The following is a 227,871-nucleotide window of genomic DNA, read 5'->3' on the forward strand; positions in this document are numbered from 1 at the left end:
ATTGGCGATATCACCGGGGAAGCGTTCGAGACCGATCCGGTGAACCTCTGGATATTCGGCCACACAACCGCCCTGAAGCCGACATTCGCGCTGCTCGCGCAGGCGATTTACCTGAAATATGGCATCTGCCACCTGGCCGGCGAAGGCGGGGCGACGATGTGGATCGAGTCTCAGAACCGGCAGGAACTTGGCTTGATACCGACTCTCCGTCTCCTGCCAATCCTGATGTTCAAAGGATCTCAGGGATCCATCTTCCGGGCCCTCAAAGCCGGCAAGGTGATGGATCAGAACCACCCGAAAGACCCGCACCTCTACCTCTTCACCATCGGCACCCGGAAAGACGCGCGCGGAACGGGGCTCGGCAAGCTGATGATGGCGCCGATGAAGGCCGCCGCCGACAAGGCGCGCCTGCCCCTTTACCTCGAAAACTCGAACCCGATGAATACCGGCTTCTACCAGAGCCACGGATTTGAACGGATGAAACTGTTCGAAATCGGCCCCGGCGCCCCGCCCATGGAAGCGATGTGGCGTGAACCGCGCGATCCCCAGCACGTGTGACCGGCGCGGGCCTCAGCCCGTCCGGCAAATCGGTGTTGGATAAGGCGTTGGATCAGCTGCTGTCGTTCCACCGGCCGAACGCATCTGCCAGCAGCATGGGCAGGCCCGCCGCGACAGCGCCGAGTTCCGGCTTCAGCCTGTGCGTGGCAATCGGCAGGCAGAGCGGACGCGGCGCCCCTGCCCTCCGCTGGCGCTCCATGATGCGGGCAACGCGCACGGCATAAGGCTCCGGATTGCGAAGGATGCGGGCGAGTGCCTCGAAGCGGCGCATGAGGCTGGCGACCGGCACCGGGCCTGATGCGCCGGGAGAACCTTCAGGAAAGTCCGGGCCATCCAGCGTGTAGACCTGTGTCTGGCCGCTGAGCGCGATGCTGTAAGGGATCTGGGCCTTGGTGAGCACAGGCTCCTCCTCCGGCGCGGCAGTCTTTGCAACACGCGGTTTCGGTGGATCGAGCGTCAGGCTGAGCGCCATCAGCATGATCAGACGGCGGAGGATGACCGCCAGCGTTTTCACGCGCGCCTTCCACCACCGCGCCGCAGACTGCGGAACGGTCTCTGAAGACCGGGTCAATCCGGCATCATATGTGGCCTTTGCCAGGCTGGTACGAACCTGCTGCAGGGCGAAGGAGATGTAATCTGTGCTCATGCGCGGAGACTACCGCGCGAGCGTATCCGGTCGGATTGGGTGGTGGATAGGCCGCCGTGTGGCGCCTACCGGCTCACACCTCGTGAGTCCTGCACCAATTCGACAACCTCATGAAGTTCCTGGAGTGTGTCTCCTGGGTTTGGGGCTGCATCGGCAGGCCAATCCAGGCCGCGGCGAATCCAGGCTGTTTGCATGCCTGCACCCTGCGCACCCAAAATATCGGCGACAGGATTATCTCCGATAAAAAGACAATCTTGAAGAGATACGCCGACACGCGCGCCGGCGCGCGCAAATAGTCTGGCGTCAGGTTTGCGCAATTGCTCTGCTTCGGAAATGAGGCAGGCATCCACCAACTCATCCAATCCGAGGGCATTGATGTGCCGCGTCTGGAAGAGCGTCCAGCCATTGGTGATAATCCCAAGCTGAAGGCCTTCGCTTCGCAATTGCTCCAATGTTTCTCTCATATGAGGAAAGCCACGAGCATGTTCGCAGCATCGCTCGCTATAGTCTGCAAGCAAAAGCTCAGCAATTGAGAGGTCACCCCCGAACGCTTTCAGAATTTTCGGGTAAACCTCAGACTTCGGGACATAGCCCCGTTGATCCAGTTCAAGAAACCGCTCCTGCCATTGTTGGAAGGAGGCGGACCCCAGCCGGGCCGAAAATCTTCCGTATTGGTCTTCCAGGAACGATCGGAGAGATCCCGTTCGATCGAGGAGTGTATCGTCAAGATCGAACAGGACCGCCGCAATCATTCTGCTGCGCCCGTCTCCTGCTGACGGATCGCTTCGAGATTGGCGTCGTGGTCTGCGCGCCTGAGCCGGTAGAAATACAGGAAGCTGGCCCCGCCAATATACAGTGCCATCAGGATCGGGATGTACCAGATCGCCAGCGTATTGATCACATCCTGCGGCACCTGGCCCGGCCTGGCCTTTTCGGGAAAGCCCACCACTGAGAGCAACAGTCCAGCGGCGAAGACACCGATGCCTGAAACACTCTTCTGCATGAAACTGTTGGCGGCATAGAAAAGTCCTTCGGCGCGCCGCCCGGTGCGCAGGCTGCTGTCGTCGACGACGTCGCCGATCATCGCATGGACAAGAATTGCCGAAGACACCCCGCACAGTGAGTACACCGCGCCGATCGCAAACACGGCTGGCAGAAGGCGCGGATCATCGTTCTCAAAGAAAAGACCATTGAGGCGCAGGATGAATGGCAACGCGCCCATCACCACAGCGAGCACGGCCAGCACGAAGGCTGCATTGCGCTTGCCCATCAGCCGGGACGCCCATGGTGCAACCGCCAGGGCGAGGCTCGCAGCGACGAGGTATTCAAGCGTCAGGATGGCCAGCTGGATGTTGCTGAACCCCCAGAAGAATGTGCCGAAATACAGCGCCAATGCGGATGTCAGGCCGATCGCCGAGTATTTCAGAATGCCGAAGCTGAGGATGGCGAGGAAGTTCCGGTTGGAAAAGGTCCGCGCCATCATTGCGAGGGTCTGGAACGCGCTTTTCCGCTCGTCGCGGTTCGGCTGCAGCCGGAGATATTTGATCCGGTGATGCGTGCCCACGGTCGATGCCACGACCGAAAAGAACATCAGGCCGCCGCCGAACAGGCCGAAGGCGAGATAGGCATCGGGGTTCAGCTGACCGACCGGATAGGCCTCCGTCGGACGCATGAAGTAGAACAAGGTAATGAATGAAAGGCCGATGCCGCCAAGATAGCCGAAGAAGTAGCGATAGCTGGCGATTGCCGTGCGGTCGTCATAGCCGGGGGCGAGTTCGGGCGCGAGCGCGGAACTCGGAATTTCGTAAAGCGTGATGAAGGTGCGTACCGCTGTCGCCAGCACGACGAGATAGACGAAGAGCGCGGCGCCCTCCAGGCCGGGCGGCGGGAACCAGAGCAGGACGAAGGAAAGTGAGGCCGGGATTGCGGACGCATACATCAACGGGTGCCGCCGCCCCCAGCGCGTGCGGAGCTGGTCGGAAATCTGGCCGATGATCGGGTCGGAAATGGCGTCGAAGATCAGGGCGACCATGATGGCCGCCGAGACAAGCGCCGGCGGCGCGCCGATGATGTAATTGTAATACCAGAGCAAGTACGTTCTGAATGCGATGTCCTTGACGCCATAGGCGATGGACCCGAACCCGTAAAAGAAACGCGCGAAAAATCCGAGTTTTGGCGGGACGGCCGGGCTGGCCACCGTCATTGTTCACCTGCCCGGGAGTGCGCCAACGTCATACCAGTTTTCCGGCGGAGCAAAATAGCTTCCATCGAACTTCCGTCCCCTTACTGTCTTTTTGGACAGACTATGGGGAATCCGGCCTTGTGGTCCAGCATTTCCGGTGCGCGGCTGCGATCCTGCGTTGCAGCGATATCTGGCCGCAAAGCCGTTCAGGATCAGACTGGCCGTGTCGGCTCAGATTCAATGGTCGGCAGAACCGGCAAACTTATGCCGTTCACCCCCTACCCCCGCGAGAGCGAGTAGTTCGGGCTTTCGCGGGTCATCTGTACGTCATGGACGTGGCTCTCCTGGAGGCCGGCGCCGGTGATCTGGACGAACTCGGCTTTCTTGTGCAGCTCGTCGATGTCCTTGGCGCCGACATAGCCCATCGCCGCGCGCAGACCGCCTACCATCTGGTGAATGATTGGCACGAGCGATCCTTTGTACGGCACCTGGCCTTCGATCCCTTCCGGCACCAGCTTGTCGGCGGCGGCGTCTTTCTGGAAGTAGCGGTCGGCTGATCCGCGGGCCATGGCGCCGAGGCTGCCCATGCCGCGATAGGCCTTGTAGGAGCGGCCCTGATAGAGGAACACCTCGCCGGGCGCCTCTTCTGTGCCCGCGAACATGGAGCCCATCATGGCGGTCGCCGCGCCGGCCGCGAGGGCCTTTGCAAAGTCGCCTGAGAACTTGATACCGCCATCCGCGATAACCGGTATACCGGATGCTTGGGCGGCATTGGCGCAGGCCTCAATGGCGGTCAGCTGGGGCACGCCGACACCTGCGACGATGCGCGTGGTGCAAATGGACCCCGGGCCGATCCCGACTTTCACGGCATCCGCGCCCGCATCGATCAGCGCCTTGGTGGCTTCGCTCGTGGCGACGTTGCCTGCGATGATCTGAACGGCATTGGAAATCTTCTTGGCGCGGGTCACGGCCTCGGCAACCGACTTGGAGTGGCCGTGGGCGGTGTCGATGATCACGGCATCAGCCCCGGCCTCGATCAGCGCGGCGGTCCGCTCAAAGCCTGCATCGCCAACCGTGGACGCGGCGGCGACACGCAGGCGCCCGGCACTGTCCTTTGCGGCGTTCGGGTTCACGGCGGCCTTGTCCATGTCCTTCACGGTCAGGAGGCCAAGGCACTTGCTGTCCTTGTCGACGATGACGAGGCGTTCGATCCGGTGCTTGTGCAGCAGGCGGCGCGCCTCTTCGGGAGAGGTCTCCATCTCCACCGTGACGACGTCGCGCGTCATCAGGTTGGCGACCTTCTCGTTCAGGTCCTCGGCGAAGCGCGTGTCGCGATTGGTGATGATGCCGACGACCTTGCCGTTCTCTTCCACGACCGGAATGCCGGAAAAGCCGGTGCGCTTCTTCACTTCGTTCAGGTCGCCCAGCGTCGCCGTCGGGGCGATGGTGATCGGGTTCATCACCACGCCGCTTTCGTACTTCTTGACCATGGCCACTTCACCGGCCTGCTCCTCGACGGAGAGGTTGCGGTGAATGACCCCGATACCGCCGGACTGTGCCATGGCAATGGCGAGGCGGGCCTCGGTGACGGTATCCATCGCCGCCGAGATCAGCGGAATGTTGAGCGGAATGGTTTTTGTCAGGAAGGTTGAGACGTTGACGTCAGCGGGAAGGACCTCGCTCGCGCCGGGCTGGAGAAGCACGTCGTCAAAGGTGATCGCTTGTCGGATTTTCATGTGGGGAGCTCCCTTTTCGGCCCCATAAGGGAGTCGCGCGGGCTTGAAAAGGGGGTAGCCTGTCTCTTATGCACTCTCATCCACTTATCGGGGAAGTTTTCCGTGAAAAATAAACTGCCGGCAAAGAGCGCCATTTCTGTCGCCTTGATCCTGTTTCTGATGTCGTGCAGCGCGAAGGAGGCGGCGGCGCCAGGCCCTGCAGAAGAAGAGACCGCCCTCATTTCCGCGGAGGCCGGGAATGAGCCGGCGATTGAGTCCTTCTATGGTCCGATACTGGAACAACTCGACGAGGATATGCAGCAGTATGTGCAGAGCGGAAAAGTCTCGAACCTCGCCTACGCCTTGATCAAGGACGGAGACCGGATCCAATCCGGTTATTTCGGAACCCGCACCCTCAACGGGTCCGACCCGGTCGACGACCGAACAATCTATCGCATCGGCTCGATGACCAAGGCGGTGACAGCCGTCTCCCTTTTGATGCTGCTGGAGGAAGGCAAGTTCAGTCTGGACGATCCCATCACCCGGTTCCTGCCAGAATTGAACAATCTGCAAGTCACCCGGTCTTTCCAGTCTGGCAGCAGCGGAGGGCTGCGCCCGGCCGAGCGTGCGCCGACCATGCAGGAACTGCTGACCCATACCGCCGGCTTCGCCAATGGCGACGGCCAGACCGATTATGCCAACCGGGTTTTCCAACAGCGGGATGTCGAGGGTGCGACAACCAACGAGGAGTACCTGAAGCGTCTTTCCGGCGTGCCGCTGATGTACCAGCCGGGAACGGCCTGGTCCTATTCCGCCGCATCGGACCTGCAGGGCATAATCATTGAGCGCATTTCGGGCGAACGTCTCGGCGCTTTCATGAAACGCCGCATCTTTGATCCGCTGGGCATGGTCGATACCGGCTTCTCAGTCAGCGACGCCCAGCGCGACCGGCTGGCAGACGTCACCGCCTGGCCCCCGGGTCAGCCCCTGGCAAAGATTGAAGGTCCGATGCAGGACATGGACGCGGCTCACCTGCCCCGGGATGCTGGCGGCCATGGCCTTGTCTCGACCATCGCGGACTATGAGCGTTTTGCGGAGATGCTGCTGCATGAGGGGACGCTGGACGGCGAGAGGCTGCTCAACCCGGACTCGGTCCGCCTGCTCCGCACAAGCGGCACCGACTTTACCGATCCGGAAACCGGTTTCCCGATGTACCAGCCATTTCGCGGCACGCGCTTCGGCTTCGGGGTTGCAGTCGTCACGAACACGATCCGGTCGGGCCTCGGCGCGCCGGAAGGCACCTATTTCTGGGATGGGGCGTACGGAACCTGGTTCTGGATTGACCCCTATCACGACATCATCTTCATCGGCATGGTTCAGAACCTGTCTGCCAATCCGGTTATGCCGCGGAAAACGGCGATGACAGATGTCTATCATGCCCTGTTCACAGACTATTTCCCCTCCAATCCGGTGGTTGAGGAAGACCTGCCTGAATAACCCTCCGGCCGCCTGATCACCGGCATTGACCCTCCACACAAACCTCCCATAGAGAATTAGTTACAAAAGAAATTAATTGCTCTGGGAGGAGCGCATGTTGAGTCTATCGAACTACGGGATGTCCCGTGAGCGGGGGTTTCTTGCGTCTTTCGATCCAGGAGCGGTGGAATTGCCCCTCCGGCTGCAGCCCGTCCGGGAGATGGCGCGCGCAATCCCCCAATTGATCTGCACCGGCCGGGTTCGGGCCTTGCTGGAACGGTTGCCCCTGATGGATCTGAATGAGTTCTGCGCCACGGCGAGCGAAGCTGAACAGCGGATCGCCATGCTGCATTATTCCTTCATGGTGCAAACCTATGTCTGGGGCGAAGCGGAAGCCCCGCGCGCCCTGCCCGCCTGCCTGGCAGTACCAATCTGGCAGCTCGGCAAGAGCCTCGGCCAGCCGCCGCTGCTCCCCTATTCCTCCTATACGCTTGAAAACTGGACCCTCATCGATCCGGCCGGGCCGATCGATTTGTCGAATGTGCGCGTCCTCCAGCACTTCGACGGCGGTATGGACGAGGCATGGTTCATACTCATCCATGTCGCCATTGAAGCCCGGGCCGGCGAAATGCTGGACGAGGCACTGAATCTGATCGGGGCCGCGGACGCTGCTGACCCAGCCGAAGCGGGGCGTTGCCTCGCCGCTATGTCTCTGGCCTGGGACGACGTGAACGCGATCTTCGACCGGATGCCCGAGCGATGCGACCCCTATTGCTATTTTCACCGCGTCCGCCCGTGGATCCATGGCTGGAAGGACAATCCCGCGCTGGGAGATGGTCTCATCTACGATGGCGTTGAGGAAACTGGTGGTGCGCCACAGGCCTTCCGTGGGCAGACAGGGTCGCAGTCTTCCATTGTCCCTGCCATGGATGCGCTACTGAGCGTCGGCCATGCCGCCGACCCGCTGCGGAGTTTTCTGGACGAACTGCATGCCTACCGGCCGCCCGCACACAGGCGCTTTATCGAAGACATCCGTGCAGCGAGCAAAGTCCGGAACTTCATCGAACATTCCGGGGCACCGGACCTGAAGACGCTCTATAACGACAATGTCTCGAAACTCGCACGTTTTCGGACGCGGCATCTCGAATATGCAGCGAGCTACATCAACAAGCAGGCAAGCCACAATGCAGGCAATGACCCGGATGTCGGGACCGGCGGGACTCCGTTCATGAAGTACCTGAAGAAGCACCGCGACGAAGCAGAGGCGCACCTGCTGCCAGTCTAGGCCTTAATCGACACAGATCGACTGACCGGCCTTGCCATCTTCAATGGTGGTGTAGCATCCGAACGGGGCGTCATTGGCCTGGCAAACACCCTCAACCGGAGTGCCGGAGGCAACCGAGCCGGCCTCACCTGCCAGACGGCACTCGCCGAGACAATCGTCGCTGCCGGAGCAGGCCTTGCCGGCGTCCGTGAACGTTTGAATGCAGTGCTGCCAGCCCATCCGCCCCGCCTGCTGGACGACACCGCCAGCCGCTTCACATCTGGCCTGTTCGGCCGGTGTCGCAAACTGCGATGCAAACTGGATGCGTTCATAAGGCGGCATGGAGCTGCCAAAGTCCGGATTGGCCGCATGATAGTCACGAAGCGCACTGCAGGCGGCGACCAGAACGATCGCCGCCCCGATTAAGATCAGCCTTCCAGGCTTCATCCAGGAAACCTTTCGAAGGACGGAATGCCCTCGGGGATGTGATGGAAGCTTGGCGCGTCGGCCGTTTGCATCACGACGTGCGGCTGGCCGAACAGGCTTGTATCGTCAAGCGTTCCCACTTTCAGGATCACCGCGTCCGGCAGCGCGGGCGAACGGGTCAGGATATGCGTCCCGCAATTCCCGCAGAATTCCCGGGTGACGGAGTGTTCAAGGTCATTGCGCTTGAATTTTTTCGGCTCTCCCTTGGTATAGCGGAATCCGGCCGTTGGCATGGCCATGAAATCGTTCGCCTGCCCGCCTGTAATGTACTGGCATTCGCGGCAATGGCATTCGCCTTTCATAACGGGCTCGCCGTCCGCCTCGTATCGTATTTCACCGCAATAGCAGCCGCCAGTCGTGGTCATGTCGTATCCTCCCGATGTGTTGCCATCATTGTGAAACGTCAGGTGACGCGGCGCAAGCGGCAGTTAATTGGAACCGAACATGGCCCTCAGGCATAGATATTGCGGAGGGAGTTGTAGCGAAAGAACGGAAAAGCCTGCTCCTATGCCTGCAGCCAGCTCATTTAACCGCACGATCACCGGCACGTCAGACGTGTCCGTGGATGATGCGATTGCCCGGACGCTGACCGTGGCACGAGACGGTTATGGAGAGCCTGACTGGTTCGATGTCGTGACGGCCCGCGGGTTCATCTCAAATGGCCAGGTGACGCACTATCAGGTGACCCTGAAACTCGGTTACGAGGCTGCCAGCAAGGCAGCGGACGCGGAAGACTTCTATTTTCAGCGCGCCTGCGGTGGAAGACGTCCCCCGGGCAACCATCACACCATCGAAGCACGGCTTTGATTTACGCTGCCAGGCTGGAGTGCCGCCTGTTCTAAGGGTGTGTCACAACTGGATATCTCACATACCAGTATAAATACCTTACCCTTCGGGTGAGGAGTTTCCCAACGCCTAAAAAGCCAGATTCTGTAATAAACACTGGGCATCTAAGACCTTGAGCCGCTGTCTGGTCCAGGAATTGCCAATAGAACGGCAATTCTTGTGTAATCCAGGGGCAGGTTGAGACACGTGCGAGGCTTTGGTCGTCTAAAACTCACTTCTATCGGGCTGATGGACTATGTCAGCTCGCCGAATTTGAGGAATACCCTGCTGGTCAACGGCTTCTGGCGCAGTGGCACCACATGGCTGCAGCAGACGCTCGTCGATGCGATGGATGCCAAATCGCTTTTTGAGCCGTTCTCGCCCGCAGCCGGACATCAATGGGACCAGTTGGGCCGCCCGGTCTCCGAAGCGAGCCGGAATGTCTATATGCCCCTGTCAGACAACTGCCTGACCCCGCGGGACCGGATCAAGCTGCACCTCGCGCTGAGAGGCGTCGGCACGCATGGTTACACTCATTTTCTGAGGCATTCCGGAAACCGGGCCTGGTCCCGTGCACTGGTGGTGAAGTTCACCCAATTGGGCTTCGTCCTGGATGAGGTCGCTGACACTCATCACATCCCGATCATTCACATCCGGAGAAATCCGGCGGCCATTTATGCCAGCTTCAAGGAAACGGACTGGTCGTGGCGGTTTGAGGATGTGCGCTTCAAGCAGACCTACAGCCTGCAGGACTTCACTAAAGGCACCGCAGAATACGAACGCGCAGACACCCTGCTCCGGTTCGACAAATCCCCGGTCCATCGCCTGGCCGCATTGTGGAGCCTCAGCGAACGCGCCGCACAACAAAGCATCATTTCAGGCAAGGCACACCTTGTCCGGTATGAAGACATCGTCGGACAGGGCCCTGGCATTCTGAACCGGTTGAACATTTCATCCGTGAACATCGCATCCAATGACACGGCAAGCCCGGTCACAAATTCCGGCCGTGAAACCCTGACGGTCACAGAGCGCCTGAATGACTGGAAGAAACGCCTGACCCGGTCGGAGATCGATTGCATCAAATCGGTTTCAAAAGACCTGTTCCCAGACAACGGGTACTTCCAGGCACTCCCCTCCCCGCTCGGGGAAGATCGCTCCAAAATCGGCTGATCCCGCTCAGCCCGCTTTGCGCGAGCCTCGAAACCCCTTTGCCACGACGAAGATTTCCGGACTGCCGGCCCGGCTGGCTGGCGGCTTGATGTGCTTCACGCTGGTGAAATTGGCTTTCAGAAGATCCAGCACTTCCTTGGTTGCACCGCCCTGAAAAACCTTTGAACAAAAGGTTCCGCCCGGCGCGAGATGCTCGACGGCGAAAGCCGCCGCCATTTCGACGAGGGCGACGGTACGCAGGTGGTCGGTCTGCTTGTGCCCGGTCGTGTTCGCCGCCATGTCGGACAGGACGAGATCGGGCGGACCGGTCAGCCCCTTCATGAGTTCGGCCACGTCGCCCGGTTCGTTGATGTCGCCCTGGACAATATGCACACCCGCCAGGGGCTCCACCGGCAGAAGGTCGATTCCGGCAATCTCGCTGGCGCCTTTTATCCCGGCCACCTGAAGCCATCCGCCAGGGGCGCATCCCAGATCGACGACGCGCTGGCCACGCCGGAACAGATGCAGTTTCTCTTCAATCTCCAGCAGCTTGTATGCTGCGCGGGCGCGATAACCTTCCGATCTTGCTTTCTGGACGTAGGGATCCTGAAGTTGCCGTTCGATCCAGCGTTTGGAGCTTTCGTTCTTTGCTCTGTGCGCAATGATCTTGCGTTCGCCCATCCGCCGGCCGGATGTGCCGCGCTTGTCGGAGGGGCCTTTCCAGCGGCGTTTTTCATCATCCGTCATGGGGAGACCTCTGCGGTGGGGGAATTGCCGTCTTTTGCGGGGCCGGAGCCGGCATCTGCGGATTTGTTCCGGCCGGACCGGCGGCGAGTGCCGCGTTTCCGCGGGCTCTTGCCGCCATACATCATCGACAGCAAGAGGCCTTCGCGCAGTCCCCGGTCGCCGACGCGCAAGCGATCCCCTGGAAATGCATCCCAGATCGACTGCATGATGGCACAGCCGGACAGCATCAGGCTGGCACGTTCTTCCCCGATGGTCGGCAGGGTCGCCCGGCCGTCCAGCCCGAGGTCGCGCAACAATTTCACCGCGGCGTCTGCCTCTTCCCGGCTCATCCAGCTGCCATCTACCTTGTCGCGCCGGTAACGATCGAGCTTCAGGTGAACCCCTGCAAGGCAGGTGACTGTCCCGGATGTGCCGATCAGATGAGAGCCTTCCTGCGTCATGGCGCGGCTGACGCGCTCGGTGCCCTTCCAGGCGGAAATCACTTTACCGCAATAATCCAGCATGGCGGGGAACGCCTCTTCTTCCGGCAGGTGCCCGAAGCGATCATGAAGCGTCACGACGCCCAGTGGCAGGCTGGTCCAGTCCTGAATCGGTGCGCGTTTGACGAGCCCGTGTGAGCCACCTTCGCGGGCCACTTTTGCGTTCACCCAGGACAGTTCGGTCGATCCGCCGCCAATGTCGATGACCAGCACGGTCTTTGCGTCATCGCCCATCAGGTCGTGGCAACCAATGGTAGCGAGGCGGGCCTCTTCCTTGGCGTTGATGATCTTGAAGGTCAGGCCGGTTTCTTCGTGCACGCGGCGGATGAAGTCAGCCCCGTTCTCGGCCTGGCGGCAGGCTTCGGTCGCAATGCAGCGCACCCGGCCGACACCATTGTTTTTAAGCTTTCCGCGAATCGCCTTCAGCGCATCCAGGGCGCGCTCGATCGCGGCTTCTGACAGCCGGCCGGTTTCGTGAAGCCCTTCGCCCAGACGCGCAATCTGTGAATGCGAGTCTACGACGCGGAAGGATTTCCCCCACGGCTCCGCCACGAGCAGGCGGCAATTATTGGTTCCAAGGTCAACAGCCGCATAAAGCGGTCCATTGCGCCCTTTGCGCGAACTTCGCCGGTTTCCCCGGCGGTTCGCCGCTTTTTTGTCAGCCATGATGTGGCCCAAACTGAAATCTTGAGGCAATCTCTACCACAGGAGACGTAAATGACCAGTAGACGTGGGCTGTTTGGATGGTTGACCGGGGGGCGTAGCCGCAAGAGCAGGCAGTCCGCCGAAGCGCCATATGTGCTGGATCGTCCCGTTGACCGTAACGTCAGCTACAATGCGGTTTCCACCTTCACGGCAAAATACCAGATCGGCCAGGTCGTTCGTCACCGTCATTTCCCGTTCCGTGGCATTATCTTCGATGTGGACCCACAATTCGCGAACACCGATGAATGGTATGAAGCCATTCCGGAAGAGGTGCGCCCCCGCAAGGACCAGCCCTTCTACCACCTGTTCGCCGAGAATGAGCGCACCCACTACATCGCCTACGTGTCTGAGCAGAACCTTGTGCCGGATGACTCCGCGCAACCGCTCAGCCATCCCGACATTCAGGAATGGTTCAACGTGACGTCGCGCGGAACCTATGAGCTGAAAAAGGGCGTCGCCAACTAGGCGTCAGTTTGTCGGGCCATTGTCAGGCCTGTCACCATTTTCCAGAATGACGATCACTTCATCCCAATGCGCCAGCGCCTCGGTATCTCCCTGAGCCGCAACTTCCGCTGCGCGCAGCGTCGCAATCACAGCCGCATCTTCGCCGTATTGGGCCGAAAGCTGGGCAGCAATTCGGGCGGCCTCGCTCATGTTTCGCCAGCCTTGGCGCGGGCGATCGCCGCTGTTGTGGACTGGCCATCGAGTGTTGGCACGATGTGTACGGTTCCGCCGCGCGCGAGCACCACATCCGCGCCGATAATCGTGTCCAGCGTATAGTCGCCACCTTTCACGAGAAGATCCGGCTGCAGGGCTTCGATCAGAGCTGCGGGCGTATCGTCTTCGAAGACGACCACGGCATCGACAGCACTGAGGCCCGACAGCACACGTGCGCGGGACTCTGCGTCGTTTACCGGACGTGTCGGCCCCTTCAGCCGCCGGACCGACGCGTCGGAGTTCAGACCGACGATCAGACGTCCGCACCGGCTCTTGGCCTCCTCCAGAACCTTGAGATGTCCGGGGTGAAGGATATCGAAACAGCCATTGGTGAAGCCAACCGTGAGGCCCGCTTCACGCCAGATCGAGACCTGAGATATGGCCGTTTCAAGCGGGATATGGCTAACTCCGCCATGATCGAGCCCCATCTCAAGAGCACCGCGCAATTCGTCAGCCGACACAGTGGCTGTGCCGGATTTTCCGACCGCGATACCGGATGCCGCGATCGCAAGGTCGACCGCCTGGCTGAGCGTGCCTCCGCCGGCAAGCCCCAGCGCCAGCGCCGCAATGGACGTGTCCCCTGCTCCCGACACATCGTAGACTTCCCGCGCCTTTCCGGCCTTGTGGGTGACTTCACTGTCTTTTGTGATGAATGACATGCCCTTGGCCGCGCGGGTGACGACCACGGCTTTCGCCGGCAATGTCTTCGCGGCAGCGGCCAGCGCGGCAGCGGCATCCTGGTCGGTCTCGGTCGGCATGCCGAACGCATGTGCCAGTTCGTGACCGTTCGGTTTGAGCAGGTCGACCGCGCCATAGCGCCGGAAGTCACGCCCTTTCGGGTCGGCGATGACCGGAATGCCGAACGCTTCTCCTGCCTCCAACGCGGCCTTGATGACGCCGTCTGTCATCGCGCCTTTGGCGTAGTCCGACAGGATGATGAGGGCGGCATCCGCCGCCACCTCGTGAAGTGCGGAGACGAGCTCGGATTCGATGTCCTTCTCGATCCCGGCGACCTCTTCAGCATCGACTCGCAACAATTGCTGAGCGCCGGCGACGAAGCGGGTTTTGAGTGTGGTCGGCCGTCCGCGCATGGCGATGAGGTCCGCTTCGACATTCGGCAGCTTGCCCAGCAACGCCGCGAGTTCCCGGCCTTCGGCGTCGTCCCCGACCACACCGATCAGGGCCGTATGAAGTCCGAGTGAGGCCAGGTTGCGAGCAACATTTCCCGCGCCGCCGGGCATGGAGGCTTCCCGCGTGCGGCGCATGATCGGAACCGGCGCTTCCGGTGAAATTCGAGAGACATCGCCATAGACGAAGCGATCGAGCATGACGTCGCCGACACAGACGATTTTCCGCCCTGCCGCAGACGCGATCAGGTCAATGAGGGATGCGCGCGCCATCAGCTGTACGCCGCGCCCGCCAGAAGGGAATCGGTCATGCTCTTCTCCGGTTTTTCTGAGGATATAGCCGCTGGCGGGGTGACGTAAAAGGTGAAGCCGCATGCCGGATGGATCCAAACCGGCTCGCGGTACGTATGTTTTCCGACACCGGAAACATCAGGAAAAGCGCCCTGCCTGCCTCTGCACCCCCCATTATCGTCTGGTTCCGGGAAGATCTGAGGCTTTCCGACAATCCGGCCCTGCATGCCGCCGTCAGGCAGGAGCGCCCAATCGTCTGCCTGTACATACACATGAACGGAGAAAATGCCGGACGCCCGTTGGGGGGCGCCTCGCAATGGTGGCTCGACAAATCTCTGAAAGCATTCTCGCGCGATATCGAACAGCTGGGTGGACAGCTGACGGTCCAGGCAGGCGATGGCAGCGCCTGCCTGGACAGGGTAATCGATGAAACCGGTGCAGACACGGTCTACTGGAACCGCCGTTACGCCGCCGCAGAGCGCGATGCTGATGCTGAAATCAAAGCTCACCTCAAGGATCGGGGAATTGATGCCGAAAGCTTCAACGCCCGCCTGTTGGTGGAACCCTGGGTATTGAAGACCGGATCGGGGGGATTCTACAAAGTCTTCACCCCCTTCTGGAAAGCGCTGCGCGCCTGCTACGAAGCGCCCGCCGCGCTTCCCCGTCCGAAGAGTCTGACGGGCCCGGCGCCCGAAACGCTCAGGATAGATGATCTGGGCCTGCATCCTGAGAAGCCTGATTGGTCGACAGGGTTCGACGCAATCTGGTCTCCGGGCGAAACCGGCGCGCTGAACCGCTTGAACGCATTTCTGGACGGGCCGGTCGAGGCCTACCCGGAAGAACGAGACCATCCTGGCAAGGAAGATGGCACATCCGGTTTGTCGCCCCATTTGAGGTTCGGAGAAATCGGACCGGCACAAATCTGGCGTACGGTCACATCGGCCATGGAAGCTGGCCGGATCAGTGAGGACGGTGGTTGGAAATTCCTGTCCGAGATCGTCTGGCGCGAATTCTCCTACGTGCTGCTCTACTACCGGCCAGACCTCGCCGAGGCGAACTACAATTCAGATTTTGATCACATGCCATGGCGCACCGACGAGCCCGCACTGAAAGCATGGCAGACCGGACAGACAGGCTATCCAATCGTTGATGCGGGTATGCGGCAATTGTGGGAAACCGGCTGGATGCACAACCGTGTCCGGATGATTGTGGCCTCCTTTCTCACCAAGCATCTCTTGCTAAACTGGCAGAACGGCGAGGCTTGGTTCTGGGATACCCTGGTGGATGCCGACCCCGCATCGAACCCGGCGAGCTGGCAATGGACGGCCGGATCCGGCGCCGATGCGGCGCCCTATTTCCGCGTTTTCAATCCGATCACCCAAGGACAGAAATTCGACGCCGACGGCGCCTATGTGCGGCGCTGGTGTCCAGAAATTGCGGGCCTGCCTGACAAGCATCTTCATTCCCCGTGGACTGCAGACGAGCAAACTTTGTCCCGTGCAGGCATTACACTCGGGGAAGACTACCCATGCCCTCTGGTGGACCACAAATCCGCGCGGGAACGGGCTCTGGAAGCGTACGAAACCCTGAAATCTCAACGCACAAACGCTTAAGGCTGGACCACTATGAAGCAGGAATTTCCGGAAATGGTTGGATTCGAAGGGTCGTTCTGGCAAGGTGGCACCCAGTCCCTGTTGGAAGAGGGAGATGCAATGACCGGGATGATTAAAGCTTCACCCAACGCGATCCGGACCCTGAATAATGTTCCGGCAAGCTTCAGAATTGCCTGCCTGGCCCTTCTCAATACACAGCACGGCACCCTGGAATTCAGATTGCCCGATGGAAGGCAACTCCTGTTCAAGAACAGTCAGCCGGGTCCGCATGCGGTGATATCCGTGCACGACTTTAATTTTGTCAAACGTGCGATGGCTGGCGGAGATGTCGGCTTTGCCGAGGCCTATATGGATGGCGAATGGTCTACGCCAGACTTGACGGAAGTCCTTCGCTTCTTCTCTGCCAATTTCGAGGCAACCGGCAAGCTGGCTGTCGGTGGTGCGGTTGTCCGCTGGGTCAACATGGTTCGCCATGTCTTTTCAAGCCGGAACACGCGCGAAGGCGCAAAGAAGAATATCGAGGCGCACTACGACCTCGGGAACGATTTCTATTCCTTGTGGCTCGATCCCTCGATGACTTACTCTTCTGCGGTTTTCGAAAACCAGAACATGACCTTGGAACAAGGACAGCAGGCGAAATATCGGAACATCTGTGATCGGATTGGTGCCGGGCCGACGAGCGAAATCCTCGAGATCGGATGCGGCTGGGGCGGGTTTGCAGAGTTCGCCGCGAAGCAACGCGGATCGAAAGTAACGTGTCTCACGATCTCCCCTTCCCAACGCGATTATGCGATGCAACGGATGCAACGAGAAGGCCTCAACGAGCGGGTTGAAATCCGGCTGGAGGACTACCGCGATCATGCTGGAAAGTATGATGGCGTCGCTTCAATCGAAATGTTCGAAGCCGTCGGCGAATCCTACTGGCCCAGCTATTTCGCGAAGATTTTTGAAACACTGAAAGACGGCGGCAAGGCCGCGTTGCAGATCATCACAATCGACGACGACCTGTTCCCCAGATACCGCAAGCGCGTCGACTTCATCCAGCGCCACATCTTCCCCGGTGGCATGCTGCCCAGTGAGAAAGCGCTCAAGGAACAATTCCATCTGGCCGGTCTGCGCCATGACGGCGTGACCTATTTCGGACAGGATTACGCCCGCACCTGCCGTGAATGGTCCCGCGCGTTCAATGATGCCTGGGAGCAGATTTCCAAACTCGGCTTTGACGAGCCTTTCCGGCGCATGTGGAACTTTTACCTCGCCTATTGCGAAGCGGGCTTTTCGGATGCCCGCATCAATGTCGGCCAGTTCCAGCTGTCCAAGGCCTGACCAATACACGGCAATTCAAATTCATCCCAACGGGCCAAGACAAGGGCGGCATTATGCAGGCGGTCATAATCGGTGCTGGCGGCGGCATAGGTGCAGCGCTTGTCGCGCAATGCGCTGCAGATCCCGCAATCGAAAAACTCCACATCGTTTCCCGTCATCCGGCTGCCTCACGGGGAAAGATCAGTTCATATTCAGCTGACATCACGAACGAGACCAGCCTCGCGGAATTGGCCAACGTTCTGAAACGTGAGACCGACCTGAGGCTCATTCTGGTCGCGACCGGAATTCTGTCCGACGGCGATAAACTTCAGCCTGAAAAGTCACTTCGCCACCAGTCAGCGGACGCCTTTGATCAGGTGTTCCGTATAAATACGTTTGGGCCAGCCCTGGTCGCCAAGCACCTGCTTCCCATCATGCCGCGCCGGGGGCGTGCAGTTTTTGCCGCTTTAACGGCCCGTGTCGGCTCGATCGGCGATAACCGTCTGGGCGGGTGGCATGCCTATCGTGCCTCGAAAGCCGCGCTCAACATGCTTATCCGGAATTACGGGATTGAACAGGCGCGCCTCAATCCGGATTTCATCGTCGCCGGGCTTCATCCCGGAACCGTTGACACGTCCCTGTCCCGCCCATTCCAGAAGAATGTGCCCGACCAGCAGCTTTTCTCGCCTACTGAGTCAGCAAAACACCTCTTGCGAGTCATCGACGGCCTGACGCCGGCCGATAGCGGCAAGTGCTTCGACTGGGCGGGAAAAGAGATACCTGCCTAGACCAGACGGCTCTGTTTGACGGCCGCTTCGATGAAGCTTGCGAACAGAGGATGCGGCTGGAACGGGCGGGATTTCAGTTCCGGATGATACTGAACCCCAATGAACCAGGGATGCGTCGGAATCTCGAATATCTCTGGCAATGTGCCATCCGGTGACTTTCCGGAGAACAGCCCGCCAGCCTTTTCCAGCGCATCCATATAGGCTGCGTTGACCTCATACCGGTGACGGTGGCGTTCGGATATATCCAGAGCCCCATAGATCTCCGCGACCTTGCTGCCCTCCGTCAGGCGGGCCGGGTAAGCGCCAAGGCGCATCGTGCCGCCCTTGTCGGTATTCTCGTCGCGCGTCACTTTTTCGTTGCCTTTGGTCCATTCCTCCATGAGGCCAACGAGCGGCGATTTTGTCTTTGGTTCGTTTTCAGTCGTGTTTGCGTCTTCAATGCCAGCCATGTGGCGGGCCGCCTCGATCACGGACATCTGCATGCCGTAGCAGATGCCGAAACACGGCACCTTCCGCTCCCGGGCGAACCGTGCCGCCCGCATCTTGCCGTGCGCCCCGCGTTCGCCGAACCCGCCCGGCAGGATAATGCCGTGCACGCCTTCCAGAATGTCCAGCGGACGATGCTCATCATCAAACTCTTCGGAATTGATGAGTTTCACCTCGACCTTGACGTTATTGGCCAGGCCGCCATGGCTGAGGGCCTCGGCAACCGACTTATAAGCGTCGGGAACATCGGTGTATTTTCCGACAAGGCCGATACAGACCTCGCCATCGGGATTGTGGATCGTGTTGGCGATCTTTTGCCAGCCTGAAAGGTCGGGCTCCGGCGCGTCATCGATCCGGAAGTGCGCCAGCACTTCCTTGTCGAGTCCCTGCGCGTGATACGCTTCGGGCACATCGTAGATATGACGCACGTCACGCGCTTCGATCACGCTGGACGGACGGACGTTACAGAAGCTGGCGATCTTGCCTTTTTCGTTCTCCGGGATCGGGCGGTCACACCGGCACAGGAGCACCTGTGGCTGGATACCGATGGAGCGGAGTTCTTTCACCGAGTGCTGGGTCGGCTTGGTCTTCATCTCGCCGGCGGCCGGAATATAGGGCAGCAGTGTCAGGTGGATGAAGCAGGCGCGGTCCGGCCCCAGTTCCTGGCCGAGCTGGCGGATGGCTTCAAAGAACGGCAGGCCTTCGATGTCGCCGACTGTCCCGCCAATTTCACAGAGCACGAAATCAACGCCCTCTCCCGGATCGGAGAGGACGAAGTCCTTGATCTCGTTTGTGACGTGCGGAATGACCTGGATTGTCGCGCCGAGATAGTCGCCGCGGCGCTCTTTCTCGATGATATGCTTGTAAATCCGTCCGGTGGTGATGTTGTCCGACTGCCGTGCAGACACGCCCGTGAAACGCTCGTAGTGGCCCAGATCGAGATCGGTCTCGGCACCATCGTCGGTGACGAACACCTCGCCATGCTGGCGGGGACTCATCGTGCCGGGATCGACGTTCAGATACGGATCGAGTTTGCGCAAACGGACACCATAGCCGCGAGATTGCAGCAATGCGCCGAGGGCGGCGGAAGCGATACCCTTTCCAAGGGAGGACACCACGCCGCCGGTAATGAAAATATAGCGGATCATGGGAGCACCCTGATGCCGTGATTCGGGTTTGCCTGGCGCGCCAAAAACAGGCGCAAACGAGAATTATTGGGGATTGCTGCTTTCAGGAGCAGGTGTTTCCGGCTCTGCTGCAGCATCACCCTCGCTTTCTACTGTGTCTGGGGCCGTTTCCGGCACGGCCACGCTGTCATCCGACAGGCCCGCCTGCCCGGAGAGCAGCGGCGCCGACGGATCGAACAGATCTGTTGGAGCACTTGGAGACGGAGCAGAATCTTCCGGAGCCAGTACCCGCTCAATATCCGACCGGTTGTCAGTGCTGCGATTGGCCAGCGTCGTCAGCGCCAGGCTGGTCGTGAAGAAGATTGCCCCGAAAAGAATTGTCGAACGCACGACAGCGCCGGCGGCACCACGGCCTGACAGCAGGGAATTCGAGCCACCACCGCCGCCGCCGATTCCGAGACCGCCGCCTTCAGACTTCTGGACCAGCACCAGCCCGATCATGACCAGGCTGGCGAGGATGTGGATCACGAGGATAACGTTCTGCATGACAAATCCGATACGTTTCGTCCAAGGCGCCCGCATATAGGGAATGCGCGCGCAGGCCAAGTGCTGCCTTCAGTCAGAATGGTGAATCAGGCTTTTGCGTAAATGGCGAGGAAATCCGTCGCCTTCAAGCTTGCGCCGCCAATCAAACCGCCATTGACGTTTTTAACCGCCAGAAGATCGCCTGCATTGTCCGGCTTCATGCTGCCGCCATACAGGATTGGAATGAGGTCGGCGGCCGCGCCATAAACATCCGCCAGGCAGCTGCGCAGGGCATTATGCATTTCATCGACGGCCTCGACCGTGGCGACATTGCCTGTCCCGATTGCCCAGACAGGCTCGTAGGCGATCACGACGCTCTCGGCCGATGCCCCTTCCGGAAGTGACTCACGCAGCATGCCGGTGACCACTTCAAGTGCCTTGCCACTGTCCCGCTCTGCGGCCGTTTCGCCGACACAGATGATCGGCGTGATGCCTGCTCGGAGGGCGGCGGCGGCCTGTGACGCGACAATCTCGCTCGTTTCGTCATGGTCGGCGCGGCGTTCCGAATGGCCTACAATCACATAGGATGCGCCTGCATCAGCCAGCATTTCTGCAGAAACGTCGCCGGTGTGAGCGCCCTTTTCATTGGTGTGGCAAGTCTCCCCGCCGATATTCAGTGCCGACTCCCGCGCTTGGTCGGCAGCCTGCATCAAAAGCGTAGCCGGAACGCAGATCAACGCCTCGACATTTTCCTTCGCCGGGGTAACCCCGCCAGCAATCGCAGTGATTTCCACCAGCGAGGCGCGAAGCCCGTTCATTTTCCAATTCCCGGCAATAAGTGTCCGTGCCATCAGCGTTACCTATCTTGATTGACTTTGCCGGGTCGCCTAGCAAGCACTGAGCCATCCTGCAAATAGTTGAAAGTACAAGCCTCATGCTCGCGCTGATGAAACGCCTGACCCAATCGATTCTAGGCAAGTTCATTGCCATGATCATCATTGCAGGTATGGCGTTCTGGGGCGTGGACCAGATTTTCAACCAGGTGCGCAACGGTCTTGGCTCCGATCTCATGGCCGCAGGTAAGTCGTCCGTGACGGTCGAAGGGTTCGATCGCCGGATCGAAGTGATGCTGCGCAACGTCAACCAGCAGAACGACAACCCGATTACCAAGGACCAGGCCGTTGAGCGCGGTATGGTGGATCAGGTCTTCCAGCTGGAGCAGTCTCAGACCACGATCCTGGGTTTCGCTTCAAAGATCGGTGTCGCGCCGTCCACGGACGCCGTACTGGCGGAGCTCCGGAAGCAGGACGCCTTCAAGAACCCGCTCACAGGCGAGTTGGATCTGGCGACCTATCAGCGCGTGCTGGCACAGAACCGGTTCTCGCAGGCTGAGTATGAGGACCAGGTGAAGAGCGACCTGACGCTGCAAGCGCTCCAGGCAGGCACGATCGCAGGTTTGATTTCCCCGGATGTCCTGAAAGCCGTCCAGGCGCGTTATCTGGCTGAATCCCGTGATGTCGCCTGGTTCATTCTGGACGCTGCAGATGTCCCGAAGCCGGACGCGCCAACTGAAGAAGAGGTTCTTGCATTTTACAATGAGAACCTCGATGCACTGAAGCAGCCTGAGCGGCGCGGAATTGATCTGGTGAAAGTGTCCGCAGACGATTTCCTGAGCCAGGTTGAAGTGACCGAGCAGGAAATTGCAACGATCTACGAAGCCAGCAAGTCGGAGCGCTTTTCCGAGCCTGAACAACGGACCTACGTCGAATTGATGTTCGATTCCCGCGATGCCGCCCGGGATGCATTCGGCGCCCTCGCCGGCGGGGCAGACCCCTCCACGCTCCAGGGCGTTGTTTCCCGCGACTCCAAAACATCCTTGGCAGAGGATGTCGACGACCAGCTGCTGCGTGATGCGATGTTTGGACCGGGCAAGCAAAGCGGTGCCCTTTTCGGCCCCAAGGACATGGGGGATGGCCGCTGGCTTATTGCCCGGCTTGTTTCCGTCCAGCCGGGCGCCGTCTTTCCTATCGAAGACGTTTCCGAAGAAATCCGCACCGACCTGGCACGCGAACGGGCCACCCTGCTCCTGTATGACAAGCTCGAGGCGCTTGATCGATCGATCAATGCAGGCTTTGACCTCGGGCAGATCGCCAGCGAACTTGGGGTGCCGGTCATTTCATTCGAACCGGTCGATCAGAACGGTTATACGGAAGACGGCTTGCCGATGATGGGCCTGCTCGATGCGGGCGACGCTTTCAAGCAGGCGTTCACCATGAACGTGAACGACACGTCGAACCAGTTCATCAAGGACGATGTGACCTATGTGATCTCCACCCGCAAGATCGTCCCTCCTTCGACGCCGGACTTTGACGAGGTGAAAGACGATGTGCGGCAGGCCCTGATCTTGCGCAACGAAGGTGAAGCTGCCCAAACCATGGTGAAGTCCATCAAGGACCGGATTGAAAGCGGCGCCTCTTCGCTCGAGGCAGAAGCGCGTGCAGCGAAGGCCGAGCTCGAAACCCCGCCCTCGTCCGTAACCCGCATGAGTGCTGAAGACAGCGGCCTGCCGAATTCGGCGATTGGCGGCATCTTTTCCGGTAAACCGGGCGAAGTGTTCACCTATCCGAACCGCACCGGCGACAAGTACATGATCGTCCAGCTTAAAGCCGTGAATGATCCCTCTGCAGCGGACCTCGCAGCCGCTGACCCGAGAGCCTCGAGCGCGCTCGTCACGTCCCTGGATTCTGATCTTGCAGCGGCAATGCAAACCGAGATGGCTGGCGCTGTGAAGCTCAAGGTGAATTCCGGAGCCTATAACGCCTACAAAGCCTCCATCACGACAGACCAATGAGCCGCGCAAAACTTATCGTTCGCCGGCGGATCGGGGATGTCGAAACACCCGTAGGGGCCATGTTGAAACTGGGTGTCGATGCACCCGGCAGTTTCCTGTTCGAGTCGATCGCCGGTGGAGAGCGGCTTGGACGATACTCCTTCATCGGTGGCGCGCCGCAAGTCTGGTTCCGGATTTTGGACGGAGTTCCAGAAACGGCAACGACAGCAGACTTCTCCGACGCCAAACGCATGGACGGCAGCCCTGTCGAGGCTCTGCGCGCTTTCGTGGAATTCGCCCGGGCAGAGACGGATGAAGACCTGCCGCCTATGGCGTCCGGCGCATTCGGCTATGTCGGCTATGACATGATCCAACACGTCGAGCCTGTGGATATCACCAAGCCCGAAGCATTGAATGTGCCCGAAGCGCTTTTGGTCATTCCAAAAGTAGTGATCGTATTTGATCACATCTATCAGGAATTGCTTCTGGTCGGCCGGGTCGAGAACGGCAACGAAGACGATATCAACCGCCAGCTGGATGAGGTTGAGAAACAGCTCCAGTCGCTGCCCATGTTCCCTCCGGCGGACCAGGCAGCAGAACCGGTAGAGCTTACTTCGAATACGAGCCAGGACCGATATTTCGAAATCGTCGACAAATGCCGTGAATACATCAAGGCAGGCGACATTTTCCAGGTTGTTCCAAGCCAGCGCTTTTCCACGCCGTTCAACAAAAAATCGATCAGCTTCTATCGTGCCCTGCGTCGGCTAAACCCGTCGGCTTTCATGTTCCACATGAATTTGGGAGATGTGCGGCTGGTTGGGTCCAGTCCGGAAATACTGGTGCGTGTCCGGAACGGCCGGGTTGCCATCCGCCCCATCGCAGGCACAAGGCCTCGTTCCGGTGATCCGGTGGAGGATGCAAAGCGCGCTGAAAGCCTGCTGAACGATCCAAAGGAAATTGCTGAACACCTGATGTTGCTGGATTTGGGCCGCAACGATGTCGGACGTGTCGCCGCCTATGGGAGCGTTCAGGTCACGGAGCAATTTATTGTCGAACGCTACAGCCACGTGATGCATATCGTCAGCCACGTCGAAGGTGACCTGCGTGAGGGGCTGGACGCGGTGGATGCCCTGTTCGCGGGCTTCCCGGCGGGCACGGTTTCCGGCGCCCCCAAGATCCGTGCAATGCAGATCATCGACGAGATGGAAACAAATGCGCGCGAAATCTATGGCGGCGCAGTCGGGTATTTCGGCTGGAACGGCGATCTCGATACGTGCATCGCGCTGCGTACCGCTGTCCTGAAAGACGGCAAGCTGCACATTCAGGCGGGCGGCGGGGTCGTGCTCGATTCCGATCCGCAATACGAATATGACGAGACCCAGCATAAGGCGGGCGCCCTCAAGCGCGCCGCTGAGCTGGCCGCAGCGTACGAGTTCGACCAATGAGCCGGAAGAAAGTCCTCGTCGTCGACAATTATGACAGCTTCACCTGGAATCTCGTCCACTATCTGGAAGAGCTGGGCGCGGACACGACTGTTGTGCGCAATGATGCCATGACGGTTGAAGAAGCGCTCACCAGCGGTTTCGATGGCATTCTCCTGTCCCCCGGTCCCTGCACGCCCAACGAGGCAGGCATCTGCGTGGCGCTGATCCAGAAGGCGCCGGAAAACCTGCCAATCCTTGGCGTTTGCCTCGGTCACCAGTCAATCGGCCAGGCTTTTGGCGGCAAAGTCATCACCGCCCGGGAAATCCGGCACGGCAAACTGTCTGACATTCACCAGACGGGCGGCGACCTGTTCGAAGGCCTGCCTGAGACCTACCGCGTGGTGCGGTACCATTCGCTCGCCGTGCGGCCGGAGGACCTGCCGGAAGATCTCGTGGCCGATGCCTTCACCGATGATGGTGAGATCATGGCCCTGCATCACAAGTCCCGGCCGGTTTATGGGGTCCAGTTCCACCCTGAAAGCATCCTGACGGAACATGGCCATGCCCTGCTGAAGAACTGGCTCGATAAACTCTGATCCTTCTCCCAGTCCGCTATTGAGCGACAGGGGCAAGACCGCTATCGGTTGCGTCCCATGACCGACGCTTCTCTTTCCAATGCGCTGAAAGCGCTCGCACGCCGCCAGCCCCTCGAAGACGACATGCTGAAAGGCGCGTTCGACACGCTCCTGTCAGGTGATGCGGCGCCAGAGGAAATTGGCGCGTTCCTGATGGGGCTCGCGGTACGTGGCGAAACAGCGGACGAGCTGACTGCGGGCGCAACCATCATGCGACAGCACGCCAGAACGGTCGCCACCGACGGTGACCTGCTCGATACATGCGGCACGGGCGGCCTGCCCTGGAAGAGCCTCAACACCTCAACCGCCAGCGCGATCGTCATTGCAGCGGCCGGTGGCCGCGTCGCCAAACATGGCAATCGTTCGGTGCCCCCGAAAACCGGGTCTGCCGACGTTCTGGAAGCGCTGGGCGTGAATCTGGAGATCAGCGAAGAAGAGTTCCTCAATTGCCTGGACGGGGCCGGCGTCGCCTTCCTGTTTGCGCGGAGCCACCACAGCGCCATGCGCCATGTCGCACCGGTGCGTGCCAAGCTTGGCATTCGAACGGTCTTCAATCTGCTCGGTCCGTTGACCAACCCGGCGGGCGCTTGTCATCAGGTCCTTGGCGTATACGCCCCGGAATGGGTGCGGCCTGTCGCCGAGGCTTTGGGGCGGCTCGGGACGAAGCGCGCCTGGGTCGTGCATGGACTCGATGGAATAGACGAACTCTCCATCGCCGGCCCGAGCAAGGTTTGCGAGGTCGTGGAAGACGGAACGTTGCGGGAATTCGAGATTCATCCCTCGGACGCCGGATTGGATACGCACCCACTGTCTGCCCTCGAAAGCGAGGACGTTTCCGGCAACGCATTGGCGATTACGGAGCTCCTGGATGGGCATGAGACTCCCTTCCGGGCAACGGTCCTGCTGAACGCGGCAGCGGGACTGCATGTTCATGGCAAGGCCGCCAGTCTTAAGGAAGGCGTTGCCATGGCCGCGGAGGCCATCGATTCCGGGAATGCGAAGCAAACGCTTCGAAAACTTGTCGCACTGTCGCGGGGCGAGCCGCTCGTATGACAACCGCGCTGGACAGGATCATCGACTACAAGCGGGGCGAAGTTGCCGACCTCAAGCAACAGTCCAGCTTCGCCGACATGGACGCAAAGGCACGTGCGGCCGCCCCTGCCCGGGGGTTTGCAGCGGCGTTGTCAGCCGTGGCGGACACCGATCAGAACGCCCTCATCTGTGAATTGAAGCGCAAAAGTCCTTCCGCTGGAGAAATACTCCCGGGCGCAAATCCGGTCGAAATCGCGAAAGAGTACGAATCCGGCGGCGCAGCCTGCCTGTCCGTATTGACCGACGGACCGAGCTTTGGCGGCAGCCTTGAGGATTTCGAAGCGATCCGGAAGGTCGTCAGCATTCCCATGCTGCGCAAAGACTTCATGATCGATCCCATTCAAGTCGCAGAGGCCCGAGCCTGGGGCGCGGATTGCGTACTGGTGATCATGGCCAGCCTTGACGACGGACTGGCAGCAGACCTGACCCATTGCGCCATGGACTATGGCATGGATGTCCTGGTCGAGACGCACAATGAAGCCGAACTCGAACGAGCCCTGCGCCTGCCTTCCCCTCTTATTGGCATAAACAACCGGGACCTGAAACGCATGGTGACCGACCTGTCGACCACCGAACGGTTGGCGCCGCTTGTTCCCGGTGACCGACATCTGGTCGCAGAGAGCGGTATTTCCACGCCGGACCATATTGCACGTCTCCGGAAATGCGGGGCCAGGCGCTACCTGATCGGAGAGAGTCTGATGAAGCGTGGCGCGCTCAGAGAGGCGGCTGTGGTGGAGTTGAGAACAACCAACGGCAATTGACCCGAACGGTGAACACATGTAGAACACATGTGAACAAAGATTCGGATCATAGGCGGCTCAACATGTTGACAAGCAAGCAGAAAGAGCTCCTGCTCTTCATCAATGAACGCATCAAGGAGACGGGTGTTTCCCCCTCCTTCGACGAGATGAAAGAAGCGCTCGATCTCGCGTCAAAATCCGGCATTCACCGCCTGATTACGGCGCTGGAAGAACGCGGCTTCATTCGCCGGCTGGCTCACCGGGCGCGGGCTCTGGAAGTGCTGAAACTGCCTGAATCTGCGGTGGCAGGATCCTCCCCCCGGGGCCGGAAAGATTTCCGACCGGCGCTCGTCACAGCGGGTCAGCCCGCCGCGGAAGCCTCTCCCCGTACTGTTCCGCTTATTGGCCGGATTGCCGCTGGCTTACCCATTTCGGCCATCCAGCAGGACAATGGCTATGTGAACGCCCCGGATGGCCTGTCGGACAGCGAAGAGCATTTTGCGCTCGAGGTTCAGGGCGATTCGATGATCGATGCCGGCATTCTCGAAGGCGACATCGTTATCTGCCGTCGGACGGAGTCTGCGAGCACCGGCGATATTGTCGTTGCGCTCATTGATGGCGAGGAAGCCACATTGAAGCGCTTGCGCCGTAAAGGCGCGTCTGTTGCGCTTGAAGCCGCCAACCCGGCCTATGAAACAAGAATTTTTGGACCGGATCGTGTTGCCGTACAGGGTCGGCTGGTCGCATTGGTGCGCCGCTACGACTGATCGCATGTCCGCCAGGGCCTGTTTCCGCATTTCGGGGCAGTCACAACATCCAGGCCATGTCGGCCCGATTTTACGGTAATGCCTCCCGCTTGCCGCACGTCAGGCCAGGAGAAGTCTAGAACTGACTCGTCTAGCCTGAGTTCAACAGAAGCCGCGTCCGGGCTGGCGCCCTGATAGAGGGTCGCTGTTCCTGCTGGGAGTTTCCCTCTGGCGACAGAGACCTTGCACGCTGAAGCGCCGCACAGTTTTCCGGTCTCGGTATTGGCGTATCGCAACGGCGGTAGCCCGTCGCCATCGACCAGTTGGTAACGGACGAGTTCGTCATGCTCATTTCGAAGGAATATGTCGCCGGATGGCGACCAATGCGCAATGACAATGTCAGCTTGAAGCCAGAGTCCTCCGGCCGGAACGATCAACATGCTGGCAAGCAGCAAGCGGGCCCGCCCTTTCGCCGCCATGGCGCAGCCAATCGCCAGCGCGCTCAGTAAAAGCGTCGTTACCGGCATGGAGATTGGTAAGGTGACAGCCGCGTTGGGCAGGCTGGCGGTCCAATGTGCCACAGCCAGAACGGCTTCCAGCGAATAGCCGAACAATCTGAGGCCCAGATCACCGAACCCGAAGGGCGTAAGGATCAATGAAAGCGCGGCCAGCGGCGCGCTGACGAACGAGATGATCGGCATCGCCAGAAGATTTGCCATCAGCCCGAAGCCTGCCAACCGGTCGAAATGATAAATCGCAAAAGGTGCGGTGGCGGTGCCCGCGATCAGAGACGTGACAAACAATGAGGCCCAAGTGAACGATACAGAGCCAAGGACACGCTCCTGTTCCGCACGCCGGCGCGACCAGGCATCATAGGTGGCAATGAGGGCACCCGAGGCTGCAAACGACATCTGGAAACCGGGGGTCACAACACTTTCCGGCTGCAACAGGACGACGAGGATCATCGCGATTGCATAGGAACGCAGACTGAGTGCCGCGCGATCGGCAAGCACTGCGCCGAAGACGACCGCAGACATGATGAACGCGCGCTGCGTCGACACACTGGCACCGGAAATAACGAGATAAGTCAGGCTGGCCACCAGCGCCGCAACTGCAGCGGGCTTCTGAACGGCAATGCGAAGCGCCAGCGGTTCGATAAGGGCGAGCGTGCGCCACACGATCAGGAAAACGAGGCCGCCCACCATCGCCATGTGCAGGCCTGAAATCGCCAACAGGTGAGACAGTCCCGAGGCACGCAACGCATCCTGGTCAGCGGTATTCATGAAACTCCGGTCGCCCGATATGAGCGCTGCCGCAAAACCGCCGGCGCGTTCGCCCGCGGCAATGTTTACGTGTTCGGCCAGGCGGCGGCGAAATGCAGACACGTCGAGCCCAAGCTGCTTGCTCCAACCCCGAGGGGCACCGAGTGTTCCACCCCGGCACCGGCCCATCACATAGCCAACACCTCCCAGCTGTTCGAACCAGGCCTGACGCCGGAAGTCATAGTCACCCGGAAGCGACGGCGAAGGCGGTGGACGCAATTGCACATAACACCTAACGAAGCGCCCCGGCGCCACTTGCAGGTTCAGCCTGTGGGTTACGCGAACATATTTCGGTGTGTCGTCAGGACTGACTCCTGACATCGCATGCACGTTTATGCGTAACCGGGCGCCTTTTGTGCCGGGCTCCACCTCTGTGATCCAGCCTTCCAGCATCATGGGCCGGGTTTGCTCCTTGACCACGGGTGCAGCCACGTTGGCTGTTCGGATGGCAGCCGCTGTAAACCCTCCGGTCAATCCCAACACAATCAAGAGTGGGAGGCTCACGGGCGACATCCACCAGATCGCGCGTGCGGCCAGATAGACGGCGCCTGCGGCAATTGTTGCTGCGACACAGGGCCAGACAAGCGGTTCGGCGGACTGCGAGAAGTAGACAATCACTCCGGCGCAGAGGGAAAACCCGAGCAGCAAGGGGCGTGAGTCGATTTCCGTGATGGACCAAAGGCTGTCCCACAGTGCTGCAATCGCTGGCCCCAGCCTCTTGCCTTCAGGACCAACCTTGTGTTTCTGCCAGCCGGGACGCCTCAATTTCTGCATTTAATGGAGCCCTTACGAGACATGGACGTCGTCACGCGATTTGCCCCCTCTCCTACTGGCATGCTCCATATTGGCGGCGCTCGTACGGCACTTTTCAACTACCTCTTCGCGAAACACAACAACGGGAAGTTTCTTCTCCGCATCGAGGACACCGATCGCAAACGCTCCACACCGGAAGCGACTGCGGCGATCCTGGAGGGCATGGAGTGGCTCGGGCTAACGCCTGACGCGCCCCCCATGATGCAATTTGAACGTGCCGCAAGGCATGCTGAAGTCGCCGAAGAAATGGTCCGGCGCGGAACAGCGTTCCGCTGCTATGCCACTCAGGAAGAACTGCAGGCTCGGCGTGAACTTGGCGAAGAAAAGCGACAAGCGGCCAAGGCAGACGGTATTTCCGAAGAAGAAAAAGCGTCTCTGCAAGCAGAGGCGCATGCCTTGCTGGCGCCTTACCGGTCGCCTTGGCGAGACGGCGCACCACCGCCTTCGCCAGATGCGCCTTTTACCGTACGTCTTCGCGCGCCGGATGGCGGTGAACGCGTGCTCCAAGACGGCGTACAGGGCACGGTTCGTATTCAGGCCAGCGAACTGGACGATCTGATCCTGCTGCGCGCCGACGGAACCCCCACGTACATGCTGGCAGTGGTGGTGGACGACCATGACATGGGCATCACCCATATCATCCGCGGTGATGACCATTTGCGGAACGCGTTCCGCCAGACGCCGATCTATGAGGCAATGGGCTGGGACATCCCGCATATGTCGCATGTGCCCATGATCCACGGGCCCGATGGTGCGAAGCTGTCAAAGCGCCACGGAGCGCTGTCCACGCTCGCCTATCGTGACATGGGCTACCTTCCTGAAGCGATGCGGGCCTACTTGCTGCGAATCGGCTGGAGCCACGGCGATCAGGAAATATTCACCGATGAGGAGGCTGTCGCCGCCTTTGACATCTCCGGAATCAATCGGGCGCCAGGTCGTCTGGATCTCGACAAACTCGGACAGGTGAACGCACATTTTCTGCGCCTGGCCGACGAAGAGCGTCTGTTCCAGCTGTTGAAGCCCTACTGGGAGACGGAAGGCTCGATCGGAGAGGCAGAGCCGCGTTTGCGCAAGGCTTTGCCGCATTTGAAGGATCGGGGAACGACTTTGCCTGAACTGGCACAGTCTTTTGCATTCCTGCTGGCGAAACGTCCGCTGCAAATGAACAAGAAAGCCCGGAAAGCTGTTTCCGGAGAGGGGCTTGACCGCTTGCGCAGGTTGCGCGACGTACTGCAGCAGCTGCCAGATTGGACGGCAGAACACATTTCTGTAGCGATATCTACTTATTGCACTGCACAAGGCCTATCTATGGGGCAGATAGGCCAACCGCTGCGCGCAGCACTCACAGGCGGCCTCCCTGCACCGGATATTGCGCCGGTTCTGGAATGGCTCGGCCGGGACGAGGCGCTTGGAAGAATTGAGGATCAACTGGCGCCGGACTGATGTCCGGGCGCCTGAGAAACAAGAAGGGTTTGAAGGTAAGGCTGATGGAAAACAAGACGAAACAAAACGGCATTGCAAAACTGGATGTTGCCGGAAATTCCTACGACCTTCCGGTTTTGTCCGGAACACACGGTCCGGACGTGATCGATATCCGCCGCGTATATGCAGAGACCAACCACTTCACGTTCGACCCGGGCTTCACGTCGACCGCCAGCTGTGAAAGCCAGATTACGTTTATCGATGGGGACGAAGGCGTTCTCCTTCACCGCGGTTACCCGATCGGGCAACTCGCCGAACAATCCACCTTCCCGGAAGTTTGCCACCTGATCCTGTACGGTGAACTTCCATCGACGTCCGAACTTGAAGTGTTCAACGACACCATCAAGCAGCATACCCTGCTGCACACTCAGATGGACCGCTTCTTCGAAGGTTTCCGCCGCGACAGCCACCCGATGGCCATGCTGACGGCAACCGTGGGCGGTCTCGCCTCCTTCTATCCTGGCGCCATGGATAGCGAGGACCCTGCTGAGCGCCGTTTGAACTCGATCCGCCTTTTGGCCAAGATGCCGACCCTTTGTGCCCGCATCCTGAAGTACAATCTGGGCCAGAAATACGTCGATCCCCGGAACGAGTACTCGTACGCTGAGAACTTCCTGAACATGTGCTTCTCGGTTTCGGCCGAAGATTACAAAGTGGACCCGGCTATCGCCAAGGCCATGGACCGCTTCTTCATTCTTCACGCCGATCACGAGCAGAACGCATCGACATCGACCGTGCGCCTTGCCGGGTCTTCCGGTGCGCACCCGTTCGCCGCTGTCGCTGCAGGCGTTGCATGCCTCTGGGGCCCGAGCCATGGCGGCGCGAACGAGGCTTGCCTCAACATGCTGCATCAAATTGGCTCGGTAGATCGGATCCCGGAATACATCGAAAAAGCCAAGGACAAGAATGACCCGTTCCGTCTGATGGGCTTCGGTCACCGCGTTTACAAGAATTACGACCCCCGCGCCAAAGTGATGCGCGAGTCGGCACACGAAGTGCTCGATCTGCTGGGCCTGAAGGATACGCCAATCCTGAAAGTCGCGATGGAGCTGGAGCGCATCGCGCTTGAAGATGAATACTTCATCGACAAGAAGCTCTATCCAAATGTCGATTTCTATTCGGGTATCATTCTCGACGCGATTGGCTTCCCGAAGCAGATGTTCACCGTGCTGTTCTCTCTCGCCCGTACCGTCGGCTGGGTCGCACAGCTGAACGAAATGATCGACGATCCGACCCAGCGCATCGGCCGCCCGCGCCAGATCTATACCGGCGCAGCGAAACGGGACTATGTTCCGATCGAAAAACGCTGAGGCGCTCTGACATGACACTGAAAACGCCACCTGCCGCGAACAGGTGGCGTTTTCTTTTCTGCGTGTTGAGAAGAATTTCCCCGTTTCCTTCGGCCCCGACTCCTTGCTAAAGGCTGCCCCATGAAAACCGCTGTCATCGTCTTCCCTGGCTCGAACTGTGATCGTGATGCCCACGATGCGCTCCTCAAGGTGACCGGCAAGGCCCCGGCCATGGTCTGGCACAAGGACGGAACGATCCCTGAAGGCACTGATTTCGTCATGGTGCCGGGAGGTTTCTCCTACGGGGATTACCTGCGCTGCGGGGCCATGGCAGGCAATTCACCCATCATCTCGCAGCTGAAAGCCCACGCCGCCCGCGGCGGCTATGTATTGGGCGTCTGCAATGGCTTCCAGATTCTTTGCGAGACCGGGCTTCTTCCTGGGGCGCTCATGCGAAACGCGTCGTTGCATTTCGTATGCAAACCCCAGTCGCTCACTGTCGAAACGTCGAACACAGCCTTCACAAGTGCTTACAAAGGGCGCGGCGAAGTGGTCATCCCGATCGCCCACCATGATGGCAACTATTTCGCAGATGATGCCACGCTGGACCGGATTGAGGGCGAAGGCCACGTCGCATTCCGCTATGCATCCGGCAGCAACCCAAATGGGTCTGCCCGTGATATCGCCGGCATCCTGAGTGAAAATGGACGCGTGCTGGGTCTTATGCCGCATCCCGAGCGAGCAATTGGCGGACATGAAGGCGGTGACGACGGCATCGGCCTTTTCGAAAGCCTGCTGAGTGCGGCTTGAACCGGTTGGCATTCAACGGCTCAAGCGGCTCCTTTACAAATTCCTCTCGACGCTCTCGCATCTGCCCATGATGGTTGAGGCGCTCGTGTAATTCCCCCTATCATCTTCCCTGCTCCGGAGGACTCGCATGGCTACGAACCACGCCGAATTAATCGCGCGCCTGCCCAAGGCAGAATTGCACTTGCATATTGAGGGCAGCTTTGAGCCCGAGATGATGATGGAGCTTGCAGAGCGAAACCGGATCGAGATCCCCTTCAAGACGCTTGAAGAGGCGAAGGCGGCATATGATTTCGCGAACCTGCAGGAGTTTCTGGACCTGTACTACCAGGGCATGAACGTGCTTCGCACGGAGCAGGATTTTCACGATCTGACATGGGCGTACCTGCTTCGCGCCAAGGCAGATAATGTGCGCCATGTCGAAATGTTCTACGACCCGCAAGCCCATACTGAACGTGGCGTGGCGTTTGGCACTGTGACGGAGGGCATCCTGTCGGCGCTGGAGCGAGGACAACAGGAACTCGGCATCACGTCGGAGCTGATCATGAGCTTCCTGAGACATCTGTCCGAAGACGACGGCTTCGCCTTGCTCGACGAATCCAAACCCTGGCATGACAAATTTGTCGGCGTGGGCCTCGATAGTTCGGAAGTTGGGCACCCGCCTCTCAAATTTGAACGCTTGTTCGCGAAATGCCGCGAACTGGGATTCAAATTGTGTCTTCACGCCGGTGAAGAAGGGCCCCCAGCCTATGTCCGGGAAGCGTTGCTGGACATAGGTGCAGACCGAATCGACCACGGCAATCGCGCGATGGAGGATTCCGCTTTGATCGAAATCCTGCGCGATTCCCAAACCCCCTTGACCAATTGCCCACTCTCAAACCTCGCCCTGTGCGTGATAGATGACCTCAGAGACAGCCCCCTGAAGGCGCAGCTTGAAGCGGGGCTGCTGGTTACGGTGAACTCCGATGACCCAGCTTATTTCGGCGGTTATATCGGAAAGAACTATGAGGCGATCCAGAAGGCGCTGGACCTGACGGACGAGCAATTGGTCCAGTTGGCCCGGAACAGCTTCACGGCGTCATTCTTGCCTGACGATGAAAAGGCACGCCTCATCCGGGAAGTTGATAGCGTCAGATATTGAAGGACAAAAAGCCCTTCTAGAGCAGCAGATTTTCCAAATCTGTCCGGCACCCCAAGATAGTTTTTGCAGCTGCTAAGCTCCTAAATAGGTCATTAAAAGTGTGATGGATCCGTCACACTTTTTCACTATTGGCCGCCATAGGGGCATTATTTTCCCTATTTACTCTGTTTTTGCGTGTCTGTCGGCATTAACTGGCCGCGTGAGGTTAAATATCAGACAGGAGCCATAAATATGACCAATATGAAGTCATTGCTTGTCACGGCATCTACGCTTGCCGTCGCAGCTACTTTTTTGCCGGCGTCCGCTCAGGAGAGCGATGAAGCTGGTTCCAATGAACTTCGTCAGGGACAGGTCGTTGTAACCGGTACCCGGACCGCCAACCGGACTGCTCTGGAAACAGCCGTCCCGGTCGACGTATTCCCCGTTGATGAGCTGACAGAAACCGGCCGTGTGGAACTCAACCAGATCCTCAGCACGACTGTTCCGAGCTTCAACTTCAACCAGACCGCCATCAATGACGGTACGGACATCATCCGCCCGGCCACCCTGCGCGGCCTGTCTCCTGACCAGACGCTGGTTCTGGTGAACGGCAAGCGCCGCCACTCCTCCTCTCTGGTCAACATCAACGGCTCGGTTGGACGCGGTTCTGCAGCTGTTGACCTTAACTCCATCCCGACCGCCGCTATTGGCAGCGTTCAGGTTCTGCGTGACGGCGCTTCGGCTCAGTATGGTTCTGACGCTATTGCCGGCGTGATCAACGTCATCCTGCGTGAAGACGATCATGGCGGTGGCCTGAATGTCCGCTACGGCGCTAACGTCTCTGATCCGGAAGGCCTGAACCGCAGCGAGATCGACGGTCAAACGACCACGATCGGCGGCTGGACCGGCTTTGGCCTCGGCGACAATGGCTTCCTGACGGTGTCGGGCGAGTATTCCCTTCGCCAGGCATCGAACCGTGCCGGTCTCGACCCGCGCCAGCAATTCCCGGACGACCCAGCCTATGCCGAAGTCGAACGTAATTTCCCTCGCCTGAACCACCGCTACGGCAACGGCCGCGCAGAGAACGTCAGTTTCTTTGTTAACTCCGGCTACACGCTGGACAATGGCGTCGAGCTTTATGCGTTTGGTGGCGTGCAGGATCGCGAAGGCGAAAGCCCCGGCTTCTACCGCCGTGCACAGGATTCCCGTAACGTCCCGGAAATCTATCCGGCCGGATTCCTGCCTGTCATCGGTGGTGATGTGACCGACTACTCGCTCGGCGGCGGTTTCCGCGGCGTAGCGGGCGGTTGGGACTATGATGTCAGCGCTGTTTATGGATCGAACGAGCTTGATTACTCGGTCAACAACTCGCTGAACGCATCGATCGGGCCGACCAGCCAGACGTCCTTCAATGCTGGCGCCCTGGCGTTCGACCAGGTGACCGTGAACGCTGACTTCGTGAAGACGTTCGACAATCTCCTGCCGGGTGAAACTTCGTTGGCATTCGGGGCGGAATACCGCGACGAGACCTTCGAAATCACGGCTGGTGAACCAGCTTCCTATATTCAGGGTCCACTCCCTGCCGCAGCAGGCAGTCAGGTGTTCCCGGGCTTTACCCCAGAGTCCGCAGTGGATGAAGGACGTGACGCCGCCAGCATCTACGGCGAAGTCGAATGGGTGCCAAACGACCAGACGCTCATTTCGGCCGCGGTGCGCTACGAAGACTATTCCGACTTTGGTGATGCTGTGACTGGCAAGATTGCCGGCCGCTATGACTTCACCGATCAGGTTGCCGTCCGCGGTGCCATCTCGACGGGCTTCCGTGCACCGAGCCTGCAGCAACAATACTTTACGGCTGTATCGACCAACTTCATTGATGGTGTGCCGTTTGAAATCGGTACATTCCCGGCAACATCTCCTGCGGCAGTCGCACTTGGTGGCGGCCAACTGGATGCCGAAGAATCGACCAGCTACTCGCTCGGCTTCGTTCTGACGCCAACCAACGACTGGTTTGTCACCATCGACGCCTATCAGATCAATATCGATGACCGAATCTTCCTGACCGAAAACCTCGGCGGGCCTGAAGTTGAGGCAGTTCTCGCAGCCGCTGGCGTCACCGGTGTGCAGCGGGTTCGCTTCTTCCAGAACGGCATCGAGACCGAATCCAAGGGCGTCGATATCGTAACGAAGTACGCGTTCGACTTCGGCAATTTGGGTACGCTCGACGCTTCCGCTGCGTTCAACTACTCGAAAACGGAAGTCACGCATGTGCCGGACAACACGGTTATCCCCAGCCTGCCACTGTTCAGCCGTGACAACACACTCACGCTGGAAGAAAGTGCGCCTGAGACGAAATTCATCCTCGCAGGCAACTACACCTACCAGCAGGCTGACTTCGTCCTTCGTGCAACTCGCTTTGGCGATGTCATCGATCCGTCGAACGTCGCGGCAAATGACTTCACGCTGGATGCCAAATGGATCCTGGATGCGTCTGTGAACTTCAATGTCACCGACAAGTTCAGCGTTGGAGTCGGTGCAGACAACCTGCTCGACGAATATCCGACGATGACGCCGGATGACCAGAGCTTCAACGGCATCTTCCCGTATTCGAGCCGCAGCCCATTTGGCTTCTCGGGTCGCTTCGTTTACGCGCGCGCCAGCTACAACTGGTAACTGCCGGAGCCCGTCTTCCAGACGGGATGAGGTAAAAACAGGACGGGCCCGCCTTGGGAAAGGCGGGCCCGTTTTCTTGATAGCACCTTATCTCGGGGATGCAGGTGCTTAGATGGCAATAGACGCTGGCGACTCGTGGAATTTGCCGCTAAAGCCCGGCCATGACTGACACTACTGCGATCCTCGACCACCTCACCGCCGAGCAGCATGAAACTGCCGGTCTCGAACATGGCATCAAGGCAGACGAGTGGGACCGGCTCATTACGCGCCTCGGCCGCAAGCCCAATCTCGTCGAACTGGGCATCTACTCGGTGATGTGGTCGGAGCACTGCTCCTACAAATCCTCACGCCGTCACCTGTCCAAATTCCCGACGAAGAATGCCCGCGTCATCCAGGGCCCCGGCGAGAATGCAGGCGTGATCGATATTGGCGATGGGCAGGCCGCCATTTTCAAAATGGAAAGCCACAACCACCCGTCCTACATCGAACCTTATCAGGGCGCGGCGACAGGTGTCGGCGGGATTCTGCGCGACGTATTCACGATGGGCGCTCGACCGATAGCGCTGGTCAACGCCCTGCGCTTCGGCTCGCCGGATCACCCCAAAACTCGCAGCCTTGTGGCAGGTGTTGTCGCGGGCATCGGCGGATACGGCAACTGTGTTGGCGTCCCGACTGTGGCTGGCGAAACGCAATTCGATCCGGGCTATAATGGCAACATCCTTGTCAATGCGATGGCGGTCGGCCTGGCCGATCAGGACAAGATTTTCTATGCGCGTGGCGCAACGCCCGGAAATCCAATCTTCTATGTCGGCTCCAAAACTGGACGCGACGGCATCCATGGCGCCACAATGGCATCAGCGGAGTTCTCTGAAGGTGATGAAGAGAAGCGCCCCACCGTTCAGGTCGGCGACCCGTTCACGGAAAAGCTGTTGATCGAAGCCTGTCTGGAGTTGATGGCGACCGATGCCATCCAGGCGATCCAGGACATGGGCGCTGCGGGTCTCACCTCCTCCTCCGTCGAGATGGCTGCCAGCGGCGGCGAGAATGGCGAAGGCATTGGCGTCGTGATGGACCTCGACAAAGTGCCTCAACGCGAAGAGGGCATGACGGCTTACGAAATCATGCTGTCGGAAAGCCAGGAGCGCATGCTCATGGTGCTCTATCCCGACAAGATCGATGTCGCCAAAGAGATCTTCAACAAATACGACCTCGATGCCGAAGTCATTGGCGAAACCACAGACAACGGCCATCTCGTACTGAAGCAGTTCGGTCAGGTCGTGTGCGACATCCCGGTTGCGCCGCTCGCCGACGATGCGCCGAACTATGACCGCCCCTGGAACGAACCGCCAAAACGCGCGCCGCTGGATATCTCGAAATATCCAGAGCCATCCGATTATGGTGACGTCTTGCTCAAGCTGATGTCCTGCCCGGACATGGCCTCCAAGCGTTGGGTCTGGGAACAGTATGACCGCCACGTGATGGGCGATACGGTCGACTCCTCTCAGTCGGGTGGAGATGCAGCCATCGTGCGGGTGCACGGTACGAACAAAGCGCTCGCCATCTGTTCCGACTGCAACCCGCACTATGTCGCGGCAGATCCCTACGAAGGCGGCAAGGCCGTTGTCGCCGAAGCGTATCGCAACCTCTGCGCTGTCGGCGCGTCTCCGATCGCGATCACGGATAATCTCAACTTCGGCAATCCGGAAAAGCCGAATACGATGGGCTATATTGTCAAGGCAATCGAGGGCATGGCCGAAGCCTGCCGCGAACTCGATTTCCCTGTCGTTTCCGGCAATGTCTCTCTCTACAACGAGACAGATGGCGTCGCCATTCCGCCCACTCCCGTTGTCGGTGGTGTGGGATTGATCGACGAACTCTCGGAAACTGCGACGCTTAAAGGCGCCCAACCGGGTGATATGCTGTATGTCATCGGGAACACAGAGGGCGTCCTCGGTGCATCACTCTATGCACGGGTTATCCTGGGGCTGCGTGGCGAAGACATGGGGGCGCCGCCTCCTGTTAATCTCGCAGAAGAAGTGCGTATCGGTGAGTTTGTTCGCAGCCTGATCAAGCGCGGTCTCGTGCACGCCGTTCACGATGTCAGCGACGGCGGCATCGCCTGCGCCGCAACGGAAATGGCCCTTGCGTCCGGATGTGGTGTTTCACTGGTCCCGGATCGTGAGCCAGATGTGAAACGTGCTGAGCCCGGCCTGTTCGGCGAAGACCAGGGACGCTACCTCATAGCGGCGACAGAAGACCAATGCCGTGAGTGGAAGTCCCATGGTTTCCTTCCTGCAGTGCTTGGAAAATTCGGTGGCGACAGCGTCATATTGCGCACGGGTTTGGGGCAGGACGGCGTTGAATTCGCAGTACCTCTCAAAACGCTACGCGATGCGCATGAAGGCTGGTTGCCCGGCTACATGAATTCTGTAGGCTGATTTTATTCGTTCGCCCCGGGCGGCGGCGACGAATCCAGATTGAGTGCGTCAAGCTGCTGGTCCGCAGCAATCGCGGCCATCACCAGCGTGTCCGCTGAGTGAACAAAAAACTCAACCGGTATTTTGTCATAGTCGTCAGTCGGCTTGTGATAGTCCGGGTAATCTTCAACACCGAAATAGAGAAATGGAATACTGGCTTCGAAGAAGGCTGCCTGATCCGACAACATGGTCCAATCGTCATCCCCCTGCTCTGGCCGGTCATGCCCCATGAGCAGGTTTACCGGCGCCTTGGCGGAAAGTTCTTCAACGAACGGAACAAGACCCGGATAGTGATAGGTGCCGGAGACATAAAGTTCGTTCACATCCGACCGGCTGACCATGTCAAAGTTGAGGGCCAGGGCGACCCGCTCCATATCGACTTCGCCAGATCGAACCAGGTTGCGGGCACCCAGCGCGCCCTCTTCTTCGCCATCAAACAGCGCGAACAGGATGTCGTGCTCCGGTTGGTGGTGTGTGAACCAGGTCGCGACAGCGATCAGCGCGGCTGACCCGGACGCATTGTCATCCGCGCCGTTATAGATTTCGCCGTCGATAATGCCGAGATGATCGAAATGAGCCGTAATCGCCAGCATCTTTCCTTCGCCGGGTGTCTTCCCCTCAATCACGCCGATCAGGTTTGTCCCCTGAACCGGCTTGGCATCTTCATCGCCGGCCTCCGGCAGAACGGTGAACGGGTGCTCGTAGGAGTCCCCGATCTTTTTCAGGCGCAGTGTTTCAAACCGTTTTCTCAGGAACCCCCGCGCGGCTTCGTTGCCCGGGGTACCAATGGCCCGCCCCTGCAGCGCGTCATTTGAAAGGACTTCGGTCAGATGCAGCAACTCTCCTGGCTCGACATACTCGCCCTGTGGAAGCGGAATACTCTCTTCGACAGGTGCCTGAGGCGTGTTGAGATACCAGAACAGGCCCAGCACCAGAAATGCCATCAGGCCCGCTGCGACTGTCCAGATTTGCTTTTTCATGAGGGGCCCTTTTGTCGCCGGGCCGGACGGTAAGAGCAGGCTGGTGGTCGCGCAAGGCTTCCAGTGCCGCGCTTGACGGACCTGCCTCGGCGGCCCAATTGAGCCCGGTTATTGAGGAGAATCCCATGGGCATGTCGCGCGAAATTCTGATGGAGCACCTGACCGAAGCCTTCCCTGAAGCGGAGATCGTTCTGACCGACCTCGCCGGCGACAATGACCATTGGCAGGCTGAAATCGTGAGCCCGCAATTTTCCGGCCTGCCGCGCGTGAAACAGCACCAGCTGGTCTACGCCGCCCTCAAAGGAAAGATGGGCGGAGAACTGCACGCACTGGCCCTCAAAACGCGAGCGCCCTGAGGCACAGCCACCCGATTGACCTTAACGGGAGTTCACGGTCTTCTTCGCGCAATCTGGAGGAGATCATCCATGAAAAGCACCACTCTTTCCGCCAGCGTCGTCGCCCTCTGTGCCGCGTTGGCATCCTGTACAGCTGATCAGACGCCAGCGTTCGAAGAAACGCTCGTGGAAACACCTGATGTCGATGAAACCGCAGCCGAAATCGCAGAAGCCACCGCTTTTGTGGACCGGGCAGAAGCTGAACTTGCCGCGCTGAGCAAGGTGACTGCGCTCGCTTACTGGGCCAACCAGACGAACATCACTGACGAAACAGATGCGGCCGCCTCGGAAGCTGGCGCCAAAATGACAAAGCTTTCTGTCTCGCTCGCAAATGAATCGAAGAAATACGATGTCGATATCATGCCATATGATGTCGCCCGGAAGATCCGCATCCTTCGCAGCGGCATAACGATCCCTGCACCGTCCCGGGCTGGCGCTGCCGAAGAACTCTCGGCTCTCATGACGGACCTCAACTCGACCTATGGCAAGGGCAAGTTCGAATACAAAGGCGAGATGATCAATCTGAAAGGCGAGATGATCAATCTGGATGAAGCGTCCACCATCATCGAGACATCCCGCAATCCGGATGAACTGAAAGCCGTCTGGGAGGGCTGGCGCACGGTCTCGCCGCCCATGAAGGACAAATATGCCAAGATGGTCGCGTTGGCGAATGAGGGCGCCCAGGAGCTCGGCTATCCGACCTTGGACAAGATGTGGCTGTCAAACTACGACATGCCCCCCGAAGAGATGGAAGCCGAAGTCCAGCGCCTCTGGAGCCAGGTGGAGCCGCTCTATGAGGATCTCCACTGCTATGCCCGCACAAAGTTGAACGCCACCTATGGCGACGAGGTGCAGCCGAAGACGGGTCCGATCCGCGCAGACTTGCTGGGCAATATGTGGGCCCAGCAATGGTCTTCCATTTACGACATTGTGAAGCCGGACACGGCGCCGGTCAGCTACGACCTGACCACCCGCCTGAATGAACGCGGCTACACGCCGGTCAAAATGGTCGAGACCGGCGAAGGCTTCTTCACCTCCCTCGGCTTTGAACCGCTGCCCGAAACATTCTGGGAGCGCTCAATGATCACCCGGCCTGAAGGCAAGGAGGTGGTCTGTCATGCGTCCGCGTGGGACCTCGACGATGAGGAAGATGTCCGCATCAAGATGTGCACCGAGATCAATTCCGAGGATTTCTACACCGTCCACCATGAGCTGGGGCACAATTTCTACCAGCGGGCCTACAAGGATCAGCCTTATCTCTACAAGAATGGCGCGCATGACGGCTTTCACGAAGCCATAGGGGACTTTGTCGCCCTGTCGATCACACCGGAATACCTGGAGCAGATCGGCCTCATCTCTGAAGACGAGAAACCCGGTCCTGATGCCGATACGGCCCTGCTGATGCAGACCGCGCTCGACAAGATTGCCTTCCTGCCCTTCGCGCTGACGGTCGACAGCTGGCGCTGGGATGTGCTGAACGGCACGACACCGCCGGAAGACTACAATCAGGCCTGGTGGGACCTGCGCCTGAAAAACCAGGGCATTGTGCCCCCAGCTCCGCGGCCGGCCGACGCGTTCGATCCTGGCGCCAAGTATCACATCCCGGGCAATACGCCTTACCTGCGTTATTTCCTGTCCTTCGTCATGCAGTTCCAGTTCCACAAGGCCGCCTGTGAGCAGGCTGGATGGGAAGGTCCGCTGCACCGCTGCTCGATCTACGGAAACGAAGAAGTGGGTGAAAGATTCAATGAGATGCTGGAAGCTGGCATGTCGCGCCCTTGGCCGGAAACGCTGGAGAAATTCACCGGCACCCGTGAAATGGATGCGAGCGCCATGGTCGAGTATTTCGCGCCACTGACCGAGTATCTGAAAGAACAGAATGAGGGCCAGTCCTGCGGTTGGGATTAGGCTGTACCTGCAAGGGATGGGGCGGCATGCTTGACGCCGCCCCTTTCCCACCACACATCACGGGAAATCCGGAGATCACACCATGACCGACCAAGCCACGCTCGACGCCATCAAAACGGCCGTAGAAGCCAATGACATTGTCCTCTTCATGAAGGGCACGCCGACATTCCCGCAGTGCGGCTTCTCCTCTGTCGTGGTGCAGGTGCTCGACTATCTCGGCGCCGAATACGTCGCCACGAACGTATTGGAAAATCAGGCCGTCCGCGAAGGCATCAAGACCTATTCAGACTGGCCGACCATCCCCCAGCTTTATGTAAAGGGCGAGTTCGTCGGCGGCTGCGACATCATCAAGGAAATGTTCGAGAGCGGCGAACTGCGCGATTTCCTGAAGGAAAAGGGCATTGAGCTGGAAGACGCCTGATTTCTCAGGCCAACTTCCTCAGGCCAGGAAATATAGCCCGATCAGGATAAGTACCGGGACAAGGGACATGCCGAACAGGTTGCGTGTGAAGGTGTAAGTTCCGATCCATTTGTCTATTTCCGGATCGCCGCTTTCGGTTGTTGTCGTCACCATTTCGACAGTATCGCCCTTGATGACCGTGTCGTCCGACAGGATGTATTTCTGCAGCGAGCCTTCCAGCAGCAACGCGCCGAAATAGAACAGGCCACTGAAGGCGATACTTGCGAAGGCAATGGCCATGACGATGGGCGCGACTTCAGGCTTGCGGAACTGCCCCATCAGCCAGAGTGACACGACAAGAACGCCAGCGCCCACGATCAGCGCGGCAACCTGTATGCGCCTGAGGCGCCTGAAATTCGGCTTGGAACCCTGTCTGTCGGCCATGCGGTGCGTCCTCCCGCTTTCCTGTCCCCTACTTTCAATATAGCAGAGCGGGTATGGACACGACCACCCGCACCGCTTCGATCCGGCCAACTCAGCCGAAAGTCGGCATCGTTTCACTTGGTTGCCCGAAAGCCCTTGTGGATTCGGAACGGATCATCACGCGCCTCCGCGCCGAGGGATACCAGATCGCACCGGATTATTCCGGTGCAGACCTCGTCCTTGTGAACACCTGCGGCTTTCTTGACAGCGCACGGGACGAAAGCCTCGAAGCGATCGGTGAAGCCATCGAAGCAAACGGCAAGGTCATCGTAACCGGGTGCCTGGGCGCCGAGCCGGACGTCATCGAAAAGGCGCACCCCAAAGTTCTGGCGGTCACCGGGCCGCACCAATACGAAGCCGTGATGGACGCGGTGCACACGCACCTGACCCCACCACACAATCCGCATATGGACCTTGTGCCGGAGTCCGGCCTTCGCCTGACGCCGCGCCACTACGCCTATCTGAAGATCTCCGAAGGCTGTAACAATCGTTGCAGCTTCTGCATTATCCCGAAGCTTCGCGGCGATCTCGCGTCCCGGCCGATCCACCACGTGCTGACAGAGGCCGAACAGCTGGTGAAAGCCGGCGTGAAGGAACTTCTGGTCATCAGTCAGGACACGTCAGCCTATGGCCTCGACGTGCGTTACAAGCCGGAGACCTGGCGCGGCACCGAATACGAAACCCGCTTCCTAGATCTGGCGAGGGGGCTTGGCAGCCTCGGCGTCTGGACCCGGATGCATTATGTCTATCCATACCCGCACGTGGATGCCGTTATCCCGATGATGGCCGAAGGGCTGATCACGCCTTATCTCGACATCCCGTTCCAGCATGCCGCAACCAATGTGCTGAAAGCGATGAAGCGTCCGGCGAAGCAGGACCGGGTTTTGGAGCGCATCCAGCAATGGCGCCGGGACGTGCCGGACCTGGCCATCCGTTCCACCTTTATTGTCGGGTTCCCGGGTGAAACAGAAGAGGATTTCGAAATCCTGCTCGACTTCATCCGCGAAGCGAAGATCGATCGCGCTGGCTGTTTCCAGTATGAGAACGTTGCCCACGCCGACAGCCGCGCCCTGCCCGACCATGTGCCGGACACCGTGAAGGAAGAACGCTGGCACCGCTTCATGCAAGTCCAGGCCGAAGTCTCAGCTGCCCGCGCTGAGGCACAGGTCGGCACGGTTCAGGATGTGATTGTTGATGGCGCGGATGAAGACCCGGGCATGATGATCGCCCGCACCAAAGCGGACGCACCAGAGGTCGACGCCGTCGTGTACCTGGAGAATGCGAGCCACCTGAAACCGGGAGACATTGTCTCGGCAAAGATTACCGGTGCAGACGATTACGACCTCTACGCAACGCCGGCCTGAGCGCGCATCCGCTCACCCGCCTCATGAGCTTCGGCCCGGCGAGCGTCCATCAGCTTGGACATGTGGGCGTTGTAGGCTGAAAGTGTTTCCGCCTCAGCCAGTTCCGGACGTCCTCCGGGGAATGGCGGGGCTGGCGCATACTCATAACCGAGCGTCAGGGCCTTGGCATAAGCCTCCCCGGCAATCTCAGCCACCATCGTCAGAGCGAAATCGATCCCGGCGGTGACCCCGCCGCCTGTGAAAGTATTTCCATCGCGTACAACGCGGCCCTCGTCGACGACGGCACCGAACTCGGTCAGCAACTCCCGCCATGCCCAGTGGCATGCAGCCCGCTTACCCTGAAGCAGTCCGGCCGCACCAAGAATCAGCGAGCCCGTACAAACCGACGTGACATAGGTCGCGCCCTGCCCGAGGCGGCGAACTTCTCCGACGAAATTTTTATCCAGAGCGACCTGCGTCGCAGTCAGTCCACCTGGCACACAAAGGAGATCGCATTGCCCGATATCGGAGAGTTTGGACGTACGTCCGATGACGAGATTGCCTTCTGCGAGAATGTCGCCGCCATCCCGGCTTGCGATCATGGTCTGCGCACCGGGTAGTCGGCACAAGACCTGGTGTGGTCCGGTAAAGTCCAGATGCGTCATGTTATCGTAGACGGCAAACACGGTGATGAATGGCTGGCTCATGGCTGGTTCCTTGCTGACGCGTCTTGTCTGGACTATGTCTGCTTTGGCAGAAAGGACATAGTTCCCATGTTTTCCGCCAATGCCCAGCCTCGTGAAATCGGCGTGTTCGTCTTCGACGACTTCCAGCTTCTCGACGCCGCAGGTCCTATTTCCGTTTTCGAGATGCCCGTCCGCGGAATGTCGCCGCCGCCCTACCACCTGACGGTCTATTCAATGGCGGGCGGCGCGGTCCGTTCGTCCAGCGGTGTTAGCATGTGCTCGGAAAAACTCCCCGATAACCTGACATTGGACACGCTGGTCGTCTCCGGTGGCGAAGGCACGCGGCAGGCCATGCATGACAAGGGTTTCCTCAATGTCATCCGTGACTTGTCCAGCCGCACCCGACGGACAACGTCTGTCTGCTCAGGGGCAGTATTGCTCGCTGCGGCGGGTCTTCTTGATGGCCGGCGCGCCACCACGCACTGGCGCCGGTGCCCGGACATGGCGCGGCACTTTCCGGAGGTGAATGTCGAAGCAGACCGGATCTTCGTTCAGGACGGTAAGTTCTGGACATCTGCAGGCATTACCGCGGGGATCGATCTCGCTTTGGCTCTGGTAGAAGATGACCTGGGCCCAGAGGTCGCGCGCCGGGCCGCTCGCGAGTTGGTGGTCCATCACCGCAGGCACGGTGGCCAGTCCCAGTTCTCCGTCATGCAGGATGTAAAGCTGCTGTCCGGAAGATTTGACCCCCTCATCGACTGGATTCGTGCCCACCTGGCAAGCGACCTCAAAGTCGAGCAAATCGCGGAAAAGGCCGGGATGAGCCCAAGGAATTTTGCGCGGGTTTTCCGGTCCGAAACCGGCACGACACCAGCAAGATTCGTGGAAAAGCTGCGGCTGGAATCAGCTCGTCAGCACGTTGAAACAACAGGCTTATCCCTGAATCAAATCGCCCGGAAAACAGGATTCGGTGACGCCGAGCGAATGCGGATGGCCTTCATACGGGCGTATGGACAACCCCCGATGGTGCTGCGGCGACAAGGGCGAAACTGACCGGATACGATTACGAAAACCACAGTTTTTATCGAAATACGACGATTGACATATCGTATTTCGATAATTCATAGTGCTCTCCATTCGAGGAGACACCTTATGAAACGACCAGCCACCTGTTTCGCCGCGCTAATTATCCTGTCTGCGCCAGCCGCGATCGCTGAAACTCAATCCTATCCTGCGGAATCGTTCTCCCAGATCGAAGCGGTTGGGCCAATTGATGTAATTTATGAGCCTGCGGCCGCTCCATCGATTGTGGTTGAGCAAGCCGAGAACGATTTCAGCGACATCTACCTGGATTTCGATGGCGACACGCTGATTGTCTCTCGCAAGAGCATCCGTGACCGGTCGGGCTGGTTCAACAATGTGAACATCAACACGAAGAACGACCGGAAAATTATCAAGGTCAACGGCAAACGCGTTCCCTACTATATCGTACGCGTGTCAGGCCCGGACCTTGACGGTGTGGTTTCGAAGCGCTCCGCCAAACTGACTGCAAACGGTGTAGACAGCGCCAGTTTCGACGCGCACGCCTCATCCAGCGGAGATCTGCTTCTCAGTGGGACGGCAAAATCTGCCAAGCTCCATGCGTCCTCCAGTGGAGACATTTTTGCCTCGGATTTTCAGGCCCAAACGTTCGACATTCAGGCTTCGTCCAGCGGTGATATCGAAGCAAAATCCAATGGCGATGGCCAAGTGAAAATAGACGTGTCGTCCAGCGCAGATCTCGATCTGGAATCTCTGGGTGCCGCCGAGTTCCTGATTAAGGCATCTTCCAGCGCCGACATTGAACTATCCGGTCAATGCAGCAGCATTGAAATTGAAGCGTCTTCCAGCGCTGATGTGGATGGCAGGGACCTGGCCTGCCGCGACGCCAACGTTGCGGCCTCCAGCAGCGCAGATGTCAGCGTTTCCGCCTCTGAATCGGTCGAAGCAAGAGCCTCGAGTGGTGGCGATATCTACATCTCCGGCTCTCCTGCGGTCCGGGACATTTCCCGGTCGAGCGGCGGTGACGTCGATTTCGGAAGCTGATCTGAAGGAAAGCAACCATGATACGCCCCTTCATCTTATCCACTGTCTTTGCCGCATCCGCATTCTCTGCACTGGCGGACACGACCGAGACATACGATTTCTCTGGTTTCAATGAGCTCGACATCGCCGCGGGTGTGGAAGTCAAATATGAAACCGCCAGCACTTACAGCGTTGTTGCTGATTTCAGCCGCGGGGGGCCGGATGACATGAAGATCCGGCAAGATGGCGACCGGCTGTACATATCAAGGAAGATGACATCTGGCTGGGGCGACAAAGTTCGCGTCACTGTTCGCATAACCTCTCCAGAACTAAATGAAGTGGAAGCCAGTTCGGGGTCATCGATCCAAGCGCGAGGGATCAATGCGGATGATTTCACGCTCCGGGTGTCGAGTGGTGCATCAGCGGAATTGTCAGGCAGCTGCAAAGAGCTGGATTTAAAGGTCAGCTCGGGCGGCGATGCCGACGCCAAAAACCTGCAATGTCTCTCGCTTTCGGCCTCGGCAAGCAGCGGAGGATCAGCCAGCGCCTATGCAAGCGAAAGCGCCACAGGAAAAACCTCCAGCGGTGGAAGTATTGACGTTTGGGGCGATCCGCCAAGCCGGACCGCAAACCATTCTATCAGCGGCGGCAGCACGGACTTCCACTAGGAGAAGTCGAAGTCTTCCAGGCGGTAATCTGATTTCGGCCAGCTCAGGTCCATTTCCTCCAGAGCGCCGCGGACAAGCCGTGCGATCATGGCACTGCGGCGTGTCCGGCTGTCTGACGGAATGACATACCAGGGAGAATGCTTCGTCGAGCAACGCTGAACGGCTATTTCATACGCTGACATGTAGTCTTTCCAGAGCGCCCGGTCATCGAGATCCGCAGGATTGAACTTCCAGTATTTATGCTGTTCTTCGAGACGCTCACGCAGGCGGATACCCTGCTCTTCATAACCAATATTGAGCATGCACTTTACGATCGTGACACCATTTTCGGAGAGATGCTCCTCAAATGCGTTGATCTGCTCGTAGCGCTTTTCAATGTCTTCCGGGCTGGCAAAGCCCCGCACCTTCACGACAAGCACGTCCTCGTAGTGAGACCGGTCAAATATGCCGACATGTCCCTTCTTCGGAACCGCATTGTGGATACGCCAGAGATAATCACGCGCCAGTTCGTTTGAACTGGGCGCCTTGAACGCTTTCACCTCCATGCCGAGCGGGGTGGTATCAGCGAAGACGGATTTGATCGTGCCGGACTTTCCTGCCGTATCCATGCCTTGCAAAACGACCAGGATCGAACGCTTCTTTTCCGCGTAGAGTATGTCCTTCAACTCGTTGATTACGGCCGCGTCCTTTTTCAGGCTGGTTTTCGCGAGGGACTTGTCTTCGAAAAGGCTGCGGTCGCCGCTATCACGACTGGAGAGGTCAAAGGGCTTCCCCGGCTCCGCGATGAGGTGTTTGCGGACATCGGAAATGCTGGGAATGCTCATCGAGTTGAATCTCCAAGGAAAAAGGCCGCACCAGTCTGGCGCGGCCTTCTAAGTAGTTCAAGAAATTTGGTTTTCTTAGGACGAGTAGAATTCGACCACCTGAGCCGGTTCCATCTTCACCGGATACGGCACATCAGCCAGTTCCGGGACGCGCGTGAATGTTGCGCTCATCGCTTTCGGGTCGACTTCAACATATTCCGGCAGATCACGCTCAGGGCTGCCGAGTGCTTCGAGTACCAGAGCCATGTTGCGGGATTTTTCGCGGATCTGGACCACATCACCAGGCTTCAGGCGAACCGAGCCGATGTTACAGCGACGGCCGTTGAGCATGACGTGTCCATGGTTCACGAACTGCCGGGCCGCGAAGATCGTCGGGACGAACTTGGCGCGGTAGACGATCGCGTCGAGGCGCGATTCCAGCAAGCCGATCAGGTTCTCAGCTGTGTTGCCTTTGATCCGGGCGGCTTCTTCATAGATGCGAGAAAACTGCTTCTCGGTGAGGTCACCGTAGTAGCCCTTCAGTTTCTGCTTCGCCATCAGCTGCATGCCGAAGTCGGACGTCTTGTTGCGGCGGTTCTGGCCGTGCTGTCCGGGCTTGTAGTTGCGCTTGTTGACGGGGGACTTCGGGCGGCCCCAGATGTTCTCACCGACGCGACGGTCGATCTTGTACTTCGCGCTATGGCGACGTGACATGGTAGTACCTCATTATCGACGCGGGCCGGTGGGCAAGCTCATCCTGCCCACGATTACAACGGCGGCTCCGCACCATCCCGTTATGAAGCGGCGGGTAAAACACCAAACCAGCCCTTCCGTCAAGCTGTGTACCTGCTACAGCTACTGCAAATGACAAGGGAGGAAATCATGGGTTTACTGGATGGCCGCGTGGCGGTGATCACGGGGGCTGGAAGCGGTATTGGCCGCGCTGCCGCGGAAGCATTGGCAAAAGAAGGCGCCGCTGTCTTTGCAACAGACATTGACGAAGCGGGATTGCAGGTGACCGCAAGCAATATAAGCGCTGCCGGCGGCAAGGTCGAAACCCTGATCCAGGATGTCACTGACGAAGCCCTATGGGACAAGGTCATGGACCAGGCAGAAGCAACGCTCGGCTCCCCTACCATTCTCGTCAACAATGCCGGCATCGCTATCGGCGGAGCCATTCCGGAATTTTCGCTGGACGACTGGAAGACTCAAATGGCCGTGAATGTGGACAGCGTGTTTCTCGGAACGCGCGCAGCCATTCGTAAAATGCAAAGCAGCGGGGGGTCGATCGTCAACATCTCATCCGTTGCAGGTTTGCGCGGGGCGGCGGGGCTAAGCGCTTACTGTGCGTCGAAAGGCGCGGTCCGCCTATTCACCAAGGCCGCCGCCGTAGAGTGCGCACGCGCCGGCTGGCCGATCCGGGTGAATTCAGTTCATCCGGGTATTATCGACACGCCAATCTGGCAAAAATCGATTGGGCGTCTCAGCGAAGGGATGCCAGTTATTCCCGACGTTCCTGAGGGTGCGAACGCCTTGGATGCCGATACCCTGGGTGCTCAGGCTTCGCCGATGGGACGCCCCGGCCGCCCCGATGAGGTCGCAGACCTGATCGTGTATCTCGCATCGGACAAGTCCAGCTACATAAATGGCCAAGAGCATGTGGTGGACGGTGCGATGACAGCGGGCGGCTGATTTCTTCGAGCTGGCAACTTAAAGGAGCCTGCAGACGAGAAAAGCCACATCAGTGATGCGTGACAGTCAGCATTCACTGGCGGCGCGGAATCCTCTTTTATGCCGGTACCGCAGAGCAAACAGGAAGACAGATTCAGACGGGCTCATCGGATAATTCGGGCGCTGGTCCTGGGCGCCCGAATCACATCCTCCTGTTGCACCGGCCTGTCGACCAAAGTTCAAATTCTGAACGAAATTCGATCATTGCAGCCAGGAGGACATGCTTAATCTTCGTGAATCTGTCGTTCTGCCTTCAGGTCTTTCACGCGTGGAATGAAATGCTTTGCTTCCGAAGGAGCGGGGCGATAAGCCTGAAGTGTAGAGAATACTACAGGTTCAGAAAAAGCACACATCAACGTGCAAGCTTTTCGGACTGTGAAAGACGGGTTTTCGACAGCGGGCGTATTCCGTTCGTATAGTTTTAAATAGCGCTGCGTAGAATTGTGCAGTGAGATGGCAAGAAGTGTCCTGGATGATGAACGTGTGCTCCACGATCATTGAAAACCCGCGCCTCCCGGTGAGCCTGGTGCTTTCCGAGAATGAGGTAAAAGCTGTTGCATCTGCAGAAGGCGCCTCAGGCGACACTGCCACGCTTCCCCCAATTTATCCGGAATGGCTGGGTGACCGGGCTTTCTCGGCAACCCATGGCGCACGGTTCAATTATGTTGTCGGTGAAATGGCGCGCGGCATCGCCACGCCACGTATGGTTGTCGAGGCGGTGCGCGCTGGCTGTTTGGGGTTTTATGGTAGCGCCGGTCTTTCTCTCGATGAGATCGAGCGCGGTCTCCGCGAAATTAAAGCCGGTTTGTCCGATACGCAGATCAGCTGGGGAGCCAACCTGATCCACACACCACAGCAGCCCGGATATGAGGCCGACGTCGTGGATCTGTTCCTGCGTGAAGGCGTACGGCGGGTATCAGCCTCCGCCTATATGCGCCTGTCTCCGGAAATCGTGCGGTATACGGCTCTCGGGCTCCAACCTGGCCCGAATGGCGCGATTATTCGGACCAACCACGTATTTGCGAAGGTTTCTCGCGCAGAAGTCGCTGAGCAGTTTCTCGCCCCGGCCCCAGCGGCCATATTGAACGCACTCGTGGCGTCTGGTGCGATTTCGGCAGAACAGGCCCAAATGGCCGCTCGGGTTCCCGTTGCGGCCGAGATCACTGCAGAAGCAGACTCAGGCGGGCACACAGACCGGCGAGCGGCCGCGCCGCTGTTTACCTCCATTTGTGCCGCCCGGGACCGCATCGCGTCCAAAACGGGCATTGACCCTGACACGATCCGGATCGGACTGGCCGGAGGCATCGCCACACCTCACGCCGTCGCCGCGGCATTCAGCATGGGCGCCGCCTATGTTCTGACCGGATCCATAAATCAGGCGGCTGTTGAATCCGGTCTCTCCCTGCCCGGCCGCCAGCTGCTTGCAAAAGCTAGCCCTGCGGACGTGGTCATGGCTCCCGCCGCCGACATGTTCGAGCAAGGGGTGGAGGTGCAGGTGCTAAAACGCGGGACTCTGTTTGCCATGCGCGGAAAGAAACTGTTCCAGTTTTACCGCTCCGGCGCCGCCTTCGAGACGCTTGATCCAAAGGACCAGGCCTGGGTGGAAGATGTCCTGGGCGAGCCGTTCGAAGCCGCCTGGGAGTCGACACGGGACTATATTCGGACGGTCAATCCCAAAGAGGCCGCCCGTGCAGAGGCGGACGGCAACAAGCGGTTCGCCCTGGTCGCGAGACGTTACCTTTTCTCAGGTGCCCAGCTGGCGCGCGAAGGTGATCCTGATCGTCTCGCCGACTACCAGATATGGTGCGGCCCCGCACAGGGCGCGTTTAACGAATGGGTTGCAGGAACTTTTCTGGAAGACATTTCCAATCGTACGGTCCGTCAGATTGCATGGAACCTCATGGAAGGCGCTGCGCGTATCACCCGCGCAGCCCAGCTTCGGGCTGTTGGCGCCGCGGTTCCACCCACGGCATTCAATTTTACCCCACAACAATTCGCTGAATCGGAGGCTGCGTGATGGCCAAACAGACCGCTGCGCCTGTCGCTATCGTCGGCCTGGGCGCCGTATTTCCCGGACGTGGCGATGTAACGGGTTTCTGGCGGGACCTGTTCGAGGGCCGGGACCTGATCAGCGACGTGCCGCCCAGTCATTGGCTGGTAGAAGACTATTATGATGAAGATCCGAAAGCCAAAGACCGGACCTATGGCCGGCGTGGCGGTTTCATCAATCCCCTCGCATTTGACCCACTTTATTTTGGCATTCCCCCCAAAGCCATGGAGGGCACCGACACGGCGCAGCTTCTGGCGCTGATCGCAGCGCAAATGACTCTGGAAGACATCGAGCGCGACTCCGGCGGAATGATCGACAAGTCCCGCACGAGCATCATTCTCGGCGTTGCGTCCGCTACTGAAATGACCGCTCACATGGCGGGCCGCCTTCAACGCCCGGCATGGGTAAATGCGATGCGCCAGGCCGGACTGCCGGAAAGCCAGGTTCAGGATATCGCGCGCCGGATCGAAGATCATTACGTCGATTGGCAGGAAGCCACCTTTCCCGGCCTGCTCGGGAATGTAATTGCCGGGCGTATTGCAAACCGTTTCGATCTGACCGGCAGCAATTACGTGACAGATGCGGCTTGCGCCTCCAGCCTTTCGGCCTTGCAGATCGCACTCCATGAATTGCGTTCTGGTGACAGCGACACAGTCCTGACGGGAGGTGTCGATGCGCTGAATGATATCTTGATGTACATGTGCTTCTCCAAGACCCCGGCCCTATCGGTTTCTGGAGACTGCCGTCCGTTTTCGACCCGCGCAGACGGCACTATGCTGGGTGAAGGTGTCGGCATGCTTGCCTTACGGCGGCTAGACGACGCCGAGCGCGATGGAAACAAGATCTACGCGACGATCAGAGGGCTAGGTGGCGCCTCTGATGGCAAAGGAACGGCGATCTACAGCCCGGTTCCCCATGGACAAGCCCGCGCCTTAACGCGAGCATATGAGCAAGCCGGTTACGATCCGTCCACGGTGGACCTTGTTGAAGCCCACGGCACCGGCACGAAAGCTGGCGACAAAGCCGAAATCGAAGGCCTTCATATGGTCTTTGGCGAATATGCAAGCGAAGCTCCCTGGTGCGCGGTCGGGTCAATCAAAGCCCAGATCGGCCACACCAAAGCGGCCGCAGGTTCCGCGAGCCTGATTAAGGCCGCCCAGGCCCTTAGCCGCAAAGTTCTGCCGCCAACGATAAAAGTAGAAGAGCCGGCAGACGCCATCAAGAATAGCCCCGTGTTCTACCTCAATACTGAAGCTCGGCCCTGGATCTCACCCAAAAAACGTCCCCGCCGGGCCGCAGTCAGTTCCTTCGGCTTTGGAGGCAGCAATTTCCACGTCACGCTGGAGGAATACACCGGCCCGAATGCCGTAAAACCCTGGCGATGCCTTCCTGCGGAATTGTTTCTCTTTTCCGCCGATACGCCAGCGGCGCTCGCAACCCAAATTGAACCTTTTCAAACAAGTCTTTCGGAAGATGAATTCGCGTATCGTGCCTCGCAAACCCACGACTCGTTTGATGTGACCGCGCCGATCCGCGCCGCAATCGTTGCCCAATCACCGGAAGAACTCGCAGCAAAGGCGACGAGCGTCATTGAAGCCCTGCAGCGTGGTGAAGTAGCCAACCGGCCCATGAAAATGGGTTGCCACGTTTCTTTGGATCCGCCCACGGATGGAAAAGTTGCGTTCATGTTTTCCGGGCAAGGCAGTCAGTATGTCGGTATGGGAGCAGACCTCGCTATGGTCTTCCCCGATGCAAGAGCTGCTTGGGACGAAAGCGCTGGTCACAAGCGAGCGGGCGAACTGAAGCTTCACAAACTCGCATTTCCGCCTGCCGCATTTGATCAAGTCGAACACGGTGACCAGACCGACCGCCTGAAAGCCATGGAGCATGCCCAGCCCGCAATCGCAGCCGTCGCATTGTCACATCTCGCTTTGCTGGCCCGGGCTGGGGTGCAGGGTGACATGGCCGCCGGCCACAGTTTCGGAGAAATCATGGCCCTCCATTATGGGGGATCGATGAACACCACCGGCGCGTTGTCGGCGGCAGTCGATCGCGGCGCCCTGATGGCCGAAGCCGCCCAGTCCAGCTCAGGCTCCATGATGGCCGTTCAGGCAGCGTCGGAAGAGATCGGGCATATCATCTCCCGCTTCAGTCCGGATCTCGTGCTAGCCAATGACAATGGGCCAAGCCAAGTTGTGCTTTCAGGGCCGACTCAGACAGTGAACAGCGCCGTAGAAGCTTGTACACAGGAAGGGTTAAAAGCGCGGCTACTGCCTGTGGCGACCGCCTTCCATTCAAAGATCGTTGCGTCTGCGGTCGATCCGTTCGAAGCCGCCCTCAAAAAATTGCGCCTGCGCAAGCCGACCCTCCCGGTGTATGCCAACGCAACGGCAGAACCCTACACTTGCACTGGCACACAAATGCCGGAGGAAGTTGCCCGTCAGCTCGCCTCACCGGTGCGATTCAGGGAACTCGTCGAACGTATGTATGCGGATGGGGCCCGAATTTTCGTGGAAGTTGGACCCGGCTCTGTGGTGACAGGACTGGTCGACGATGTACTCGGCTCAAAACCACATAAATCCTTTGCGCTCGACAATAAGCGAGCAAACGGAGTGACTCAATTCCTGTCGACACTTGGGGCGCTCGCTGTCTCTGGCGTCCCTGTCGATTTCGCGACTCTGCTCGAAGATTTGCCAGCTGCCCTCCCTCGGAAAGCCCCACCGAAGCATGCAGTCATGATTTCGGGAGGTAATTACGGTAAGCCTTATCCCCCACCGGAGGGCGCTGCGGGTAAGGCGCCCCCAAACCCCGAACGACCCATACCTGCCACGACCAATTCCGCCGGGCCTCAGCCCCCAGCTGCAGCCAGCACTCACAGTTCCAATCCTGCCACTCCCTCATCTACCTCCAGTCCTCAGGAAACAGTCATGCCGGATTCATCCTATTCGTCGTTCCCTTCCATGCCGTCCTATGAACCGTCCGGATCAAATGGTGAGACTCCAGCCGAACGCGTCCTGATGGAAGTTTCCCGGCGTCATTCCGATTTTCTGAATATGGCTTCGTCGGCACATACCGCATACTTGAATACCGTATCGCAAGTCATGGGCGGCGCACTTGCATACCAAGCAGAACCTGCCAGAGCATTGCCCAATCCTGCACCTGCTCAGCCCCCCGCCATATCACCGACGGCCCGTCCTTCTGAACCGGTTGTGGCGGACGCGCCTGCTGCAAAGGCACCTACACCTGCACGCCCATCAGCGCCTGCTGTAGGAAAGCCCGCACAAACCAGGCAGACACCTTCAGCATCATCCTCGCCGACAATGGCACCGGCACCTGCAAACCCAGTTGCAGAAAAACCCGCTCCCGCCAGAAAACCATCAAGTACGGATGCGATCGCGCTCGTTCGCGGTATTATTGCAGACAAGACTGGTTATCCGGAAGACATGCTGGACCCGGACATGGATCTGGAAGGCGAACTCGGCGTCGACTCAATCAAGCAAGTCGAAATCCTGTCGACCATTCGGGAACAACTTCCAGAGTTGCCGGAGATCGATCCGGAACGCCTCGTGGAACTGCGCACAATCGCGGCGATTGCAGAAATGGTTTCAGGATCCAGCACCGCGCCGCAACCCGTCCGGACGGAACCGACTGAACCTGTTGCAGCGACCTCCGCCTCTCTAACGGAAGACGCCACCTCTGCCCCAGTCAATGGCAAGATCACCCCCGATATCGTTCGCACCCTGATTGCTGACAAGACCGGCTATCCGAGCGACATGTTGGAGGATGACATGGATCTGGAAGGCGAACTCGGGGTCGACTCGATCAAACAAGTCGAAATCCTGTCCGCGCTCCGCGATCAACACCCCGATCTGCCGGAAGTCGATCCTGAAGTATTGGTAGAACTCCGCACGATCAGGGCAATTGCTGATTTTTTTGCCTGAGGGGCGGCGCGCCTGAACTGGCGGTCCGTCCCGGCGCAGCAGACGCAGGGAATGTTCCTTATCAGAATGCCGTGCGGGCACTCAATTCTGTGCGCATTGCTTCGTATGACGGAACCACATCCCTGGAGCATTTGGGCGAAATTGAAATCACCAACGCTGCTCCGGACTACGCCGAAGCAATACGGCAAGCGATTGAAGCATTCGGCGGCAACGCCCGGATTGTCTCCGCGCCGCACAGCGCAGGCTTGTGCCTGCTCACGGAGGGTCTGACTGAGGGCCTCCTTGCCAATCGGCACCATATGGCGCTCCAGGCGATCCTGTCTGCCGATGGAAATATGCGCGTTATCGCACTCGACTGTGCATCGGCGCCAGCATTATCGGATATCGGCGGTATTTCCGGTCTGTGCCGTTCATTCCGGATCGAACGCCCGGGGACACGATTGACTTCTTTGTCTATATACGCGCCCGCAGATGTTGATGAAACCGCTTCACGGGTCGCTCGTTCCCTGGACCTGCCTGACAGTGATTACATGCTTCATACTGATGAAATCCGGCAGGACGTTCTGGGAGATGGCCTTCTTCCTCCGCCAGCCCATGAAGGCGCCAGCACATCACCTGTCTGGTTGATCTCAGGGGGCGGTCGAGGCGTAACGGCCAATTGTGCAGTTGAGCTCGCCAATCGAACTGGAGGAAGCTTCATCCTCCTGGGCCGCTCCGACATGACTGAATGGCCTGACTGGTTGGAGCCGGAAACGGATCTCAAAGCACTCCGGAGCGCTCTGGCAAAAAATTCGACCCGTCCCGGGACGCCGAAGAAGCCAGTGGAAATCGATCGCTTTGCACGCAAGCTTCTGGCGGGTGCAGAAATTGCCTCTACGATAAAATCTATAGAAACAGCCGGCGCGTACGCCCGCTATGTTCAGGCAGACATTGGAGATCGAGCAAGTCTTCGCTCGACGCTGGCCACACTCGTAAAGGAAGTGGGCGCTGTCACAGGTCTGGTTCACGGAGCTGGCGTTCTGTCAGACGGACTTGTCAGTACGCTCGATCTGCAAAGCTTCGAGACTGTTTTTGCCCCCAAAGTCATGGGATTGGAAATCATTCTGTCTTGTCTCGACAAACGGTCTCTCAGCCACATCGCGCTTTTTTCATCAGCTTCCGCCGTATTCGGCAATGAGGGACAGGCGAATTATGCGGCGGCCAATGCTTGGCTGAATAATGTCGCAATCCAACTCGCAACCAGTATGCCTGACACACAAGTGAAGTCATTCTGCTGGGGACCCTGGCATGGCGGAATGGTCGATGATGCTCTGGCTCGTATGTTCACGGAACGCGGAATAGGTCTAATCACCAGGCAAGAGGGCGCCCGCATCTTTGCAGATCAGCTCCTGAATTCACCTCATGATCAAGTGCGTTTCGTTGTCGGCGACGAATGGGGCGATCAATGAGCCATCTCGAACCTGTCGCGATTATTGGACAGGGGTGTGTTCTGCCGGGTGCGAATTCTCCGGATGAACTCTCCAAAATCGTGATGGAGCAGAAAGTCGTTTACGGCCCAGTGCCCTCGGCAGAACTGGGATTATCTGGAATTTCTTCAAACTCACATTCGTTTGTATCAGGACGCGTCAAAGGGTTTGAGCGTATTTACGATCCTGACCGCTTCCGGCTGAAGTCCGTTCGCGCCGAGGAATTAGATCCCACCTGTAGCTGGTCACTGAATGCTGCACTTGATGCGTGGAAGGATGCATCCAGCCCAAAAGTGAAGCGGTCGGCTATCGGGGTATTTGTTGCAAACCTGTCCTACCCATCCGCCGGACATGTAGAATTTGCCACAAAGACATGGCGGGGTGAAAAACCACCGCCTGCGCATTTGGTATTTAACTCCGCCCTTCCGTCACGTCTGATAGCTGAAGCATTGCGCTCAAGCGGGCCCTGCCTGTCGCTCGATGCGGCGTGCGCCTCTTCGCTATACGGAATCGATATTGCCTGCCGAAAACTGCAGGCAGGACAGATCGATTGCGCCGTCGTCGCTGGCGTAAATGCGGCTGACAATCTGATCCTCCACATCGGATTTGAGGCCCTGAATGCGCTAAGCCCGACAGGAAGGTCCCGGCCGTTTGTGCAAGGCGCCGATGGCCTGGTGCCATCTGAGGGTGCCGCCGCGTTGGTCCTGAAAAGGCTCAGCGATGTGGAACCGGGCGAAAAGGTCTACGGCATCATTCGTGGTAGCGGGCTCTCGAATGATGGGCGGCGCAAAGGCTTGCTTGCTCCCGCGGCCGACGGGCAAGCTGATGCCATGCAGCTGGCACTGGAGAGCGGCGCCATTGATCCCCTCACCATCCAATATCTGGAATGTCATGCGACCGGCACATCCGTTGGTGATGGCGTGGAAGTCTCGTCGATCCGGTCTGTGTATGCGGACCTTGAAAACTTGCCTGTAGGGTCGCTCAAAGCGAACACCGGACATCTGATCACAGTCGCCGGCCTCGCAAGTGTTTTAAAACTTACCGGCGCCATGGCACAGGAAACTCTGCCCCCGACACCGGTAGATGGTGAAATTCTGAAGCAACTCCAGAATTCTAATCTGAACGTTCAGTCCTCACAGGCCTCGTGGAAGACTGAAAGCGGACCAAGACGCGCCGCGATCAGCAATTTCGGGTTCGGCGGCAACAATGCTCACCTCATCCTGGAGCAGCACCAGCCTTCCGCACGACCAGGGCGAAATAAAGCCTTCAAACAGCGCCCTGCCCCGGATGTCGTCATCTGCGCAGCAACGCTCATGGCCGGCACCGATCGCACAACCGAAGCGGTTCTGCGACGGGTCATGAACCAGCCGATCAATGCTGCGGGCAAACTGAAAGAAATCGGCGCGAACGCCGCAAATGCGAGGACACCTCCCTTAGACCTGACACAGGCCGAACCACATCAATTAGCAATCCTGTCGACCGTCAGTGAAGCGCTGAACCGTGTGTCGCCGGTTGAGAGCAGTCAGACGGGTGTCTTTGCGGGCATGGCCTGCGCCGCGGACTCCGCACGCTGGGCGCTCAGAGAGAGAGTCTCTTCCGACACAACTCGATCGCCTGACGATATCGCTCCGAAACTTGATGCGGCGATGGTGCTCGGCGCTATGGCCAACATGACAGCGAACAGGATCACGTTCGGCCGGGACATCAGGGGGATGGGATATTCCGTCTCGGCGGGGTCAGCGAGCGGGCCTGCCGCTCTGGATCTCGCGATTGATGCACTCGTCTCTGGCCGACTGTCGATGGCGATTGTCGCCGCGGCCGACTTCGCGACGGAGCCTGTCCGCGCGAAAGCACTGCAGACTCTCAATGGGATAGACAATCCGGGCGACGCGGCTGCCGCGCTTGTTCTCAAGCGCCGTGAGGATGCCGAAGCCGCAGGTGATCCGATACTCGCGTCGCTCAAGTCCATTGAGTGGAAGAACTCGAAAGCCCACCAAGAGGAAGATCTGTTCGCATCAATCTACGGCAAAGCGCCGGATGCAGACGCCTTGGTTCGGATTGCCCTCGATCTGCTTCTGAACGCCCACAGCCACAAGCCGACCCCAGTGGGCGCTGTCCCGACCCTCTCGTCTCCTCAGAAAAAAATCCGGATATCCGTTCCAACGGGCCTCACAAACACCGGCGCAGTTGTTTCGCTTGCGCCTGCACCGCCATTGGTGGTGCCAGATCCTTTAAGACCGACGCCGTCCCTGTACCACGCAGCAGCTGGCAGCCCGCAAAAACTGGCGGAGAAGCTGCAGGCAAGGCATGAAGGTGGCCGAGGTAAATGCCGGATAGCCATCGTTGCCCCAGACCAAAGCCAGATGGACACGCTGCGGGAAGCTGCAGCGCGACAGCTTTCAAAAGGCCACTCACCGGAAGGGAACGGAATCTATTTCGGTGAAGGCAAGCCGGAGGGGGAGCTTGCCTTCCTGTTCACCGGATCAGCCGCCGTTTATCCGCGAATGGCAAGACGCCTTCTTATGGCGTTTCCGGACATCCGGAAGAAACTGGCAAAGCTCTCTCGTGCAGAAGACATTGCTGCGCTTCTGTCTCGTGCGAGCCTTTCCGAATTTGAACAATTGTGCGCAGGCACTCTCGTTAGCCAAGCGCACGCCGCCCTGTGGCTGGACATCCTCAAGGTAAAACCTGACGCAGCCATCGGCCTCTCACTCGGCGAGTCCAATGCCCTGTTTTCCTTTGGATACTGGGAAGACCCCGGTGCACTGCTTGATGAGATTTCCGATGCCGCGATGTACGAGCGTCATATCGGCGGTGAATTCGAAACGGCCAAACAGGCCTGGGGACCCAACGTCCCCTCCGACTGGACCAATTGGCGGCTGCAGGCGCCGGTCAGCAAAGTAAAGGCTGCCCTTCCGCGATACCCAGGTGTCGAGATCACCATCATTTATTCCGATGAAGACTGCATGATCGGCGGGCCTGCGGAGTCTTGCCGCCAGCTGTGCGAAGAATTTGGCAAACGCGCTGGTGTGAAAATGAACCAGCACCTGATTGTGCACGCTAAGGCCATGCAGCCGTTTGCCGACACGTGGCGTCGTTTACACACACGGGAAGTACATTCTGGGTCGGGTGTGCGGTTGTACGCCAACGCCATTCATGGCGCCTATGAGCCTGAGACGGATGTTGTCGCGGACATGCTGACGCGGCAAGCCGTCGATACGGTGGATTTCCCCAGGACGATACGTCAGGCTTGGGCGGATGGTGTGCGGACCTTCCTGGAACTCGGCCCGCGGGACACGCTAACGGCCAGCCTTTCCAAGACATTGAAAGATAAGCCTTTCAAGGCCATTGCGACGGACAGGATCGAAATGTCGGACCTTGGCCAGATCGCCCATGCTGCGGCGTTTCTTTATGCCGACGGCCGGGAAATCGATCTGACCCCGCTCCTTGAAACGCTCACTGCGGCAAAGAAAAACGAGGCCGCCCCCGCCGGCCAATGGAACGCAAAACGACCGGTGCCTTACCCCATGCCAAAAATCGTCAAAGCCCCAGCACGCCCTGTCCATGGCGGACTACCCCCTGCGCCCAAGCTGCGCATGCCGGACTATGCCATGACCATACCGTGCCAGCAGACGACCAAACCGAGCCTTCCGCCGGAACCTGTTCCGGGAAAATGTGCCGAACCTCCGCAAAAAGTGGTCCGCGGCACCACCGCTCTGCGTCCGCGCACACCGACCGGCCCAAAGCGCGACCGCCTGGCTGTCGAAGCGTCGACGCGAGGCAAGATGTCCGAGTTCTTCGGTCCGGCCTTCAAGGCCCAGGACGCGTTCAGCCGTCAGGTGCGCCTGCCGGCACCCCCGCTTTTGCTGGTCGACCGGATAACCGGCATTGATGCGGCCCCGGCCGAAGAAGCGGGCGGCGTGATCTGGACTGAAACGGACCTGACGAACCACAAGGACTTCACGCATGACGGCCGCATACGTCCCGGCCCGCTAATCGAATGCGGCCAGGCCGACCTCACGCTGATTGGCTGGATGGGCGCCGATTTTCGAAACAGGGATGAGCGAGTCTATCGCCTGCTGGGTTGCGAAATCACGTTCCACGAAGGCGGCTTGCCAAGCAGCGACGACACGCTGAACTTCCAGATTGAAATTACCGGGCATGCCGAATTGGGCGGTGTACGAATGTTCTTCTTCCAGTACGACTGCCGCACGGAAGACCGACTGGCGTTCTCCGTTCGCAATGGGCAGGCAGGCTTCTTCACCGACGAAGAGTTGGCCAACAGCAAAGGCGTCATCTGGGATGCCGCGAAGAATGCCCCGCCGACACCGGACCCTGTCGTCTTCGAATCCCAACGCGTCAGCGCCAAGCGGAGGTTTTCCGAGGATGACGTGAACGCCTTCCGGAAAGGCGATGCATTCGCCTGCTTCGGAGAGGGCTTTGAACTCTGCGCTGCCCATTCCAATCCACCACATATTCCGGATGGAAAGCTGGCGCTATTTGAAGATGTCATCGCATTTGACCCGCAAGGCGGACCATGGAAGCGCGGTTATCTCAAAGCTCGCGCAGCCACCCCCGCCTCCACCTGGTTTTATGACGGGCACTTCCACAACGACCCCTGCATGCCCGGCACATTGATGGCGGAGGCGGCGGTTCAGGCTCTGGAATTTTATGCGGCCGCCGTCGGCCTGACGGTCGAAAGGGATGGGTATGTCTTCGAACCTGTTCCGGAACACACTGCGAAGTTCGTATGTCGTGGACAAGTCATCCCGGATAAGGACCATGAAGTGACCTATGAGGTCTTCATTGATGAAATCATCGATGGAGAGACCCCGGAAATCTACGCCTCCCTGCTTGCCCGATCTGACGGGCACAAAGTCTTTCACTGCCCGCGCTTTGGCATCCGCCTGCGCCGAAACTGGCCTGCACCACGCGTCGATGCCCATCCGCTGCGGATCGGCCCGGAGCGCGAAAGCCGCGGCGACCAGGCGGCGCTGCTCGATTGCGCAAATGGGGCCCCTTCCGCTGCGTTTGGCGACATGTACCGGCCATATGACGATCAGGGCAATGTCCCACGCCTGCCGCAACCGCCCTATCACTTCATCTCCCGCGTCACCTCCGTCACAACCCGTCCTGCGGAGGAAACGCTTGGCGCAACGATGACGGCCGAATACGACATCCCCTCCGATGCCTGGTATTTCGATGACAATCTGAATGGCACCATGCCGTTTGCCATTCTCTGCGAGATCGCCCTGCAACCATGTGGATGGCTCGCAAGCCATTCCGGTTTTGCACTCGTGGGCACGCTCCGGTTCCGGAACCTTGAAGGTGACGGGTTCCTTCACATGGAAGTGGACCGGAACGACGGTATGCTGAAGGTCCGGAGCACGCTGACGAGCATCTCCAAGGTCGGGCCGATGACGCTCGTCTCGTTCGATGTCGAGGTTATCACCGGTGATGGCAGAAAAGTGCTGGACCTCAAGACACAGTTCGGCTTCTTCCCGCCCTCTTCTCTGGTTCGCCAGGCTGGCTTGCCGGCAAAGCCCCACTTCAGTGAGGCTTTCGACCTGCGCCCGACCGCAATGCAGATCGACATTCAGGCGCCGCACGCCTCCCGCAGAATGCAGATGATTGACGAAATCGACTTCTGTGATCCGGATGGCGGTGAGGCTGGCCTTGGCTTGATCCGCGCACAACAGCATGTGGATCCATATGCATGGTATTTCAAGGCGCACTTCTATCAGGATCCGGTCCAGCCTGGTTCCCTCGGTCTGGACGCCATGGTCCAGGCACTGACACAGCTTGTCTGGAAAAAGGGCCTGCACAAGGGCACGAAGCGCCCGCACCTGACCACGCTCGCGCCAAACGCGCCCATGAAGTGGAGCTATCGCGGACAGGTTACGCCTGAGCGGAAAACCGTGACGAGTGTCATGGAGATCCTGAGTATCGAGGACCGTGGCGAAGACCTGCTTATAACCGCAAGAGGCAGTCTGTGGCGGGACGGTCTTCGCGTTTATGAAGTTGGCCCCATGAGCGTGTCGCTCAAAGATCTCGGCTAAACTGCCAGAGCCCTGCTCAGAACAAGCTGGCCCACCTGACGGGTCTCGACAGACAGGACCAACGCATCATGTTCCATGGTGAACTGATCCGAGTGGCCCGCGATATAGGTCGCCGGAAGCTTGATCCGAGGTGCACCGCCTTTTAGGCCTGTGCCACCCGCCTTGAGGATAGCCTCCTTAGCGGTCCAGCATCGGAAGAAGGGTTCCAGCCCCGGACGTTCAGCCAAGGCAACGCGAATAGTGGAGGCCTCTTCGGGCCGGGCCAGCATCTTCAGCATCGGCTCCCAACTGACAGGCCGTATGAGTTCCAGATCCACGCCGACAGGTCCGGTGCGGGACAGGGAAAGCGCATTCCATCCTTCGCTGTCCGAAAAGCTGATTTCGACATTCGGGAAACCTGGCAGGCTGGGTTTACCCAAATTATCATGGGCAATCTCCACGCGGTCAGGTGCGCATCCGAGCAACTCGGAAAGCAGGTGGCGCCGCTCCGCCAGACTGGCCGAGAGCATGTTTTGTTTAACTGGTGAGACAAGGCGCGCGACGCGGGCCGTCTCCGCCTCTGACAGAACGCCCGGGTCTATCGCCCGCTGAACGGATTTCCAAAACCACGTCCCTTCAGCCCCACGCTGTGGCGGTCCGCCCCCTCCAATGGAATGCACAGTCTCAAGCATCAATCCGATTTGTAGGCCGCCCCACCTCCAAATGCCAGACAGAACAGCGAACGACGAAAACCGGCAGAACAGAGAATTTTCTATGCGAAGAAAAATCGCTCAACGCGACTTTGGCTAGCGATAACCGGCAATACTGATTGCGTCGCAAAGCTGCCGGTTGGAATCACGCGTGGAGATTGCCTGCTCTGGCCCGCATCATCGATCTGGACTTTGATAAGAGGCATTCCAGCGGAGCAGATGGTCGTCCTTTGGGTGTGCCTCAACAGCGCCCAGAGTCTGCAGGTCACCAAGCAGCCGGAACATCAGATCGCCAAGCGGATTGCTGGTCCAGAAAAGATCCTTCCGGCCACCGAAAGCAAACGCCGGTGCATCCGGCTGTGGCGGTTGCATCAAGCCCAGTGAGATGGCGAGGTGCCAAGCGGCGACGTCGATGTCCGTCCACTCTGACAACTGCTTAGCAAGATACGACATGCCCTTCCCCCACGGTTCGTGCGCCTTCCCTGATGGTGAATGAACTGTCCGGGACAAGACCGGAATAATCGACCCCGTCATAGAGCAGCTGGACGCTCACCCGCAAATCGACGACAAAATCCACCGGATCGGCGCACTCGACAAACTGCACGCCCAGGTAATCCTGGTTCACTTCTTCGTCCGATACCAAGTGCGGGCGGTATTCGCCACCAGAGAAGTCCGGCAAGGCTATCCGGCCACCCTGGCTCGGAGGGTAGAATCGGACGCACAAGCGCAGGACGCGGGCGTCAGTCACAATCGATCTCCACCATCCAGACGAACTCAAGATCCGAACCGCTTTTCATGGGCTCCGAATAGGTCGTCACGCGCACTTTTCGCCCTACCGCATAGGCTCCCATGTCGGATTTTTCGTTGGCCACGCAGCTGTATGTGTAGTGACCGCCTTTTGTGAGCCGGAGCGTGAACGGAACGCCCCTCATTGTGCATGCCCTCAAACTGAAGGCTTTCGATTTCGCCCTCATAAATGACTGTAGGCATACGGCCGGTCTTCAGATTCCCCCACCATTCGTCACTTCCAAAGAGCCCATAGACGCCCTTGAGACCGAACCCCGGCCGGGCATCGTCAAGAGTCAGCGCCTGCGCGTCAGTAACTTGCGCGGGATCTTGCGCGAGTGTGACGGCGAGATCATAGATTTTTTTCATTCCTCAGTCCCCAACAAAGATAATCGCGCTGCCCTCGTCTCTGCATGCCTCAAGTACGGCCAACAGATCCGTTTTCACTTTCAGTTCGGCAATTTTAGAAATCAGAACAGAAAGCTGCGAATCCACGATAAGATCTCCATACGGATCCACGAAACCTCCGGTGCGTTGCCGGAACCTGTCAAAGGCCGGTTGAAGGGCACCATAGGCTTTGTCATCGATCTGAAACAAAAGCTGTCCCATGCGGCCGTCTTTATACTCGTGAACATCCAGTGCCATCGCTGCCCTCAACCCCAGTCATAGCCGTGAATGAGGATGCCTTCGTCGGCCTCCGTGACTGGCCATTTCCCAAACGAATTGATGTGCTGGATCAGCTCCGAATTCGTGGCACGAAAATTAGAAACGCCCACAAATTCGATATGCGAGAATGGCACACAAGTAACACCGCCGCATTCGCCGAAATGATCTTCAAACTCAAAATCCGGCCCGGGCGTAGGCACGCTGAGTACAGTAGGATGACTGATCAGTTTGATCCCCACTACAGCGCACCCGCCTGGCAAATCGTGCAAGGCAGAAAACAGCTTCCGCCACTTGGCGTTGCTCATGTAAGCAGTCTTTGCCTGCGCTATCTTGCGTGCTGTACGGCGGTCTTGCTCTCGCGGTTTCCTGCTCATGACGGACCTACCGCTAAATTCGGAAAAGGATTGTCGATACCGGACTGGTGCCAGATCGAATTGGCTGCACGGGCAAGCGCATCTGTGTACTTCTTTTTCAGGCGTAATATTTCTTCCGCCGAAAAAGCGTGTCCATTTCGCTCAATCACCGCTCCGCAAGACAAATACAGATAGAGTGCCACGAGTTCCGCAAGCTCGGCGTCATCCGATATAACGGCAAATTTCAGCGGCTGTTCCGGTGCGGCGTATATTTCCACGCTAGGCGTATCACGCTCGCGGTCGCGAATGTAAAGCTCGCGCCAGTCCCGGTTCCACACGTTGATAGCGTCACCTTCAGTGTCCACGTTGCGGCCCGGACCATAAATAAGGTCGACAAATACCCGAAAGTCAGGGCGAGGTTTATCGACGGTGACAACCAACTCTGTCATCAGGCATCTCTATCGATCAAAAAAACACTGGGCCTCGTGTCAGCGCGCTGCGTGCACAATTGCGCAAAACATGCGTCACTCGTTCTGTGCATCACCTGAATTCCCAGCGGTAATCGATCTGGGTGATCTCATAGGTGTCACCAGAGGGCTCCGTATTCAACAACACATAATCATGGCGGCTTGGGTCCATCAGGCTGAACACGGTGTAGTTGGCATCCACGGCCTCAATATCTATCCGGTCCCAGCTAGAAACCGTATCGGAGAGATGAAACGGCAGAACCATGTTGGGATCGGGTGGGACGTCGCAGTCGCCCCCATCCCATGCAAAGGTCGCCGGAAACATGAAACGTCTGTCGATATCACTGGCGGGCACCGAAGGCTCAAACCCTGTCGTGTAGCCCGCACATTCATGTTGTTCCGCGTATACGAAGAAGAAAGTTGGCGCCATCATGTCCGCCACCGCAGCACCGCGTCTCAGGCGTTCTGAGAAGGTATTGATGAAGGCTAGCCGGTCATACATACCGGGGTCGTCAAAATCGTCCGGTGACAGTTCTGCGAAGGACGGGTCAGATTTTGCGCTGTCTTGCACCACCGCCGCTTCTTCTATTGTTCCAGGTTGCACCGTCGCCGCCTCTTCCATTGCTTCCGGCGGTTCAGCCTTTGCACAGCTGGCAAGGCAAACACCAAATGCACCAATCGCAGCAAGCATCCAAAATCTCGACATGGGCTGCTCCTCAAGCACGCTTATGATTGTAAAACACTGACTGATGCCACGCGACCAACGAGGCGGGAACAGAGATCAATCCGTATTGCCAGGATATGTCGGCCCAGCCATTCTGGAACTCGAAGAAATAGAACTCCACCCAGATGGCAACCGCCTGAACAGCAATCAGAAACAACAGCAAAGACGAGATGAGCCCCAGCCTCAATACTCTGACAATTGCGAGCAAAACTGCTCCGCCAATCAGGGCGACAACCAGCGCCACCACAAAGCTGAGGACCGCGATATAGGCGAGCTCCAGACCGAACGACCTCGCAGCGACGGCGACAAGCGCGGCATGCGCCAGTGCAGCGAAGGCGGCCGTCGCCACAGCCGCTGGCCAAAGGCGCCGGAACAAGGATGACGTTGAGTGTACTTCAGTCGTATTGACCGCTCTATTGTGAAGTTGTGTTTTTGAGTCCTTCAAATTCCGTTCGTCCTTCAAAAATGTCGGTTAGCGCAATGGCTTTACGCCGACCCTTGATCGTCCTCTAATTCACCGAGAAACGCTGCCGTCATTTCGCGCAGAGCTGTATCGTCATAAGTTTTTTCAAGCGCGCGCATAGCACTTACTATTGCGGCTGGTGTGGGAGCTACATCGCCACAATGCTCATAGGCCTGCGCGATGAAGTTCGCCATTTCCATGAAGTCCACGCGAAAAAACCAAATGACTGGCAGCGACTCATCCGTATTCACGGACAGCGAAATGGAGCTGTCATTGTCCATGCCGCAATCGGCAAAAATGCGATCACCGAACTCCGGATGCAAAACCCGAAATCCATAGTCAGTCTGCACCGCTTCAACCCCGCATCGCTTTAAACAAGCGACAGCGTGCTCGGGCGACGCGGTGTCCATATTATCCTTCACGCTCGGTCCCCAAGAAAAGTAATGTGGCTGTGACAAATGCTTTGAAGCTCAATGACTCTCCCCCTCTTCCATCACCCAAGCCGGTGATCTGACACCTTGCCGCTCTATCGAATTCGGCGTTGCGTTACGTGTCTTCTTTAAGTGCGACGATCAGATCGAAATCCGTCACGAACTGATCAATAAATTGTTTCATCTCCGAAGGCGTCTCGTCTTCCAGTCCGCAATGCATGGACTGTATGACATTCGCTGCCCCCTCATCCGCTGTCTCAAGGCACAGGTAATTTCCTGCTGCATCTTCAAATATTCCAATCCCGCTCGCCGGATTGATATAGGCCCAATCCTGCTCGTTCACCCTGGGCAAGGCCAGGTTATAGATATGGTCCGCCAGAACGCCGTTAGGGGTATAGTCACTCCAAGAGGCTTCCGGACGTATATCAAAATGCCTGAACATGCATCCCTCCCTCGGGCAAACATACCCGCTTGAAAGGTAACAAATTATGGCGATCTGCGCCTTTATCTCGTCAACTTGTCCGGACTAGTTTAACGCCGAAGTCAGGAAAGCGATTCAAGACACCATGAAGACGGAAGACGCATTCGCATTGTTCGAACACGAGTATGACGCCGATGATGGCCTCTTCACGAAATTCCGGATGAGCGACGATGTGGAGACTGAGCGGCTCGAACACTTCCTGAAGGCACTGACCGTCCTCTCTGAACACTATGAAGGACAAACGCATGTCGAGAAGCAGATGGCCCATCGGGTGATGTCGTTCCGCGACACGCTGTCGGCCAGCGCGAGCCACTGGAAAGTCAGCCGCCCGGAAGGCCTCACAATACAGATGACCACAAAACTCATCATTGCTTTCAGCCATGTGTTTGCCGGGTGATCATGTCAAAATCGAGCAAACTGATCACGCACTTTGAGGACTGTGCCTATCTCAAATCCTATTATGGTATGTCGCGAGATATCTATGTTTACCAAGACCATGTGGAGATCATCTTCAGGATCATTCTCAACGATCATGTCAGCTTTAGCTTTAAGCGTGTAGGCGCACATGATGATGCCGTTATTGCTAGCCTTAGAAAATATGTTGAACGCTCGACTTATCTGGAAGCCGGTCTGCCATACAGCTCCAAAGCCGTCATGAATTCGGCAATCAAAGGCTTTATTGGAGATGTCTTGAATGATGCCGTCCCCATGCCGGACAAGACTTATGTATTTGCGGGCGACAAAGCACGTCTGAAACTTTTCCTGGAAGACGAAGACTGCGCCTTCATTTGGGAGGATGAAGAGTGATTGCACGCATGAGTACTTCATCAAGGATGTGTTGAGGGCCATGTACCGCTGTTATGTGAGGCCAAAGGGGATCAAAAATCAGCAGATATCTGCACCGGTCTGGCAGAACGGATCGCCTTGGCATTGGGCTGGCAGATCATCAGCGATGAGGCATAACTCGGTTTTTTTTCAGCAAAGTTGATTGGATAATTTTGAATGGTGATGAAGCACAATAACCGGATGGGTGAACGACAGATACTGTATTGGCGCCCCTCAATCCCCTTCATCACCCTTATCGGCGTAATGGCGGCCGTGACCGCCTGCTCTGAACCGACATCTCCGACCCATCAGGAAACTGACAGCTCGCCTTCGGCTGAGCCGGTGTTCACGACACCAACCGTCGAGCTTCCATTAGCAACTGGCGAGCCCGTTCTTTTCGGAATCAAATCCTGCAAGGTGTACAAATCTGCCTCCTCCGGCGGCGCGCCGGAAACCTGGACGCTCCTGTTTGAGCCCGCACCCTATCCCTTGCCACAACAATGCATCAGAGAGCGTCTCGAATTTGACGGCGAATTTATCCAGATCGAAATTGGCACCCAGGCATTGGGCGCAGGCGGATGCTGCACGACCTATGCGGCTTACCGCAGCCGCGACGGTGAGAACTGGGAGGTCCGCCCGGCGACTTCGATCACCGAGTGGCAGGTATTGGAATAACGAGGCGGACAATGTCTGATAAAATAAAAGTCGTGCATGAGGGTCGGGGTGGCCATGTCGAATACCAAAACGTTCGGTACACAATCGATCATGTGGGCGAAGGCTGTTTCTGCATTCATTTTCCGGATGGGAAGAAGCACAAAGATCTGAAGATCCACCAGCGCGCATTGACCGCTTATGCCGAAAGTCATGACCCGAAATGGTATGTGGGCAGCTGAAAGTTACGGTGTCTACTCTCAAGAATTATTGGGGCAACACCGTCACGCTTAAGGCCGCTTCTACCACGTCTTCACGGTTCGCACTCTCAAGAAATCTGGATCGATTCTCATCTCTGAACGTGATGATGAAGCCTCACCGAACAAAGGTCACCCTCAAATGATAACAGGTAGCAGCGACATAGCGCGTCTTTTCTCACTCTTTCACGACGGCGGAATTAAGCAATACGAACTGAAGCAGGACAAGCTCATTCTTGAAGTTGCCATCTTGTATCTGGCTCAAAGGATTTCTCCGGAATTAAAGGGATTTCATGTCGAACTCGAAATTTCCGGCCCGATCAAATTCGTGACCTGGCCAGACCATGAGACAAACGAGTCGAGAACGCTGACGGATCTGGAATTTATTATGTCCACTGATCTGCAAATCCTCGAAGCAAAAGATGATGATGGCACTGTGAAAGTCACATGTGCGCAACATGCCTTTCCGTCAGACTTTATCGGAGGCGACCTCTTTGTCCGGACACAAAGCGCAAACGTTTGGGATGCAAACCACACCTGCTATTCCATCGAATTTTTGGACAATCTTTGCAAGTCGTACTGGGAAGAATGGAGCCGTCGATAGAATACTTTGAGGTCAACATTCAAACTCCGTCATGCCCCGGCCTCTTCTGCCATGCCCGCAGAAGTTTTTCCCGCTCAGGCACGTCAAACAGTTCCGGCGCGCCGAGCCCCCAGACTGTTTCAAGCATGGCACTGCCGGCAGCAGCCCACGGCCCGATCAGCCAGCGTTCTTCTTCGTCTTCCTCAAAAGCCGCATCACCATCAATTCGCTCGGCCGCATCCGAGACAGCGCGATGAGCAAGCGACAGTCCGTGGCCGACAGGTGATTTCTGATTATTCGCCGCTGTCACGACCCCGCGCATGTCCCGGTCCGGTGTACCGTCCTTTTCCGCCACCAATGCCTGCCAGCGATGCCAACCTTGAGAGGTGAGTTCTGCTGCGTCCGGGTGACGATGACTCGCGAGTCTTTCAGCACCTCCGCGATCAAGGCCGCCTGCAAAACGCAGAACCTGTTCCACCTGCTCCCCATACGGACCGAACAGATTATGCGTCGGCATCTCCCGGACGATCTTTACCGAAACGCATCGCGTATAATTTCCACGATGATCCTGCGGCTCCAGCCTGTCCAGAACCTGCGCCAGCCAAAGCCGGCCCGGCCACCGAGCGACCGTCACATCCCGTAGGCTGTGATTCACAATGATCCATGGCGGTTCGCTGGACGGGTTCGACACCACCATCCCCTCTCTGGCATCCGCAAACCGGCCAAGCTTGTCATCTGAAAGATAGATGAAACCTGTCTCAAGCGCTTTCATGCGGTAGGCCCGCCAAGCAACGTCTTTGCCGGGAAAGTATTCGGCCACCCCCGGCATGCACCGATCAAGGTGGTCGATATCCAGAATGCTGCCGTCCGGAAGGCCGATCTCCACAATCCCTGCGAACTCACCGCTCCAGTTGGACACTTCAATCGTCCAGCCATTGCTGGCGCGGTATAGAACATCGCCCTTGATGCGCTCTTGCGGATCGTAATCAGGTACAAGCGTTATATCGCCTGTCTCGATCTGTTTCAGAACACCTAAAACATCATCTTCCGATATGCTCATTCATCCGTACTTTTATTATCTGGACACTGAAAAAGCTCGAACTCGTCGATCAGGATCGTTGATCCATCAACTGTTTCATACGATTCGCCGATCAGGTTGCCCTGACCACCTGACTTGATCCGCAAAAAACCGGTATCCCAACCAAATGGCGTAATTTCAACGACTCCGTTGTAACCCAGCAGAATATCTGCCGGGGGCATTTGGCTCGGATCCGCAGGAAAGCCGCCTTCTGGTGCCGTATCTGCAAAGACACCGTCGCTATTGACGAAAAAATGGAAAACGAAACCGCTGGAAGAACAGCTCTCATACCAGGCGCCATGCAGCCAGCTGAGATCATCGTCCGTCACAGTGTCCGCCGTCACGTCATAAAGCGACTGTAATTGCGCGGTCCGCGCCTCGGTCAGCTCTGTGAGGCAGTTCAGCTCATCCTCATGGCGGGAGGTGCCGCCACTCATCAGACGATAAACGGCGGCACAATGCGCATCCTGATAACTTGTCCAGGCCGCCTGCCCCAGCTCCAGGCTTTCACTGATGTCCGCGGACTCGACCATGAAATCCTCGAACCCGTTGTTCTCGATTTTGATCTCGATAGCTTCAAGCGTTTGTTCCATTTGCGCGTCGGCCGCTTCAAACGCTTCCTGCGCCACGCACATGTCTTCCGGAAAGTCGCAAGCGGTTTCCGCGTAACTGCTCAGCGCGAACATGGACAATGCCGCAACCAATACAAATCTCATGAAAATAGTCCCCTGATAAAATGCTCGATAAGCTCGATCCGGCTCATCACGACGTAAAACAATGGCTTTTCCTAGGTCGGATTTGGTTCGTCTTGCAGCGGGCACCACCGCTCGGCATCGAACCAGCCAGCCCCCACATGATCATCGGTAAACCGCGCGATGGCATGCGAGCAGATCTCGGGACCATTCCATTCCCGCAGGGATAGTCTTTGCGCTGCGATCAGGCGTTCCTGTTCTGCCGCGTCGGCAATGTCGCGTCTTATATTGCGGATCTGCGGCGCTCGGGTTTCGAACCATTCGCGCTTTTCCTCAAACCAGGCCAGGCATTCCGCGACCTGCTCCCGTGTAAGTGCAAAAAGCTCATAGGTGCGGATCTCTTCCCCAGCATCGCTCTTGAGGCAGAACCAGACATAACTGCCGTCCCAATGCGCGAGCCCGGACACCGGACCGTCATACCAATCCCGCCAGCAGATCAGGCTGATCTCATTGCCGTCCACGAATTTCGCTGCGGTGTCCATTTCACGCCAGTCTTTTTCTCAAACGCTTCACGACCGGCTCCCGCGCCTGCTTTGTCAGAAAGACGTGAGGAATTTTCATCAGGAACGGCCAATAGATAAAATCGTCCGCCCTTCGGTGCGACGCGCAGATATAGTCTATCAGCTCCGCGCTGCTTGCACGATCAAACGCCCACAAATTCTGATTTCTATACTCTATTTGAAAATAGGCTTCCTTTGGCCAGTCCAGAGTGTGCTTGCTACGTTTGCCACATGACTCGCAGACGAGGGTGCCTCGCCAGTCGCTTAAGGGGCGGAACTGATGTTCGGAATGCGCCCAATCGTCGATTCGATATCCGCGCGGAAGATCGCTTATCAACGGGAAGGCATTGCCCACAAGCTTATGGTAAAAGATCGCTGAATGATAATACTGCCCATTCGGATCTGCCTGCTTCAGGCAATCGAAGTGCTTCGATTTTTCAAACCAATGAAGATCATCGTTGGATTTTATCCGGACGCGCTCCGCGAATTCGAAAACGGCTTCACTTGCACATTCGGGACACGTGACAGCCACACGGTGCGGCATAACGCTATGATAGGAATATGAACTCACCTGTACTTGCCCCCGTTCCCATCCAGCTGATCCGAGTAAATTAAGCCCGGATTGCCTGAGACGTGCTTACACGGCTTTAAGATGCAAGACTGGCGGGCGGGTTTACAGACCGAATTCGCAGCGGAAAGCCATAATGCCTTGAACAGGATGGTCGGCGGGAACGGGCCCGAACCGCTGACCCTCTCGGTGTAAACGCGATGCTCTACCAACTGGGCTAACCACTGGATCACGGCGCTTCTGAATGCTGTCGGACGAAAGGGGAGCGCGCGGCGTGTGCTTCACATTTGGCGGCGTGGCGGAGAGGAAGGGATTCGAACCCTCGATACGCGTTAACGTATACGCCCTTAGCAGGGGCGCGCCTTCAGCCACTCGGCCACCTCTCCAGCGCGGACTGTCGGTCTATTGAATGGTTCGCCCAACCGCAAGCCCCCATCGTCTTATCGGCTGCGGTTGTTGGGAAATTGCCCATTTCCCGCAGCGGGCAAATGCCTTTGGCTGTATCCGGCGACCCGTCCTGTGGTAGTTACTTATTTCCGCATCGCACAAGCTGGCTAGGCAGGACAGATGACCGAATATTTCAAACCCGTCCCGTTCCCCCTTTGGCAGGAAGACAAGCAGGCCTTCGCTGACGCACTCGGCCGGTCGTTCCGTGAAACCGGTTTTGCCGTCATTTCCGAACACCCGGTTTCCCAGTCGGTCATCGATGCGAACCTGCAAGCGACCAAAGACTTCTTCGCTCTGCCAGAAGAAACCAAATTGAAATATGACGGCCGCGCCGGCGGGGGCCAACGCGGGTATACAGCTTTTGGAACCGAGAACGCCAAGGGCAAAGCCGAAGCAGACCTCAAGGAGTTCTGGCACACCGGCCGCGCGCTGCCTGCCAACTCCCCCTACCGATCGACCATGGCGGACACGCCATCTGTTCCGGAAGTCCCGGACTTCGATTCTGCAACACGTGGATTGTATGATGCGCTTGATATGTTCGGCCGTCAGCTGCTGCGGGCCGTGGCACTTCATCTGAAGCTGGAAGAGTCCTGGTTCGATGACAAGGTCGATGTCGGCAATTCGATACTTCGCCTTCTCCACTATCCCCCTCAGACAAACCCTCCGCCGGAAGGCTCCGTGCGGGCCGGCGCCCACGAGGACATCAATGTCATCACACTTCTGTTGGGCGCCGAAGAAGCCGGGCTGGAAGTGAAGCACCGCTCCGGCAAATGGCTCGCCGTGAGCCCGCCGCCCAACGCACTCGTGATCAATTGCGGGGACATGCTCCAAAGGCTCACGGCCGGCGTATTACCTTCCACAACACACCGGGTCGTAAACCCCTCCCCGGAACGCTCCAGGTTTCCGCGTTACTCGACCCCCTTCTTCCTGCACTTCAACCAGGATGTGATGATCGAGGCATTGCCGGACTGTGTCGCGGAAGGCGGCAAAGCCGAGCCACCGATTACCGCGCAGGACTACCTCATGGAACGTCTCCGCGAAATCGGACTCGTCAAAGCGTAGGCCTCTCTTCCAACGCCAAACATCTCATCGCGCGCTTCAGGCCAGCTTACGTTTCACCAAGTGGCACCGATCAACGAAACCACTTTGATACGTACCGGGCTGAAAATACGTAGATTGTCCTGGACCGCCTGAAGCGCAGAATCAGATCAAACCGGCGAGCGGAGAACTTGGATCGGCGTACATTTTCTTCGGCATGCGTCCAGCGAGATAGGCTTCGCGACCGGCAAAGACCGCATGCTTCATGGCCGACGCCATCAGGACCGGATCCTTGGCAGCAGCAATGGCTGTATTCATCAGCACACCATCACAACCGAGTTCCATGGCGATGGCCGCGTCAGACGCTGTGCCGACGCCGGCATCGACGATCACAGGCACACGGCTCTGCTCCACAATCAGGCGGATATTGACCGGGTTCATGATGCCCAGCCCGGAACCGATCAGCGAACCGAGCGGCATGATCGCGCAGCACCCCGCCTCTTCCAGCATTTTCGCGTAAACCGGGTCGTCGGAGCAGTACACCATCACTTCAAACCCATCCGCGAGAAGCGCTTCGGCCGCTTTCAGCGTCTCGGGCATGTTCGGGTATAGCGTTTTCTGATCCGCCAGGACTTCCAGTTTCACCAGATTCCAACCGCCTGCTTCGCGGGCGAGCCGCAACGTGCGCACAGCTTCATCCGCCGTGAAGCAGCCCGCCGTATTCGGCAGGTAAGTGAATTCATCCGGCTTAACAAAATCGGTCAGGCGCTCTTCATCCGGATTGGACAAATTCACGCGCCGCAAGGCGACTGTCACAATCTCTGCACCGGCTGCGCGCGCAGCATCAGCATTCTGCTGGTAAGAGGCATATTTCCCGGTGCCCACGATAAGACGCGAACCATAGGATTTTCCGGCAATTATGAGAGGATCTTTCAAGGGACAGTTCCAATTCTACAGATAGGCAATTCGTATAGGATGGGCCTGTCAGCCGCCACCGACAAACTGCACCAGTTCGATACGATCTCCGTCTTCAATCGTGGTCGTGGCGTGCTCGGATTTCGGAACAATTTCAAGGTTTCGCTCAATCGCGACACCGCGCGGGTCGCGCCCGGCATCCGCCGAAAGCATTGTGACCAGCATCGCCACCGTCGTGCCCGCCTCAATTTCGCGGGTTTCACCGTTCAGCATTATCTTCATCCGCTGCAACTCCGTGCGTCAGCAGGCCTTGCCTTGCCCGGCGTTACAGCGCAAGACAACACCCAATGGTGAAGCCGATATATGTCCTCGGGGGCCCCAACCTCAACCTGCTCGGCACGCGGGAACCGGATATTTATGGCCGGGACACGCTTGAGGACATTCACGATCGTCTGAAAGCGAAATCCGGCGATACGCCTGTAGAGGCACGCCAAACCAATTCCGAAGGCGAATTGGTGACCTGGATACAGGAAGCCTCCCGCGAGGCTTCCGCGGTCATCCTCAATGCCGGCGCCTACACGCACACATCGATAGCGCTTCACGACGCGCTGCGGGCCTGTCAGGTGCCGGTGGTGGAAGTACACTTGTCGAACCCCGCTGCACGCGAGGATTTTCGGCAAGTGAATTATGTCGCGCCTGCTGTGAACGCATCGATTGCGGGCCTCGGCGCCTATGGTTATGAGCTTGCCCTGATGGCCGCGCTAAAGCTGTCAGGAACATAAGGGACGGATAGAATCCATGAGCACTGGCAAGAACAAGCTGGATACCGGTCTTGTCCGGGAACTCGCCGCCATCCTTCGCGAGGCGGACCTTGGTGAGATTGAAGTTGAACATGAGGGTCTGCGGATCCGCGTCAACAAGCCGACACCACCCGTCGTGCAAGCTGCAGTCGCTGCGCCTGCACCGGTCGCAGCAGCTACGGCACCTGCTGCAGCCCAACCTGCGGCTGCCCCGGCTGAAACTGTTTCTGAAACGCCCGATAATGCGATCAAATCGCCCATGGTCGGCACCGCCTACCTTTCTCCGGAACCCGGCGCCAAAGCATTCATTTCAGTTGGCGACAAAGTTAAAAAGGGCGACACGCTCATGCTGGTCGAGGCCATGAAGACCTTCAATCCTGTCGAAGCGGATCGGGCTGGCACGGTGAAGGCAATTTATGTCACCGACTCCCAGCCTGTCGAATTTGGCGAGCCGCTCATTCTGATCGAATAGCATGACAGAACAACGCACCATCCAGAAGGTTCTCATCGCGAATCGCGGTGAGATTGCGCTTCGCATCCACCGCGCCTGTAAAGAAATGGGCCTGGCCACGGTTGTCGTGCACTCCGAAGCGGACCGCGACGCCATGGCTGTCCGCCTGGCCGACGAGAGCGTCTGCATTGGACCAGCCCCCTCTTCGCAGAGCTATCTGAAGAAGTCCCAAATTCTGGCCGCCGCGGAAATCACCGGCGCTGATGCGATCCATCCTGGGTACGGATTCCTCTCTGAGAACGCCCAGTTTGCCGAGATGGTAGAGGCACATGGCCTCGCCTTTATCGGACCTACGGCTGAGCATATCCGGATAATGGGTGACAAGATCGCCGCCAAACAGGCCATGATTGATGCTGGCGTACCTTGTGTGCCCGGCTCAGACGGTGCGATCACATCAATTGCCGAGGCGAAGAAATCTGCCAAGAAGATCGGCTTCCCGGTTCTTGTGAAAGCCTCCGCCGGCGGCGGTGGTCGCGGCATGAAGCTGGCGAAAACCGAAGCCGATCTCGAAAATGCTGTCCGGACAGCCAAAACAGAGGCCAAGGCAGCCTTTGGTGATGACGCGGTCTATCTGGAAAAATACCTTCAGGGCCCACGTCACATCGAAGTGCAAGTGATCGCTGATACGCATGGCAACGTCGCTCATCTCTGGGAACGCGACTGTTCCCTGCAGCGCCGCAACCAGAAAGTTTTCGAAGAAGCCCCATCGCCCGAACTGACCCAGGCGCAGCGCGAAGAGATCGGCATGATCTGCGCGAAAGCCATGGAAAAGCTCGGCTATCGCGGCGCAGGTACGATTGAATTCCTCTACGAAGATGGCCGGTTCTATTTCATCGAAATGAACACACGCCTGCAAGTGGAGCATCCGGTGACCGAAATGATCACCGGGATCGACCTCGTTCGCGAGCAGATCCGTATCGCCGAGGGCAAGAAACTGTCGTTCCGCCAGGAAGACGTCCTGCTTGTCGGCCACGCGATTGAGTGCCGGATCAACGCCGAACACCCCGAAACCTTTGTGCCTTCACCGGGCCTCATCACGGATTTCCATGCGCCGGGCGGGCCGGATGTCCGCCTCGATAGTGCGGTCTATGCCGGGTATCGCATCCCACCGCATTACGACTCGCTCATTGGAAAGCTGATCGTCCACGGCCGCACCCGGCGGGAATGCCTGATGCGGCTGCGTCGCGCCCTGTCCGAAATGGTCGTTGGCGGCGTTCACACCACGCTGGATCTACACCGGCGCCTGGTTGAAAACGAAGACGTCCAGAACGGTAACTACAACATCCACTGGCTGGAGAAGTTTCTCGCCGACAACAAGATCGTTGAAGAAGACAGTCCTGAGAAAAAGGCCTGACGCGACACACAAGTCCAATGGACACAGGCCCGGCAGCTTCTCCATATAGGGGCATGTCTGCACGGTTCGGCACAAATGACCTTCTCGCCTGCTATCGCCGGGGCGTCTTCCCCATGGGCGACGCCCGCGATGATCCGAATCTGTTTCTGGTGGACCCTGACATGCGGGGCATCCTGCCGCTGGACGGGTTTCATATACCGAAACGACTCAAGCGGCGTGTGAAACAGGAGCCCTATCGCGTGACCGCTGATACGGCTTTTTCACGTGTCATGGAAATGTGCGCCGAGAGCTCAGACGGCCGTGAAACGACCTGGATCAACTCCACCATCCTGAACCTCTACAGCGCCCTTCACCGTGAAGGATACGCGCATTCAATCGAATGCTGGGACGATTCCGGAAAACTGGTGGGCGGGCTTTATGGTGTCGCGCTTGGCGGAGCCTTTTTCGGCGAAAGCATGTTTTCCCGCGCAACCGATGCCTCAAAGATTGCGCTCGTGCATCTTGTTGCGAGGTTGATCGAGGGGGGCTTCACCCTGCTGGATGCGCAGTTCCATAACCCGCATCTGGAACAATTCGGTCTGGTCGAAATTCCACGCGCTGACTTCAAGCGCCGGCTAAAGATGGCCCTGGAAATCAGAGCAGACTTTTACTGCGGGCGGTCCGGATCATCCGGCAACTTCACCGGTTCAGGAGCCGTGCAGCGAATCACCCAGATGTCATAGACCGGGTGCTCCAACGCGCTGAGGCCCGGTGAAGATGCGAACATCCAACCAGAGAACAATTCCGGATTTTCCTCACTCACCGTCTCCACGGCGTTGGCATCGATTGCCGCATCCATGGTTTCCACAGCGACTGGTTGCGTGGAGAAAACCTTGAGAAATGCCGCGCTCTCCGGCGCTTCTTCCGGAGGTGTCTGGTAGCAGACCTCCAGTTCCACTTTCAGAGAGCCGAAGACAACGGGTTGCCCGACAACGACTTCAATATCGGTAGACCGTCCGGTGATTTTGTCGAGCGCACGCAGCGTTGCCTTGTCTTTCTGGACATAGGTTGCGGCGTGTGCCGCTCCCACCAGTCCTGCGACGACAGCAACCGCGGCAAGTGCTCGAAACATCACTGATCTCCATCCAGAGGATAAGCCTCATCCGCAGCAGGTGCAGGTTCCGAGGCAGCCCCGGATTCCCCGCCGCCATTTCCGCCGCCTGAGGCAAATGATGCAAACAGGGTCAACAGATCCACGCTGCCGCGGGTATATTGGATTTCGCCTGAGCCATCCTGCGGAATATTGTCAAAGCTGCCACCGGGCTCCAGAGCCACATAGGCACCGCCCAGCAGCCCATCTGTCGAAATGCGCGCATCCGTGTCCTCTGGCAGCTGCCATTTCTTGTCCAGGCTCATCGTCATGACAGCTTCGAAGCGCTTGGGGTCACCTTCAATGGCTTTGACCACGCCAGCCTTCACACCTGCGATTCGAACGTCGGACCCGCGCTCGATGCCGCTGATATTATTGAAGCGGGCTTCGAGTTCGTACCTGTCCGGTCCTGCGGAGGCTTTCCCGCCGCGCGCGATGGCGAACCAGAGGAAAACACCGGCGACAACGACGACAATCGCACCAACCAGGGTTTCAAACATCGACTCACGCATCAGGAGACCACGCTTCGTAGTCGCCAGTTGCCTTCTGACGGTGACCACCACCAGACAGGCTCCCCTTGGGCTTGGTTGCCCAAGGTGTACCGGTCATGTTCGGTTTGTGATCGGTTTCCCAGTCCCGGCGCGTAAGTGGCGACTTGGTCGGCGCCTCATCAACGGTGTGGTGCAGCCATCCATGCCAGTCTGCCGGAACCTTGGACGGTTCTGCGAGGCCCTTGTACATCACATAACGGCGGCGGCGGCCTTCGAGTGAGGGCTTGCGTTCCTCAAAGTAACGGTTGCCGTATTCGTCGGTGCCGACGAATGTGGAGCGTCGCCCGATATCGAACGCTGCGCCGAGCGTGTGGCCGCTCCACCAGGTAAAGAGTTGCTTCAGCATCGTATGGCCTGTCCTGCCGTGAGTTGATGTCCGCAATATGGCGGCTCAGGGGCAACTAATCCATACCGCCGCCGCAGGCAATGCGCCGCAATTTCCCTCATGCTTAAGAGACCGTGGTTGTTGCGCAGCGCTTGCCCCGAAGGGGTTCAAGGGTCACGCTGGTCCGAGTGATTCGCTGGGGAGATATGGCATGGACGATATGCGTATAACGGAAATCCTGACTGCAGCCGTATCGGATGGCTTGCTGTCGGAACCGGCTTCGCTTTCCGAGATGTTCAGAGGTGCGGGAAGACAGCGCAGACCGCTGACTCCCGAATCGCTCAAGGCAACGACCGCCGCATACTCTGCCGCCGCACTGGTCAGCGTCTCCCAATTGGCTTCAGCGGAGATTCTCGAGCGGTTCGGGGACGCTCCCCTGAATGCCGACCTCGCTGAAGCGCTTGCTGCAGGTTTACCTCAGGATGTGCTGGAAGAAGCCCTCAGACAGCCAGGAGGGTTCCAACGCACCGCCGACGCCCTGCGTGCTGCAGCTGTGAGCGCAGCCGCCCCCGCACCAGCGGTTTTCCAGCCCGAAACGCTTGATCCGGTTCTGGAGCAGCTACTGGTCGAATCCATGCGCGAAGGTGCGGAGATCATCCTGACCCATGAGGTGATGCCTGCCGCCGGCACAACAGCGCGCATCGTTGATGTCGCGATGGCTGTGGGACCTGACGGGATTGAAGCAGACTATCTCTGCGAGGCGCTCGAAGCTGCGGCAGAAGAAATGACGGAGGGCGCGATCATCGTCGCCGGCCTGTCCGCTGCTGTCATGTCTTTGGGGATCGACTACGCGTCACCAGAGGGCAGCTCTGTCGCAGCCGCTCTTTGTTCGCTTGTCCGCTCGGGCGCCACCGGAGCGGCGTTCACAGCCTCACAGGCAAAGACACTGGGTCTTGAGCCGCGAAAGGCCTCAGGCAAGCGCACCTGCAGCGTGCTTTTGCTACCAGTTGCGGATCTGGGTGCCTTCCTCCCCGATTGCGAAAGCCACGGCACAGCTCCGCTCGCGACCGTGCTGGCATACGGAGATGAAAGCCCAACCCTTTCGCGCGCCGGACGCCTCGGTATTGCCCATCACGCGCCAGAACGCCTGCCCATGGCTTTGGAACGGATCGCGGAGTCCGGCGAATCTGACCTCGATCGAGCGCTGGGTCTGGATCGGCTTCGGGATCGCGGCTTTACCGATGTTGCGCTCGACAAGGTTTCCCGTGCGCTGGGTGAAGGCCTGCCCTTGAACGCCGCATTCTCGCGCTGGGTGCTGGGCGACGAAATCATTTCGACCGATCTCAAGCTCGCGCCGGAAGAATTCGACGCGGATGGTGGTGGGCTCCTCTCTGCCATCGGGTTTTCGCGCAAGGATATCCAGACGGCTGAAACAACCATCTCAGGCGAATACGGAGATGCCACCGCCGACATCATGGCTGATTGCGGCCTTCAGGTTGGCGCCTCTCCGGAAGCGGAAATCGAATTCGCCACTGCGTGCGCCAAAGCCCTCGGCGGAAATGTTGTGGTCTCTGTCGACGGACGTGGCGGACTGGATATGGCTGAAACGGCGCTCGCTGCTGGCTTGTCGGTTCAACTGATTGGACATCGCGCACCGCCCAATGATGACGTGCGTGACCGCATGGAGCACATCACAGCCCTGGCAGAAGAAATTGCCACGGAGGCGGACACACCACCTGCGCTTTCCCAGAATGCCCTGTCAGCTGAGGGAGCTGCCCGCACGCGCCTGCCGGACCGCCGCAAGGGCTACATCCAGAAAGCATCGGTCGGAGGGCACAAAGTCTACCTGCACACCGGGGAGTTCGAAGATGGCTCACTGGGTGAAATCTTCATCGACATGCACAAGGAAGGCGCCGCTTTCCGAAGCCTGATGAACAATTTCGCGATCGCAACCTCCATCGGCCTTCAATACGGCGTGCCGTTGGAAGAATTTGTCGATGCCTTTGTGTTCACCCGGTTCGAACCGGCAGGGGCCGTCACCGGCAATGACCGCATTACGCGCGCAACATCGATTCTGGATTACATCTTCCGGGAACTGGCCGTTTCGTACCTCGGCCGTGATGACCTGGCCGAAGTCGATGTCACGCACGATGGCCTCGGACGAGGCGAAGGAGATGGAACCCGAACCGAGCCAGCCCCCTTCACCGAGGAAGCGGCCCAGATCATTTCCCGCGGCTTTTCGCGGGGCCAATTGCCGGACAATATCGTGATCCTTGACCGGAAAAGAGCTCAGAAACTGGCCGATGAGGAAGCTGAAGCTGCAGAAGTTGCAGCAGAAGTCGAAGAATCGGAAGATCTCAATGCGCCAGACTACCTTGGTGACGCCTGTCCGGTTTGCGGAAGTTTCACGCTGTTCGAGATAAGCGAAGACGGCGACATCGAGTGCGATACCTGTGGCGAGGAATCCCGGAAACATAGGTAATTCCGGCCGATTTCCGCACGACAAACGGTCATGGCAAATCTGCAACACCTGTGGCCATGAAACAGTGGTTACAGCTTGTTCAGTTTTGGCACGCAAAACAAAGCGGTATCCAAATAGGCATGAACCGAGTTTTGCTCAGCCTTGCCACGCTTGCTTCTGCGACCGCTTTCGACGCGATCGCGCAGGAGACAGCTCAGCCGAGCCAGCCCGTCGCCTGGGCGCCGAGCTATGTCGGCTCATGCGGCGGGTGCAACCTTTCTGGACGCAATCTGACGGGATGGACGCTCAGCGGCGCAAATTACCGTGAAGCAAACCTCGAATACGCGTTCATGCGCGGAACACATGCCAAGGAAACCAATTTCGAAGGCATCCACGCGACCGGCGCAGACATGCGCGCTGCAATCCTTACGTCGGCCAAGCTATCGGGTGCCAATCTCGAGAACGCGCGCTTGCAGGCGGTTCAAGCATCTGGCGCCGAATTCAAGCAGAGCATACTTGTCGGCACCAATCTTCAGAAAGCCATGTTGGTCGGCGCGAATTTCGCCGCTGCGAACCTGGCGACAGCCTCTCTGGAAGGTGCTGACTTTTCTGGAGCGAACCTGTCCGGTGCTGACCTGAGCGGAACGATCATGATGTCCGCAATCTTCAATGGCGCCAACCTGTCCTTGTCAAAATTCGATGGTGCCAATGTTCAGGGCGCCTCTTTCAAGGACGCCCGGTTCGTCGGCGCCAACCTGACCGGCCTCATCGGCTGGCGAGAGGCCAATTTCGAAGGCGCTTGCGCATCGAACAGCACGCTTCTTCCACTCGGCCTGCACTTGTCAGACTGCGAATAGACCCCGCCCACATGACATCAAAGAGAGCCCGCCAGGATGATGACCCTGGCGGGCTTCTGATTCATGACTTTATCTGCGGTGCCAGTCGGATGTTGAGCTCACGCAGTTGACGCTCGTCCACCGGGCTTGGCGCACCCATCATGAGGTCACGCGCCTGACCATTCATCGGGAACAGGGTGACGTCCCGGATATTCTCTGCATCTGCGAGGAGCATCACGATACGATCAACCCCCGGCGCGATGCCGCCGTGCGGCGGAGCCCCGTGACGGAAGGCGTTCAACATGCCACCAAACTCGGTTTCGACCACTTCCGGACCGTATCCGGCCATGTCGAATGCTTTCAGCATGACATCCGGACGATGGTTCCGGATGGCGCCGGACGACAATTCGATTCCGTTGCAGACGATGTCGTACTGGAAAGCCTTGATGTCGAGGATTTCGTCATCCGTCTTGGCGGCCTCCAGCGCCTCCATACCGCCTTGAGGCATTGAGAACGGGTTATGACTGAAGTCGATCTTCTTGGCGTCTTCGTCATATTCAAACATCGGGAAATCGACGATCCAGCAGAAGCGGAAAACCCCCTGCTCGATCAGTTCCAGCGTTTCGCCGATCTTGTTGCGCGCGGCGCCAGCCAGCTTGTACGCATCGTTTTTCTTGCCTGCAGAGAAGAACACGCCGTCACCAGCGCCCAGACCCAGATGCTGCAGCAGGGCTGCGAGATGGTCCGGATCGAAATTCTTCAGCGCAGGGTCCTGACTATCAACGCCGCCACCGTCGGCCTCTTTCAGACGAGCATAGCCCAGCCCCGGCGCCTGCATCTCTTTCTTGGCCCATTTATCCATCTCATCGAAGAATTTGCGGGACTTCTCGGCAGCCGCTTTGGGCGCCGGGATAGCAACGACCTTTCCGCCGCCTTTGATAATTTTGGCAAAAATGCCGAAACCGGTCTTCTCTTCATCCTTGAAGAACTCGGTCACGTCCGACAGTTCCAGCGGGTTGCGCAGGTCTGGTTTGTCGGAACCGTATTTGGCCATCGCTTCGGCATATGGAATATGCGGGAATGGCTCTGACGGCACGGTTCGGCCTTTGTCGTCCCAGTCGGCAAATTCCTCGAACACACCGCGCATGACTGGCTCGATCGCGTTGAACACGTCTTCCTGGGTCACGAAGCTCATTTCGATATCGAGCTGGTAGAATTCGCCCGGCGAACGATCCGCCCGGGCATCCTCGTCGCGGAAGCAAGGCGCAATCTGGAAATACCGGTCGAAGCCCGACACCATGAGCAACTGCTTGAACTGCTGTGGCGCCTGCGGCAGCGCATAGAATTCACCAGGATGCAGGCGCGAGGGCACGAGGAAGTCCCGTGCACCTTCCGGGCTCGACGCGGTCAGAATTGGGGTCTGGTATTCAGTGAAGCCCTGATCGACCATCCGGCGGCGCAAGCTGGTGATTACGTCGCTGCGCAGCGTCATGTTCTTGTGGAGCGTCTCTCGGCGCAGATCGAGATAACGGTGCTTCAGGCGGATGTCTTCGGGATAGTCCGGCTCCGCGAAAACCGGCAGCGGCAATTTTTCGGCAGCGCTTTCGACAATGAGCGTTTCCGCCGGCAGCTCAACCTCACCGGTTGGCAGCTCAGGATTCACTGCTTCTGCATCGCGAGCGATGAGCTTACCTGTCACGGTCAGGACACTTTCCGCCGTGGCGCGCTTTGCTTCTTCGTAGAAAGACGCGTTCGGATAGACGACGACCTGCGTCAGGCCATAATGATCACGCAGGTCGATAAACAGGGCCCCAGCGTGCTCACGGCGGCGATGCAGCCAGCCTGACAGCTTGACGGTTTCTCCCACATGGGTCTTGCGAAGCTCCCCGCAGGTATGGGTGCGATAGGCATGCATCGGATCAGTCTCCGGAAAGGTCGGTCCAGTAAATGTAAACGGGAGGCAATCACCTCTCGCATTTGTTCTGGCGATGCGATACGCAAGCCCGCGATGACTGACAACACCCTGACTCCCATTACTGAGCAGTCGGCCCTTGAAGATTTCTGCGGAAAACTGGCCGAAAGCGATTTTATCTGCGTCGACACCGAGTTTCATCGGGAGACAACTTATTGGCCGGAACTCTGCCTGGTCCAGGCCTCCTCACCCGACGTCGAAGGCCTGATCGACCCCCTGGCCGAGGATCTGGACATCGGTCCATTCCTGAATCTCATCGCCGCAGACAATCGCGTAAAGGTTTTTCATGCGGCCCGTCAGGACATTGAAATATTCAACCGGCTGATCGGCCATCCCCCTGGTCCGATCTTTGATACCCAGATCGCTGCCATGGCTCTCGGCTACGGAGACTCGATCTCCTATGACAATCTGGTCCAGCGGGTCCTGAGACGCCAGATCGACAAATCCAGCCAATTTACAGACTGGATGCGCCGTCCCCTGTCCCAGAAACAACTCGTTTATGCGCTCGGCGATGTCACCCACCTGCGCGACGCGTATCTGATCATGCGGGAAAAGCTGGAATCCAGTGGCCGCCTTCCCTGGGTTCAGGAGGAAATGGCGGACCTTGAAGATCCGGCCAAATATGACACCGACCCGGACAAGGCCTGGCAACGCCTGAAACTGCGGACCCAGAAGAAAGACTATGCAGCCCTGATTGTCGCGGTGGCAGCCTGGCGTGAGCAACTGGCACAGCTACTCGACAAACCACGCCGCAGGATCCTGAAGGATGACGCCATCCAGGAAATTGCCAGCCAGAAGCCGCGAAGCGAGAACGACTACAACCAGCTTCGCGCGGTGCCGAACGGTTTTATCCGGTCAAAACACGGACAAGGCCTGATGGATGCTGTGCAGGCCGCGCTCGACAACCCTGCCGAATACGCCCCCGAACTGGAGCCTCGCCGCCAGAACGCTCAAATTCCGGCAGGCGCGCCAGAGCTTCTGAAAGTCCTGCTCAAGCATGTTTCCGAAGAAAACGACGTTGTCCCCCGGCTGATTGCAAACGCTGCTGATATCGACCGGATCGCGCGCGGTGAAACATCAGACGATATTGCGGCCATGAATGGCTGGCGATACGAGATGTTCGGAAGCAAGGCGCAGGCTCTGCTCTCGGGCAAACTTGCGGTCTCGTTCGAAGGCGGACAGGTTCGTCTGTTCGACGTCTGATCTTAGTCGATGCGAATATCCGGTTGAAGGCGCAGGGCATTGGCCGTTTGCGCGAGACGCCGTGACACGGTTTCAGAAATCATGGCCTCGTCGGCTTTGCGCACGCTGAGGCACAATTTTTCGCCATCCCGAGACAGTTTAGCCCGGCGTAATATCGGTCCAGACCGGCCTGAAAAGATCGCACCAAGCCGCATGGCGCTGCCCAATTGCTTGGCGCGTTCAGCTTGCGGCTCCGAAGTAAGGCCAACATAGTCGCCAGGCCGCTTGAAATCTTTCTGGTATCTGCATCCTACGGCATAGGCGATCATCGCCCGCTCCGCGTGGGTGACGCCTGCATAGGGGGCTCGCAGCGCCTGATCGTACGCCATCTGCGCCCTGTGATCGGGATGGAAGCGTCCGGCGCTGTCCGACATCATGCAAGCGGCCCGCTCAATCCGGACATCGGCAGCGGGAGATCCAAAGAGGTCTGCTTCCGGTGCGAAGGCTGGCGCGATGAATTCATGAAGCGCTTGCCCGAAAGCAATCTGGTTATGATCAAGCCGGACAAATGCGATGACACCATCGAGGAGCGGATCTGAGACGGCCGCACCGGTCATATCCGTCAGCACACCCTCACGCAGGCCGGCCGACGATATGGAAACACCGTCGAGTTTGCTGATGGATAGCAGCTCTTCAAGAACGATTGCCGCAATCGGCATATGTTTTGCCCGGCGCTTGTCGATCGATTCCAGCTTGGAACGTGAGGCGGTATTGGTCAGTGAATCGATACATAGCTTCGCTGTGCGGGCGATCTGCCCCGGATTCATCTGATAGCCATGCAAGACCTGCAAGGCGTAGTTCTCCATCTCCATGTTCACCTTGGCAAATGTGCGCCATGCACCGCCCACGGCGAAGAACCGGCCCTTTGCGCCGGAGAGCACATCGGATTTCTTGAGTTCGGAACGTATGGCTTTGCGAAGGTCCTTCACGTCATTTCCGACCTCCATCAGCGACAGAGGGCCGAGCATGAGGCTCTCGCCCTTCTCTTTGCCCTTTCCGACCTGCTTGAACTCAAGACTGGAGCCGCCCAGGTCTCCGATGACTCCAAGCGGCTCGTGGAAGCTGGCCTGGACACCCAGCGCAGACAAACGAGCTTCATCTTCGCCAGAAAGAACCGAGACCGGACGGCCGAGAACCCTGTTTGCCTTACGGATGAAGTCCGGCCCATCCTCGGCCGCTCTGACCGCAGCGGTGGCCACCGCCATGAAATTTCTGAGGTTCAACGCCTTCAGGATAGCCCGGTACCGCGCCAGCGCGGACAATGCCGAATCCTGTCCCGGTCCTGACAGTTTACCCGTTTTCGAAAGCCCGACGCCGAGTCCGGCCATTACCTTCTCATTGAAGGTTGGAAGGATCGACGCACCCAGAAGATCGAATATAACAAGGCGCACCGAGTTAGACCCAATATCGATGATCGCGGCCCGATGTGAATTCGGGAAAGGCATTACCCCTTACTCCCTTTCGGCTGCAATCGCGGCGGCAAGCTCACTTCCAGCGCGCTGCCTCTGCCCGACAGGCTGGGATTGTCCATAAAGTAGTGGTGGGCTGAAAATCCCTTGCCTTCCGAATCCGGCTTCGCTCGCTCGTACGAGCCATCTTCATGCATGAGCCAGCTCTGCAATTCATCGTTCAGGTTCGCGACCATGATCTGGTTCATCACCTGACGGTGAACGGTTGGATTCTCCACAGGCACGAGTGCCTCGACGCGCCGGTCCAGATTGCGGGGCATCCAGTCGGCCGATGAGATGAACACCTTTGCTTTTGGCGATGGCAATGCCTCACCGTTCGCACAGCAAAGTATACGCGAATGTTCCAGGAAGCGGCCTACAATACTTTTTACACTGATGTTCTCTGATATGCCGGCGACACCGGGCCTGAGACAGCAAATACCACGCACCACAAGGTTGATCGGCACACCCGCCTGACTTGCCTTGTAAAGCGCATCAATCACATCACCGTCGACCAATGAATTCATTTTCGCCCAGATACCGCTCGGCTTCCCCTTCCTGGCTGCGCTTGCCTCAGCTTCAATCAGTTTGATGAGGTCCGTTTTCAGGTTAAGCGGCGACATCGAAATCTTTTCGAGTTCCGGCCCGACCTCAGGCGGCTCCCGGTACGCCGTTACGAAGTTGAAAAGCCGGTTTGCATCGCGCCCGAGGGCGGGGTCTGCCGTGAACAATGATAGATCGGTATAGATCTTTGCATTCACGGGGTGATAGTTGCCCGTTCCGAAGTGCGTATATGTCCGCAGCTCGTTGCCTTCCCGGCGAACCACCAGCGACACCTTCGCATGGGTCTTGTACTCAATAAATCCGTATACGACCTGTACGCCAGCCCGCTCCAGGTCTCGTGCGAGCCTCAGGTTCGCTTCTTCGTCAAACCGCGCCTTGATTTCGACCAACGCTGTGACGTTCTTGCCATTTTCAGCCGCCTCAACAAGTGCAGCGACGATGGGTGAATTGTTTGTTGTCCGATACAGAGTTTGCTTGATCGCAACAACCTGCGGGTCAGCGGCGGCCTGCCGGATAAATTCGACGACAACATCGAACGTTTCAAACGGATGGTGGACCAGAATGTCCTTCATCCTCACAGCCGCAAAACAATCCCCACCCATTTCACGAATCCGCTCGGGATAGCGTGGCTCATAGGGTGGGAATTTGAGGTCCGGTCTGTCGTCGACGATCAACTCCGATAGCTGTGCCATTCCCAGTATGCCGTCATACAGGACGACGTCTGCATTCTCGGCGCCGATTTCCCGCGTAATAAATTCGCGCAGGTGCTGCGGAGCGCTGGACTGCATACGCAACCGGACGATCCGTCCACGCCGGCGTTGCTTCAGAAGCACTTCAAATTCGCGGATGAGGTCTTCGGCTTCTTCCTCGATTTCAATATCGCTGTCGCGCACGATCCGGAAAAGGCAACGGCTCTGTTCCTTGTAGCCAGGGAAAAGGTCACTGATGAACAGACCGATCACATCTTCAAGAGGGATAAAGCGCAGCACACCTCTTTGTTTGCTTGGTAGTCTGATGAAACGGCGCACGAAAGCGGGCAGTGGCACAATGCCGATATGCCCTTCATCGCCATGCTTCGACACAAGATCCAGCGCGATGGAGAAGCCGAGGTTCGGGATGAATGGAAATGGGTGGGCCGGGTCAACCGCCAGCGGTGTCAGCACTGGAAAAATATGGCTGCGGAAAAACTCATCCAGATCGGACAGGTCTTTCTTGCTCAGATCTCCAGCTGACAGCACATGGATTTTCTCGGTTTCGAGTTCGTCCTTCAACTGCCGCCAGCGGGTCAGTTGTTCGGCGATCAGCTTGAGAGACAGTTCTTCTATCTGCTCGACCTGTATCGTCGGCGTCAGCCCCTCCTGACTTGGCCGGGTGACCCCTGCGCGCACCTGTTCCCTGAGACCGGCATAGCGGACCATTTCAAATTCATCGAGATTGCTCGCCGAGATCGACAGAAAGCGCAGCCGTTCCAGCAAGGGATGGTTCGGATTCGCCGCCTCTTCCAGAACGCGCCGATTGAACTCCAGCCACGAAAGCTCCCGATTCAGAAACCTGTCGGGGGATGCCATCAGTTGCTTCGCCGTCTTGGCCACCCGTTCAGCCATGGAATTCCCCTTTGTCGGCCCCGGTCGTATCAGCTCGATGACGGTTCGTCTGGCGCCGCCAGCCCCATCGCCTCCAATACCTCTTTTGCCAGAGGAACAGAAGGCGCGCGTCCTGTCGTTGTGACACCGTGACTTAGCTTTTCCGCAAACGTCTCAATGGCTTCGTAAGTGAGATCAAGACGTGGGGCCAGATAGGCGATCACTTCAGGTTCAAGCTTCAGGTAGTGGCGGCCGGCGGCGGCTTCGAGCCGACCGATCAGCATCGCTTCATCGGGCGGCAAGACCTCCACAATTGGCATGGAGTTCAGACGTGACTTCAGATCTGCCGAACTCACTCGCCATTGGGACGGGCTGCTGGACGAAGCAAGAAGCAACCGGCCACCTTCCTTGGTAACCTGATTGATGAAAGTCAGCAGCTTTTCATTCGCTGCAACCGTGTCTGCATTATCCACAGCAACGAACGTTCCGGCGAGGTCACCCAATTGGGACGCCTTGCGCCTGGAAAAATCGTTTGAGGTAAAATAGGTGCCGCCGGTTTCTTCGCACCATGCGCGAAGTAGCGTTGTCAGACCGGAATACCGCGGGCCCGTCACGCAAAATACCGGCATTGGCCAATTCGCCGGCTGGCGAATGATACTGACGGCCGCCTGATTGGCAGGGGTCACGACCAGAGCATCAAACCTCAGCGGCTTCGCCGGAAAGGCGAAGCTCATCTGGTCTGGTTGTCCGGTTGGTAGGGCTGGCCGCTTGTTCACGGAACTCCTGCAGCTGAAACTGCCGAACGGAGCACCCAGCCCGCGCGCGGCTCATCTCCAAGCGCCACACCCCGTTGCAACAGGTCATTCTGCAGACGCTGCGGGTCTCCCAAATAGGCAAACGTCACCACAGCACCATCGCGCGCGACCGCTGTCGTCCTGAAATCAGAGACCAGCGGCGAGCGGGCCAAAGCGCCACGCAGAGTGTTCCATTCCGCAAGAGAGGTATAGCGAACCGTCGCCTTCGCCTGAGTCCGGTCCCCGCCCCGGATGATGGACGCACGCTTCCAGTTCTCTTCGAGCAGACCGACAGTCGCGGCCACTGCATCTTCAAGTGTCGATGCAGGTGCAGTCGTGCCGACCACCTCGGTTCCCGCAGTTGTGACGATGGAAACGCTGACACGCCATGTGCCTTCACGGCCAATCAGTTCGGCCAGTATGGCGCGCCGTGCCCGCAGGCTGCCCGCTTCCGGTGAGAGCGCATACCAATCGCTATAGCTGGTATAGCCCGTCAGGTTTGACGTGACATAAGGCGCCAGCGCGCCAGGATCAGCCGGCCCCATTGCTTCATGCCAGGCCTCTTCAAGGTCAGCGGAGGCTGCCAGCGGAACCATCAGGCTGAGCGGCGCTTGCGTATCGACATAAGGCACTTTCAGCCCATCCAGATGCGCCCGCACCATACGGGGATTGTAGACGACCCGCAGGATACCTTTGTAGCGGCCAGCACCGGCCGTTTCTTCCTGAACATCTACAGCCGCCGAAAGCCTGTTCGCCAGTTCGCCATCAATTGGAATTCCTCCTGCGGCGATGCGGTCTTCGTACAAGGTTATTTTGTCGATGAGCTTCCGGGCTCCGGCGAGCCGGGCCGAAGCCATGGCCTGCTCCCGTGCCTGGATCAGCGTCGGTGCGGTCTCGTCCACCTCGAGGTTCGGGATTGTATAGACATCCTGCGTGTCAGCTGCAGCACTGGAAATCGCAAACAAGGCTGCGAGCATGGAAGCAAGAAGCATACGAATCATGGTCTGAGACCTCCTCGGTTGGCGACCTTGTAGCAAGTCCGGTGCGGGGCTGGAACCGCGCACGGCACTGGCAGAGTCGAATTCCCCATGCTAACGCGCGAGTCATCATGAGCGACCCTTCCAAGACTTCCCTTTCTTACCGCGATGCTGGTGTCGATATTGAGGCAGGCGAGCGGCTTGTCGATGCCATCGGCCCACTGGCCAAAGCCACACGCCGTGCCGGTGTGATGGGCGGGCTGGGCGGCTTCGGCGCCCTGTTTGATCTCAAGGCCGCCGGCTATTCCGACCCGGTCCTCGTTTCGGGCACAGACGGCGTTGGCACAAAGCTGATGCTGGCTTTTGAGACCGGCATCCACAACACCGTCGGCATCGACCTGGTCGCCATGTGCGCCAATGACGTGCTGGCGCAGGGCGCAGAACCCCTGTTTTTCCTTGATTATTTTGCCACAGGCAAGCTTGAGGAAGGCATCGCGGAAGCGGTTGTCTCCGGCATTGCCGAAGGCTGCCGCCTATCTGGCTGTGCCCTGGTCGGTGGTGAGACGGCAGAGATGCCCGGCATGTATCCGCCTGGCCACTACGATCTGGCCGGATTCGTAGTTGGCGCTGTCGACCGGGACAAGCTTCTGCCACGCATGGATACGATGACAGCGGGTGATCTGCTTATTGGCATCGCGTCATCCGGGCCGCATTCGAATGGTTATTCCCTGATCCGCCGGATCGTGGAGCGTGAAGGCCTGTCCTATGACAGCGCTTCGCCCTTCTCCAACACGACGCTTGGCGAAGCACTGCTGACGCCGACCCGGCTGTATGCCGAGGCTGCTTTGCCGCTGATCCGGAAGGGCCTGGTCAAAGGCCTCGCCCACATTACCGGCGGCGGGCTGACCGAGAACACGCCGCGCATGTGTCCGGACCATCTGGCGCCGGTGATCGAGCGGAAAGCCTGGACGCCCCCGCCAGTGTTCGAGTGGCTGCAATCTGCAGGGAACGTTACAGAAGACGAGATGCACCGGACCTTCAATATGGGGGTCGGTATGGTCTTCGCCGTGGCGCCTGAGGACGCCGACACGGTTTGCGCAGCGCTTCAGACAGCAGGGGAAGCTCCGGTCATTCTGGGGCGCCTTGCGTCCGCATGAAACGCCTGAAACTCGCCATTCTGATTTCCGGGCGAGGCTCCAATATGGAGGCGCTGCTGCGCGCCGCAGAGGATCCGGCTTACCCTGCCCAGCCCGTTCTGGTGGCCTCCAACCGGCCGGATGCGAAGGGGCTTGAAACGGCGGCTTCTGCAGGAATTGCAACAGCATCCGTCGATCACAAGATCTATGGCAAGGACCGTGAAGCGTTTGAGCGCGCCCTCGATACGGAACTTGAAAAGGCTGGGACGGAGATCATTGCCCTTGCGGGCTTCATGCGCGTGTTGACGCCGTGGTTCGTAGGCAAGTGGCAAGGCCGGATGGTCAACATCCACCCATCGCTCCTGCCGAAGTACAAAGGCCTCCACACCCACCAGCGCGCCCTTGATGCGGGTGATACCGAGGCCGGCGCCACCGTCCACTGGGTCAGCCCCGGCGTGGATGATGGCGAGATCATCCAGCAGGCGAGGCTGCCCATCCTCCCCGGCGACACAGCCGACAGCCTCGCCGCCCGGCTCTTGCCGGTCGAGCACAAGCTCTATCCCGAAGCGCTGGCAAAAGCTTGTGCAACGCTACAGGCATCCAACTCGTAACCAGACGGCTTGAGAGCTCACAGGGCGGAAGCGTATTCGCGCTTGACGCGAAGACCACTTCAACCTGATCCTCGTATTTTCGGGGTGCGGGATCATTTCCAAGTGTTGTGATTGAGTGGTCTTTGCTCGCCAAAACTCAATGCAGATTGGGGGATCAAATGACGGCCACCCGTGACCTCGCCAAGCACGCCTGTGAAACCTATTATTTTCACGCTGCCATCGGCATGGATGTCGTCGAAGACAGCTTCTGCTCGTCACTGCAGGATACGGAGCGCCCCGACGTTTGGGATCGTAATCGCATTTTTGATATCACAGCCCGGACAGGCGCCGAGATCGACAAGACAATAGCCTTTGCATCAGCCAAAGCGAACCTGGTGGGCTATTCTTACATTTCTACAACACCCTTCACGTCACCAGCTGTTATCGCCCGTCTTTTGCTGGACGATTATCAGGAGCGAACGCCCGTCATCCAGATGGTGCTTCAAGGTGAATTAGCGGCAAGTCGACCACCGGGGTTTAGGATCCAGCCGGTTTCGACTGATCGCGACTGGCGCCTGCTATATGAGCTTGTTTGTGCAGATCATTCCGAGGGCGCGCGAACACAGGGGCATATCCTTGACGCTCAGGTCACGCGTGGAATCGTTGACGGTTACCGTGGAAAGGCAGGCCCCTGCCAATTCTTCCTGGCCTCTCTTGATGAAGAGCTTTGCGCCTATGGCTCAGCCACCACAGCCCCAAATGGTATGGGAATGGTCGAAGACCTGTTCACGCTGCCCTCCTTCAGACGGCAGGGGGTTGCGACAGCTTTAATATCCGCGTGTGTTGAACATCTCCGGCAAAACGCCTGTGAAGACATTCTCATCGGCAGTTTGGCGACAGAGCCACCCAAAGCACTTTATCGAAAGATTGGCTTCCAGCCGGTCTGTGTCACGAGGTCATTTCTCAAGCAAGATCCAAAGGACGCGTCTATTTAAAGCGCGTAGACCCAAGAAAAAGGGCCCAACCTTGCGGCCGGGCCCTCTCTGAATTTTCGTTGCCCCGAAAGGCTGCTGCCAGCCTTAGCCGGCGATGTCGGCTTCGGAGAAGAATTGCGCGATTTCGATCGCGGCGTTCTCTTCCGAGTCGGAGCCATGAACCGAGTTCTCGCCGATCGACTTTGCGTAGAGTTTCCGGATCGTGCCGTCCGCGGCATCAGCCGGGTTCGTAGCGCCCATCACTTCGCGGTATTTCGCGACGGCGTTTTCACCTTCCAGAACCTGAACGACCACCGGACCGGAGGTCATGAATTCGACCAGCTCGCCAAAGAACGGACGCTCGGAGTGGACGGCGTAAAAGCGTTCGGCCTGTTCCTGGGTCATCTTGATGCGGCGCTGGCCGATGATGCGCAGGCCAGCCTTTTCGATAACGGCGTTGACGGCGCCGGTCAGGTTACGCTCGGTCGCGTCGGGCTTGATGATGGAAAAAGTGCGCTGGACAGCCATGGGAGGGTTCCTGTTGTGCGGAAATTGGAATGTTGGCGGGCCTATAGCGGCGCCCGCCCGCAGGGGCAAGGACAGAGCGCCGCGCTTGCACACACTTTCATCAGGGCGTAGGGCCGAGCCAGTCTATCAATCCGAAAGTCCCCTCCATGAGTGCCCTGCCACCCTGCCCGAAATGCCAGTCTGAATTCACGTATGAAGACGGACCGCTACTGATCTGTCCCGAGTGCGGACACGAATGGTCAGCGGATTCGGCGGCAGACTCTGACGAGAAAGTCGTGAAGGATTCCAACGGGAATCCACTGGCGGACGGCGACACCGTCACGGTGATCAAGGACCTCAAGATCAAGGGCAGCTCCCAGGTCGTGAAACGCGGCACCAAGGTGAAGAACATCCGCCTCGTCGATGGCGACCACGACATCGACTGCAAGATCGACGGCATCGGCCAGATGGGTCTCAAATCCGAGTTCGTGAAGAAGGCCTAGACGCCCGCTTCCTTCCAGCCGCCGCTGCCGGTCTGCTGGAAATAGCGCGTGACGAGGCCGGCATCTTTCGCCGCCTTGAAAGCTTCGCGCGCGGCGCCGCGGGCGTCCATGTCGCCATCGTCGAACATCATCATGCAGCGGGTATAAGGCGCATCGACCGGCGCCTTCACACCGTCCATCAGGAACAGGGCCGCCGCGCCATTTACATTGTCTGCCTTCGCGGAGATCAGCACCGGCTGGCGTGACGCATCAAGGCCTGGTGCCTCAGCCTGGCCGTGCGGCAGGAAAGACTGATCGTCATAGGTCCAGAGAACCGCATCGAGCGCGGCCCGCCGGTCTGCGTGGGGGCTAACGGCAAGGACGCGCCAGCCCACTTCAAGACATTTGGACATGAGGGGCGCCGCCGCCTGCTCCAGCGTGGTGCGGGAGAGGTGGTAAAACCACCATTCAGGCTTCGGCGCCTCGCTCAAACCCTATGCCTCGTAATTGTCGGCAATCCAGCGATCCAGCAGGCGCGGACCGAAGCCGGACGCCCAGCTGACATCGAACGCCGCTTTTTCACCCTCGACCCAGGCCGCGCCTGCGATGTCGATGTGCGCCCATTTCACGCCATCCTTCACAAAGCGCTTCAGGAACTGCGCCGCGATGATCGACCCCGCCGCACGGCCGCCGATATTGCGCATGTCAGCGAATTTCGACTTCAGCAGTGAGTCATATTCCGGACCCATCGGAAGGCGCCAGACGCGCTCCCCCTCTGTCAGGCCGGCCTTGGTCAGTTCATCGGACAGGTCGTCGCTGTTCGTGAACAGACCCGCATGGTGATGGCCGAGCGAGACAACAATGGCGCCGGTCAGCGTCGCGAGATCGACGATCGCTTTCGGCTTGAACTTTTCCTGCGCGTACCAGAGCACATCGCAAAGAACGAGGCGGCCTTCGGCATCCGTGTTCTGGACTTCGATGGTCTGGCCGGAAGCGGATTTCAGAATGTCACCCGGGCGGATCGCGTTGCCGTCCGGCATGTTCTCGACGAGGCCGATGAGGCCCACGGCATTGACCTTCGCCTTGCGCTCGGCCAGCGCCTTGATTGTGCCGGTCACTGCGGCGGCACCGCCCATGTCACCGCGCATGTCTTCCATGCCCGGGCCCGGCTTCAGCGAGATGCCGCCCGTATCAAAGCAAACGCCCTTGCCGACCAGGATCACCGGATCCTCGCCGTCCTTGCCGCCATTCCAACGCATGATGCCGAGCTGGCTTTCCTTGACGGAGCCCTGCCCCACGCCAAGCATGGAGTTCATGCCGAGCTTGGCCAGTTGCTTCTCGCCGAGAATTTCGACTTCAACGCCGATCTCGGACAGTTCCTTGATCTTGGCGGCGAAGCTTTCGGGATAGAGATCGTTCGGCGGCATGTTGACCAGGTCGCGCGCCAGCATCGTCCCTTCAGCCGCCGCGTTCAGCGGCGCAAAGGCGGCCTTGGCAGCTTTCGTATCGTCCACCACGAACGAAATGGCGGTGAGGCTCGGCTTTTGGTCTGGCTTCAGCTTTGTGAAATAATCGTCGAACCGATAGGCGGCGAGCTTTGCGCCAAGGCCCATCCGGGCCGCGTCCTCTGCCGATCCGGCATGGATCGCCATGGATTTGAAGCCGCTCATGTTGAACGCCTTGACCAGATTCGCACCAAGGCCCTCCAGGACGCGGGCATCCCGCTTCTTGGGCTTGCCGCCGCCGATCAGGATCGCGCGGCGCGCTTCGGCGCCTTTCGGCAACACGATAACAGCCTGCTGGTCCTTTTTCCCGGTGAACCGGCCATCAATCGCGGCAGACAGCAGGCCGCCCGTTGATTTGTCCAGAGAAGCTGCGGACTCTGGCAGGCCGCCGTCTTCATCGACGATGAATGCAAATACGTCAGCCTTGGCGGCGTCAGTGAAGGTGATTTTCATGTGTGGAATCTCCGTTTGAGACGGAAACTAAGCATCGACGCGCGCAGCGCAACTCGTTAGGCAGGGAAAATATGCCCGTTAACTGCCAGTTTCTGCTTTATTTCCCGGCACGTGACATACGATGACGAAAGTCCAGTCATACCTGTTCTATGAAGTCCTCCGGGCGGTCGCGATCATTGTTGGTGGCCTCGCCCTGCTGGCGCTTCTGGCGCAGGGCCTTTCGCGGACCGATCTGATCCTCGAAAACCGGCAATCGGCGCTGACTTATTTCTATATCGTGATGCTGGGGTCACCTCAGATCATTGCGCTTCTGACACCGCTGGCCCTGTTCGTGGCCGGTGTCTGGTCTCTCAACCGAATCCACAAGGACAGCGAGATTGTCGTTGCGCAGGCCGCCGGCATGACCCGTTGGCAGATCGCCTCGCCCATCTTGCGGCTGGCTGTTCTCTGCGCCATCGCGCATCTGAGCGTGAACTTGTGGGTCCAGCCGCTGGCTCAGCGGGCGATGCGGGAAACCGTGGCCGTGGCGCGTGCCGATCTCGCCGCCGCCCTGATCCGTCCCGGCCAGTTCACGACCAATGGCGACCGGCTGACCTTTTACGCCCGCGAACAGGTGGCCGGCGAGCTTCGCGGCGTTCTCATCTCCGACATGACCGATCCGGTCTACCCGACGGACATCCTGGCCCGTAGTGCCGCGCTCGTGAACGTGGATGGCCGCCCCACCCTGCTGCTGCGCGATGCCATCAGCATGCAACTGGACGAAAACCAGCAACTCTCCATTCTTGAATTCGCTCAATACCCCTTCGACCTGAGTGAATACATGAAGGAGGATTCCGATCTCGCCCTGAAGGCATCGGACAAATTCCTGCATGAGCTCTTCTTCATCGACCGGACCAACTTCTTTGAGATGAAGGACGCAGACACATTGCTGGCCGAAGCGAATACGCGCCTGACAACACCGCTGCTGAACATCGTCATGGCGCTCATAGCCATTGTTGCCGTGCTGGGCGGAGATTTCAGCCGGAAAGGGTACGCCAAACGGATTGCGATCTCCTCTGCAGCGGCGATCACGGTCCTGATCGTGCAATTGACTGCTCAATCAGCTGCGGCGGATGATCCATCCATGAATGTGCTGCAATGGATCCTGCCGATCAGCATCATGTCCGGCCTCAGTTATGTTTATTTCTCCCGGGGACGGCACCTGGGAAGCGTGGAACGACCGCAAATAGACCTGTTCCGCGGCGCCGGGGGGGCAAACGCCTGATGCCGTTTGGGTCCCGTATCCAGTTTTATATCCTGCGCGAGTGCCTGTCTGGCCTGGTGCTGGTTCTGGGCATCCTGCTCATTGCGATCCTGATGATCGACGTGGTGGAGCAGCTGCGGACCGTCGGCGGCGATGTCAGCCTGGGCCTGCTCGGCGCACTCAAGCTCTCGCTGCTGAAATTGCCTCAGATCATGGAACAAACCCTGCCCTTCGCGCTGCTGGTGGCCTCCATGATGGCGTTCACCCGCCTGAACCGGAGGTCGGAACTCTCCATCATCCGCGCAAGCGGGATCTCCGCCTGGCGGTTCCTGGCGCCTGTGATTGTGCTTGGCCTGGCTGTCGGCATCGCCACCACGACCATTCTGAACCCGATTTCAGCCAGACTGACCGAGTCATTCGAAGTCACGCGCGCCAATATCCTGGACAAGGGCCGGACAGCCATGGCCGTGTCGGACACAGGCGTCTGGCTGCGGCAGGGCGACGATACGAGCCAGATCGTGATCCATGCCCAGCATGTCGACCAGGGCGGCGTTGTGTTGCGGAACGTGAAGATGATCGAGGAAGAGCGCCTCTATTCCGGTAGCCAGCCGACAAGCGACTTCGCCTTCGCCCGGCGCATCGATGCCCAGCGCGCCACCCTGCGGGACGGGTTCTGGCAACTCGAAAACGTGATCGAGAACATTCCGAACCAGCCCGCGGAGCGGAAAGCAAACCTCGCCATCCCCTCTTCGCTGGACGCCGTGACGCTGTTCGACAAATTCGCATCCCCCAACACGATCGGGTTCTGGCGGCTGCCACGTTTCATCAACCAGACCCAGTCCGCAGGCCTCGACGCATCACGCTACCGCATGCGCTGGCATGCCCTCCTGGCCACGCCCGCCCTGTTCGTCGCCATGGGCCTCATTGGCGCAGTTGTTTGCCTGCGGTTGCAGCGCATGGGCGGCACATCGCAGTTGCTGGCAATCGGCACTCTGGCCGCTGTCGGGCTCTATTTCTTCACGCAATTTTCGACCAGCCTGGGAGCCACAGGTGCAGCGCCGCCTATAGTTGCCGCCTGGAGCCCGCCGCTTTTTGTGCTGTTCTGCACGTTGGCCTACATCGCCTACCGGGAAGACGGCTGACACGCATCCAGCCTTGACATGGCCTCGCCGACGCGGCCATCACTCGCGCCCTTGGAGAGGTACCCTATATGAAACTTGTCGTCGTCGAGTCGCCCGCGAAGGCCAAAACGATCAACAAATACCTCGGCAAGGACTATAAGGTCCTGGCCTCGTACGGGCATATTCGGGACCTTCCCTCGAAAAATGGCTCCGTCGACCCCGATAATGATTTCGAGATGGTCTGGGAGGCCGACTCGAAATCGTCCAAACGCATCTCGGACATAGCCAATGCGTTGAAAGAGGCTGACACGCTGATCCTCGCGACCGACCCGGATCGTGAAGGGGAAGCCATTTCCTGGCACCTGATCGAGGCGCTGAAGAAGCGCCGCGCCCTCAAGAAGGACGTTGCCGTCGAGCGCGTCGTGTTCAACGCCATTACCAAGAATGCCGTCACGACCGCGATGGAGCATCCGCGCCAGATCGATGCCGAACTGGTCGATGCCTACCTCGCCCGCCGGGCGCTGGACTATCTCGTCGGATTCAATCTCTCACCTGTGCTGTGGCGCAAGCTGCCCGGCTCCCGTTCTGCTGGCCGTGTGCAGTCGGTTGCCCTGCGTATCGTTTGCGACCGCGAGAACGAAATCGAGATGTTCAAGCCGCAGGAATACTGGACTGTGGCGGCAGACCTGCGCGCGCCAGACGGAACAGACTTCCAGGCGCGCCTCCACGCACTGGACGGGAAGACGCTCAAGAAGTTCACGCTTGGCGACAAGGGCGAGGCCGACAAAGCCCTCGAAGCGGTTCGCTCGGGCGGTTATTCGGTCAGCTCGGTCGAAGCAAAGCCGGTCAAGCGAAACCCGGCCCCGCCCTTCATCACCTCCACGCTGCAGCAGGAAGCCTCCCGCAAGCTGGGCTTCACGGCCAAACGCACCATGCAGGCCGCGCAGAAGCTCTACGAAGAGGGCCGCATCACCTATATGCGTACCGACGGCGTCAACATGGCAGAGGAAGCCTATGTGGCTGCCCGCTCCATGATCCAGACCAATTATGGCGCCCGCTACCTGCCGGAAAAGACCCGCTACTACTCCTCCAAGGCCAAGAACGCTCAGGAAGCGCACGAAGCCATCCGCCCGACCGACTTCAATCAGCGTCCGGAACAATACAGCGGCGACGATGACCAGCGGAAACTTTACACGCTGATCTGGCGGCGCGCTGTCGCCTCCCAGATGGAAGCGGCCGTCTTCGAACGCACCACCATCGACCTGCTGGCAAAAGACCAGCGCGCCCAACTCCGTGCCAGCGGGCAGGTCCTGGTGTTTGACGGCTTCATCAAACTCTACACAGAGGGCCATGATGCCGGCGACGATTCGGACGATGACGAGAACCGCCTGCCCAAGATGACCGAAGGCCAGCATGCGGACCTGCTGAAAGCCGACTCAACCCAGCACTTCACCACGCCTCCGCCGCGCTATACCGAAGCGTCGCTGGTCAAACGCCTGGAAGAGCTCGGCATCGGCCGCCCATCGACCTATGCGTCGACATTGTCGACGCTGGAAGACCGCGGATATGTGCGCATTGAGAACAAATCCCTGGTCCCGGAAGACAAGGGTCGGCTCGTCACGGCATTCCTGGAGAATTTCTTCCAGCGCTATGTCGAATATGATTTCACGGCCGGTCTCGAAGAAAAGCTCGACATCATTTCCGATGGCAAGCTCGACTGGAAAGCCTTCCTGCGCGACTTCTGGACTCAGTTCGCTGAAGATATCGGCCAGACCAAGGACCTACGGGTTACCCACGTTCTGGACGCCCTCAACGAGGCCCTCGCGGCACACGTCTTCCCGGATCATGATGCGGACGGCAACGTCATCGAGCAGCCGCGGCTTTGCCCGCTCTGCAAGGAAGGCGAACTGTCCATCAAGGTCGGCCGGTTCGGCGCCTTTGTCGGGTGCTCGCGTCATCCGGATTGCAAATATACCCGCCAGTTCTCGTCCGATGGCGAAGAAGCCGGCTTTATCGATCCCGATGGCAACGAACTCGGCGTGCACCCGGAAACGGGCGAAACCGTCTGGCTGAAGAGCGGGCGTTTCGGGCCTTATGTCGAAATGGCCAATGGTGAGAAACCGAAACGCTCCTCGCTGACCAAGAACGACACGCCTCAGACCCTGACGCTGGAACGCGCCGTCGAACTTCTGTCCCTGCCTCGCGAAGTCGGTCAGCACCCGGAAGATGGCGAGATGATCTATGCGAACTTCGGCCGCTTCGGGCCTTACGTTCAGCATCTCAAGACCTATGCGAACCTGAAAGACCCCGCCGACGTCTTCAATATCGGCCTCAACCGTGCCGTGGCGCTGATCGAGGACAAGAAAGCGCGCGGCTCCAAGCGCGGCGGCGCAACACCGCTGAAGACGCTGGGCGAGCATCCAGACGGCGGCCCGATCGAAGTCTATGAGGGCCGCTATGGTCCTTATGTGAAACACGCCAAGACCAACGCCACCCTGCCCAAGGATGTGACGCCGGACGCCGTGACGCTGGAACAGGCCATCGAACTGATCAACGCCAAGGCATCAAAGGGCGGCAAGAAGAAAGCCCCGGCCAAGAAACCCGCTGCCAAGAAGAAGGCGCCCGCGAAGAAGAAGGCTCCGGCCAAGAAGGCTGCAAAGCCTGACGAAGGCTGATCTACCGCCAGACAGAGACAGTCTCCACATTTCCGCTTCAGCCAGCGGACGCTATGCCCCTGGCGACGGGAGGTAAGCATCATTTTGGCGGTTGATAGAGTCCAAAATCTAGCTGCATTAGACGTGCTAACTGCTTAGCGATGGCGAACGTTGCCGCCTCCCTGTCTTCAATGCCGCTGACAATGACAGCATACTGCTTGCTAAGGTGAAAATGAAACCAATCCATCTTTTCAATTGGATCAACAAAGATTGGAATTTGTTTCACGCGGCGCCCCGCGCTAAAATCTACTTCTTTTCTGCAGTATTCTGAATTGTTTGAAGCTTCTGTACAGAAGATGATTTGATATTCGACCTGCTTGAGTGACGCGATGATCTGATCATCAATTCGGCCAACAGTCAGAATCTCCTTGTCTATGAAAGTCTGGACATCAAGCACTTTTAGAATGGAGTTGACTTCGTCCACATATCTAGCGTCGTCGTGAGCGTACGTAAGAAATGCCGAAGTTCGAAATACCCGTTGCTCATGCTGCTGGACGAGCGCATGAGCATCAACAATGGGTGGTGGCAAATCGATTGGCATTTAATAGTTCCGAACTCGAAACGACTCTCGACTTATCCTGGTTAGGATTTTGTAAATTTGGCGCGAATTTGGTTAATTTGCTGACTAGGAAACACCGGCCAACCGCAAATCCCCCGCGCAATTCGGCGCGATTCGGCCTATATGGCGGTCATGACATTCCCTGACCGCCAGACTGTTCTGGACTTTCTTCGCGAGAACCCAAGCGCCACCACCAAGCAGGAAATCGCCCGCGGCCTCAAGCTGAAGGGCAAGGAACGCACGATTTTGCGTGAAATCCTGAAGGAAATGGAGGGCGACGGCACCCTGGAGCGCACCGGCAAACGCGCCTGGGCGCAAGCTGACCGGCCACCGCCCACCGGCGTTGTTGAATTCACGCATCTCGATGATGATGGCGAGCTGATCGGCAAATCCGTTGGCGACAATGGCCTGTTCGGGCCGGAGATCCGCTATGCCGGCCCGTCCGGAAAGCCGAAGGCCAAGGCCCCCGCCGTGGGAGACCGTGCCCTCTGCAAGATCTCAGAGCGCGATGGCGAGTGGCTCGCACGCGCCATCACCGTTTTCGAGAAACGCCTGTCCGACAAGCTGGTCGGCCTCTACAGCCAGACCCAACGCGGCGGGAAGGTTGTGCCCTCCTCCCGCAAGGAAAAGCGCGAATTCGTCATTCAGGAAGCTGACCGCAATGGCGCCGAGGAAGGCGATCTCGTCATCGCCGAACCGAAGCCCGTCGGCCGACGGCAATACGGCCCGGCCTTTGGTATCGTCACAGAAGTCATCGGCCACATAACCGATCCACGCTCGGCCAGCCTGCTGGCCATCCACGCGCACGACATTCCAACGGAGTTTCCGGAGGACGCGCTGGAACAGGCGCGCGACCCGAAACCGGCCGCTGCGGAACGCGAAGACCTGACGGCGGTTCAACTGATCACCATCGACCCCCACGACGCCCGGGATCATGACGACGCCGTGTGGGCAGAACAGCTGGACGATGGATGGCGCGTGATCGTCGCCATCGCGGATGTGGCGGCTTATGTCACCGAAGGTTCGCCGCTCGACAAGGAAGCCCTGAAGCGCGGCAACTCCACCTATTTCCCCGACCGCGTTGTGCCCATGCTTCCGTTCGAACTGTCGGCGGATGAGTGTTCCCTCCGGGAAAACGAGCTGCGCCGGTGCATGGCCGTGGAAATGGTGTTCGATAAATCCGGCACCAAGCGCAGCCATCGCTTCATCCGTGGGATGATGAAGTCTGCCGCCAAGCTCTCCTATGAAGAGGCTCAGGCCGCGATTGACGGCAAGCCGGGCGGCAAGGCGGAGGAGTTGCTGGACAGCGTCCTGAAGCCGCTCTGGGGCGCCTATGCGGCCCTGACGAAGGCGCGCGACAAGCGCAGCCCGCTGGACCTTGACCTGCCGGAACGCCGGATCGTCTTTGACGAGGAGGGCGAGGTTCAGGGCATCGTCGCCAAGGAGCGGCTGGATGCCCACCGTCTGATCGAGGAGTTCATGATCCAGGCGAACGTGGCCGCCGCCGAGTCGCTGGAGAAAGCGAACAGCCCGCTGGTCTACCGCGTCCACGATGTGCCGAGCGACGCCAAGATCGCCGCCTTTGCCGACTTCCTGCAGACCATCGACATCAAGTGGCACATCGGTGAGCGCCCGCAGACGCAGCGCTTCAACAAGCTGCTCCAGGATATTCGCGGTGGGGTCTATGACGAGATGGTCACCCAGATGGTGCTGCGCTCTCAGGCGCAGGCGATTTATTCGGAAGAGAACCTCGGCCATTTCGGCCTGAATCTGGCGAAGTATGCGCACTTTACCTCGCCGATCCGCCGTTACGCAGACCTGATCGTCCACCGCGCCCTGATCCGGGCGCTGAAACTCGGGCCGGACGGGTTGAGCGACCAGAATGCTGTGCGGCTGGAAGAAATCGCCGAGCACATCTCAACGACCGAACGCCGCTCCATGGCAGCGGAGCGGGAAGCCACGGACCGCTACCTCGCCATTTTCCTGGCGGATCGGGTCGGTGCGGAGTTCGAAGGCCGCATCATGGGCGTTACCGGCTCCGGCCTGTTTGTGGCGCTTGCCGGGTCTGGCGCGGACGGGTTCGTACCGATTTCATCCATTTCCGACGACTATTGGGTGCTCGACCAGGCGGCGATGGAAATCTACGCGCGCGGCAGCGGCAAAACCTATTCCATGGGCCAGACCGTGCGGGTGCGCCTGAAGGAAGTCACGCCGCTGCAGGGCGGCCTCCTGCTGGAAATGCTGTCGGAGCCCCAGCCTGCCCCCAAGGGCCGCGCTGAGGCGCGCAAGGCGGCGGACGCTGGCGGACGTTCCCCTCGCGGCAGGGGTGGACCTCCCCGCCGCGGCAAGCCCAAATTCAACAAGAAGACGCTGCCCAAGCACAAAAGGAAGAGCCGGAAATGAACCGCGCCACCTCATCCGCCGCAAAGACCGAACCAGGCACGCCGGCGTCATCTGAAGACAAGGCTAAGTCCGGTATGGTCATGATCAAGTCCGCCTTCGACAAGGAAAGCGACGACGAAGTCATCATCAAAGACCAGAAATCGCCGCGCCCGAAGGATGCTGCCACGCTGATCCTGGTCCGCCGCGACGCCGCACAACCTCGCGTCCTGATGGGCAAGCGCTCCGGCGGTCACGTCTTCATGCCGGACAAATATGTCTTCCCCGGCGGCCGCGTGGACCCGGACGACGGCCGCGCCGTCTCATGGTGCGAATTGCGGCCCGAAGTGGAGGCAAAACTGCGGATCAGCGCAAGGCGCCAACCGCGGGCTTTTGCGCTGACGGCAATCCGGGAAACCTTTGAAGAAACAGGACTTTTGGTTGCCCGGCCGGCAGAAATGCCTGCGTCTGCGCCGAAAGGCTGGGACCGGTTTCATGAGCTGGACGCCGCGCCTCACCTCTCACCGTTCACCTTTATCGGCCGCGCCGTCACGCCCCCCTACCGTCCGCGCCGCTTCGACGCCCGATTCTTCATGGCCGATGCCGAAGAGGCCCTGATCGACGAACGGCCGCCCGTGGACGGCGCAGAGCTGTCAGACCTGCAATGGGTAACGCTGAAAGACGCCCATGACCTCGACTTGCCGAGCGTCACCCGCTTCATGCTGGACGAGATTGATGCCCGGCTGAAAACAAAGGACTACAAGGAAGGCACGCCATTCCTGCGCTGGACCCGCTCCGGCCATAGTACAGAGCGGCTGTAGAACGGTAACGGGTGCTTGACTTCGCCCGCGCACCCCGCCATTAAGCCGCTTTCCGATTTCAGACGCTAGCACAAGCGAGCCCGCGCCATGGCAAAACCCGCCACCATCAAAATCCGCCTCAACTCGACGGCTGACACCGGCTTCTTCTATGTGACGAAGAAGAACCCGCGCAACATGACCGAAAAGATGGTCCAGCGTAAGTACGATCCGATCGTCAAGAAGCACGTCGAGTTCAAAGAAGGTAAAATCAAGTAATCACTTGATCCTTTTGAGCTTTTGAAAAGCCCGCTCCTCACCGAGCGGGCTTTTTCATTACAGCTCATCCCGGTGCAGGTAGCGCGCCTTGCGGATGGCAGGAAACAAGAACGACCACGCAGCCGCCACACCGATTGCCGCCGCTCCTCCGGCGACAACCGTGAAGACGGCACCGAGGAAATGCGCCATGAAGCCTGCCCGGGCTTCTCCCAATTCATTCGAGGCGCCAAGGAACACTGAATTCACTGCATTTACCCGGCCGCGGACTTCATCCGGCGTCCAGAGCTGCAGCAGGATTTCGCGAATATAAACCGACACCATGTCGAACGCGCCGATAAGCGCCAGAGCCAGGATCGACAGCCAGGCCAGTGTAGATGCGCCGAACACCATGGTCGCGAGGCCGAAAAGCGCCACGCAGACGAACAGGATGATGCCCGCATGGTCCTTGATTGGAAAGGCGGTGATGATCCCGATCATGACGACGGCGCCAACACCGGGAGCCGCCCGCAAGAGGCCCAACCCTGATGGGCCGAGCTCCAGTATATCCCGCGCATAGATCGGAAGCAGAGCAACGGCACCGCCGAGCAGGACAGCGAACAGATCGAGCGAGATCGCACCGAGAACGACTTTCTCTTTCCAGACATAGGAGAAGCCACCCAGCAGGGTTTTGAGCGTGGTGGGCTCTCTGGAGCTTTTCTGGGCAGGTTTCGGTATGGTGAGAATGGTCACGCCCGAAATCAGGAAAAGACATACCGCCGTACCGTAAGCGATCGGCGCACCGAGCCCATAGATCAGGCCACCCAGCACAGGCCCGAGAATCGAAGCCAATTGCCAGGACGCCGTGATCCACCCCACCGCGTTCGCGAAATCCTCTTTGGGGACAAGATTGACCGCCAGGCTGGACGATGCGGGCGAATAGAATGCCCGCGCGACTCCAAACACCGTCAGCGCGCCCAGTACCCATATCGGGTCGAAATGGCCGGACAGCGCGAGACCGAGGATGGCGATGGCGCACGCCATCTCGACAAACACCGCGAGGCCCATGACATTCCGGCGTCCAAACCGGTCTGCGGTCACACCGGTTACTACCACCAGGATCAAAGCGGGCAGGAATTGGACCAGTCCGATCCAGCCGAGCAATGCCGCATTCTGGGTCAGATCGTAGATCTGCCAGCCCACCGCCACCGAAACAATCTGGGTGCCCAGAGACGTGCAGAACCGCGAAAAGAAATAGCGGCTGTAGGCTGAATGCCGGAACGCAGAAAACCTGTCAGACACGCCTTTTCCCCTGAGCTGATCGCCGTCTGTGGGGACAGCTGGCACTCAAGTCAATCAGGCGGCTGTGCTCTCGACCCGGTTACGGCCGGTCGTCTTGGCCTGGTACAGCGCCTGATCCGCCCGTTTCGTGAGATCGGCGATGGTGTCCTGCTCGCCAGTGATCGTCGACACACCCACACTGACCGTGATCTGAATCCTGAGCGCTGCCCTGCCGACAATGAATGGCGCCATTGCAACGGCCCGGCGGATTCGTTCTGCCGCCGCACAGGCCAGGTCACCCGGCGTTTCCGGCATGATGACCAGGAATTCTTCTCCGCCCGGACGGCAGACAATATCCATTGGCCGTACATTTTCGCGCAAGCGGGTTGCGATCTCCTGCAGCACCTCGTCCCCGGCATCGTGGCCGTACGTATCGTTGACGGACTTGAAGTGATCGATGTCCGCCATCATTACAGAGACTGGACGCCCGCCCATGACGGAGCGCTGCATGAACTGGTGCAGCTGACTCATCATGTATCGGCGATTGTAGAGGCCGGTCAGCTGGTCGATCACCGACAGCTCCAGTCCTTTATCCACGCGGCGCCGGAGCATCTCGATATATCGCGCCCGGCGGGCCTGCGTGCGGACACGCACGAGAAGTTCCTGTTTGTCGACTGGCGTGAGGATGACATCGCTGGCACCGATCTCGAGTCCCTTGGCAGCGCGCTCGCGATCCTCAGGATCACAGATCAGCAGGATGGATACCGCGCGGGTCGCTTCCGTCACCTTGAAGTGCGCACAGAGTTTTAGCGCGTCAAAGGACTTGCTCGGAAGCGACAGGATCATGAGATCCACGCCAAGACGGGACAGATCCCCCATGGTGCCCGCTTCAGCCAAAGTCACGACCGTATGGCCGGCTTCTCGCAGGACCGCCGCGAGCCTCGCGGAGGCTCTGGGGTTGTCATCGACAATAAAAATGCGTGCAGGCTGGTCGGACTCTTCCTTCGTGGATTCGAGATCAAGTCCTCCACCAAGTCCATTGGCCTGTCTCTGGCGCAGTTCCGAAGCCACCGCATTATAGCGCATCAATGCGCCCACCCGGGACATCAGCGCAAAATCATCGACCGGCTTTGTCAGGAAGTCCTCGGCGCCAGCATCAAGGCCGCGGACCCGGTCTTCCGTATCGCTGAGGGCGGTCACCATGACGACCGGAATGAACGCGGTCGCGGGATCTTCCTTGAGGCGGCGGCAGACCTCGTAGCCATCCATGCCAGGCATCATCACATCGAGCAGAATGATATCCGGCAATTCCTTCCGGGCGACTTCAAGCGCCTGAGGGCCGTTCTCCGCCTGGATGACCGTATAGTATTGTGCTTCGAGCTTGGCCTGCAAAAGGCGCCGGTTAGCCTCGATGTCGTCGACGACAAGGATCCGCGCGCTCATGCTGCTTCCTTCGGCATGAGTGATTCCACGGCCTTGATGAAGGTCATGATCTGGATCGGCTTGGAGAGGTACCCCTCACAGCCGGCTTCCCGCACACGCTGCTCATCGGCCCGCATGGCAAAAGCCGTCACTGCAAGCACCGGGATGTGGGCGACTTTCTCGTCATCCTTCAGCCAGCGCGTGATATCCAGCCCCGAAACTTCCGGCAGCTGGATGTCCATGATGATCAGATCCGGCTGCTCCCTGCGAGCGATCTCAACCGCTTTCGCGCCGTCGCGGCACTGATAGGTTTCGTACCCATAAGCGTCCAACAGGTCGCAAAACAGGCGCATGTTGAGTTCATTGTCCTCAACAACCAGCACTTTTCTGGTTTTCGCGTCTGCCATTTTTCCCCACGTTTACGAGCGATTCGGAGCGGACCTTACCGTACCAGACCAGCTATACGGCAAAAGCTTAACGGGTGTTTACGGGTCTCTTCAGATTGCCGCCAGATCCGGAACATGGCATGAACACGGGATTATGAGCCTGTTGTGCCGGGACTGTTTTCATTTTGACCGCTTAGACGGTGATTCCTGCCCGAGCTGCAGTAGCCGACGCATTGTTTGTCATTCCGGGCTTCAAAATCTCGGCGTCGCGCACATCGATTGCGATGCATTCTTCGCGGCAATCGAAAAAAGAGACAATCCGGACCTGAAGGACAAACCCATCATCGTCGGTGGCGGTGAACGCGGCGTGGTGCTCACTTGCTGCTATATCGCGCGGCTTTATGGCGTCCGGTCGGCGATGCCCATGTTCCAGGCCCTGAAACTTTGCCCGGAAGCCACCGTTGTGAAGCCGAGCCGCCACAAGTATTCTGAAGCCGCGGCCGTCGTGCGGGAGAAAATGGAAGCGCTCACCCCACTGGTGCAACCCGTCTCGATCGATGAGGCCTATCTGGACCTGACGGGCACAGAGGCGGTTCACAAGGCACCGCCAGCTGCCTCCCTTGCCCGGCTGGCCGCAGAAATCGAGGAAGAGCTTCACATCACGGTGTCGATCGGTCTCTCGTCCAACAAGTTCCTGGCCAAAACCGCCAGCGAACTGGACAAGCCGAGAGGGTTCGCTGTCATCTCACCGGACGAGGCCGAAGCTCTGTTGGCCCCCCGCCCGGTTGGCTTTCTTCACGGTGTGGGGCCGAAATTCGCCGCGAAGCTGGAACGGGATGGATTTGAAACGGTGGGAGACATTCAGCGCGCAGACCTCAAGGCGCTTATTGGCCGGTATGGCGAAACCGGCATGTGGCTGAAACGTGTGTCCCATGGACAGGACAATCGCCCCGTCCGCACAGATGAAGAGCGCAAATCGGTCTCGACGGAAACGACCTTCCGAACCGACATCGCAGATCCCGCTGCGCTGGAAGACCAGCTCTGGAAACTCTGCGTGAAAACGTCTGACCGCGCCAAACAGATCGGGGTCGTTGGCGCCGTCATCACACTCAAACTCAAAACCTCCAACTTCAAACCTCTCACACGGCGTGTGTCCCTGTCAGAGCCTACTCAGATCGCGCAGTCGATTTTTCGTGCGTCCCGACCGCTCCTGGCCCGGGAGGCAGACGGCCGCCGAAAATTCCGGCTGATCGGCATTGGACTTTCTGAACTCTCTGCTCATCGCGCGGACGAAACCGACCTGCTCGACCCTCGGATTGCCCGGCGCGCAGCCGCAGAGCGCGCATCGGATGCGGCTCGCGCAAAATTCGGCGCCGGCGCCGTCATGACCGGCCGGACAGCCCGCATGGATCATAAACCCGAGGAATAGTCGCATGACGCTTGCGGCCTCGAGCGGTGTGCGGCAAGTCTGCGGCAGCTGAACCAAACTGGAGATATTTCCATGAGCACCCCTGAAGAACGCCTCGACGCCCTCGGCATTGCGCTTCCCGAGCCGATGAAGCCGGTGGCCACTTACGTGCCCTACGTCATGACCGGGAACCTGCTGTTCATCTCTGGTCAGGTCAGCGCAAGCGCGGAGGGCCGCATGATCGGCCGGCTGGGTGAGAACATGGAACTCTCCGCTGGCCAGCAAGCCGCCAGGCAGTGCGGAATCAATCTCATTTCCCAATGCAAGGCCGCCCTGGGAGATCTGTCACGCGTGAAGCAGGTTGTGAAACTCGGCGGATTCGTGAACGCCCACCCAGATTTCAAAGACATCCCGCAGGTCATCAATGGCTGCTCCGACCTGATGGTCGAAGTCTTCGGCGATGCCGGCCGGCACGCCCGTTCAGCAGTCGCCTGCCCGGTGCTTCCGCTTGGTGTCGCCGTTGAAGTCGATGCCATTATCGAGTTTACCGGCTAGCCATGGCCACGCCGTTCGATCCCCGCAAGTTCCGCTACGCGCACCGCGGTCTTTGGTCGGCAAATGGCCCGCCGGAGAACTCTCTTGAAGCCTTCCGGCGCGCGCGCATGGCCGGTCTGGGCATCGAATTCGATGTCCGGCCGGCACGCGACGGCACACCGGTCGTGTTCCATGACGATACGCTCGACCGGATGACAAAACGCTCCGGCAAGACGGAAGAGCTGAATTCGAAGGAATTGAGCCGACTTTCACTTGCCGACACATCGGAACGACTTCCGGCGTTTGTCGAACTTCTTCGCATCTGGCCCTATCAGCTTCCGCTGCTGACCGAACTCAAGATCGACGGCAAAACAGATCCCGAAGCCTTCGCCCGCCGGGTCGGTGACCGTCTGGCGCATTGGAAAGGTTTCGCGGCGGCGATGAGCTTTTCCGAAAAGGCGGTCCGCGCGTTGCCTATGGGGCTGATGCGTGGCCAGCTGATCGGAGCCGCGGCCAAAGTAGGTGAAGACATTTTCGACGGCGTTCTCGAACGAGCCGTTCAGGACAGGGTCGACTACCTTGCAGTCCATACATCTGACATCGAACGTGCAGCCCTCAAATCGCAGGGCAGCAATCTGCCCATCGTTGTCTGGACGGTGCGCAGCGAAGACGAGCTTGAGCGCTGCAAGGCGCAGAACGCTGCGGTGATTTTCGAACATATGGATCCGGAACTGGTCTCACGGCGGCTGAACACCTAGATTGGAAGCCATGGACGAAACGAACTTCCGTATCGACATCGTCACCGGGCTTGAAGAAGTCGATCCTGACGAGTGGAATGCCGTCGCAAATCCTCCGGGCATGCGCCGGGATCCGTTTCTAAGCTGGGAGTTTCTTGAGGCGCTGGAAAGCTCAGGCGCGGCCACGCCCGAAACCGGATGGATTCCGCGCCACATTCTTGTGCGCGATGCGAATGATGTTCTGCGCGGCGCCATGCCGCTTTATGGCAAGACCCATTCGCGCGGGGAGTTCGTCTTCGATCATTCCTGGGCCGACGCCTTCGAACGCGCAGGCGGGACCTACTATCCGAAACTGTTGAGCGCCGTGCCCTTCACGCCGGTCACCGGCCGCCGGCGCCTCACGGCCCCCGGCCCGGACGAAGCCCGGATCAAGGCCCTGCTGCTGAACGCGGCGGTCAGCTTCGCCGAGCAGAACAAACTCTCGTCACTGCACATCAACTTCCTCGAAGAAGAAGATTCTCAATCCCTGATGCTCAACGGCATGCTTTGCCGGACTGATCAGCAATTCCACTGGTTCAATGACGGGTATGAGAGCTTCGACGATTTCCTGTCGGTTCTATCGTCATCGAAACGTAAGAACCTTCGCAAGGAACGCGCGAAAGCCCAGGCTGGCCTCGAATTCCTCCACCTTCGCGGCGACGATATCACGGAAGAGCATCTCGACCGGTTCTTTGAGTTCTACCTTGATACCGGCAGCCGAAAATGGGGGTCGCCATACCTGACCCGCCTGACCTTCTCCCTCCTCCGGGAGCGCATGGCAAACGACATGCTCATCATCTTTGCGATGGAAGACGGAGAAGCGATTGCCGGGGCGCTGAACCTGATCGGCTCTGACACGCTGTACGGCCGGTACTGGGGCACGCTCGATCCGCGCCCGATGCTGCACTTCGAAACCTGCTACTATCAGGCAATTGATTATGCCATCGCCAACAAGCTGGCAGTTGTCGAGGCGGGTGCACAGGGCGGCCACAAACTGGCGCGCGGTTACGTCCCGGTACTGACTTATTCAGTCCACTGGATCGCTCATCCTGGCTTGCGGGATGCCGTGGCGGATTATCTGGAGCGCGAACGCGCCGCTGTTGAACACGATCTGGACTACCTGAACGAGCGAACGCCGTTTAAGAAGGGCGAATGAGCCCCAGATCTACATTCGGCACCTACTTGATGATGGAAGAAGCACTGATCGTTGCGTCCCTGCTGACCGATGGCGGCTTCAACGCCACGGTAGACAATTATGGCCACACATCCATCAATCCCTTTTACATCCCTGCGCTGGGTGGCATCAGGATCAGCATTCCGACCAGACAGCTGAAAGCTGCCCGGGAGTATGTGCGGAACATGAAGGACACTGCGGCAGTCCGTGTGGAAGAAGCGCTGCAGGAACCCATTATCTACGTTGTCCCCAAGCGCATACGATGGCGGGCATGGGCAATGGTTTTGATTTCCCTTGATCCTCTGATCATTCTCGCCGGAATGGCATTGATCTGGAAACACCGAACAAGCGATGACGAAAAACACATGACAATTCTAGAAAGGCCCTAAATTGACGCTTCACGACTCTTACGACCCGAACAACATTTTTGCGAAAATCATCAAAGGCGAAATGCCGAGCATCAAGGTGTATGAGGACGAAGTCGCCCTCGCCTTCATGGATGTCTTCCCTCAAAGCGAAGGGCATACGCTGGTGATCCCGAAGCTGGTTCAGGCCCGGAACCTCCTCGACATGCCGTCAGACTATCTCGGCCAATACATGCTGAAGGTGCAGAAAGTCACCCGCGCTGTCGAGAAGGCCCTTACGCCAGACGGTCTGATGGTCAGTCAGTTCAATGGTGCCCCGGCCGGTCAGACCGTCTACCACCTGCATTTCCACATCATACCGCGCTGGGAAGACAAGCCGCTCGGCCGCCATGCCGAAGGCGGCATGGCGAAACCGGAGGAACTGGAACCAATCGCGGAGAAAATCCGGGCGGCACTCTGACGCCTTAGAGGCCGAGTTTCGCTTTCAGAATATCGTTGACGGCTTTCGGGTTGGCCTTGCCGCCCGAAGCCTTCATCACCTGCCCGACAAACCAGCCCATGGTCTTCGGCTTTTCCTTCACCTGAGCAACCTGCTCCGGATTGGCGGCAATGATTTCGTCAACGACTTTTTCGATCGCGCCGGTGTCCGTCACCTGCTTCAGGCCATGCTTTTCGACGATGTCCGCCGGCTTGCCTTCGCCCGCGATCATCCGTCCAAAGACATCCTTGGCGATCTTACCACTGATCGTGTCATTGGAGATCAGTTCGATCAGGCCGCCGAGATCAACCGCTGAGACCGGGCTTTCGGACAGCTCCAGGTCTTCCTTGTTGAGATAACCGAACAACTCCTGCGTGACCCAGTTGGCCGCAAGTTTTGCATCGCGTCCCTTGGCGACTTCCTCAAAGAAGGCAGCTTTTTCGGCTTCTGCCGTCAGAACACCCGCATCGTAGCGCGACAGCCCATAGTCTGCTTCGAAACGCGCACGCTTCTCGTCCGGCAGTTCCGGCAGGGTCGAGCGGATTTCCTCGATCCAGGCTTCTTCCACTTCCAGCGGCAGAAGGTCCGGATCCGGGAAGTAGCGGTAGTCGTGCGCATCTTCCTTGGAGCGCATCGACCGGGTCTCGCCCTTGTTCGGATCGAACAGGCGGGTTTCCTGATCCACCTTGCCGCCGCCTTCGATGATCTCGATCTGGCGCCGCGCTTCATACTCGATGGCTTGCTGAATGAAGCGGAACGAGTTCATGTTCTTGATCTCGCAGCGCGTGCCGAGATGGCCGAAATCCCCCGTCTCGCGGTATTTTTCGTACTGGCCAGGCTTGCAGACAGACACGTTCACATCGGCGCGAAGGTTGCCCTTCTCCATGTCACCATCGCAGGTGCCGAGCGCGATGACGATGGCGCGCAGCTTCTTCACATAAGCGGCCGCCTCTGCCGGTGTCCGTACGTCCGGACGGGAGACGATTTCCATCAGCGCCACGCCGGACCGGTTGAGATCCACATAGGTGGAATTCGGATCCATGTCGTGGATGGACTTGCCTGCATCCTGCTCCAGGTGCAGGCGCTCGATCCGGCACGGGAACGAATAGGCTTCGCCGCCATGTGCCGGTTCCACGTCCACTTCAATTTCGCCCTCGCCGACGATCGGATGCGCGAACTGGCTGATCTGATAGCCCTGCGGCAGGTCGGGATAGAAATAGTTCTTACGGTCAAAGCGGCTGTAGTGATTGATCTGAGCCTTCAGGCCGAGACCCGTGCGGATCGCCTGCTCGACACAGTACCTGTTAATGACCGGCAGCATGCCCGGCATGGCCGCATCGACCAGAGACACATTGCAGTTCGGATCGGCGCCAAATGCGGTTGCGGCCCCGGAAAACAGCTTCGCATTGGAGGCAACCTGAGCGTGGACTTCGAGGCCCATCACAAGTTCCCAGTCACCTGTGTCGCCCTTGATTGTGTAGGGAGTGCGTACAGACATGCTTTCCTCGATTGGTCACAGCAGAATCCAGACCTTTTACTCCCCTGCGGACGGCCCTGTCGAGCCGTGCTGACACCGCACAAGGCACTGAAATATCCGGTTTTATGGACTTCGTGAAAACTAGGGGGTTTTCCTAGGTCCCGATGTGCGGCAAATTTACCCGACTGCTTCGGGAGGAAGCGAGAAGGGGAAAACAAAAAAATGCTCTTCAAAATGATCCTTGATGGCGCCAGCGACGACGAACGCCATATTGCGCAAGGCTTTCTGCGCCACATCATTGCCGGGTTCGCCATCGGTCTGATTTTCGGCGGGACCATGTTTGGCGCCCTGTTCCTGACGCTCGGCAAGCTCGACATGAACATTCCGATCCTGTTCATCCTGGCCATGCTGCTTCAGTTCGGTCCGATCGGCGGGCTGATCGGTGCGGGTGTTCACGTTACCCGGATTGCAGATCGTGGTGATAAAGAAACAGATGATGATGAGCTGCGCGGCGGCACGAAAGCACCTGTGGTCAGCACCACAGACGCAACGCCAGCCAGCAAACGCAAGAAAGCTCCTAAAGCTTCCCCTGTTCCTTCGCTCGCCTGACCCGTTCTGCCCGGGCAGCCATCCGGTCCTTGATCGGTGATGCCTGGGAAACACGCTCCGGCGGAGCTTCATCGGATTCCGGTTTTTCTTCCGGCTCAGGCTCGGCCTCCAGCTTGCCTTCCGAAATCAGCTTTTTCCGCCGCGCAGCCACGCGCGCAGCCCGCGCAGACTGGGCGGCCGAAGGCTTGGATGAGAAGATTCCACCAGATTTACCGCCCGTCTTGTCCAGACTTGCTCCGCGCGACTGATCCCGGCGTTTCAATATCCCGTTGATCCGCCAGGAGACGTAGCCAGCGACCAAAACGGCCGCGAAAACCATCGGCGTCATGGCGGGATCCATAAGGCTGTAGCCGTTCTGCGCCAGCATCCCAGCCATCAAAAGAAGCGCAATCAGGAGCAGCGCTCCGAATAATACGAGAAAGCGGGTCATGGCTTAAAGCCTACCACCACTTCTCCGGTCTGGCCACGAAACCGGCTGCACGTTCCAGCTCACCGCCAACGCGGAAACAGGCTGACTCGTCCAATGCTTTGCCGATCACCTGAAGGCCCAGTGGCAGGCCATCGGCTGACAGGCCGGCGGGCACCGAAATACCAGGCAGGCCGGCAAGGTTCGTGGTCACCGTGAAGACGTCGTTGAGGTACATTTCCACCGGATCACCGCTCTTTTCGCCAAACGCAAACGCTGGCGAAGGACAGGTCGGCGTCAGGATCGCATCGCAGCTTTCAAAGGCATCAACGAAATCGTTCAGGATCTTGGTGCGCACCTTTTGCGCGCGCAGGTAATAGGCATCGTAGTAACCTGACGAGAGCACATAGGTCCCGATCATCAGGCGGCGCTGGACTTCCCGGCCAAACCCGTTGGCCCGGGTGTCTTCATACGTCTCGGTCAGATTCTCGCCGGCGACACGTGTGCCGTAGCGCATACCGTCATAGCGGGCGAGGTTCGACGATGCCTCTGCCGGGGCCACGATGTAATAGGCGGGCAAAGCGTATTTTGTATGCGGAAGGCTGATATCGATAATCTCAGCACCGGCAGCTTTGAGCCACTCAATGCCCTGGTTCCAAAGCGCATCGATCTCTTTAGACATGCCGTCCATCCGGTATTCCTTCGGAATGCCGATACGCATGCCTTTTACGCCCTTTGAAACGTCCGCGCGCCAGTCTGGCTTCTCGACGTTGAGGGATGTGGAATCCTTCGGGTCATGGCTGCACATCACGTCCAGGAGGATCGCGGAGTCTTCAACCGTCTTCGCGATCGGGCCCGCCTGATCGAGAGAGGACGCAAATGCCACCATGCCCCAGCGGCTGGCCCGGCCATAAGTCGGCTTGATCCCCACCGTGCCGGTAAATGATGCAGGCTGACGGATAGAGCCGCCGGTATCGGAAGCCGTCGCCGCAAGGCAAAGGTCGCCGGAGACAGCTGAAGCCGACCCGCCGGAGGAACCGCCCGGGGTCAGGCCGGCATTGTCACCCTTCCGGCGCCATGGATTGATCGGCGGCCCGAAGCGGGACGTCTCATTGGAAGACCCCATGGCAAACTCGTCCATATTGAGCTTGCCGAGCATAACCGCCCCCTCGTCCCACAGGTTCTGCGTGACGGTCGACTCATAGGTGGGGGTGAACTCTCCGAGAATGTTGCTGCAGGCCGTCGTGCGGACACCCTTGGTGCAATAAAGGTCCTTCACGCCGATGGGGGCGCCTTCCAGCCTGCCACCTTCCCCTTTTGCGAGGCGGGCGTCGGCCTTGTCAGCCATTTCCAACGCCTTGTCTGGCGTCTCCACCACATAGGCGTTCAGGATCCGCGAGCCTTCAATGGTCTGAATGAAGTCCTGCGTGATCTCCCGGGACGAGAATTTCTTCGCCTTCAGGCCGTCCAGGGCGTCTGCAAGGGTCAGCTTCGTCAGATCGGTCATCGTAGCAGGTCTCCGGCAATTCTGCCCGCCTGCTATGACGGCTTGTGCCGAAAGTTCAAGTCTCTGTGAAAGCGCTTGTCAGGCAGATATCAGTTCGTCACACCATAATGAGGCTGGATTTGACCAGAAGGAGACCGCTATGCGCCCAAGTCTGACCCTAGCCAGTACATTGCTCATCCTCACTGGATGCGCCTCAACCGGCAGTTCGGAACGAGAACCTGCAGGGATCGCGAAATACGCCGATGACCCTCGTCTCGGTGAGGAAGTCAATCGTATCTGCTTCGCCAGCAATATTGACAGTTTCGGGAATAACACCCGGGATACGTTCACAGTGAGAGAGGGCCGTGATCACTACCTGATCGAGGTCTTTGGCACCTGCGCGCCTCTTGAACATGCCGTCACCATGAAGATTGGTGCATCGACCGGCTGCCTGACCAATGGCGACAGAATCATCGTGTCTGACTCACTCATGCCCCGGCGAGACCAGCCTTTCAGCACGGCGCGCTGCGTTGTGAAATCCATGCACAAATGGGACCCGAAAGCAGAGAAAACCCCGGACGAATCTGACACGGACTCGGCGGACTCTGACGGCGCCTCCGAAGAATCCTGATCGATTACGGGAAATTCGCTGCCGAGGCGGTGTAACGCCTATTCGACAGACTTTGGCACCACGAAGAAACCATCCTCGGTGCGTGGGGCATTTGCGAGAACCTGGTCCGGAATGTTGCCATCCGTCACCACGTCTTCCCGCATCGGCAGTTTGGTTTCGACCACGGACGTCATCGGCTCAACGCCGGAGATATCGACTTCGTTCAACTGGTCGATCCAGCCAAGAATCCCGTTCAGCTCACCAGCCAGTTCTTCAAGGTGAGCCTCATCGACGGCGATCCGTGACAGGCGCGCAACCTTGCGAACATCGTCCTTGGTGACACTCATGGGAACTCTCCGGAATTGCTGAAGCCGGAATACGCCATAGGCAACGCCCCATCAAGGCGCTATGTGGGCTCCCCATGTCAGTCGTTGATATCGCCGAATTTCCTTCCAATGGTCCTCTCCTCGGGCTCGATCCCGGGACGAAGACTGTCGGCGTGGCGTCCTGCGATGCAATGCGCATGATCGCCAGCCCCGTCGAGACCATTCCGAAGGGACGGAAACTGACGCCAGTGCTGGAGCGGTTGTTCCATCTCTACGATGATCGCCGGGCGGTCGGGCTGGTCCTTGGCCTGCCGCTCAACATGGATGGCAGCGAAGGGCCGCGCGCCCAATCTGTCCGTGCATTCGCATGGAACATCCTGAAGCATCGCGATGTGCCGATTCTTTTACAGGACGAGCGCTTATCAACAGCCGAGGCAGAATGGGTCATGCTGGACGCTGACCTGTCACGAAAGAAGCGCGCCGAACGGATCGACGCCTCTGCGGCGGCCATCATCCTGAAATCGGCTCTGGAACGCCTGGAGCGCGGCGCATGAGCGGGTTTCTCTACGCGCTGCTCCCGGTCATTGCGATTGTCTCTCTGGGTCATGTGCTCTCGGTTCGCAAATGGATCCCCACGGAAAGCTGGCGCGCGATTGAGCGGCTCTCTTATGTCGTCCTGTTCCCTGCCCTCATCGTCCGGACACTTGCGAACGCGCCCTTCGAGACGGCACCCTGGCGGTTGGCCGGGGCGCTAATCCTGGCCCAGTTCGCGCTCGCCGGTGTGGGCCTCCTCGGGCGTTTCCTGCCGAATATGCCCAGGCCGGCTGTCGGATCGGTCATCCAGTCAAACGTGCGCTGGAACACGATGATCGGCTTGTCGATCGGCAGTCTTCTGTTCGGACAGGAAGGGCTCGCCCTGGTCACAATCGCGGCCGCTGCGATGATCCCGACCGCGAATGTCCTGTCTGTGTATGCGTTGATTGCCCATGCAGACCGTCCGCATGGGCCGGCACCAAAGCCCCTCCTGGCCCTGGTCCGGAACCCGATCGTCCTCGCATGTATTTGCGGCCTCGGTCTGGCAGCCGCGAATATCGAGCTGCCAGAACTGCTGGACGACAGTCTGGGGATATTAGGTGACGCTGCGCTCGCGCTGGGCTTGCTGTCCGCAGGCGCGGGTGTCGACCTGTCTGCCCTTCGCCGGGCCGGACCGCGGACCTTTGGCTGGTCTCTCGTCAGACTCGTTGGCCTTCCGGTCGTTGCGGTTGGCTTTGGCCTGCTTCTGGGTCTGTCGGGTACAGCGCTCACGATCGCCGTCATCTGTGCAGCGACGCCAACGGCAACGTCCTCCTATATCCTGGCCCGTGAACTGGGTGGTGACGCACCGCTGGCGGCCAACTTGATTGCGGTCGAGACGGTGCTCGCCATGCTCACCATGCCGCTTCTCTATCTCGCGGTTACGCAGCTTCCCTTGGCCTGAGGACTTGAAGCCCGGCGGAATCGGGCCTAAACCGCGAAAAATCGAAAGGGCCTCGATGACCCGGGCGGCATATCACTACAGCTTCGATCATGAGCACCTGCTCAGTATTGAAGGGCTTTCTCCTCTCGATATTACTCACATTCTGGACTTGGCTGACAGCTATGCTGAGGCCACCCGTGCCGGCATCCGGCCGGATCCGGTGTTGAAGGGCAAGGTCGTTGTGAACCTGTTCTTCGAGAATTCCACGCGGACAATGAGCAGCTTCGAAATCGCCGCCCGCCGCCTTGGCGCAGACGTGATATCCATGCCCGTCGCAGCGTCCAGCGTGAAGAAAGGCGAAACGCTGATCGACACGGCGATGACCCTGAACGCGATGAAGCCTGACGCGCTGATCGTGCGCCACTCGGCCTCCGGCGGACCGAAACTGCTGTCGCGCAAGGTGGATTGCGCCGTGATCAATGCAGGTGACGGGACGCACCAGCACCCGACTCAGGGCCTGCTCGACACGTTGACCATCCGGCGCACGAAAGGCCGGATCGAAGGGCTCAAAGTCGTCATTTGCGGCGACATCGCCCACTCCCGTGTGGCCCGCTCCACAACACAAACACTCCACCTGATGGGCGCCGAAGTTCACCTCTGCGCCCCCCGGACATTGCTGCCATCGGGCACCGAGACCTGGGGGGCGGCCAGCGCCACGACAGATTTCGACAAGGCCCTGAAAGACGCCGACATTGTCATGATGTTGCGCCTCCAGCTGGAACGGATGGACGGCGCCTTCCTGCCCAGCCGACGCGAATATTTCAGCTTCTTCGGCCTGACCAAGGATCGGCTGGCCCTGGCAAAACCGGACGCTACCGTCATGCACCCCGGCCCGATGAACCGGGGAATCGAGATTGAAAGCGCCATCGCCGACGGCGAACAGTCCGTCATTACGGAGCAGGTCGAGATGGGTGTCGCAGTGCGCGAAGCTGTCCTCCACCTCCTGGCAGGAGGCCGCGCATGAGCCTCAGCATCTACAATGCCCGCCTGCTTGACCCGGCCAGCGGCCTCGATAAGACCGGCGCGATCTTCGTCGACCGCGGCAAGGTGAAAGATATCGCAATCGGCCAAACCACGGCCCATGCGGATGCCAAAGCGACCATTGATGCAGGCGGCCTATGCCTTGCCCCCGGACTTGTGGACCTTCGCGTGAAGACCGGCGAACCGGGCGTGGAGCAGAGAGAGACGCTGGCAACCGCGTCGCGCTCAGCGGTCGCGGGCGGCATCACGAGTTTCGTTGTGATGCCCGACACGAAACCCGTCATCGACGACATGGCGCTCGTTCGCTTCATCACCGACCGGGCAAAAACCAGCGCGGCTGCCCGGATCTATCCCGCTGGCGCCCTTACGACCGGCCTGAAGGGCGAAGCCATGGCCGAGATTGGCCTCATGGCGAATTCCGGCGCGGTCGTTTTCACCAATGGAGACCTGCCGGTCGCCAACGCGTCGATCCTGAAACGGGCGATGGCATACGCAGCCAGCCTCGGTGCAATCATTATGTCCCGGCCAGACGAACGGACGCTTGCGGGATCCGGCGTCATGAATGCCGGTGAACTGGCGGGCCGCATGGGCCTCCCCGGCATGCCTGTCGAAGCCGAATGGATCGGCGCCATGCGGGATACGGCGTTGGCGGAAGCGACGGGCTGCACGCTCATCCTGGACCAGGTCTCCACACCCCGCACCGTTGCGTTCGCCAAGGCGGCGCGTGAGCGGGGGGCGAAGGTCTTCACGACAGCTGCCGCACACAGCTTCTTCTTTAACGAGCGTGATGTCGGCGACTACCTCACCTACTGCAAAGTCAATCCGCCCTTCCGGGACGAAGAGACACGGCTCGGCCTGATTGATGCCTTGAAACGAGGTGAGATCGATGCCGTTGTTTCGGCGCACGATCCTCAACCTCCTGAAGAAAAGCGCCTCCCATTTGGCGAAGCGGCATTTGGCGCGGCTGGACTGGAAACCGTGCTGCCGGCCATGCTCAGCCTTGTTCATGACGGGCCGCTGACTCTGCTGGAAGCCCTCGCACCCGTTACCTGCCGTCCTGCCGACATGTTGGGACTTCCGCAGGGCCGGCTGACACCGAATGCCCCCGCGGACATGATTCTGTTCGATCCCGGCAAGCCCTGGCTTTGCGAGCGGGAACATCTGCGCTCGCGCTCAACGAACTCTCCTTTCGATGGGCGGCGCCTTCAAGGCCGCGTATTGCGGACCTTTGTCGCCGGGGAAGAAGTCTTCGCTCACGAAAGCGTCGCCTGAGAAGGCTTGCCCGAGCGCCGATCCGTGCCTACCACTTCAACGTGTTTCTGGAGCTGCGCATGGCCGCATACCTATTATATCCGCTTGCTGCGCTGATCGGCTATCTGGCCGGCTCCATCCCGTTTGGTCTTCTGATGACCCGCGCAGCCGGTGTGGGCGATATACGCCAGATCGGCTCAGGCAACATCGGCGCAACAAATGTATTGCGAACAGGCCGAAAGGATCTGGCGCTGGCAACCCTGCTGCTCGACAGCCTCAAAGCCGGCCTGGTCGCTCTGGGATTCGGGGTCCTGAGCGGTCCGGAAGCAGGACTGATCGCCGGCGCGTCAGCGTTCGTGGGCCATTGCTATCCGGTTTGGCTGGGCTTCAAGGGCGGGAAAGGCGTTGCGACATTCGCCGGCCTGTTGCCGTTTGTCTCGCTTCCGGCATTCTATGTTGCGGCGCCCGTCTGGCTCGCCATTTTTGCAATCACGCGCATTTCTTCTCTTGCTGCGCTGACGGCTGCAGTCCTCGTCGCCCCAGGGGCCTGGTTTGTGGAGGAACTTCAGCACAGGCCTCATAACTGGTTTGTCCTCTCCGGACTGGCTGTGTTGTCAGCTTTCGTTTTCTGGACCCATCGCACAAATCTTGGCCGCCTTCTCAAAGGCACCGAGCCGCGTTTTGGGAGCTCCAAAGCGAAACCTGACGCATGATGTCTGACGGCGAACGCCTGAACTGGATCCGCCTTGCCAGAACCCACGGCATCGGGCCCGTCAGCTTCTTTCAGTTGCTGCGCCGGTTCGGTTCAGCCGGGGCGGCGCTCGACGCTCTTCCGGAATTGTCGAACCGCTCTCGCAGGGCCCGGCCTCTCCAGCCACCGCCGCCAGAGCAGGTCGAGCAGGAACTGAAAGCGGTGCACCGCTACGGCGCCCGCATCGTCCTGAGTTCCGAACCGGACTACCCGCCTCTCCTGAGAGACCTTGAACCGCCACCACCTGTCCTGACCGTGCTTGGCAATACTGGCCTGGCCGCTCGCCCAACCGTCGCAATCGTAGGCGCTCGGAATGCATCGGCGGCAGGCCGAAAAATCGCGCGCAACATGGCCGCCGAGCTTGGCCAGAACGGATTTTCCATCGTGTCCGGCCTGGCGCTCGGCATTGACGGCGAAGCGCACGCCGCCAGTCTTGAGTCGGGGACGGTTGCGGTGCTGGGGGGCGCAATTGACCATGTCTATCCGCCTCAGCACCAAAGGCTCTACGCCGAGATTGCCGCTTCCGGTCTCATCGTTTCGGAAAGCCCGTTCGGATACCGGGCCAAGGCGCAGGATTTCCCGCGCCGTAACCGTATCATTACGGGCATGTCGATGGGTGTGGTCGTTGTGGAAGCGGCCGAACGCTCGGGGTCACTGATTTCAGCGCGGGTCGCAGGGGAACAGGGCCGCGAAGTGATGGCGGTGCCGGGCTCGCCACTCGATCCACGGGCTGCCGGAACAAACAGCCTGCTGCATCAGGGCGCAACGCTCGTTCGTCATGCCGATGACGTCCTTGATATTCTCGCCACATTGGATCGGCGCAGTGTTTCGGCCCCTCCTCCACGCCCGTTCGAGTACGACCCGGATGCGGGCGAGCCGAGCGAATCGGAATTGCAGCGGGTCGTCGAAGCGCTCTCTCCTCACCCCATGCCGATCGACGAAATCGCCCGCGCGAGCAGCTTGCCAGCCGCGCGCTGCGCCGCCGTTCTGCTGGAACTGGAACTTTCCGGCGAAGCCCAGACCCTGCCGGGTGGACTGGCTGCAAAAGCCTTTTGAACAGAGCGCACGGCTGTGGCCATGCTGCACCGGAGGCCAGCTGAAAAAGCGCTCATGCGCGCTCGGTGGCTGGACGATGCAGGGGACAGCCTCTAAGCCTCAGAAACCGAGACAGAATTCCGTATTCCGCAGCCGGCGCTGCCGGGGGCAAAACCGAGGTAGCCCGATTTGGCAAATTGGTATCACTACGCTGCAGCCCTGGCGCTGGCCGCTACGCCCTCTCTTGGGGCGATGGCTGAGGAAGCCACCACCCCCCCCGATGCCGCAGCGGCGCCCTCCGAACAGGTGGTTCTGGAAGCGGACTATGTCTACGAGTTGCGAGACGAGAACTCGATCGTTGCCGAAGGCAATGTCGAGGCGCTGTATGACGGGCGGATTTTGCGCGCGGATCGCCTGATCTACAACCGGACAACAGAGCGCGTCCGGGCCACTGGCAATGTGGTGATAATCGACACGGACGGAAGCCAGCAATTTTCCGACGAAGTTGAAGTCGGCTCGAACCTGTCTGATGGCTATGCGATCGGTTACTCCGCACGCCTGACAGATGGGTCAACCGTTGTTGCGAGTTCAGCTATCCGCCAGCCGGGTGGCATCAACGCAATGGACCAGGTCATCTACACCGCCTGCCCGATCTGCGAAGCCAAAGGTCAGAAACCGACCTGGACGCTGCGCGCCCGCCGTGCCGTGCTGGATCAGGAATCCCAGATGATGTCGTATCGGGATGCCGTGCTGGAAGTCATGGGCATTCCGGTCTTCTACTTTCCTTACCTGGCCCACCCGGACCCGACGTCGGACCGCCGGTCAGGCTTGCTGATCCCGTCGGTGGGCCTTTCTTCCAAGCTCGGCGCATTCTATCAGCAACCCTATTATTGGGCGGTTTCAGACTCTTCCGAGTTGACGATCTCACCCATGATTTCGGCTAACGTCAATCCGATGCTGGAACTCGATTACCGGAAGCGGTTTTATTCCGGGGCCATCAACCTCAATACCAGCCTCACGCGCGAAAAGGACTTCGACAGCGACGGCGAAAAATTCGGCGAAGAAAAATGGCGGGGCCATCTCTATGGCAGCGGCCGGTTCGCGCTGAACAACCATTGGCAATGGGGTTTTGGCGTCGAAACGCAGACCGATGACCTTTACGATCGCCGCTACGACCTCGACGGACAAGGCGAAGAGCGCGGCATTTATATGAGCCAGCCGCGGCGCCTTTTATCCCAGCTCTACGCCGTGGGACAGGGTGACACCTACTACACGGACGTCGCTCTGCTATCTATTCAAGGCCTGCGCGGCGGTGACGTTAATGGCAGCCTGCCAAAGGTCACGCCGCTGCTATTCAGTGAGAAATATTGGGATTTGGGTGACTACGGGTTCGCCAGCGTGAACGCCTCAACGGCTGTGTTGCGCCGCAATGTGGGATCCGACAGCCAGCGCGTGAGTGTCGGAACCGATTGGACCGCCTATAAAATTCTGCCGGGCGGCTTCACGTTCGAACCGTTCGCCGAATTACGCGGTGACTTCTATCAGCTGGACTCGAATTCCGCAGGCAACGGCAATGAATCGCGCCTTGTTGGCAATGCTGGAACACGCATAGCCTACCCGATGATCCGTCCAGGCAAGACGGTCGACATCATGCTTGAACCGGAGGTCATGGCGGCGTGGGGCACTTCGAACTCCAACGACCCGGCCATCCCGAATGAAGACGCACTGCTCTTCGAGATGGACGAAAGCGCGCTGTTCGATGCCAACGGTGTCGCCGGATACGACCTCTATGAAGGGGATGGGAAATTATCCGCAGCTTTGACGGCGAGAGCTGTGTGGAAGGATGGTCCTGAACTATCAGCGACGTTCGGCCGCCGTTGGCGTTCCCGGACTGACACTGCATTCAACACCATCTCCAACCTCGACGGCACGACATCCGACTGGATGGCCGCAGCGACAGCCGACTTCGGCCGTGCTTTGCGTATCGATACGCATGTTCGCCTTGACGATGACGGGATGCAACTGAACCGCATCGATACCCGCCTGACGACGCAAGCGAAGCGCTGGCGCGCGACGGGCCAGTACTACAAGATCAGCGAACGTCTGAACCTCGGTGGACGAGAAGAGGAAGGCATTTACCTGAGCGGCGAGATACGCGTAACGGATCGCTACTCCATCCTGTTTGGCCAGCTGAGGGATATTTCAGACAATCTCAACGTCCAGCGAGACATCGGCATTGCCTATGAAGACGAGTGTTCGCGTCTTGAGTTGGTCTTCAGCCGGACCGAATTGCAGGATCGCACGCAGGGCCCCTCGGAGAACATCCAAGTCCGTTTCTCGCTCAAAACACTCGGCCAGTTCGGATCAAGCGAGTTCGACTGATTCGCGCCTATCGCCCTCAAATCGCCGTGAACCCTAAATATCCGTAAGTTATCAGGGCGGACTGCGAGCCCGCGTTGCACCACACAACAGGGATTGTATGGTCAAAATGAATACCTGCCTGCTGGTTCGCAGGCATGAATTGGAGACCTCTAATGGTTCGCAAACTCGTCGCCGCCGCTGTATTTCTGGCTCTCCCCTTTGCCGGAATCGCGAATGCGCAGGACGCCGCCCCGGACGATGGCAGCCTGACGCTGGAAGGCGTTGCTGCTGTTGTGAACGATCAACCGATCTCGTTTACCGACGTCCGCGACCGGGCCCGCATGCTGCTGCTCAGCCTTGGCGGCCAGCAGCCGTCCCAGGAACAGGTTCAGCAAATTACCGGACAGGCTCTTGAGCAGCTGATTGACGAGCATCTGCAACTGGACAAGGCGGCTGAATTCGATCTGGAGATCAGCAAGGAAGAAATCGATGGGGCCGTTGAGGGTATGGCAGCCCAGTCCGGCCTCACCGGTGCGGACCTGAAATCGCAATTGCTCGCGGCAGGGATCGATCCGTCCAGCCTTGAGGAGCAAATGCGCGCCGAAATCGCCTGGAACCGGGTGATGAGCGGCCTGTATGGCTCTCGTATCCGGATTTCTGACAATCAGGTCGATGATGAAATCGAACAGATTCGTTCAGCTACGAAAAAGACCCAGTACAGGATTTCTGAGATCTTCCTGTTCGCACCGGACGCCGAGACCCGCACACAGGCAGAAGAAGCGGCGCGGTCGATCCTTGAACAATTGAAAGCTGGCGCTGATTTCCGCGTTGCAGCTCAACGGCTTTCTTCTGCACCCACAGCCGCGACCGGCGGCGATATGGGCTGGGTGTCCCTCGCAGATGTCTCGCCAGACCTCGCGCCTGCCATCGAAGCTGCAAGCGGCCCCGGATTGCTGGATCCGATCGTTGTCGACAATGGAGTCTACATCCTGTTCATCCAGAACAAGCGGGAACCGGCGGAAGCCACGACCAAGGTGGATCTTATCCGCCTGATTACCCGGGACGCGACAGACGAAAACCTGAAAGCAGCCATGGACCGCATTACGTCCTGCGATGACGTGCAATCCGTCGCCAACACCACACAGGGACTGCGCGCCCAGCCACTGGACGACATCAATGTTGATGAGTTGGGCCCAGAAGGAAAATCCCTGGTCGAGAACGCAGAAATCGGCCAACCGACCGATATCTTCGCTGTGAGCGGCGGGCTCGGCACCATGTATGTTTGCCGGCGCGAAGAAGGCGCTGAAGCGATCCCGTCGCGCGACGATCTCAAAAACAACCTCAAGGGCCGCGAACTGAACATGATTTCAGAGCGCGAACTGCGGAACCTGCGCCGCGACGCGACGATTATCTACCGCTAAGGCTTGCGCGCGAGCCCGTTTGGCGCGACATCCCGCGCGTGAGCAACCCGATGCCCCTTCCCCCCCTGGTCCTATCCATGGGCGATCCTGCCGGTGTGGGCCCAGCCATCACGGCTGCGGCGTGGGACGCACTGAAAAACGACAGCTCATTGGCGTTCTACGTGATCGGCGCGCCGGATCTGTACAGTCAGCACTGCCCGGTACAGGAGATCTCATCGCCTGAAGAGGCGGCGGCTGCGTTCGGATCGGCGCTTCCGGTTTTTCCCATCCGCAATCTGCCCGAAATAGCCCCCGGCAAACCGGATGCTGCTGCAGCGCCGGCCATCATCTCCGCAATCGAAACCGGGGTAGCACATGTCCGAGCGGGCAAGGCAGCAGGCCTTGTGACCAACCCGATCAACAAGGCCTTGCTCTACGGGACGGGATTCCGGCACCCAGGACACACCGAATTCATAGCCGAACTCTGCCGCTCAGACGGCGCCGCAGCTCTGCGGCCGGTCATGATGCTGACCGGCGGCGGCCTCCGAGTTGCGCTGGCCACAATTCACCAATCGCTCGCCAGCGTGCCGGGCAGCCTGACACGGGACAGTCTGGTTGAACTCGGCACCATTGTGCATGCCGCGCTGAAAACGGATTTCGGGATCCCCTCCCCGCGTATCGCGTTTTCCGGCCTCAACCCACACGCAGGCGAAAACGGCGCACTCGGACGCGAAGAGATCGAAATCATCAATCCGGCCGCAGAAACACTCCGCTCCCGGAATATTGATATATCGGACGCCAGACCGGGCGACACCGTTTTTGCAGAAGCCTTGTCAGGCAAGTATGACGCCGTGATTGCCATGACGCATGACCAGGGGCTGATTCCGGTCAAGACACTGGACTTCTGGGGCGGAGTGAACATGACGCTTGGCCTTCCGATCGTCCGCACCAGCCCTGACCATGGCACAGGCTATGACGCCGCCGCCGCAGGAAATCCCAGGCCCGACAGCCTGATCGCGGCAATCAAGTCAGCGGCCATGGTCGCTAGAAACAGGCAAACCCAATGAGCGATCAGAACGATCCCGAGCTGACACAGGCACCGGCCCGCAAGGCGCTTGGCCAACACTTCCTGTTCGATCCCAGCATTCTGCACAGGGCAGCCACGGCAGCTGGCCCGCTTGACGGGCGGACAGTCATCGAAGTTGGTCCCGGTCCCGGCGGCCTGACGCGCGCCATCCTGAAAGAAGGCGCCGCGAAGCTGATCGCCGTCGAGACGGATCCGCGTTTCGCCTCTGCCCTGCAGGACTGGCCAGAAGCCCGGGATGGCCGGTTGATGGTCATCGAAAAAGATGCCCGGAAGGTAAAATGGGAGACCATACTGGCCGAGGCCGGTGCAGAGACACCGGCCATGATCATCGCCAACCTCCCCTACAATGTCGGAACCATCCTGCTGATTGACTGGCTGAAAGCCGGCGCATGGCGCGGAGAAATGGCGCTGATGTTCCAGAAGGAAGTCGCGCAACGCATTTGCGCCGATCCGGGAACGGAGCATTATGGCCGTCTTGCTGTCCTTGCCCATGCCGTCACCCGGCCACATATCGCCTTCACCCTACCGCCCGGCGCTTTCAAGCCGCCGCCAAAAGTGGACAGCGCGGTCGCCGTTCTGGAACCTCTCCCGGAAAGTGAGCAGTTTCCACACCTCGACAAGCTGGAACAAGTGGCCGGCGCGGCATTCGGCCAGCGCAGGAAGATGCTTCGCGCCGGGCTGAAGCCGTTCGCCAAGAAACACGGGCTGAAAGCCGAAGACTGGCTGAAGGACCTTGGCATTGATCCAACTGCCCGGGCTGAAACCCTGACGCAGGAAGAGTTCCGGCGCATGGCAGCATCCCTCGTCAAATAGAATGCGGCGTTCCGGTTTCCCGAAACGCCGCACTCTTTGAAGTATCCGCGTCCTAGATGTCGAAACGGTCCGCGTTCATCACCTTGGTCCAGGCTGCAACGAAGTCCTTCACGAACTTCTCCTTGTTGTCATCCTGGGCGTAGACTTCAGCGTAGGCCCGCAAGATCGAGCTTGAGCCAAAGACCAGATCGAGGCGGGTCGCCGTCCATTTCGTCTTGCCGCTCTTGCGATCGCGCACCTCGTAGATCCCATCCTGGCTGGTTGGGTTCCACGTGTTCGACATGTCGGTCAGGTTCACGAAGAAGTCGGTTGTCAGCGCGCCAACTTTATCTGTGAACACACCATGCGCTGATCCACCATGGTTCGTACCGATCACGCGCATGCCGCCAACCAGCACAGTCATCTCCGGTGCGGTGAGACCAAGCAGCTGAGTGTGATCCAGCAAGATCTCTTCCGGTTTGACCGCATAGGATTCCTTGATCCAGTTGCGGTAGCCATCGACAAGCGGCTCCATGGTCTCGAAGGATTCCGCATCCGTCATCTCGTCTGTCGCATCACCGCGGCCAGGTGAGAACGGCACAGTCACGTCAATGCCTGCAGCCTTTGCTGCCTGCTCGACACCGACATTGCCAGCAAGAACAATGACATCAGCCACACTCGCTCCACTTGCACTTGCAATGGGCTCAAGGACGCTCAGCACTTTCTGCAGGCGCGCAGGCTCATTGCCTGCCCAGTCCTTCTGAGGTGCCAGGCGGATACGCGCGCCGTTTGCGCCACCTCTCATGTCAGACCCGCGATACGTGCGGGCACTGTCCCAGGCGGTAGAGACCATCTCGCCGATGCTCAGTCCACTGTCGGCAATTTTCTGCTTCACGGCATCGACATCATAGCTGATGGAGCCAGCCGGAACCGGATCCTGCCAGACGAGATCTTCTTCCGGTACCCAGGGACCGATGTAACGCGCCTTCGGACCCATGTCGCGGTGGGTCAGCTTGAACCAGGCCCGGGCAAATGTGTCAGAGAAGTATTGATGGTCATCCCGGAACTTCTCCATGTAACTCCGGTAGACCGGGTCCACCTTCATCGCCATGTCAGCGTCCGTCATCATCGGCATGGTCCGGATGGAGGCATCTTCGACGTCCGCCGGCATGTCTTCTTCCTTGATGTCGACCGGCTTCCACTGCCAGGCGCCTGCCGGGCTCTTGGTGGTTTCCCATTCATGGTCGAGCAGCATTTCGAAATAGCCGCCATCCCATTTGGTCGGATCACTCGTCCAGGCGCCTTCCGGTCCACCCGTCAGTGTATCGCGGCCGAAACCCTTGCCTTTGGGATTGAGCCATCCGAGACCCATGGCCTCAATCGAACCGCCTTCCGGTGCTGGCGACAATTTCGAGGCGTCGGCATTGCCGTGCCCCTTGCCGATCGTATGACCGCCAGCGGTAAGTGCCGCCGTTTCTTCGTCATCCATCGCCATGCGCTTGAAGGTTTCGCGCACATCCTTGGCCGTCATGGCCGGGTCGGGCTTTCCGTTCACGCCTTCCGGATTCACATAGATGAGGCCCATGACCACGGCGGATAACGGGTTCTCGAGAGAGGTGCGGTCATCCTTGTCCGGATAGCGGTGCTCATCATCGGTCAGCCACTCTTTTTCCGAGCCCCAGTAGGTGTCCTTTTCCGGGTGCCAGATGTCTTCGCGGCCGAACCCGAACCCGAACGTCTTCAGTCCCGACACTTCATACGCGGCATTCCCTGCCAGCAGAATCAAGTCGGCCCAGCTGATCTTGTTTCCGTATTTTTTCTTGATCGGCCACAGCAAGCGGCGGGCCTTGTCGAGATTGGCATTGTCAGGCCAGGAGTTCAGGGGTGCAAAGCGGATATTGCCTGCGCCGCCGCCCCCACGGCCATCGGCCAGACGGTAGGAGCCGGCCGAGTGCCAGGCCAGGCGGATGAAAAGACCGGCATAGCTGCCCCAGTCGGCAGGCCACCAATCCTGACTGTCAGTGACGAGCGCATGAATGTCTTTCTGCAACTGGTCGAAGTCGAGCTTCTTCACTTCGTCCCGATAGCTGAAGTCCTTGCCGAAAGGCTGAACCTTTGTGTCGTGCTGGTGAAGAATGTCGAAGTTGAGAGCCTGCGGCCACCACGCAAGGACCGAGGTCTCGGTCGTGGTCAGGCTCCCGTGCATCACAGGGCACTTGCCGCCGCCCATATCATTGCCATCCATTGTTTTCTCCCTTTTCGCTCAAGCGTCTTCAAATTCGAAACAAGGCGCGCGGCGCCTTTGCCAGTACCGGAGTGATGATCCGCTGACGGCTTGGCGCCGGCCGCGATCATCACGTCAGCATGACATTACGCCCGGCAGGAGAATAGGACCAATTGATTGCTTGACAGTTTGCTATAGGTTTTGACTATACGTTATTTTCTCCAGATAAAACAAAGGCCCCGGAGCTTCCACTCCGGGGCCTTCAACCAAAAATTCATGTTGCCTACATGCCGGCGAGCACAGCCAGCAGCAACAGAGCCACGATATTCGTGATCTTGATCATCGGGTTCACGGCCGGACCAGCGGTATCCTTGTAAGGATCGCCAACTGTGTCGCCCGTCACGGCAGCCTTGTGGGCTTCAGAGCCCTTGCCGCCATGATTGCCGTCTTCGATATACTTCTTGGCATTGTCCCATGCACCGCCGCCCGACGTCATCGAGATGGCGACGAACAGGCCAGTGACGATCACGCCCAGCAGCATGGCACCAAGCGCCGCAAAGGCGGCACCTTTACCCGCAATGGCCAGGATCACACCGAACAGTACGATCGGCGACAAGACCGGTAGAAGTGACGGAACGATCATTTCCTTGATCGCTGCCTGGGTCAGCAGGTCGACGGCGCGGCCGTAATCCGGCTTCACCTCACCTTTCATGATGCCGGGCATTTCGCGGAACTGACGGCGGACTTCTTCGACCACCGATTGCGCCGCACGTCCCACCGCCATCATCGACATGCCGCCGAAGAGGAATGGAAGGAGGCCACCGAACAGCAGGCCGACCACGACATACGGGTTGGCGATCGAGAAATCGACCGTCACGCCGGAGAAGAACGACCCTTCCGCGGCGCGCGCCGAGAAGTATTTGAGGTCCTCCGAATACGCCGCGAACAGAACCAGCGCACCAAGCCCGGCAGACCCGATGGCATAGCCCTTGGTCACGGCTTTTGTCGTGTTGCCGACAGCGTCGAGCGCATCCGTGGTTTCCCGGACTTCTGAAGGCAGTTCCGCCATTTCGGCGATTCCGCCAGCATTGTCCGTCACGGGACCAAAGGCATCCAGCGCCACGATCATGCCTGCCAGCGCAAGCATGGTCGTTGTTGCGATGGCAACGCCGAACAGGCCAGCGAGGTTATAAGTGGCAATGATCCCTGCGATGATGGTCAGGGCCGGCAGAGCGGTCGACTCGAGCGACACAGCAAGCCCCTGGATCACGTTCGTGCCGTGGCCGGACTCCGACGCCTTGGCGATCGAGCGAACCGGCCGGTACTTCGTTTCGGTGTAGTACGCCGTGATAACGACGATCAGTCCCGTCACGACCAGGCCCAGAATACCGCACAGGAACAAGTCCATGCCGGTGATTTCACCCGAAAGGCCCATCGCTGCCGCAGCACCGTCCAGCACACCGAACCCTGCCGGAAGCACCTGGCTGATAACCAGCGCCAGCGCACCAACAGACAGGACACCTGTCACGATGAGACCCTTGTAGAGGGCCCCCATGACGTCGGTTTTGCCGGGTCCGAGATTGACGAAATAAGTGCCGATGATCGACGTGATGATGCAGACGCCGCCAATGGCGAGCGGCAACAGCATGATATCGCTGATATAGGCACTGTCAGCGAAGAAGATCGCTCCGAGCACCATGGTCGCCACCAGAGTCACCGCATAGGTTTCGAACAGGTCAGCTGCCATGCCGGCACAGTCGCCGACATTATCGCCCACATTGTCCGCAATCGTGGCGGCATTCCGAGGATCATCTTCCGGGATACCGGCTTCCACCTTGCCGACCATGTCACCGCCGACATCAGCCCCCTTGGTGAAGATACCGCCGCCAAGACGCGCGAAGATCGAGATGAGCGAGGCACCGAAGCCGAGCGCAACGAGCGAATCGATGACTTCCCGCTTCTCGAGTTCATCGGTCAGGCTGAGTCCCATGACCATTGTCAGGAAGCCGTAGTAGAGAACGATGCCAAGCAGTGCGAGACCGACCACGAGCATGCCCGTGACCGCGCCCGATTTGAACGCCAGTTTGAGTCCGGCATTGAGACCGGACTTTGCCGCTTCCGTTGTGCGGACGTTGGCTTGCACCGACACTTTCATGCCAATGAAGCCGGCAGCGCCCGACAATACGGCGCCAATGACGAAGCCTAGCGGCTGCTGCCAGCTCTGGAATGCCAATCCCAGCAAGACAACGACCACGACACCAACAATTGCGATGGTGCGATACTGGCGGCCGAGATAGGCGTTTGCGCCTTCCTGGATGGCCGCAGCGATTTCGCGCATTCGCGCGTCACCCGCGGGGGCGGACTGGATCGAACGAGCCTGAATAAACCCGAACAAAACCGAGATTACGCCCGCTGCGAGAGCGAGATAATACCACATGAACCTTGTTTCCTTCCCTAGCCAATTCGAACCGGTTTGCCCGGTTTCTCCCTGAGCTTCCTTTGTTATGGGTACTTTGCTGCCACCCCCTGACGTCAGGTGCAAGATGCCTCACGTTTCGAGCGAGTCAGGCAGGACCCGGTTCAGCCATGCTCGAAGCCGAGAGTTTCCGGTAAGTTAACGGCGGTACCGTCCATCAACGCCGTCAGGCCAGTTCCTGGCGCGAAAGTTCCGATGCGCGTTATCCGAAGGCCACCTTCCGTAGCGTCAGCCTGAATCTTGGGGGTGGCCGACTCAGGCGCTGAAAACAGGACCTGATAGTCGTCTCCCCAGGAAGCAAGCGCCAGGCGTTCTTCAAGGTCCGGCGCCCCGCCCGCGAAAGGTACGGCGTCCAGATCCACCCTTACGGACAGGCGCGAGGCCGCCGCAAACATGCGGGCGTCCCCCAATAGTCCGTCAGAGACATCCATAGATCCGGTCGCGTATGCCTGCAGCATGTCGGTAATCCGCAGAGGCGCCAGCACCGGCTCTCTGTAGGCGGCAATATGCGGGTCGTCCGCGCGGCCTTCCCTGAGTGCCCGGTAGCCCCGGCACGCCGCACCGATCTCTCCGGTAACCCACAGGGCATCTCCAGCTTGCGCCCCGCTACGTCTGACGGGACCGTCCGGCCCGCACTGGCCGGTCAGCGTGAGGGACAGGAACAGGCCCTGAGGGCTCGCTGTCGTATCGCCCCCCACAAGCCGGGCGCCCCAGTCCGCCAGTTCGGTGCCCAGCGCCCCAGCGAACCGGGCGAGGTCCCCTTCTGGCCGCCCGTGCGGCCAGCCCAGCGTCAACAGGGCCTCAAGCGGCCGCGCTCCTTTGGCGATGATGTCTGACACGTTTGTCCGGACGAGCTTGCGGGCCACACTCTCAACCGGATCGTCAGGGAAGAAATGCACGCCCTCAACCAGCGCATCGACGGTGGCAATGATGCGGCCGTTCCCCGTCGACAGCTCCGCCACATCATCGCGCAAGGCATCAGCGCCCTGCGCTGTGGCCAGCGGAGCAAAGTATCGGGAGATCCAGTCGCGTTCACCCACGCCTATTCGGTTACCTGTTCTTCCAAAGGATGTTTCACACCATCCAGCACCACACCCCATACAGGAATGGACTCCCAATCGGCGCCCGCGGTGTCCAGCGGATTGACGCCAAGCACGGTGAAATCCGCGCGCTTGCCGGGTTCGATGGAGCCGATTTCGGCCTCCAGGCCGAGCACCCGGGCCGCATCCAGCGTGATCGCGTCCAGCGCCTCATAGGGCGTTAATGCCATCTCCGCTTCATAAGCGCTGCCTTCCCGGGTCGCACGGGTGATGTGCACACCAGCGGCGCGCAACGGGTACGGGGGCGCCAGCGGTGCATCGCTGTGCACCGCAACGGGGACGCCTGCAGCGGTCAGAGCCCCCAACGGCGAAATCCACTTCGCCCGGACATCGCCAAGCGGTCCGGCATATTCATTCGCCATGTAGAAAACATAGTGGCTGGCGGCCGAGAGGCTGGCGTTCAGTCGACCGGCCGCTTCCACCTGTTCCGGCGAGAACAGGCCGCCATGCTCGATGACGAAACTATTATCGGGTCCGTCACCTTCGCGCAGGATTTGAAGCGCTTTCAGCGTCGCGCCCTGGGCGGCATCGCCATTGGAATGGATGTTCACGCCGAGACCGGCGGCCCAATAAGGTTCAATCGCCGGAACAATCCCGTCCGGCCCGGCAACCCAGAGGCCTTCGGTCCCCTTGGACTGGCCGGTCAGATAGCCCGGCGGTGAAAGCCGCATGGTCTGGCTGTAGAACGCGCCGTCGGTGAAGAACTTCACGCGCGGCAGGACGGGCGCTGGCGTGTCGCGGGCGCCGCTGACCATGTCGAGGACGGCCTGGACTCTTCCATCCCCAAAGGTCCGCTCCAGGGCCTGGTATTCCGGCACAAGATAGAGATGATACCCCGCCTCCTGCGCGCTGCCCCAATTGGCGCGGATATTCGCATCTTCCATGTCCCAGCCGAATAGACCGTAAGCCATCTCGGCGGTCGTCGTAACGCCCGCCTGTCGCAACATGGAGGAGAATCCGTGAAAGCCTGCCGTCACATTGTCCGGCGCCAGGATCACCCCGGCAAACGACTGGATCACCAGCAGAGCGGCATCCTCATAGATCCGGCCGGTCAGCTCGCCGTTTTCGTCGAGGTCAACACCATGGAATTTCTGCGCGAGGGCGGGCGTAAAGCCTGCGGTCTCGATCGCGGCACTGTTCAGGTAAAAGTCGTGCGAAGAATAGTGCCACACGATCAATGGCTGATCCGACGTAATCGCGTCGAGATTCGCCCTAGTCAGGCCTCCGTGCACAAGATTGTGGTAGCCGTACACAACGACCGGCGCGTCCGGACCGGCCGCCGCCACGATGTCCGACAACGCGGAAAGAAAGGCCTCCCGGTTTGGCAGGCCGGCTTTCATTCCGTGCGGCGTCGCCATCGGCCAGGGCGGCGTAATCGGCAGATTGTACTGAAGTGCCCCCAGCACAACATGAACATGCGGATCGATCAGCCCCGGAACGATCACTGCATCCCGGAATTCCGTATCCACATTCGCTGCCGGCATGGCGCCTTTCAGGTCTGCCACGGTTCCGGTGGCAATGATCCGGTCACCGGAAACAGCAACGGCTTCCGCCACGCCGCCCTCAGCGGCCATGGTGACCACCGCCTCCGCCGGATAGATCACAACGCCTTCACCCGCATCCGGATCTGGCGATGACGGCGCAGCGCACGCAGCGGCCATTGCCGCTGCAGCCAGCATCATGCGTTTCATGGGGCCCTCCTCCCTGCCTGATACAGAGAAGCGTGGCGTGCGAATGCGTTCAAGGCAAGCGCGATCAGAGGCCTTCCCGGCCGATGGCATAGAAACGGTCCGCTCGCTGCCGGCGCAGTTCCGCCGGAGTCAGGCCATCCAGTTCCTTCAACGCTTTCTCCAGCGCTTTGGACGCTGTCGCCATGGCACGCTGCGGATCGCGATGGGCGCCGCCGACCGGCTCTTTCACGACATCGTCGATCACTTTGGTCCGGAGCAGGTCCGGCGCGGTGATCTTCATCGCGTCTGCCGCATCCTTGGCCTTGCCTGCGTCGCGATACAGAATGGACGCGCAGCCTTCCGGCGAGATCACCGAATAGATGGCGTGCTCCATCATCAGAACCTTGTTGGCCGCCGCGATACCGATGGCACCACCGGACATGCCTTCACCGATGATCAGCGTCACGAATGGCACGCCCAGCGTCAGCCCCCGCTGCGTGCCGCGCGCAATAGCTTCCGCCTGCCCGCGTTCCTCACCGCCCTTGCCCGGATAGGCACCGGCCGTATCCGGAAAGCTCAGGACCGGCAGATTAAACTTCTCGGCCAGGTCCATCAGGCGCACAGCCTTCCGGTATCCTTCCGGGTGAGCCATGCCGAAATTGTGCCGCAGGCGCGTCTCAGTGGTGCGCCCTTTCTCGTGGCCCATAACAACCACAGGGCGCCCCTTGAAGCGGGCCAGCCCGCCGATCACGGCCTCGTCGTTCCCGTAGACCCGGTCACCCGCGAGTTCCTCGAAATCTTCGAAAACGTTCTCGATAAAGTCACTGAAATGCGGCCGATCCGGATGGCGCGCCACCTGCGTCTTCTGCCAAGCGCTGAGATCCGAATAGGTATCTTTCAGCATCTTCTGAGACTTGGCTTTCAGCTTGGTGAGTTCGTCCGAAAGGGACGGTCCGTCCTTGCGGCCCGACAGCGTTTCCAACTCGGCGATCTTGGATTCCAATTCCGCCAGCGGTTTTTCGAATTCGAGATATGAAACTTTCATGGGCGCAAACTAGCAATCGCAGACTGACTCGCCTAGTGCCGAGATCAGAAGAGAACGCCTTGCATTTTCGCAACGGCTGGCAGGATAAGAACGCCCAGAAGCACCGGAAAAACGAACAAAATCAAAGGAAGCGTAAGCTTTGCAGGCAAAGCCATGGCCTTTTCTTCTGCCATAAGGATCCGCCGCTGGCGCATATCTGCAGAGAAGATCCGCAAAGTGGCACCCAGACTTGTCCCCATTTCCTCCGCCTGACGCAGCATCGTCGCCAGGGATCCGGCCTCTTCGAGGTTCATCCGATCCGCAAAGGACCGCCAAGCCTTTTTCCGCGATTTACCTGCCCGCAGCTCCAGTGACAGGGTTTTCATATGCCCGGCGATAATTGGATGGCGTGTCTCCAGTTCCTCGCCCACGCGCTGAACCGACGCATCAAGGCTCAGCCCGGCTTCAACGCACGCCACCATCAGGTCCATCATGTCCGGAAAGCCGAGCGAGCACAGGCTTCGCCGGGCAGAAATCAGGTGGTCCACATAGAAAGATGGCCCGACAAGGCCGATGATCAGCAGGCCGACGCTGCCGAACAGCGGCACGGTTGGTGGAAAGCCGCCAAGATAGGGTAACGCGATCAGCAGGGCGATTTGCGGAACGATCACGCAAACGATCCGCGCGAGGTAGTATTGCCCGACAGCGCTGGAATGCGTGAGCCCGGCCAGCGCCAGACGCGCCCGGACCTCGCTGACCTTCTCTTCGTCGGTCGGCGCCACCTTGTTGGAAACCTGCAGCACCAGATTGTCGACCGGGCTGACATGTTTGTGCGGTTCCATGAACTGAGTGCCACGACGTTCCAGGCGGCGCTCGACTTCTTCCTTGGCCTTCGCGTTCCGCCAGACTGAAAGAAGGCCGGGCACAGCGACGGCAACCGCCACGGCAAGCATGGCTGCCGGCAACCAGATTTCCGAGAGGGGAAGACGATCGAACATGCCTCTCATCACATCTTGAAGTTGATCATTTTGCGCATGACCATGTTGCCAATGAACATCCAGACGAACAGTCCCGCGAACGAATTGCGGACCAGCGGCTTGCCGATCACATCGCCATAGAATTCCGGACGCAGCAGGTGAATGGCCAGCATCACGATAAACGGCGCAGCCGTCAGGATCATCGCCGAGGTCCGACCTTCAGACGAAGCAGCCCGCACCTTTAGGCGCATGGTCTGCCGCTCACGGATGGTTGAGGCCAGCGCTTTGAGAAGTTCGGTCAGGTTGCCTCCGGTCTTTTCCTGCAGGCGAACCGTTGCCGCAAACAGTTCGATGTCTGGATCCCCTGCCCGCTCGGCCATCCGCTGAACCGCATTGGTCAGCGACATGCCGTAGGAGACTTCATCAGCAGCCATACCGAATTCAGTTCCGATCGGGTCCGGCATCTCACGCGCCACAAGCGCAATGGCCGTCGCGACCGGGTGCCCCGCCTCCAGGCTGCGGCAGGCGATCTGCATCGCATCCGGCAGCTGTTGGGCGAGCTTCTTCATTCGCTTCCCGGCAATCATTTTCAGCGCGATGATCGGGGCCAGTGCAAAGATGCCGAACGCGATACCGAAAGTCGTCAGAAGGCCTCCAACCATTTTCAGGTAAACGAAACCCGCAAGCAGGCCCGCGCCGCCCGACATGGCGAACCAGCGGGCCGGCTGATAAGGCAGGCCTGAGCGTACAACAAGCTGGTTGAACCACTCCAGCGGCATCGCGAAGTTGCCAAACTCGTCCAGGCCACGGCTCTTGCGCAGCTCGACCATGGCTTCGCTCGTACTTTCGAAGCGCTCCTTGAACTGAAGCCGCTGGTTGACGATCCGTTGCGTCTGCGCCGTTGAGAACAGGCCCATCACGGCCTGCAGCGCCAGGAATATGGCGCCGATCGCCATGATCATGGGGATCATGATGGTCAGGCTGATACTGGAAAGATCCGGCAGGCCGAACACGCTGACCTCCTAGAATCGCGTTGACGGATCGAACATGCCCGGCGGCATGTGCACGCCGCGGCGTTCCATCTCGTCCAGAAATTTCGGCCGCAGGCCGGTCGCAGCGAAATGCCCCTCAACCTTGCCCTCATCCGTTGTGCCCGTCCGGACGAACTGGAAGATCTCCTGCAGCTGAACCACAGACCCTTCCATTCCGGTGACTTCAGCGATGGACATCACACGGCGCGACCCGTCCGAGAGACGCGACGCCTGGACGATGAAATTCACAGCCGAAGCAATCTGGCCACGGATGGCATGTTCGGAGATCTTCATCCCGCCGATCATCACCATCTGCTCAAGGCGCGTCAGGGCGTCCCGAGGGTTGTTGGCGTGGATCGTCGCCATGGACCCTTCGTGGCCCGTATTCATGGCCTGAAGCATGTCGAATGCCTCCTCGCCGCGAACCTCACCCAAGATCACCCGGTCCGGCCGCATACGCAGGGCGTTCTTCACAAGCTCGCGCTGGCGGATCTCGCCCTTGCCTTCGATATTCGGCGGGCGCGTCTCCATCCGGGCGACGTGCGGCTGCTGCAACTGCAGTTCAGCGGCGTCTTCGATGGTGATCATGCGCTCGTCGGGACTGATCGCAGACGACAATGCATTCAGCAGCGTTGTTTTACCCGATCCTGTTCCGCCGGAGATGACGGTCGAGGCCCGGCACTTCACGGCCCCGAGAATGAAATCCGCCACCGGACGGGGAATGGCGCCGAACTCGACCAGTTTGTCGATGGTCAGCGGTGATTTCGAAAATTTCCGGATCGAGACCAGTGGTCCGTCGATGGCAATCGGCATGACCGCAGCATTCACACGGCTGCCGTCGGCCAGGCGCGCATCAACGAGGGGCTGGCTTTCATCCACGCGCCGGCCAACAGCCGACACGATCCGCTGCACGATCCGCAAGAGGTGTTCATTGTCCGCAAACCGGACCGGTGCAACCTGCAGCTTGCCGTGACGCTCGACATATACCTGATCACAGCCATTGATCAGGATATCCGCGATGGAGTCGTCCTTGAGCAATGGCTCAATCGGACCGAGGCCGGTCATCTCGTCCATAACGGCGTCCGCAAAGCTGGCCTCTTCCGCTGAAGACAAGGCCATGTCTTCCTTGCGGATGATGTCCGCGATGATACCGCGCACACGCCGCCGGAGGGTCTCGTCGTCCAGCTTTTCCAGCTTTGACAGGTCCAGTTCGTCAATCAGCTTGGCGTGGATCTTCAGCTTGGCTTCCAGCTGGTCGAACCCGCCGGACTCCGGTTTGGCCTGAGGGGGCGCAGGTGGCGCCGCCGGCGCTGACGGTTTTGTCTCCGGCTCCGGAGCAACCGGTGCGGGGGTAGAAAATCCGAAACGGCTCATCCGCGGCGCCTCCGCTTGCCTTCGGCGGGCACAGCCGCCTGGGCTTCTTCCGGCAGCATCATCTGAACCAGTTTGCCTATGTCAGTGACCAACGGGCTCTTCTGGACAACTTCCGCAATCGGCCGCCCCAGATTGACAGCGGTTCGCGCCGCATCCCAGTCAGACGTAATGGTGGAATCAATCTTCCGGTCGATTGCGCCTTCGGCCTTGTCGAGGGCAAATTCGGCCCGAAGGCGCTTTTTCTGGAACATCCGGTTCAGGACAAGCTTTGTCGGCGCCCGGTCCTGGCGCAGCACATCGGTTTCGCGGGCCATGTCTGCCGCTGCGTGAAGGCTGGGCACTGTCAGCTCACTGATCACGATCGCCTCATCAACGGCGCTCAGGACAGATTTGGTCCAGGGCATCATGTGACGGGGCATGTCGACGATTGTGTATTCGAACATGCCGCAGGCCACATCCAGCAGGCGCAGGACCGCCGGTTCCGTCGCCAGCACATCACCATCCGGGTTGCGCGGAGCGGCGATAATCGAAACGCCGCTTTCGTGCTGGTAACACCAGGCCGCAAGCAGGCGCGGATCGAGTCGTTCCGGCGCTGCCGACAGGGCTGACAGGTCAAGCTTCGGTACTGCTTCAAGGAAAGAAGTCGTCATGCCATCGGCAACGTTGAGATCGACAAGGCAGGTCCGGCCAGGACCAAACCGGCGCGCAAGCTCGAAAGCACTCTCAATGGCTATGGTCGTCACGCCTGCACCGCCGACAGCGCCCCGGAACGCCCAGCAAACACTGGACCCGCCGACACCGCCATTGGCCGTATCGCGAAACTTCTCCACGGCTTCCGTGATGTCTTCCGGACTGGACGAAACCGGCAGAACGTCAGACGCATCCAGCTTCATGAGGGCCCGCACCATGTTGCCGGGAATCTGGTCAGACAGGACAATGACGGCGGTAGACGGCCGGTCGACGGCGAGCTTGAGCAGGAGCTCGTCCCAACCCGGCACGCCTTGTTCCAGCAGCATGACCCCACCGCCGAATTTCATGGCCGCTTCGGAGGCGGAGACCTTGCTCAGGTCCGCCAGCTCCACGCAATGCGGTTTGAGCGCGCCGAGACGCGTGTCGCTGACAAGCGCGGCAAGGTGCGGCACGATGCGGCCAGCGTCTGCCGCCGCGTTATTGGCTGGTGCTGGTTGGGTCATGTTACGAAGACTCCCCATTCCCGCTCGTTCCCGAAGATTTCAGCTCTTTACGCTTTCCTTCATTCAGGGCCCGGACAGCATTTGCCGCCCGCACACCGGATGATGACTGGGTCGCCTCGGAATTCGGCACAGTCACATCACGGATGGATTGCTCGGCGATATTCGCCGCGTTCGCCCCGCCCAACAGGTATTGGTCCTGATAGTCGTGCGAAGCACAGGCAGGCAGAATACCCAGCAGAAGGAAAGGCAGGCCGTGTCTGAAATGTTTCATCTTGCTCATTCCCATCTTCTCAATATCCGTCCGGCGGGATCGCCGTCTTGTCGGTGAGGAAAAATTCAGATTCCGACGGCTCCGCGAATGCATCCAGCGGAGAAGCCAGCATGTCCGGATGGGCTGCCGGCTGAACAAGGCGCGGGGTCACGATGATGACCAGTTCGCTCTCATTGCGCTGATAGCGCTTGGACGAGAACAGCGCGCCCAGTACAGGCACATTGCTGAGCCACGGCGTCTGCCGGACATCGTTGGAATAGTCGTTCTGCAGGAGACCGGCGACCGCAAAGGCCTGTCCGTCCCGCAACTCGATGGTCGTATCCGCACGGCGAACCGAAATACCGGGAATTTCAATGTTGGATGCCCGGATGCCATTGTTGCGATCAAGCGCCGACACTTCCGGCCGAACGCGCAGATTGACCAGCCCATCGCCAAGTACGGTCGGCGTAAAGTCCAGGCCAACCCCGAACTTCTTGAACTCTACCGTAATCTCGCCGTCGCGCTGCCCCACAGGGATCGGGAACTCACCGCCTGCCAGGAAGCTCGCCGTATCACCAGACAAGGCAACAAGGTTCGGTTCCGCCAGGGTACGAATGACGCCCTTCTCTTCAAGCGCGCGCAAACGGACATCGATGTTTTCGTTTCCGAGGTTGGTGAAAAGCGCGACCGTTTTCTCAGCGAGGCCCGAGACTGTCCCGGATTCGGTGGAGGCGAGCACGTCATTGGCGTCAATGGTGTTGCCGAAGCCGATTTCCTTGACCGCGCTGCGGCTGGCCTCAAGGAAGCGAACCTCCAGAAGCACCTGCTGGCTTTGCCCGATGGACAGGCCATTGGCGACGCCGCCCGGCACGTACCGCTCAGCCACTTGCAGGGCCATGTCCGCCGCCGCCGCGGTCGTCAGCTTGCCATCAAGGAAGATGCCGTCGTGAACGGGATAGACCTGGATATCTTCGCCCGGCAGCAGGTTGGAAAGATCTGTACGCAGCTCATCAAGGCCAAGTTCGACTTCCACATTGATCAGCTCCGCAATCTGACCGCTGGCACCATAGATCAGCACCGTGGTCGAGCCTGGCATCTTGCCACGCAGGAAGAAGGACTGGTTCGACGTGGCCATGGCTTCTGCGATATCCGGATCGGCCACGACCAGGGTCGTGAACGGCGCATTCGCCTCCACAACTGCCGAGCGTCCCTTTTCGACAACAAGCATCTCATCGGTCGCTGCCGCGGTGCGCTGTGTCCACGCCGCCGCCTGCAATGTCGTAAACATCATGGCCAGACAACCGGCGAACATTATGCGATTCAAACGTCCCATCAGTCTGTCACCTTTTTCGGAGGATGGCCCGGGCTGACCGGCGCCGAGACCTCCGTCTCCTGATTACCGTTGATAACGCGCACCTGCGTTGTGGAAGGCGACCTGCGGCGCACAGCCGTCCTGACGACGGCCGGCTTTTTGACTTCTTTCCGCGTGGCGACCACCAGTTCGGCTTCTTCATCCCGTCCGATAAGGGCAAGACCGAGCGCGCCGCGCTGGCTCGCTGCGCCGAGAGCGAGTGCCCCTTCCGGCGTTACTTCCAGCGTCACCGTGTTCGACGGCATCGCGCCTTCCAGGTTTGGTTCGAATGTCTGGTCGACCGCGAGGACAGACACGTTCTTCAGCACGGGCCGTGCGATCAGATCGCCGGAAATGCGCATGTCTTCGTCGCCGCGTGCATAGGAACTGCCGCGCCCTTCCCGGGGAATGAATTCGTTCACATCCACCCGGTCACCCGGCAATACAAATCCCGAAACGCCTGTGTCGCTGCGCACCACGATCGAAACAGCCCGCATGCCGGGTTTGATAGATCCCGCCAGGGTCAATGTGGCGCCACTCATGTCCAGCTTGCTGACATTCACGGGTTCGCCCTCAATGATCAGGCCACGTGAATAGGCCTTTTCAGGCAGGGCATCCGGCTCGCTCAGCGTGCCTTCGGGTATGATGTTTTCAGGCCATTCCACGCGTTTCAGCATGGACGCATCCATCTGTTCTCCGGTCTCGATGGTCCGTGCGGCGACCATGACGCCCGCCATTGAGATAACAGGTGCGCCGGTCTGGGCTTCTGCCCGCGTCCGCGCGTCCGACATGTAGTACCGTCCAAGCAGGATGGCGCCAGCGCCTAGCACCACAGACAAGCCAAGACTGATTAAGGGTGTTGTTTTCATTGCTCCCTCACAGCGCCTTTCTGGCGCGATGCTCCGACTGTCATGGTTACGACGTAGACGGTAAGGTCTCTTGAAGACGTGCAGAAAAATCTCGGAATCTGCCGGAAGGGCGCGTTAACCAAGAGGCAATGTCAATTAACCTGCCGTAAACCATAAATGTTGAGTTTGACGTACCCACACGCCGTCCGTCCCCGTCACGCATAGGGTGACAGGTCATTCAATCCGTTGGCGCATCAATTTTCTGCGGTTCAGCTGCCGGTCAGGATTTTGGCATACTCAGCCGCATCCACATTGCCGCCGCTGACAACGACACCGACAGCCTTGCCCTTCATGTCTTCAGGCAGACAGGCAAGCACAGCAGCCAAGGCGGCCGCACCGCCCGGCTCGGCAACAATCCTGAGATAGCGGAACGCAACGCGCATCGCCTCTTTCGCCTGCGCATCGGTGATCACCAGGCCACCGGAGAACAGTCTGTGGCCAATGGCGAACGTCATCTCGCCCGGCGCGGGGGTGAGGATCGCGTCACAGATGGAGCGGGTCCCGGGCGCATTCCGCTCGATCCGCCCGCTCTTAAGCGAACGGGTCCAGTCATCATGCCCCTCTGGCTCTGCGACCCAGATGCCCGTATCCGGCGACGTGCCTTCCAGGGCAAGCGCAAGACCCGACGCGAGCCCGCCGCCACCGGCCGGGGTGACGAGATGATCGAGCTTTCCGCCCGCCTCTTCCATCTGGGCAACAAACTCCAGCCCCGCCGTGCCCTGCCCGCTTATGATATGCGGATCCTCGAAACTCGGCACCAGAACAGCCCCGCGTTCCGCCGCGATCCGGCTTGCGATCTCTTCGCGGTTCTCTGTGTCACGATCATAGAGATGCACTTCGCCGCCATCGGCCTCCACGCCCTCCACTTTCACTGCGGGCGCATCGGACGGCATCACGATCAGCGCAGGCATACCGAGCAGGCGCGCTGCCCGTGCGACACCCTGTGCATGATTGCCGGAGGAAAAGGCCACGACCCCTGCCGCGCGCCGGTCTTCCGGGATCTGCAACAGGCGGTTCGTCGCCCCGCGTATCTTGAAGCTGCCGGTTTCCTGAAGGCATTCCGCCTTTACGAAAACACGCGCGCCAGCGAGGGCATCCAGCGCGTCATGCCGCAAGACGGGCGTTTTGCGGACAAGGCCATTCAGCCGCTGGGCGGCTGCGGCGACATCGGAATGTGTTGGGAGAGAATCGGAGGTCATGGCGCTCCATAGCGCGCCATGACCTCCGGGAAAATCGGATTAAAGGCCTGCGGCGAATTTCTTCACCAGTTCACGCGCGCTGGCAGAGGTTTCCTCATGATCGAGCGCATGTGCGAGGACCGCTTCAAAATACCCCGCCTTGGACCCGCAGTCATACGGTGCCCCTTCGAATTCATAGGCGTAGAAAGCCTGCGTCTCCATCAGACTCGCCATGGAGTCCGTCAACTGGATCTCGCCGCCGGCGCCCTTGCCCTGGTTTTCCAAGAGGTCGAAGATTTCCGGCTGCAGGATGTAGCGGCCGGTAATGGCCAGGTTTGACGGCGCCGATTCGACCGGCGGCTTCTCGACCATCGCCGACATGCGGATCAGGCGGCCGTCCCGCTCGATCGGCGCGATCACACCATATGAGGACACACGCTCTTCCGGCACCGGGTCCACGGCAACAATGTTTCCGCCGACCTTGTTATAGGCCTCAACCATCTGCGCCAGGCAGGACGGCTTGCCCTTCACGATGACGTCCGGCAGCAGCACGGCGAATGGCTCGTTTCCGATGATGTCGCGCGCGCACCACACCGCATGGCCAAGGCCGAGCGGCTTCTGCTGGCGGGTAAAGCTCGCACCGCCGGCTGGCAGGCGGCTCTGCTCCACTTGTTCGAGAATGGCGTCTTTCTTCTTGGCGACCAGTGCTTCTTCCAATTCGTAGGAATGGTCGAAATAGTCTTCGATGGCGCCTTTGTTGCGCCCTGTGACAAAAACGATGTGCTCGATTCCCGCCTCAAGTGCCTCATCGACCACATACTGGATGGCCGGACGGTCAACGACCGGAAGCATTTCCTTCGGGATCGCTTTCGTTGCCGGCAGAACACGTGTGCCAAATCCGGCGACTGGAAGGACAGCCTTTTTTACGCGCATTTCAAATCCCATTCTCGTGTATCAGGTGAATATTGCTCTATTTGATAAGCAAATTGCCTGCCAAGGTCACCCGAGGCAGCAGTTCACAAGTCTATCCAGGCAATGTGTCAGGCGATTGTCAGCAGATAGAGGCCTGCAACCGACAAGGACAGGCACACCACCGCCAGCATGGCCAGCGTTCCGCGCACCGGAATCCTGTCTGCGTGGTGGAGGCGTTCCGCCAGCAGTGACTGCAGCTTCCGGGCCGGTGACCCGTCCCCATGCGCCTTCAGGTCACCAATGTGCCAGCCATGCGCATCCTGCGCCGATCCTTCCGGATTTGCCGCAGGCGCGGCATCGGCTTCCGGATGAGAGGGTTTAGAGACTTTGAGGGCAGACACGGCAATCTCCTGCAGATTACCGCTCTTCTGCCACACCAGTCACTAAGGCTTGGCTAACGCCGCTTTAAAGAATGGAAATTCCGAATCACAGCGGCAGAAGCAAATGACCGCCATCAACGACGATGTTCGAACCGGTCATGTAGCTGCCCGCTTTTGACGACAGCAGCAGCAACGCGCCATCCAGTTCCTGATGCTCGCCGAAACGCTTCATCGCGATCCGCTTGCGCATTTTGTCGCCCGCGTCGGAGTCGAGATATTCGGAATTGATGTCTGTCTTGTAGTAGCCCGGCGAAATCGCGTTCACGCGGATGCCGTAACGCGCATTCTCCAGCGCCATCTGCTTTGTCATGTGCTCGACGCCGGCCTTGGAGACACAATAGGCCGTGGTCATCATCTGCGGCTGCAAGCCGGTGATCGAGGCGATGTTGATGATCGAACCGGGGACACCGGCATCGATCATGGCGTTCGTGGCATGCTTGCCGACTCGCCAGACGCCATTGAGATTGGTGTCGATCACGGCGTTCCAATCGTCTTCGCTTTGCTCGCGGAACCAGGTATCGCGAGACATTCCGGAATTGCTCACAATAATGTCGCAGGGACGGCCGAGCGCTTCCTTGATCGTTGCGAACGCGCCACTGACGCTGTCATCGGACGTGACGTCCATCTCCACTGGCAGCGCACGGCCGCCAGACTTGCTGATCTCTTCAGCCAGCGCTTCCAGTCGATCCATGCGGCGCGCGGCCAACACGACATCCGCCCCAGCCTTTGACAGAACCTTTGCAAAATGGCGCCCCAAACCGCTCGACGCGCCGGTCACCAAAGCTGTCCTGTCAGTAAGACTAAACAATTCCATGCCCCAAACTCCTCATTTCGCACTTGCACAACGCAAGATTCTATCGCTACTCCTACCTTCATGAAAATATCAGTGCTGAGGGAACGACGTTCTGGTGAGACCCGTGTGGCGGCTACACCAGAAACGGTCAAGAAGTTAGTGGCCTCCGGCCACTCGGTTACAATTGAGTCCGATGCCGGCAAGACTGCCGGCTTCCTGGATTCCGCCTATGAGGAGGCAGGTGCATCCATTGCGAAGGATGCTGCCGGAACCGTCCAGGGGGCAGATATCGTCTTCAAGGTCCGAGGACCTGAAGAGGGCGAGATCGCGACCCTGCCGGACGGGGCGGCCCTGATCGCCCTCATGGAGCCCTTTGCGATGGACCCGAAGGTCATTGCCGGGCTGAACGCGAAAAAGATCGCGGCGCTCTCGATGGAGTTTACGCCTCGCATCACGCGGGCGCAGAGCATGGATGCGCTCTCGTCCCAGTCGAACCTCTCCGGCTATCGTGCCGTAATTGAAGGCGCGCAGATTTATGGTCGCGCCATGCCGATGATGATGACCGCCGCCGGCACGGTCGCCCCGGCAAAAGTGTTTGTCATGGGGGCCGGCGTTGCCGGCCTGCAAGCCATCGCCACTGCCCGCCGCCTTGGCGGTGTGGTCACGGCAACAGACGTCCGTCCTGCCGCCAAGGAACAGGTCGCCTCGCTCGGCGCGAAGTTCATTGCGGTAGAGGATGATGAGTTCAAGGCGGCAGAAACCGCAGGCGGCTACGCCAAGCAAATGTCGGCCGAATACCAGGCCAAACAGGCTGAATTGACGGCCAGCCATATCGCCAAGCAGGACATCGTGGTCACCACGGCCCTTATCCCGGGCCGCGCTGCGCCTGTCCTGATCACCGAGGAAATGGTGAAGAGCATGAAGCCGGGATCGGTCATCGTCGACATGGCGGTGGCCCAGGGCGGCAACTGCCCGCTCTCGGCGCCGGATGAGATCGTCGATGTCGGCGGCGTGAAAGTGGCCGGGTTCTCCAACCTGCCCGCCCGCCTGCCAGCCGACTCCTCCTCGCTCTACTCCAAGAACCTGCTCGCCTTCCTGCCACTCGTGACAGCCGAAGACAGCAGCCTCAATCTCGACACCGATGACGAAGTCGTCACCGCCATGCTCCTCACACGGGGCGGCGAAACGGTGAACGAAAGGATTCAATCATGAAACGCGCACTCCTGACCCTTGCCGCGGCCAGCTTTGCGCTGCCCGCCCTCGCCGAAGGTGGCGCCGTCAATCCGACGGTCTTCCTCGCGGCGATCTTCGCCATGGCCTGCTTCGTCGGCTATTATGTCGTGTGGAGCGTGACACCCGCCCTGCACACGCCGCTGATGGCGGTGACGAACGCAATTTCGTCCGTGATCATCGTCGGCGCCCTTGTGGCTGCGGCCACGGTGGGCCTCAACTCCGACAACTGGACCTCCAAGATCCTCGGCACGGTCGCCGTCGCGCTCGCCAGCGTGAACATTTTCGGCGGCTTCCTCGTCACCCAGCGCATGCTGGCCATGTACAAGAAGAAGGGGGACTAACTCATGGACTCCTTCCAGACCACATGGGCGCCGCTGCTCTATCTCGTTGCCGGCATCCTCTTCATCCTGGCCCTGCGCGGCCTTTCCAGCCCTGCCACCAGCCGTGCGGGTAACCGTAATGGCATGATCGGCATGGCCATCGCTGTGGGCACGACGCTCGCCCTGCTCTGGGGCGATCTTGATCCCACGACCTGGGGCCTGATCCTTGGCGGCGTTGCCGTGGGCGGCGTGATCGGCGCCATCATTGCCCGCCGCATCCCGATGACCGCCATGCCGCAGCTCGTCGCCGCATTCCACAGCCTCGTCGGCCTCGCCGCCGTGCTGGTGGCCGCTGCTGCCCTCTACTCGCCGATCCAGTTCGGCATCATGGGCACCGAGGGCATTCATGTGAACTCGCTGATCGAGCTGGGTCTCGGGTCCGCCATCGGAGCGCTCACCTTCACCGGCTCGATCATCGCTTTCGCAAAGCTCAACGGCAACATGTCGGGCTCCCCGATCATGCTGCCCGCCCGCCACCTGCTGAACATCCTGATCGCTGCCGGCATTGTCGGCCTGCTGGGCTACCTGATCACCACAGGCGGTGAGGCGCAGTGGGCCTTCTGGGGCGTCACCGTGCTGGCGCTGATCCTCGGGATCACGCTGATCATCCCGATTGGCGGCGCGGACATGCCGGTCGTCGTGTCGATGCTGAACTCCTATTCGGGGTGGGCCGCTGCGGCGCTCGGTTTCACGCTCGGCAATTTCGCCCTGATCATCACCGGCGCCCTTGTCGGCTCCTCAGGTGCGATCCTGTCCTACATCATGTGCAAGGGCATGAACCGCAGTTTCATCTCGGTGATCCTCGGTGGCTTCGGCGCAGACGATTCCGCAGCAGGCGCAGGCGGCCCGGCCGTCGACCGCCCGTTCAAGAAAGGCTCGGCAGACGACGCCGCCTTCATCATGAAGAATGCCTCCAAGGTCATCATCGTGCCGGGCTACGGCATGGCTGTGGCGCAGGCCCAGCACGCCCTGAAGGAAATGGCCGAGCTGCTGAAGGAAGAAGGCGTCGAAGTGAAGTACGCCATCCACCCGGTCGCCGGCCGGATGCCGGGGCACATGAACGTGCTGCTGGCCGAAGCGCAGGTGCCTTATGACGAAGTGTTCGAGCTGGAGGATATCAACTCCGAATTCTCGACCGCGGATGTCGCCTTCGTGATTGGCGCGAACGATGTCACCAACCCGTCAGCCAAGACGGACAAGACATCGCCGATCTACGGCATGCCGGTCCTGGACGTTGAAAACGCCCGCACTGTGCTGTTCGTGAAGCGCTCCATGGGGTCTGGCTATGCTGGTGTCGACAACCCGCTCTTCTTCAACGACAACACGATGATGTTGTTGTCGGATGCCAAGAAGATGGTCGAGGACATCGTCAAGTCGCTCTAGGGCATCAGTCCTTTGGCGTAACGCCCGGATCCGTCTGCGCGTAGGCGTCTTCGAGTTCCTGCGTATTCAGGGTTTCGCGGTTGGCCGTTTCCTCGGCCGGCCGCGGCCCCTTGTCAGCGTTCAGCGTATCAGGCGCATTCGGAAACCGCTCATCGCGCGGCATCAGGACCGGGTTGTTGCCTTCGTCGATGCGTTCGCTCACGCCCTCATCCTTCGGGCGGTCCTTCTGGCCATCATCGCGCAAGACGCCGTGATTGCCTTCTGTTTCCCTGGTTGTGGGGTCCATATCGGTTGTATAGCGGGTCATGTCGGTTCTCCTTTCAGGAAACCAACGTGCAGGCCCGCGCCTCCGTTCCGATATAACCGGCGCTGTCTTCAGTCCCGCGCCAGCAGCACCCTGACACGTTCCGTCGCGGCTGCATCCGGGACGCACGCCTGAGCGCCTGCATCAACCCGCAGATGCCGCGCAAGGTCCGCCACGCTGATCCCGTCGATCTCCCGGTCCGCCGCGATCTCGGCCAGCGGCTCCATCACGAAGCGCCGCTCCAGCATGCGCGGATGCGGAAGGGTCAGCCGCGCCGTCTCCATATCCACGCCGTCCATCATCAGGATGTCGATGTCGATCTCGCGCGGCCCCCAGCGCTGGCGAGCCTGACGGCCCAGCGCCTGCTCGATACCTTTGCAGATGTCCAGCAAGCCTTCAGGCGCCAGATCCGTTTCGATCTGCACACAGATGTTCAGGAAATCGGGTTGGTCAGTTACGCCCCAGGCCCTGGAAAGGTAAACGCGGGACCGTTTGCCGAGACGAATCCCTTCCGCGCCTTCCAGCTGCGCCAGCGCGCGCGCCAGATAGTCTTCCCGGTCTCCCAGGTTTGTGCCCAGTTCCAGATACGCTTCAGCCATCGCGGCTACGGGTTACAACCACTCCGACATGATCCACGAAATGACGGATTGGGGCAGACGGCTTACGTACGGTGACTGTGACCCTTTGCACCAGCGGCTGGTCTTCCAGAATGGCAAAGGCAATCCGTTCGGCGAAAGTTTCGATGAGATTGAACACCGTCTCGCCCGACAAGCGCTCGGCCAGGTCACACAGCTCACCATAATGAACTGTCTCGGACATTTCGTCCTTGTGTGCCGCCTGCGGCATCAGCTCACAGTCCAGATCGATATAGAACTTCTGTCCCAGGGAGTTTTCAGCCTTGTGCAGACCGTGAAAGCCGTGAAGGCAGAGATTGGTAACGAATACGTGGTCGGTCATTTTGTTTTCCCGATTGCTGCAAGCATGTTGAGGGCTTCGCGGTGCTCGGCAACATCGTGCACGCGCAGGATAGAGGCGCCCCGGCTGATACTGTCCAGATTGGCGGCCAATGTTCCGATCAGGCGATCGCCGACAGGATTTCCCGTCAGGCGCCCGATAAAGGATTTGCGGGATACCCCCACCAGAACGGGGCAGCCGGTGTCGACCAGCACATCCAGATTGGCGAGTACGCCGAAATTCTGCTCATAGGTCTTCCCGAAGCCCACCCCGGGGTCGAGGATCATGTGCTCGCGCGGAATGCCATGTGCGCCGGCCAGTTCGAAACTGTCCTGGAAGAACGCCGCCATATCATTGCGCAGATCGATGGCCGCATCCGCTTCACCCCGATTGTAAGTCACCACAATCAGGCTGTGGGTCTCTGCTACGGTGCGGGCCATGTCCGGGTCACGGGTCATGCCCCAGACGTCATTGATGACCACAGCGCCCGCCTCAGCTGCCTGGCGCGCGACAGAGGCCTTGTATGTGTCGATCGACAGCGGCAACGCGCCTGAGCCTGCCAGAGAGGCGATCGTGCCCGAGACGCGCCGCCACTCCTCGCTTGCCTCGACCTCTTCGCCGCCGGGACGGGTCGATTCCCCGCCGATGTCGATGATGTCGGCGCCATCGAGGCGCATCTGCTCGGCATGCTGGATCGCGTCCGCAAGGCCGTAATGCTCACCGCCGTCGGAAAAGGAATCGGGCGTCACGTTGAGGATGCCCATCAACAGGCCGCGCCCTTCGGAAAGCCGGTGTAGGAAGTCTTCCCTGACGGTATTTCGAACAGCGCTGTCCATATCGGCCTCTTACGACCAAACAACGCGGATACCAACCCGGTCTCGTGCAGCTAATCCGGGGCATATCGAAGCTTTGTCGCAGACCGATACCAGCGCTATGCTGGCGCGCACGATAACCATGCGAAGGGAGACTGAGAGGAAGAGATGGTGTGCCCTGCAGGTTTCGAACCTGCGACCTACTGATTAAAAGTCAGTTGCTCTACCAGCTGAGCTAAGGGCACGCCAGAGCGGCCCATTTAGAGAAGGGTTCGAGGCGGGTCAACACCCGCCTGCACTCAATCTCCACAAGTCGCCACATTTATCCGCTCAAACTGAAATCATGCGATATTCCAACATCCTCTTTCCCGTCCTTCTGCTGGCTGCCGCCTGCGCCAGCAGCCCCGAACCTGCCCCTAGGGAAAACCCGGCTGGCTCCGACGGCGTGGTCCAGAACACCGAAACCGCAGCAGGCAGCGCCTATACGCAGACGAAAAACGGCCTTCCCGGCGCCGCCATGTCTCCATTGGAAGACCTGAACCTCAAACGGGACCCCATTCCCCCCATCCTGCAGGACATCAAAAGCCCCTATGACGTGCCCGAAGACATCAGCTGTTCGGAAATCACGTTGATTCTGGCGGAACTGGACGCCGCCCTCGGCCCGGACTGGGATACCGAGAACCCGGATGAAAGACTGCGCACCGAAAAGCTGGCCGACGAGGCGTCGGATGCCGCGCTCGACACGATCTCCTCCACCGCCAGCAGCCTGATTCCCTTCCGCAGCCTCGTGCGGCGCGCAACGGGCGCCTATGCCTATCAGAAGAAATACAACCGGGCCTACAAGCTCGGCGCCCAGCGGCGGGCCTATCTCAAAGGCGTCGGCCTGGCCCGCGGCTGTCCACCGCCGGCCCGCCCCAATCCAGAGGCCCCCGAACCGGACAAGGCGGTCTTTAAGGGCGATACGCCGAACTAGCTGGCCGTGTCCTCTCCAGTCCGTGGCTTGGACTTCGTGGAGGCCCAGGCCTCACTGAGATGCGCTCTCAGCGCCTCGAACCGGCCTTCGGCGATCGACGCCCGGATCTCCTGCATCAGGGCCTGGAAGAAGGCCGTGTTGTGCCACGACAGCAGCATCGGCCCCAGATACTCCCCGGCGCGGAACAGGTGGTGGTAATAAGCGCGGGGATAGTCGCGGCTGGCCGGGCAGTCGACCGCCTCGTCCAGCGGTGAGAGATCTTCTGCGAACCGCGCATTCTTCACATTGACCGGCCCGGCCCAGGTCCAGGCCTGACCGTGGCGGCCGGAGCGCGTCGGCAGCACGCAATCGAACATGTCGATGCCGCGCGCAACACTCTCCACCAGGTCAATCGGCTTGCCGACGCCCATCACATAGCGCGGCACAGCGTCGGGCAGATGCGGCACGGTCATGTCGATCGTCGCGCACATCTGTTCATGCCCCTCACCCACCGCGAGGCCACCCAGCGCGATGCCGCCGAAGCCCTGACTGACGACGCCCTTCGCAGAGCGCTCGCGCAGGTCGGCAAAGTTCGAGCCCTGAATGATGCCGAACAGCGTTTGCGTGTCGCGCTCCCCGAACGCGTCGAGGCTCCGCTCGCCCCAGCGCAGGGACAGCTCAAGGCTCTCTTCGGCCTCCTCGTGCGTGCACGGAAAGTTCGTGCATTCGTCCAGCTGCATGGAAATGTCGGCGCCCAGCAGGTCTGCCTGAATTTCGATGCTGCGCGCCGGGTCCAGCCGGTGGGTCGAGCCGTCAATGTGACTCTGAAACGTCACGCCATCGGCGTCCATCTTGCGCAGCTGGGCAAGGCTCCACACCTGGAAGCCCCCGCTGTCGGTCAGCATCGGGCCGTCCCAGTGCGCGAATTTGTGCAACCCGCCGAGACGGTTCACGCGCTCGGCGCCGGGACGCAGCATCAGGTGATAGGTGTTGCCGAGGATGATGTCCGCCCCGGCGCCCTTCACCTGATCCATATAGAGCGCTTTCACCGTGCCAGCCGTGCCCACAGGCATGAAGGCCGGCGTGCGGATGTCACCGCGCGGCGTTTTCAGCACGCCCGTGCGCGCCTTGCCCTCGCGGGCATTGATCTCAAACGGAAAGGTCGTCATTCGCGGCGTATAGGCGAGCTTTGCCGCCCGGCAAAGCCCACCCGCTCACCGGCAGCTCAGCGCTTCGCAATCACCAGCGACTGCACTGCCCGGCCGAACGGCCCGTGCTGGTCCGACAGTTCCCCGAAGCCCAGCCCGCGGCCGTCCGGGCTGATCCAGGAATTGGCCTCCAGCTTGATCCACTCGCCCACAGGCTCGCGTGCGAAATGCAGCGTCAGGTCGGCGTTGATGTAGGTCCACACGTCAAAGTCGAGCGTCGACCCGAACCCGTTGCAATAGTCACCCGTCGCCGCCGCCCGCATCAGCGGCGTCGTCTCCTGACTGTCGAGGAAAGGCCGCTTGATGTGGAACCAGACCGCCTTGCGCGAGACGGCCGCCGGGTCTTCCGTGCGCATCTCCACCGCCGTGTTGAAGCCCACCGCACGCGGGAAGCCGATGGGGGTTTCCGGGATGGTGCCCGCCACTTCCGGCATCGCGGAAGCTTCCGGCAGCTCCAGCTCGGCTTTGCGGATTTTCAGCCCAGAGGCCCGCACAACCTGTTTGCCATTGGCAGACAGGATCACTTCCGAGGTCTGAATGTTGCGGCCTTCGCGGGTGATGTTCACATCGATGTCCAGGTGCCCCACCGGCACAGGGCGCTGCAAGTCGATCGTGAGACGGGTCACCGACATCGGCACCTCGCTCGGCAAATTCTGGACGATGCTCGCGATCAGTCCGGACGGCGCGCCACCATGCAGCATGCGCGGATCCCAGGGGCCTGCGCCATGTTCTGTTGCGATTGCGGAATCACTCTTGCGGTAAAAATAGGGGTCCAATGCTTCTTCCTTCAAAATCGGCCGCATCCAGACCGGCCGGTTGTTGACGCCTGCACCGGAACGGCACCTGCCGTTGGGGCGGTCAACTCATCTGATGGGGATAAAAGACAGGCGAGCACGCAATCATGCGCGCTCGCCTTATCACTCGATCAGCCCGGCTTGTGTGCGGGCGGTCAGGCCGCCTCAGGCAAACGTTGCGTTGCGGCGGATATTCGTCGTCTTGGCCTGACAGAATTCCAGCAGACCATGTTCGCCGCCTTCGCTGCCGATGCCGGACTGTTTAGCCCCGCCAAACGATGCATGCGGCGACAGGTGCTGGGTCTCGTTGATCCAGACCGTGCCGGTTTCAAGCTGGTCGGCAATCTCCTGCGCCTTGGCCAGGTCGGCACTCCAGACAGACGCGCCGAGGCCATAGATCGTGTCATTGGCGCGGGTCACAACCTCGTCCAGATTGTCGAACGACATCAGCGGCAGGACCGGGCCGAATTGTTCCTCCTGCACGATCCGCGCGTCTTCCGGCGGATTGTCGAGGATGGTGACCGGCACGAAATAGCCAGGCGCCGAGGACGCTTCACCACCGATCAGGAACTTGTAGCCCTTGTCCTTGGAATCCTGGATCAGGTCCAGCACGCGCTGATACTGCGCCTTGTTCTGGATCGGACCGATCTGCGTGCCCTGCTGGGAGCCATCGCCCACCTTCACGGTCTTGGCATATTCGACCAGCGCGGCCTTCAGCGGCTCATAAATGTCCTTGTGCACATACATGCGCTTTGTGGCGATACAGATTTGCCCGGTGTTCTGGAACGCCGCCCAGAACAGCTCCTGCGCGACGGCTTCGACATTTACGTCCGGCATCACGATGGCGGCATCATTGCCGCCAAGTTCCAGCGTGACCTTCTTCAGTTCCTTCGAGGCGCCTTCCATCACCTTGCGACCCGTCTGGGTCGATCCGGTGAAGCTGATCTTGTCGATGCCGGAATGGCCGGTCAACCAGGGGCCGAGCCGGTCGTCGCCCGACACGACGTTCAGCACGCCAGCCGGCACCACATCACGGATCAGTTCCACAAGGCGCAGCGTCGTCAGCGGCGTCGTCGGGGCCGGCTTCAGCACGATCGTGTTGCCGGCCAGCAAGGCCGGCGCCAGCTTGAAGGCGGCCAGAATGATCGGGAAGTTCCACGGAACGATCGCGGCGACAACGCCGATCGGCTCGTAGCGGGTAACGGTGTAGCGTTCCTCATCGTCCTGCGAGACGACTTCCGGGATATCGAGCTTGGCCGTTTCGGCAAACCAGTGCGCCCCGCCAAGCACGTCGCCCATGGCCTGCTCGAACGGCTTGCCCTGCTCCTGTGTCAGAAGGCGTGCAAGTTCCTCGCCGTGCTGGCCGATGACGCCGGCAATCGCCAGCATGACTTCCTTACGCTTCTCAATCGGCGTCTTGCGCCAGGCCGGCAGCGCGGCACGGGCGGCCGCGACCGCTTCGTCCAGTTCCGCCTGCGTGCAGTTGGGCGCTTCGGCAAAAACCTCAGCCGTAGCCGGGTTTTCGACACCGAATTTTTCGGCGCCGGTGACGGCTTTCCCGTTGATTGTCATCGTGAATTTCGTGTCGGCACTCATGGCGCTGGCCTCCCATTTTTGTTTTGTGCATTTCCTCTGGCGCAACTCTAGCAGGTTCAGACTTCTGGAACAGCGCGAAAACAATGCCGCGCCAACCTCCCGCTGCGTCAACCGGCACGTGGGGATAGGGATCGGCAAATCCCCCACCCGTTCCTTGTCAGCCTGGCCGTTTCGCAGACTATGTTCGGACGCCCGCCCTGCTGTGACCGCTGCGTGTCCGGGCACCGGGCAAGCGTCTTCGCGTTTTCCGGGATGACAATTGGGAAGCCATCTCAATCCGACAGGGCCGCCTGCCCCTCATCCTTCCGTGCATGCATCCTGACCTTCAACGCTACTTTACCCATGTCTGGCCGCTGTTCTGGCCGTAGCTGGTGTGGAACCTGGTGCGCGTCGCCCGCTGGCACACGCGCACCGGGCGGGAGGCGCTGATGGCGGTCGATTGCTTTGGCAATATAAGGCTGGTCTTCGTGGCTGACGCCCCGCCGCCCGATGATCTCTATACATATGAAGCGCCGCGCCTCGCGGCATGGGAGCATCCTGCCTGTCGCAGCGATGTGCCGGTTTGCGTGTCTGAAACGCAAGTCCGTCATGATCCGGTTAAGTCCGGTATAGTCATCTATAGTCATGACATAGTCCGGTATGATCATGGGCTGCACGTGCGTGGTCCACCCTAGCGGGGGCTTTGTGCGCCGCCATCATCCTTCGACTTCGCTCAGGATGAGTTCAGTACTCAGGCGCCACAAATACCGGACTCATGCTGAGCGAAGTCGAAGCATGCGCCACACAGAACCAAACTTCCCACCAGATGGCCCCCGCCAGTCCGGCTACAGGTGCTGGCTCAGGCCTCGACCGAGTAAACCTTCCGCGCCGTACCCGCGAACATCGCTGCTTTAGCCTCTTCCGGATACTTCGCCGCAATCTTCTTCATCGCGTTCCAGTAGACCACATAATTGAGAGACCAACGGTCGACCGGGAAATTGCTCTCGAACATGCAGCGCTCTGGCCCGAAACATTTGATCATGTGATCATACCAGCGCTCATGCTGCTCCACGACCTCATCCGACGTCGGAGGAGTCTCGCGTGTGTCCCAGCCGAAGCCATTGTCCGGCATGGCCAGTCCGCCGATCTTGGCATGAACATTCGGGCATTCGGCAATCGCCGCCATCTCATCCTTCCAGGCTTCAAAGATTTCATCCCGCTTGCCTTCATAAGGGCCAACGCCAATCGGCGTGCCGAAATGGTCAAGGATCATGGTCGTGTCCGGGCAGGCTTTCGCGAGGTCCAGATAGTCCTGGTTCTGGTGGTGATAGTGCCAGGTGTCATAGGTGAAGCCGCGCTCCCCCAGATGCTGCACACCGCGCCGGAAATCCGGCTCAGCATAAAGGCGCGGCGGGGCATGACCGGGAATCCGAAGCGTCGCGCCACTCGCATCACGGGAACCGGCATGGCGGATTCCGCGGAACAGGCCGTTCGACGCATCGACATGGCCATCCAGGACTTCATCAAGCTGCGCCAGCGGCAACCGCAGATCAGCATGCGCCACCAGCGCCGCAATATAAGGCCCGCCCTTTGCTTTCATCTGCGCCGCAGAGTCCGTCACGAACACCGTCTCGCCAATCGGCTTCAGATGATCCGGCCCATCCTTGCGGTAGGCGGCGCCGCATTCCATGAACACGGTCTGGACGACATTATGCCCGCTGGTCAGGTCCGCCAGAAGGTCCGGCACCTGATAGCCCATATCCTCGCTCGGCCAGAGATGGTGGTGCGGATCGACGATCTCCCGCTCCGGCTCCAGGATGTCTTCCCGAACCTGCCACACCCAATCGGTATTGTTGAAAACCATGCGCCTGCCTCCCTGTTTCTTTTAAGAGGCAGAGTGACGCCGAAAAACAAAGAAGGCCAGCACCGGGCTGGCCTCACCTCGCGTCAGTCGGGTTGCAGATCAGAAGGTGATTTCGGCGCCGGTCAGTTCCGGCAGCTGCAGGATGATGATCAGGTCGCGCATCTCCTGACGGGCGGCGACATGGCTCATCGTGAAGGAGACATTGGAGCCCTTCTCCGTCAGGTCGAGCAGCGTCAGACCGGCCGGGAAGAGTTCGCGATAGATCACGCGCTCGGACAGGCCGGGCGCAAGGCGGAAGCCGATCCGCTTGGACAGATTGTCGAGCGCCTCGCCGACGCGTTCCTTGTTCCGCGCGGCCAGCGGCGACATGCGGTTACGCATCACGATCCAGTCGATCGGACGGCGCGACGTCTGCGCCTTCTTCTTGCGGCAGGACCAGACCATTTCGGAATAAAAGCTCGGCCGGATCACTTCCAGCGTCTGCGGGTTCACATCGCCCAGCAGATCGAAATCGACGAAACTGTCGTTCAGCGGCGTGATCAGCGTATCGGCATGCATGTGGGCAGACCGCGACAGGAATGTGTCGCCACCCGGCGAGTCGATGATGATGAAATCGCAGGTCTTCTTCAGACGCTGCAGGCTGGAAACCAGCCGGTGGGTTTCTTCCGCTTCAGCCCGGTCGAGATCACGCTCGGTCGACGCATCAACGCGCACGATTTCCGGCATCGGCAGACGCGAACCGGTGGACTGCATCCAGCGCAGGCGGTTCTCGAGATAGCGGGTCAGCGATCGCTGGCGGACATCAAGGTCGATCACACCGACCGCCTTGCCCATCCGCATCAGGGACACGCAAAGGTGCATCGAGACGGTCGACTTGCCGGCCCCGCCCTTCTCGTTGCCAACGACAATGACGCGGGCGTCCTTCTGGGGGACCGACAAGTCCGGGCCACCCACGAGTGCGGTAGGCGCGAATCCATCAGCCATTTCAGAATGCTCCAAGTTCAGTCAGTTAAAGTCAGCAGCAAAAAATCAGGCGACGCGCGGCATGTCCTGCGACGCATCCCAAGCCGGGCGGCTTCCAGGCATTTCGTCGAACAAGTCTTCGTCTTCTGCCAGGATACCGAACTGTGCAGGCATTGGCTCTCCGTCGAACAGCAGGTCGTCGGACATGATCGGGCCAAACGCCGCTTCTGTGGGAAGCTCTTCGGTTTGCGGAACGTGCATGGAAATCTGCGTCAGCAGGGAGCGCAGGCCAGACAGGGCACCGGAGACACGGGCCGTTTCGCGCGCATACAGCGTTGCCGATTCCGTGACAGGGTTGCCGTCTCGGTCGAACATCCATTCGTCGATGTCCATCTCCGGATTGAAGTGCCGCATACGCGGCTCCGGAGCGCCCTCACCGGGAAGACGCGAGTCGCTGGCGGACATGCGGAACGCTGCCGTCAGCACGAAGGATTTGAGAGAAGAAAGGATGCGCTGTGTCATGGCTTTAAAATTCCTCCGAACAGGTTAACAACGCGTTTACACAATCCGGAGCCGGGACGAATTGAAAGTGAATTCGAAGACAGGTGACCTTACCCCCACCGTACGTACGAGACGTGAGCTACTGCAACAGGTTACGGCCTGGAAGCAGGCTGGCGAACGGGTGGGATTTGTCCCCACAATGGGGGCACTGCATGGCGGACATTTGTCCCTCATTGAAAAGGCAAAAGAAAAAGCCACGCGAATCGTCGCGAGCATTTTCGTGAATCCGACTCAGTTCGCCCCAGGGGAGGATTTCGACACCTACCCAAGGGATGAAGGCGCCGATCTGGCGAAGCTCGCCTCGGCGGGCTGCGATCTCGCCTATCTTCCGACGGTCGGGGAAATGTATCCCGAAGGCTCCGTCACGAATGTGCGGGTCGAGGAATTGTCCGACCTGCTGGACGGCATCTACCGGCCGCATTTCTTTTACGGCGTTTCCACAGTCGTCGCGCGCCTGTTCCTGCATGTTCAGCCGGATGTCGCCGTGTTTGGCGAGAAGGACTACCAGCAGCTGCAGATCATCCGCCGCATGGTACAGGATTTGGGCTTTCCCGTTGAAATCATTGGCGCTTCCACTGCGCGGGATGCCGACGGGCTCGCGCAATCGTCCCGGAACCTTTACCTGAAGCCCGAGGAACGGCGGAATGCCGGCGCCATGCAGGCGGCGCTTCACCGGGCGTCCGTCAGACTGGCGACCGGCGAATCGCCCTCGATCGCCCTGAATGAAGCGAGGGATCTGCTGGCGCGGTCAGGATTCGAAAAGATCGATTATGTGTCGCTGGTAGACCCGGCCACGCTTAAGGACCTGCCGGATACACCGCTGGCGACCGGGACTGTTGCCCGCCTGCTCGGTGCAGCCTGGATGGGCCGCACGCGCCTCATCGACAATATCAGCGTGACGCGGTGAAGGATTCGAGCAGGCTGAGGACCGTCTCATTATCCTCAGCCGAGCCAATCGAAATACGCAGACGGCTCGGCAGGCCATAGCCCCCGACGGCGCGGACCAGCACGTTGTTCTGCTTCAGGTATTCATTCGCAGCTGCCGCCCGTTCGGGTGAGCCGAAATCCGGAATCACGAAGTTCGCCATGGATTTGGGCGTTGGCAGGCCCATCGCGTTCAACCGGTCCACATAGATCGCGCGCCACTCCGCATTGTGCCGGCGGCTCGTCTCGATGAACTCCGTGTCGCCAATGCTGGCGATTCCGGCGGCGACGGCAAATGCGTTGATATTGAACGGCGGCCGGATGCGCTGGAACGTGGCCGCGATTTCTGCCGGGAAGTATCCCCAACCAAGCCGCAGCGCCGCCAGGCCATAAATCTTGGAGAATGTGCGGATCATCACCGTGTTGGCCCGCCGGTCGACGAGGTCGCGGATCGCCGCCTCGTATGTCTCACCGACATATTCGGCATAAGCGCCATCGATCACGAACAGGACATGCGGCGGAAGCGCATCCTGAAGACGCGCAAGGTCCTCAACCTCCATAATCGTGCCCGTCGGATTGTTTGGGTTCGCGAGGAAAAGAATCCGCGTCCGCTCGCTCACGCCGCCCAATACGGCATTGAAACCAGCGGTCAGGTCGGTTTCCGGCACGGTGACCGGCGTGGCGCCATGGCCAAGCGCCGACACCTGATACATCGAGAAGGCATGTTCCGTGAACAGAACTTCATCACCCGGTCCCGCATAGGCTTGTGTCAGAAGGTGGATGATCTCATCCGATCCGGCTGACACCGCCACGCGGGAGACATCCTTGATGCCCTTGGCGTCAGCAATCGCCTGGCGAAGCGCGCCATAATTCGGATCCGGATAGACATGAACCTGCCGGGCCACATCCTGCATCGCTTCAATCGCCCTTGGGCTCGGCCCGAAGGGGTTTTCGTTCGAGGCCAGCATGACAACCCGGTCTTCGCTGCCATGCAGCTTGCCGCCCGGGACATAGGGTTTGGTCTTCTCGATGTGCGGGAGGGGGCGAATGCTGGTCATGCGGGCGACTTACAATAGGTACGGGACGGTGGAAACAGAAATTGCGTCAGCTCATCCGTGAGGCGGCGCGGTCGAATCCCGCGGAACCATTCGGTAGTCAAGCAAGTGACGGCGCGGCGTGTCGCTCGGCGCAGAAATTTCCTCCAGCAGCAGGCCGACAGCTTCTGAGGCCAGCTCCCGGCTTGGCTGGTAAATCGTTGTCAGCGACGGGCTGATCGTGGCCGCCAGAGGCGTATCGTCGAATCCCGCCACCGACAATTCCTGCGGGATCTGGATGCGCCGGCGATAACAGGCCGCGATCACGCCGGCAGCCATATCGTCATTGGATGCGAAGATGGCCGTAGGCCGTTCCGGCAGATCCAGCATTTGCTCCGCCGCAGCGATACCGGAATCGAAGGTAAAGTCCCCTTTCGCCACGAGGCCGGGATCGTATGGAATGCCCTCGGCCTCCAGTGCGTCCTTGTAGCCCTGGAACCGCGTGCTTGCCTGATCATGGGTCACCGCGCCCCGGATAAAGCCGATCTGACTGTGACCGAGGCCGATCAGGTATTCGGTCATCTCCCGGGATGCGGCCCGGTCGTCCATGGCAACGTCACGTCCCGGATCATCGGATTTCGACGGAGCGATCCGAACAAACGGCACGTGGTGTTCGCGTAACTGCTCGATCAGTCCCAGGTCATCGGATAGCGGCGGCGTCAGGATCGCACCTGCCAGCCTGTTTTCCGAGCGCAACGCCAGCACCGCGCGTTTATTGGTGGAGCAATCCTCCATGATCAGGCTGTAGCCCTCGGTCTGGCAACGCTGCAGCGCGCCCAGGTGCACTTCGCCGACATAATTGCGCGACGGGTTGGCATAAAGCAGGCAGATGATCCGGCTCTGCCGCGCCCGCAGGTTCCGTGCATTGTGGTTGGTCCGGTAATCGAGCGCCTTGACCGCGCTCATGACACGCTCCCGGGTCTGCTCACGGACATTCGTCTCCCCGTTCAGGACGCGGCTGACCGTCTTGAAGGAAACACCCGCCTCGCGGGCAACATCAATGATCGTGGCCGGTCTGGGGCCAGCATGTCTGCGGGGCATAATGTGCTTGCGTCAACGTTGTTTTGTCCAGTGGACAGAACTAAAGGCGAAACGCCTTATGTCCAACGGGCATTTCTCCGCCAGATCGCCGAAAATAGCGTATCGGGCGAAATTTTCGCAGCCGAGTGCAGAAATTACCGTTTCAGAAGCCCGTCAGCGCCGGCGCACCGTGCCACGCTCCACAATCGAAACATCCAGCACGATATTGTGTTCCGCGTTACGGTCCTCACCGGTCCCAAGAAACTTGGCCAGGAGGTCCACAGCCTGATATCCCATTTCGGCAATGGGCTGCCGCACCGTTGTCAGCTGTGGCCACATGGCGCTGGCGATGGCCGTGTCGTCAAAGCCGACGATAGACACATCGTCCGGAACGCGCATTCCGCATCGCTGCGCGGCGGCGATCACTCCGGCAGCCATGTCATCATTGCTCGCGAACACGGCTGTCGGTGGATCGTCCAGGCTGAAGAACTTGTCACCCGCGACCATGCCGCTCCGGTATGTGTAATCTCCCTGCGCAAACAGGGCGTCATTCATTTCCAGGCCGCTTCGTGCCATCGCATGGGTGAATCCCATGTGCCGGCGTCTCGCAGACGAATGCGCGGTTGGCCCGGCAACAAATGCGATCCGCTGATGCCCTCTGTCTATCAGATATTGCGTGACCAGATCAGCTGCTTCAACGTCGTCGATGGCAACGCTGACGCCATCCTGCGGCGTCTCCCGCGGCGCGATGAGGACCGGCGCCAGACCAGCTGCTCTCAACCGAGCAAGAACAAACTCGTCTTCGCTGACCGGTGGCATCACGATCATTCCATCCAGACCCGCGCTGCCGAGACGCTCAATGAGGGCGTCGATGTCTTTCTCGTTCGAGGAGGCCGAAAAGTCCTCGATCACCAAATGGTGGCCAACTTCACGGCAGCGATTCAAGGCCCCAACCAGGAGTTCACCGAGATAGTTGTTGCTGGGATTGTCGAAGATCAGTCCAATGAACAATGACTTGCCGCCCGCGAGGCTTCGCGCCATCAGGTTCGGTCGGTAATTGAGGGCCTGAATGGCCCGATCCACGCGCTCACGCGTGGACGTCTTGACCGATTCCCGGCGGTTCAGGACACGCGACACCGTCATCTGTGACACGCCCGCCATTTCAGCGACTTCACGGATCGTCGCGTGTTGCTTTTTCCCTGTCTGGGGCAGCGGTTGTGTCACTCAGTCATCTCTTCAAGTTCGAGCCCGTTTGTCTCGCGCACAAAATTCATGACGAAGAAGACAGAGATCAGGGCACAGACGGCATAGAAGAGATAGGCACCGGTCAGTCCGATCCACGCGATGCTCAGCATGATCGGGAACGTGACCGTGATGGCGAAGTTCGCGATCCACTGGAAGAACCCGGAAACCGCAAGCCCTGCCCCGCGCACCTGATTGGGGAACATTTCTCCCAGCGCCACCCACATGACCGGGCCCCAGGATGAATTGAAAAAGACCACATAGGCGTTCGCTGCGAGCAAGGCGATGAGCCCATAGCTGCCCGGCAGACCGACCTTCCCGTCGATCATCACGGCCTGCGAGAAACAAAGCGCTACGATGCCCAACGTCACGGTCATACCGATCGATCCCACCAAAAGGAGCGGCTTGCGTCCGATCCTGTCGATCAGGGCCAGCGCGATGAAAACGGCGATGATGGATACCGCGCCGGATATCACATTGGTCAACAGCGCGTCGCTTTCCGAAAAGCCAACCGCCTGCCAGAGAACCGCGCCGTAATAGAAGATGATATTGATGCCGACGAGTTGCTGGAACGTCGCGAGACCGATACCGACCCAGACGATTGGTTTGAACACCGTGCCACGGCCGAACGCATCGCTGATCGACGGTTTCTGGTCATGGGTCAGCGACTGTCTGATCTCGGCGACCTTTCGTTTGGCGGAATGGTCGCTCGACAGGAGGGTGAGGACCGCCTCGGCCTGGTCAACGGCGCCCCTTGCGACGAGGAAACGGGGGCTCTCGGGAATGCCCAGAAGCGCCAGCAGGAAAATGAAGGCGGGGATCAGTTCCATCCAGAACATCCAGCGCCAGGCTTCGAACCCAAAGGCCCACTTGTTAAGAGCCGAGCCGGTCGCCTTGGCGATGAAATAGTTCGACAGAAACGCCACAAAGAGGCCGGCGATGATCGCAACCTGCTGAATCGTGGCGAGGCGTCCACGATGCTTCGACGGGGCGACCTCCGAAATATACGCAGGCGACATGACGCTTGCAGCCCCGACGGCCAGGCCACCAATGATGCGGTAAAGCACGAACTCGGCCGACGATTGCGCAATGCCGGAACCGAAGGCCGAAATGACGAAGAAGGCTGCGGCCACCAGCATCATGGTGCGGCGGCCGAATTTGTCTGACAGCGTCCCGGCCAATGCGGCGCCGGCCGCGCACCCGAGCAGCATGGACGCCACATTGAAGCCCGTGCCAATGCTTTGGGAATTGAAGGCCACCCTCAGCCCGTCCACCGTTCCATTGATGACCCCTGAGTCGAAGCCGAACAGGAAGCCCCCGATCGTTGCGACGGCGGTGATGAGGACGACCTGGGCCATCTGTGTGTCAGGGTGTGCCGTTTCTGGCGGTGTGGCGGCGTCGCTCATCGCGCACGGTCCTCCCTCTTGGTGACGCTGCGGGCCCGCGACCCGTCATGTCTACCAACGCAGACAACAACGGTTTGCGTAAAAGCCCAACAGACATACGCGTACTGGTCTTATCAACGCTGACAGAAGCTGTCAGCGTCCGACGGGTCCGCGTTAGAGGGAGAGACTATTTCTGGGTGGCGCAGGTCTGGTTGTAGGCTTCAAAGTCCGCGTTCAGGGCTGTGACAGCTTCCTGAAGTCCAAGCTCCATGCGCAACAAGTCCGCTTTCGCCGCCTCATAGTCCGCCTTGGCAGCATCTGCGGTCTTCGCATGTTTCCTGGAGGCATTGCGCATGACTTCGACATCGTCCCAGGCTTCGCCTTTTGTTTCTACGATTTCAGCCTGCTCATCGCGCGCGTCTTTCAGCTTCGCGATTTCTTTCTGCTTCGGCTTGAACGTGGCTGACATCGCCTGACACCGGGCAAGTTCCTTGGCCGACGACGCCGCATCTGCAGAAGCAACGGGCGCGGCAAGGGCAAAGATGGCAGCAAGTATCAGTCGGCTCATAAACAGTCCTTTCTCACCAGTGGTCTGCAATATGAGGATTGTCATCTGAAGCCTTACTGAACGTTACTGCCCTGAAATTGCCCAATTTGCCGGCCGCGATCACGGCTTGGTTGTCCCCTGCCCGCTTCTGCGGCGGCGGTTCTTGTTGGTGACATCGATGATGTGGAAGACGGCGGCGAAGTCCTCCAGCAATTCCCGCAATCGGCTGGGACTGTCGAGCGGGGTGAACATGCTGCCGGGCTCAAACAGGTTGCCTCCCTGCAGCGTGATATACAGCTCACCGCCATCGAAGCAGCACTTCAGTTTCCCGCCGTGGAATGTCTGCTCCAGGTTCACAAGTTCCTGCATCAGATCCGGTGTCAGCAGGTAGCGGGATTCCACCTGATCGGTTGTGTAGACCTCGAAGATTTTCTCGAACTCAGGATCTTCCAGCGACGCTCGCTGCATGCCGTTGCCGCCGCCGAACCGGTTGAAGAACCCTGCATCCCGGGTGACGAGTGTCCGGCCGTAAAATGTCTTGTCGAAGTGAAAACGCAGGCATTGCCCACGGAAAACGGTAACCCATCGCGTCGTGGTCCGGCCCTTGGAATCGGTGGACCGGCGCTTTTCTTCCAGATGCGCCTCAAAGAGTTCGAACTCGACATTATCGCGCGCCCCCGTCAGCCGGTCTTCATAGCTGGCGCGGTCCCAGCCAGGCACGATACCAACATTCTTGTGCTCGTAGATCGAGGCGACCTCGCCCGGCTCAGGCTGGAATGTCAGGTCCAGCTTGCGCACGACAGGCTGGACGAGCAGCTCCTTGGCCTCCTTGCCAAAACGCTTGAGGTCCTGGCCGCCCCACGTCACCAGACCGAACCCGACAAGGACACCGAGGAAAGGCCCGAACACGGACTTGAATCCGATAAAGCCGACCAGCGCGATGGCCACGCCCAGACCGATCCCGATGTAGCGGTACTTCCGCGCCTTGCTGACGGCCTTTTCCCGGTCATGTTCGCGCGCCTGAAGGGCGGGCCGGATCTCGTTCTGGTATACGCCGGCAAAACCAGAAAATTCTTCCTGCAGGCCATTCATGGCCTCCAGGATCGCCGGATCAATCTCAGGCTGGTCTGTCATGTAAGTGTCCCGCGAACTTGAAATTATTACTTAAAACCGGTTCGCGCGTCCCGCCAAGGCGATCAGAGTTTCAGCCGCAGAAGGTATTCAAGATCGCGGTGCCGGCCGACCGGAAACAGGAATTCCGCCACTTTTTCCCAGCCTAGCCGGTCGTAGAGACGCTGGGCATCCAGATTGCCGGAATAGACGCTGAGATACATCTCCGGCGCGCTCCGTTCCCGCGCCCAGGCAAGCGCCTCGTCGATGAAGCGTGAACCGGTTCCGCGCCCCTGCAGGCGGCCATCGACGTAGACCCGCTTCAGCTCCAGCGCGCCCGGTTCGGGATCAGGCGCCGGCAGGCTGAGCGGGCTGCAAAGCAGGTAGGCGACGATGTCCCCGCCATCCGCCTCGCACACCCGGACCAGCACGTCCGGATCTGCGATCCAGTCCCGGTAGAGATCCGGATTGTGCGACTCCTCCAGAAACGCAGCGAGGTCGTCCGGATTGTAGAGATGCCCGAACTTGTCCGTGAACGTCTTGCGCGCGAGCGCCGTCAACGCGGCGACGTCGTCTGGTACAGCGTCACGGAACAGGAGGCTTTGCGGCGTTTCAAAACTCATGAATTGCCCCTGCAACCGGCATTATTCCTCCGTCTCCGTTTCGTCGCCATAGATCGCGGTCCAGGACCCACTTGCATCGATCCAGCCGCGATACATGCCTTCGCTGTTGAAGACGAAATCGACATCGCCATTGCCGTCGATCAGCACCACACCGCCATCGCCGCCAAGGTCTGCAACTTCCGTCAGGGCGACCTCTGCTGCTTCGCCGATGCTGTCCCCGGCAAGCTTCACCCGGTCGCAGATCGTCTTGGCCACGCCGACCCGGATGAAATACTCGCCGTGCCCGGTTGCGGACACACCGCAGACGCCGTTCTCCGCATATGTTGCCGCACCGATCAGCGGCGAATCCCCGACCCGTCCGGCGGTTTTTGCCGTCATGCCACCCGTCGTCGTGGCGGCGGCAATATTGCCGTCCGCATCAATGGCGACGGCACCGACCGTCCCGTGCTTGTCCGCCGCCGTGCGGGACTGTGTCTCAAGCACCCGCTCCAGCGACTTGCGGCGGCGTTCCGTGTCGAAATAGGTGTTCGGAACGGTCTCGAGCCCCTGCGCTTCTGCAAACGCATCCGCGCCGGGACCGGCAAACATGACATGTTCGGATTTGTCCATCACGGCGCGCGCCGCGAGGATCGGATTTTTCACGATGGTCACGCCAGCGACAGCGCCGGCATCGCGTGAGCTGCCCTCCATGATGGACGCGTCGAGTTCATGCGTCCCGGCTGCGGTAAACACCGCGCCTTTGCCGGCATTGAAGATGGGGTTGTTCTCCATCGGAATGACCGCCGCCTGCGCTGCATCGAGCGCGCTGCCGCCATTGCGCAGCACGTCTGCGCCGGCTTCCAGCGCTTCCTGAAGACCCGCCCTGTAAAGCGCTTCCTGTTCCGGCGTCATTGAGCCGCGTGTGATGACGCCTGCGCCGCCGTGGATCGCCAGACGCCACTGCGGGGCTTCCGGTGGTTCAGCGTTCACAGGCGAAACCTGACAGCCCGCGAGAAAAATCGCGGCTGCCGCGAAAAGCGGCCGAAAAATCATGGAAAAGCCTCCTGTCCATCTGACAGCAGGTTGCCCACGAAGGTCAGAGGCCTTCAAGCCCCTTTCGTGCCGCAGTCAGCTTTTCGCGCCGCGCTGCCCAATCGACGAGGCGCTGGCGGTTCTCTTCCACGATTTCTTCCGGCGCGCGGGCGACGAAGTTCTCATTGGAGAGTTTCTTCTCGGTGGACGTGATGTCCTTCTCGATCTGGCCGAGTTCCTTGTCGAGCCGTTTGCGCGCTTCTTCGATATCCACAAAATCCGCAATCTGGAGCGCGGCCACCGTATCGCCGAAGACGGCCGTCACGGCGCCATCCGGCGTCGTATCCGTGAACGCAATGTCTTCCAGGCGGGCGAGGCGCTTCAGCACGTCTTCATGGCGCATGGCGCGGGTCTCGATCTCCGGCCCGGCCTTGATCAGCGCCAAAGGAATTTTCGCCCCTGCGGGTACACCGAGATCGTTGCGCAGCGAGCGCAGTTCCGTGATCAGGCCGATCACCCAGTCCACTTCGTCAGCGGCGGCTTCATCGTGGAAGCCCGTGAAGGCGGGCCAGTCCTGCCGCATCAGCAGGCCCTGATCCTCAACCCGGCCCGGCGCGCGGCGGTCCCAGAGCTCTTCCGTCACAAATGGCATGAACGGGTGCAGCAGTTTCAGCGTCTCATCGAGCACATATCCGCAAACCTTGCGCGTCTCGGACTTCGCGGCATCGTCCATCCCGCCAAGCAGCGGCTTGATGAGTTCCAGATACCAGTCGCAGAAGGTGTTCCACACGAAGCGGTAGAGCGCCCCGGCGCCCTCGTCGAAACGATAATCCTCGATGCCCTTCGTGACGTCCGCCACGCATTGCATCAATTCTCCGAGGATCCAGCGGTTCACCGGGCTCTGGATTTCGTCGAAATCTATGTCCCCCGGCGCGCCGCACTCATTCATTTCGGCGAAGCGCGCGGCGTTCCAGAGTTTCGTCGCGAAGTTCCGATTGCCTTCGACCGCCTGCTTCGACAGGCGGATATTGCGGCCCTGCCCGGCCATGCGACCCATGGTGAAGCGGAGCGCGTCAGCGCCGTACTCGTCGACCAGTTCCAGCGGGTCCATGGCGTTGCCCTTGGACTTCGACATCTTCTGCCCTTTCTCGTCCAGGACGAGGGCGTGGATGTAGACATCCTTGAACGGGACTTCACCCATGAATTCGAGGCTCATCATCATCATCCGGGCAACCCAGAAGAAGATAATGTCGAACGCCGTGACCACCGTCGCCGTCGGGAAGAAGGTTTTCAGATCGTCCGTCTGCTCCGGCCAGCCCTGCGTCGAGAACGGCCAGAGCGCGGAGGAGAACCAGGTGTCGAGGACGTCTTCGTCTTGCTCAAGGCATATGGGGTCACTTTTGTATGCCGCGCAGACAATCTCTACGATTTCATCTGGCACATTCGCATCATGATAAAATTGCTGGTAGTGTGATTTGGCCTGCTCGACGGCCTCTTCCCTGGACACCGCAACAAAAGGTTTGCCATCCGGGCCATACCAGACTGGAATCCGATGCCCCCACCAGAGCTGGCGGCTGATGCACCAGGGCTGGATATTTTCCATCCAGTTGTAATAGGTCTTTTCCCAGTTCTCGGGCACGAACGTCGTCTTGCCTTCGCGCACGGCGGCGATGGCAGGCTGGGCCATTGTCTTGGCATCGACATACCACTGGTCTGTCATCCATGGTTCGATGACGACATTGGACCGGTCGCCGAAGGGCTGTTCGATCTTGAGTTTTTCGATCTCTTCCAGAAGTCCGGCAGCCTCGAAATCCTCGACAACTTTCTTGCGCGCGTCGAAGCGGTCCAGCCCGCGATAGGCTTCGGGAATGCCCGCCGCATCGGCCTCTGCCCCATCCACGACGGCGGCAACTGCCGTCAGGATGTTCAGCGGCGTGTGACCTGCACGCTTGCCGACTTCAAAGTCGTTGAAGTCGTGCGCTGGCGTGATTTTCACCGCGCCGGAGCCCTTTTCCGGGTTCGCATACTCATCTGCAACGATCGGGACACGGCGGCCGACGATGGGCAGCTCCACGAACTTGCCGACAAGGCCTGCATAGCGCTCATCTTCCGGGTGCACAGCAACGCCGGTATCGCCCAGCATCGTTTCCGGGCGGGAGGTCGCGACGACGATATAGTCGCGCGTCTCTGTGCCGGTGACGTTGCCGTCTTCGTCCTTGACGGGATGCTCATAGGTGACGCCATCGGCCAATGGATAGCGCAGGTGCCAGTAATGGCCGTTCACTTCGCGCTGGTCGACTTCGAGATCGGAAATCGCCGTCTGGAAGTGTGGATCCCAGTTCACGAGGCGCTTGTCGCGATAGATCAGGCCCTTGTTGTAGAGCTCCACGAACACTTTGGTGACGGCGCGCACCATGGAATTTTCCGGATCGTTCCGGTCACCCATGGTGAAGCGTTCGCGGCTCCAGTCGCAGGAGGCGCCGAGGCGCTTCAGCTGGTTGACGATGGCGCCGCCGGATTCGGCTTTCCAGGTCCAGACGCGGTCGACGAAGGCCTCGCGGCCCATGTCCCGGCGGCTGATATTGCCTTCCTCGGCCAGCTGGCGTTCGACCACCATCTGCGTCGCGATACCGGCATGGTCCGTACCCGGCTGCCAGAGCACGTTCTTGCCGCGCATGCGCTCAAAGCGGATCAGCACATCCTGAAGCGTGTTGTTCAGCGCGTGCCCCATGTGCAGCACGCCCGTCACATTCGGCGGCGGGATGACGATGGAATAGGCCTGCGCAGACGTGTCACCGGATGGCTTGAAGCAGCCTTGTGTTTCCCAGGCCTCATACAGGCGGGGTTCGGCTTCAGCGGGGTCAAATCTTTGGTCGAGCATCGTTTCGGGCGTAGTCCAGATAAAAAGAAAAGGCGCGCCGGTGACGGCGCGCCCTTCCCTATAAACAATTTGGCGGGAGAGGCTAGCGCGCCATGCGGGAGATGCGCTCTACTTCTGCCTCGACTTTCTCTTCGACGATCGATGCCAGGTTGGCATCCAGCCATTCCTTGATCATCGGACGCAGCATCTCGCGAACGAGCGCTTCGAGCGTGTTGTCGCCACCAAGATCCATCTTCGAGATCAGCTTGCCGAGGGCTCCGGCAGCCGCGTTCGCGGTCGAATCATCGGTCAGCGAGGAATTATCGTAGGCGGGCGATGCAGACATGGCTTTCTCCACAGGCGCTGGTGCGGGGGCCGGTTCGGGCACGACGGGAGCTGGCGCGGCGGCCACAGGCTCCGGAATCGGCTCAGGCAGGGGTTCGGGTTCCGGCTCAGGTTCATATTCGGCAGACCGCGACGCGCTGAGCAGGGATTCAAAGCTTTCGACCGGCTCCGGCGCCGCTGCGGGCGGGTCTTCCTCGGCGAAATCCTCGATTTCAAAGGCTTCCATCTCCAGCTCGACGCTGCCTTCCGGCTCAGCCGTGTCCTCAGAGGATTCCTCGCGGATGTCTTCGTCGAACATCACCTCTTCGAGGCTGACATCGTCTTCCTCGTCATTGGCGATCTCAGGCTCAGGTTTGGCCGTCGACGAAGGCGTAGCAGCGTCGTCAGAGATGATCTTACGGATCGACGCGAGGATTTCCTCCATCGTCGGTTCCTTATGTGCTTCGTTGGCCATCAGAGCCCCCTGATATGCATTCGCGTCGTCGATTCTATTTACGATCGCTAAGGCGATTGGGTTAACAAAGACCTGACAGTGTTAACCTCTTTCAGGACCGGTAGCTATGGTTGCGCCAGCTGGCCAGTCGCGCGCAGCAGCTGATGCGCCGCCACATAGGCATCCCGTTCCGCCTGAACCAGCGCAAGCCGGGCTTCGAACAATTGCTGTTCCTGGTTCAGGACATCCAGCGTCGTACGGACACCGACCGCCAGTTCTTCCTTGGCACCGTCATACGCGATTTCCGCTGCATCGACCTGGCGTTTGGAGGCTTCGATCGCCCGCAGGGTCGCGTCATATCCGTACCAGGCAGAGGCCACCTGAGCCCGGATGGAGCGGTCCAGCGCATCAATCTGACGGCGGGCCTGATCACGGCGCAGGCGGGCAGCCTTGGTCTGGCTCTTCACCAATCCACCGGTCATGATCGGGATTGAGCCCTGCACGACACCGGAAACAGACGATTGCTGCACATTCCGTGTTTCGAATTTCGAATACTGAGTTTGTGCCGTTCCAACGAGATTGACGGTTGGGCGTCCCTGCGCCTTGGCCGCCTCGATCGCCTCCATCGCCGCCCGTTCGGAATGACGCGCGGCGATCATGTCAGGATTGGCGTCCAGACCCAGCCGGGTCGCCTCTTCCAGGGATTTCGGCAATGGCGGCACCGGTGGAGGCGGCGCCAGGTCGCCCGGGACAAGTCCGGTCAGGAAGGAATAGTTTGCAAGGCTGGTCTGAAGCGCGGATTCGGCCCCCGCCAGAGATGCGCGGGCGCCCTCAAAGTTGGCGCGGGCCAGCGAGACATCGGTGCGGGTCACAACGCCGACTTCGAAGCGGTCTTCTGCGGCACGGACCTGTTCGGTTGAGACTTCGACATTGTTCTCGCGAATGGAGACCGTCTCGCGATCTCGGCGCACATCCATATAGGCAGTGATGACCTCAAGAATCAGATCCTGTTGGGCGGCTTCATACTGCGCATCGGCTGCACTGATTCCGGCCTTTGCCTGACGGATGCCGGCAGAAATGCGTCCGCCGGTATAGATCGGCTTGGTCGCCTGGACCTGTGTGGAGAATGCACCGGAATCGCCGTTGCTGACGCTGAATGGCGAATTGGTATCCGTGTACTGGTAGCCAGCCGAACCACCGACCGTCACGGTCGTGCGGCCACCTGCGCGCGCCTGCTGAAGCGACTCGCGGGCAATATCCGACTCGACGCGTTGCGATTCGAGCTGCGGATTCGACAGGACCGCCGAGGCAACTGCATCCTCCAATGTCTCGGCCGACACATTGCCGGTCACCAGCAGGCCGGCCAGCGCGCTGCCCGCAAGGATACGAAACTTCAGGGTCATAGGAGGCTCCTCAGATGCCGTAATTACTATTACACGCCTTTATACAGGCCTAGCGGCTACAGAGAACAGTGTTCACTTTTCCGGGGAGTTAACGTTAGCGCAGTTGCGCCCCGAAAATCAGAACACAAACGCCTTTTTGCGGTCAAACTGTGCAAATTTAGGCGGGAAAGCATCAAAGGCGTAGCGCGACGACACCGTATCGCCCGCCTTTGTGTAGACGCGGCCGCGCCCGACGCCGTCCTGTTCCAGCTGCACGAGGGCCAGGTGGCCCCCTTCGGCCAGCTGGTCTTTCCAGGCTTGCGGAATAGTTTCGACCATGCCGCAGACATAGATCACATCGAACGGCCCCTGATCCGACAGGCCGTCTTCCAGCTTGCCTTCGACGGCGACAGCCCGGTCGACCCCAAGGGACGCAAACCGGTCAGACATGGCATCCACCAGCTCGGCGCTTTCTTCCAGCGCGATCACAGTTTCGGAGAGGTGGCTGATCAGGGCCGTCTCGTAGCCCGCGCCTGCCCCGATGACGAGCACAATATCGGTCGGCTGGATTCCAGCCGATTTCAATAGTTTCGCCGTGTCACGCGGGGTCCACAGGGCCCGGCCTTCCGACGTCTCGATCTCGAGTTCGGAATAAGCGACGGGTTTGCGGGTCGCCGGGACGAAGGCTTCACGGGGCGTGTTCAGGAAAGCATGGACGAATTCAGGATCCGACACGTCATTCGGGCGGATCTGGCTGTCGACCATGATTTCACGGGCGGCTTCGAAGTTCATGGGCTCTCGCCTTTCGGGGTGCGTATGTTCCTCTGGGGAGCCCTTTAGCATGCAGCTTCGGACATGCAATCGGCGATAAACGCGCACAGGCCTGAAATCGGCAGATTGCACGCCGGGCGGAAGGTTGCTAGGAGGCCTGCTTCCGGCATGGCCCTGTGGCGGAGTGGTGACGCAGCGGATTGCAAATCCGTGTACGCCGGTTCGATTCCGGCCGGGGCCTCCAGACCTTCCCAAAGCGATGAATATCCCTGTATTCATGCGGTTTTTCCGCAGGCGTTTCGGCGCCCGCAGCATTAATCCGGAACATTGACGAAGAAATTCGATTTTCCGGAAAGCCGTTTAGGTCGTGTTAACTATTTCAGCAGATTGTTAACCCTGTCTTCTCTTGGAGACACCCACCATCACCCAACGCCTCGGCGGGAGACACGTCTCCCGCCTTTTTTTTATGCGATTTTCTGGTGCGATCTGAAAGAATTGTGTCGTTCGCAGCATCAGAGGGCTTGAACCGGCGGTTTGGTCTGGTAATAGCCCCTCTCCGGCTGTTCCGCGATAGCTCAGTTGGTAGAGCAGGCGACTGTTAATCGCCCGGTCGTAGGTTCGAGTCCTACTCGCGGAGCCACCTCTTCCCCCGACAGCCTTATCCAACACTTTGCGGCGCTTCAGCACCCTCACGAAGACCGTCTATACACCCTCTATACACCGTCTATAGCGGCGCAGGCCGGGCGAGATTACCACCAGGGATACCCGTCCGGCATGTCGGCTGAGACCTTTCCGGGGAAATTCGGCGCGCGCTTCTCAAGAAAGGCCGTCACCCCCTCCTTCACATCCGGGGACGATCCGAGGGTCAGCGCAAACTGGCCATCGACTTTCAGCAGATCGAACGGGTCTGCCGCCGGTCCGAATCGCCAGAGCAGCTGACGGACGAGCGCGACCGAAACGGGCGCCGTGTTCTGCGCGATCTCGGCGACGATTCGCTTGGCGGCAGGCAGCAACTCCTCGGGCGGGTGGATCTCGCTGATCAGACCGCCTTCCAGCGCTTCCTGCGCCTCGAAGACCTTTCCTGTCATGCACCAGCGCAGCGCCTGCGGCAGGCCGACCAGCTGCGGCAGGAACCAGGCACTGCCAGCTTCGGGCGGCAGGCCGCGCTGGGCGAAGACGAATCCGAACTTCGCCTTCTCGGACGCGATCTTGATGTCGGTGGGCAGCATCATCGTGATGCCCACGCCGACCGCTGCGCCGTTGAACGCGGCAATCAGCGGCTTCTGGCACGCATACATCGCGCCGATGAAGCCGGCCCCGTCCCGGCGCTTGCCGGGCTCGCTGGTGCCGAAATTCTTCGCGCCTGATCCGCTCTTGGTATCGAAGGCGTCCGCGCCATCCGAGATGTCCGCACCGGCACAGAAATGACGCCCCGCGCCCGTGATGATGATGCCGCGAACGTCATCATCTGCATCACAGGCGCGGATCGCATCCGCAAGTTCCCGACCAAGCTGGTTGGTGAACGCGTTCAGTTTTTCCGGGCGGTTGAGGGTAATGATGGCCGCAGGGCCATCTTTTTCCAGAAGCACCTGCTCGTAAGCCATATGACCCTCCCCGCTTATTTGACCATCGACTCGAGACGGCTTTTGATAATCGCCTCGGCATCGGCGACGATGCGGTCGATCAGTTCCTCGACGCTCGGGATGTCGTGGATCAGACCCTGGATCATGCCGGCCGACCAGATGCCGCCATCGGTATCGCCTTCCGCCATCGCCCTGCGGCCACGGACACCGGCAACGAGGTGCTGGACGTCTTCGAATTTTGCCCCGCCCTTGCGTTCGATCGCGACCACTTCGTCGGAGACGGCATTCTTCATCACGCGCGCCGTATTGTGCAGCGTGCGGAAGATGAGGTTCGTGGCGCGCTCGTCATTCTCGACCATCTGCTGCTTGAAGGACTCGTTGATCGGCGCTTCCTTTGTGACGCAGAAGCGCGTGCCCATATTGATGCCGTCAGCGCCGAGGGCCAGCGCTGCCGCAAGGCCGCGGCCATCACCGAAGCCGCCGGACGCCAGCATCGGCACCTTCACCTTGTCGGCTGCGGCCGGAATCAGGATCAGGCCCGGAATATCGTCTTCGCCCGGATGGCCCGCACATTCGAAGCCGTCGATGGAAATCGCATCGGCGCCCATGCGTTCGGCCGAGAGCGCGTGGCGCACGGCCGTGCATTTGTGAATGATCTTGATGCCGTGCTGCTTGAAATGGTCGATATGTTCCTGCGGCTTGTAACCCGCGGTTTCGACAATCTTCACGCCGCCCTGAATGATCGCGTCGCGGTATTCAGCGTAAGGCGGCGGCTTGATGGCCGGCAGGATCGTCAGGTTCACGCCGAACGGCTTGTCGGTCATTTCCCTGGTGCGGGCGATTTCCTTGGCCAGGTCTTCCGGTGTCGGCTGTGTCAGCGCCGTCAGAAAGCCGAGGCCGCCAGCGTTCGCGACCGGCGCGACCATCTCGGCATAGCCGACCCATTGCATGCCGCCCTGTGCGATCGGGTGTTCGATCCCGAACTCTTCGGTAAAGCGTGTCTTGATTGCCATTGTGTTCCTCCTTCGGCCGTGCACGGCCTTGTTGATGTTCGGTTATTCCGATTGTTCGTCGCGCGTGATCATCTGGTCCGGTCCTACAGGCGCAGCTGCCCCTTGGCGAGAATGTTGCGCTGGATCTCGTTGGAACCGGCATAGATCGACCCTGCCCGGTCGTTGAAATATTTTGCCGACGATGTGACCGCGCTTTCCGGGCCGACAAGCGGCGCATTTGAGGGCGGCGTTGTGGTCACCGGCCCGCCAGGGCTGGTGTGATGCGGCTGGAAGGGCTGGACGTAGACACCGGCCAGTTCGATGGCGAGTTCGGTGATGTGCTGGCTGAGCTCGGTCCCGCGGATCTTCATCATCGAGCCCTTGAGCCCCGGCGTGCCGCCGCTGGCGAGCTCCGCCATCAGCTGCATTTCCGCCGCTTCAAGCGCGGTGGCCTCCGCCTCGGCGAGGCTGATCTTGCGGGCAAAAGCGGGGGTCAGGAGGTCTTGTTCCGCCGCATCGCGGCGCAGCGCCTTCAGCCGCGCCAGCAGTCTCGGGCCATAGGCATTCCCGCCCCGCTCGAATTCGAGCAGGTATTTCGCAACAGTCCAGCCCTTGTTGACCTCGCCGACGACATTTTTCTTCGGCACACGGACATCGGTGAAGAACAGGGAATTCTGGATATGCTCACCGGAGGTCATGACAATCGGATCGACCCGCACGCCCGGGGAGGTCATGTCGATCAGGATGAAGGTGATCCCCTGCTGCAGCTTGCCGGAGGAGTCCGTCCGCACAAGGCAGAAGCACATATTGGCGACGTGGCCGTGCGTGGTCCAGATCTTCTGGCCATTGCAGATGAAATCGTCCCCGTCCTCGACCGCCGACATGGTCAGCGCGGCGAGGTCAGAGCCCGCATGAGGTTCAGAATAGCCCTGGCACCAGAAATCCTCACCCGACAGGATGCGTGGGAGGTAATAGTCTTTCTGCGCTTTCGACCCATGGCCGATCAGGGCCGGTCCGCACATGCCGATCCCCATCGGCGACAGCGGCGGGGCGCCTGCCCGCGCCTTCTCCACATCGAAAATGTAATGCTGGGCGAGGGTCCAGTCGCAGCCGCCATATTCCACCGGCCATGACGGCGCGGCCCATCCCTTTTCGACAAGAATCTTCTGCCAGGCGAGCCCGACCTCCTTCTCCGCATACACGCTGGTCATTCGCGCCGCATAACGGCGAAGGTCTTCGGTCAGATTGTCGGAAAGAAAATCCCGGACTTCCTCGCGGAAGGCTTCCTCATCGGGCTTGAAGGCAAGATCCATGGGTCAGCGGTCCTATTCAGCTGGAACCGACGCCTGCCGGGCGGCGGCGTTTTCTAAAAGTCGCGCGCGTTCCGCATCGTTCTTCCACAGGAAGGACCGCGGCAGGCCGAGCCGTTCGCTGGCGTGTGCTGCGGGGGAAGACAGGTCCGGAAGGCTTTCGGCGGTTTTGGCCATCAGCTTCACCGTCATCTCGCCTTTCCAGTGCAGATCGTATTCCCGGCCAAGTTCCAGCCGTTCACGGACGGCTGGCGGCAGGATAGACACGGCCGCATGGACCAGTGCGCTCTGGAGGCCCTTGGGCACGCCCGGTGCGGCGCGGCCGGAGCACATGATGTCCAGGAATTCGGTATTGATCGGGTGTGGCTCGAACCGCGGCAACAGGTGCTGCATCATCGCATCGAAGTCTTCCAGAGACCGGATCGGGTTCTGGACCCCGTAAAGCCGCGCCACCGGCACGCCTTCCTCGAAGAAGCGTTTCTTGTCGGCATCGGATACAGGCTTCACGAAGCGGTCATAGGCCGTCAGGAAACCAAAGCTGGCCGTGGCGCTGACCCAGTCGAGCAGGTCAACGTCCAGCGCCTTGTAGGACTCGCCGGATGGCGTCTGGCCCTGCACGCGCGCATGCATGTTGGTGACGCCCTGAATGACCCGGCGGGCCGCGCTCTGGGGACCGTAGACCCCGACCATGGCCGCAACGCCGGTACGCTTGGAGCGTCCGATCGGGTCAGTCTTGAAAACCGAATGATCCCAAACGCCGGAGCGGATGCGGGCGTCGGCAAATTCCAGCAGGACCGCCGCCACGCCGCCAATCGCCAGCGCCACCGGATTCTTGAAAACTTGCCACGAGACGGAATCCGGCCCGGCAAAGGCCGGTTCACCGGGAGGATTCAGGTAATCCACCTTCCAGCCCAGATAAGATTTCAGCTCCGACATGGCGTCCTCAGCTTACGTTTGCGCAAGCGTAACCCAGCCCTCTCAAGTCAAAAAGGCCGTCCCCGGCGTCAAGCGAACGTACCGGAAATCCGTGACCAGAGGCGGAAAAGAAGCCAGCACGCCCCTGCCAGGCCCAACGCAGCCAGGATCAGGACGAAGCCGTCCCGCGCCGTCAGGGCCAGGCCGAACAGGAAGACCGTCAGCCCCGGAAGGAATGGCCCGAATGGCACGAGTCCCAATGGAATCGTCAGGATGGCGGCCGCGATGCAGATCAGCGCGACGAACGGCGCAAACAGCGGCGCGGTCAGGAAGGCCAGCCGCGGCTTCAGGAAACGGTCGACCTGACAGACATAGGGATCCGTCATCTTGATGCCCTGCAACAGCGCCTCACGGGGGAACTCGATATTCAGAAAACGGGAGGGCACCCACGGGTATGGCCGCCCGATCAGGATCTGGCCGGCAATCAGGAGGGTGATGATCCCGACAAGCCATGTCGCGCCGGGAACGATCGCCAGCGGGCTGAGCGCCAGAAATCCGAGCAATAACAGGATTGGCCCGTAGGAGCGCCGTCCGACGGCGTTCAGCATGGCCCGCACCGTCACCGTGTCGCCCTCGGTATTCTCCTCAAGGCTGTGCAACAGCGAAGACAGATTATTGACCGTGGTCATGCGCCACTCCCGGAGATTTCGATACAATCTACTCTAGGACAGAACGCTCAACATTCGATAACGTTCACGGCAAGGCCGCCCTGCGATGTTTCCTTGTATTTGGAGGACATGTCCATGCCGGTCTGGCGCATGGTCTCGATCACCTGGTCCAGCGAAACCCGGGCCTGATCCACCGAGTGCAGGGCAAGGCGCGCCGCATTGGCCGCTTTCACCGCACCGATGGCATTTCGCTCGATACAGGGGATCTGGACGAGGCCGCCCACCGGGTCGCAGGTCAGGCCCAGATTGTGCTCCATGGCGATCTCCGCCGCATTGCACACCTGTTGCGGATTGGCGCCCCAGACAGCGGCAAGGCCGGCCGCCGCCATGGAACAGGCCACGCCGACTTCGCCCTGGCAGCCCATTTCCGCGCCGGAGATCGACGCCCGCTGCTTGTAGAGCAGGCCAATCCCCCCGGCCGTGAGCATGAAGCGCCGCAGGCGCGCGGTCTTGTCTTCCGCATCGGCGCAATAGTGACGGATCACCGCCGGGATGATCCCTGCAGCCCCATTGGTCGGCGCGGTCACCACCTGTCCGCCACTGGCGTTTTCCTCATTCACCGCCATGGCGTAGACATTGAGCCAGTCGAACAATTGTTCGCGTTCGTTCGATAGCGGATCATTCTGCAGCTTCTTCCACAGGTCCGGTGCACGCCGGCGCACATTCAGCCCGCCCGGCAATGTGCCTTCCCGGGCGAGCCCCCGCTCAATGCAGGCAAGCATCACGTCCGCGACCCGGTCCAAAGCGGCGTCGGTCTCTGCCCGCGGACGCATGGCGTCTTCATTGGTGAGGATGATGTCCGCGATGCTGAGGTCCTGTCCGGCACAGAGGGCCAGCAATTCGGCTGCCGACCCGAACGGGTGCGGCACGGACGGGCCGACCGGCAGGATGTCGTCCTCCACCGGGCGCTGCAGCTGGCGCTCGGTCGCGATGAAGCCGCCGCCCGTGGAATACCAGGTCTCGTCCGACAAGACGCCGCCGTCCGCGCCGAACGCCCGCAGGCGCATGCCATTCGGGTGAAGCGCCGGAAGGACGTCATAGGCAAAAATGATGTCAGCCGCCGGGTCGAAAGCGATGCTGCGCCCGTCCGGCAGAGGCAGCTGGCGGGAGGCTTCCAGCGCCGCAACGTCCCGGTCTGCCGCGTCAGGATCCAGGGTCTCGGGCTCAAAGCCCAGCAGGCCCAGCATGACCGCCTTGGGGGTCGCGTGACCTGCCCCGGTGAGCGCCAGCGAGCCTTGCAGTTCAACCTCGATCCGCTCCACCGCGCCGATGTTCTCAGCCAGGGTCGCAAGGAACCGGTTCGCAATCCGGATCGGGCCCACCGTGTGTGAGCTGGAAGGGCCAATTCCGACGCGGAACAGATCGAGTATGGAAAGCATTTTTCACCGGGCGTTTATTCGAGAGGACGAACTTCCTGCCCTTAGGGCAATTACGGAGCAAGGTTTACCGGTGAAATTCTAAAGAGACGTTTCGTCGTAGGTGTAGATCCAGTCGAGTCGTGACCGGACAAATTCCGGCGCCGCCCGGGCCGCCATCGCCATCGGCACATAAGACCCGAACCGCGTGATCGGATTGCCGCGATGATAGAGTTTCGAATTGTCGCGCGCCCCCTGCTGCACACGGGTCACGCGCGGCTTGCGGCGGGCTTCGTAGGCTGCAAGCGCCGCCGTCAGATCGGCTTCCGTTTCGAGACACGCGGCCAGCGCCCAGGCATCCTCGATCGCCATGGCCGCCCCCTGCGCCAGGAAAGGCAGCATGGGATGGCAGGCATCGCCCAGAAGCGTGGCCCGGCCATCGCTCCATTTCGGCAGGGGTTTGCGCCCGTAAAGCGCCCAGCGGTTCATGGAATCCGCCGCTTCGATGATGGCGGTGACGGATGGGTGCCACCGTTTGAAATCCTTCAGCGCCTGTTCCTTGGCGCCCGTCGCGGTCCAGGACTCGTCGCCCGGTGTCTTGTGTTCCACGACCCCGACGAAATTGGCGAGACTGCCCCGGCGCAGCAGATAGGTCACCGCATGGCGGTGCGGCCCGACCCATACGCTGGCCGTGGGCGGCGGCGCATGGCCGCCAAGGGCCGTTACGGGGGCCGTGGCACGCCAGGCCACACAGCCGGTGAATTCCGGCTTGTCCGGGCCCAGCATCTGATCGCGCACCGCAGAGTGGATGCCGTCGGCGCCGACCAGCAGGTCCGCCTCGACCATGCCGCCGCCTGCGAAATGCGCGACGACCTTGTCACCCTTGTTCTCGTAGCGCTCCAGCCGGTGGCCAAGCGCGACCGAATCGGGCGCCCGCGCAGCCAGTTCAGCGCGCAGGGCTTCGATCAGGTCAGCCCGGTGAACATGAATATATTCTGCGCCCCAGCGATTCATCGCGGCCTTGCGCAGGGGGATGGAGAAGATCTTTCTCCCGCTGCGGCCCCAGCGCATCTCGGCGGCCTGCGGGCGGAAGGCATCCGTCATCACCCGCGCGCCGACGCCGAGGGCGTTCAGAACTTTCATGGCATTGGGGCTCAGCTGCAGGCCGGCCCCGACCTCGCTGATGACACCGGATTGTTCGACAACCGTGACCGTGTGGCCGCGCTTTTCGAGCGCAAGGGCCGCTGTGAGGCCCCCAATTCCACCGCCGACGACAAGAACATGCATGATCAGCCGGCTCCGTTATTCTGGGAGAATCAGTGACCCCGGCCGGGGTCGTCTTTACCGCCGATCAGGACGAAACGCCGGTCGCAATATTTGCACTCGACATAATCTTCGTCGCCCATCTCGTACCAGACGCGCGGGTGGCCAAGAGCGCCGCCGCCGCCATTGCAGGAGACCTTGTGACTTTTGACCATCACGACTTCCGGTGGGTCGAATGCATCGCGCTTGGTGGGCATTGGGTCGCCTATTCAGTCCTGTTATCTGGCACCGGCTTGTTCACCGGCTCTTAGGGCCCTACCTAGAGCGCACCAGAGTGCCACGCAAGCACCGCCATGCCGCAGGGAAAGAAGGACTGGATGACTGACCAAAACTCCGCCCCGGAATACGCTATTGAAGTCGACAACCTGCAGAAGGTGTACGCCGCCTCCGGCCGCATGCCGGAAAAGCACGCCCTGAAGGGAATCAGCCTGAAAATTCCGCGCGGATCAATCTTCGGCCTGCTGGGGCCGAACGGGGCCGGTAAGTCGACCTTCATCAACATCCTGGCGGGCCTGGTGAACAAGACCTCGGGAACGGCCCGCATCTGGGGTCTGGATATCGACAAGCACCCCCGCCAGAGCCGCGCCGCCATTGGCGTTGTGAACCAGGAAATCGTTGCCGACCCCTTCTTCACTCCGTTTGAAATGCTGGAACTGATGGCCGGTTTCTACGGTGTTCCGAAGGCCGACCGGCAGACCGATGAAATCCTTGTGGCTGTGGGCCTCGACGACAAGAAAGACGCCTATGTGCGCCAGCTGTCGGGCGGCATGAAACGCCGCCTGATGGTGGCCAAGGCGCTCGTCCACAATCCGCCCGTCCTGATCCTCGACGAGCCGACCGCCGGTGTGGACGTGGAACTGCGCCGCTCGATGTGGACCTATGTGCGCGAACTGCATGACCGCGGCACCACGATCATCCTGACGACTCACTATCTGGAAGAAGCTGAAGAGCTCTGCGATTCCATCGCCATCGTGAACCATGGCGAGATTGTCGCCTGCGAACCGACACCGAGCCTGCTGGCCCGGCTCGACTACAAAACGCTTGTCATCACCCCCCGAGAGCCGCTGACGGCCGTCCCGGACGCCCTGTCCGAGCTGGATGCGACCATGCGCGAATCGGGGGAACTGGCGATCACGTTCCGGACCAGCGAGACCGGAATCGGCCGCCTGCTGGAACAGGTACGTCAGGCCGGAATCGGAATCGGGGATCTCATCACCGAGACCCCCGACCTTGAAGATGTGTTCCTGGCGCTGACCAGCGAGCCAGCCTGACGGATCAGGCCGACTGTTTGATCCAGTCGGCGATGGCCTGCTTGCTCATCGCACCGAGGTGCGTGGCGGCGACCTTGCCATCCTTGAAGATCATCAGCGTCGGCATGCCGCGCACGCCGTATTTCGAGCCGGTCATCGGGTTTTCGTCGACATTGATCTTGGCGACTTTCACCTTGCCGGCCATTTCTTCGGCAACGGCTTCGAGGTGCGGCGACATCTGTTTGCACGGGCCACACCATTCAGCCCAGAAATCCACTACGACAGGGACATCGGAATTGGCGATGACACCATCGAACTCGTCGTCTGTTACATCAATCGCGGCCATGGCGAGCTCCTCAATTTCGGTTCAACAGACTGCTAGATAGGGACTCCCGGCACAAGTCAAACCTCACTCCCAGCACGCTTTAGCGAGGCTAAAAGCATCTCTTCCGGCAACGGCATCAGTTTCGGCCCGTCCGTCCAGCAGAGCGCGGCGCGCACGGCGCGGTCCGGCCAGGCCTCGCTGAGTACGGCCCAATAAGCCGCCATCTGCAGCACATAGCTCTCGCCAACGCCCTCGGGCGTGTCCGGGGCGGGCTGGTCCGTCTTGAAATCGACGATCAGGACTTCGGTATCCGAGACGACCAGCCGGTCGACCCGTCCGTTGATCACCACGCCTTCCGGCAGGTGTTGTTTCGAGCTGCCGATGATCGCGGCCTCGGCCCGTCCGCCGGGCGCGAAGACGCCCGCCATGGCCGGATCCTGCAGGACGCCCAGCGCCGCCGCCAGCATCTCTTCGCGCTCCGCCTCTTCCAGCGAGGCATCCCGCGCGAGGAAGTTGCGCCCCGCTGTCTCCCGGTCACCCTCCGGCACATCCGGCAGGTATTGCAGCAGGGCGTGGATCAGGCGGCCGCGCTTGAGGCGCGCTTCGCGGCCTTCTCCGAACGGCGCCATGACAGGCATGTCGCGCCCCAGCAGGCTGGTGGGCGCGCTGAACCGGCGGCGGGCGGCCACAGGCGTGTCTTCCACCCGCTGCAACGCCCAATCCGGAAACCCGGCTTTGGCGCCGCCGCCCTGCCCGGTCTTCGGCACCGTCGACGGGGCACCTCCAAACCGGCGGTGTTCGTCGCGCGCCTCGCCTTCAGCCGGGACAAGCCGGTCCATCGCGTTCAGGCAGAGCGCATACCAGGACCGGTCGTGATAGCCGCCGCCTTTCTGGCCGCCATACCAGTGGCCGGCAATGATCAGCCGGTCCTGCGCCCGCGTCAGCGCCACATAAAGCAGCCGGCGGTGTTCTTCCTCGGCGCGCGCGTCGGCCAGCGCCCGGGCCGCGGTGACTTCCGCAAGCTCCCCGTCCTTGCGCGGCGACCAGACCGGCACGCCATTGATTTCGTGGATACGCCCACCGGACGGTTTCGGCGCGCTGGTCGTATCCGGCAGGATGACGACCGGCGCCTGCAGGCCCTTGGCACCGTGCACGGTCATGACGCGGATCTCCCGCTCCGGCGCCGCAAGGTCGCGCTTGATCTCCACTTCGCCCGCTTCCATGCGCGCGATGAAGCATTGCAGCGACGCAGGCTCTGTCGAGTCAAAGGCAATGGCTTCGGCAACCAGCGCCTGGACCGGATCCCGCGCCGGATGGCCGAGCCGGGCGTTGAGCTTCTCCCATCCCGTTTTCCCATCCGCCCCCGGAACGTCCAGAACCGCCGTCAGGAAATCAAAGGGTGGGAGATGAGCATTGTCGATCAGCATCTGCAGGAAGGCGGAAGCCGCCTTTACATCCGGATCGGCGCTGGCCTGTACGCGCTGCCACAGCGTCTCGCCCCGATTGCGGCCGCTGGCCAGCTCGAACAGATAGCGGTCATCATCGACGAGCCCGAGGAAGGGCCCGCGCAGGATCTCGGCCAGCGTCAGGTCACGCTCCGGCAGCGCGGCGAAGCGCATCAGGTTCAGGCAGTCCTGCACACCGATATGATCGCCCAGCTTCAGCCGGTCGGCCCCGGCAACCGGCAGTCCTTGTGCCTTCAGGGCACCGATCATCGCGTCGAACAGGCCGCCTGTCCGGCCGCGCACGAGGATCAGGATATCTTCCGGCCGCACGGGACGCTGGACCCATCCTTCGCCCGTATCGGCCCAGATGCTTTCCCCCGCATCGATCATCGCCCGTACCGCCTTCGCCACATCTGTGGCCAGCCGCGCCTTCGGCGACGACGACCGCATGGCGTTGACCGGGCGGGCCCAGGCATCCTCGTCCGTCTCTTCCTCTTTCGGCGGAATGGGCCAGAGCTCGACCGCGCCGTGCTGGTCCGACCGCCAGGAAACGTGATGGACGAGATTGCTTTCCTCCGCAGGCGTCTCAACCGGCGCATTCGGAATGGGCGGGGCCTGGTTCCAGACCGTGTCGACATATTCGAGAACTTCCGGCCCGGACCGGAAGGACATTTCCATCGTTTCTTTCAGCAGGTCCGAATTGCGGGCCTGGAACTGATGGTACTGCTTCAACAGCTGCGACGGGTCCGCCCCCTGGAAGGAATAGATGGACTGTTTCTCGTCGCCCACGACGAACAGGGTGCGCGGATCCTGCGCGCGCTCGATCCCCTCCCCGGCATCGAACTCCCCCGTCAGCGCATCGACCAGTTCCCATTGTGTGGGGCTGGTGTCCTGCGCCTCGTCCAGCAACAGGTGCGAAAGACCGCCATCCAGCTTGTAGAGCACCCAGTCCGACATCCCCGTCGCTGTCAGCAGGATGCGCGTATGTTCGATCAGATCGTCGAAATCGAGCGCGGCGCGGGCCCGTTTCAGGTCGCGATAACGTTCCAGCGCAGGCAGACCGACGCGGACCATGGCCGAGGTGCGCGCGAAAGCTGCCGCCCGGTTCAGCCGATCCTCCAGCTCCAGCATGCGCGCCGCTTCCTCGCCAAAGCCTTCCTTCATCTGGAACAGGCTGGCGACCAGCGGCAAGGCTTCGGCCATGCCTTTCGTATACGGATTGGAGGCGCGGAGATCCCCGCTCGCCGTGCGGAAGACGGTCCGGTAAATCCCCCAGCGTTCGCCTGCATCTTCTGTCGCGAGCACGGCCATCAGTTTCTCGCCTGTCGCCACATCGGTCTTGCCGCCCGTCAGCAGGAGTTCGGCGACCGTGCGGATGTCCGCGGCGGGCAATGCCTCGCCCATGGCGAGGTCCAGCAGCTCTTCAACCGACGCCTCAGGCGCCTGAAGCCGCTCGCGCAGGACATCGTCCATGACATCGAAATCGCTGTCATAATGGTCCGCAAAGCGAAGCACCGCCGTGCCGATACTCCGCAACGTATCGAGGGCCAGCATCGCGCCTTCGTGGCCGCCTTCCAGCGCCAGCAGATCAAGGAGGTCCGGCAGGTTTTGCTGCGCGGACATGACCGCTTCGCTGCGCGCTTCGTTCCACAGCGCGTAGGCTTCGTCTTCTTCGATCTCCGTAAAGCCGGGAAAGACGCCTGCCTCCAGGGGGAAGCGCCGCAGCACGCGGGCACAGAATGCGTGGATGGTCTCGATGCGCAGACCGCCCGGCGTTTCAAGCGCGTTGGCGAACAGGGCCCGGGCAACCTGAAGGTCTTCGGCATTGTAGGCGCTGGCCTTGCGGCCCTGAAGCTGGGCGAGCTTCTTCCTCAACGGGTCGTCTTCCATCACCGACCACTGGCCGAGCGTCTTGAAGAGACGCGACAGCATCTCGCTGGCCGCGGCCTTGGTGTAGGTGATGCAGAGGATGGAGTCCGGCTTCGCACCGGGCCGCCCGTCCGGACGGCGCAGCAGCAGGCGAGCGACGCGGTCGATCAGGACCTTCGTCTTGCCGGAGCCGGCATTGGCCATGACGAAGGCCGAATGCATCGGGTCAGCCGAGCGCGCCTGAACCTCAACGGCCTTGCGGAAGTCGTCCGTATCCGGCGGTATCACGATGTCACTCATCGCCGCCTCCGTCTTCGGTGTCGCCAGCCCATTCCGCCCGGCGGGCAAGGCGGTTGTAGCCATTGTCGTATTTCACGAACTGCACACGGGGCGCGGACAGGAAGGCGGAGTTATCCTCCCGGTAGGCCGCGATCAGGCGCAGCAGGCCCTCTTCCGCCGTTTTTGCCAGCTCGTCCGGCGTGGCCTGCAGGGCCCGGCTCTGGCCAACGATGCGGGCATCGGGCTTCGCCTTGAAGGCCACATATTCGAGGCCTGAGACGCTGGCAGCGGGAATACCTTTATAGCCACCCTTGCCTGCGATCAGGGCCTGCAAAGGCATTTGCTGGCTGAGTTCGGCCGCGATCTCCTTGTCCGAGGGCGGGCTTCCTGTCTTGAAGTCGATGACCACGAGGCTGCCGTCGGGCTGGCGTTCGATCCGGTCGGCCATGGCGGACAGGGTGAACGGCGCACCGCTGATGTCGAAATCCCAGCGCCCCTTCACTTCCAGCTTCGGTTTGCCATCAACCCGGCGCTCTGCCCGCCAGCCGAGATACCAGTCGGACATCTGCTCCAGCACTGCCCGCCGCGCGGCAAGAACAGCCTCCGGCTCTCCGGCCGCCGAAAGATTGCTCACCAGAAGCGAGACCAGGCGCTCTGTTGTCTTGGCCGTGCCTTCGTCCTCAAAATCTTCCAGCGCCTTGTGGATCGCGGTGCCGCGCGGCGCAGGACCGAGTTCGGCATTCATCGGCTCGATCCGGTCGAGTTTCAGCACCTGCTCCGCCCAGATCGCATAGGGATCGCGCTGCAGCGTATCGATCCGGGTAACGGACAGCTTGTGCGGCCAGCCCTCCGGACGCCGCCGCGGCTTCGGTTCCACCGGGAAGCCCTTGTCCAGCGTGTTCGTTCCCCTGTCCCGCAAGGCGAGTGCCCATTCGAGCGGACTGTCCCCGTCCGGCGAGAGCGCGTCCTTCGCGGCACTTCCCAGCGCGCCTTCTGCCAGCGTCTTCAGGCGCCAGACCCAGCGCGAGGCAACGGCCGGGGAATCGTTCCGCCGGAGGGCGTGCAGCATCGTCACCTTCGGCGCGCAGGCAAGTTGCGCAAAATCGTGTGCCGACAGGCCCACCCGGTCTTCCGGATCGCTGATACCCAGATCCTTGCGGAACCGGCGCGGCAGGAACGCGTCGGCGGGCGGACGCTGCGGCCAGACATCTTCGTTCAGGCCTGCAAGGATGATGTGGCTGGCAGACTGGAGGCGCGCTTCGAGTGGTCCCCAGATGGCCAGCCTCGGGTGTTCCGCCACGCCTGCGCTGACGGTCCGCCCGGCAGCTTCGGCTTCGATCAGTTCGGCAAAGGCATGGGGTGGCATGGGCGCCAGATAGTCCGCGAGGTCTGCGACATGTTCCATCATTGCCGTGGCAGAGCGGCCGTCTTCCCCAGCCCATGGGAAAGGTGTCTGGCTGACGCGGGCCGCAAGCGCGGCGATCCGTTCCGCAATCTTCCGGCCCGGCATCGGGCCTTCACGGGACAGGTCCGCTTCGGTTTCGCGGAAGGCGATGGCGATCTGCTCAACCAGTTCTTCCGCAACCGCCTGCTCTTCATCGGAAAAGCTGGCATAGGGGTCCAGCTCCTTCCGTGAACGAACCGATGCCGCAAGATCATCCAGAGACTGCCAGTTGCGGGCACCGCGCAGGAAATAGCGGTCGAGACTGTCCGCACCTTCAAAGCCGCGGGCGAAAGGGTGCTTCAGAACAGCGCTCAGGATGACCGGCTCCGCAGGGTCCAGCACCCAGCGCGCGCAGAGGCCAATCAGGCTTCCGGCGGTCGTCTGGCCAAGCGGGCTGCCCGATGACGGCGGCACATCCAGCCCCCAGCGCTGCAGGACGCCGCTGACCCGGCGCGCCAAGGTCGCGTCCTGGGTGACCAGCGCAGCCGTCTCGCCCGGCTGCTCCATCACCTGGCGCAGCAGGAGCGCCGCGGTTTCCGCTTCCACAGCCTCATCCGGCGCCTCGATGACGGTCAGGCCGTCCAGCGCCGACAGGGCAAATGCTTCCTTTACCGTGCCGAGCGACGCGGACAGCGAGTCCAGCGTGCGGCGCCAGTCCGCCGTGGATTCCGCGGGCGCCAGCGCCTCGTGGATCATGCGGCGGCGCGCTTCGGCTTTCCCTGCGCCGTCCGTTCCCGGCCAGGTGCGGACATCGCCCGGCGCGACGCCCAGGTCGCGCAGCGTGTCGAACAGAATATGCTGCGGGTGGCTGACAGACCCGGCAATCACACTGCGGGCCTCTTCGTCGGCGTGAATGTCCAGCCCGGGCAGCACGACCAGTCCTTGAGGCAAGGCCATCGCCGCTTTCATCAGGATACGGCCTGCCGGTGTCGCACCCGTGGACCCCGCGATCAGGACAGGCGCTTGCGGCGGGTCCTCCGCCCAGCGCCGGGCCATGATGCGGGCCGCCGCGATGTCCCGCAGGAACGGATCGCTCTCTCCATTCTCTGCCAGCCATTCCGGCCAGCTTTCCGAAATGATCTTCAGGAATTTGACCGATTGTTCCCAGTGTTTGGCCAGTTCGGCCGAGCCTGCGAGATCCGGCAGGCTGGACCAGTCGACATGCTCGCTAAGTGCGGCCTGCTCCATCAGGTGGCTCAGTTCCTGCGCCGCCGCCAGGGCCGATGCGGCCGGGGGCGTAACGCCGTAGGCCTGTTCGTAGAAGGCCTGTACCAGATGCGTCAGCGCCCCGAGGCGCCGCGCGGGCGACATGGCCGGTGGAAGGCCTGAACGCGCCGCATCGACCGAAGGCGTTTCGTCCGCCTCCATGTCGCCCAGCGTCCGGATATCTGGCGGCAGGATCGGCTTCTCGCCGCCCGCATCGTAAAGCACGCCTGCCAGAACCCGGGCGGAACGCCGGTTCGGCACATAGATGATGGCATCGGCGAGGGCCGCAGGATTTTCGGCCAGCCCCGCTTCCCTCGCCAGCGTGCCCGCCAGCGCCCGCAGGAAGTCCGTTCCCGGAGGAATGGTATAAACGCGGGACGCACCAGAGAACAGTCCGGCCTTATCCGCCATGGCAGGCCAGCCACATGTCTGCGTCTTTCAGCGCCTGCGGATCGCCGACATGCAGCCAGAACCGGTCCAGCAGGACGCCATGCAGGCGCTTTTGCTCGATCAGCGGCGCCCAGACGCGCAGGGCCGAGAAACGCTCAACAGGTTCGTTGTCGTAAAGCTGAGGCCGGATGAGACGCAGGCCGCAAAAGGCGTAAGGTGCGCTCGGGGCGTCGCCGCGGCGGGTCATGCTGCCGTCTTCGTGGCGGAAGAAATCTCCCGGTCCGCCGAAACCCAGCGTCCGCCCGGTATCGGCCACCAGCAGCAAAGCATCCATCGCTGCAGGATCGAACGCATCAGCCAGCGCCTCGACAGGTTCGGGTCCGGCCGGTTCCCAGAAGGCATCCGTATTCGCGACAAGGATGGGATCGTCCCCCAGAAGCGGGCGCGCCTTGGCCAACGCTCCACCTGTCTCCAGGACGTCGCCGCGCTCATCGGAAATGATGATCTCGATATCCGTACGTGACTTCAGGTGCGCTTCCACCTGGTCTGCCAGATAGTGGACATTGACGACCGCACGCTTCACTCCCGCGGCGACGAGCGGATCCAGCATCCGGTCGATCAGCGCTTTGCCCCGCACCTCGATCAGCGGCTTCGGGCACGCATCCGTCAGCGGCCGCATGCGCGTGCCAAGACCGGCAGCAAGCACCATCGCGGTGTGCGGAACAGGCACGCTCATTCAGAAGCCCTCGAAAACAAAAGGTGTGGTCCGGCGCACGAAGGCGTTCATGTCCTTAAGCGCGGGATGTGACAGATTTCGGGCGAGAATGGCCAGCTGCCGCGGCTGAAACAGACCATAGCGCGGTTTGTTATCGCGGTGCTGGAGACGGGAAAACACGCCGGCAATGCGCAGGGCGTTCAGCGCGCCGATCACGGCCAGCCGCTCGTCGAAGGCCTCGCGCGACTTTCCGGTCTCATCCAGATAATGCCGGATCGCCGCTTCGGCCGCTTCGGGTGAGACGGCCCGGCGGGCGTCCTGAGTCAGCATCGCCATGTCCCAGGCGTCCCAGCCGCGCACGGCATCCTGGAAGTCCAGCAGGCCAAGTTCGCCATTGCCCAGCCAGAGCAGGTTCTCGGCGTGAAAATCCCGCAGGGTGAATGTGCGGGGAAATTCCATCGCCTGCGCGATCAGACCGTCGCGCACTTTCTCCCACTCTTCCCGTTCGGCGCCTTCCAGCGGGCCGCCGCCGCGCTCTGCGCGCAGCCAGTCGGCATAGAGGTCGGCATTGGACGTCAGGGCCAGCTGGTCAAAATCCAGGACCGGCCAGACTTCCGCGCCGTTCGACAAGACGTCCGGTGCCTCTTCGCGGTGCAGCTCTGCAAGAACGCCCGCAGCGGTAACATACGCCGTTTGCTCGTCGAGCCGGCCGGCTTCGATCTGGCGGGCAATTTCGAGGTTTTCCCCGAAATCCTCGATCAGCGCGAATCCGTGGGCGCTGTCATGCGCGAAGATCTCAGGCGCCCGGAAACCGCGATAGTGCAGATAGTTGGCGACCAGAACGAACGCATCCACCCGGCTCGCGGCAAGGCGTGTCGAGGCATTCCAGCCCATCGCGATCCGTGTCTCGTCATCGGCATCGGGCGGACAGGGACTGTCCTCCACATTGGGCGCATCCATCAGCAGCGCGCGTGTTTTGTCCGGCCTGACAAGGCGGATGTACCGCCGCGTGGAGGCATCCTGTCCAAGCGGGAAACGCGCTGCATCATCCCAGCCCGCACGGGCCAGAAAGGCGTCCATATCTGCCGCGCGGCCTGCGTCGTCAAAACCCATGGAGACGTGTCTGCCAGCCTTCGCCGCGCGGTTCCAGTGTTACGCGCCGCCCTTCGGCAAGGATTTCAATCGTCACATCCAGCCGCCACTCCGGCAGGTGATCCCCGGCCCGGTCCGGCCATTCGATCAGGGCAATGCCGTCCTGCGTCTCGTCCCAGCCGAGTTCGACCACTTCATCGGGCGATTTCAGGCGATAGAGATCGAAATGCCAGATCGGGAGCGGCCCGGAATCGTACATCTGTACAAGCGTATAAGTCGGGCTCGGGACATCCATCGTCCCGCTATAGTCCGCTATAAGCCCGCGGGAGAATGTCGTTTTCCCGGCCCCAAGGTCCCCGTGAAGGGCAATCACGTCCCCCGCCTCAAGCATTCGGGCGACACGTGCCCCCACGTCACGCAGGGCAGTCTCGTCTGGACATTCAAGAATCACTGTCATCTCATGCACTTTAAGGCCGCTGCGATAATTCGTGCCATGGATTCGCGGCGCCTTGCACTGTAACTGGCCAGGATATAAAAGGCTAAAAAACGTGACGCATGCGTCATAAATATGGTTCGGCCTTGAGGGAGGTAGAATTTGGATCTTTCAGACGCATCGCAGATCGTACTGATCGGCGGCGGGCAGGCAGCGGCGCAGGCCGTGCAATCGCTGCGTATGGGCGGCTATTCCGGCAAGCTGGTGCTTGTGGGTGATGAACCTGTCCTGCCCTACCAGCGTCCGCCTCTGTCGAAGGCCTACATGAAGGGGGAGTTCGCCGAAGAGCGCCTCTTCTTCAAACCCGGTGCCTGGTACGAAGACAATGATGTCGAGCTGATCCTCTCGACCCGTGCCATCCGGATTGACCGCGCGGCCCGGATTGTCGAACTCGAACACGGTGCCACGCTGGCCTATGATGCGCTGATCCTGTGTACCGGATCCCGCCCGCGTCCGCTGCCTGCAAAGGGCGCAGACCTTGAAAACGTTTACGATTTACGCGGTCTTGGCGATGTTGACCGGATCCAGCCAAATATGGTGGCCGGCCGCCGGCTGGTGATCATCGGCGCAGGTTATATCGGCCTCGAAGCCGCGGCCGTTGCCCGCCAGATGGGGCTTGAGGTGACGGTCCTCGAAATGGCGGACCGTGTGCTGGCCCGCGTGACCAGCCCGACCATGAGCGCCTTCTACGAGAAGGAACACCGGGCGCAGGGCGCCACGATCCTGACCGGTGCCCGGCTTGACCATCTCGAAGGCGAAAACGGCAAGGTGAGCGCTGCGGTCCTCGCGGACGGCACCAAACTGCCTGCGGACATGGTCCTGGTAGGCATCGGGATTCTGCCAAATGTCGAACTCGCCGAAGAAGCCGGGCTGACCATCGACAATGGTGTGGCAACCGATCGTGACGCACGCACATCCGATCCCCGCATCTTCGCAGCAGGTGACTGCGCGAGCCGGCCGCTGGTCCATTATGGTCATGCCGGCCGTCTCGAAAGCGTCCATAACGCGATCGAACAGGGTAAGCTTGCTGCCGCGGCGATCCTTGGAAAACCACGCCCGCCAGAGGATTGCCCCTGGTTCTGGTCAGACCAGTATGACCTGAAACTGCAGATCGCAGGCCTCAACCAGGGACATGACGAAATCGTCGTGCGCGGCAATCCGGATGACCGGAAATTTGCCGTCTTCTATCTGCGTAACGGCACGCTGATTGCGGTCGACGCGGTGAACAGCCCGCCAGAATTCCTGGCGTCCAAGAAATTGATCATGATGGGCTCAAAGGTTGCGCCCGACATGCTCAAGGATACATCCACCTCAATGAAAGACATCGCTGCGGCCGCCGCCACAGCCTAAGGGAGACCAAAAAGCCGATGCCGAAGATTACCTATATCGACCACGATGGCACCGAACGCACAGTCGAGGCGAAGAATGGCGAGTCCGTGATGGAAGCCGCAATCAAGAACTCCATTCCCGGCATTGATGCTGACTGCGGCGGGGCCTGCGCCTGCGCCACTTGCCACGTCTATGTCGACACCAATTTCATGGACAAAGTGGGCGAGCAGCAGGAAATGGAGAAGTCGATGCTCGACTTCGCCGAGAATGTTCAGGACAACTCCCGCCTCTCCTGCCAGATCACCGTCTCTGACGACCTGGACGGCCTGCGCGTGACGACGCCGGAAAGCCAGCACTAAGGCAGGCTCCCTTCCCGAATTCAGCGCCCCGGCCCGTTTGGTCGGGGCGTTTTGTTTTGGCCTCCGTTCCCCTTGCGACATGGGTTGGTTCCGAAAAGGAATGCGGCTAGGCAGGAATCAAATCCGACACAACGGACACGGGCCATGAACTATACAGATCTCATCTCTTCCATCGCTTTCAGCGCGGACAACACCTCGCGCGTCAACGTGCCTGAAGACTGGATGCAGGGCCGCACCACCTATGGCGGACTGACGGCCGCGCTTTGCCTGAAGGCTGCGCTCCCCCTGGCAGGCGGCCGCCCGCTACGGTCCGCGCAGATCGCCTTTGTCGGCCCCGCGTCCGGAGAACTGGTGTCTGTTCCGACTGTCCTGCGGGAGGGCAAGAATACGGCGTTCATCTCGGTCCGCATGACCGGACCGGAAGGCGTGGTGGCGGAGTGCATTTTTGCGTTCGGAACCGCGCGGGAGTCGAGCCTCGACTTCTCCAACATGATCGCGCCCAAGGTAACGCTGCCGGATGACACCCAGCAATTCTTTCCGGATGAGCGCCGCCGGCCCGCCTTCTCCCGCCATTTCAATGTGCGTCTGGCCAAAGGCGGCCGGCCGATCAGCGGTGCGCCGGATGGCGAGATCGTCCTGTGGCTGCGCCACCGGGACGAAACGGCGCCCATGGATGCCGTTACGCTTCTGGCCATTGCGGATTCCCCGCCCCCCGCAGCCTTGTCGATGCTGACCGTTCCGGGCCGCATCAGCTCCATGACCTGGATGGCGGAATTCCTGACGGACGATATCTCTACCGAGAATGGGTGGTTCCTTGCCCAGCACATCGCGCAAACGGCGCAGCAGGGCTATTCCAGCCAGGCCATGCGCCTGTGGAATTCGAAAGGCGAGCCGATCATGGTCGGCCGCCAGACAATCGCGGTGTTCGGCTAGGGCCTACTCGTCTTCCGGCGGTGTCGTGTCGTCGATGATCGGGCCATGTCCCATGCCGATGTCGACGGGCCCCTGCTCGATGAATTCGACCATGTCGCGCGGCACCGTCCCGGCAGGGCAAGCCGCCACGACCGGCTGGGCATTCCCGACGGCCGGAAGTCTGGCATCGACGCGCTCGACCGGTTGTGACCGGACGACCAGGCTGAACAGGAAAATGGCGGTGATTGCGGCGCCAATCGCGGCGATGGTCCAGGTGCCATAGACGGGATCTTCGTCAGGCTGGACCACGGTGGCCTGTGCCGTGCGGGCGTTTGCGGAAGCCCTCGCCACAGCCGCAGAAACGCCCGTCGTGGGCTTGGCCGCTTGCTGGCCATTGCCATTCCGGATCGTTGTCGCCGCCTTCGAGGCCGCTTCCGCCGCTTCTTTTGCGGGCTCCGGTTTGATGCCGAGTGCTTTCTCGCGCTTTTGCCGGTCAGCGATTGCCAATGGATCGTCCGGATGAGCTTCAAACCAGGCCTCCCGGCCTTCTTCGTCCTTTGAGCCGAGCTTCATCCAGGCGCGCAGATCCGTCCGGCCTGTCCGTTCCGCCAGCTCCTCCACCAGCTTGTAGAAGCCTTCCGGCATCTTGCGGGAGGTAAACCCTTCCAGCGCAAAGCGTTTGATCTTGCGATAGGGCTCATAGGGGATGGTCTTGTCGATGCCGGCATGTACCAGCATCCCGTCCCGGGAATTGCCGACGGCCGCGGCCGCGCGCACCCAGTCGTTCTTCACGGAATTTTCGGACCACAGAACCAGCATGTTGCCGGACTTTCCGGCATCGCGCGCGTCCTTCGCGTCGAAAATATCGTCTTCCGTTTGTTTCTGATTGAAACGAACGGTGAATTTGAGCGAGCGGAGACGACGGGCGACCAGTTTCGCCATGTCGAAATCTTCCGGCACAGTTACGAGAAAGACGTCATAAGCCATGCGTTCTGCCTTGCATTTCGTGGGCCAACCTTACCGAAAGCCCTCTTGTTGAACACCCAATTCCGCTGTCAGGAGAGAAAACCGCCTGTTTTTCCTCCGGGAATAGGGCTATGGCCCCCTCGAAATCTAAGTTTAAGGAGGCCGGAATGGGCTTCAAATGCGGGATCGTGGGCCTGCCGAATGTTGGCAAATCCACGCTTTTTAACGCCCTGACACAAACCGCTGCGGCACAGGCGGCGAACTATCCGTTCTGCACCATCGAGCCGAATGTCGGCGAAGTGGCTGTTCCGGAACCGCGCCTTGCCGATCTGGCGAAAGTTGCCGGGTCGAAAGAGATCATTCCGGCGCGCATGAACTTTGTCGATATTGCCGGTCTTGTCGAAGGCGCGAGCCAGGGCGAAGGCCTCGGCAACAAGTTCCTGGCCAATATCCGCGAAACCGACGCCATCATCTATGTGCTGCGCTGCTTCGACAATGACGACATCACCCATGTCCGCGGCACGATCGACCCGGTCGCCGATTTCGAAGTTGTCGAAACCGAGTTGATGCTGGCCGACCTCGAAAGCCTCGAAAAGCGCAAGCAGAATGTGATCAAGAAGGCCAATTCCGGTGACAAGGAAGCCAAGGCCCAGGTCGCGCTGATTGATCTTGCCCTCAATGAGCTGAAAGAAGGCCGCCCTGCCCGCCGCGCCGATGTGCCGGTCGATGACCGCAAGGCCTGGAACATGCTGCAATTGCTGACCTCCAAGCCGATCCTTTTCGTGGCGAATGTGGACGAGGCAAGCGCGGCGACCGGAAACGACTATTCCAAACGGGTGGAAGAACGCGCAACGGAAGAAGGCGCAGGCTGTGTTGTGATTTCCGCTCAGATCGAAGCCGAACTGGCCATGCTGGACGAACCGGACCGGACGGAGTTTCTGGAGACTCTGGGCCTGGAAGAACCCGGTCTGACCCGCCTGATCCACGCGGGGTATGACCTGCTGGAGCTGCAGACCTATTTCACCGTCGGCCCGAAGGAAGCCCGCGCCTGGACAATCCGCCGGGGCTGGACGGCGCCGAAGGCCGCTGGCGTCATCCATGGCGACTTTGAAAAAGGCTTCATCCGTGCTGAGACCATCACCTTCGAGGACTTTATCGCGTGTGGTGGCGAAGCGGGCGCCAAGGAAGCCGGGAAAATGCGCTCCGAAGGCAAGGAATACGTGGTTCAGGACGGCGACGTGATGCTGTTCCGTTTCAACGTCTGAGGCCTCGCGCCCGTCTCGCCGGGCACGAGCCGGATGCCGTCAGAACCTAGTCTTCACTATCCGCCTTTTCATGCAGCGGTGTGAGCGTCCAGGCGAACGCGATGAGCGGCTGGTCCGTATCACGTTCTTCCCACAGGATTTCGGCGATCCGTTCGATGTATCCGTTGATTTCCCGGAGGGATTCGGCACTTGGCCGGTTGATCAGGCGGAAAAACCCCAGATTGCGTTCCGGTCCCTCCAGCTGTGCATCCGGGTGTGTCATCCCCTCGACAAAATCCCTGTGCGCCTGCCGGCACACGGCCCCGACCGTCCTGTCGATCGTTTCGAGGTTATCCGGATCAGCCAGAGCCTTCTGCAGACGTATCCGGGGCGCCCGCGTGGCGTACAGCACTTCAGACCGGCGGTTTGAAATCTGCGTGCCCACCTCAACGACCAGTTCGGCCTTCACCAGCATGTCGATGTGATAATAGATCGAAGACGGCTGGCGCCCCATCGACGCCGCCAGCTGCTTGATCGACATCTGCCCGTTCCCGACGAGGTGGTCGACGATATCCATCCTTACGGTCGAGGCCATGCATTCCAATTGGTCCTTCCGGAGGACCCAATAAGTATCCTGGTCGTTTGTCTCGCCGCTGCCGTCTGATCCTGCCATGAAAAAAGTACCCTTTTCCGCGAAGATCCTGCGGCCACGCGGCCATTCAGTCTGCGCTCCCCGATAATTCAGATTAACAGCATGTTCCCGACTTCGGGAACCTTTTGCCCGCCGGATACCTTCCCCAAGGTCATGAGGTTTGCCGCCTTGCCCGACTCTTTACCTTGTGGCGTTCTGCCGCCCGGAGTCACCGAAATAAGGTGGCCGGAGGAGCCAAATATGAGATTTGAACTGGACGAAGAGCACAGAATGCTTGCGGATCTCGTCCAGCGCTTTGTGCGAGACGAGCTGATGCCGCTTGAAGGCGCCGTGCTCGAGCGCGAAGCCAGCGGACAAGGCGCTTACCTGACGACCGAGGAACGCCAAAGGCTCGACAAGGTATCGAAAGATCTCGGCCTGTGGAGCCTCGATGCGCCGGAAGATGCTGGCGGCATGGGCATGCCCCACGTGGCCCTTGTGGCCGTCAATGAAGCCCTCGGCTCCACAGTCGCGACCTATACGCTTCCACCGGACTCGCCGAACCTTCGCATGCTCATGACGACGGTGAACGAACAGCAGCGCAAGGCCTACCTTGAACCCTACGCCCGGGGTGAAACCATTTCTGCCATCGGCATATCCGAACCGGGCGCCGGCGCAGATCCATCCGGAATGATCACACGGGCCGTGCGCGACGGTGACGACTGGATCATCAATGGCCGGAAAATCTGGATCACCCGCGCCGCCGAAGCCGACTTCACGATCCTGATGGCGATCACGGACAAGGAGAAGAAAGCGCGCGGCGGCATGTCGGCTTTTCTGGTCGACCGCGACGCGCCTGGCTTCAACGTCCTTCGCCGCATCCCGATGCTGGGCGGAGAATTCACCTATGAAGTGACGCTGGAAGACTGCCGGGTTCCGGGGTGGAAATTGCTGGGCGAAGAAGGCCAGGGCTTCGGTCCGATGCAGGTCCGCCTGGGCACCCGCCGTATGGAGATGGCCGCCTGGTGTATCGGCGCCGCACAGCGCGCGCTGGACATGATGCGGGACTATGCGCCCCAGAGAAAAACGTTCGGCCACAAACTGTCGGAACGCCAGTCGATCCAGTGGTGGGTTGCCGATGGTGCCGCGAAAATCCACGCGGCCCGCCTGATGGCCTATGACTGTGCGTGGAAGATCGATCAGGGCCGCGACGTACGCACCGAGATCTCCATGATCAAATTTTACGCGACAGAAATGGCGCAGGAAATCATCGACAACGCCATGCAATGTTTCGGTGCGATGGGCATGACCAAGGAAATGCCCCTGCACTTGTTTGCCGGGCGTATCCGCAACATGCGCATCTATGACGGCCCGTCGGAAGTGCACCGGATGGTCGTCGCCCGAAACCTTATGGATACCCGCCCATGACCCATACAATCACTGTGCGCGATGTCGGCCATGTGACCGAGATCGTCTTCTCCAATCCCCCGAACAATCACGCCAATGTGGCTCTGCTGCGCGAAATCGGCGAAACGCTGCTGAAGCTTGATGACACGCCGGAATGCCGGGCCATCGTGCTCGCGTCTGAGGGCAAGGCCTTCTGCGCGGGGGCGGACCTTGCGAATGACGAACGTGGCGGCGGGGTCGGCGGATCGGGCGATGACCCGGTGCGTGAATTCTACGATCAGGCCCTGCGCATCTACCAGGCGAAAAAGCCGGTTGTCGCCGCAATCCAGGGGGCTGCTGTCGGGGCCGGTCTCGGCCTGGCGGTGTCTGCTGACTTCCGGGTTGCCGCGCCAGAGGCACGATTTGTCGCCAATTTCACGCGGCTTGCCTTCCATCCCGGCTTTGCCCTCAGCGCCACGCTGCCCCGGCTGCTTGGCCCGCAAAAGGCGTCGCTGATGTTGCTGACATCCCGGCGTATCAAGGGAGAGGAAGCCGTCGCCATGGGCCTCGCCGATGAACTGGCCCCGCTGGCTGAGGTGCGCAACGCGGCTCACAGGCTGGCGGCAGAAATCGCCGAAGGCGGGCCGTTGGGCGTCCTGGCGACACGACAAACCCTGCGCGAAGGGCTTTATGAAACGGTGCGGGATACGCTCGCCCATGAACATGAAGAACAATGGAAGCTGCGCGCGACCGAGGACCATAAGGAAGGCATCAAGTCCGTCTTCGAGCGCCGGCCGGGAAATTTCAAAGGTCGCTGACGTGCAACGTAATCATCCGCAAATCGCAGGACCTGCGCCCGTTGTCGCAACCGACAACGGGTCATTGATGCCGCTGATTTGTGTCGCTAGTCTTTTCTCCGGAGGAAGCGGGCAAATATGAAACCAACAGACACGAGCGATCCCGACTATTTTCATCAGGTCGTCGATTGCCAATGGGCCTGCCCGGCACATACGCCGGTCCCGGCATATATCCGGCTTATCGCGCAAGGGCGTTTCAGCGACGCCTACCTGCTCAACCGGGATTCGAATGTTTTCCCGGGCATTCTCGGACGCGTTTGCGACCGGCCATGCGAGCCGGCCTGCCGGCGTACGCGGGTGGACGGTGAGCCGGTTGCGATCTGCCGGCTGAAGCGTGTGGCGGCAGACCATCGCGATGACATTACCGACCGGCTTCCCGCAAAACCCGAACAGACGAACGGCAAGCGGATCGCCCTGATCGGCGCCGGCCCCGCGAGTTTTACCGTCGCGAACGATCTTGCGCCGCTGGGCTATGAGTGCACCATCTTCGAAAAGCTTCCCGAAGCCGGCGGCCTGATGCGCGCCAATATCCCGGCCTTCCGCCTTCCTGAGAAAGTGCTCAACGAAGAGCTTCAATACATTCTCGACATGGGTGTGGAGCTGAAGCTGAACTCTCCGGTCTCCAGCATGAAAGCGCTACTGGACGACGGCTGGGACGCGGTCTTCGTCGGCACCGGAGCGCCCAAGGGCAAGGACCTGCACCTGCCCGGCCGCGAAGAGGCGGACGCAAACATTCATATCGGAATCGACTGGCTTGAGTCGGTTGCGTTCGACCACATTGATTCGATCGGCAAGAATGTCCTGATCATCGGCGTCGGCAACACAGCCATGGACTGCTGCCGCACATCTCTTCGTCTTGGGGCGGAGAGTGTGAAAGTCATGGCCCGCAAACCGCGGAACTTCTTCAAGGCGTCCGAATGGGAACTGGAGGATGCCGAAGAAGAAAACATCGAGATCGTGGTGAACCATTCACCGAAAGCTTTCGTCACCGAGAATGGCAAACTGGTCGGCATGACATTCGAGCTCATGGAATATGACGTCGACGAAAAGGGTGAGATTACCGGCCAGCGTGTGACCGGCGAAGAAACCCTGCCGTGCGACGACGTCATTCTTGCGATCGGCCAGGAGAATGCCTTCCCGTGGATCGAGAAGGATGCCGGCATCGAATTCGGCAAGTGGGATGTTCCGGTTGTCGATGAGGAGACGTTTGAGTCCAGCCGCAAAGGTGTCTTCTTCGGCGGCGATTCTGCCTTCGGACCGAAGAACATCATCTGGGCCGTGGAACATGGCCATCAGGCGGCGATCTCGATCCACCGCCATTGCCAGGGACTCGGCCTGCGGGACCGCGCCCCTCGCGAGGTCGAGCTTCAGTCCGCCAAGATGGGCATGTTCGAGTGGCGCTATTCGAACGCCTATACGGACGCCGAACGCCGCGAAATGGAACATGTCGCACTGGTGGACCGGTTCCAGCGGCTGAATATCGAAGTCGAGCTCGGCTTTACGGCTGAACAGATCGCGGTCGAAGTCCAGCGTTGCCTGAATTGCGATGTACAGACCGTGTTTGAAACGGCGCTCTGTGAAGAGTGCGATGCCTGTATCGATGTCTGCCCGGTCGAATGCCTAAGCATCACGCCTGATGCGGACAGCGAAGCGGACCTGCGTGCCTCTTTGAGCCAGCCGGACGCCCCGGACGGCCAATCCCTGTACGTGTCCAATCCCCTGCCGCTCACAGGCCGGGTGATGATCAAGGATGAAAATGTCTGCCTGCATTGCGGCCTGTGCGCCGAACGCTGCCCGACATCAGCCTGGGACATGAAAGAAGGCGTAATCAAAATTCCCCATGCGGACGACCAAGTGGAGACCGTGGCATGAATGGACCCGGCATCAATGATTTCACCGTGCGCATCGCAACGGTGAATGGCACAGGATCGGCCAGTGCAAACGGCCTGCTGATGAAGGCTATCTTCCGGATGGGCGTGCCCGTCGTTGGCAAGAACATCTTCCCGTCCAACATTCAGGGCCTGCCGACCTGGTACGAAATCCGGGTAACAGGCGACGGCTATGCGGGCCGCGACGGGGAAATCCATTTCGTCATCGCGATGAACCCCGAAACATATGAGGACGACCTCGCCGAACTCGCACCTGGCGGCGTCCTGCTGTACGATTCCACATGGCCGCGTCCACAACTCCTGTCGCGCCCGGATGTGACGGTGATCGGCGCCCCCTTGTCTGCCATGTGCAATGACGCGTTCAAGGCGGCGCGTTCGCGCATTCTGATGAAGAACATGGCCTATGTCGGCGCCGCCGCTGCCTTGTTGAACCTTGACCTCAGCGTGATCGAACAGCTGGTGACGGAAATGTTCGCCGGGAAGGAAAAACTCATCCCACTGAACATGCAGGCTGTGGCGCTCGGCCATGACTATGCGAAGCAGAACTTCAAATGCCCGCTGGATTTCCGCGTCAGCCCGCTGGACAAGACCAGGGACAAGGTCATGATCGACGGCAACACCGCCGCCGGCATCGGCGCCGTCTTTGGCGGTGCCACGTTCGGGGCATGGTATCCCATCACGCCTTCCACCTCCCTGATGGATTCGTTCCAGAAGTATTGTGAGGAACTGCGTGTTGACCCCGAAACCGGAGAACACAATTTCTGTATCCTGCAGGCGGAAGACGAACTGGCGGCCGCTGGCCTGACCATCGGCGCGGCCTGGGCCGGCGCGCGTGGCTTCACGCCGACATCGGGCCCCGGCGTTTCTCTGATGAGCGAATTTATCGGATTTGCGTATTATACCGAAGTCCCATTGGTGATCTGCGATATCCAGAGGGTCGGCCCCTCGACCGGTATGCCGACGCGGACTCAGCAATGCGATATCCAGCTCTGCGCCTATGCCTCGCATGGCGATACGCGCCATCTGGTTCTGTTCCCGGCGGATCCCGGCGAGTGTTTCGAATTCTCGGCAAAGGCACTGGACCTTGCCGAACGCTTCCAGACCCCGGTCTTCTTCCTGTCCGACATCGATATCGGCATGAATGACTGGATGGTGGATGAACTGACCTGGCCGGAAGACTATGTGCCTGACCGCGGCAAAGTTCTTGATGCAGAACAGCTTGAAGAGATCGACGCCTTCTACCGTTACCTGGATGTGGACGGCGACACGATTCCTTACCGGACCCTGCCCGGCACCCATCCGAAAGGCGCCTACTTCCTGCGCGGATCCGGCCATACAAAGCTTGGCCGCTACACGGAAAAAGGTCCGGAATACAAAGAGGTCGTCGACCGGCTATACGAAAAATGGAAACGCGCCGCCGCCTTCATGCCGGAACCGGTTGTGAAGAAAGCCGAACGGCCGGCCCGCTATGGCATGATTGCCATTGGCAGTTCCGATGCCGCCGTGACGGAAGCACGTGACCGGCTGGAAGCCGCCGGCATCCCGGTCGATTATATGCGCGTCCGCGGCTTCCCCTTCAGTGACGACGTCGCGGCCTTTGTCGACGCACATGAAGAGGTCTTTATTGTGGAGCAAAACCGCGACGCGCAATTGCTGAACCTTCTGATCACGGAAACGAGTGCCGCCAAGGAAAAGCTGGTGCCCGTGCTGCACTATTCCGGTGAACCGCTGAACTTCCGTTTCGTCTACGAGGCTGTGGAAACCGCCCTGAAAGTGAGGAAAATCGCATGACCTCCTTCGTCAAACCCAAAATCCGCAGACTGAATGAGCCAACCAATGCGCTCGGAAAGTCACGGGCTGACTATGATGGGGCGATGTCGACACTGTGCGCCGGATGCGGCCACGACAGTGTGACGGCCGCCCTCACCCGTGCGTTCTACGAACTCTCGACAGATCCGAAGGATGTTGTGAAAGTGTCCGGCATCGGATGCTCCTCCAAAACGACGACATACTTCCTGAAAGACGCCCATGGCGCGAACACCGTGCACGGGCGCATGCCTTCTTTCGCAACTGGCGCGGCAGCGGTGAACAAGAACCTCACCTATGTTGGCGTCTCCGGCGATGGAGACAGCCTGTCTATCGGCCTCGGTCAGATGGCACATGCCATCCGGCGCAATGTCGACATGATCTACATGCTTGAGAACAATGGTGTGTACGGACTGACAAAAGGCCAGTTCTCCGCCTCCAGCGACATTGGATCAAAAGCCAAGAAAGGCGCGACGAACATGTTGCCGCCAATTGACCCGGCGATCATGGCGCTGTCCATCGGCGCGACGTTCGTTGCGCGCAGCTTTTCGGGTGACAAGCAACAGCTCGTCTCACTCATCAAGGCTGGAATCGCGCATCGCGGCTTTGCGCTGATTGATGTGATCTCTCCGTGTGTCAGCTTCAATGATCACAAGGGCTCGACCAAATCCTACGCGCATACCTACCAATATTATCACAAGGCCGTACACGCCGATTATGTGCCGCCGAGTGAGGAAATTACGGCGGCCTATGACGAGGGCGAGTCCATGCCGGTTGAGCTGCATGATGGCGGCTCGATCCTGCTCCGCAAACTGGATGCGGACTACGACCCGACCAACCGGGCATCGGCGATGGAGAAACTCCTCGAGAGCCAGCAGACTCAGGAGATCCTGACCGGCCTGCTCTACATTGATGAATCGCGCCCGGCGATGGCCGAACACAAGAAGTTGCCGGATACGCCCCTGCACTCGCTTCCTTATGCGAAACTCAATCCGGGTGCTGACGCACTGCGCAAGATTCAGAAGGAATTCCGCTGATCCCCGCGACAGGCTGGTAAGCTTCGCGCGGCCTGTTACACTCGCCAGACCTGTCGTGTTCAGGGTGGGAGAGTGAAGTGCGGAAAATCCAGTATCTACAACCCCTTGCGGGACTGTTCCTGCTGGCCTTCGCCGCATGCACCGGCATGGCAAGCGCCCAGCCAGACGCCTTTCCGGACGAGGACCCAAGCTGGCCCCGCACCGAATTCTCCCTTCCCGATGAGACGGCCGGAACCAAAGGCTTCAACACCCAACCGGCCCGCAAGGAAGACTGGCCCTTCTTCGCCGCCCTGCGCGGCACCCGCAATGGCCTGGTCACGTATGATTGCGGTGGAACGGCGATCTCCTCCGAATGGGTTCTGACAGCCGCGCATTGCGTCGAAGGCGCGACGAAAAACGCGGCGACAGGCCAATGGGAACGCCCCGGATCCGGAGCGCTTCAGATTGTCCTCGGCGCCAGGGATCTGAAAACTGTTGCGCCCAATCAAGTCTACAACGCCACAGACGTGCGCATCGCGCCAAACTTCACGCGCGGGGGCGCGAACAAGGTCCCGGTGAACGATATCGCCGTCGTCAAGCTCGACCGGCCATGGAACGGGCCGGTTGTGCGCCTCTCCGCCAGCAGCGCCTCCGATGTCGACCGCTTCTTCGGTCCGGCCTATTTTGCCGGGTTCGGAAAAACCGACATGCGCCAGAAAGAGCCGGAACGCTACAATTCCGCTGAAGGCCCTTTTGCTGCGTATACCGACATCCTCGGCAACGCCATGATCCCCACACGCAGTCCGAAGGCTTGCAGTACCGATTATCAGGTCGACTCCTATGACAGCACCAGCATGATCTGCGCCGGCTACGACACCGGCATCATCGACTCGTGCCAGGGCGATAGCGGCGGCCCGCTCATCGCGCGGGACTTCGCAGGCCGGGTCTATCAGATTGGCATTGTCAGCTTTGGCGAAAGCTGCGGCGTTCGCGGAAAGCCCGCCGTCTACACCCGTGTTTCGGGTTTCAAAGACTTCGTACAGTCAGTCGTTCCCGAGGCGGTATTCGTGGACGCGAAACCGGAAAAGACGGTCTACATGACCAAAGCCGGTCTGGAGAATCTGATCCGGACCCTGAAGCCGGCGGACGGCAAGGTGAGTGTCCGCATCAATGAAGGCGGATCGGAATTCCGCTCCGGCGAACGGGTTCGCATCTTCATTGATCCCTCCGTCAAGGGCCGCCTGTGGGTGTTCGATCTCGACCCGTCCGGTGCGGTGAGCTGTCTGTTCCCCTGCAATGCCGGGGAAGTGGATACGGCGCTCGTGGAGCCCCAACAGTCGGTCGTCCTGCCGCCTGGCGGTGTCTCTATCAGCATCTCACCGCCAACTGTGCCAGGTGACAGCACGCTGGCGGCATTCGTTCTGCCGGAACGGATGGCGCTGATCGGCGACACATTGCCGGACCTTAGCCGGACGAAGGGGCCGATCCGGACCGTCTGGCAGTCCTATTCGGATATCATGGTCTTCGAAGTTCGGGATGCCATGTCGGACGCGCCGACATCTGACCCCTACGCCAATACAGGCATGGGACTGCTTACCTATAGCGTCAGCGAGTGAGGCGCTTCATGATGAAATTCTTCCGCCCATTCGTGTTGGCCGGTGGCTTTCTGGGCCTGGCGACGGCCTGTCAGACCACGCCGGATGAGGCCCCCGGCGCGGACCAGCTGGCCTGGACCGCAACGCTGGATGCCGATGCCCGCGCCTCGGACCGGATCGTGAATGGAGACCGCTCCACACTGGCGCAGTGGCCTTATATTGCGGCCTTGCGGCATGAGACGCGGACCGGGCGTTTGCAGTATTTCTGTGGCGGCACGTTCGTCGCGCGGCGCTGGGTGCTGACGGCAGCGCATTGTTTTGAAGGGGAATCCCGGCAGGTCGATGGCCGGTGGGAATGGAAGCCAAGGGCCAAACTTGAGGTCATTGGTGGCACAGACGACCTCGGCGCCGGTGACGAAGCCGTGTTTGACGTCGACGTCGTCATGATCCATCCGGACTATAAGCCGACTATGGAAGTCTCACCCGGTGTCTGGGAGGGATCGGAAAACGATCTCGCCCTTGTCCGCATCGGACGGACATGGACGGGCCAGCTGGCACGTCTTTCGTCCGGAGGCCCATCCGACAGTGACGCGAATGGCGCGCGGGCGTTCGTGGCCGGGTTCGGCAAGCAGGCCGACTCAGGCGCCGCGGCCCGGCTGGAGACCTTCCGCATCGGCGCCAGCGACCGATCAGGCCGGGCGGGGTCGCGCTATCTCTATCACGCCATGCTTCCCATGAAGCCGCCGGAGGTTTGCAGCGCCCAATACGCTGACCTCGCTTATGATGGCAGCACGCAGATCTGCGCCGGCCGGAAATTCGGCGGCGTCGACAGCTGCCAGGGCGATAGCGGCGGGCCGCTGGTCGCTCTCGACGCCAAGGAGCGGACCTATCAGGTCGGGATCGTCAGTTACGGCTTCGAGTGCGCCGCCGCAAAGTCTGAAGGCGTCTATACGCGCGTCTCCCCCTATCGGGACTGGATCGAAAGCACCGCCCGCGGCGCGATGTTCGTCGATGCGCAACCGGAACAGGTCTTTGTCGCCACCGCCGAAACCATGGAGGCCATGGCGCGGGTGCTCAGCCCAACCCGGGACCGCATTGCCCTCGACGTGGTTCAGGAGGGCGAAGGCGCGAACGCGGCACTGAAGATTTCGGTGACACCGAACATCGCGGGCCGCCTGATCGTCTTCGAACTGGAGAACTCCGGCCGTATCAACACCTACTTCCCGAATGACCGGACACCGGAAGAAAGCGCGATCGTGAAAGCCGGCCAGACGATTACCCTTCCGGAAGTGCCGTGGATGGTCATCCCGCCAGCGGAAGACGGCGCCAGAATCTATGCTTTCGTCATTCCTGAGGGGGTCGCATTCGCGGGCGACCTGTTGCCGACACCTGCCCGCATGCGGACCATTGCAGAAGAAGAACAGCCGGAACGGGAACCTGTCGACTTCGCCACGCGCATGCTGACCGAAGTCGCGAACCGGTCGAGCGAAGGTGGCCTGGCGGACTGGGCGGCAGCGACCGCGACCTACTAGTCGTCAGAACTGATCGTCGAACTCGTCCTCGGGCTCCTCGACGGCCAGCTCTTCTTCCAGAAGGGCTTCAACGCGAACGTCGGCCTCCTCCAGCAGGGTTTCGGCCTCGTCGATCCGGTCTTCCGGCTTCGGCCCGCGCCAGTTGAAGCGGTGCTCGATGTCGAACAGCGCATCTTCCACATCGTCGCGCGAGACGATCAGGTAATCGGAACTGATGTCCTCCTCCGCGAGCGTCCGCCGCAGATCGAGTACGGCCCGCCGGAGCGCGCGTTCGAGTCCGCGCTGCGCGACCAATTCGTCCGCCCGCTCCTCTTCCTCGACCTCGCGTGTGCCTTCCTTGTCGATCTGCTTGCGCAATTCTTCTTCTGCTGCCGCCTGCACGGCATTGGAGCGCAGAAGCGAACCAATATCGGAAAGCAGCGGATCCCCGCGCTTCAGCTCCAGCACATCGACGAACAGATTGAAAATACCGGAATCGCGGTCGACACCGGAATAGTCGAGCGGCATCCAGCCCGTCTCAAGACCGGTCGCAGCGGCACCGGAAATATACTCGCCACGTTTCAGCTCAGGAAACTTGAACACGCCCCGCGCGAACCCCGAAGCGTCGTGAAACTGCACCGCACCTTCCGGCGTGAACTGAACATAGGTGCGCGGTTCCGGCCGTTCGAAATCGAGCACAACAAGATAGTCGCGCGAATCGTAACGCGCCTGCCGCTCGAATTCATTCGATACGACTTTCAGAAGCTCCCCGGTAAAATATCCGGATCGCTCTTCATCCGGCATGAGGCGGATCTCAGCATAGAAGGATGGCCGTGAGACCAGCCCAAGACGGTTCCATTCCGCCAGAAACTCCGGCGGGGCATTGCCGAAGGCGGGCCCCGATGGATCAAATCCGCTCCGGATCACATGAACACAGGCAACCTCGCGGTTGAACTCCATCATGTCCGGGCTGGTAAACAGCTTGCCGCTCACGACGCCGGTGCTGCGGTCGATCTTTGGCGCTCCCATTTGTTGCAGCCATGCCCCGACAGAATCGAACATGAGCATACCCGCCTGAAGCGCCAGTTCCTGGCCGAATCCCAGCGTACGATCCCCCGGTCCGCGAGTGTCTTCCGGCAGGCAGCTGTCATCCAGCATCACGCGCAGGTCTGAGCCCATACCGTCGGAAACCACCGGCGGCCGGGTATTTATGCTTCTCGTCAGGCACCCCGTCAGCGCCGTACTCGCGCCGATCAATGCCGTGAACGCCAGCAGACTGCGTCTTTTTCCCAAGACCGATTCCTCACTCCAGACCGGCCAGACTGGTGGCCGGGTACGCCCGTCTTTCCCCTGAAAATTCAATTCACAACAGATTTAAGGCCACCGCAACAGCAACCGTGTCACCCGCGGTCCTGTTCCAGCTCAGTCAGATCTCACTGACGGAAGGATTCGAAGCCCGCTGCGGTGAATTTCACCATGTGCTCGTAGGCATCCGCCAGATCATTTGAACGGCACAAACCGCCGGAGAGATGGTCGATACGTCCGGTCTGGGCGAAGGTCAGCGTCAGCGCGCCCGAGAGGCAATGATAGGCCCAGTACAGGTCCCGGTCTTCGATCCCCGGCAATGCGAGACGAAAGGCGTCCATGAACCGGTCAACCAGCGGATCGAAGAACTGCGTCATCAACTGGCCGCCCCATTCGGGGGAATTGTTCACATAGGCGATCAGCGCGTAATAATTTTTCCAGCCTTCTTCCTGCACATGGTCGCCCGTCAGCAAGGGACGCAGATAAGCGCGGATGATCGCCTCCACCGAAGGCAGCTGGTCGCTGCCTGCCAGGCACTCATCAAGCTGGTTCAGGCGCATCTCGTTCAGGATTTCGGCGCGGCGGACCAGTACGGCATCGAACAGGTCCCGCTTGGGGCCGAAATAGTAGTTGGACAGCGCGACATCGACACCGGCATGTTTGGCGATGGCCCGCAGTGTCACGCCATCATATCCATGCCTGGCGAATTGTTCCTCTGCCGCATCAAGAATCGCGGTGCGCCGGTCTGGTCGTGGTTTGATCCGCGTTCCCGTCATATACCGCTCCTAAACCCCAACCATCGACACATCAATCTGGTCTGCCGGTCAGATCCATCCCAGCCTCAATTGCCCCAGCCAGACCACCGCTATCCCAAGGGCCAGGAACGGGCCGAAGGGCATCATGCCTGCAGGCCGGCGCCCGAGAAGCGTGAGCGCCCCCGCAAAGACCAGGCCTGAACTGCTCGCGATCAGCACGATCCAGGGAAGACCTATCCACCCGCACCAGGCCCCGCCCGCGGCAAGCAGCTTTGCATCACCGCGGCCCAGCCCATCCTGACCGCGCAGCGCCTTGTACCCCTTCTCAATTGCCAGAAAGAACAGGTATCCGGCGGCCGCCCCGATCAGGGCGTTCCAGACATTCCCTGTAAAGTACCAGGACTGGACCAGGCCTGCGCCAATGAGAGGAAGGGTCAAAGGGTCTGGCAAACGCAGCGTCCGGATGTCGATCCAGGCAAGCGCCGCCAGCGCCGGCAGGAGGACCACGCCCCAGAGCAACACGTCGATATTCATGAATGCCGATCCCCTTCACGGCCGCGACAGCGAGGCACCAGCATAGAAGGATCAGGCCAAAACGAAAACGCCCGGGCACAGGGCCCGGGCGAATTGGAAAAATCTGGAGCCGTCTGTCAGAGCGACGATGAAATCGCCGGGCCTCTCAGCGTGTAGATGCTGTTGCCATGCTCCACGTCCATCTGGAGAAAGCCTTCGGAGATCTCCGGGACCGACGCAGGCATCTTGCTGCCAATACCGCGCATGAGGGTTTCGCCATTGGCCGAAACCACCGACCAGCCGACCGGCTCGAACTGATCGCTGTAATCGGCCGCAAGGTTTGTGCGCGGCGCAGCGACCATCGGAACCGGTGTGTTCAGCTGGCCATCGATACGGGCGAAGAGTTCGACAACGTAGAGAACGCCATTCGCTTCAACAGCGGCCACGCCCATGTGATCGAACTCGTCGCGCTTCAGGTTCGCAGCATTCGCTTCATCGGCCATGATCACCTTTTGAACGTCCTCCGCCGAAGCGCCGGCTTTCACGATGACGATGTTCGCACCGAACGCGCCGATCAGACGGCTGCGTTCCAGCATCCGGACACGGTCAAGATGCGTGCGGCCTTCCAGATCCTGGTGGGACGCGTAACCGCGCACGGCCATGTCGAGCGCGTGCAGCCGGGCTGCTTCGCTCAGGGAACTGAGCATCGAAAGTTCAGATTCGCCCTGACTGGTGCGCTGCGCGTCGGTCAGACGCAACAGCTGGTCAGCCATCACGGCGTCAGTCTCGACTCCGTCAATTCCGCTCAGACAGGCATTTGCTTCCTGCTGAAAAGCCGCTGGCGCGGCTGCGTATCCATTGGACAGGTCACAGGCCGTATCGGCTTCTGCAAAGGAAGGACCGCTCAGAGCCGCAAGGGCCAGCGCCGAAACGGACAGGAATTTGTAGGTGTGACGTAACATAACTGTCACAATATGCTTTGTGACAGTTGTGTGTCAACACGATCCATTATCGTGTATTATTTGTGTACCGTAGTAGTTACTACAGGAAACGGGAAGTCACTCAGGTTGGCAAGCGGTCAATCCTGTAAGAGGTGTTATGATTTCCCATCCCTCTTCATTGTCATAAATCATACGCGCCAACGGCACACGACGCCCTCCCTCGATCTCTTCGCCGGGCGTCAGGGTCAGTGTGACGGCATCTCCATCTGGCGCGCTGAACGCCATGCGGGTCAGGAATTGTCCGAAAACGTCCCCGTCCTGAGAATCAACATTGAGCGTTTGCTGGCGGCCATTCACGATCGCCTCGGCTGTGGGGTCCCCCGCCGCGAAGAAAAGGACAAAGTGGCGTGGCTCGTCACGCGTCCAGAGGAAAAGGCCGCACGTTCCGGGCTCCAGCGTCTGCGCAGGCAGGGACGCCGTCACCGCCGTGCTGGCGCCCGTGGGCGCGTCGGCTGCCGGCGGGGCGCCTGACGACGCACAGGCACCAAGGAAAGCGAGCCCGGACAAAAGGATAAGCTTATTCACTGGACAGATTCCCCATTTGATACCCGTTGCATATAGACAAACCGCCCTGCTTCATTTGTGAAACCTGCTAGCAGCAGCGCATTCGTCTGACTATCCGGCACATCCCAGAGTTCCAGTCGGCCATTGCCCTGCAGGGAAGACTTCGCCGCAATGCGCGTTCCATCCGCGGCCCTGCCTTCGACTGAAACGACCAACTCCCCATCCACGCAGGAAAGAGAGCCGTCCAGCTCCGGCCAGTTTGCTCCGTAAACGGCGGAAATCGTCGATAGCGCGTCGGTGCGCACATCGCCGCTGGCCGACTGGCAACCTTTGGTGTTGGCGTCAATTGAGACATTGGATAAACGCAGGGAAACGTCCTGAGCGGGGAAAACAGAGGAGATACGGGTCGCATCGAATGTCATCGCTGCCCGCCCCTTCCGGACCTTTATGCCGGGACCGGACATGGCGGCCAGCGCCGATCCCTGTCCCTGCGGACCGCTCCACCGGATCAGGTGCCCCGGTTGGCCTTGTACCATTCGCAAGAGACTGAAGTCCCCCTGCACCGCGCCGATGGGATCTCCCCGTACAGAGAGGCCCGTCACCTGGCCGTGCCAGAATGTGCCGCGCGCCTGCTGCCAGGACACACCCTGCTGCACGATGCCTGATCGCTTCAGAATGAACGACAACGGAGCTCTGGCCACAAGCGTGAGGACCAGGACGCCAATGAATATGGATAGGAGCAGAATCTTGCGCATCACGATGCACCACCCCGGAACTCGAAACTCGCGCGGACCGTGCCTGCCGCGTCAGAAAATATTGATGCCTGGGCGGGCTCCGCCCCCAGTTCACGCTCGGCGGCCTCCAGCCAGGCGAAGAGCGACTGCACCGAGACCTGATCGAACTGGATAATGATCGCCCCGCGCTCGTTCGATTGCAGCCTGGAAACGGAAATGCCTCGCTGGGCAGCCAGTCCGACCAGCCTCGAGCGCAGGTCTTCGCCCGCCACACCGGAAGCACCTGGCGTTTGGTGGGCATTGGACGCCGGCCGGGCCGCAGACACGACATCCAGCGTCCGTGAAGCAACGGCCAGCGATGCCGCCGCATCGCTTTTCGCGGTCAGCAATGGGCGAACCACAAGCAGATTGGTGAGCAATGCTGCGGCGAGCAAACCGGCAAGGAGGATCAGCAGACGTTCCCGAATAGACCGGGTGGACCAGAATTCCGTCATGATGCCTGCTCCAGTATCAAATCGCCGACAACCCGGCCATCCTCGACGCGCGCATCTCCGAGCCGGACAGACAGGCCGCCCGTTTCGATCGCGTTCTTGAGGGTCTCATCATCCCCGAACGCGCTGTAGACGAGTTTCGCCTGCAATTGCCCCGTATCGGCATCGTAGCGCAGACTGGAGAGGCGGACGCCTTCCTGATTGGCCAGCGCAGCGTAGAGCACCCCGGCCATTTCACGGAAGCCTGCAACCGGCGTCTGGGCGCTGCCAGAGCGCTCACGGACAGCGGCCACGATGTTCGATGGGACGGGTTGCCCCGGATACATGGCAGCGAAACTCGCCCGCGTCTGACGATCGAGGACCGCCTCAAGCTGGTTCATCGCGAGAATACTGGCAAACGTGTAAGCACCCCAGGCCAGCGCGCAAACGACCGCCAGACCGGCCAGAAGGCGGAACCGTTTCAGATCAATTGGCAATTCGGCCTTGCGGGCATAATCGGCCTGACGAAGATCTATGCCTGTCTCACCTGCCGAGAAACGTTGCGCGAGCGCCAGCAAGGGATCGTCCACCACCTCCGGTTCTTGTCCTGCACGTTGTATCAGCGCGGAGACGAGATCCGACGGCAGAGACTTGTCGATCGCGAACCGGCGGTCTTCTGCGGAGACGATGATATGGCTGCCCATGTCCAGCGGCGGTGAGCCTGCCTCCAGCAGCGTCACATCAGCAACCAGGCGGGCATCTTCCAGCCCGGCTTCGGTCAGGCGCTGCATCCAGCCGTCCATGACCTCCCGCGCCACCATGCAGACGGTTCCCTCATCTCCGGCACCGCTACGCTGGCCAATCGCGGCGTGCAAATTCTCCACCGGTACGGAGATATCGTCCTCGACAGCAAAGCGTGCTGTCCGCAGCCAGTCGGCCCGGCGCGTGCCAACCAGACGGACCGTGGCGACCGCCACCTCCGTCGCTGGCACGACAACCGTTACACCGTCAGACGAGGCAGGTTTCTCGTGTGGTGGCAAAAGGGTGATGTCGCCTGCTCCCACGGCAGCAAAGCGCCAGGCTTCTCCCTCGGCCGGCAGAAGGGCAATGAGATGACGCGCCATTAGAATTCCCTCCGAACCAGGGAGACCAGAGAGACGACTCCGGTTTCGGCGCGCTGGTAGAGCGCCCTGTAATCAGTCACAAGACCGCCCGTTCCGACGCTGATATCTGCCGACAAATAATTCGACACCAGCGAAATCGCCATTTCGTCACGGACGTCTGGCGCAATTTTCATAATTGCGTCCTGTTGCGTGAAGGTATCCTTGTTCAACCATCCTCCTGTCGGGCGGGAGTCAATTATGGCCCGCGCATCATCAAGAGACAGCTCACTGGAATACAGGGCAACTAGAAGAGGTGCCTGCCCCACGGTCAATGTATTTATGTTGAGCACGGACTGTTCTTCCGCCGGACGAAGGCACACCAAGCTTTCGATTTGCGCCACGATCTCTGCATCATATCCGGCAATCGCTTTCAATTCGCTAATACTGCGCAATTTTGTATTGGCAGCACGATAGGGCTCTGCCTGAGACACATAGTATCCGTCTTCTGCGCCATAAGTGCGGGTTGAGCCATCTGCATCGATCCAGTCGGCCAGCTTCTGTGCCAGGGACTCTGCTTCCGCATCGTCAAATCCGGCCGCGACGAGCATGTCATCGAAAGACTCGAGCGATGCATCGTTTACTTCACCATCACCGGCACTGTTGATCAGGGCATTCAGATTGAAGCAGTTGGACGCTTCATGCGCCTGCACCACAACCACGCCGTTTCCTGCCGGCAGGGTGGTTGGCTGAGCAAACAGCTCGGACTCGGCGTTCAAAGCCCCTTCATTCAAGGTCATTGCCTTGGTGAGATAAGTCCCCGCCGCCTGCGCCGCGCCGCGTGCCGTCCAGAAGGTTTCTGCGCGCGCCGAAGACGATTTGATGACCATCACCGACCGGGCAAGTGCATCGGTTGCGGCAACCGCCGCCACCGACATCAACATGACAATCACCAGGACCGACAGGAGGCTCGCCCCCTGTTCCTTGTCAGCGGTTGGCATCACCCACCCCCTCCCACAACGAAGAGTTCGGTGAGCACATCCCTGTCTGAGTATTCCAGTGTCAGTTCGACAGCTGCCGGCAGCTCCTTCGTGGCAGCTCCCCATTCAGGCAGCCACTCCCGGCCATCGAAATAGCGCGCCGTCATGCGCGACAGACCCGTGGCGAGCACACGGTCAACATGGGGGGTATCCGTTGCCGGATCTGGCCTGAGCCAGGCGCGCCGGGTCAATGTGCCATCCCGCAACTTGTATTCCACGGCCAGAAGCGAGGCGCGATTGTCGTCCGGAACCGGGTGGCTCCAGCCGTCGCGCACGAAGACAACAAACGGCTCCGACGTATAATCCGGCCGCCCGGCATCACCGATCAGCATCCGGATATTTGCAAAATCGTCCCGCATGAGCGTGTGAGCGAGTTCAATACCACGGACGTTCTCCGTCGTTTTGCCAAGCCGGTCAGACGCTCTCACCGTCCCTATGAGTAATGTCGACCCCGCAACCGCGATCATCGAGGTCAGCGCCAGGGCGACCAGCATTTCTATGAGTGTGAAACCTGCGTCGCGCTTCATGGCTTCACCTGAACCAGCGTTTCGCGCAGAGCCAGCTGCTGGCCGGTCGCTGCATCGGAGACTGTGACACGAATTCCCGCGAGGCCGCTTTCATCCCTGATTTCAATCTCGCGCACCCAGTCGAATGCCTGCCCGCGCTGGACGCTCTCTCCCGAAGTGGAGCCGGCCCTGAGCGTGGCGGTGTCGGCGACGGCTTCGACCAGCCGGTTGTCCGCTTCAATCCGCGCAAGCGACAAACTGCGTGTATGCCCCGCATTGGCGGTCGTTTCGGTAACCAGATGCGCAAGTCCGATGGCCGAGATGGAAAACACCACCAATGCCACGAGCACTTCCGCCAGAGTAAAGCCGCGATCCGTCATCCTGCCTGCCCTGGCAAGTCGAAGTCGCGTGTACGCACTCCTTTTGAAAAACGCACGTCCGGGCCCGATACAATGCCTGAAGCATCCAGAACAATTTGCGGGAGCGCCTCATCTGATTTCGGATCTGATTTTCCCAGCATACGGATGGTAACGCCATCTGACACACGCCGGCTCACATCGCTCACCGGCACCCACCGGCCATTGATCCGGGTGTAAACCGTGTATGCATTCTCTTCGATGCGGATGCCTTGCGCCTGCCCCCGGCTGATGGCCTGATCCAGCGAGCGGTTCATCACCTTTTCGAACTGGTCTGCTTCTGAATTCAACGCATCAGGCCGGGATGGCATCACCATCACCACCAGGGCGCTGGCGAGCGCCATGATGAACAGGGCGACCATGATCTCCACAAGAGAGAAGCCGCCATCCCGATGCATGATGCTATCCAATGGCCAGCCTATTCCCAGTTGCCGATATCGTCAGCCGTCCCGGCCTTGCCGTCCGGGCCAGATGAATAAAGGTCGTATGCACCGCCCGAGCGGGCACCCGGCACATCATACCGGTAAGGATTTCCCCATGGGTCATCTCGCAGCCGTTTGACATAGCCGCCCGGCCGGTAGGTCGCGATGTCAGCGCCCGCCGGCGGCGTTTTCAACGCGGCAAGTCCGGCTTCGGCGCTCGGATAGGCGTACATGTCGAGGCTGTACATTTCGAGCGCGCTTTCGAATGCGGCGATATCGGCACGCACCTTGCCGACGCGGGACTGTTCCCCGACAGGCGCAACATTGATGATCACCAGGGTCGCAAGCAGGCCCATGATGAAGATGACGACCATCAGCTCCACCAGGGAAAATCCGGCGTCCTTGCGGCGGGTTTTGACAATCTTCCTGACTGGCATCATGACTTTGTCTCCTATGACATGGCGAGCGTGTTGAGTTGGAGGATCGGCAGCATGATCGACATGACGATCAGGCCGACGATTCCGCCCATCAGCACGATTATAAGCGGCTCGGCGAGCGCCAGAAGCGCCGCTGAGCCCGTTTCGAACTCTGTATCGAGAAAATCTGCCGCCCGGTTCATCATTCCGGACACGTCACGGCCAACTTCGCCGCTCGTGACCATGTGAACCATCATCGGGGGAAAGACGCCTGTGGCGGCCAAGGCGCCTGACAGGGAGCCCCCTTCCCGAACGCGTTCGGCGATGAAGTCGGTCGCATCGGCGATGACCGTATTATTGGCCGCGCCCTTTGCCCCCTCGAGCGCTTCGAGGACCGTCGCCCCGGAGGCAGACAAGGTCGCAAAAACGCGGGCAAAACGTGCGGCAGCGACGATGCGCGTCTGGGGTCCGATCAACGGCAACCGCAACACGAACCGGTCCAGACTGCGGCGTATGGCCGGTTGGCGCAAAAGGCGGACACCAAGGAAGATCAGGGCGGCAAGGACAAGTACGATGAGAATACCGTACTCCCGCACGCCATTGGACAGGCCAATCACGATCCGCGTGAGCAGCGGCAACTGGGCGTCAAACAGGTCAAACTGTTCCACAAGACGGGGCACGACGACGACCATAAGCGCGATCACCATTCCCATCGCCATGACGGTCAGAAGTGCCGGATAGATCAGCGCCGCCCGGACTTTCTGACGTAGCTGGTAGCTTCGCTCCAGATAGGTTGCGAGGCGCTCCATAATGTCACCCAGCTTGCCGGACATCTCGCCTGCCGCCGTCACGGCGCGCACAAGTGGCGGGAACGCATCCGGCGCCAATGCCATCGCGTCAGACAGGCGGGCGCCTTCAACAACATCTGCCCGAACCGTGTGAACAGCTTTTTGTACACTCACCGGATTTTCGTTTCCTGCGCAGGCACCGAGCGCTTGCTCCACAGCCAGACCGGACTTGAGCAGCACGGACAATTGCCGGACGAGAAGCACACGTTGCTTGTCGCTCAGCCGGCCGCGGCGAATCGTGACTTTCGACTGCTTTTCTGTGACCGGGTCGACATTCAGGACCATCAGGTCCCGCAGGCGAAGTTCCTTACGGGCCGAACGCGCGCTGTCTGCCGAGATAATGCCTGAACGGCGCTTGCCGTCGGCATCAAGGGCAACATATTCGAAAGCGGCCATTACTGGCCTCCCTTGCGGCAGGCGCGCAGGACTTCCGCAACACTGGTCTCTCCGGAGATCACATAACGGCGGGCATTATCGAGAAGGCGATCATGGCGGGCGAATGCCGCCTGGTCGATCGCATCTTCAGACGCGCCTTCGCCCAACATGTTCCGGATCGCGCGATCCGCAACCAGAAGCTCATAAACGCCAAGTCTGCCGGTGAACCCGGTTTGCGCGCAAGAAATACAGCCTTGCGGATCATAGACCGTCAATTCGGTGTCCCCCGGAAGACCGAGGGCATCGCACTCCGCATGCGTTGCAGTCCGCGATGTCTTGCAAACCGGACAAAGCTTGCGCACGAGCCGCTGGGCCATAATGGCGCGCAGTGTTGAAGACAGAAGGTAATCTTCAACGCCCATATCACGAAGACGCGTGATCGCACCGGACGCGGAGTTGGTGTGAAGGGTGGAGAGTGCCAACCGTCCGGTCGACGCGAACTCGAAGGTCACTTCGGCCGTTTCAGAATCGCGGATCTCGCCAACCATCACCACATTGGGGTCTTGCCGCAGGATGGAGCGCAGCGTGGCGGCAAAGTTCAGGCCGACCTTGTGGTCCATCTGGGTCTGGCTGATGCCTGGCAGGCCGTATTCGACCGGGTCTTCCAAAGTCATGATATTGTCACGGCCCGTATTGAGCCGCGACAGGGCAGAATAGAGTGTCGTGGTCTTGCCGGACCCGACCGGCCCGGTCACAAGGATCACACCATTGGGCTGGCTAAGCGTTTCAGCAAATCGCTGATACGTGTCCTCGTCCATACCGAGATCGGTCAAATTCAGCAGAGCATTCTTTGTATCCAGCAATCGAAGGACAACGCGCTCGCCGTAACGGGTCGGCAATGTCGCAACCCGCACATCGATGGATTTTCCACCGGCCGACAGGGAAATCCGGCCATCTTGCGGGAGGCGCTTCTCTGCAATGTCGAGCCGCGACATGACCTTGATACGGGAGACGATCGGCGCGGCCAGTTTCCGCGGAGGCGTTAAAACCTCCACAAGATCCCCATCAATCCGATAACGGATGGACAGCGTCTCTTCGAACGGGTCGATATGAATATCGGAGGCACGCTGTTTCATTGCCTCATGGATCAGGCCGTTGATCAACCGGATGACCGGCGCATCATCCTGGCCATCCAGCAAATCTGCCGCCTTGGGCAGATCGTCGATCAGGCTTTCCAGTCCGCCACGGGCATCCACCGCGGCGTCGACGCTGTCCCCGGCCAATGCATCAGCCGTAAAGACGTCCGCCAGCGTGCGCTCATAGGTATCGCGATCAAGCGGCTCAAGCTCGAAGCTTGAGCCCAGGGCGCGCCGCGCTTCAAGAAGCACCAACGGGTCAGCGCCCGCCCGCATGCCGAGCGTCAACACATCCCGTCCAGGCAAGACAACAACCCCCTTGTCCTTCGCGAAGGCATAAGTGAATTGCTGGATGGCAGGCGCAGTGGTCATTGCGGAGGCGGGCTCCCCAGAACCTGATTGACGAAGCGGTCGAGAGACTCCCCGCTGTCGCCCTCTCCGGTCCACAATTCCTGCGCACGCAGGTAACGATAGGAACGCGACGTCGCAGCGCGCGCATCGTCACGATTGCGGACGATTGTCGGGCGGATGAAGACCATGAGATTGGTACGGCCAAGCCCCTTCCCCTCGGAACGGAACAGCCGCCCGGCCACGGGAATATCCCCCAGCACGGGCACTTTCTCGTTCGTGACGCTTTCTGTTTGCTCAACCAGGCCGCCCAGAACGATTATCTCGCCATTGTCGGCGATGACGCTCGTACTGATCTTGCGTGTATTGAAGATGAGATCCGTGCTGGACCCGGTCGTGATCGCCTGCGCGATGTTGGAAACTTCCTGCGTGATATCAAGACGGATTGTATCGTCGTTTGAAATCCGGGGCGTCACATCCAGGCCGACACCGACATCCCTGCGCTCAACCGTACGGAACGGATTTGTGTTGGCATTTCCCAGAACCTCTCCCGTCGCGACAGGCACTTCCTGACCGACGAGAAGAGACGACGTTCCATTGTCGAGCGTCATGTTGAAAGGCTTGGACAGGATGCGGGATTGCGTGTCGTTCTCCACGGCCGTCAGGATTGCCCCGAACAATGTGTCTCCGTCCTGTCCCCCAACGCCTATGCTGAGACCTGACAGTCCGAGCAGAGAATTGACGGCCGCTTCGGCAAAGGGATTGGTTTCGGCGGTGCCTGTATTGAATGGCGTGTTGGAGCTGAGCGCCCCCGCGAGCGCCAGCATGCTGGGGGCAGACCGCGAATAATTTGTCGAGACGAACGGCACGGTCGAGTCATTCGTACCCGACACGAGGAACTGCAACCCGAGTTCCCGCGCCGTATCATCTGACATCTCCACGATAATCGCCTCAACCAGAACCTGAGACCGGCGCCGGTCAAGATCGGTCACAATCCGTTCGAGGGCACTCAGGGTTTCCGGGGGTGCACTGATGACCAGGGAGTTGGTCGACTCGTGATGCGCAATTGTCGTCGACGCGTCCGGTTCGCCACCAGCAGCGCGGCGGGCATCCATCGCGCCGGCCATCTGCTGGAGCACTGGCACGAGGTCCACTGCGTTTGCATTGTTCAATGGAATGACCCGGAGCGTGTCTTCTGTCCGGTCATGCGAGTCGAGTTCCCGGCTGACTTCAATCGCACGCTTTACGAGAGCCTCATCGCCTTTCAGGACGATGGCATTGCCTGTATCAGACGCGACGGCCTGGAAATCCACGGAATAGGAATTCTCACCCGGCGGCACTGAGAGGCTCGTCAGGATGGTCGCCATTTCCCGTGCCGGTATATTCTTCAGGCTGATCGTTTGGGTAACCGAAGGATCCGAGTCAATTTGCTCCAACATGGTTCGCAGGCGCGGCAGGTTCGACGCATAGTCGACGACGACCAGCGTGTTCGAGGCATTGTTGGCGACGACCTGGCCCTGCTCGGCGATCAGTGGCTTGATGACCGCGGCAACGTCGCGCGCCGAGGAGTGCTTCAACGCAAAGATCTCGGTTGTGAATGTATTGGCGTCGCTTGCCGAAGTGCTGGCGTCCGATACGGCCTGGCGCTCCGGAACGATCCGATACGTCGATCGACCGGCTGGAACGGCTGTGAACCCATGAACCCGCAAGGCTGAAAGGAAGACATCGAACACCTGATCGCGCGTCAGAGGTGTGGACGAGGACACAGTCACGCGCTTGGTACGGGCATCGGGATGAACGATGAACGTGTAGCCGGTGACAGTCGAAACATCCGCGATCAGCGCAGACAGTTCGACATCGTCAAAATTCATGATGTGGCGCGATGGTTCCGGACCGCTTTCGCCAGCCAGGGCAAATGCATTTGGCGCAGTCGCGGCCAGTAGCGCGGCAGAGAGGACGGATTTGAGTTTCATGAGCTACGGATTCTCCGGCAGCGTGAATATCTGATCGACCTGGCGGCCATCGCGATCAATTCTGAGGCGGACTTTGCGGGATGAAGACAATTTCATTGCGAGTTCACCCGGTCCGGCCGAACCGATTGAAACCCCATCAACGGACAGGATGATGTCGCCGGGCTTCAATCCGGAACGCTCAAGAAGCGCCGCATTGCCCCGGCTGCTGATCTGATAACCGACAAAATCCTGTCCCCGATGGACAGGATCAATCACGAGATTGGCGAGAAAGTCTGTGGCCGTCGTGCTGATCAGGTCATCGCTGCTGGCAGAACGTGTGCCTGAGACTTTCGTCCCGGCGTCCTCGGGCGAAGACAGAACGGACAGCCTGTCTGCGCCGCTCGACATCAGCAGGGCCTCGATCTGGCCGTCCTTGCGCAAAGTCACGCGATCCCCATAAACCCGGTCCAGCACAACCCCATCCAGAATGGTTTCGCCAGGCGCAAACGTGTTCAGCCGGTTATTCGGCATCACGATCATCGCAACACCTGTGCCATCTGCAGACGCGCGGACGCCCTTCAGAACGAGATTGAGCTTCGTTTCAGGGGCTTCCTGTGCCAGATCGGCCACCTCGCCTGCCCGATTAAAGGGATCGAGGGTCGTCAGGAGGGACATGTCACCCGTCAGGACCGGTGACG

At 60.0% G+C, this 227,871-nt stretch carries 218 protein-coding genes and 4 tRNA genes (2 of these 222 only partly in view); 94 read left to right on the top strand and 128 right to left on the bottom strand.

The features are described from left to right. Window positions 1-558, top strand: partial view of a GNAT family N-acetyltransferase gene (locus tag HAD_RS18115; protein WP_051596297.1) — the 3' portion only. The gene continues 57 nt to the left of window position 1, outside the view; the window shows 558 of its 615 coding nt (coding positions 58-615); its start codon lies beyond the left edge, outside the window; it ends in the stop codon at window positions 556-558. Between the two features lie 52 nt (window positions 559-610). Here the strand turns inward: HAD_RS18115 and HAD_RS13210 are convergent, their stop codons facing one another. The 4 genes from HAD_RS13210 to guaB form a co-directional block, all read right to left on the bottom strand. Further along, the gene (locus tag HAD_RS13210) at window positions 611-1,204 is read right to left on the bottom strand and encodes a hypothetical protein (RefSeq protein ID WP_035572475.1); all 594 of its coding nucleotides are present in this window, start codon (window positions 1,202-1,204) and stop codon (window positions 611-613) included. 65 nt (window positions 1,205-1,269) lie between these two features. Continuing rightward, window positions 1,270-1,956, bottom strand: coding sequence for an HAD family hydrolase (locus tag HAD_RS13215; RefSeq protein WP_035572477.1), 687 nt, complete (start codon window positions 1,954-1,956; stop codon window positions 1,270-1,272). Further along, on the bottom strand, window positions 1,953-3,407 hold the full coding sequence (locus HAD_RS13220) for an MFS transporter (protein WP_035572478.1): 1,455 nt from the start codon (window positions 3,405-3,407) through the stop codon (window positions 1,953-1,955). The genes HAD_RS13215 and HAD_RS13220 overlap by 4 nt, the downstream gene beginning before the upstream one ends. A 257-nt stretch (window positions 3,408-3,664) precedes the next feature. Beyond that, window positions 3,665-5,122 (bottom strand): IMP dehydrogenase, encoded by a 1,458-nt coding sequence (guaB, locus tag HAD_RS13225; protein ID WP_035572480.1) that lies wholly within the window; start codon window positions 5,120-5,122, stop codon window positions 3,665-3,667. Between the two features lie 102 nt (window positions 5,123-5,224). Here guaB and HAD_RS13230 point away from each other — a divergent pair, with 102 nt between their 5' ends. Both HAD_RS13230 and HAD_RS13235 read left to right on the top strand, forming a co-directional pair. Beyond that, window positions 5,225-6,598, top strand: a complete 1,374-nt coding sequence (locus tag HAD_RS13230) for a serine hydrolase domain-containing protein (protein ID WP_051596298.1) — start codon at window positions 5,225-5,227, stop codon at window positions 6,596-6,598. A gap of 94 nt (window positions 6,599-6,692) precedes the next feature. Further along, window positions 6,693-7,862: a PrnB family protein gene (locus HAD_RS13235; RefSeq protein WP_035572481.1), complete on the top strand. Its 1,170-nt coding sequence runs from the start codon at window positions 6,693-6,695 to the stop codon at window positions 7,860-7,862. A 3-nt stretch (window positions 7,863-7,865) separates the two neighbouring features. Here the strand turns inward: HAD_RS13235 and HAD_RS13240 are convergent, their stop codons facing one another. Both HAD_RS13240 and HAD_RS13245 read right to left on the bottom strand, forming a co-directional pair. Next, window positions 7,866-8,288, bottom strand: coding sequence for a hypothetical protein (locus HAD_RS13240; RefSeq protein WP_035572482.1), 423 nt, complete (start codon window positions 8,286-8,288; stop codon window positions 7,866-7,868). After that, entirely contained in the window at window positions 8,285-8,692 is a 408-nt protein-coding gene (locus HAD_RS13245) for a GFA family protein (protein ID WP_035572483.1), read from the bottom strand. Before HAD_RS13245 ends, HAD_RS13240 begins: the two co-directional genes overlap by 4 nt. 142 nt (window positions 8,693-8,834) lie before the next feature. Between HAD_RS13245 and HAD_RS13250 the strand changes: the two genes are divergently transcribed. Then, window positions 8,835-9,134 (top strand): dodecin family protein, encoded by a 300-nt coding sequence (locus tag HAD_RS13250; RefSeq protein WP_084331967.1) that lies wholly within the window; start codon window positions 8,835-8,837, stop codon window positions 9,132-9,134. 267 nt (window positions 9,135-9,401) lie between these two features. Next, window positions 9,402-10,322 carry a sulfotransferase gene (locus HAD_RS13255; protein WP_035572484.1) on the top strand — a complete coding sequence of 307 codons (921 nt, stop codon included), beginning with the start codon at window positions 9,402-9,404 and terminating at the stop codon, window positions 10,320-10,322. 6 nt (window positions 10,323-10,328) lie between these two features. On the opposite strand, the gene HAD_RS13260 is transcribed toward HAD_RS13255, so the two are convergent. Then, complete coding sequence (locus HAD_RS13260; protein ID WP_035572487.1) at window positions 10,329-11,048, bottom strand: RlmE family RNA methyltransferase; 720 nt, start codon at window positions 11,046-11,048, stop codon at window positions 10,329-10,331. Continuing rightward, window positions 11,045-12,193, bottom strand: a complete 1,149-nt coding sequence (locus HAD_RS13265) for a Ppx/GppA phosphatase family protein (RefSeq protein WP_051596330.1) — start codon at window positions 12,191-12,193, stop codon at window positions 11,045-11,047. Before HAD_RS13265 ends, HAD_RS13260 begins: the two co-directional genes overlap by 4 nt. A gap of 135 nt (window positions 12,194-12,328) precedes the next feature. On the opposite strand from HAD_RS13265, the gene hspQ reads away from it, so the two are divergent. After that, a complete protein-coding gene (hspQ, locus tag HAD_RS13270) occupies window positions 12,329-12,697 on the top strand; it encodes a heat shock protein HspQ (protein ID WP_051596331.1) in 369 nt (122 codons plus the stop codon). A 3-nt stretch (window positions 12,698-12,700) separates the two neighbouring features. Here the strand turns inward: hspQ and HAD_RS13275 are convergent, their stop codons facing one another. Both HAD_RS13275 and rfaE2 read right to left on the bottom strand, forming a co-directional pair. Beyond that, complete coding sequence (locus HAD_RS13275; RefSeq protein WP_035572489.1) at window positions 12,701-12,886, bottom strand: hypothetical protein; 186 nt, start codon at window positions 12,884-12,886, stop codon at window positions 12,701-12,703. Next, complete coding sequence (gene rfaE2, locus HAD_RS13280; RefSeq protein WP_035572491.1) at window positions 12,883-14,349, bottom strand: D-glycero-beta-D-manno-heptose 1-phosphate adenylyltransferase; 1,467 nt, start codon at window positions 14,347-14,349, stop codon at window positions 12,883-12,885. The genes HAD_RS13275 and rfaE2 overlap by 4 nt, the downstream gene beginning before the upstream one ends. Window positions 14,350-14,483: 134 nt before the next feature. On the opposite strand from rfaE2, the gene HAD_RS13285 reads away from it, so the two are divergent. The 3 genes from HAD_RS13285 to HAD_RS13295 all read left to right on the top strand — a co-directional run bounded on the left by HAD_RS13285 (window position 14,484) and on the right by HAD_RS13295 (window position 18,073). Then, entirely contained in the window at window positions 14,484-15,980 is a 1,497-nt protein-coding gene (locus HAD_RS13285; protein WP_051596299.1) for a cryptochrome/photolyase family protein, read from the top strand. A 282-nt stretch (window positions 15,981-16,262) separates the two neighbouring features. Continuing rightward, a complete protein-coding gene (locus tag HAD_RS13290; RefSeq protein WP_241765374.1) occupies window positions 16,263-17,306 on the top strand; it encodes an SAM-dependent methyltransferase in 1,044 nt (347 codons plus the stop codon). A gap of 53 nt (window positions 17,307-17,359) precedes the next feature. Beyond that, on the top strand, window positions 17,360-18,073 hold the full coding sequence (locus tag HAD_RS13295) for an SDR family NAD(P)-dependent oxidoreductase (protein ID WP_035572492.1): 714 nt from the start codon (window positions 17,360-17,362) through the stop codon (window positions 18,071-18,073). Here HAD_RS13295 and HAD_RS13300 read toward each other — a convergent pair. From HAD_RS13300 to tpiA, 3 genes are all read right to left on the bottom strand, one after another. Next, window positions 18,070-19,707: a CTP synthase gene (locus tag HAD_RS13300; RefSeq protein WP_035572494.1), complete on the bottom strand. Its 1,638-nt coding sequence runs from the start codon at window positions 19,705-19,707 to the stop codon at window positions 18,070-18,072. The two genes, HAD_RS13295 and HAD_RS13300, sit on opposite strands and share 4 nt — an antisense overlap. Before the next feature lie 63 nt (window positions 19,708-19,770). After that, a complete protein-coding gene (gene secG / locus HAD_RS13305) occupies window positions 19,771-20,232 on the bottom strand; it encodes a preprotein translocase subunit SecG (protein ID WP_035572929.1) in 462 nt (153 codons plus the stop codon). A gap of 86 nt (window positions 20,233-20,318) precedes the next feature. Beyond that, window positions 20,319-21,062: a triose-phosphate isomerase gene (gene tpiA, locus HAD_RS13310; RefSeq protein ID WP_035572496.1), complete on the bottom strand. Its 744-nt coding sequence runs from the start codon at window positions 21,060-21,062 to the stop codon at window positions 20,319-20,321. 95 nt (window positions 21,063-21,157) lie between these two features. Between tpiA and HAD_RS13315 the strand changes: the two genes are divergently transcribed. The 6 genes from HAD_RS13315 to lexA all read left to right on the top strand — a co-directional run bounded on the left by HAD_RS13315 (window position 21,158) and on the right by lexA (window position 27,699). Continuing rightward, on the top strand, window positions 21,158-23,062 hold the full coding sequence (locus HAD_RS13315; protein WP_162177517.1) for a peptidylprolyl isomerase: 1,905 nt from the start codon (window positions 21,158-21,160) through the stop codon (window positions 23,060-23,062). Further along, window positions 23,059-24,486, top strand: a complete 1,428-nt coding sequence (gene trpE, locus HAD_RS13320) for an anthranilate synthase component I (protein WP_035572500.1) — start codon at window positions 23,059-23,061, stop codon at window positions 24,484-24,486. The genes HAD_RS13315 and trpE overlap by 4 nt, the downstream gene beginning before the upstream one ends. Beyond that, window positions 24,483-25,061, top strand: a complete 579-nt coding sequence (locus tag HAD_RS13325; RefSeq protein ID WP_035572503.1) for an anthranilate synthase component II — start codon at window positions 24,483-24,485, stop codon at window positions 25,059-25,061. Before trpE ends, HAD_RS13325 begins: the two co-directional genes overlap by 4 nt. Before the next feature lie 57 nt (window positions 25,062-25,118). Then, window positions 25,119-26,153: an anthranilate phosphoribosyltransferase gene (trpD, locus tag HAD_RS13330; protein ID WP_035572505.1), complete on the top strand. Its 1,035-nt coding sequence runs from the start codon at window positions 25,119-25,121 to the stop codon at window positions 26,151-26,153. Further along, a complete protein-coding gene (gene trpC, locus HAD_RS13335; protein ID WP_035572507.1) occupies window positions 26,150-26,953 on the top strand; it encodes an indole-3-glycerol phosphate synthase TrpC in 804 nt (267 codons plus the stop codon). Before trpD ends, trpC begins: the two co-directional genes overlap by 4 nt. 62 nt (window positions 26,954-27,015) lie before the next feature. After that, window positions 27,016-27,699, top strand: coding sequence for a transcriptional repressor LexA (gene lexA, locus HAD_RS13340; protein ID WP_035572509.1), 684 nt, complete (start codon window positions 27,016-27,018; stop codon window positions 27,697-27,699). Here lexA and HAD_RS13345 read toward each other — a convergent pair. Further along, on the bottom strand, window positions 27,690-29,774 hold the full coding sequence (locus HAD_RS13345; RefSeq protein WP_051596301.1) for a ComEC/Rec2 family competence protein: 2,085 nt from the start codon (window positions 29,772-29,774) through the stop codon (window positions 27,690-27,692). The genes lexA and HAD_RS13345 overlap by 10 nt on opposite strands. Before the next feature lie 21 nt (window positions 29,775-29,795). Between HAD_RS13345 and gltX the strand changes: the two genes are divergently transcribed. The 6 genes from gltX to purL all read left to right on the top strand — a co-directional run bounded on the left by gltX (window position 29,796) and on the right by purL (window position 39,622). Then, window positions 29,796-31,256, top strand: a complete 1,461-nt coding sequence (gene gltX / locus HAD_RS13350) for a glutamate--tRNA ligase (RefSeq protein ID WP_035572510.1) — start codon at window positions 29,796-29,798, stop codon at window positions 31,254-31,256. 44 nt (window positions 31,257-31,300) lie between these two features. Next, window positions 31,301-32,605: a citrate synthase gene (locus tag HAD_RS13355; protein ID WP_035572931.1), complete on the top strand. Its 1,305-nt coding sequence runs from the start codon at window positions 31,301-31,303 to the stop codon at window positions 32,603-32,605. A 120-nt stretch (window positions 32,606-32,725) separates the two neighbouring features. Further along, window positions 32,726-33,394 carry a phosphoribosylformylglycinamidine synthase subunit PurQ gene (purQ, locus tag HAD_RS13360; protein WP_035572512.1) on the top strand — a complete coding sequence of 223 codons (669 nt, stop codon included), beginning with the start codon at window positions 32,726-32,728 and terminating at the stop codon, window positions 33,392-33,394. A 127-nt stretch (window positions 33,395-33,521) separates the two neighbouring features. After that, complete coding sequence (locus HAD_RS13365; RefSeq protein WP_035572514.1) at window positions 33,522-34,532, top strand: adenosine deaminase; 1,011 nt, start codon at window positions 33,522-33,524, stop codon at window positions 34,530-34,532. Between the two features lie 231 nt (window positions 34,533-34,763). Then, window positions 34,764-37,184, top strand: a complete 2,421-nt coding sequence (locus HAD_RS13370) for a TonB-dependent receptor plug domain-containing protein (RefSeq protein ID WP_035572515.1) — start codon at window positions 34,764-34,766, stop codon at window positions 37,182-37,184. 161 nt (window positions 37,185-37,345) lie between these two features. Further along, window positions 37,346-39,622 carry a phosphoribosylformylglycinamidine synthase subunit PurL gene (purL, locus tag HAD_RS13375; RefSeq protein WP_035572517.1) on the top strand — a complete coding sequence of 759 codons (2,277 nt, stop codon included), beginning with the start codon at window positions 37,346-37,348 and terminating at the stop codon, window positions 39,620-39,622. Between the two features lie 2 nt (window positions 39,623-39,624). Here purL and HAD_RS13380 read toward each other — a convergent pair whose 3' ends face one another. Next, the gene (locus HAD_RS13380; RefSeq protein WP_051596302.1) at window positions 39,625-40,641 is read right to left on the bottom strand and encodes a M28 family peptidase; all 1,017 of its coding nucleotides are present in this window, start codon (window positions 40,639-40,641) and stop codon (window positions 39,625-39,627) included. Between the two features lie 125 nt (window positions 40,642-40,766). Here HAD_RS13380 and HAD_RS13385 point away from each other — a divergent pair, with 125 nt between their 5' ends. The 3 genes from HAD_RS13385 (at window position 40,767) to grxD (ending at window position 43,365) form a co-directional block, all read left to right on the top strand. After that, the gene (locus HAD_RS13385; RefSeq protein ID WP_035572518.1) at window positions 40,767-40,997 is read left to right on the top strand and encodes a BolA/IbaG family iron-sulfur metabolism protein; all 231 of its coding nucleotides are present in this window, start codon (window positions 40,767-40,769) and stop codon (window positions 40,995-40,997) included. 69 nt (window positions 40,998-41,066) lie between these two features. Further along, entirely contained in the window at window positions 41,067-42,944 is a 1,878-nt protein-coding gene (locus HAD_RS13390; protein WP_035572520.1) for a M2 family metallopeptidase, read from the top strand. A gap of 82 nt (window positions 42,945-43,026) precedes the next feature. Then, window positions 43,027-43,365 (top strand): Grx4 family monothiol glutaredoxin, encoded by a 339-nt coding sequence (grxD, locus tag HAD_RS13395; protein WP_035572522.1) that lies wholly within the window; start codon window positions 43,027-43,029, stop codon window positions 43,363-43,365. A gap of 18 nt (window positions 43,366-43,383) precedes the next feature. Here the strand turns inward: grxD and HAD_RS13400 are convergent, their stop codons facing one another. Then, window positions 43,384-43,788, bottom strand: a complete 405-nt coding sequence (locus HAD_RS13400) for a hypothetical protein (RefSeq protein WP_035572524.1) — start codon at window positions 43,786-43,788, stop codon at window positions 43,384-43,386. 53 nt (window positions 43,789-43,841) lie between these two features. Between HAD_RS13400 and rimO the strand changes: the two genes are divergently transcribed. After that, window positions 43,842-45,191 (top strand): 30S ribosomal protein S12 methylthiotransferase RimO, encoded by a 1,350-nt coding sequence (gene rimO, locus HAD_RS13405; protein ID WP_035572525.1) that lies wholly within the window; start codon window positions 43,842-43,844, stop codon window positions 45,189-45,191. Here rimO and HAD_RS13410 read toward each other — a convergent pair. Next, a complete protein-coding gene (locus tag HAD_RS13410) occupies window positions 45,173-45,877 on the bottom strand; it encodes a DJ-1/PfpI family protein (protein WP_035572526.1) in 705 nt (234 codons plus the stop codon). The genes rimO and HAD_RS13410 overlap by 19 nt on opposite strands. Window positions 45,878-45,943: 66 nt before the next feature. On the opposite strand from HAD_RS13410, the gene HAD_RS13415 reads away from it, so the two are divergent. The 3 genes from HAD_RS13415 (at window position 45,944) to HAD_RS13425 (ending at window position 48,588) form a co-directional block, all read left to right on the top strand. Next, window positions 45,944-46,909 carry a GlxA family transcriptional regulator gene (locus HAD_RS13415; RefSeq protein ID WP_035572527.1) on the top strand — a complete coding sequence of 322 codons (966 nt, stop codon included), beginning with the start codon at window positions 45,944-45,946 and terminating at the stop codon, window positions 46,907-46,909. Window positions 46,910-47,008: 99 nt separating this feature from the next. Further along, the gene (locus tag HAD_RS18120) at window positions 47,009-47,941 is read left to right on the top strand and encodes a GIN domain-containing protein (protein WP_051596303.1); all 933 of its coding nucleotides are present in this window, start codon (window positions 47,009-47,011) and stop codon (window positions 47,939-47,941) included. A gap of 17 nt (window positions 47,942-47,958) precedes the next feature. Further along, window positions 47,959-48,588 carry a GIN domain-containing protein gene (locus HAD_RS13425; RefSeq protein ID WP_035572528.1) on the top strand — a complete coding sequence of 210 codons (630 nt, stop codon included), beginning with the start codon at window positions 47,959-47,961 and terminating at the stop codon, window positions 48,586-48,588. Here HAD_RS13425 and HAD_RS13430 read toward each other — a convergent pair. Both HAD_RS13430 and rpsD read right to left on the bottom strand, forming a co-directional pair. Continuing rightward, complete coding sequence (locus tag HAD_RS13430; protein ID WP_035572530.1) at window positions 48,585-49,412, bottom strand: PPK2 family polyphosphate kinase; 828 nt, start codon at window positions 49,410-49,412, stop codon at window positions 48,585-48,587. The two genes, HAD_RS13425 and HAD_RS13430, sit on opposite strands and share 4 nt — an antisense overlap. A 75-nt stretch (window positions 49,413-49,487) precedes the next feature. Continuing rightward, on the bottom strand, window positions 49,488-50,105 hold the full coding sequence (gene rpsD, locus HAD_RS13435; protein ID WP_035572531.1) for a 30S ribosomal protein S4: 618 nt from the start codon (window positions 50,103-50,105) through the stop codon (window positions 49,488-49,490). A 168-nt stretch (window positions 50,106-50,273) separates the two neighbouring features. On the opposite strand from rpsD, the gene HAD_RS13440 reads away from it, so the two are divergent. The 5 genes from HAD_RS13440 to HAD_RS18130 all read left to right on the top strand — a co-directional run bounded on the left by HAD_RS13440 (window position 50,274) and on the right by HAD_RS18130 (window position 64,638). Then, window positions 50,274-51,083: an SDR family NAD(P)-dependent oxidoreductase gene (locus HAD_RS13440; protein ID WP_084331969.1), complete on the top strand. Its 810-nt coding sequence runs from the start codon at window positions 50,274-50,276 to the stop codon at window positions 51,081-51,083. Window positions 51,084-51,594: 511 nt separating this feature from the next. Then, complete coding sequence (locus HAD_RS13445) at window positions 51,595-53,139, top strand: PfaD family polyunsaturated fatty acid/polyketide biosynthesis protein (protein WP_035572532.1); 1,545 nt, start codon at window positions 51,595-51,597, stop codon at window positions 53,137-53,139. After that, a complete protein-coding gene (locus HAD_RS13450) occupies window positions 53,139-57,113 on the top strand; it encodes a type I polyketide synthase (RefSeq protein ID WP_051596304.1) in 3,975 nt (1,324 codons plus the stop codon). The genes HAD_RS13445 and HAD_RS13450 overlap by 1 nt, the downstream gene beginning before the upstream one ends. A 71-nt stretch (window positions 57,114-57,184) precedes the next feature. Beyond that, window positions 57,185-58,561, top strand: coding sequence for an SDR family NAD(P)-dependent oxidoreductase (locus HAD_RS18125; RefSeq protein ID WP_051596305.1), 1,377 nt, complete (start codon window positions 57,185-57,187; stop codon window positions 58,559-58,561). Continuing rightward, window positions 58,558-64,638: a beta-ketoacyl synthase N-terminal-like domain-containing protein gene (locus tag HAD_RS18130; RefSeq protein WP_162177518.1), complete on the top strand. Its 6,081-nt coding sequence runs from the start codon at window positions 58,558-58,560 to the stop codon at window positions 64,636-64,638. Before HAD_RS18125 ends, HAD_RS18130 begins: the two co-directional genes overlap by 4 nt. Here HAD_RS18130 and HAD_RS13465 read toward each other — a convergent pair. From HAD_RS13465 to HAD_RS13515, 11 genes are all read right to left on the bottom strand, one after another. After that, entirely contained in the window at window positions 64,635-65,147 is a 513-nt protein-coding gene (locus tag HAD_RS13465) for a 4'-phosphopantetheinyl transferase family protein (protein WP_162177519.1), read from the bottom strand. The genes HAD_RS18130 and HAD_RS13465 overlap by 4 nt on opposite strands. Window positions 65,148-65,504: 357 nt before the next feature. Continuing rightward, window positions 65,505-65,780: a hypothetical protein gene (locus tag HAD_RS13470; protein ID WP_156942284.1), complete on the bottom strand. Its 276-nt coding sequence runs from the start codon at window positions 65,778-65,780 to the stop codon at window positions 65,505-65,507. After that, on the bottom strand, window positions 65,764-66,075 hold the full coding sequence (locus HAD_RS13475) for a hypothetical protein (RefSeq protein WP_156942285.1): 312 nt from the start codon (window positions 66,073-66,075) through the stop codon (window positions 65,764-65,766). The genes HAD_RS13470 and HAD_RS13475 overlap by 17 nt, the downstream gene beginning before the upstream one ends. Next, complete coding sequence (locus HAD_RS18610) at window positions 66,068-66,259, bottom strand: hypothetical protein (protein WP_156942286.1); 192 nt, start codon at window positions 66,257-66,259, stop codon at window positions 66,068-66,070. Before HAD_RS18610 ends, HAD_RS13475 begins: the two co-directional genes overlap by 8 nt. Before the next feature lie 226 nt (window positions 66,260-66,485). Beyond that, the gene (locus HAD_RS13485; RefSeq protein ID WP_035572538.1) at window positions 66,486-66,758 is read right to left on the bottom strand and encodes a hypothetical protein; all 273 of its coding nucleotides are present in this window, start codon (window positions 66,756-66,758) and stop codon (window positions 66,486-66,488) included. A gap of 8 nt (window positions 66,759-66,766) precedes the next feature. Further along, entirely contained in the window at window positions 66,767-67,084 is a 318-nt protein-coding gene (locus tag HAD_RS13490; protein ID WP_156942287.1) for a hypothetical protein, read from the bottom strand. A 65-nt stretch (window positions 67,085-67,149) separates the two neighbouring features. Next, window positions 67,150-67,581: a hypothetical protein gene (locus HAD_RS13495; protein WP_035572540.1), complete on the bottom strand. Its 432-nt coding sequence runs from the start codon at window positions 67,579-67,581 to the stop codon at window positions 67,150-67,152. A gap of 91 nt (window positions 67,582-67,672) precedes the next feature. Beyond that, window positions 67,673-68,305, bottom strand: coding sequence for a hypothetical protein (locus HAD_RS13500; protein WP_156942288.1), 633 nt, complete (start codon window positions 68,303-68,305; stop codon window positions 67,673-67,675). 10 nt (window positions 68,306-68,315) lie between these two features. After that, window positions 68,316-68,672 (bottom strand): hypothetical protein, encoded by a 357-nt coding sequence (locus tag HAD_RS13505; protein WP_035572545.1) that lies wholly within the window; start codon window positions 68,670-68,672, stop codon window positions 68,316-68,318. A 137-nt stretch (window positions 68,673-68,809) separates the two neighbouring features. Then, window positions 68,810-69,196 carry a hypothetical protein gene (locus HAD_RS13510; protein ID WP_035572546.1) on the bottom strand — a complete coding sequence of 129 codons (387 nt, stop codon included), beginning with the start codon at window positions 69,194-69,196 and terminating at the stop codon, window positions 68,810-68,812. Window positions 69,197-69,332: 136 nt separating this feature from the next. After that, window positions 69,333-69,659, bottom strand: coding sequence for a hypothetical protein (locus tag HAD_RS13515; protein ID WP_035572549.1), 327 nt, complete (start codon window positions 69,657-69,659; stop codon window positions 69,333-69,335). 124 nt (window positions 69,660-69,783) lie between these two features. On the opposite strand from HAD_RS13515, the gene HAD_RS13520 reads away from it, so the two are divergent. From HAD_RS13520 to HAD_RS13540, 5 genes are all read left to right on the top strand, one after another. After that, window positions 69,784-70,095 (top strand): hypothetical protein, encoded by a 312-nt coding sequence (locus HAD_RS13520; protein ID WP_035572551.1) that lies wholly within the window; start codon window positions 69,784-69,786, stop codon window positions 70,093-70,095. A 2-nt stretch (window positions 70,096-70,097) separates the two neighbouring features. Then, entirely contained in the window at window positions 70,098-70,505 is a 408-nt protein-coding gene (locus HAD_RS18680; protein ID WP_035572552.1) for a hypothetical protein, read from the top strand. A 195-nt stretch (window positions 70,506-70,700) separates the two neighbouring features. Next, entirely contained in the window at window positions 70,701-71,198 is a 498-nt protein-coding gene (locus tag HAD_RS18135; protein ID WP_051596308.1) for a hypothetical protein, read from the top strand. Between the two features lie 11 nt (window positions 71,199-71,209). After that, window positions 71,210-71,416, top strand: a complete 207-nt coding sequence (locus tag HAD_RS13535; RefSeq protein ID WP_035572554.1) for a hypothetical protein — start codon at window positions 71,210-71,212, stop codon at window positions 71,414-71,416. 157 nt (window positions 71,417-71,573) lie between these two features. Next, window positions 71,574-72,035, top strand: coding sequence for a hypothetical protein (locus tag HAD_RS13540; RefSeq protein WP_035572556.1), 462 nt, complete (start codon window positions 71,574-71,576; stop codon window positions 72,033-72,035). A 19-nt stretch (window positions 72,036-72,054) separates the two neighbouring features. Here HAD_RS13540 and HAD_RS13545 read toward each other — a convergent pair whose 3' ends face one another. From HAD_RS13545 to HAD_RS13565, 5 genes are all read right to left on the bottom strand, one after another. Continuing rightward, window positions 72,055-73,074 (bottom strand): SIMPL domain-containing protein, encoded by a 1,020-nt coding sequence (locus tag HAD_RS13545; protein WP_035572559.1) that lies wholly within the window; start codon window positions 73,072-73,074, stop codon window positions 72,055-72,057. Beyond that, window positions 73,071-73,808, bottom strand: coding sequence for a lysozyme inhibitor LprI family protein (locus tag HAD_RS13550; RefSeq protein WP_084331971.1), 738 nt, complete (start codon window positions 73,806-73,808; stop codon window positions 73,071-73,073). Before HAD_RS13550 ends, HAD_RS13545 begins: the two co-directional genes overlap by 4 nt. A gap of 71 nt (window positions 73,809-73,879) precedes the next feature. After that, window positions 73,880-74,326, bottom strand: a complete 447-nt coding sequence (locus HAD_RS13555) for a hypothetical protein (protein ID WP_035572564.1) — start codon at window positions 74,324-74,326, stop codon at window positions 73,880-73,882. Between the two features lies 1 nt (window position 74,327). Continuing rightward, window positions 74,328-74,888: a hypothetical protein gene (locus HAD_RS13560; RefSeq protein ID WP_035572566.1), complete on the bottom strand. Its 561-nt coding sequence runs from the start codon at window positions 74,886-74,888 to the stop codon at window positions 74,328-74,330. 320 nt (window positions 74,889-75,208) lie between these two features. Continuing rightward, window positions 75,209-75,298 (bottom strand) — tRNA-Ser (locus tag HAD_RS13565). Window positions 75,299-75,479: 181 nt separating this feature from the next. On the opposite strand from HAD_RS13565, the gene HAD_RS13570 reads away from it, so the two are divergent. Further along, window positions 75,480-76,421 carry an isopenicillin N synthase family dioxygenase gene (locus HAD_RS13570; RefSeq protein WP_035572569.1) on the top strand — a complete coding sequence of 314 codons (942 nt, stop codon included), beginning with the start codon at window positions 75,480-75,482 and terminating at the stop codon, window positions 76,419-76,421. A 141-nt stretch (window positions 76,422-76,562) separates the two neighbouring features. Here HAD_RS13570 and HAD_RS13575 read toward each other — a convergent pair whose 3' ends face one another. Then, the gene (locus HAD_RS13575; RefSeq protein WP_035572570.1) at window positions 76,563-77,333 is read right to left on the bottom strand and encodes a thiazole synthase; all 771 of its coding nucleotides are present in this window, start codon (window positions 77,331-77,333) and stop codon (window positions 76,563-76,565) included. 48 nt (window positions 77,334-77,381) lie between these two features. Further along, the gene (gene thiS, locus HAD_RS18750; RefSeq protein ID WP_035572572.1) at window positions 77,382-77,594 is read right to left on the bottom strand and encodes a sulfur carrier protein ThiS; all 213 of its coding nucleotides are present in this window, start codon (window positions 77,592-77,594) and stop codon (window positions 77,382-77,384) included. 65 nt (window positions 77,595-77,659) lie between these two features. Between thiS and HAD_RS13585 the strand changes: the two genes are divergently transcribed. The 4 genes from HAD_RS13585 to aat are packed head-to-tail and all read left to right on the top strand — an operon-like array spanning window position 77,660 to window position 80,699. After that, window positions 77,660-78,094 carry a type II 3-dehydroquinate dehydratase gene (locus tag HAD_RS13585; protein WP_035572575.1) on the top strand — a complete coding sequence of 145 codons (435 nt, stop codon included), beginning with the start codon at window positions 77,660-77,662 and terminating at the stop codon, window positions 78,092-78,094. 16 nt (window positions 78,095-78,110) lie between these two features. Continuing rightward, complete coding sequence (accB, locus tag HAD_RS13590) at window positions 78,111-78,584, top strand: acetyl-CoA carboxylase biotin carboxyl carrier protein (RefSeq protein ID WP_035572577.1); 474 nt, start codon at window positions 78,111-78,113, stop codon at window positions 78,582-78,584. Window position 78,585: 1 nt separating this feature from the next. After that, window positions 78,586-79,977 (top strand): acetyl-CoA carboxylase biotin carboxylase subunit, encoded by a 1,392-nt coding sequence (gene accC / locus HAD_RS13595; RefSeq protein WP_035572579.1) that lies wholly within the window; start codon window positions 78,586-78,588, stop codon window positions 79,975-79,977. A 53-nt stretch (window positions 79,978-80,030) separates the two neighbouring features. Then, window positions 80,031-80,699: a leucyl/phenylalanyl-tRNA--protein transferase gene (gene aat / locus HAD_RS13600; protein WP_035572581.1), complete on the top strand. Its 669-nt coding sequence runs from the start codon at window positions 80,031-80,033 to the stop codon at window positions 80,697-80,699. Here the strand turns inward: aat and HAD_RS18455 are convergent. From HAD_RS18455 to HAD_RS13610, 3 genes are read right to left on the bottom strand one after another with little or no spacing between them, the layout of a single operon-like run. Then, on the bottom strand, window positions 80,624-81,088 hold the full coding sequence (locus HAD_RS18455; RefSeq protein WP_084331972.1) for a DUF2155 domain-containing protein: 465 nt from the start codon (window positions 81,086-81,088) through the stop codon (window positions 80,624-80,626). The genes aat and HAD_RS18455 overlap by 76 nt on opposite strands. Then, complete coding sequence (gene mlaD / locus HAD_RS13605) at window positions 81,088-81,618, bottom strand: outer membrane lipid asymmetry maintenance protein MlaD (protein ID WP_035572583.1); 531 nt, start codon at window positions 81,616-81,618, stop codon at window positions 81,088-81,090. Before mlaD ends, HAD_RS18455 begins: the two co-directional genes overlap by 1 nt. Then, complete coding sequence (locus HAD_RS13610) at window positions 81,611-82,003, bottom strand: NADH:ubiquinone oxidoreductase subunit NDUFA12 (RefSeq protein WP_035572585.1); 393 nt, start codon at window positions 82,001-82,003, stop codon at window positions 81,611-81,613. The genes mlaD and HAD_RS13610 overlap by 8 nt, the downstream gene beginning before the upstream one ends. Window positions 82,004-82,193: 190 nt before the next feature. Between HAD_RS13610 and HAD_RS18140 the strand changes: the two genes are divergently transcribed. After that, a complete protein-coding gene (locus HAD_RS18140) occupies window positions 82,194-84,464 on the top strand; it encodes a TSCPD domain-containing protein (protein WP_051596309.1) in 2,271 nt (756 codons plus the stop codon). A gap of 119 nt (window positions 84,465-84,583) precedes the next feature. Then, window positions 84,584-85,300: a pentapeptide repeat-containing protein gene (locus tag HAD_RS13625; protein WP_162177520.1), complete on the top strand. Its 717-nt coding sequence runs from the start codon at window positions 84,584-84,586 to the stop codon at window positions 85,298-85,300. A 61-nt stretch (window positions 85,301-85,361) separates the two neighbouring features. On the opposite strand, the gene aspS is transcribed toward HAD_RS13625, so the two are convergent. Then, window positions 85,362-87,194, bottom strand: a complete 1,833-nt coding sequence (aspS, locus tag HAD_RS13630) for an aspartate--tRNA ligase (protein WP_035572590.1) — start codon at window positions 87,192-87,194, stop codon at window positions 85,362-85,364. Between the two features lie 93 nt (window positions 87,195-87,287). On the opposite strand from aspS, the gene rnd reads away from it, so the two are divergent. Next, window positions 87,288-88,454, top strand: coding sequence for a ribonuclease D (rnd, locus tag HAD_RS13635; RefSeq protein ID WP_035572591.1), 1,167 nt, complete (start codon window positions 87,288-87,290; stop codon window positions 88,452-88,454). Window positions 88,455-88,456: 2 nt separating this feature from the next. Here the strand turns inward: rnd and HAD_RS13640 are convergent, their stop codons facing one another. Genes HAD_RS13640 through HAD_RS13655 form a run of 4 tightly spaced genes read right to left on the bottom strand, consistent with a single transcriptional unit; the run spans window position 88,457 to window position 93,883 of the window. Further along, window positions 88,457-89,938 carry a Ppx/GppA family phosphatase gene (locus HAD_RS13640; RefSeq protein WP_035572593.1) on the bottom strand — a complete coding sequence of 494 codons (1,482 nt, stop codon included), beginning with the start codon at window positions 89,936-89,938 and terminating at the stop codon, window positions 88,457-88,459. After that, window positions 89,938-92,109 carry an RNA degradosome polyphosphate kinase gene (locus tag HAD_RS13645; protein ID WP_051596311.1) on the bottom strand — a complete coding sequence of 724 codons (2,172 nt, stop codon included), beginning with the start codon at window positions 92,107-92,109 and terminating at the stop codon, window positions 89,938-89,940. Before HAD_RS13645 ends, HAD_RS13640 begins: the two co-directional genes overlap by 1 nt. A gap of 29 nt (window positions 92,110-92,138) precedes the next feature. Beyond that, entirely contained in the window at window positions 92,139-92,822 is a 684-nt protein-coding gene (locus HAD_RS13650; protein ID WP_035572595.1) for a P-loop NTPase family protein, read from the bottom strand. Window positions 92,823-92,860: 38 nt separating this feature from the next. Beyond that, complete coding sequence (locus tag HAD_RS13655; RefSeq protein ID WP_156942290.1) at window positions 92,861-93,883, bottom strand: hypothetical protein; 1,023 nt, start codon at window positions 93,881-93,883, stop codon at window positions 92,861-92,863. 107 nt (window positions 93,884-93,990) lie between these two features. Between HAD_RS13655 and purM the strand changes: the two genes are divergently transcribed. The 3 genes from purM to HAD_RS13670 all read left to right on the top strand — a co-directional run bounded on the left by purM (window position 93,991) and on the right by HAD_RS13670 (window position 96,580). After that, the gene (gene purM, locus HAD_RS13660; RefSeq protein ID WP_035572599.1) at window positions 93,991-95,016 is read left to right on the top strand and encodes a phosphoribosylformylglycinamidine cyclo-ligase; all 1,026 of its coding nucleotides are present in this window, start codon (window positions 93,991-93,993) and stop codon (window positions 95,014-95,016) included. Further along, entirely contained in the window at window positions 95,013-95,606 is a 594-nt protein-coding gene (purN, locus tag HAD_RS13665) for a phosphoribosylglycinamide formyltransferase (RefSeq protein ID WP_035572600.1), read from the top strand. Before purM ends, purN begins: the two co-directional genes overlap by 4 nt. 158 nt (window positions 95,607-95,764) lie before the next feature. After that, complete coding sequence (locus tag HAD_RS13670) at window positions 95,765-96,580, top strand: GNAT family N-acetyltransferase (protein WP_035572601.1); 816 nt, start codon at window positions 95,765-95,767, stop codon at window positions 96,578-96,580. An 84-nt stretch (window positions 96,581-96,664) separates the two neighbouring features. Here the strand turns inward: HAD_RS13670 and ndk are convergent, their stop codons facing one another. Beyond that, window positions 96,665-97,087, bottom strand: a complete 423-nt coding sequence (gene ndk, locus HAD_RS13675) for a nucleoside-diphosphate kinase (RefSeq protein ID WP_035572602.1) — start codon at window positions 97,085-97,087, stop codon at window positions 96,665-96,667. A gap of 146 nt (window positions 97,088-97,233) precedes the next feature. Here ndk and HAD_RS13680 point away from each other — a divergent pair, with 146 nt between their 5' ends. Next, on the top strand, window positions 97,234-97,569 hold the full coding sequence (locus HAD_RS13680) for a zinc ribbon domain-containing protein YjdM (protein WP_035572603.1): 336 nt from the start codon (window positions 97,234-97,236) through the stop codon (window positions 97,567-97,569). Here the strand turns inward: HAD_RS13680 and HAD_RS13685 are convergent. Further along, window positions 97,566-98,039, bottom strand: coding sequence for a DNA polymerase III subunit chi (locus tag HAD_RS13685; protein WP_035572604.1), 474 nt, complete (start codon window positions 98,037-98,039; stop codon window positions 97,566-97,568). The two genes, HAD_RS13680 and HAD_RS13685, sit on opposite strands and share 4 nt — an antisense overlap. 3 nt (window positions 98,040-98,042) lie before the next feature. Then, entirely contained in the window at window positions 98,043-99,506 is a 1,464-nt protein-coding gene (locus tag HAD_RS13690; RefSeq protein ID WP_035572605.1) for a leucyl aminopeptidase, read from the bottom strand. Window positions 99,507-99,627: 121 nt separating this feature from the next. Here HAD_RS13690 and HAD_RS13695 point away from each other — a divergent pair, with 121 nt between their 5' ends. From HAD_RS13695 to topA, 3 genes are all read left to right on the top strand, one after another. Continuing rightward, on the top strand, window positions 99,628-100,770 hold the full coding sequence (locus HAD_RS13695; protein WP_051596312.1) for an LptF/LptG family permease: 1,143 nt from the start codon (window positions 99,628-99,630) through the stop codon (window positions 100,768-100,770). Then, window positions 100,770-101,891, top strand: a complete 1,122-nt coding sequence (gene lptG / locus HAD_RS13700) for an LPS export ABC transporter permease LptG (RefSeq protein WP_035572606.1) — start codon at window positions 100,770-100,772, stop codon at window positions 101,889-101,891. The genes HAD_RS13695 and lptG overlap by 1 nt, the downstream gene beginning before the upstream one ends. Before the next feature lie 68 nt (window positions 101,892-101,959). Continuing rightward, entirely contained in the window at window positions 101,960-104,545 is a 2,586-nt protein-coding gene (topA, locus tag HAD_RS13705) for a type I DNA topoisomerase (protein ID WP_035572607.1), read from the top strand. Window positions 104,546-104,624: 79 nt separating this feature from the next. Here the strand turns inward: topA and HAD_RS13710 are convergent, their stop codons facing one another. Next, on the bottom strand, window positions 104,625-105,125 hold the full coding sequence (locus HAD_RS13710) for a toll/interleukin-1 receptor domain-containing protein (RefSeq protein WP_035572608.1): 501 nt from the start codon (window positions 105,123-105,125) through the stop codon (window positions 104,625-104,627). 150 nt (window positions 105,126-105,275) lie between these two features. Between HAD_RS13710 and rnr the strand changes: the two genes are divergently transcribed. From rnr to rpmG, 3 genes are all read left to right on the top strand, one after another. Beyond that, window positions 105,276-107,546: a ribonuclease R gene (gene rnr / locus HAD_RS13715; RefSeq protein ID WP_035572944.1), complete on the top strand. Its 2,271-nt coding sequence runs from the start codon at window positions 105,276-105,278 to the stop codon at window positions 107,544-107,546. Next, window positions 107,543-108,343, top strand: coding sequence for an NUDIX hydrolase (locus tag HAD_RS13720; RefSeq protein ID WP_241765377.1), 801 nt, complete (start codon window positions 107,543-107,545; stop codon window positions 108,341-108,343). Before rnr ends, HAD_RS13720 begins: the two co-directional genes overlap by 4 nt. Window positions 108,344-108,430: 87 nt before the next feature. Then, a complete protein-coding gene (gene rpmG, locus HAD_RS13725) occupies window positions 108,431-108,598 on the top strand; it encodes a 50S ribosomal protein L33 (RefSeq protein ID WP_035572609.1) in 168 nt (55 codons plus the stop codon). Between the two features lie 57 nt (window positions 108,599-108,655). Here rpmG and HAD_RS13730 read toward each other — a convergent pair whose 3' ends face one another. From HAD_RS13730 to HAD_RS13740, 3 genes are read right to left on the bottom strand one after another with little or no spacing between them, the layout of a single operon-like run. Beyond that, the gene (locus HAD_RS13730) at window positions 108,656-109,876 is read right to left on the bottom strand and encodes an MFS transporter (RefSeq protein ID WP_035572610.1); all 1,221 of its coding nucleotides are present in this window, start codon (window positions 109,874-109,876) and stop codon (window positions 108,656-108,658) included. A 54-nt stretch (window positions 109,877-109,930) separates the two neighbouring features. Next, the gene (locus tag HAD_RS13735) at window positions 109,931-111,298 is read right to left on the bottom strand and encodes a PleD family two-component system response regulator (RefSeq protein WP_035572612.1); all 1,368 of its coding nucleotides are present in this window, start codon (window positions 111,296-111,298) and stop codon (window positions 109,931-109,933) included. Then, on the bottom strand, window positions 111,295-111,684 hold the full coding sequence (locus tag HAD_RS13740) for a response regulator (protein ID WP_035572614.1): 390 nt from the start codon (window positions 111,682-111,684) through the stop codon (window positions 111,295-111,297). Before HAD_RS13740 ends, HAD_RS13735 begins: the two co-directional genes overlap by 4 nt. 133 nt (window positions 111,685-111,817) lie before the next feature. On the opposite strand from HAD_RS13740, the gene HAD_RS13745 reads away from it, so the two are divergent. The 6 genes from HAD_RS13745 to HAD_RS13770 all read left to right on the top strand — a co-directional run bounded on the left by HAD_RS13745 (window position 111,818) and on the right by HAD_RS13770 (window position 116,380). Next, window positions 111,818-113,092: a DNA polymerase IV gene (locus tag HAD_RS13745; RefSeq protein WP_035572616.1), complete on the top strand. Its 1,275-nt coding sequence runs from the start codon at window positions 111,818-111,820 to the stop codon at window positions 113,090-113,092. Between the two features lie 72 nt (window positions 113,093-113,164). Continuing rightward, window positions 113,165-113,626 (top strand): RidA family protein, encoded by a 462-nt coding sequence (locus HAD_RS13750; RefSeq protein ID WP_035572619.1) that lies wholly within the window; start codon window positions 113,165-113,167, stop codon window positions 113,624-113,626. Between the two features lie 2 nt (window positions 113,627-113,628). Next, on the top strand, window positions 113,629-114,363 hold the full coding sequence (locus HAD_RS18145; RefSeq protein WP_051596314.1) for a glycerophosphodiester phosphodiesterase family protein: 735 nt from the start codon (window positions 113,629-113,631) through the stop codon (window positions 114,361-114,363). Window positions 114,364-114,373: 10 nt separating this feature from the next. Then, window positions 114,374-115,537, top strand: a complete 1,164-nt coding sequence (locus HAD_RS13760; RefSeq protein WP_035572947.1) for a GNAT family N-acetyltransferase — start codon at window positions 114,374-114,376, stop codon at window positions 115,535-115,537. 29 nt (window positions 115,538-115,566) lie between these two features. Then, window positions 115,567-115,944: a hypothetical protein gene (locus tag HAD_RS13765; RefSeq protein WP_035572620.1), complete on the top strand. Its 378-nt coding sequence runs from the start codon at window positions 115,567-115,569 to the stop codon at window positions 115,942-115,944. Between the two features lies 1 nt (window position 115,945). Continuing rightward, entirely contained in the window at window positions 115,946-116,380 is a 435-nt protein-coding gene (locus HAD_RS13770; protein ID WP_035572621.1) for an HIT family protein, read from the top strand. Between the two features lie 4 nt (window positions 116,381-116,384). On the opposite strand, the gene gatB is transcribed toward HAD_RS13770, so the two are convergent. Continuing rightward, window positions 116,385-117,896 (bottom strand): Asp-tRNA(Asn)/Glu-tRNA(Gln) amidotransferase subunit GatB, encoded by a 1,512-nt coding sequence (gatB, locus tag HAD_RS13775; RefSeq protein WP_035572623.1) that lies wholly within the window; start codon window positions 117,894-117,896, stop codon window positions 116,385-116,387. Window positions 117,897-118,097: 201 nt separating this feature from the next. Here gatB and HAD_RS13780 point away from each other — a divergent pair, with 201 nt between their 5' ends. Beyond that, window positions 118,098-118,484: a hypothetical protein gene (locus tag HAD_RS13780; protein ID WP_035572625.1), complete on the top strand. Its 387-nt coding sequence runs from the start codon at window positions 118,098-118,100 to the stop codon at window positions 118,482-118,484. Here HAD_RS13780 and HAD_RS13785 read toward each other — a convergent pair. Both HAD_RS13785 and gatA read right to left on the bottom strand, forming a co-directional pair. Then, on the bottom strand, window positions 118,453-118,914 hold the full coding sequence (locus HAD_RS13785; RefSeq protein WP_035572626.1) for a hypothetical protein: 462 nt from the start codon (window positions 118,912-118,914) through the stop codon (window positions 118,453-118,455). The genes HAD_RS13780 and HAD_RS13785 overlap by 32 nt on opposite strands. Window positions 118,915-118,924: 10 nt before the next feature. Next, window positions 118,925-120,397, bottom strand: a complete 1,473-nt coding sequence (gatA, locus tag HAD_RS13790) for an Asp-tRNA(Asn)/Glu-tRNA(Gln) amidotransferase subunit GatA (RefSeq protein WP_035572628.1) — start codon at window positions 120,395-120,397, stop codon at window positions 118,925-118,927. A 139-nt stretch (window positions 120,398-120,536) separates the two neighbouring features. Here gatA and HAD_RS13795 point away from each other — a divergent pair, with 139 nt between their 5' ends. Then, window positions 120,537-121,007, top strand: coding sequence for a DUF6491 family protein (locus HAD_RS13795; RefSeq protein WP_035572630.1), 471 nt, complete (start codon window positions 120,537-120,539; stop codon window positions 121,005-121,007). 38 nt (window positions 121,008-121,045) lie between these two features. Here the strand turns inward: HAD_RS13795 and gatC are convergent, their stop codons facing one another. After that, on the bottom strand, window positions 121,046-121,333 hold the full coding sequence (gatC, locus tag HAD_RS13800) for an Asp-tRNA(Asn)/Glu-tRNA(Gln) amidotransferase subunit GatC (RefSeq protein ID WP_035572632.1): 288 nt from the start codon (window positions 121,331-121,333) through the stop codon (window positions 121,046-121,048). 74 nt (window positions 121,334-121,407) lie between these two features. Between gatC and ruvX the strand changes: the two genes are divergently transcribed. The 10 genes from ruvX (at window position 121,408) to rsmA (ending at window position 132,507) form a co-directional block, all read left to right on the top strand. Then, window positions 121,408-121,866: a Holliday junction resolvase RuvX gene (ruvX, locus tag HAD_RS13805; RefSeq protein WP_035572633.1), complete on the top strand. Its 459-nt coding sequence runs from the start codon at window positions 121,408-121,410 to the stop codon at window positions 121,864-121,866. Then, a complete protein-coding gene (locus HAD_RS13810; protein ID WP_035572635.1) occupies window positions 121,863-122,789 on the top strand; it encodes an AEC family transporter in 927 nt (308 codons plus the stop codon). Before ruvX ends, HAD_RS13810 begins: the two co-directional genes overlap by 4 nt. A gap of 55 nt (window positions 122,790-122,844) precedes the next feature. Then, window positions 122,845-123,792, top strand: coding sequence for an aspartate carbamoyltransferase catalytic subunit (locus tag HAD_RS13815; protein ID WP_035572637.1), 948 nt, complete (start codon window positions 122,845-122,847; stop codon window positions 123,790-123,792). Continuing rightward, window positions 123,789-125,081 carry an amidohydrolase family protein gene (locus HAD_RS13820; RefSeq protein WP_035572640.1) on the top strand — a complete coding sequence of 431 codons (1,293 nt, stop codon included), beginning with the start codon at window positions 123,789-123,791 and terminating at the stop codon, window positions 125,079-125,081. Before HAD_RS13815 ends, HAD_RS13820 begins: the two co-directional genes overlap by 4 nt. 59 nt (window positions 125,082-125,140) lie before the next feature. Then, window positions 125,141-125,773 (top strand): glycerol-3-phosphate 1-O-acyltransferase PlsY, encoded by a 633-nt coding sequence (gene plsY / locus HAD_RS13825; protein ID WP_035572642.1) that lies wholly within the window; start codon window positions 125,141-125,143, stop codon window positions 125,771-125,773. Beyond that, window positions 125,770-126,867, top strand: coding sequence for a DNA-processing protein DprA (gene dprA, locus HAD_RS13830; protein WP_035572644.1), 1,098 nt, complete (start codon window positions 125,770-125,772; stop codon window positions 126,865-126,867). Before plsY ends, dprA begins: the two co-directional genes overlap by 4 nt. A gap of 168 nt (window positions 126,868-127,035) precedes the next feature. Further along, window positions 127,036-129,228: an LPS-assembly protein LptD gene (locus HAD_RS13835; protein ID WP_035572646.1), complete on the top strand. Its 2,193-nt coding sequence runs from the start codon at window positions 127,036-127,038 to the stop codon at window positions 129,226-129,228. A 152-nt stretch (window positions 129,229-129,380) separates the two neighbouring features. Next, on the top strand, window positions 129,381-130,628 hold the full coding sequence (locus HAD_RS13840; protein WP_035572648.1) for a SurA N-terminal domain-containing protein: 1,248 nt from the start codon (window positions 129,381-129,383) through the stop codon (window positions 130,626-130,628). Between the two features lie 50 nt (window positions 130,629-130,678). Then, window positions 130,679-131,674: a 4-hydroxythreonine-4-phosphate dehydrogenase PdxA gene (gene pdxA / locus HAD_RS13845; protein ID WP_035572649.1), complete on the top strand. Its 996-nt coding sequence runs from the start codon at window positions 130,679-130,681 to the stop codon at window positions 131,672-131,674. After that, window positions 131,671-132,507, top strand: coding sequence for a 16S rRNA (adenine(1518)-N(6)/adenine(1519)-N(6))-dimethyltransferase RsmA (rsmA, locus tag HAD_RS13850; RefSeq protein WP_035572650.1), 837 nt, complete (start codon window positions 131,671-131,673; stop codon window positions 132,505-132,507). The genes pdxA and rsmA overlap by 4 nt, the downstream gene beginning before the upstream one ends. A 52-nt stretch (window positions 132,508-132,559) precedes the next feature. Here rsmA and katG read toward each other — a convergent pair whose 3' ends face one another. The 16 genes from katG to HAD_RS13930 form a co-directional block, all read right to left on the bottom strand. Beyond that, the gene (gene katG / locus HAD_RS13855) at window positions 132,560-134,731 is read right to left on the bottom strand and encodes a catalase/peroxidase HPI (protein ID WP_035572651.1); all 2,172 of its coding nucleotides are present in this window, start codon (window positions 134,729-134,731) and stop codon (window positions 132,560-132,562) included. 262 nt (window positions 134,732-134,993) lie between these two features. Continuing rightward, entirely contained in the window at window positions 134,994-137,147 is a 2,154-nt protein-coding gene (locus HAD_RS13860; protein WP_035572652.1) for a sodium-translocating pyrophosphatase, read from the bottom strand. A gap of 143 nt (window positions 137,148-137,290) precedes the next feature. Continuing rightward, the gene (gene thiL / locus HAD_RS13865; RefSeq protein ID WP_035572653.1) at window positions 137,291-138,226 is read right to left on the bottom strand and encodes a thiamine-phosphate kinase; all 936 of its coding nucleotides are present in this window, start codon (window positions 138,224-138,226) and stop codon (window positions 137,291-137,293) included. 2 nt (window positions 138,227-138,228) lie between these two features. Next, on the bottom strand, window positions 138,229-139,977 hold the full coding sequence (locus HAD_RS13870; RefSeq protein ID WP_035572654.1) for an amidohydrolase: 1,749 nt from the start codon (window positions 139,975-139,977) through the stop codon (window positions 138,229-138,231). 64 nt (window positions 139,978-140,041) lie between these two features. Continuing rightward, the gene (locus tag HAD_RS13875; RefSeq protein ID WP_035572655.1) at window positions 140,042-141,001 is read right to left on the bottom strand and encodes an acetyl-CoA carboxylase carboxyltransferase subunit alpha; all 960 of its coding nucleotides are present in this window, start codon (window positions 140,999-141,001) and stop codon (window positions 140,042-140,044) included. A 44-nt stretch (window positions 141,002-141,045) separates the two neighbouring features. After that, a complete protein-coding gene (locus HAD_RS13880; RefSeq protein ID WP_206741282.1) occupies window positions 141,046-141,978 on the bottom strand; it encodes a type II secretion system F family protein in 933 nt (310 codons plus the stop codon). A gap of 8 nt (window positions 141,979-141,986) precedes the next feature. Next, window positions 141,987-142,970 carry a type II secretion system F family protein gene (locus tag HAD_RS13885; protein ID WP_241765378.1) on the bottom strand — a complete coding sequence of 328 codons (984 nt, stop codon included), beginning with the start codon at window positions 142,968-142,970 and terminating at the stop codon, window positions 141,987-141,989. A 9-nt stretch (window positions 142,971-142,979) separates the two neighbouring features. Next, entirely contained in the window at window positions 142,980-144,362 is a 1,383-nt protein-coding gene (locus tag HAD_RS13890; protein WP_035572657.1) for a TadA family conjugal transfer-associated ATPase, read from the bottom strand. Next, window positions 144,359-145,555 carry a CpaE/TadZ family protein gene (locus HAD_RS13895; protein ID WP_035572659.1) on the bottom strand — a complete coding sequence of 399 codons (1,197 nt, stop codon included), beginning with the start codon at window positions 145,553-145,555 and terminating at the stop codon, window positions 144,359-144,361. Before HAD_RS13895 ends, HAD_RS13890 begins: the two co-directional genes overlap by 4 nt. Window position 145,556: 1 nt before the next feature. Continuing rightward, window positions 145,557-145,835 carry a hypothetical protein gene (locus tag HAD_RS13900; RefSeq protein WP_035572660.1) on the bottom strand — a complete coding sequence of 93 codons (279 nt, stop codon included), beginning with the start codon at window positions 145,833-145,835 and terminating at the stop codon, window positions 145,557-145,559. 10 nt (window positions 145,836-145,845) lie between these two features. Then, window positions 145,846-147,138: a type II and III secretion system protein family protein gene (locus HAD_RS13905; protein ID WP_084331976.1), complete on the bottom strand. Its 1,293-nt coding sequence runs from the start codon at window positions 147,136-147,138 to the stop codon at window positions 145,846-145,848. Next, window positions 147,138-148,025, bottom strand: a complete 888-nt coding sequence (gene cpaB, locus HAD_RS13910; protein WP_084331977.1) for a Flp pilus assembly protein CpaB — start codon at window positions 148,023-148,025, stop codon at window positions 147,138-147,140. Before cpaB ends, HAD_RS13905 begins: the two co-directional genes overlap by 1 nt. Before the next feature lie 248 nt (window positions 148,026-148,273). Continuing rightward, on the bottom strand, window positions 148,274-149,263 hold the full coding sequence (locus HAD_RS13915; protein WP_035572663.1) for a threonine ammonia-lyase: 990 nt from the start codon (window positions 149,261-149,263) through the stop codon (window positions 148,274-148,276). 39 nt (window positions 149,264-149,302) lie between these two features. Continuing rightward, complete coding sequence (gene galU / locus HAD_RS13920) at window positions 149,303-150,175, bottom strand: UTP--glucose-1-phosphate uridylyltransferase GalU (protein ID WP_035572953.1); 873 nt, start codon at window positions 150,173-150,175, stop codon at window positions 149,303-149,305. Between the two features lie 107 nt (window positions 150,176-150,282). Continuing rightward, window positions 150,283-150,555, bottom strand: coding sequence for a hypothetical protein (locus HAD_RS13925; protein WP_156942291.1), 273 nt, complete (start codon window positions 150,553-150,555; stop codon window positions 150,283-150,285). Between the two features lie 85 nt (window positions 150,556-150,640). Further along, window positions 150,641-151,408, bottom strand: coding sequence for an SDR family NAD(P)-dependent oxidoreductase (locus HAD_RS13930; RefSeq protein WP_035572676.1), 768 nt, complete (start codon window positions 151,406-151,408; stop codon window positions 150,641-150,643). 60 nt (window positions 151,409-151,468) lie between these two features. Here HAD_RS13930 and HAD_RS13935 point away from each other — a divergent pair, with 60 nt between their 5' ends. The 3 genes from HAD_RS13935 to HAD_RS13945 all read left to right on the top strand — a co-directional run bounded on the left by HAD_RS13935 (window position 151,469) and on the right by HAD_RS13945 (window position 154,383). After that, window positions 151,469-152,599, top strand: a complete 1,131-nt coding sequence (locus tag HAD_RS13935; protein ID WP_035572678.1) for a Re/Si-specific NAD(P)(+) transhydrogenase subunit alpha — start codon at window positions 151,469-151,471, stop codon at window positions 152,597-152,599. Window positions 152,600-152,700: 101 nt separating this feature from the next. After that, window positions 152,701-152,961, top strand: a complete 261-nt coding sequence (locus tag HAD_RS13940; protein ID WP_051596333.1) for a proton-translocating transhydrogenase family protein — start codon at window positions 152,701-152,703, stop codon at window positions 152,959-152,961. Between the two features lie 3 nt (window positions 152,962-152,964). Further along, window positions 152,965-154,383, top strand: coding sequence for an NAD(P)(+) transhydrogenase (Re/Si-specific) subunit beta (locus HAD_RS13945; RefSeq protein WP_035572680.1), 1,419 nt, complete (start codon window positions 152,965-152,967; stop codon window positions 154,381-154,383). Window positions 154,384-154,387: 4 nt separating this feature from the next. Here HAD_RS13945 and HAD_RS13950 read toward each other — a convergent pair whose 3' ends face one another. The 5 genes from HAD_RS13950 to HAD_RS13970 form a co-directional block, all read right to left on the bottom strand. Further along, window positions 154,388-154,690 carry a hypothetical protein gene (locus HAD_RS13950; protein WP_035572682.1) on the bottom strand — a complete coding sequence of 101 codons (303 nt, stop codon included), beginning with the start codon at window positions 154,688-154,690 and terminating at the stop codon, window positions 154,388-154,390. Between the two features lie 68 nt (window positions 154,691-154,758). Then, window positions 154,759-155,286, bottom strand: a complete 528-nt coding sequence (gene folK / locus HAD_RS13955; RefSeq protein WP_084331979.1) for a 2-amino-4-hydroxy-6-hydroxymethyldihydropteridine diphosphokinase — start codon at window positions 155,284-155,286, stop codon at window positions 154,759-154,761. Further along, on the bottom strand, window positions 155,279-155,644 hold the full coding sequence (folB, locus tag HAD_RS13960; RefSeq protein WP_035572683.1) for a dihydroneopterin aldolase: 366 nt from the start codon (window positions 155,642-155,644) through the stop codon (window positions 155,279-155,281). The genes folK and folB overlap by 8 nt, the downstream gene beginning before the upstream one ends. Continuing rightward, window positions 155,641-156,477, bottom strand: coding sequence for a dihydropteroate synthase (gene folP, locus HAD_RS13965; RefSeq protein WP_035572686.1), 837 nt, complete (start codon window positions 156,475-156,477; stop codon window positions 155,641-155,643). Before folP ends, folB begins: the two co-directional genes overlap by 4 nt. A gap of 145 nt (window positions 156,478-156,622) precedes the next feature. Then, window positions 156,623-156,698: transfer RNA gene (locus HAD_RS13970), tRNA-Lys, on the bottom strand. Between the two features lie 98 nt (window positions 156,699-156,796). On the opposite strand from HAD_RS13970, the gene HAD_RS13975 reads away from it, so the two are divergent. Beyond that, window positions 156,797-157,426 carry a hypothetical protein gene (locus tag HAD_RS13975; RefSeq protein ID WP_035572687.1) on the top strand — a complete coding sequence of 210 codons (630 nt, stop codon included), beginning with the start codon at window positions 156,797-156,799 and terminating at the stop codon, window positions 157,424-157,426. Here the strand turns inward: HAD_RS13975 and tgt are convergent. The 3 genes from tgt to HAD_RS13990 form a co-directional block, all read right to left on the bottom strand. After that, window positions 157,423-158,574 carry a tRNA guanosine(34) transglycosylase Tgt gene (gene tgt, locus HAD_RS13980; protein ID WP_035572690.1) on the bottom strand — a complete coding sequence of 384 codons (1,152 nt, stop codon included), beginning with the start codon at window positions 158,572-158,574 and terminating at the stop codon, window positions 157,423-157,425. The genes HAD_RS13975 and tgt overlap by 4 nt on opposite strands. A gap of 56 nt (window positions 158,575-158,630) precedes the next feature. After that, on the bottom strand, window positions 158,631-159,389 hold the full coding sequence (locus tag HAD_RS13985; RefSeq protein WP_035572958.1) for a thioesterase family protein: 759 nt from the start codon (window positions 159,387-159,389) through the stop codon (window positions 158,631-158,633). A gap of 183 nt (window positions 159,390-159,572) precedes the next feature. Then, complete coding sequence (locus tag HAD_RS13990) at window positions 159,573-161,003, bottom strand: aldehyde dehydrogenase family protein (protein ID WP_035572692.1); 1,431 nt, start codon at window positions 161,001-161,003, stop codon at window positions 159,573-159,575. A 371-nt stretch (window positions 161,004-161,374) separates the two neighbouring features. On the opposite strand from HAD_RS13990, the gene HAD_RS18620 reads away from it, so the two are divergent. After that, window positions 161,375-161,677 carry a hypothetical protein gene (locus HAD_RS18620; protein ID WP_156942292.1) on the top strand — a complete coding sequence of 101 codons (303 nt, stop codon included), beginning with the start codon at window positions 161,375-161,377 and terminating at the stop codon, window positions 161,675-161,677. 164 nt (window positions 161,678-161,841) lie between these two features. Here the strand turns inward: HAD_RS18620 and HAD_RS14000 are convergent, their stop codons facing one another. The 3 genes from HAD_RS14000 to HAD_RS14010 form a co-directional block, all read right to left on the bottom strand. Further along, window positions 161,842-162,846, bottom strand: a complete 1,005-nt coding sequence (locus HAD_RS14000; protein ID WP_035572695.1) for an amidohydrolase family protein — start codon at window positions 162,844-162,846, stop codon at window positions 161,842-161,844. Window positions 162,847-162,945: 99 nt separating this feature from the next. Beyond that, complete coding sequence (locus HAD_RS14005; RefSeq protein ID WP_051596319.1) at window positions 162,946-163,830, bottom strand: division plane positioning ATPase MipZ; 885 nt, start codon at window positions 163,828-163,830, stop codon at window positions 162,946-162,948. A 45-nt stretch (window positions 163,831-163,875) separates the two neighbouring features. Further along, window positions 163,876-164,331 (bottom strand): hypothetical protein, encoded by a 456-nt coding sequence (locus HAD_RS14010; RefSeq protein WP_035572696.1) that lies wholly within the window; start codon window positions 164,329-164,331, stop codon window positions 163,876-163,878. A 67-nt stretch (window positions 164,332-164,398) separates the two neighbouring features. Between HAD_RS14010 and panC the strand changes: the two genes are divergently transcribed. Beyond that, the gene (panC, locus tag HAD_RS14015) at window positions 164,399-165,277 is read left to right on the top strand and encodes a pantoate--beta-alanine ligase (RefSeq protein WP_035572959.1); all 879 of its coding nucleotides are present in this window, start codon (window positions 164,399-164,401) and stop codon (window positions 165,275-165,277) included. Here panC and hisC read toward each other — a convergent pair. The 12 genes from hisC to HAD_RS14075 all read right to left on the bottom strand — a co-directional run bounded on the left by hisC (window position 165,261) and on the right by HAD_RS14075 (window position 179,138). Continuing rightward, window positions 165,261-166,352, bottom strand: a complete 1,092-nt coding sequence (hisC, locus tag HAD_RS14020; protein ID WP_035572698.1) for a histidinol-phosphate transaminase — start codon at window positions 166,350-166,352, stop codon at window positions 165,261-165,263. The genes panC and hisC overlap by 17 nt on opposite strands. Window positions 166,353-166,403: 51 nt before the next feature. After that, on the bottom strand, window positions 166,404-167,429 hold the full coding sequence (locus tag HAD_RS14025) for a LacI family DNA-binding transcriptional regulator (RefSeq protein WP_035572699.1): 1,026 nt from the start codon (window positions 167,427-167,429) through the stop codon (window positions 166,404-166,406). Window positions 167,430-167,582: 153 nt separating this feature from the next. Continuing rightward, window positions 167,583-168,632 (bottom strand): LacI family DNA-binding transcriptional regulator, encoded by a 1,050-nt coding sequence (locus HAD_RS14030; protein WP_051596320.1) that lies wholly within the window; start codon window positions 168,630-168,632, stop codon window positions 167,583-167,585. Continuing rightward, window positions 168,629-170,056, bottom strand: coding sequence for a sugar porter family MFS transporter (locus tag HAD_RS14035; RefSeq protein ID WP_051596321.1), 1,428 nt, complete (start codon window positions 170,054-170,056; stop codon window positions 168,629-168,631). The genes HAD_RS14030 and HAD_RS14035 overlap by 4 nt, the downstream gene beginning before the upstream one ends. Window positions 170,057-170,222: 166 nt before the next feature. Then, entirely contained in the window at window positions 170,223-170,603 is a 381-nt protein-coding gene (locus HAD_RS14040) for a hypothetical protein (RefSeq protein ID WP_035572701.1), read from the bottom strand. A gap of 99 nt (window positions 170,604-170,702) precedes the next feature. Then, window positions 170,703-171,716, bottom strand: coding sequence for a DUF3137 domain-containing protein (locus HAD_RS14045; protein WP_035572702.1), 1,014 nt, complete (start codon window positions 171,714-171,716; stop codon window positions 170,703-170,705). 62 nt (window positions 171,717-171,778) lie between these two features. Beyond that, window positions 171,779-172,315, bottom strand: coding sequence for a GNAT family N-acetyltransferase (locus HAD_RS14050; protein ID WP_035572707.1), 537 nt, complete (start codon window positions 172,313-172,315; stop codon window positions 171,779-171,781). A gap of 21 nt (window positions 172,316-172,336) precedes the next feature. Continuing rightward, window positions 172,337-173,347 (bottom strand): isoaspartyl peptidase/L-asparaginase family protein, encoded by a 1,011-nt coding sequence (locus HAD_RS14055; protein WP_084331980.1) that lies wholly within the window; start codon window positions 173,345-173,347, stop codon window positions 172,337-172,339. Window positions 173,348-173,390: 43 nt separating this feature from the next. Then, window positions 173,391-176,207, bottom strand: coding sequence for a valine--tRNA ligase (locus HAD_RS14060; RefSeq protein WP_035572708.1), 2,817 nt, complete (start codon window positions 176,205-176,207; stop codon window positions 173,391-173,393). A gap of 82 nt (window positions 176,208-176,289) precedes the next feature. Beyond that, window positions 176,290-176,985 carry a PopZ family protein gene (locus tag HAD_RS14065; protein WP_051596322.1) on the bottom strand — a complete coding sequence of 232 codons (696 nt, stop codon included), beginning with the start codon at window positions 176,983-176,985 and terminating at the stop codon, window positions 176,290-176,292. Window positions 176,986-177,089: 104 nt separating this feature from the next. After that, window positions 177,090-178,367, bottom strand: coding sequence for a TolC family outer membrane protein (locus HAD_RS14070; RefSeq protein WP_051596323.1), 1,278 nt, complete (start codon window positions 178,365-178,367; stop codon window positions 177,090-177,092). Window positions 178,368-178,484: 117 nt separating this feature from the next. After that, window positions 178,485-179,138 carry a protein-L-isoaspartate O-methyltransferase family protein gene (locus tag HAD_RS14075; RefSeq protein ID WP_035572712.1) on the bottom strand — a complete coding sequence of 218 codons (654 nt, stop codon included), beginning with the start codon at window positions 179,136-179,138 and terminating at the stop codon, window positions 178,485-178,487. Between the two features lie 149 nt (window positions 179,139-179,287). On the opposite strand from HAD_RS14075, the gene HAD_RS14080 reads away from it, so the two are divergent. Both HAD_RS14080 and HAD_RS14085 read left to right on the top strand, forming a co-directional pair. Further along, window positions 179,288-179,361 (top strand) — tRNA-Cys (locus tag HAD_RS14080). A gap of 320 nt (window positions 179,362-179,681) precedes the next feature. Beyond that, window positions 179,682-179,757: transfer RNA gene (locus tag HAD_RS14085), tRNA-Asn, on the top strand. A gap of 109 nt (window positions 179,758-179,866) precedes the next feature. On the opposite strand, the gene HAD_RS14090 is transcribed toward HAD_RS14085, so the two are convergent. The 8 genes from HAD_RS14090 to HAD_RS14125 all read right to left on the bottom strand — a co-directional run bounded on the left by HAD_RS14090 (window position 179,867) and on the right by HAD_RS14125 (window position 187,520). After that, window positions 179,867-180,721: an enoyl-CoA hydratase-related protein gene (locus HAD_RS14090; protein WP_035572715.1), complete on the bottom strand. Its 855-nt coding sequence runs from the start codon at window positions 180,719-180,721 to the stop codon at window positions 179,867-179,869. Window positions 180,722-180,735: 14 nt separating this feature from the next. Continuing rightward, entirely contained in the window at window positions 180,736-181,713 is a 978-nt protein-coding gene (locus HAD_RS14095; protein WP_035572717.1) for an NAD(P)H-dependent flavin oxidoreductase, read from the bottom strand. 83 nt (window positions 181,714-181,796) lie between these two features. After that, a complete protein-coding gene (locus HAD_RS14100; protein ID WP_035572718.1) occupies window positions 181,797-183,005 on the bottom strand; it encodes an acyl-CoA dehydrogenase family protein in 1,209 nt (402 codons plus the stop codon). Window positions 183,006-183,017: 12 nt separating this feature from the next. Continuing rightward, a complete protein-coding gene (locus HAD_RS14105; RefSeq protein ID WP_035572726.1) occupies window positions 183,018-183,938 on the bottom strand; it encodes an oxygenase MpaB family protein in 921 nt (306 codons plus the stop codon). 68 nt (window positions 183,939-184,006) lie between these two features. Then, window positions 184,007-184,606: an exopolysaccharide biosynthesis protein gene (locus HAD_RS14110; RefSeq protein WP_035572730.1), complete on the bottom strand. Its 600-nt coding sequence runs from the start codon at window positions 184,604-184,606 to the stop codon at window positions 184,007-184,009. Between the two features lie 47 nt (window positions 184,607-184,653). Next, entirely contained in the window at window positions 184,654-186,024 is a 1,371-nt protein-coding gene (locus HAD_RS14115; protein WP_035572733.1) for an L-serine ammonia-lyase, read from the bottom strand. A gap of 78 nt (window positions 186,025-186,102) precedes the next feature. Further along, window positions 186,103-187,287 carry an FAD-dependent monooxygenase gene (locus HAD_RS14120; protein WP_035572734.1) on the bottom strand — a complete coding sequence of 395 codons (1,185 nt, stop codon included), beginning with the start codon at window positions 187,285-187,287 and terminating at the stop codon, window positions 186,103-186,105. 29 nt (window positions 187,288-187,316) lie between these two features. Then, complete coding sequence (locus HAD_RS14125; protein ID WP_035572735.1) at window positions 187,317-187,520, bottom strand: zinc-finger domain-containing protein; 204 nt, start codon at window positions 187,518-187,520, stop codon at window positions 187,317-187,319. 120 nt (window positions 187,521-187,640) lie between these two features. Between HAD_RS14125 and HAD_RS14130 the strand changes: the two genes are divergently transcribed. After that, the gene (locus HAD_RS14130) at window positions 187,641-188,594 is read left to right on the top strand and encodes an ABC transporter ATP-binding protein (protein ID WP_035572965.1); all 954 of its coding nucleotides are present in this window, start codon (window positions 187,641-187,643) and stop codon (window positions 188,592-188,594) included. Between the two features lie 4 nt (window positions 188,595-188,598). Here the strand turns inward: HAD_RS14130 and trxA are convergent, their stop codons facing one another. From trxA to tsaE, 6 genes are read right to left on the bottom strand one after another with little or no spacing between them, the layout of a single operon-like run. Continuing rightward, entirely contained in the window at window positions 188,599-188,919 is a 321-nt protein-coding gene (gene trxA, locus HAD_RS14135; RefSeq protein ID WP_035572737.1) for a thioredoxin, read from the bottom strand. Between the two features lie 56 nt (window positions 188,920-188,975). After that, entirely contained in the window at window positions 188,976-192,512 is a 3,537-nt protein-coding gene (gene addA / locus HAD_RS14140) for a double-strand break repair helicase AddA (RefSeq protein ID WP_035572742.1), read from the bottom strand. Then, window positions 192,505-195,552 carry a double-strand break repair protein AddB gene (gene addB, locus HAD_RS14145; RefSeq protein WP_035572748.1) on the bottom strand — a complete coding sequence of 1,016 codons (3,048 nt, stop codon included), beginning with the start codon at window positions 195,550-195,552 and terminating at the stop codon, window positions 192,505-192,507. Before addB ends, addA begins: the two co-directional genes overlap by 8 nt. After that, a complete protein-coding gene (locus tag HAD_RS14150) occupies window positions 195,542-196,267 on the bottom strand; it encodes a nucleotidyltransferase family protein (protein WP_035572749.1) in 726 nt (241 codons plus the stop codon). Before HAD_RS14150 ends, addB begins: the two co-directional genes overlap by 11 nt. Further along, on the bottom strand, window positions 196,268-197,359 hold the full coding sequence (locus HAD_RS14155; protein ID WP_035572751.1) for an aminoglycoside phosphotransferase family protein: 1,092 nt from the start codon (window positions 197,357-197,359) through the stop codon (window positions 196,268-196,270). Next, window positions 197,349-197,795: a tRNA (adenosine(37)-N6)-threonylcarbamoyltransferase complex ATPase subunit type 1 TsaE gene (gene tsaE, locus HAD_RS14160; protein WP_051596324.1), complete on the bottom strand. Its 447-nt coding sequence runs from the start codon at window positions 197,793-197,795 to the stop codon at window positions 197,349-197,351. Before tsaE ends, HAD_RS14155 begins: the two co-directional genes overlap by 11 nt. Window positions 197,796-197,933: 138 nt before the next feature. Between tsaE and HAD_RS14165 the strand changes: the two genes are divergently transcribed. The 3 genes from HAD_RS14165 to HAD_RS14175 all read left to right on the top strand — a co-directional run bounded on the left by HAD_RS14165 (window position 197,934) and on the right by HAD_RS14175 (window position 200,452). Beyond that, complete coding sequence (locus HAD_RS14165; protein ID WP_035572755.1) at window positions 197,934-199,181, top strand: NAD(P)/FAD-dependent oxidoreductase; 1,248 nt, start codon at window positions 197,934-197,936, stop codon at window positions 199,179-199,181. Window positions 199,182-199,198: 17 nt separating this feature from the next. Further along, window positions 199,199-199,519, top strand: coding sequence for a 2Fe-2S iron-sulfur cluster-binding protein (locus tag HAD_RS14170; RefSeq protein ID WP_035572759.1), 321 nt, complete (start codon window positions 199,199-199,201; stop codon window positions 199,517-199,519). Between the two features lie 144 nt (window positions 199,520-199,663). Further along, window positions 199,664-200,452: a thioesterase family protein gene (locus HAD_RS14175; RefSeq protein ID WP_035572761.1), complete on the top strand. Its 789-nt coding sequence runs from the start codon at window positions 199,664-199,666 to the stop codon at window positions 200,450-200,452. 3 nt (window positions 200,453-200,455) lie between these two features. Here HAD_RS14175 and HAD_RS14180 read toward each other — a convergent pair whose 3' ends face one another. Beyond that, window positions 200,456-201,418 (bottom strand): hypothetical protein, encoded by a 963-nt coding sequence (locus tag HAD_RS14180; protein ID WP_035572763.1) that lies wholly within the window; start codon window positions 201,416-201,418, stop codon window positions 200,456-200,458. 146 nt (window positions 201,419-201,564) lie between these two features. On the opposite strand from HAD_RS14180, the gene ychF reads away from it, so the two are divergent. Then, window positions 201,565-202,662 (top strand): redox-regulated ATPase YchF, encoded by a 1,098-nt coding sequence (gene ychF, locus HAD_RS14185; protein ID WP_035572764.1) that lies wholly within the window; start codon window positions 201,565-201,567, stop codon window positions 202,660-202,662. Between the two features lie 46 nt (window positions 202,663-202,708). Here the strand turns inward: ychF and HAD_RS14190 are convergent, their stop codons facing one another. Continuing rightward, window positions 202,709-203,314, bottom strand: coding sequence for a winged helix-turn-helix domain-containing protein (locus HAD_RS14190; protein ID WP_035572765.1), 606 nt, complete (start codon window positions 203,312-203,314; stop codon window positions 202,709-202,711). A gap of 219 nt (window positions 203,315-203,533) precedes the next feature. Between HAD_RS14190 and HAD_RS14195 the strand changes: the two genes are divergently transcribed. The 7 genes from HAD_RS14195 (at window position 203,534) to HAD_RS14225 (ending at window position 213,353) form a co-directional block, all read left to right on the top strand. Next, window positions 203,534-204,700: an acyl-CoA dehydrogenase family protein gene (locus HAD_RS14195; protein ID WP_035572766.1), complete on the top strand. Its 1,167-nt coding sequence runs from the start codon at window positions 203,534-203,536 to the stop codon at window positions 204,698-204,700. Next, window positions 204,697-205,476 (top strand): enoyl-CoA hydratase/isomerase family protein, encoded by a 780-nt coding sequence (locus tag HAD_RS14200; RefSeq protein ID WP_035572768.1) that lies wholly within the window; start codon window positions 204,697-204,699, stop codon window positions 205,474-205,476. The genes HAD_RS14195 and HAD_RS14200 overlap by 4 nt, the downstream gene beginning before the upstream one ends. A gap of 117 nt (window positions 205,477-205,593) precedes the next feature. Next, window positions 205,594-207,387 carry an FAD-dependent oxidoreductase gene (locus tag HAD_RS14205; RefSeq protein WP_035572770.1) on the top strand — a complete coding sequence of 598 codons (1,794 nt, stop codon included), beginning with the start codon at window positions 205,594-205,596 and terminating at the stop codon, window positions 207,385-207,387. After that, a complete protein-coding gene (locus tag HAD_RS14210) occupies window positions 207,384-209,195 on the top strand; it encodes a 2-oxoacid:acceptor oxidoreductase subunit alpha (RefSeq protein WP_035572771.1) in 1,812 nt (603 codons plus the stop codon). Before HAD_RS14205 ends, HAD_RS14210 begins: the two co-directional genes overlap by 4 nt. Beyond that, entirely contained in the window at window positions 209,192-210,247 is a 1,056-nt protein-coding gene (locus HAD_RS14215; protein ID WP_035572773.1) for a 2-oxoacid:ferredoxin oxidoreductase subunit beta, read from the top strand. The genes HAD_RS14210 and HAD_RS14215 overlap by 4 nt, the downstream gene beginning before the upstream one ends. Window positions 210,248-210,324: 77 nt before the next feature. Then, on the top strand, window positions 210,325-211,842 hold the full coding sequence (locus tag HAD_RS18150; protein WP_051596325.1) for a trypsin-like serine protease: 1,518 nt from the start codon (window positions 210,325-210,327) through the stop codon (window positions 211,840-211,842). A gap of 8 nt (window positions 211,843-211,850) precedes the next feature. Continuing rightward, window positions 211,851-213,353, top strand: coding sequence for a trypsin-like serine protease (locus HAD_RS14225; RefSeq protein ID WP_035572775.1), 1,503 nt, complete (start codon window positions 211,851-211,853; stop codon window positions 213,351-213,353). A 3-nt stretch (window positions 213,354-213,356) separates the two neighbouring features. Here HAD_RS14225 and HAD_RS14230 read toward each other — a convergent pair whose 3' ends face one another. The 17 genes from HAD_RS14230 to HAD_RS14310 form a co-directional block, all read right to left on the bottom strand. Then, window positions 213,357-214,625: a hypothetical protein gene (locus tag HAD_RS14230; protein WP_035572777.1), complete on the bottom strand. Its 1,269-nt coding sequence runs from the start codon at window positions 214,623-214,625 to the stop codon at window positions 213,357-213,359. 140 nt (window positions 214,626-214,765) lie between these two features. After that, window positions 214,766-215,413 carry a TetR/AcrR family transcriptional regulator gene (locus tag HAD_RS14235; RefSeq protein ID WP_035572778.1) on the bottom strand — a complete coding sequence of 216 codons (648 nt, stop codon included), beginning with the start codon at window positions 215,411-215,413 and terminating at the stop codon, window positions 214,766-214,768. A gap of 48 nt (window positions 215,414-215,461) precedes the next feature. Continuing rightward, window positions 215,462-215,926 (bottom strand): prepilin peptidase, encoded by a 465-nt coding sequence (locus HAD_RS14240; protein WP_051596326.1) that lies wholly within the window; start codon window positions 215,924-215,926, stop codon window positions 215,462-215,464. Window positions 215,927-216,042: 116 nt separating this feature from the next. Further along, entirely contained in the window at window positions 216,043-216,867 is an 825-nt protein-coding gene (locus HAD_RS14245) for a CAP domain-containing protein (RefSeq protein WP_035572779.1), read from the bottom strand. A 96-nt stretch (window positions 216,868-216,963) separates the two neighbouring features. Next, complete coding sequence (locus HAD_RS14250) at window positions 216,964-217,431, bottom strand: hypothetical protein (protein ID WP_035572782.1); 468 nt, start codon at window positions 217,429-217,431, stop codon at window positions 216,964-216,966. Beyond that, complete coding sequence (gspN, locus tag HAD_RS14255; protein ID WP_035572785.1) at window positions 217,428-218,165, bottom strand: type II secretion system protein N; 738 nt, start codon at window positions 218,163-218,165, stop codon at window positions 217,428-217,430. The genes HAD_RS14250 and gspN overlap by 4 nt, the downstream gene beginning before the upstream one ends. Continuing rightward, window positions 218,165-218,638, bottom strand: coding sequence for a type II secretion system protein GspM (gene gspM, locus HAD_RS14260; RefSeq protein ID WP_035572787.1), 474 nt, complete (start codon window positions 218,636-218,638; stop codon window positions 218,165-218,167). The genes gspN and gspM overlap by 1 nt, the downstream gene beginning before the upstream one ends. Further along, a complete protein-coding gene (gene gspL / locus HAD_RS14265; RefSeq protein ID WP_035572790.1) occupies window positions 218,635-219,738 on the bottom strand; it encodes a type II secretion system protein GspL in 1,104 nt (367 codons plus the stop codon). The genes gspM and gspL overlap by 4 nt, the downstream gene beginning before the upstream one ends. Further along, complete coding sequence (gene gspK, locus HAD_RS14270) at window positions 219,738-220,715, bottom strand: type II secretion system minor pseudopilin GspK (RefSeq protein ID WP_035572793.1); 978 nt, start codon at window positions 220,713-220,715, stop codon at window positions 219,738-219,740. Before gspK ends, gspL begins: the two co-directional genes overlap by 1 nt. Further along, a complete protein-coding gene (gene gspJ / locus HAD_RS14275) occupies window positions 220,715-221,281 on the bottom strand; it encodes a type II secretion system minor pseudopilin GspJ (protein ID WP_035572795.1) in 567 nt (188 codons plus the stop codon). The genes gspK and gspJ overlap by 1 nt, the downstream gene beginning before the upstream one ends. Next, entirely contained in the window at window positions 221,278-221,640 is a 363-nt protein-coding gene (gene gspI / locus HAD_RS14280) for a type II secretion system minor pseudopilin GspI (RefSeq protein WP_035572796.1), read from the bottom strand. The genes gspJ and gspI overlap by 4 nt, the downstream gene beginning before the upstream one ends. Then, the gene (locus tag HAD_RS14285) at window positions 221,637-222,074 is read right to left on the bottom strand and encodes a prepilin-type N-terminal cleavage/methylation domain-containing protein (RefSeq protein ID WP_035572797.1); all 438 of its coding nucleotides are present in this window, start codon (window positions 222,072-222,074) and stop codon (window positions 221,637-221,639) included. The genes gspI and HAD_RS14285 overlap by 4 nt, the downstream gene beginning before the upstream one ends. Window positions 222,075-222,094: 20 nt before the next feature. After that, complete coding sequence (gene gspG / locus HAD_RS14290) at window positions 222,095-222,538, bottom strand: type II secretion system major pseudopilin GspG (RefSeq protein ID WP_035572799.1); 444 nt, start codon at window positions 222,536-222,538, stop codon at window positions 222,095-222,097. 11 nt (window positions 222,539-222,549) lie between these two features. Further along, a complete protein-coding gene (gspF, locus tag HAD_RS14295) occupies window positions 222,550-223,758 on the bottom strand; it encodes a type II secretion system inner membrane protein GspF (protein WP_035572801.1) in 1,209 nt (402 codons plus the stop codon). Continuing rightward, on the bottom strand, window positions 223,758-225,245 hold the full coding sequence (locus HAD_RS14300) for a GspE/PulE family protein (protein WP_035572803.1): 1,488 nt from the start codon (window positions 225,243-225,245) through the stop codon (window positions 223,758-223,760). Before HAD_RS14300 ends, gspF begins: the two co-directional genes overlap by 1 nt. Then, window positions 225,242-227,194, bottom strand: coding sequence for a type II secretion system secretin GspD (gene gspD, locus HAD_RS14305; protein ID WP_035572805.1), 1,953 nt, complete (start codon window positions 227,192-227,194; stop codon window positions 225,242-225,244). The genes HAD_RS14300 and gspD overlap by 4 nt, the downstream gene beginning before the upstream one ends. 3 nt (window positions 227,195-227,197) lie before the next feature. Next, window positions 227,198-227,871, bottom strand: the 3' portion of a protein-coding gene (locus tag HAD_RS14310) for a type II secretion system protein N (protein WP_162177521.1). Its footprint extends 226 nt past the window's final position; only the last 674 of its 900 coding nucleotides appear in the window; its start codon lies off the right edge, out of view; it ends in the stop codon at window positions 227,198-227,200.

The organism is Hyphomonas adhaerens MHS-3, from assembly GCF_000685235.1.
GTDB lineage: Bacteria > Pseudomonadota > Alphaproteobacteria > Caulobacterales > Hyphomonadaceae > Hyphomonas > Hyphomonas adhaerens.

What these genes read in the sequence shown, in the direction of transcription:
- HAD_RS13210 (WP_035572475.1), bottom strand. Translation starts at nt 1,204, where the DNA reads ATGAGCACAGATTACATCTCCTTCGCCCTGCAGCAGGTTCGTACCAGC.
- HAD_RS13215 (WP_035572477.1), bottom strand. Translation starts at nt 1,956, where the DNA reads ATGATTGCGGCGGTCCTGTTCGATCTTGACGATACACTCCTCGATCGA.
- HAD_RS13220 (WP_035572478.1), bottom strand. Translation starts at nt 3,407, where the DNA reads ATGACGGTGGCCAGCCCGGCCGTCCCGCCAAAACTCGGATTTTTCGCG.
- guaB (WP_035572480.1), bottom strand. Translation starts at nt 5,122, where the DNA reads ATGAAAATCCGACAAGCGATCACCTTTGACGACGTGCTTCTCCAGCCC.
- HAD_RS13235 (WP_035572481.1), top strand. Translation starts at nt 6,693, where the DNA reads ATGTTGAGTCTATCGAACTACGGGATGTCCCGTGAGCGGGGGTTTCTT.
- HAD_RS13240 (WP_035572482.1), bottom strand. Translation starts at nt 8,288, where the DNA reads ATGAAGCCTGGAAGGCTGATCTTAATCGGGGCGGCGATCGTTCTGGTC.
- HAD_RS13245 (WP_035572483.1), bottom strand. Translation starts at nt 8,692, where the DNA reads ATGACCACGACTGGCGGCTGCTATTGCGGTGAAATACGATACGAGGCG.
- HAD_RS13250 (WP_084331967.1), top strand. Translation starts at nt 8,835, where the DNA reads ATGCCTGCAGCCAGCTCATTTAACCGCACGATCACCGGCACGTCAGAC.
- HAD_RS13255 (WP_035572484.1), top strand. Translation starts at nt 9,402, where the DNA reads ATGGACTATGTCAGCTCGCCGAATTTGAGGAATACCCTGCTGGTCAAC.
- HAD_RS13260 (WP_035572487.1), bottom strand. Translation starts at nt 11,048, where the DNA reads ATGACGGATGATGAAAAACGCCGCTGGAAAGGCCCCTCCGACAAGCGC.
- HAD_RS13265 (WP_051596330.1), bottom strand. Translation starts at nt 12,193, where the DNA reads ATGGCTGACAAAAAAGCGGCGAACCGCCGGGGAAACCGGCGAAGTTCG.
- HAD_RS13275 (WP_035572489.1), bottom strand. Translation starts at nt 12,886, where the DNA reads ATGAGCGAGGCCGCCCGAATTGCTGCCCAGCTTTCGGCCCAATACGGC.
- rfaE2 (WP_035572491.1), bottom strand. Translation starts at nt 14,349, where the DNA reads ATGGCGCGCGCATCCCTCATTGACCTGATCGCGTCTGCGGCAGGGCGG.
- HAD_RS13285 (WP_051596299.1), top strand. Translation starts at nt 14,484, where the DNA reads ATGTTTTCCGACACCGGAAACATCAGGAAAAGCGCCCTGCCTGCCTCT.
- HAD_RS13295 (WP_035572492.1), top strand. Translation starts at nt 17,360, where the DNA reads ATGCAGGCGGTCATAATCGGTGCTGGCGGCGGCATAGGTGCAGCGCTT.
- HAD_RS13300 (WP_035572494.1), bottom strand. Translation starts at nt 19,707, where the DNA reads ATGATCCGCTATATTTTCATTACCGGCGGCGTGGTGTCCTCCCTTGGA.
- secG (WP_035572929.1), bottom strand. Translation starts at nt 20,232, where the DNA reads ATGCAGAACGTTATCCTCGTGATCCACATCCTCGCCAGCCTGGTCATG.
- tpiA (WP_035572496.1), bottom strand. Translation starts at nt 21,062, where the DNA reads ATGGCACGGACACTTATTGCCGGGAATTGGAAAATGAACGGGCTTCGC.
- HAD_RS13315 (WP_162177517.1), top strand. Translation starts at nt 21,158, where the DNA reads ATGAAACGCCTGACCCAATCGATTCTAGGCAAGTTCATTGCCATGATC.
- trpE (WP_035572500.1), top strand. Translation starts at nt 23,059, where the DNA reads ATGAGCCGCGCAAAACTTATCGTTCGCCGGCGGATCGGGGATGTCGAA.
- HAD_RS13325 (WP_035572503.1), top strand. Translation starts at nt 24,483, where the DNA reads ATGAGCCGGAAGAAAGTCCTCGTCGTCGACAATTATGACAGCTTCACC.
- trpD (WP_035572505.1), top strand. Translation starts at nt 25,119, where the DNA reads ATGACCGACGCTTCTCTTTCCAATGCGCTGAAAGCGCTCGCACGCCGC.
- trpC (WP_035572507.1), top strand. Translation starts at nt 26,150, where the DNA reads ATGACAACCGCGCTGGACAGGATCATCGACTACAAGCGGGGCGAAGTT.
- lexA (WP_035572509.1), top strand. Translation starts at nt 27,016, where the DNA reads ATGTTGACAAGCAAGCAGAAAGAGCTCCTGCTCTTCATCAATGAACGC.
- HAD_RS13345 (WP_051596301.1), bottom strand. Translation starts at nt 29,774, where the DNA reads ATGCAGAAATTGAGGCGTCCCGGCTGGCAGAAACACAAGGTTGGTCCT.
- gltX (WP_035572510.1), top strand. Translation starts at nt 29,796, where the DNA reads ATGGACGTCGTCACGCGATTTGCCCCCTCTCCTACTGGCATGCTCCAT.
- HAD_RS13355 (WP_035572931.1), top strand. Translation starts at nt 31,301, where the DNA reads ATGGAAAACAAGACGAAACAAAACGGCATTGCAAAACTGGATGTTGCC.
- purQ (WP_035572512.1), top strand. Translation starts at nt 32,726, where the DNA reads ATGAAAACCGCTGTCATCGTCTTCCCTGGCTCGAACTGTGATCGTGAT.
- HAD_RS13365 (WP_035572514.1), top strand. Translation starts at nt 33,522, where the DNA reads ATGGCTACGAACCACGCCGAATTAATCGCGCGCCTGCCCAAGGCAGAA.
- HAD_RS13370 (WP_035572515.1), top strand. Translation starts at nt 34,764, where the DNA reads ATGACCAATATGAAGTCATTGCTTGTCACGGCATCTACGCTTGCCGTC.
- purL (WP_035572517.1), top strand. Translation starts at nt 37,346, where the DNA reads ATGACTGACACTACTGCGATCCTCGACCACCTCACCGCCGAGCAGCAT.
- HAD_RS13380 (WP_051596302.1), bottom strand. Translation starts at nt 40,641, where the DNA reads ATGAAAAAGCAAATCTGGACAGTCGCAGCGGGCCTGATGGCATTTCTG.
- HAD_RS13385 (WP_035572518.1), top strand. Translation starts at nt 40,767, where the DNA reads ATGGGCATGTCGCGCGAAATTCTGATGGAGCACCTGACCGAAGCCTTC.
- HAD_RS13390 (WP_035572520.1), top strand. Translation starts at nt 41,067, where the DNA reads ATGAAAAGCACCACTCTTTCCGCCAGCGTCGTCGCCCTCTGTGCCGCG.
- grxD (WP_035572522.1), top strand. Translation starts at nt 43,027, where the DNA reads ATGACCGACCAAGCCACGCTCGACGCCATCAAAACGGCCGTAGAAGCC.
- HAD_RS13400 (WP_035572524.1), bottom strand. Translation starts at nt 43,788, where the DNA reads ATGGCCGACAGACAGGGTTCCAAGCCGAATTTCAGGCGCCTCAGGCGC.
- rimO (WP_035572525.1), top strand. Translation starts at nt 43,842, where the DNA reads ATGGACACGACCACCCGCACCGCTTCGATCCGGCCAACTCAGCCGAAA.
- HAD_RS13410 (WP_035572526.1), bottom strand. Translation starts at nt 45,877, where the DNA reads ATGAGCCAGCCATTCATCACCGTGTTTGCCGTCTACGATAACATGACG.
- HAD_RS13415 (WP_035572527.1), top strand. Translation starts at nt 45,944, where the DNA reads ATGTTTTCCGCCAATGCCCAGCCTCGTGAAATCGGCGTGTTCGTCTTC.
- HAD_RS18120 (WP_051596303.1), top strand. Translation starts at nt 47,009, where the DNA reads ATGAAACGACCAGCCACCTGTTTCGCCGCGCTAATTATCCTGTCTGCG.
- HAD_RS13425 (WP_035572528.1), top strand. Translation starts at nt 47,959, where the DNA reads ATGATACGCCCCTTCATCTTATCCACTGTCTTTGCCGCATCCGCATTC.
- HAD_RS13430 (WP_035572530.1), bottom strand. Translation starts at nt 49,412, where the DNA reads ATGAGCATTCCCAGCATTTCCGATGTCCGCAAACACCTCATCGCGGAG.
- rpsD (WP_035572531.1), bottom strand. Translation starts at nt 50,105, where the DNA reads ATGTCACGTCGCCATAGCGCGAAGTACAAGATCGACCGTCGCGTCGGT.
- HAD_RS13440 (WP_084331969.1), top strand. Translation starts at nt 50,274, where the DNA reads ATGGGTTTACTGGATGGCCGCGTGGCGGTGATCACGGGGGCTGGAAGC.
- HAD_RS13445 (WP_035572532.1), top strand. Translation starts at nt 51,595, where the DNA reads ATGATGAACGTGTGCTCCACGATCATTGAAAACCCGCGCCTCCCGGTG.
- HAD_RS13450 (WP_051596304.1), top strand. Translation starts at nt 53,139, where the DNA reads ATGGCCAAACAGACCGCTGCGCCTGTCGCTATCGTCGGCCTGGGCGCC.
- HAD_RS18130 (WP_162177518.1), top strand. Translation starts at nt 58,558, where the DNA reads ATGAGCCATCTCGAACCTGTCGCGATTATTGGACAGGGGTGTGTTCTG.
- HAD_RS13465 (WP_162177519.1), bottom strand. Translation starts at nt 65,147, where the DNA reads ATGCTCTCGGCCAGTCTGGCGGAGCGGCGCCACCTGCTTTCCGAGTTG.
- HAD_RS13470 (WP_156942284.1), bottom strand. Translation starts at nt 65,780, where the DNA reads ATGTCGTATCTTGCTAAGCAGTTGTCAGAGTGGACGGACATCGACGTC.
- HAD_RS18610 (WP_156942286.1), bottom strand. Translation starts at nt 66,259, where the DNA reads ATGAGGGGCGTTCCGTTCACGCTCCGGCTCACAAAAGGCGGTCACTAC.
- HAD_RS13485 (WP_035572538.1), bottom strand. Translation starts at nt 66,758, where the DNA reads ATGGCACTGGATGTTCACGAGTATAAAGACGGCCGCATGGGACAGCTT.
- HAD_RS13490 (WP_156942287.1), bottom strand. Translation starts at nt 67,084, where the DNA reads ATGAGCAACGCCAAGTGGCGGAAGCTGTTTTCTGCCTTGCACGATTTG.
- HAD_RS13495 (WP_035572540.1), bottom strand. Translation starts at nt 67,581, where the DNA reads ATGACAGAGTTGGTTGTCACCGTCGATAAACCTCGCCCTGACTTTCGG.
- HAD_RS13500 (WP_156942288.1), bottom strand. Translation starts at nt 68,305, where the DNA reads ATGTCGAGATTTTGGATGCTTGCTGCGATTGGTGCATTTGGTGTTTGC.
- HAD_RS13510 (WP_035572546.1), bottom strand. Translation starts at nt 69,196, where the DNA reads ATGGACACCGCGTCGCCCGAGCACGCTGTCGCTTGTTTAAAGCGATGC.
- HAD_RS13515 (WP_035572549.1), bottom strand. Translation starts at nt 69,659, where the DNA reads ATGTTCAGGCATTTTGATATACGTCCGGAAGCCTCTTGGAGTGACTAT.
- HAD_RS13520 (WP_035572551.1), top strand. Translation starts at nt 69,784, where the DNA reads ATGAAGACGGAAGACGCATTCGCATTGTTCGAACACGAGTATGACGCC.
- HAD_RS18680 (WP_035572552.1), top strand. Translation starts at nt 70,098, where the DNA reads ATGTCAAAATCGAGCAAACTGATCACGCACTTTGAGGACTGTGCCTAT.
- HAD_RS18135 (WP_051596308.1), top strand. Translation starts at nt 70,701, where the DNA reads ATGGTGATGAAGCACAATAACCGGATGGGTGAACGACAGATACTGTAT.
- HAD_RS13535 (WP_035572554.1), top strand. Translation starts at nt 71,210, where the DNA reads ATGTCTGATAAAATAAAAGTCGTGCATGAGGGTCGGGGTGGCCATGTC.
- HAD_RS13540 (WP_035572556.1), top strand. Translation starts at nt 71,574, where the DNA reads ATGATAACAGGTAGCAGCGACATAGCGCGTCTTTTCTCACTCTTTCAC.
- HAD_RS13545 (WP_035572559.1), bottom strand. Translation starts at nt 73,074, where the DNA reads ATGAGCATATCGGAAGATGATGTTTTAGGTGTTCTGAAACAGATCGAG.
- HAD_RS13550 (WP_084331971.1), bottom strand. Translation starts at nt 73,808, where the DNA reads ATGAGATTTGTATTGGTTGCGGCATTGTCCATGTTCGCGCTGAGCAGT.
- HAD_RS13555 (WP_035572564.1), bottom strand. Translation starts at nt 74,326, where the DNA reads ATGGACACCGCAGCGAAATTCGTGGACGGCAATGAGATCAGCCTGATC.
- HAD_RS13560 (WP_035572566.1), bottom strand. Translation starts at nt 74,888, where the DNA reads ATGCCGCACCGTGTGGCTGTCACGTGTCCCGAATGTGCAAGTGAAGCC.
- HAD_RS13570 (WP_035572569.1), top strand. Translation starts at nt 75,480, where the DNA reads ATGACCGAATATTTCAAACCCGTCCCGTTCCCCCTTTGGCAGGAAGAC.
- thiS (WP_035572572.1), bottom strand. Translation starts at nt 77,594, where the DNA reads ATGAAGATAATGCTGAACGGTGAAACCCGCGAAATTGAGGCGGGCACG.
- HAD_RS13585 (WP_035572575.1), top strand. Translation starts at nt 77,660, where the DNA reads ATGGTGAAGCCGATATATGTCCTCGGGGGCCCCAACCTCAACCTGCTC.
- accB (WP_035572577.1), top strand. Translation starts at nt 78,111, where the DNA reads ATGAGCACTGGCAAGAACAAGCTGGATACCGGTCTTGTCCGGGAACTC.
- accC (WP_035572579.1), top strand. Translation starts at nt 78,586, where the DNA reads ATGACAGAACAACGCACCATCCAGAAGGTTCTCATCGCGAATCGCGGT.
- aat (WP_035572581.1), top strand. Translation starts at nt 80,031, where the DNA reads ATGTCTGCACGGTTCGGCACAAATGACCTTCTCGCCTGCTATCGCCGG.
- HAD_RS18455 (WP_084331972.1), bottom strand. Translation starts at nt 81,088, where the DNA reads ATGTTTCGAGCACTTGCCGCGGTTGCTGTCGTCGCAGGACTGGTGGGA.
- mlaD (WP_035572583.1), bottom strand. Translation starts at nt 81,618, where the DNA reads ATGCGTGAGTCGATGTTTGAAACCCTGGTTGGTGCGATTGTCGTCGTT.
- HAD_RS13610 (WP_035572585.1), bottom strand. Translation starts at nt 82,003, where the DNA reads ATGCTGAAGCAACTCTTTACCTGGTGGAGCGGCCACACGCTCGGCGCA.
- HAD_RS18140 (WP_051596309.1), top strand. Translation starts at nt 82,194, where the DNA reads ATGGACGATATGCGTATAACGGAAATCCTGACTGCAGCCGTATCGGAT.
- HAD_RS13625 (WP_162177520.1), top strand. Translation starts at nt 84,584, where the DNA reads ATGAACCGAGTTTTGCTCAGCCTTGCCACGCTTGCTTCTGCGACCGCT.
- aspS (WP_035572590.1), bottom strand. Translation starts at nt 87,194, where the DNA reads ATGCATGCCTATCGCACCCATACCTGCGGGGAGCTTCGCAAGACCCAT.
- rnd (WP_035572591.1), top strand. Translation starts at nt 87,288, where the DNA reads ATGACTGACAACACCCTGACTCCCATTACTGAGCAGTCGGCCCTTGAA.
- HAD_RS13640 (WP_035572593.1), bottom strand. Translation starts at nt 89,938, where the DNA reads ATGCCTTTCCCGAATTCACATCGGGCCGCGATCATCGATATTGGGTCT.
- HAD_RS13645 (WP_051596311.1), bottom strand. Translation starts at nt 92,109, where the DNA reads ATGGCTGAACGGGTGGCCAAGACGGCGAAGCAACTGATGGCATCCCCC.
- HAD_RS13650 (WP_035572595.1), bottom strand. Translation starts at nt 92,822, where the DNA reads ATGAGCTTCGCCTTTCCGGCGAAGCCGCTGAGGTTTGATGCTCTGGTC.
- HAD_RS13655 (WP_156942290.1), bottom strand. Translation starts at nt 93,883, where the DNA reads ATGATTCGTATGCTTCTTGCTTCCATGCTCGCAGCCTTGTTTGCGATT.
- purM (WP_035572599.1), top strand. Translation starts at nt 93,991, where the DNA reads ATGAGCGACCCTTCCAAGACTTCCCTTTCTTACCGCGATGCTGGTGTC.
- purN (WP_035572600.1), top strand. Translation starts at nt 95,013, where the DNA reads ATGAAACGCCTGAAACTCGCCATTCTGATTTCCGGGCGAGGCTCCAAT.
- HAD_RS13670 (WP_035572601.1), top strand. Translation starts at nt 95,765, where the DNA reads ATGACGGCCACCCGTGACCTCGCCAAGCACGCCTGTGAAACCTATTAT.
- ndk (WP_035572602.1), bottom strand. Translation starts at nt 97,087, where the DNA reads ATGGCTGTCCAGCGCACTTTTTCCATCATCAAGCCCGACGCGACCGAG.
- HAD_RS13680 (WP_035572603.1), top strand. Translation starts at nt 97,234, where the DNA reads ATGAGTGCCCTGCCACCCTGCCCGAAATGCCAGTCTGAATTCACGTAT.
- HAD_RS13690 (WP_035572605.1), bottom strand. Translation starts at nt 99,506, where the DNA reads ATGAAAATCACCTTCACTGACGCCGCCAAGGCTGACGTATTTGCATTC.
- HAD_RS13695 (WP_051596312.1), top strand. Translation starts at nt 99,628, where the DNA reads ATGACGAAAGTCCAGTCATACCTGTTCTATGAAGTCCTCCGGGCGGTC.
- lptG (WP_035572606.1), top strand. Translation starts at nt 100,770, where the DNA reads ATGCCGTTTGGGTCCCGTATCCAGTTTTATATCCTGCGCGAGTGCCTG.
- topA (WP_035572607.1), top strand. Translation starts at nt 101,960, where the DNA reads ATGAAACTTGTCGTCGTCGAGTCGCCCGCGAAGGCCAAAACGATCAAC.
- HAD_RS13710 (WP_035572608.1), bottom strand. Translation starts at nt 105,125, where the DNA reads ATGCCAATCGATTTGCCACCACCCATTGTTGATGCTCATGCGCTCGTC.
- rnr (WP_035572944.1), top strand. Translation starts at nt 105,276, where the DNA reads ATGACATTCCCTGACCGCCAGACTGTTCTGGACTTTCTTCGCGAGAAC.
- HAD_RS13720 (WP_241765377.1), top strand. Translation starts at nt 107,543, where the DNA reads ATGAACCGCGCCACCTCATCCGCCGCAAAGACCGAACCAGGCACGCCG.
- rpmG (WP_035572609.1), top strand. Translation starts at nt 108,431, where the DNA reads ATGGCAAAACCCGCCACCATCAAAATCCGCCTCAACTCGACGGCTGAC.
- HAD_RS13735 (WP_035572612.1), bottom strand. Translation starts at nt 111,298, where the DNA reads ATGAGCGCGCGGATCCTTGTCGTCGACGACATCGAGGCTAACCGGCGC.
- HAD_RS13740 (WP_035572614.1), bottom strand. Translation starts at nt 111,684, where the DNA reads ATGGCAGACGCGAAAACCAGAAAAGTGCTGGTTGTTGAGGACAATGAA.
- HAD_RS13745 (WP_035572616.1), top strand. Translation starts at nt 111,818, where the DNA reads ATGAGCCTGTTGTGCCGGGACTGTTTTCATTTTGACCGCTTAGACGGT.
- HAD_RS13750 (WP_035572619.1), top strand. Translation starts at nt 113,165, where the DNA reads ATGAGCACCCCTGAAGAACGCCTCGACGCCCTCGGCATTGCGCTTCCC.
- HAD_RS18145 (WP_051596314.1), top strand. Translation starts at nt 113,629, where the DNA reads ATGGCCACGCCGTTCGATCCCCGCAAGTTCCGCTACGCGCACCGCGGT.
- HAD_RS13760 (WP_035572947.1), top strand. Translation starts at nt 114,374, where the DNA reads ATGGACGAAACGAACTTCCGTATCGACATCGTCACCGGGCTTGAAGAA.
- HAD_RS13765 (WP_035572620.1), top strand. Translation starts at nt 115,567, where the DNA reads ATGATGGAAGAAGCACTGATCGTTGCGTCCCTGCTGACCGATGGCGGC.
- gatB (WP_035572623.1), bottom strand. Translation starts at nt 117,896, where the DNA reads ATGTCTGTACGCACTCCCTACACAATCAAGGGCGACACAGGTGACTGG.
- HAD_RS13780 (WP_035572625.1), top strand. Translation starts at nt 118,098, where the DNA reads ATGCTCTTCAAAATGATCCTTGATGGCGCCAGCGACGACGAACGCCAT.
- HAD_RS13785 (WP_035572626.1), bottom strand. Translation starts at nt 118,914, where the DNA reads ATGACCCGCTTTCTCGTATTATTCGGAGCGCTGCTCCTGATTGCGCTT.
- gatA (WP_035572628.1), bottom strand. Translation starts at nt 120,397, where the DNA reads ATGACCGATCTGACGAAGCTGACCCTTGCAGACGCCCTGGACGGCCTG.
- HAD_RS13795 (WP_035572630.1), top strand. Translation starts at nt 120,537, where the DNA reads ATGCGCCCAAGTCTGACCCTAGCCAGTACATTGCTCATCCTCACTGGA.
- gatC (WP_035572632.1), bottom strand. Translation starts at nt 121,333, where the DNA reads ATGAGTGTCACCAAGGACGATGTTCGCAAGGTTGCGCGCCTGTCACGG.
- ruvX (WP_035572633.1), top strand. Translation starts at nt 121,408, where the DNA reads ATGTCAGTCGTTGATATCGCCGAATTTCCTTCCAATGGTCCTCTCCTC.
- HAD_RS13810 (WP_035572635.1), top strand. Translation starts at nt 121,863, where the DNA reads ATGAGCGGGTTTCTCTACGCGCTGCTCCCGGTCATTGCGATTGTCTCT.
- HAD_RS13815 (WP_035572637.1), top strand. Translation starts at nt 122,845, where the DNA reads ATGACCCGGGCGGCATATCACTACAGCTTCGATCATGAGCACCTGCTC.
- HAD_RS13820 (WP_035572640.1), top strand. Translation starts at nt 123,789, where the DNA reads ATGAGCCTCAGCATCTACAATGCCCGCCTGCTTGACCCGGCCAGCGGC.
- plsY (WP_035572642.1), top strand. Translation starts at nt 125,141, where the DNA reads ATGGCCGCATACCTATTATATCCGCTTGCTGCGCTGATCGGCTATCTG.
- dprA (WP_035572644.1), top strand. Translation starts at nt 125,770, where the DNA reads ATGATGTCTGACGGCGAACGCCTGAACTGGATCCGCCTTGCCAGAACC.
- HAD_RS13840 (WP_035572648.1), top strand. Translation starts at nt 129,381, where the DNA reads ATGGTTCGCAAACTCGTCGCCGCCGCTGTATTTCTGGCTCTCCCCTTT.
- pdxA (WP_035572649.1), top strand. Translation starts at nt 130,679, where the DNA reads ATGCCCCTTCCCCCCCTGGTCCTATCCATGGGCGATCCTGCCGGTGTG.
- rsmA (WP_035572650.1), top strand. Translation starts at nt 131,671, where the DNA reads ATGAGCGATCAGAACGATCCCGAGCTGACACAGGCACCGGCCCGCAAG.
- katG (WP_035572651.1), bottom strand. Translation starts at nt 134,731, where the DNA reads ATGGATGGCAATGATATGGGCGGCGGCAAGTGCCCTGTGATGCACGGG.
- HAD_RS13860 (WP_035572652.1), bottom strand. Translation starts at nt 137,147, where the DNA reads ATGTGGTATTATCTCGCTCTCGCAGCGGGCGTAATCTCGGTTTTGTTC.
- HAD_RS13870 (WP_035572654.1), bottom strand. Translation starts at nt 139,977, where the DNA reads ATGAAACGCATGATGCTGGCTGCAGCGGCAATGGCCGCTGCGTGCGCT.
- HAD_RS13875 (WP_035572655.1), bottom strand. Translation starts at nt 141,001, where the DNA reads ATGAAAGTTTCATATCTCGAATTCGAAAAACCGCTGGCGGAATTGGAA.
- HAD_RS13880 (WP_206741282.1), bottom strand. Translation starts at nt 141,978, where the DNA reads ATGTTCGATCGTCTTCCCCTCTCGGAAATCTGGTTGCCGGCAGCCATG.
- HAD_RS13890 (WP_035572657.1), bottom strand. Translation starts at nt 144,362, where the DNA reads ATGAGCCGTTTCGGATTTTCTACCCCCGCACCGGTTGCTCCGGAGCCG.
- HAD_RS13895 (WP_035572659.1), bottom strand. Translation starts at nt 145,555, where the DNA reads ATGACCCAACCAGCACCAGCCAATAACGCGGCGGCAGACGCTGGCCGC.
- HAD_RS13900 (WP_035572660.1), bottom strand. Translation starts at nt 145,835, where the DNA reads ATGAGCAAGATGAAACATTTCAGACACGGCCTGCCTTTCCTTCTGCTG.
- HAD_RS13905 (WP_084331976.1), bottom strand. Translation starts at nt 147,138, where the DNA reads ATGGGACGTTTGAATCGCATAATGTTCGCCGGTTGTCTGGCCATGATG.
- cpaB (WP_084331977.1), bottom strand. Translation starts at nt 148,025, where the DNA reads ATGAAAACAACACCCTTAATCAGTCTTGGCTTGTCTGTGGTGCTAGGC.
- HAD_RS13915 (WP_035572663.1), bottom strand. Translation starts at nt 149,263, where the DNA reads ATGACCTCCGATTCTCTCCCAACACATTCCGATGTCGCCGCAGCCGCC.
- galU (WP_035572953.1), bottom strand. Translation starts at nt 150,175, where the DNA reads ATGCGCGTAAAAAAGGCTGTCCTTCCAGTCGCCGGATTTGGCACACGT.
- HAD_RS13930 (WP_035572676.1), bottom strand. Translation starts at nt 151,408, where the DNA reads ATGGAATTGTTTAGTCTTACTGACAGGACAGCTTTGGTGACCGGCGCG.
- HAD_RS13935 (WP_035572678.1), top strand. Translation starts at nt 151,469, where the DNA reads ATGAAAATATCAGTGCTGAGGGAACGACGTTCTGGTGAGACCCGTGTG.
- HAD_RS13940 (WP_051596333.1), top strand. Translation starts at nt 152,701, where the DNA reads ATGGCCTGCTTCGTCGGCTATTATGTCGTGTGGAGCGTGACACCCGCC.
- HAD_RS13945 (WP_035572680.1), top strand. Translation starts at nt 152,965, where the DNA reads ATGGACTCCTTCCAGACCACATGGGCGCCGCTGCTCTATCTCGTTGCC.
- HAD_RS13950 (WP_035572682.1), bottom strand. Translation starts at nt 154,690, where the DNA reads ATGACCCGCTATACAACCGATATGGACCCCACAACCAGGGAAACAGAA.
- folK (WP_084331979.1), bottom strand. Translation starts at nt 155,286, where the DNA reads ATGGCTGAAGCGTATCTGGAACTGGGCACAAACCTGGGAGACCGGGAA.
- folB (WP_035572683.1), bottom strand. Translation starts at nt 155,644, where the DNA reads ATGACCGACCACGTATTCGTTACCAATCTCTGCCTTCACGGCTTTCAC.
- folP (WP_035572686.1), bottom strand. Translation starts at nt 156,477, where the DNA reads ATGGACAGCGCTGTTCGAAATACCGTCAGGGAAGACTTCCTACACCGG.
- HAD_RS13975 (WP_035572687.1), top strand. Translation starts at nt 156,797, where the DNA reads ATGCGATATTCCAACATCCTCTTTCCCGTCCTTCTGCTGGCTGCCGCC.
- tgt (WP_035572690.1), bottom strand. Translation starts at nt 158,574, where the DNA reads ATGACGACCTTTCCGTTTGAGATCAATGCCCGCGAGGGCAAGGCGCGC.
- HAD_RS13990 (WP_035572692.1), bottom strand. Translation starts at nt 161,003, where the DNA reads ATGAGTGCCGACACGAAATTCACGATGACAATCAACGGGAAAGCCGTC.
- HAD_RS14000 (WP_035572695.1), bottom strand. Translation starts at nt 162,846, where the DNA reads ATGGTTTTCAACAATACCGATTGGGTGTGGCAGGTTCGGGAAGACATC.
- HAD_RS14005 (WP_051596319.1), bottom strand. Translation starts at nt 163,830, where the DNA reads ATGGCTGATGGATTCGCGCCTACCGCACTCGTGGGTGGCCCGGACTTG.
- HAD_RS14010 (WP_035572696.1), bottom strand. Translation starts at nt 164,331, where the DNA reads ATGACACAGCGCATCCTTTCTTCTCTCAAATCCTTCGTGCTGACGGCA.
- hisC (WP_035572698.1), bottom strand. Translation starts at nt 166,352, where the DNA reads ATGACCAGCATTCGCCCCCTCCCGCACATCGAGAAGACCAAACCCTAT.
- HAD_RS14025 (WP_035572699.1), bottom strand. Translation starts at nt 167,429, where the DNA reads ATGCCCCGCAGACATGCTGGCCCCAGACCGGCCACGATCATTGATGTT.
- HAD_RS14035 (WP_051596321.1), bottom strand. Translation starts at nt 170,056, where the DNA reads ATGAGCGACGCCGCCACACCGCCAGAAACGGCACACCCTGACACACAG.
- HAD_RS14040 (WP_035572701.1), bottom strand. Translation starts at nt 170,603, where the DNA reads ATGAGCCGACTGATACTTGCTGCCATCTTTGCCCTTGCCGCGCCCGTT.
- HAD_RS14045 (WP_035572702.1), bottom strand. Translation starts at nt 171,716, where the DNA reads ATGACAGACCAGCCTGAGATTGATCCGGCGATCCTGGAGGCCATGAAT.
- HAD_RS14050 (WP_035572707.1), bottom strand. Translation starts at nt 172,315, where the DNA reads ATGAGTTTTGAAACGCCGCAAAGCCTCCTGTTCCGTGACGCTGTACCA.
- HAD_RS14055 (WP_084331980.1), bottom strand. Translation starts at nt 173,347, where the DNA reads ATGATTTTTCGGCCGCTTTTCGCGGCAGCCGCGATTTTTCTCGCGGGC.
- HAD_RS14060 (WP_035572708.1), bottom strand. Translation starts at nt 176,207, where the DNA reads ATGCTCGACCAAAGATTTGACCCCGCTGAAGCCGAACCCCGCCTGTAT.
- HAD_RS14065 (WP_051596322.1), bottom strand. Translation starts at nt 176,985, where the DNA reads ATGGCCAACGAAGCACATAAGGAACCGACGATGGAGGAAATCCTCGCG.
- HAD_RS14070 (WP_051596323.1), bottom strand. Translation starts at nt 178,367, where the DNA reads ATGACCCTGAAGTTTCGTATCCTTGCGGGCAGCGCGCTGGCCGGCCTG.
- HAD_RS14075 (WP_035572712.1), bottom strand. Translation starts at nt 179,138, where the DNA reads ATGAACTTCGAAGCCGCCCGTGAAATCATGGTCGACAGCCAGATCCGC.
- HAD_RS14090 (WP_035572715.1), bottom strand. Translation starts at nt 180,721, where the DNA reads ATGGCTTACGAGCAGGTGCTTCTGGAAAAAGATGGCCCTGCGGCCATC.
- HAD_RS14095 (WP_035572717.1), bottom strand. Translation starts at nt 181,713, where the DNA reads ATGGCAATCAAGACACGCTTTACCGAAGAGTTCGGGATCGAACACCCG.
- HAD_RS14100 (WP_035572718.1), bottom strand. Translation starts at nt 183,005, where the DNA reads ATGGATCTTGCCTTCAAGCCCGATGAGGAAGCCTTCCGCGAGGAAGTC.
- HAD_RS14105 (WP_035572726.1), bottom strand. Translation starts at nt 183,938, where the DNA reads ATGTCGGAGCTGAAATCTTATCTGGGCTGGAAGGTGGATTACCTGAAT.
- HAD_RS14110 (WP_035572730.1), bottom strand. Translation starts at nt 184,606, where the DNA reads ATGACCACGGTCAATAATCTGTCTTCGCTGTTGCACAGCCTTGAGGAG.
- HAD_RS14115 (WP_035572733.1), bottom strand. Translation starts at nt 186,024, where the DNA reads ATGCTTTCCATACTCGATCTGTTCCGCGTCGGAATTGGCCCTTCCAGC.
- HAD_RS14120 (WP_035572734.1), bottom strand. Translation starts at nt 187,287, where the DNA reads ATGCATGTTCTTGTCGTCGGCGGTGGAATTGGGGGCCTCACAGCGGCC.
- HAD_RS14125 (WP_035572735.1), bottom strand. Translation starts at nt 187,520, where the DNA reads ATGCCCACCAAGCGCGATGCATTCGACCCACCGGAAGTCGTGATGGTC.
- HAD_RS14130 (WP_035572965.1), top strand. Translation starts at nt 187,641, where the DNA reads ATGACTGACCAAAACTCCGCCCCGGAATACGCTATTGAAGTCGACAAC.
- trxA (WP_035572737.1), bottom strand. Translation starts at nt 188,919, where the DNA reads ATGGCCGCGATTGATGTAACAGACGACGAGTTCGATGGTGTCATCGCC.
- addA (WP_035572742.1), bottom strand. Translation starts at nt 192,512, where the DNA reads ATGAGTGACATCGTGATACCGCCGGATACGGACGACTTCCGCAAGGCC.
- addB (WP_035572748.1), bottom strand. Translation starts at nt 195,552, where the DNA reads ATGGCGGATAAGGCCGGACTGTTCTCTGGTGCGTCCCGCGTTTATACC.
- HAD_RS14150 (WP_035572749.1), bottom strand. Translation starts at nt 196,267, where the DNA reads ATGAGCGTGCCTGTTCCGCACACCGCGATGGTGCTTGCTGCCGGTCTT.
- HAD_RS14155 (WP_035572751.1), bottom strand. Translation starts at nt 197,359, where the DNA reads ATGGGTTTTGACGACGCAGGCCGCGCGGCAGATATGGACGCCTTTCTG.
- tsaE (WP_051596324.1), bottom strand. Translation starts at nt 197,795, where the DNA reads ATGACAGTGATTCTTGAATGTCCAGACGAGACTGCCCTGCGTGACGTG.
- HAD_RS14170 (WP_035572759.1), top strand. Translation starts at nt 199,199, where the DNA reads ATGCCGAAGATTACCTATATCGACCACGATGGCACCGAACGCACAGTC.
- HAD_RS14175 (WP_035572761.1), top strand. Translation starts at nt 199,664, where the DNA reads ATGAACTATACAGATCTCATCTCTTCCATCGCTTTCAGCGCGGACAAC.
- HAD_RS14180 (WP_035572763.1), bottom strand. Translation starts at nt 201,418, where the DNA reads ATGGCTTATGACGTCTTTCTCGTAACTGTGCCGGAAGATTTCGACATG.
- ychF (WP_035572764.1), top strand. Translation starts at nt 201,565, where the DNA reads ATGGGCTTCAAATGCGGGATCGTGGGCCTGCCGAATGTTGGCAAATCC.
- HAD_RS14190 (WP_035572765.1), bottom strand. Translation starts at nt 203,314, where the DNA reads ATGGCAGGATCAGACGGCAGCGGCGAGACAAACGACCAGGATACTTAT.
- HAD_RS14195 (WP_035572766.1), top strand. Translation starts at nt 203,534, where the DNA reads ATGAGATTTGAACTGGACGAAGAGCACAGAATGCTTGCGGATCTCGTC.
- HAD_RS14200 (WP_035572768.1), top strand. Translation starts at nt 204,697, where the DNA reads ATGACCCATACAATCACTGTGCGCGATGTCGGCCATGTGACCGAGATC.
- HAD_RS14205 (WP_035572770.1), top strand. Translation starts at nt 205,594, where the DNA reads ATGAAACCAACAGACACGAGCGATCCCGACTATTTTCATCAGGTCGTC.
- HAD_RS14210 (WP_035572771.1), top strand. Translation starts at nt 207,384, where the DNA reads ATGAATGGACCCGGCATCAATGATTTCACCGTGCGCATCGCAACGGTG.
- HAD_RS14215 (WP_035572773.1), top strand. Translation starts at nt 209,192, where the DNA reads ATGACCTCCTTCGTCAAACCCAAAATCCGCAGACTGAATGAGCCAACC.
- HAD_RS14225 (WP_035572775.1), top strand. Translation starts at nt 211,851, where the DNA reads ATGATGAAATTCTTCCGCCCATTCGTGTTGGCCGGTGGCTTTCTGGGC.
- HAD_RS14235 (WP_035572778.1), bottom strand. Translation starts at nt 215,413, where the DNA reads ATGACGGGAACGCGGATCAAACCACGACCAGACCGGCGCACCGCGATT.
- HAD_RS14240 (WP_051596326.1), bottom strand. Translation starts at nt 215,926, where the DNA reads ATGAATATCGACGTGTTGCTCTGGGGCGTGGTCCTCCTGCCGGCGCTG.
- HAD_RS14245 (WP_035572779.1), bottom strand. Translation starts at nt 216,867, where the DNA reads ATGTTACGTCACACCTACAAATTCCTGTCCGTTTCGGCGCTGGCCCTT.
- gspN (WP_035572785.1), bottom strand. Translation starts at nt 218,165, where the DNA reads ATGCGCAAGATTCTGCTCCTATCCATATTCATTGGCGTCCTGGTCCTC.
- gspM (WP_035572787.1), bottom strand. Translation starts at nt 218,638, where the DNA reads ATGACGGAATTCTGGTCCACCCGGTCTATTCGGGAACGTCTGCTGATC.
- gspL (WP_035572790.1), bottom strand. Translation starts at nt 219,738, where the DNA reads ATGGCGCGTCATCTCATTGCCCTTCTGCCGGCCGAGGGAGAAGCCTGG.
- gspK (WP_035572793.1), bottom strand. Translation starts at nt 220,715, where the DNA reads ATGCCAACCGCTGACAAGGAACAGGGGGCGAGCCTCCTGTCGGTCCTG.
- gspJ (WP_035572795.1), bottom strand. Translation starts at nt 221,281, where the DNA reads ATGAAGCGCGACGCAGGTTTCACACTCATAGAAATGCTGGTCGCCCTG.
- gspI (WP_035572796.1), bottom strand. Translation starts at nt 221,640, where the DNA reads ATGACGGATCGCGGCTTTACTCTGGCGGAAGTGCTCGTGGCATTGGTG.
- HAD_RS14285 (WP_035572797.1), bottom strand. Translation starts at nt 222,074, where the DNA reads ATGCATCGGGATGGCGGCTTCTCTCTTGTGGAGATCATGGTCGCCCTG.
- gspG (WP_035572799.1), bottom strand. Translation starts at nt 222,538, where the DNA reads ATGATGCCAGTCAGGAAGATTGTCAAAACCCGCCGCAAGGACGCCGGA.
- gspF (WP_035572801.1), bottom strand. Translation starts at nt 223,758, where the DNA reads ATGGCCGCTTTCGAATATGTTGCCCTTGATGCCGACGGCAAGCGCCGT.
- HAD_RS14300 (WP_035572803.1), bottom strand. Translation starts at nt 225,245, where the DNA reads ATGACCACTGCGCCTGCCATCCAGCAATTCACTTATGCCTTCGCGAAG.
- gspD (WP_035572805.1), bottom strand. Translation starts at nt 227,194, where the DNA reads ATGAAACTCAAATCCGTCCTCTCTGCCGCGCTACTGGCCGCGACTGCG.